General features: G+C 58.2%; 212 protein-coding genes, 1 tRNA gene, 1 other RNA gene, 3 pseudogenes and 1 other annotated feature (2 of these 218 only partly in view). Of the genes and pseudogenes, 96 read left to right on the forward strand and 121 right to left on the reverse strand.

Annotated elements, in window-relative coordinates:
* On the forward strand, positions 1-654 hold the 3' end of the coding sequence (locus FHW76_RS07630) for a PLP-dependent aminotransferase family protein (RefSeq protein ID WP_004176948.1). The gene continues 810 nt to the left of window position 1, outside the view; only the last 654 of its 1464 coding nucleotides appear in the window; its start codon lies beyond the left edge, outside the window; it ends in the stop codon at positions 652-654.
* Here the strand turns inward: FHW76_RS07630 and FHW76_RS07635 are convergent.
* A complete protein-coding gene (locus FHW76_RS07635) occupies positions 651-1985 on the reverse strand; it encodes a PLP-dependent aminotransferase family protein (RefSeq protein WP_183476516.1) in 1335 nt (444 codons plus the stop codon). The two genes, FHW76_RS07630 and FHW76_RS07635, sit on opposite strands and share 4 nt — an antisense overlap.
* Before the next feature lie 123 nt (positions 1986-2108).
* On the opposite strand from FHW76_RS07635, the gene FHW76_RS07640 reads away from it, so the two are divergent.
* On the forward strand, positions 2109-3017 hold the full coding sequence (locus FHW76_RS07640; RefSeq protein ID WP_042948433.1) for a DMT family transporter: 909 nt from the start codon (positions 2109-2111) through the stop codon (positions 3015-3017).
* A gap of 103 nt (positions 3018-3120) precedes the next feature.
* On the opposite strand, the gene FHW76_RS07645 is transcribed toward FHW76_RS07640, so the two are convergent.
* The 6 genes from FHW76_RS07645 to FHW76_RS07670 all read right to left on the reverse strand — a co-directional run bounded on the left by FHW76_RS07645 (position 3121) and on the right by FHW76_RS07670 (position 10063).
* A complete protein-coding gene (locus FHW76_RS07645; RefSeq protein ID WP_063106175.1) occupies positions 3121-4389 on the reverse strand; it encodes a Zn-dependent hydrolase in 1269 nt (422 codons plus the stop codon).
* A gap of 97 nt (positions 4390-4486) precedes the next feature.
* Positions 4487-5497 carry an ABC transporter ATP-binding protein gene (locus tag FHW76_RS07650; RefSeq protein WP_032739281.1) on the reverse strand — a complete coding sequence of 337 codons (1011 nt, stop codon included), beginning with the start codon at positions 5495-5497 and terminating at the stop codon, positions 4487-4489.
* Positions 5487-6524 (reverse strand): ABC transporter ATP-binding protein, encoded by a 1038-nt coding sequence (locus tag FHW76_RS07655; RefSeq protein WP_004223507.1) that lies wholly within the window; start codon positions 6522-6524, stop codon positions 5487-5489. Before FHW76_RS07655 ends, FHW76_RS07650 begins: the two co-directional genes overlap by 11 nt.
* Before the next feature lie 3 nt (positions 6525-6527).
* On the reverse strand, positions 6528-7421 hold the full coding sequence (locus FHW76_RS07660) for an ABC transporter permease (protein WP_032729553.1): 894 nt from the start codon (positions 7419-7421) through the stop codon (positions 6528-6530).
* 2 nt (positions 7422-7423) lie between these two features.
* The gene (locus FHW76_RS07665) at positions 7424-8377 is read right to left on the reverse strand and encodes an ABC transporter permease (RefSeq protein WP_004178910.1); all 954 of its coding nucleotides are present in this window, start codon (positions 8375-8377) and stop codon (positions 7424-7426) included.
* 18 nt (positions 8378-8395) lie between these two features.
* Complete coding sequence (locus tag FHW76_RS07670; protein WP_023297185.1) at positions 8396-10063, reverse strand: ABC transporter substrate-binding protein; 1668 nt, start codon at positions 10061-10063, stop codon at positions 8396-8398.
* A 326-nt stretch (positions 10064-10389) separates the two neighbouring features.
* Between FHW76_RS07670 and FHW76_RS07675 the strand changes: the two genes are divergently transcribed.
* Positions 10390-11505 carry a YbdK family carboxylate-amine ligase gene (locus FHW76_RS07675; protein ID WP_008805544.1) on the forward strand — a complete coding sequence of 372 codons (1116 nt, stop codon included), beginning with the start codon at positions 10390-10392 and terminating at the stop codon, positions 11503-11505.
* A gap of 47 nt (positions 11506-11552) precedes the next feature.
* Positions 11553-12272 (forward strand): phosphodiester glycosidase family protein, encoded by a 720-nt coding sequence (locus FHW76_RS07680; RefSeq protein ID WP_008805543.1) that lies wholly within the window; start codon positions 11553-11555, stop codon positions 12270-12272.
* A gap of 695 nt (positions 12273-12967) precedes the next feature.
* Here the strand turns inward: FHW76_RS07680 and FHW76_RS07685 are convergent.
* Genes FHW76_RS07685 through FHW76_RS07695 form a run of 3 tightly spaced genes read right to left on the reverse strand, consistent with a single transcriptional unit; the run spans position 12968 to position 19930 of the window.
* Positions 12968-16060 carry an efflux RND transporter permease subunit gene (locus FHW76_RS07685; RefSeq protein ID WP_008805542.1) on the reverse strand — a complete coding sequence of 1031 codons (3093 nt, stop codon included), beginning with the start codon at positions 16058-16060 and terminating at the stop codon, positions 12968-12970.
* Positions 16061-16073: 13 nt separating this feature from the next.
* Positions 16074-17153: an efflux RND transporter periplasmic adaptor subunit gene (locus tag FHW76_RS07690; protein ID WP_012968752.1), complete on the reverse strand. Its 1080-nt coding sequence runs from the start codon at positions 17151-17153 to the stop codon at positions 16074-16076.
* A 53-nt stretch (positions 17154-17206) separates the two neighbouring features.
* A complete protein-coding gene (locus FHW76_RS07695) occupies positions 17207-19930 on the reverse strand; it encodes a cation-transporting P-type ATPase (protein WP_183476518.1) in 2724 nt (907 codons plus the stop codon).
* A gap of 501 nt (positions 19931-20431) precedes the next feature.
* On the opposite strand from FHW76_RS07695, the gene FHW76_RS07700 reads away from it, so the two are divergent.
* Entirely contained in the window at positions 20432-20680 is a 249-nt protein-coding gene (locus FHW76_RS07700) for a DUF1158 domain-containing protein (protein WP_008805539.1), read from the forward strand.
* 16 nt (positions 20681-20696) lie between these two features.
* Here the strand turns inward: FHW76_RS07700 and FHW76_RS07705 are convergent, their stop codons facing one another.
* On the reverse strand, positions 20697-21038 hold the full coding sequence (locus tag FHW76_RS07705) for a RamA family antibiotic efflux transcriptional regulator (RefSeq protein WP_002893035.1): 342 nt from the start codon (positions 21036-21038) through the stop codon (positions 20697-20699).
* Between the two features lie 30 nt (positions 21039-21068).
* The gene (locus FHW76_RS07710) at positions 21069-22184 is read right to left on the reverse strand and encodes an MBL fold metallo-hydrolase (protein ID WP_162493283.1); all 1116 of its coding nucleotides are present in this window, start codon (positions 22182-22184) and stop codon (positions 21069-21071) included.
* Between the two features lie 179 nt (positions 22185-22363).
* Between FHW76_RS07710 and FHW76_RS07715 the strand changes: the two genes are divergently transcribed.
* The 9 genes from FHW76_RS07715 to FHW76_RS07755 all read left to right on the forward strand — a co-directional run bounded on the left by FHW76_RS07715 (position 22364) and on the right by FHW76_RS07755 (position 28977).
* The gene (locus FHW76_RS07715) at positions 22364-22945 is read left to right on the forward strand and encodes a TetR/AcrR family transcriptional regulator (RefSeq protein ID WP_012968754.1); all 582 of its coding nucleotides are present in this window, start codon (positions 22364-22366) and stop codon (positions 22943-22945) included.
* Complete coding sequence (locus FHW76_RS07720; RefSeq protein ID WP_008805536.1) at positions 22945-23313, forward strand: MmcQ/YjbR family DNA-binding protein; 369 nt, start codon at positions 22945-22947, stop codon at positions 23311-23313. The genes FHW76_RS07715 and FHW76_RS07720 overlap by 1 nt, the downstream gene beginning before the upstream one ends.
* Before the next feature lie 119 nt (positions 23314-23432).
* A complete protein-coding gene (gene nfsB, locus FHW76_RS07725; protein ID WP_012968755.1) occupies positions 23433-24086 on the forward strand; it encodes an oxygen-insensitive NAD(P)H nitroreductase in 654 nt (217 codons plus the stop codon).
* Between the two features lie 248 nt (positions 24087-24334).
* Positions 24335-24769, forward strand: coding sequence for a PTS sugar transporter subunit IIA (locus FHW76_RS07730; protein ID WP_002893017.1), 435 nt, complete (start codon positions 24335-24337; stop codon positions 24767-24769).
* The gene (locus FHW76_RS07735) at positions 24762-25232 is read left to right on the forward strand and encodes a PTS sugar transporter subunit IIB (RefSeq protein WP_008805534.1); all 471 of its coding nucleotides are present in this window, start codon (positions 24762-24764) and stop codon (positions 25230-25232) included. Before FHW76_RS07730 ends, FHW76_RS07735 begins: the two co-directional genes overlap by 8 nt.
* Before the next feature lie 14 nt (positions 25233-25246).
* The gene (locus FHW76_RS07740; RefSeq protein WP_004183295.1) at positions 25247-25990 is read left to right on the forward strand and encodes a PTS mannose/fructose/sorbose/N-acetylgalactosamine transporter subunit IIC; all 744 of its coding nucleotides are present in this window, start codon (positions 25247-25249) and stop codon (positions 25988-25990) included.
* A gap of 2 nt (positions 25991-25992) precedes the next feature.
* A complete protein-coding gene (locus FHW76_RS07745) occupies positions 25993-26847 on the forward strand; it encodes a PTS system mannose/fructose/sorbose family transporter subunit IID (RefSeq protein WP_004176976.1) in 855 nt (284 codons plus the stop codon).
* A 17-nt stretch (positions 26848-26864) separates the two neighbouring features.
* Positions 26865-27926, forward strand: coding sequence for an SIS domain-containing protein (locus FHW76_RS07750; protein WP_004176977.1), 1062 nt, complete (start codon positions 26865-26867; stop codon positions 27924-27926).
* Positions 27927-27990: 64 nt separating this feature from the next.
* Positions 27991-28977 (forward strand): SIS domain-containing protein, encoded by a 987-nt coding sequence (locus FHW76_RS07755; protein WP_060619380.1) that lies wholly within the window; start codon positions 27991-27993, stop codon positions 28975-28977.
* A gap of 52 nt (positions 28978-29029) precedes the next feature.
* Here the strand turns inward: FHW76_RS07755 and FHW76_RS07760 are convergent, their stop codons facing one another.
* The 3 genes from FHW76_RS07760 to FHW76_RS07770 form a co-directional block, all read right to left on the reverse strand.
* The gene (locus FHW76_RS07760; protein ID WP_008805532.1) at positions 29030-31759 is read right to left on the reverse strand and encodes a sigma 54-interacting transcriptional regulator; all 2730 of its coding nucleotides are present in this window, start codon (positions 31757-31759) and stop codon (positions 29030-29032) included.
* 96 nt (positions 31760-31855) lie between these two features.
* Positions 31856-32890, reverse strand: a complete 1035-nt coding sequence (locus FHW76_RS07765) for a DUF2157 domain-containing protein (RefSeq protein WP_183476520.1) — start codon at positions 32888-32890, stop codon at positions 31856-31858.
* A 464-nt stretch (positions 32891-33354) separates the two neighbouring features.
* The gene (locus FHW76_RS07770; RefSeq protein WP_008805530.1) at positions 33355-34221 is read right to left on the reverse strand and encodes a helix-turn-helix transcriptional regulator; all 867 of its coding nucleotides are present in this window, start codon (positions 34219-34221) and stop codon (positions 33355-33357) included.
* A gap of 108 nt (positions 34222-34329) precedes the next feature.
* On the opposite strand from FHW76_RS07770, the gene FHW76_RS07775 reads away from it, so the two are divergent.
* Entirely contained in the window at positions 34330-35757 is a 1428-nt protein-coding gene (locus FHW76_RS07775; protein WP_046882469.1) for an MFS transporter, read from the forward strand.
* 70 nt (positions 35758-35827) lie between these two features.
* A complete protein-coding gene (locus tag FHW76_RS07780; RefSeq protein ID WP_004202471.1) occupies positions 35828-37072 on the forward strand; it encodes a mechanosensitive ion channel family protein in 1245 nt (414 codons plus the stop codon).
* Positions 37073-37075: 3 nt separating this feature from the next.
* On the opposite strand, the gene FHW76_RS07785 is transcribed toward FHW76_RS07780, so the two are convergent.
* Complete coding sequence (locus tag FHW76_RS07785) at positions 37076-38056, reverse strand: LacI family DNA-binding transcriptional regulator (protein ID WP_012968759.1); 981 nt, start codon at positions 38054-38056, stop codon at positions 37076-37078.
* A 233-nt stretch (positions 38057-38289) separates the two neighbouring features.
* On the opposite strand from FHW76_RS07785, the gene FHW76_RS07790 reads away from it, so the two are divergent.
* Positions 38290-38706 (forward strand): Exc2 family lipoprotein, encoded by a 417-nt coding sequence (locus FHW76_RS07790; RefSeq protein ID WP_004183289.1) that lies wholly within the window; start codon positions 38290-38292, stop codon positions 38704-38706.
* A gap of 19 nt (positions 38707-38725) precedes the next feature.
* Here the strand turns inward: FHW76_RS07790 and FHW76_RS07795 are convergent, their stop codons facing one another.
* From FHW76_RS07795 to FHW76_RS07825, 7 genes are all read right to left on the reverse strand, one after another.
* Positions 38726-39877, reverse strand: a complete 1152-nt coding sequence (locus FHW76_RS07795) for a Gfo/Idh/MocA family protein (RefSeq protein WP_022065424.1) — start codon at positions 39875-39877, stop codon at positions 38726-38728.
* A gap of 1 nt (position 39878) precedes the next feature.
* Positions 39879-40901: a sugar phosphate isomerase/epimerase gene (locus FHW76_RS07800; protein WP_032729529.1), complete on the reverse strand. Its 1023-nt coding sequence runs from the start codon at positions 40899-40901 to the stop codon at positions 39879-39881.
* Between the two features lie 16 nt (positions 40902-40917).
* Complete coding sequence (locus tag FHW76_RS07805) at positions 40918-42123, reverse strand: MFS transporter (RefSeq protein ID WP_012542531.1); 1206 nt, start codon at positions 42121-42123, stop codon at positions 40918-40920.
* Positions 42124-42310: 187 nt separating this feature from the next.
* A complete protein-coding gene (gene pheP / locus FHW76_RS07810) occupies positions 42311-43687 on the reverse strand; it encodes a phenylalanine transporter (RefSeq protein ID WP_012968762.1) in 1377 nt (458 codons plus the stop codon).
* Positions 43688-43793: 106 nt separating this feature from the next.
* The gene (locus tag FHW76_RS07815) at positions 43794-45992 is read right to left on the reverse strand and encodes a TonB-dependent siderophore receptor (protein WP_022065421.1); all 2199 of its coding nucleotides are present in this window, start codon (positions 45990-45992) and stop codon (positions 43794-43796) included.
* Between the two features lie 59 nt (positions 45993-46051).
* Complete coding sequence (locus FHW76_RS07820) at positions 46052-47134, reverse strand: YncE family protein (protein ID WP_022065420.1); 1083 nt, start codon at positions 47132-47134, stop codon at positions 46052-46054.
* A 395-nt stretch (positions 47135-47529) separates the two neighbouring features.
* Positions 47530-49014 (reverse strand): aldehyde dehydrogenase family protein, encoded by a 1485-nt coding sequence (locus FHW76_RS07825; RefSeq protein ID WP_012968765.1) that lies wholly within the window; start codon positions 49012-49014, stop codon positions 47530-47532.
* A 159-nt stretch (positions 49015-49173) separates the two neighbouring features.
* Between FHW76_RS07825 and FHW76_RS07830 the strand changes: the two genes are divergently transcribed.
* The 4 genes from FHW76_RS07830 (at position 49174) to FHW76_RS07845 (ending at position 53313) form a co-directional block, all read left to right on the forward strand.
* Complete coding sequence (locus FHW76_RS07830) at positions 49174-50475, forward strand: FAD-binding oxidoreductase (RefSeq protein WP_084441505.1); 1302 nt, start codon at positions 49174-49176, stop codon at positions 50473-50475.
* Between the two features lie 13 nt (positions 50476-50488).
* Positions 50489-50854 (forward strand): cupin domain-containing protein, encoded by a 366-nt coding sequence (locus FHW76_RS07835; RefSeq protein ID WP_002892824.1) that lies wholly within the window; start codon positions 50489-50491, stop codon positions 50852-50854.
* A 439-nt stretch (positions 50855-51293) separates the two neighbouring features.
* A complete protein-coding gene (locus FHW76_RS07840) occupies positions 51294-52793 on the forward strand; it encodes an APC family permease (protein ID WP_004183276.1) in 1500 nt (499 codons plus the stop codon).
* Positions 52771-53313 (forward strand): DUF3156 family protein, encoded by a 543-nt coding sequence (locus tag FHW76_RS07845; RefSeq protein WP_048330777.1) that lies wholly within the window; start codon positions 52771-52773, stop codon positions 53311-53313. The genes FHW76_RS07840 and FHW76_RS07845 overlap by 23 nt, the downstream gene beginning before the upstream one ends.
* 16 nt (positions 53314-53329) lie before the next feature.
* Here the strand turns inward: FHW76_RS07845 and FHW76_RS07850 are convergent, their stop codons facing one another.
* The 5 genes from FHW76_RS07850 to FHW76_RS07870 all read right to left on the reverse strand — a co-directional run bounded on the left by FHW76_RS07850 (position 53330) and on the right by FHW76_RS07870 (position 57183).
* A complete protein-coding gene (locus tag FHW76_RS07850) occupies positions 53330-53692 on the reverse strand; it encodes a type II toxin-antitoxin system HigA family antitoxin (protein ID WP_008805516.1) in 363 nt (120 codons plus the stop codon).
* Positions 53693-53995: a type II toxin-antitoxin system HigB family toxin gene (locus FHW76_RS07855; protein ID WP_004178884.1), complete on the reverse strand. Its 303-nt coding sequence runs from the start codon at positions 53993-53995 to the stop codon at positions 53693-53695. It abuts the gene before it with no gap.
* A gap of 83 nt (positions 53996-54078) precedes the next feature.
* The gene (locus FHW76_RS07860) at positions 54079-55194 is read right to left on the reverse strand and encodes a class II histone deacetylase (RefSeq protein ID WP_060619442.1); all 1116 of its coding nucleotides are present in this window, start codon (positions 55192-55194) and stop codon (positions 54079-54081) included.
* A gap of 16 nt (positions 55195-55210) precedes the next feature.
* The gene (locus FHW76_RS07865) at positions 55211-56383 is read right to left on the reverse strand and encodes an MFS transporter (protein ID WP_012542539.1); all 1173 of its coding nucleotides are present in this window, start codon (positions 56381-56383) and stop codon (positions 55211-55213) included.
* A gap of 116 nt (positions 56384-56499) precedes the next feature.
* Positions 56500-57183: a response regulator transcription factor gene (locus FHW76_RS07870; RefSeq protein WP_012968769.1), complete on the reverse strand. Its 684-nt coding sequence runs from the start codon at positions 57181-57183 to the stop codon at positions 56500-56502.
* Positions 57184-57692: 509 nt separating this feature from the next.
* Here FHW76_RS07870 and FHW76_RS07875 point away from each other — a divergent pair.
* Positions 57693-58469: an SDR family NAD(P)-dependent oxidoreductase gene (locus tag FHW76_RS07875; RefSeq protein ID WP_115188784.1), complete on the forward strand. Its 777-nt coding sequence runs from the start codon at positions 57693-57695 to the stop codon at positions 58467-58469.
* 25 nt (positions 58470-58494) lie between these two features.
* A complete protein-coding gene (locus FHW76_RS07880) occupies positions 58495-59286 on the forward strand; it encodes a MoaF C-terminal domain-containing protein (protein ID WP_183476522.1) in 792 nt (263 codons plus the stop codon).
* Positions 59287-59955: 669 nt separating this feature from the next.
* Here the strand turns inward: FHW76_RS07880 and FHW76_RS07885 are convergent.
* The 3 genes from FHW76_RS07885 to FHW76_RS07895 all read right to left on the reverse strand — a co-directional run bounded on the left by FHW76_RS07885 (position 59956) and on the right by FHW76_RS07895 (position 63011).
* Positions 59956-60909, reverse strand: a complete 954-nt coding sequence (locus FHW76_RS07885; RefSeq protein ID WP_012968772.1) for an aldo/keto reductase — start codon at positions 60907-60909, stop codon at positions 59956-59958.
* A gap of 127 nt (positions 60910-61036) precedes the next feature.
* Complete coding sequence (locus FHW76_RS07890) at positions 61037-61813, reverse strand: ABC transporter substrate-binding protein (protein ID WP_002892707.1); 777 nt, start codon at positions 61811-61813, stop codon at positions 61037-61039.
* 19 nt (positions 61814-61832) lie between these two features.
* A complete protein-coding gene (locus tag FHW76_RS07895) occupies positions 61833-63011 on the reverse strand; it encodes a M20 aminoacylase family protein (protein ID WP_012542544.1) in 1179 nt (392 codons plus the stop codon).
* Between the two features lie 540 nt (positions 63012-63551).
* Here FHW76_RS07895 and FHW76_RS26400 point away from each other — a divergent pair.
* Positions 63552-63833 (forward strand): hypothetical protein, encoded by a 282-nt coding sequence (locus FHW76_RS26400; RefSeq protein ID WP_228961033.1) that lies wholly within the window; start codon positions 63552-63554, stop codon positions 63831-63833.
* Between the two features lie 64 nt (positions 63834-63897).
* Here the strand turns inward: FHW76_RS26400 and FHW76_RS07905 are convergent, their stop codons facing one another.
* Positions 63898-64353, reverse strand: a complete 456-nt coding sequence (locus FHW76_RS07905; RefSeq protein ID WP_064142582.1) for an RcnB family protein — start codon at positions 64351-64353, stop codon at positions 63898-63900.
* Positions 64354-64520: 167 nt separating this feature from the next.
* The gene (locus FHW76_RS07910; protein ID WP_002892699.1) at positions 64521-64910 is read right to left on the reverse strand and encodes a hypothetical protein; all 390 of its coding nucleotides are present in this window, start codon (positions 64908-64910) and stop codon (positions 64521-64523) included.
* A 271-nt stretch (positions 64911-65181) separates the two neighbouring features.
* Between FHW76_RS07910 and FHW76_RS07915 the strand changes: the two genes are divergently transcribed.
* The 3 genes from FHW76_RS07915 to FHW76_RS07925 are packed head-to-tail and all read left to right on the forward strand — an operon-like array spanning position 65182 to position 68183.
* Entirely contained in the window at positions 65182-66300 is a 1119-nt protein-coding gene (locus FHW76_RS07915; protein WP_022066433.1) for an ABC transporter substrate-binding protein, read from the forward strand.
* A gap of 60 nt (positions 66301-66360) precedes the next feature.
* Positions 66361-67389: an iron ABC transporter permease gene (locus FHW76_RS07920; RefSeq protein WP_162494475.1), complete on the forward strand. Its 1029-nt coding sequence runs from the start codon at positions 66361-66363 to the stop codon at positions 67387-67389.
* The gene (locus FHW76_RS07925; protein WP_008805503.1) at positions 67386-68183 is read left to right on the forward strand and encodes an ABC transporter ATP-binding protein; all 798 of its coding nucleotides are present in this window, start codon (positions 67386-67388) and stop codon (positions 68181-68183) included. The genes FHW76_RS07920 and FHW76_RS07925 overlap by 4 nt, the downstream gene beginning before the upstream one ends.
* A 40-nt stretch (positions 68184-68223) precedes the next feature.
* On the opposite strand, the gene FHW76_RS07930 is transcribed toward FHW76_RS07925, so the two are convergent.
* From FHW76_RS07930 to FHW76_RS07940, 3 genes are all read right to left on the reverse strand, one after another.
* Positions 68224-69366: an HlyD family secretion protein gene (locus tag FHW76_RS07930; protein WP_012542548.1), complete on the reverse strand. Its 1143-nt coding sequence runs from the start codon at positions 69364-69366 to the stop codon at positions 68224-68226.
* The gene (locus FHW76_RS07935; RefSeq protein ID WP_008805501.1) at positions 69366-69710 is read right to left on the reverse strand and encodes a DUF3302 domain-containing protein; all 345 of its coding nucleotides are present in this window, start codon (positions 69708-69710) and stop codon (positions 69366-69368) included. Before FHW76_RS07935 ends, FHW76_RS07930 begins: the two co-directional genes overlap by 1 nt.
* Positions 69711-69844: 134 nt before the next feature.
* The gene (locus FHW76_RS07940) at positions 69845-70486 is read right to left on the reverse strand and encodes a helix-turn-helix domain-containing protein (protein ID WP_072199744.1); all 642 of its coding nucleotides are present in this window, start codon (positions 70484-70486) and stop codon (positions 69845-69847) included.
* A 238-nt stretch (positions 70487-70724) separates the two neighbouring features.
* Here FHW76_RS07940 and FHW76_RS07945 point away from each other — a divergent pair, with 238 nt between their 5' ends.
* The 5 genes from FHW76_RS07945 (at position 70725) to FHW76_RS07965 (ending at position 77241) form a co-directional block, all read left to right on the forward strand.
* On the forward strand, positions 70725-71648 hold the full coding sequence (locus tag FHW76_RS07945) for an aminoimidazole riboside kinase (RefSeq protein WP_038422210.1): 924 nt from the start codon (positions 70725-70727) through the stop codon (positions 71646-71648).
* A 166-nt stretch (positions 71649-71814) separates the two neighbouring features.
* The gene (locus FHW76_RS07950) at positions 71815-73332 is read left to right on the forward strand and encodes a carbohydrate porin (RefSeq protein ID WP_012968775.1); all 1518 of its coding nucleotides are present in this window, start codon (positions 71815-71817) and stop codon (positions 73330-73332) included.
* Positions 73333-73436: 104 nt separating this feature from the next.
* Positions 73437-74807 (forward strand): sucrose-specific PTS transporter subunit IIBC, encoded by a 1371-nt coding sequence (locus FHW76_RS07955; protein ID WP_008805497.1) that lies wholly within the window; start codon positions 73437-73439, stop codon positions 74805-74807.
* Positions 74807-76207, forward strand: coding sequence for a sucrose-6-phosphate hydrolase (locus tag FHW76_RS07960; RefSeq protein WP_012968776.1), 1401 nt, complete (start codon positions 74807-74809; stop codon positions 76205-76207). The genes FHW76_RS07955 and FHW76_RS07960 overlap by 1 nt, the downstream gene beginning before the upstream one ends.
* A 23-nt stretch (positions 76208-76230) precedes the next feature.
* Complete coding sequence (locus FHW76_RS07965; protein ID WP_162494424.1) at positions 76231-77241, forward strand: LacI family DNA-binding transcriptional regulator; 1011 nt, start codon at positions 76231-76233, stop codon at positions 77239-77241.
* Positions 77242-77288: 47 nt separating this feature from the next.
* On the opposite strand, the pseudogene FHW76_RS07970 reads toward FHW76_RS07965, so the two are convergent.
* The 5 genes and pseudogenes from FHW76_RS07970 to FHW76_RS07990 form a co-directional block, all read right to left on the reverse strand.
* Positions 77289-77898: pseudogene (locus FHW76_RS07970) on the reverse strand (hypothetical protein).
* Between the two features lie 185 nt (positions 77899-78083).
* Entirely contained in the window at positions 78084-79106 is a 1023-nt protein-coding gene (locus tag FHW76_RS07975; protein WP_004152946.1) for an ABC transporter permease, read from the reverse strand.
* A 19-nt stretch (positions 79107-79125) separates the two neighbouring features.
* Entirely contained in the window at positions 79126-80610 is a 1485-nt protein-coding gene (locus FHW76_RS07980; RefSeq protein WP_004202401.1) for a sugar ABC transporter ATP-binding protein, read from the reverse strand.
* Between the two features lie 32 nt (positions 80611-80642).
* Complete coding sequence (locus tag FHW76_RS07985) at positions 80643-81566, reverse strand: sugar ABC transporter substrate-binding protein (protein ID WP_002892597.1); 924 nt, start codon at positions 81564-81566, stop codon at positions 80643-80645.
* Positions 81567-81996: 430 nt separating this feature from the next.
* Positions 81997-83016, reverse strand: a complete 1020-nt coding sequence (locus tag FHW76_RS07990) for a LacI family DNA-binding transcriptional regulator (RefSeq protein ID WP_032691136.1) — start codon at positions 83014-83016, stop codon at positions 81997-81999.
* A gap of 101 nt (positions 83017-83117) precedes the next feature.
* Between FHW76_RS07990 and FHW76_RS07995 the strand changes: the two genes are divergently transcribed.
* Positions 83118-84125, forward strand: a complete 1008-nt coding sequence (locus tag FHW76_RS07995) for a Gfo/Idh/MocA family oxidoreductase (RefSeq protein ID WP_012542555.1) — start codon at positions 83118-83120, stop codon at positions 84123-84125.
* Positions 84126-84368: 243 nt separating this feature from the next.
* Here the strand turns inward: FHW76_RS07995 and FHW76_RS08000 are convergent, their stop codons facing one another.
* Genes FHW76_RS08000 through iolE form a run of 3 tightly spaced genes read right to left on the reverse strand, consistent with a single transcriptional unit; the run spans position 84369 to position 87499 of the window.
* On the reverse strand, positions 84369-85400 hold the full coding sequence (locus tag FHW76_RS08000) for a Gfo/Idh/MocA family protein (protein ID WP_183476526.1): 1032 nt from the start codon (positions 85398-85400) through the stop codon (positions 84369-84371).
* Positions 85401-85409: 9 nt separating this feature from the next.
* On the reverse strand, positions 85410-86582 hold the full coding sequence (locus FHW76_RS08005; RefSeq protein ID WP_043875664.1) for a Gfo/Idh/MocA family protein: 1173 nt from the start codon (positions 86580-86582) through the stop codon (positions 85410-85412).
* Positions 86579-87499 carry a myo-inosose-2 dehydratase gene (iolE, locus tag FHW76_RS08010; RefSeq protein WP_032729506.1) on the reverse strand — a complete coding sequence of 307 codons (921 nt, stop codon included), beginning with the start codon at positions 87497-87499 and terminating at the stop codon, positions 86579-86581. Before iolE ends, FHW76_RS08005 begins: the two co-directional genes overlap by 4 nt.
* Positions 87500-88070: 571 nt before the next feature.
* On the opposite strand from iolE, the gene FHW76_RS08015 reads away from it, so the two are divergent.
* Positions 88071-88496, forward strand: a complete 426-nt coding sequence (locus FHW76_RS08015) for a hypothetical protein (protein ID WP_032736131.1) — start codon at positions 88071-88073, stop codon at positions 88494-88496.
* Between the two features lie 44 nt (positions 88497-88540).
* Here FHW76_RS08015 and FHW76_RS08020 read toward each other — a convergent pair whose 3' ends face one another.
* The 8 genes from FHW76_RS08020 to FHW76_RS08055 all read right to left on the reverse strand — a co-directional run bounded on the left by FHW76_RS08020 (position 88541) and on the right by FHW76_RS08055 (position 99612).
* Positions 88541-88972 carry a cell envelope integrity TolA C-terminal domain-containing protein gene (locus tag FHW76_RS08020; RefSeq protein WP_012968783.1) on the reverse strand — a complete coding sequence of 144 codons (432 nt, stop codon included), beginning with the start codon at positions 88970-88972 and terminating at the stop codon, positions 88541-88543.
* Between the two features lie 157 nt (positions 88973-89129).
* Positions 89130-90647, reverse strand: coding sequence for a lysine--tRNA ligase (gene lysS, locus FHW76_RS08025; RefSeq protein WP_004202393.1), 1518 nt, complete (start codon positions 90645-90647; stop codon positions 89130-89132).
* A gap of 331 nt (positions 90648-90978) precedes the next feature.
* Positions 90979-92454, reverse strand: coding sequence for a dipeptide permease DtpD (gene dtpD, locus FHW76_RS08030; protein WP_012542563.1), 1476 nt, complete (start codon positions 92452-92454; stop codon positions 90979-90981).
* Between the two features lie 60 nt (positions 92455-92514).
* Positions 92515-94662: a lysine decarboxylase CadA gene (gene cadA, locus FHW76_RS08035; protein WP_012968785.1), complete on the reverse strand. Its 2148-nt coding sequence runs from the start codon at positions 94660-94662 to the stop codon at positions 92515-92517.
* Between the two features lie 82 nt (positions 94663-94744).
* A complete protein-coding gene (gene cadB, locus FHW76_RS08040) occupies positions 94745-96079 on the reverse strand; it encodes a cadaverine/lysine antiporter (protein WP_008805484.1) in 1335 nt (444 codons plus the stop codon).
* A gap of 365 nt (positions 96080-96444) precedes the next feature.
* The gene (gene cadC / locus FHW76_RS08045; protein ID WP_008805483.1) at positions 96445-98025 is read right to left on the reverse strand and encodes a lysine decarboxylation/transport transcriptional activator CadC; all 1581 of its coding nucleotides are present in this window, start codon (positions 98023-98025) and stop codon (positions 96445-96447) included.
* A 293-nt stretch (positions 98026-98318) separates the two neighbouring features.
* Positions 98319-98591 (reverse strand): DUF1471 domain-containing protein, encoded by a 273-nt coding sequence (locus tag FHW76_RS08050; protein ID WP_002892402.1) that lies wholly within the window; start codon positions 98589-98591, stop codon positions 98319-98321.
* Between the two features lie 100 nt (positions 98592-98691).
* Entirely contained in the window at positions 98692-99612 is a 921-nt protein-coding gene (locus FHW76_RS08055) for a Kdo(2)-lipid IV(A) acyltransferase (protein WP_008805482.1), read from the reverse strand.
* A 510-nt stretch (positions 99613-100122) separates the two neighbouring features.
* On the opposite strand from FHW76_RS08055, the gene FHW76_RS08060 reads away from it, so the two are divergent.
* Entirely contained in the window at positions 100123-100989 is an 867-nt protein-coding gene (locus FHW76_RS08060; RefSeq protein ID WP_012542565.1) for a GNAT family N-acetyltransferase, read from the forward strand.
* 22 nt (positions 100990-101011) lie between these two features.
* Here FHW76_RS08060 and FHW76_RS08065 read toward each other — a convergent pair whose 3' ends face one another.
* The 4 genes from FHW76_RS08065 to FHW76_RS08080 are packed head-to-tail and all read right to left on the reverse strand — an operon-like array spanning position 101012 to position 105799.
* The gene (locus FHW76_RS08065) at positions 101012-102037 is read right to left on the reverse strand and encodes a fimbrial protein (RefSeq protein WP_168239742.1); all 1026 of its coding nucleotides are present in this window, start codon (positions 102035-102037) and stop codon (positions 101012-101014) included.
* Position 102038: 1 nt separating this feature from the next.
* Positions 102039-104474, reverse strand: a complete 2436-nt coding sequence (locus FHW76_RS08070; RefSeq protein ID WP_183476528.1) for a fimbria/pilus outer membrane usher protein — start codon at positions 104472-104474, stop codon at positions 102039-102041.
* 10 nt (positions 104475-104484) lie between these two features.
* Entirely contained in the window at positions 104485-105180 is a 696-nt protein-coding gene (locus tag FHW76_RS08075; RefSeq protein WP_183476530.1) for a molecular chaperone, read from the reverse strand.
* Positions 105181-105238: 58 nt separating this feature from the next.
* Positions 105239-105799, reverse strand: coding sequence for a fimbrial protein (locus tag FHW76_RS08080; protein ID WP_012542568.1), 561 nt, complete (start codon positions 105797-105799; stop codon positions 105239-105241).
* A gap of 471 nt (positions 105800-106270) precedes the next feature.
* Here FHW76_RS08080 and FHW76_RS08085 point away from each other — a divergent pair, with 471 nt between their 5' ends.
* On the forward strand, positions 106271-106933 hold the full coding sequence (locus FHW76_RS08085; protein ID WP_008805477.1) for a LuxR C-terminal-related transcriptional regulator: 663 nt from the start codon (positions 106271-106273) through the stop codon (positions 106931-106933).
* Positions 106911-107216, forward strand: a complete 306-nt coding sequence (locus FHW76_RS08090; protein ID WP_183476532.1) for a hypothetical protein — start codon at positions 106911-106913, stop codon at positions 107214-107216. The genes FHW76_RS08085 and FHW76_RS08090 overlap by 23 nt, the downstream gene beginning before the upstream one ends.
* Positions 107217-107267: 51 nt before the next feature.
* Here the strand turns inward: FHW76_RS08090 and FHW76_RS08095 are convergent, their stop codons facing one another.
* A complete protein-coding gene (locus FHW76_RS08095) occupies positions 107268-108572 on the reverse strand; it encodes a citrate synthase (RefSeq protein WP_183476534.1) in 1305 nt (434 codons plus the stop codon).
* A gap of 45 nt (positions 108573-108617) precedes the next feature.
* Positions 108618-108758, reverse strand: a complete 141-nt coding sequence (locus FHW76_RS08100; RefSeq protein WP_020804400.1) for a hypothetical protein — start codon at positions 108756-108758, stop codon at positions 108618-108620.
* A 325-nt stretch (positions 108759-109083) separates the two neighbouring features.
* Between FHW76_RS08100 and FHW76_RS08105 the strand changes: the two genes are divergently transcribed.
* Entirely contained in the window at positions 109084-109254 is a 171-nt protein-coding gene (locus tag FHW76_RS08105; RefSeq protein WP_002892370.1) for a hypothetical protein, read from the forward strand.
* A gap of 78 nt (positions 109255-109332) precedes the next feature.
* Here FHW76_RS08105 and uraH read toward each other — a convergent pair whose 3' ends face one another.
* From uraH to FHW76_RS08120, 3 genes are all read right to left on the reverse strand, one after another.
* Entirely contained in the window at positions 109333-109734 is a 402-nt protein-coding gene (uraH, locus tag FHW76_RS08110; protein WP_008805473.1) for a hydroxyisourate hydrolase, read from the reverse strand.
* 373 nt (positions 109735-110107) lie between these two features.
* On the reverse strand, positions 110108-110482 hold the full coding sequence (locus FHW76_RS08115; RefSeq protein ID WP_128205980.1) for a hypothetical protein: 375 nt from the start codon (positions 110480-110482) through the stop codon (positions 110108-110110).
* Positions 110483-110572: 90 nt separating this feature from the next.
* Positions 110573-111037 (reverse strand): glycine zipper 2TM domain-containing protein, encoded by a 465-nt coding sequence (locus FHW76_RS08120; protein WP_072023560.1) that lies wholly within the window; start codon positions 111035-111037, stop codon positions 110573-110575.
* Between the two features lie 425 nt (positions 111038-111462).
* Here FHW76_RS08120 and FHW76_RS26645 point away from each other — a divergent pair, with 425 nt between their 5' ends.
* Positions 111463-111564 carry a SymE family type I addiction module toxin gene (locus FHW76_RS26645; protein WP_071787500.1) on the forward strand — a complete coding sequence of 34 codons (102 nt, stop codon included), beginning with the start codon at positions 111463-111465 and terminating at the stop codon, positions 111562-111564.
* A 137-nt stretch (positions 111565-111701) separates the two neighbouring features.
* Here FHW76_RS26645 and FHW76_RS08130 read toward each other — a convergent pair whose 3' ends face one another.
* From FHW76_RS08130 to FHW76_RS08165, 7 genes and pseudogenes are all read right to left on the reverse strand, one after another.
* A complete protein-coding gene (locus FHW76_RS08130) occupies positions 111702-111959 on the reverse strand; it encodes a hypothetical protein (RefSeq protein WP_023297152.1) in 258 nt (85 codons plus the stop codon).
* A 620-nt stretch (positions 111960-112579) separates the two neighbouring features.
* Positions 112580-113772: pseudogene (locus FHW76_RS26650) on the reverse strand (VENN motif pre-toxin domain-containing protein); the annotation flags it as partial.
* A 45-nt stretch (positions 113773-113817) separates the two neighbouring features.
* On the reverse strand, positions 113818-114135 hold the full coding sequence (locus FHW76_RS08145; protein WP_064166061.1) for a hypothetical protein: 318 nt from the start codon (positions 114133-114135) through the stop codon (positions 113818-113820).
* Positions 114132-114797, reverse strand: coding sequence for a hypothetical protein (locus tag FHW76_RS08150; protein ID WP_226544857.1), 666 nt, complete (start codon positions 114795-114797; stop codon positions 114132-114134). The genes FHW76_RS08145 and FHW76_RS08150 overlap by 4 nt, the downstream gene beginning before the upstream one ends.
* Before the next feature lie 26 nt (positions 114798-114823).
* The gene (locus tag FHW76_RS08155) at positions 114824-115069 is read right to left on the reverse strand and encodes a hypothetical protein (RefSeq protein WP_100040860.1); all 246 of its coding nucleotides are present in this window, start codon (positions 115067-115069) and stop codon (positions 114824-114826) included.
* Positions 115059-116171: a ShlB/FhaC/HecB family hemolysin secretion/activation protein gene (locus tag FHW76_RS08160; RefSeq protein WP_183476536.1), complete on the reverse strand. Its 1113-nt coding sequence runs from the start codon at positions 116169-116171 to the stop codon at positions 115059-115061. The genes FHW76_RS08155 and FHW76_RS08160 overlap by 11 nt, the downstream gene beginning before the upstream one ends.
* 286 nt (positions 116172-116457) lie before the next feature.
* A tRNA-Arg gene (locus FHW76_RS08165) sits at positions 116458-116534 on the reverse strand.
* Positions 116535-116873: 339 nt separating this feature from the next.
* Here FHW76_RS08165 and folD point away from each other — a divergent pair.
* Positions 116874-117740 carry a bifunctional methylenetetrahydrofolate dehydrogenase/methenyltetrahydrofolate cyclohydrolase FolD gene (gene folD, locus FHW76_RS08170; RefSeq protein WP_004143017.1) on the forward strand — a complete coding sequence of 289 codons (867 nt, stop codon included), beginning with the start codon at positions 116874-116876 and terminating at the stop codon, positions 117738-117740.
* 1 nt (position 117741) lies between these two features.
* Positions 117742-117954, forward strand: a complete 213-nt coding sequence (gene ybcJ / locus FHW76_RS08175) for a ribosome-associated protein YbcJ (protein ID WP_004143016.1) — start codon at positions 117742-117744, stop codon at positions 117952-117954.
* A 45-nt stretch (positions 117955-117999) separates the two neighbouring features.
* Here ybcJ and cysS read toward each other — a convergent pair whose 3' ends face one another.
* Positions 118000-119385, reverse strand: coding sequence for a cysteine--tRNA ligase (cysS, locus tag FHW76_RS08180; RefSeq protein WP_023297148.1), 1386 nt, complete (start codon positions 119383-119385; stop codon positions 118000-118002).
* A gap of 175 nt (positions 119386-119560) precedes the next feature.
* Here cysS and ppiB point away from each other — a divergent pair, with 175 nt between their 5' ends.
* The 6 genes from ppiB to mnmH all read left to right on the forward strand — a co-directional run bounded on the left by ppiB (position 119561) and on the right by mnmH (position 124085).
* On the forward strand, positions 119561-120055 hold the full coding sequence (gene ppiB, locus FHW76_RS08185) for a peptidylprolyl isomerase B (RefSeq protein ID WP_008805471.1): 495 nt from the start codon (positions 119561-119563) through the stop codon (positions 120053-120055).
* 3 nt (positions 120056-120058) lie between these two features.
* A complete protein-coding gene (lpxH, locus tag FHW76_RS08190; RefSeq protein WP_032729472.1) occupies positions 120059-120781 on the forward strand; it encodes a UDP-2,3-diacylglucosamine diphosphatase in 723 nt (240 codons plus the stop codon).
* A gap of 107 nt (positions 120782-120888) precedes the next feature.
* A complete protein-coding gene (locus FHW76_RS08195; RefSeq protein WP_183476538.1) occupies positions 120889-121227 on the forward strand; it encodes a hypothetical protein in 339 nt (112 codons plus the stop codon).
* Positions 121228-121323: 96 nt separating this feature from the next.
* The gene (gene purE / locus FHW76_RS08200; protein WP_004151322.1) at positions 121324-121833 is read left to right on the forward strand and encodes a 5-(carboxyamino)imidazole ribonucleotide mutase; all 510 of its coding nucleotides are present in this window, start codon (positions 121324-121326) and stop codon (positions 121831-121833) included.
* The gene (purK, locus tag FHW76_RS08205) at positions 121830-122897 is read left to right on the forward strand and encodes a 5-(carboxyamino)imidazole ribonucleotide synthase (protein ID WP_032729471.1); all 1068 of its coding nucleotides are present in this window, start codon (positions 121830-121832) and stop codon (positions 122895-122897) included. The genes purE and purK overlap by 4 nt, the downstream gene beginning before the upstream one ends.
* A 111-nt stretch (positions 122898-123008) precedes the next feature.
* A complete protein-coding gene (gene mnmH / locus FHW76_RS08210; RefSeq protein ID WP_183476540.1) occupies positions 123009-124085 on the forward strand; it encodes a tRNA 2-selenouridine(34) synthase MnmH in 1077 nt (358 codons plus the stop codon).
* Positions 124086-124192: 107 nt separating this feature from the next.
* Here mnmH and FHW76_RS08215 read toward each other — a convergent pair whose 3' ends face one another.
* Complete coding sequence (locus FHW76_RS08215) at positions 124193-125338, reverse strand: porin (protein ID WP_016160408.1); 1146 nt, start codon at positions 125336-125338, stop codon at positions 124193-124195.
* A 91-nt stretch (positions 125339-125429) separates the two neighbouring features.
* Between FHW76_RS08215 and FHW76_RS08220 the strand changes: the two genes are divergently transcribed.
* Positions 125430-125558, forward strand: coding sequence for a hypothetical protein (locus tag FHW76_RS08220; RefSeq protein ID WP_046620513.1), 129 nt, complete (start codon positions 125430-125432; stop codon positions 125556-125558).
* Here the strand turns inward: FHW76_RS08220 and ybbP are convergent.
* The gene (ybbP, locus tag FHW76_RS08225; protein ID WP_038422197.1) at positions 125520-127934 is read right to left on the reverse strand and encodes a putative ABC transporter permease subunit YbbP; all 2415 of its coding nucleotides are present in this window, start codon (positions 127932-127934) and stop codon (positions 125520-125522) included. The two genes, FHW76_RS08220 and ybbP, sit on opposite strands and share 39 nt — an antisense overlap.
* Entirely contained in the window at positions 127931-128617 is a 687-nt protein-coding gene (gene ybbA / locus FHW76_RS08230) for a putative ABC transporter ATP-binding protein YbbA (RefSeq protein ID WP_008805463.1), read from the reverse strand. The genes ybbP and ybbA overlap by 4 nt, the downstream gene beginning before the upstream one ends.
* Here ybbA and tesA point away from each other — a divergent pair.
* From tesA to FHW76_RS08245, 3 genes are read left to right on the forward strand one after another with little or no spacing between them, the layout of a single operon-like run.
* Positions 128588-129211 (forward strand): multifunctional acyl-CoA thioesterase I/protease I/lysophospholipase L1, encoded by a 624-nt coding sequence (gene tesA, locus FHW76_RS08235; protein WP_012542655.1) that lies wholly within the window; start codon positions 128588-128590, stop codon positions 129209-129211. The two genes, ybbA and tesA, sit on opposite strands and share 30 nt — an antisense overlap.
* Positions 129201-130010, forward strand: coding sequence for an SDR family oxidoreductase (locus FHW76_RS08240; protein ID WP_009484702.1), 810 nt, complete (start codon positions 129201-129203; stop codon positions 130008-130010). Before tesA ends, FHW76_RS08240 begins: the two co-directional genes overlap by 11 nt.
* A 58-nt stretch (positions 130011-130068) precedes the next feature.
* Positions 130069-130923: a co-chaperone YbbN gene (locus FHW76_RS08245; RefSeq protein WP_008805461.1), complete on the forward strand. Its 855-nt coding sequence runs from the start codon at positions 130069-130071 to the stop codon at positions 130921-130923.
* A 96-nt stretch (positions 130924-131019) separates the two neighbouring features.
* Here the strand turns inward: FHW76_RS08245 and fetB are convergent, their stop codons facing one another.
* Positions 131020-131802 carry an iron efflux ABC transporter permease subunit FetB gene (gene fetB, locus FHW76_RS08250; RefSeq protein WP_008805460.1) on the reverse strand — a complete coding sequence of 261 codons (783 nt, stop codon included), beginning with the start codon at positions 131800-131802 and terminating at the stop codon, positions 131020-131022.
* Complete coding sequence (fetA, locus tag FHW76_RS08255; protein WP_023322156.1) at positions 131789-132466, reverse strand: iron efflux ABC transporter ATP-binding subunit FetA; 678 nt, start codon at positions 132464-132466, stop codon at positions 131789-131791. The genes fetB and fetA overlap by 14 nt, the downstream gene beginning before the upstream one ends.
* A gap of 140 nt (positions 132467-132606) precedes the next feature.
* Between fetA and FHW76_RS08260 the strand changes: the two genes are divergently transcribed.
* Positions 132607-133524, forward strand: coding sequence for an SPFH domain-containing protein (locus FHW76_RS08260; RefSeq protein WP_023339672.1), 918 nt, complete (start codon positions 132607-132609; stop codon positions 133522-133524).
* Positions 133521-133979, forward strand: coding sequence for an NfeD family protein (locus tag FHW76_RS08265; RefSeq protein ID WP_008805458.1), 459 nt, complete (start codon positions 133521-133523; stop codon positions 133977-133979). The genes FHW76_RS08260 and FHW76_RS08265 overlap by 4 nt, the downstream gene beginning before the upstream one ends.
* Here FHW76_RS08265 and cueR read toward each other — a convergent pair.
* Positions 133976-134386: a Cu(I)-responsive transcriptional regulator gene (cueR, locus tag FHW76_RS08270; protein WP_002892208.1), complete on the reverse strand. Its 411-nt coding sequence runs from the start codon at positions 134384-134386 to the stop codon at positions 133976-133978. The genes FHW76_RS08265 and cueR overlap by 4 nt on opposite strands.
* Positions 134387-134493: 107 nt before the next feature.
* On the opposite strand from cueR, the gene copA reads away from it, so the two are divergent.
* From copA to ybaK, 3 genes are all read left to right on the forward strand, one after another.
* Positions 134494-136995, forward strand: coding sequence for a copper-exporting P-type ATPase CopA (gene copA, locus FHW76_RS08275; protein ID WP_183476543.1), 2502 nt, complete (start codon positions 134494-134496; stop codon positions 136993-136995).
* A 130-nt stretch (positions 136996-137125) separates the two neighbouring features.
* Positions 137126-137920 (forward strand): TraB/GumN family protein, encoded by a 795-nt coding sequence (locus FHW76_RS08280; RefSeq protein ID WP_008805456.1) that lies wholly within the window; start codon positions 137126-137128, stop codon positions 137918-137920.
* A gap of 201 nt (positions 137921-138121) precedes the next feature.
* A complete protein-coding gene (gene ybaK, locus FHW76_RS08285) occupies positions 138122-138601 on the forward strand; it encodes a Cys-tRNA(Pro)/Cys-tRNA(Cys) deacylase YbaK (protein WP_004204728.1) in 480 nt (159 codons plus the stop codon).
* Positions 138602-138706: 105 nt separating this feature from the next.
* Here the strand turns inward: ybaK and ushA are convergent, their stop codons facing one another.
* Positions 138707-140359, reverse strand: a complete 1653-nt coding sequence (gene ushA, locus FHW76_RS08290; RefSeq protein ID WP_183476545.1) for a bifunctional UDP-sugar hydrolase/5'-nucleotidase UshA — start codon at positions 140357-140359, stop codon at positions 138707-138709.
* Between the two features lie 269 nt (positions 140360-140628).
* Between ushA and FHW76_RS08295 the strand changes: the two genes are divergently transcribed.
* Positions 140629-141849 carry an MFS transporter gene (locus FHW76_RS08295; RefSeq protein WP_008805454.1) on the forward strand — a complete coding sequence of 407 codons (1221 nt, stop codon included), beginning with the start codon at positions 140629-140631 and terminating at the stop codon, positions 141847-141849.
* Positions 141850-142074: 225 nt separating this feature from the next.
* Positions 142075-143751 (forward strand): YbaL family putative K(+) efflux transporter, encoded by a 1677-nt coding sequence (ybaL, locus tag FHW76_RS08300; RefSeq protein ID WP_008805453.1) that lies wholly within the window; start codon positions 142075-142077, stop codon positions 143749-143751.
* A 35-nt stretch (positions 143752-143786) separates the two neighbouring features.
* Here the strand turns inward: ybaL and FHW76_RS08305 are convergent, their stop codons facing one another.
* The 9 genes from FHW76_RS08305 to FHW76_RS08345 form a co-directional block, all read right to left on the reverse strand.
* Positions 143787-145091, reverse strand: coding sequence for an inosine/guanosine kinase (locus tag FHW76_RS08305; RefSeq protein WP_032753773.1), 1305 nt, complete (start codon positions 145089-145091; stop codon positions 143787-143789).
* Between the two features lie 63 nt (positions 145092-145154).
* A complete protein-coding gene (gene hemH / locus FHW76_RS08310) occupies positions 145155-146117 on the reverse strand; it encodes a ferrochelatase (RefSeq protein WP_008805451.1) in 963 nt (320 codons plus the stop codon).
* A 128-nt stretch (positions 146118-146245) separates the two neighbouring features.
* A complete protein-coding gene (adk, locus tag FHW76_RS08315) occupies positions 146246-146890 on the reverse strand; it encodes an adenylate kinase (protein WP_002892184.1) in 645 nt (214 codons plus the stop codon).
* A gap of 222 nt (positions 146891-147112) precedes the next feature.
* A complete protein-coding gene (gene htpG, locus FHW76_RS08320) occupies positions 147113-148987 on the reverse strand; it encodes a molecular chaperone HtpG (RefSeq protein WP_183476547.1) in 1875 nt (624 codons plus the stop codon).
* A gap of 112 nt (positions 148988-149099) precedes the next feature.
* Complete coding sequence (gene recR / locus FHW76_RS08325) at positions 149100-149705, reverse strand: recombination mediator RecR (RefSeq protein ID WP_008805449.1); 606 nt, start codon at positions 149703-149705, stop codon at positions 149100-149102.
* Entirely contained in the window at positions 149705-150037 is a 333-nt protein-coding gene (locus FHW76_RS08330; RefSeq protein ID WP_008805448.1) for a YbaB/EbfC family nucleoid-associated protein, read from the reverse strand. Before FHW76_RS08330 ends, recR begins: the two co-directional genes overlap by 1 nt.
* A gap of 53 nt (positions 150038-150090) precedes the next feature.
* Positions 150091-151998 carry a DNA polymerase III subunit gamma/tau gene (gene dnaX, locus FHW76_RS08335; RefSeq protein WP_012968809.1) on the reverse strand — a complete coding sequence of 636 codons (1908 nt, stop codon included), beginning with the start codon at positions 151996-151998 and terminating at the stop codon, positions 150091-150093.
* Positions 150694-150758: a sequence feature (DnaX frameshifting element), on the reverse strand. (Overlaps the previous gene by 65 nt.)
* Positions 151999-152090: 92 nt before the next feature.
* Positions 152091-152642 carry an adenine phosphoribosyltransferase gene (gene apt / locus FHW76_RS08340; protein WP_012542663.1) on the reverse strand — a complete coding sequence of 184 codons (552 nt, stop codon included), beginning with the start codon at positions 152640-152642 and terminating at the stop codon, positions 152091-152093.
* 150 nt (positions 152643-152792) lie between these two features.
* Complete coding sequence (locus tag FHW76_RS08345; protein ID WP_008805444.1) at positions 152793-153170, reverse strand: DUF454 family protein; 378 nt, start codon at positions 153168-153170, stop codon at positions 152793-152795.
* A gap of 69 nt (positions 153171-153239) precedes the next feature.
* On the opposite strand from FHW76_RS08345, the gene priC reads away from it, so the two are divergent.
* The 3 genes from priC to FHW76_RS08360 all read left to right on the forward strand — a co-directional run bounded on the left by priC (position 153240) and on the right by FHW76_RS08360 (position 154932).
* Complete coding sequence (gene priC, locus FHW76_RS08350) at positions 153240-153767, forward strand: primosomal replication protein N'' (RefSeq protein WP_016160398.1); 528 nt, start codon at positions 153240-153242, stop codon at positions 153765-153767.
* Between the two features lie 12 nt (positions 153768-153779).
* On the forward strand, positions 153780-153953 hold the full coding sequence (gene rsmS, locus FHW76_RS08355) for a pleiotropic regulatory protein RsmS (protein ID WP_183476549.1): 174 nt from the start codon (positions 153780-153782) through the stop codon (positions 153951-153953).
* Positions 153954-154020: 67 nt separating this feature from the next.
* Entirely contained in the window at positions 154021-154932 is a 912-nt protein-coding gene (locus FHW76_RS08360) for an Rpn family recombination-promoting nuclease/putative transposase (protein WP_004191634.1), read from the forward strand.
* Positions 154933-154967: 35 nt separating this feature from the next.
* Here FHW76_RS08360 and mscK read toward each other — a convergent pair whose 3' ends face one another.
* Both mscK and acrR read right to left on the reverse strand, forming a co-directional pair.
* On the reverse strand, positions 154968-158315 hold the full coding sequence (gene mscK, locus FHW76_RS08365; RefSeq protein ID WP_012542666.1) for a mechanosensitive channel MscK: 3348 nt from the start codon (positions 158313-158315) through the stop codon (positions 154968-154970).
* Between the two features lie 129 nt (positions 158316-158444).
* A complete protein-coding gene (gene acrR / locus FHW76_RS08370) occupies positions 158445-159095 on the reverse strand; it encodes a multidrug efflux transporter transcriptional repressor AcrR (RefSeq protein WP_008805439.1) in 651 nt (216 codons plus the stop codon).
* A gap of 142 nt (positions 159096-159237) precedes the next feature.
* Here acrR and acrA point away from each other — a divergent pair, with 142 nt between their 5' ends.
* From acrA to maa, 5 genes are all read left to right on the forward strand, one after another.
* Complete coding sequence (gene acrA, locus FHW76_RS08375) at positions 159238-160431, forward strand: multidrug efflux RND transporter periplasmic adaptor subunit AcrA (protein WP_008805438.1); 1194 nt, start codon at positions 159238-159240, stop codon at positions 160429-160431.
* 22 nt (positions 160432-160453) lie between these two features.
* Positions 160454-163600, forward strand: a complete 3147-nt coding sequence (acrB, locus tag FHW76_RS08380) for a multidrug efflux RND transporter permease subunit AcrB (protein WP_008805437.1) — start codon at positions 160454-160456, stop codon at positions 163598-163600.
* Positions 163601-164082: 482 nt separating this feature from the next.
* Positions 164083-164457, forward strand: coding sequence for an Hha toxicity modulator TomB (gene tomB, locus FHW76_RS08385; protein WP_008805436.1), 375 nt, complete (start codon positions 164083-164085; stop codon positions 164455-164457).
* Positions 164458-164483: 26 nt separating this feature from the next.
* On the forward strand, positions 164484-164702 hold the full coding sequence (locus FHW76_RS08390; RefSeq protein WP_002892050.1) for an HHA domain-containing protein: 219 nt from the start codon (positions 164484-164486) through the stop codon (positions 164700-164702).
* 158 nt (positions 164703-164860) lie between these two features.
* A complete protein-coding gene (maa, locus tag FHW76_RS08395; protein WP_022066286.1) occupies positions 164861-165427 on the forward strand; it encodes a maltose O-acetyltransferase in 567 nt (188 codons plus the stop codon).
* Here maa and FHW76_RS08400 read toward each other — a convergent pair.
* Positions 165399-165536: pseudogene (locus tag FHW76_RS08400) on the reverse strand (hypothetical protein); the annotation flags it as partial. The gene maa and the pseudogene FHW76_RS08400 overlap by 29 nt on opposite strands.
* A gap of 27 nt (positions 165537-165563) precedes the next feature.
* Between FHW76_RS08400 and FHW76_RS08405 the strand changes: the two are divergent.
* Positions 165564-166034 (forward strand): YlaC family protein, encoded by a 471-nt coding sequence (locus FHW76_RS08405; protein ID WP_008805434.1) that lies wholly within the window; start codon positions 165564-165566, stop codon positions 166032-166034.
* Here the strand turns inward: FHW76_RS08405 and FHW76_RS08410 are convergent.
* Positions 166003-167460, reverse strand: coding sequence for a PLP-dependent aminotransferase family protein (locus FHW76_RS08410; RefSeq protein WP_022066287.1), 1458 nt, complete (start codon positions 167458-167460; stop codon positions 166003-166005). The genes FHW76_RS08405 and FHW76_RS08410 overlap by 32 nt on opposite strands.
* A 100-nt stretch (positions 167461-167560) precedes the next feature.
* Between FHW76_RS08410 and FHW76_RS08415 the strand changes: the two genes are divergently transcribed.
* Positions 167561-168259 (forward strand): GNAT family N-acetyltransferase, encoded by a 699-nt coding sequence (locus FHW76_RS08415; RefSeq protein ID WP_022066288.1) that lies wholly within the window; start codon positions 167561-167563, stop codon positions 168257-168259.
* On the opposite strand, the gene ykgO is transcribed toward FHW76_RS08415, so the two are convergent.
* From ykgO to FHW76_RS08430, 3 genes are all read right to left on the reverse strand, one after another.
* Positions 168256-168396: a type B 50S ribosomal protein L36 gene (ykgO, locus tag FHW76_RS08420; protein ID WP_002892018.1), complete on the reverse strand. Its 141-nt coding sequence runs from the start codon at positions 168394-168396 to the stop codon at positions 168256-168258. The genes FHW76_RS08415 and ykgO overlap by 4 nt on opposite strands.
* Positions 168396-168659, reverse strand: coding sequence for a type B 50S ribosomal protein L31 (locus FHW76_RS08425; RefSeq protein WP_008805431.1), 264 nt, complete (start codon positions 168657-168659; stop codon positions 168396-168398). The genes ykgO and FHW76_RS08425 overlap by 1 nt, the downstream gene beginning before the upstream one ends.
* A gap of 115 nt (positions 168660-168774) precedes the next feature.
* Positions 168775-169845: a LacI family DNA-binding transcriptional regulator gene (locus tag FHW76_RS08430; RefSeq protein WP_008805430.1), complete on the reverse strand. Its 1071-nt coding sequence runs from the start codon at positions 169843-169845 to the stop codon at positions 168775-168777.
* Between the two features lie 270 nt (positions 169846-170115).
* Between FHW76_RS08430 and FHW76_RS08435 the strand changes: the two genes are divergently transcribed.
* The gene (locus FHW76_RS08435) at positions 170116-171387 is read left to right on the forward strand and encodes a maltoporin (protein ID WP_012542669.1); all 1272 of its coding nucleotides are present in this window, start codon (positions 170116-170118) and stop codon (positions 171385-171387) included.
* A 136-nt stretch (positions 171388-171523) separates the two neighbouring features.
* Here FHW76_RS08435 and FHW76_RS08440 read toward each other — a convergent pair whose 3' ends face one another.
* From FHW76_RS08440 to FHW76_RS08465, 6 genes are all read right to left on the reverse strand, one after another.
* A complete protein-coding gene (locus tag FHW76_RS08440) occupies positions 171524-171838 on the reverse strand; it encodes a glucose PTS transporter subunit EIIB (RefSeq protein WP_012542670.1) in 315 nt (104 codons plus the stop codon).
* 64 nt (positions 171839-171902) lie between these two features.
* Positions 171903-173960 (reverse strand): beta-galactosidase, encoded by a 2058-nt coding sequence (locus FHW76_RS08445; protein WP_012968817.1) that lies wholly within the window; start codon positions 173958-173960, stop codon positions 171903-171905.
* A gap of 30 nt (positions 173961-173990) precedes the next feature.
* Positions 173991-175193 (reverse strand): arabinogalactan endo-beta-1,4-galactanase, encoded by a 1203-nt coding sequence (locus tag FHW76_RS08450; protein ID WP_060619469.1) that lies wholly within the window; start codon positions 175191-175193, stop codon positions 173991-173993.
* A 4-nt stretch (positions 175194-175197) separates the two neighbouring features.
* A complete protein-coding gene (locus FHW76_RS08455; protein WP_004204761.1) occupies positions 175198-176049 on the reverse strand; it encodes a sugar ABC transporter permease in 852 nt (283 codons plus the stop codon).
* A gap of 10 nt (positions 176050-176059) precedes the next feature.
* Positions 176060-177367, reverse strand: a complete 1308-nt coding sequence (locus FHW76_RS08460; protein WP_008805425.1) for a carbohydrate ABC transporter permease — start codon at positions 177365-177367, stop codon at positions 176060-176062.
* A gap of 62 nt (positions 177368-177429) precedes the next feature.
* The gene (locus FHW76_RS08465; protein ID WP_012542673.1) at positions 177430-178662 is read right to left on the reverse strand and encodes a maltodextrin ABC transporter substrate-binding protein; all 1233 of its coding nucleotides are present in this window, start codon (positions 178660-178662) and stop codon (positions 177430-177432) included.
* Positions 178663-179018: 356 nt separating this feature from the next.
* On the opposite strand from FHW76_RS08465, the gene FHW76_RS08470 reads away from it, so the two are divergent.
* Together FHW76_RS08470 and FHW76_RS08475 are read left to right on the forward strand one after the other, a co-directional pair.
* Positions 179019-180128, forward strand: a complete 1110-nt coding sequence (locus FHW76_RS08470; protein WP_008805423.1) for an ABC transporter ATP-binding protein — start codon at positions 179019-179021, stop codon at positions 180126-180128.
* 233 nt (positions 180129-180361) lie between these two features.
* On the forward strand, positions 180362-181921 hold the full coding sequence (locus tag FHW76_RS08475; protein WP_008805422.1) for an EAL domain-containing protein: 1560 nt from the start codon (positions 180362-180364) through the stop codon (positions 181919-181921).
* 62 nt (positions 181922-181983) lie between these two features.
* Here the strand turns inward: FHW76_RS08475 and FHW76_RS08480 are convergent, their stop codons facing one another.
* A complete protein-coding gene (locus FHW76_RS08480) occupies positions 181984-182256 on the reverse strand; it encodes a metal/formaldehyde-sensitive transcriptional repressor (protein WP_012542675.1) in 273 nt (90 codons plus the stop codon).
* 164 nt (positions 182257-182420) lie between these two features.
* Here FHW76_RS08480 and FHW76_RS08485 point away from each other — a divergent pair, with 164 nt between their 5' ends.
* Positions 182421-183278, forward strand: a complete 858-nt coding sequence (locus FHW76_RS08485; RefSeq protein WP_022066291.1) for a nickel/cobalt efflux protein RcnA — start codon at positions 182421-182423, stop codon at positions 183276-183278.
* A 44-nt stretch (positions 183279-183322) separates the two neighbouring features.
* Here FHW76_RS08485 and FHW76_RS08490 read toward each other — a convergent pair whose 3' ends face one another.
* Positions 183323-183937: a YitT family protein gene (locus FHW76_RS08490; RefSeq protein WP_008805419.1), complete on the reverse strand. Its 615-nt coding sequence runs from the start codon at positions 183935-183937 to the stop codon at positions 183323-183325.
* An 88-nt stretch (positions 183938-184025) separates the two neighbouring features.
* Here FHW76_RS08490 and FHW76_RS08495 point away from each other — a divergent pair, with 88 nt between their 5' ends.
* Entirely contained in the window at positions 184026-185453 is a 1428-nt protein-coding gene (locus tag FHW76_RS08495) for a PLP-dependent aminotransferase family protein (protein ID WP_087653549.1), read from the forward strand.
* Positions 185454-185587: 134 nt separating this feature from the next.
* Here the strand turns inward: FHW76_RS08495 and FHW76_RS08500 are convergent, their stop codons facing one another.
* The 3 genes from FHW76_RS08500 to ffs form a co-directional block, all read right to left on the reverse strand.
* A complete protein-coding gene (locus FHW76_RS08500) occupies positions 185588-185803 on the reverse strand; it encodes a hypothetical protein (protein WP_004142688.1) in 216 nt (71 codons plus the stop codon).
* Complete coding sequence (locus tag FHW76_RS08505; RefSeq protein ID WP_002891977.1) at positions 185800-186057, reverse strand: hypothetical protein; 258 nt, start codon at positions 186055-186057, stop codon at positions 185800-185802. Before FHW76_RS08505 ends, FHW76_RS08500 begins: the two co-directional genes overlap by 4 nt.
* Positions 186058-186366: 309 nt before the next feature.
* An RNA gene (gene ffs, locus FHW76_RS08510) (signal recognition particle sRNA small type) lies at positions 186367-186463 on the reverse strand.
* A 241-nt stretch (positions 186464-186704) separates the two neighbouring features.
* Here ffs and FHW76_RS08515 point away from each other — a divergent pair.
* Together FHW76_RS08515 and FHW76_RS08520 are read left to right on the forward strand one after the other, a co-directional pair.
* Positions 186705-187112: a hypothetical protein gene (locus tag FHW76_RS08515; RefSeq protein WP_008805417.1), complete on the forward strand. Its 408-nt coding sequence runs from the start codon at positions 186705-186707 to the stop codon at positions 187110-187112.
* 68 nt (positions 187113-187180) lie between these two features.
* Positions 187181-187492 carry an MGMT family protein gene (locus FHW76_RS08520; protein ID WP_008805416.1) on the forward strand — a complete coding sequence of 104 codons (312 nt, stop codon included), beginning with the start codon at positions 187181-187183 and terminating at the stop codon, positions 187490-187492.
* Positions 187493-187529: 37 nt separating this feature from the next.
* Here the strand turns inward: FHW76_RS08520 and FHW76_RS08525 are convergent, their stop codons facing one another.
* Positions 187530-188021, reverse strand: coding sequence for a YbaY family lipoprotein (locus FHW76_RS08525; RefSeq protein ID WP_008805415.1), 492 nt, complete (start codon positions 188019-188021; stop codon positions 187530-187532).
* 221 nt (positions 188022-188242) lie between these two features.
* On the opposite strand from FHW76_RS08525, the gene tesB reads away from it, so the two are divergent.
* Positions 188243-189106 (forward strand): acyl-CoA thioesterase II, encoded by an 864-nt coding sequence (gene tesB / locus FHW76_RS08530; RefSeq protein ID WP_008805414.1) that lies wholly within the window; start codon positions 188243-188245, stop codon positions 189104-189106.
* A 51-nt stretch (positions 189107-189157) separates the two neighbouring features.
* Here the strand turns inward: tesB and amtB are convergent, their stop codons facing one another.
* From amtB to FHW76_RS08555, 5 genes are all read right to left on the reverse strand, one after another.
* Positions 189158-190444 (reverse strand): ammonium transporter AmtB, encoded by a 1287-nt coding sequence (gene amtB, locus FHW76_RS08535; RefSeq protein ID WP_012542680.1) that lies wholly within the window; start codon positions 190442-190444, stop codon positions 189158-189160.
* 33 nt (positions 190445-190477) lie between these two features.
* Complete coding sequence (gene glnK, locus FHW76_RS08540; RefSeq protein WP_002891893.1) at positions 190478-190816, reverse strand: P-II family nitrogen regulator; 339 nt, start codon at positions 190814-190816, stop codon at positions 190478-190480.
* A gap of 243 nt (positions 190817-191059) precedes the next feature.
* On the reverse strand, positions 191060-192838 hold the full coding sequence (locus FHW76_RS08545; RefSeq protein ID WP_087653548.1) for a SmdB family multidrug efflux ABC transporter permease/ATP-binding protein: 1779 nt from the start codon (positions 192836-192838) through the stop codon (positions 191060-191062).
* Positions 192831-194603 (reverse strand): SmdA family multidrug ABC transporter permease/ATP-binding protein, encoded by a 1773-nt coding sequence (locus tag FHW76_RS08550; RefSeq protein WP_008805411.1) that lies wholly within the window; start codon positions 194601-194603, stop codon positions 192831-192833. The genes FHW76_RS08545 and FHW76_RS08550 overlap by 8 nt, the downstream gene beginning before the upstream one ends.
* 42 nt (positions 194604-194645) lie before the next feature.
* The gene (locus tag FHW76_RS08555) at positions 194646-195104 is read right to left on the reverse strand and encodes an Lrp/AsnC family transcriptional regulator (protein WP_008805409.1); all 459 of its coding nucleotides are present in this window, start codon (positions 195102-195104) and stop codon (positions 194646-194648) included.
* Between the two features lie 115 nt (positions 195105-195219).
* On the opposite strand from FHW76_RS08555, the gene FHW76_RS08560 reads away from it, so the two are divergent.
* Positions 195220-196272, forward strand: coding sequence for a PLP-dependent cysteine synthase family protein (locus FHW76_RS08560; protein ID WP_032729445.1), 1053 nt, complete (start codon positions 195220-195222; stop codon positions 196270-196272).
* Between the two features lie 44 nt (positions 196273-196316).
* On the opposite strand, the gene cof is transcribed toward FHW76_RS08560, so the two are convergent.
* Positions 196317-197135 (reverse strand): HMP-PP phosphatase, encoded by an 819-nt coding sequence (cof, locus tag FHW76_RS08565; protein WP_016160381.1) that lies wholly within the window; start codon positions 197133-197135, stop codon positions 196317-196319.
* A 127-nt stretch (positions 197136-197262) separates the two neighbouring features.
* Here cof and FHW76_RS08570 point away from each other — a divergent pair, with 127 nt between their 5' ends.
* A complete protein-coding gene (locus tag FHW76_RS08570; protein ID WP_008805407.1) occupies positions 197263-198963 on the forward strand; it encodes an SgrR family transcriptional regulator in 1701 nt (566 codons plus the stop codon).
* 66 nt (positions 198964-199029) lie between these two features.
* Complete coding sequence (gene queC, locus FHW76_RS08575) at positions 199030-199731, forward strand: 7-cyano-7-deazaguanine synthase QueC (protein WP_008805406.1); 702 nt, start codon at positions 199030-199032, stop codon at positions 199729-199731.
* A gap of 111 nt (positions 199732-199842) precedes the next feature.
* Here the strand turns inward: queC and FHW76_RS08580 are convergent, their stop codons facing one another.
* The 9 genes from FHW76_RS08580 to bolA all read right to left on the reverse strand — a co-directional run bounded on the left by FHW76_RS08580 (position 199843) and on the right by bolA (position 210401).
* Positions 199843-200244 carry a YbgC/FadM family acyl-CoA thioesterase gene (locus FHW76_RS08580; RefSeq protein WP_008805405.1) on the reverse strand — a complete coding sequence of 134 codons (402 nt, stop codon included), beginning with the start codon at positions 200242-200244 and terminating at the stop codon, positions 199843-199845.
* Between the two features lie 111 nt (positions 200245-200355).
* Positions 200356-200724, reverse strand: coding sequence for a helix-hairpin-helix domain-containing protein (locus FHW76_RS08585; protein WP_008805404.1), 369 nt, complete (start codon positions 200722-200724; stop codon positions 200356-200358).
* Positions 200725-200872: 148 nt separating this feature from the next.
* Entirely contained in the window at positions 200873-202747 is a 1875-nt protein-coding gene (ppiD, locus tag FHW76_RS08590) for a peptidylprolyl isomerase (RefSeq protein ID WP_012968827.1), read from the reverse strand.
* Positions 202748-202961: 214 nt separating this feature from the next.
* The gene (gene hupB / locus FHW76_RS08595; RefSeq protein ID WP_002444653.1) at positions 202962-203234 is read right to left on the reverse strand and encodes a nucleoid-associated protein HU-beta; all 273 of its coding nucleotides are present in this window, start codon (positions 203232-203234) and stop codon (positions 202962-202964) included.
* 209 nt (positions 203235-203443) lie between these two features.
* Complete coding sequence (gene lon, locus FHW76_RS08600) at positions 203444-205798, reverse strand: endopeptidase La (protein ID WP_004151336.1); 2355 nt, start codon at positions 205796-205798, stop codon at positions 203444-203446.
* 183 nt (positions 205799-205981) lie between these two features.
* Positions 205982-207256, reverse strand: coding sequence for an ATP-dependent protease ATP-binding subunit ClpX (clpX, locus tag FHW76_RS08605; protein ID WP_008805402.1), 1275 nt, complete (start codon positions 207254-207256; stop codon positions 205982-205984).
* Positions 207257-207506: 250 nt separating this feature from the next.
* Entirely contained in the window at positions 207507-208130 is a 624-nt protein-coding gene (gene clpP / locus FHW76_RS08610; RefSeq protein WP_002891804.1) for an ATP-dependent Clp endopeptidase proteolytic subunit ClpP, read from the reverse strand.
* Positions 208131-208439: 309 nt separating this feature from the next.
* Positions 208440-209738, reverse strand: coding sequence for a trigger factor (gene tig / locus FHW76_RS08615; RefSeq protein ID WP_008805401.1), 1299 nt, complete (start codon positions 209736-209738; stop codon positions 208440-208442).
* Between the two features lie 345 nt (positions 209739-210083).
* Positions 210084-210401, reverse strand: a complete 318-nt coding sequence (bolA, locus tag FHW76_RS08620; protein WP_002891649.1) for a transcriptional regulator BolA — start codon at positions 210399-210401, stop codon at positions 210084-210086.
* A 302-nt stretch (positions 210402-210703) separates the two neighbouring features.
* Between bolA and FHW76_RS08625 the strand changes: the two genes are divergently transcribed.
* The 8 genes from FHW76_RS08625 to FHW76_RS08660 all read left to right on the forward strand — a co-directional run bounded on the left by FHW76_RS08625 (position 210704) and on the right by FHW76_RS08660 (position 218648).
* Positions 210704-211282: a lipoprotein gene (locus FHW76_RS08625; protein WP_004204800.1), complete on the forward strand. Its 579-nt coding sequence runs from the start codon at positions 210704-210706 to the stop codon at positions 211280-211282.
* 43 nt (positions 211283-211325) lie between these two features.
* Complete coding sequence (ampG, locus tag FHW76_RS08630; RefSeq protein ID WP_012542689.1) at positions 211326-212801, forward strand: muropeptide MFS transporter AmpG; 1476 nt, start codon at positions 211326-211328, stop codon at positions 212799-212801.
* A 479-nt stretch (positions 212802-213280) separates the two neighbouring features.
* On the forward strand, positions 213281-214225 hold the full coding sequence (gene cyoA / locus FHW76_RS08635; protein WP_008805398.1) for a cytochrome o ubiquinol oxidase subunit II: 945 nt from the start codon (positions 213281-213283) through the stop codon (positions 214223-214225).
* A 19-nt stretch (positions 214226-214244) separates the two neighbouring features.
* The gene (cyoB, locus tag FHW76_RS08640; RefSeq protein WP_012542690.1) at positions 214245-216236 is read left to right on the forward strand and encodes a cytochrome o ubiquinol oxidase subunit I; all 1992 of its coding nucleotides are present in this window, start codon (positions 214245-214247) and stop codon (positions 216234-216236) included.
* On the forward strand, positions 216226-216837 hold the full coding sequence (locus tag FHW76_RS08645; RefSeq protein WP_002891635.1) for a cytochrome o ubiquinol oxidase subunit III: 612 nt from the start codon (positions 216226-216228) through the stop codon (positions 216835-216837). Before cyoB ends, FHW76_RS08645 begins: the two co-directional genes overlap by 11 nt.
* A complete protein-coding gene (locus tag FHW76_RS08650) occupies positions 216837-217166 on the forward strand; it encodes a cytochrome o ubiquinol oxidase subunit IV (protein WP_002891634.1) in 330 nt (109 codons plus the stop codon). Before FHW76_RS08645 ends, FHW76_RS08650 begins: the two co-directional genes overlap by 1 nt.
* Positions 217167-217177: 11 nt before the next feature.
* A complete protein-coding gene (gene cyoE, locus FHW76_RS08655; RefSeq protein ID WP_002891629.1) occupies positions 217178-218065 on the forward strand; it encodes a heme o synthase in 888 nt (295 codons plus the stop codon).
* A 250-nt stretch (positions 218066-218315) separates the two neighbouring features.
* Positions 218316-218648 (forward strand): hypothetical protein, encoded by a 333-nt coding sequence (locus FHW76_RS08660; protein WP_004177255.1) that lies wholly within the window; start codon positions 218316-218318, stop codon positions 218646-218648.
* A gap of 36 nt (positions 218649-218684) precedes the next feature.
* Here FHW76_RS08660 and FHW76_RS08665 read toward each other — a convergent pair whose 3' ends face one another.
* Positions 218685-219443 (reverse strand): IclR family transcriptional regulator C-terminal domain-containing protein, encoded by a 759-nt coding sequence (locus FHW76_RS08665; protein ID WP_004177256.1) that lies wholly within the window; start codon positions 219441-219443, stop codon positions 218685-218687.
* A gap of 152 nt (positions 219444-219595) precedes the next feature.
* On the opposite strand from FHW76_RS08665, the gene FHW76_RS08670 reads away from it, so the two are divergent.
* The 8 genes from FHW76_RS08670 to FHW76_RS08705 all read left to right on the forward strand — a co-directional run bounded on the left by FHW76_RS08670 (position 219596) and on the right by FHW76_RS08705 (position 229411).
* Positions 219596-220417 carry a shikimate dehydrogenase gene (locus FHW76_RS08670; protein WP_012542692.1) on the forward strand — a complete coding sequence of 274 codons (822 nt, stop codon included), beginning with the start codon at positions 219596-219598 and terminating at the stop codon, positions 220415-220417.
* Entirely contained in the window at positions 220414-222090 is a 1677-nt protein-coding gene (locus FHW76_RS08675) for an FAD-dependent oxidoreductase (protein WP_183476551.1), read from the forward strand. Before FHW76_RS08670 ends, FHW76_RS08675 begins: the two co-directional genes overlap by 4 nt.
* 13 nt (positions 222091-222103) lie before the next feature.
* Positions 222104-222424, forward strand: coding sequence for an NIPSNAP family protein (locus tag FHW76_RS08680; protein ID WP_183476553.1), 321 nt, complete (start codon positions 222104-222106; stop codon positions 222422-222424).
* A gap of 10 nt (positions 222425-222434) precedes the next feature.
* Positions 222435-224126, forward strand: coding sequence for an FAD-dependent oxidoreductase (locus FHW76_RS08685; protein ID WP_183476555.1), 1692 nt, complete (start codon positions 222435-222437; stop codon positions 224124-224126).
* Between the two features lie 59 nt (positions 224127-224185).
* Positions 224186-225004 carry a sugar phosphate isomerase/epimerase gene (locus tag FHW76_RS08690; protein WP_008805390.1) on the forward strand — a complete coding sequence of 273 codons (819 nt, stop codon included), beginning with the start codon at positions 224186-224188 and terminating at the stop codon, positions 225002-225004.
* Positions 225005-225014: 10 nt separating this feature from the next.
* Complete coding sequence (locus tag FHW76_RS08695; protein ID WP_012542695.1) at positions 225015-226379, forward strand: aromatic acid/H+ symport family MFS transporter; 1365 nt, start codon at positions 225015-225017, stop codon at positions 226377-226379.
* A 329-nt stretch (positions 226380-226708) separates the two neighbouring features.
* Complete coding sequence (locus tag FHW76_RS08700; protein WP_008805388.1) at positions 226709-227887, forward strand: Gfo/Idh/MocA family protein; 1179 nt, start codon at positions 226709-226711, stop codon at positions 227885-227887.
* Positions 227888-228046: 159 nt separating this feature from the next.
* Entirely contained in the window at positions 228047-229411 is a 1365-nt protein-coding gene (locus FHW76_RS08705) for an MFS transporter (RefSeq protein WP_012542696.1), read from the forward strand.
* Between the two features lie 42 nt (positions 229412-229453).
* Here FHW76_RS08705 and FHW76_RS08710 read toward each other — a convergent pair whose 3' ends face one another.
* Positions 229454-229945 (reverse strand): YajQ family cyclic di-GMP-binding protein, encoded by a 492-nt coding sequence (locus tag FHW76_RS08710; RefSeq protein ID WP_002891465.1) that lies wholly within the window; start codon positions 229943-229945, stop codon positions 229454-229456.
* A 217-nt stretch (positions 229946-230162) separates the two neighbouring features.
* Between FHW76_RS08710 and panE the strand changes: the two genes are divergently transcribed.
* Positions 230163-230686: the 5' portion of a 2-dehydropantoate 2-reductase gene (gene panE / locus FHW76_RS08715; RefSeq protein ID WP_008805385.1), read on the forward strand. The gene runs 388 nt beyond the window's last position; the window shows 524 of its 912 coding nt (coding positions 1-524); its start codon is at positions 230163-230165; its stop codon lies off the right edge, out of view.

Genomic DNA, 230686 nt, shown 5'->3' on the forward strand with positions numbered 1-230686 from the left:
GGGGTGACCATGAGCAGTGCGCGGCGTCGCCAGCTGCTGGAGCATGCCGCCCGCCATGACGCGGTCATTATTGAAGATGATTATGACTCGGAGAGTAACTTTACCCTCAACCCGCTGCCGGCGCTGAAGGCCAGCGATCGCAGCGGCCGGGTGGTGTATGTCAGCAGCCTGTCAAAAGCGCTGTCACCGGGGCTGCGGTTGGGGTTTATGGTCGCCGACCCGGACCTGATCGACGAGGCGCGCGCCCTGCGCCGGCTGGTCTATCGCCATCCGCCGACCAACATTCAGTACCAGATGGCCCACTTCCTTGCCCAGGGCCATTATGAAACCCATCTGCGGCGCTACCACTACGACTCCGCCCAGCGCTGGGAGCGCCTGCACGCCGCCCTGCAGCGCTATCTGCCGTCGTGTCGCGCGCTGGCGGGGAGCGAACATGCTAACGCCTTCTGGCTGCAGACCCCGGCGCAGATCAACACCCAGCAGCTCACCTGGCGCGCCGCCCACGCCGGCGTGCTGATTGAGCCCGGGGCGCGCCATTTTCTCAGCGCCGCGCCGCCGGATAACTACTTTCGCATGGGATTCCACGCCATTAACCCTGACGCCATCGCCCAGGGGGTGGAGGTCCTGCGCGGCCAGCTGGAGCAGATGGGTTAGCGGTATTGTTCATACTCAACGGCGTCGCGCACGCTGAGCAGCGCCTGGCGCAGACTGTCGAAAGGCACCGATCCGAGCGCAATGCGCAGCGCCTGCGGGATCGTGGCGGAGACGCAGAACGGCTCGGCGGTCGACACCGAAATACGGCGTTCCATCAGCGCATTCGCCAGTCGATCGGCCCGGCTCTCTTCACCCAGAGGCAGCCAGACAAAGTACGAATCGGGATGACTGACGACGGGAAGCCCACAAAGCACCTCGCGGGCCACCTGCTGCCGCTGTCGCGCATCCTGTCGTTTCTGCATTTCAAAGCGGGCCACCGTGCCATCTTCAATCCAGGCGCAGATCAGCGAACTTATCAGCGTCGGCGTATTCCACGTCGTGGCGCGGATGGCGCGCTCAATCTCCGGGCGATAGCGCGGCGGAGAGATCACCACCCCCACGCGCAGTCCGGTGGCGATATTTTTTGAAAAACCGGTGACATACACCGTTCTTTCCGGCGCATAGCTGATCACCGGCGGCGGCGGACGGCTCACCAGCCGGGCGTAGGCGGCATCTTCAATAATCAGCAGATCGTGTTGGCGCGCAAGATCGGCCAGCGCCTGCCGCTGCCCGGTGTTGAGCACCCAGCCCAGCGGATTGTGCAGCGTCGGCATGGTATACACCGCCCGCACCCGCCGCTGCTGGCACAGCGTATGAAGCGCCTGCAGGTCCGGCCCCTCCGGTCGACAGGGGATCGCCGCCAGCTCCAGATGATACAGCGCCGCCAGAACCTTGAAGCCCGAATAGGTCAGCGCATCCACCGCCACCACATCCCCCGGACGTAACAGCCCCATGACGGTCACCGCCAGCCCGTGCTGTGCGCCGTTGACGATCAGGACATTTTCCGCGTCCGGGGCAAAGTGCTGGCAGGTCAAATGGCGGGCGATAATTTCCCGCTCGGCGAGCCGCCCGGCATGAGGCTGATAGCGCAGATGCGAGTCAATATCGCCCGCCATCGCCAGCTGCCTGAGCGCCTCGCGCAGCGCATCGCCCTGCTCCGGCAGCGAAGGGTAGTTGAAATTGAGATCCACGACATCGGCGGCCACCACCTGCTGATCGACCCCGTGCCCCGGCGGCAGCGAGAGGTCGCGCACGAAGGTGCCGCGGCCGGTTTCGCCGCTGACCAACCCCATCTCTTCCAGTTCACGGTAGACGCGCGTGGCGGTGGCCAGCGAGAGGCGTTCTCCGGCGGCAAGGGTACGGTGCGTCGGCAGACGGCTGCCTGCGGGCAGCTGCCCGCTGCGGATCGCCTGGGCATATCGGTCGACAACGGCTTTATATCGGGCTTTCATCGTGAAATGTATCTATGACAATAATTTGATTGTATTAGATTAGGCACATTACCATCGCCGCAGACGATGCTCAAGCGGGCACAGCACATCTGATAACGCGAGGTTAACGTGGTAGATTCAACAATGGATAAATCGGTGCCCGGTCCCTGGTCCGGATGGCTTCATGGTTTACTGGGGGTGATTATTTTTAGCGGGTCGCTGCCCGCGACGCGACTGGCGGTGCAGGATATGGATCCGTTCTTATTGACCTTTCTGCGCGCCTCCATCGCCGGGCTGCTTGCCGTCGCGCTGCTGGTCGGCTTTCGCCAGAAACGCCCGCGCCTGGCGCAGCTTGTGCCCTTGATCATCGTCTCATCAGGGGTGGTGATCGGCTTTCCTCTGCTCACGGCGCTGGCCCTGCAGCACATCACCTCGGCGCATTCGATTGTGTTTATTGGCCTGCTGCCGCTGATGACCGCCCTCTTCGGCGTACTGCGCGGCGGCGAACGCCCGCGGCGGGCTTTCTGGATCTTTTCGCTGCTGGGCAGCCTGCTGGTGGTGGGATTCGCCCTGACGCAAAGTGCGGCGGCCTCACTCAGCGGCGATCTGCTGATGCTGGCGGCGGTTATCGCCTGCGGCCTCGGCTATGCGGAAGGGGCAAAGCTGACGCGGGAGCTCGGCGGCTGGCAGGTGATCTGCTGGGCGCTGGTGATAGCCCTGCCGTTGATGCTCCCCGCCTCGCTGATGGTTCAGCCCGCGTCCTGGCATGCCATATCGGCCTCCTCCTGGGCGGCGCTCGGCTATGTGTCGCTCTTCAGCATGCTGATCGGTTTCATCTTCTGGTACAAAGGGCTGGCCGCGGGCGGGATCGCCGCCGTCGGCCAGCTCCAGCTATTGCAGCCGTTCTTCGGACTAGGCCTGTCGGCGGCGCTGTTGCACGAAACCGTCAGCCCCTTGATGCTGGCGGTCACGCTGGGCGTGGTGCTGTGCGTGGTGGGCTCGCGCAAATTTGGCCGCCAGCGGGTTGGCGCAGGGAGCGGGAGCCGTGATTGACCGCCCCGTCATCCGCCGTCCCGGGTCGCGGCGGTGTAACCGCCTTACCCGGGTGACAGCATGATAAACGGCTGGAGGACGCGCCGCCGGGGAGGACGACCGTCTACACCGGCCGCGCGTACTGAAGCATCACCTGCAGCAGCACGTTGGCCCCGGCGACGACGTGCTCCGGCGAGGCATACTCAATTTCGTTATGGCTGATCCCGTCCTTGCAGGGGATAAAAATCATCCCGGTGGGCGCCAGGTAGCTCATATACACTGCGTCATGCCCGGCGCCGGAGACGATCGGCCGCGCCGGATAGCCCAGCCGCTGCGCGGCATCGGCAATGGCCTGCTGGCATTCAGCATCGAACGGCGCCGCCGGATAGTGGCTTACCTGCTTCAGGGCCACCTGCAGACCGCTCTCCCGCTCAACCTCCGCGATAAACGCCCGCAGCTGGCGATCCATCTCGTCCACCAGCGCATCGCTGAGATTGCGCATATCAATGGAGAAGGTGACCTCCCCTGGCACCACGTTGCGGCTGTTGGGCCACACCTGCACGCTGCCGACGGTGCCGCGTCCCTCTTCGCTGCGCCCGGCAATGGCCACCACTTCCTGCATAATGCGGGTCGCCACCTGCAGGGCATCCTGACGCAGGCGCATCGGCGTGGGTCCGGCGTGCGAGGCCTGGCCGGTGACCACGCAGTCGTACCAGCGGATCCCCAGCACGCCCTGCACGATACCGATGGTTTTCGCTTCATCTTCGAGAATCGGCCCCTGCTCAATGTGTGCCTCAAAATAGGCGCCGATGGGATGCTCCCCCGGGGTCTGCTCGCCGATATAGCCGATCTGCGCCAGCGCCTCGCCGACGCTGACACCCTCTTTATCCGTGACGGCCCAGGTCTCTTCCAGCGGGAAGACGCCGGCAAAGACCCCGGAGCCCATCATCACCGGTACAAAGCGCGACCCCTCTTCGTTGGTCCAGAACACCACCTCAATCGGCGCGTCGGTATCAATCTGCAGATCGTTGAGCGTGCGCACCACCTCCAGTGCCGCCAGCACGCCGTAGTTGCCGTCAAATTTGCCGCCGGTGGGCTGGGTGTCAATATGGCTGCCGGAGACGATGGGCGGCAGGCCGGGGTTGCGGCCTTCCCGGCGCATAAACACATTGCCGATTTTATCGATGGTGACGCTCATCCCGGCCTCCCGCGCCCAGCCTATTACCTTGTCCCGCCCCTGGCGGTCGAGGTCGGTGAGGGTCAGACGGCGGCAGCCGCCCTTCGGCGTGGCGCCGATCTGCGCGAGATCCATTAACGACGCCCACAGGCGGTCGCCATTGATGCGCCAGCCGGTGGTGTCGGTCGCGGGGGTAAAAAGTACATCACTGCTCATGGTAGTCTCCTGACATCAAGGTCGCCGCCAGCATAACCGGCGGTGGGAATGCGCTATCAACACCTGGTCTTCATCCTGTATGGTTTTTTGCCGCCGATCAGACGGCCAGGGCCTGGGCGTTAGCGTCAATCGCCAGCTCGCGCCAGCGGTGGCAACTCACCGCGTGGCGCTCCGCGACGGATTCCGTCGGCGGCAGACTCTGCTCACAGACCGGGCGACGGTGCGGGCAGCGCTCGGCAAAAGCGCAGCCGGGCGGCAAACGCGCCAGATCCGGCGGCGCGCCGGGAATGCAGTGCAGGGCATCGCCTTTCTTAAGCCCCTCTTTCGGCCGACTGCCCAGCAGCACCTGGGTATAAGGATGGCGCGGGTGGCGCAGGATCTCGCTCATCGACGCTTCCTCGACGATCCGCCCGGCGTACATCACCGCCACCCGGTCGGCGATCTCCACCGCGGCGCCGATATCGTGGGTCACAAACACGATCGACAGCCCGCGCTGCTTTTGCTGCTCACGCAGCAGGATCAGGATCTGGATTTGCACCGTGGCGTCGAGGGCGGTGGTCGGCTCATCCGCCAGCAGCAGCTGCGGGTTACAGGAGAGCGCAAGGGCGATCATCGCCCGCTGGCGCATCCCGCCGGACATCTCGTGCGGGTAAGCATCCAGCCGCCGCTCGGGGCTGGGAATGCGCACCTGGCGCAGGGCCTCCAGCGCCCTGTCCCGGGCCGCCTGGCGCGACAGCCCTTCGTGGCGGCGCAGCCCTTCAATAATCTGCTGCCCGACGGTGTAGACAGGATCGAAGGCCAGCAGCGGCTCCTGAAAAATCATCGCGCAGCGTCCGCCGCGATAGCGCCGCAGCTGACTGGTGCTCATCGTCAGCACCTCGTCGTCCCCCACCTGCAGGGTGCCGGAGAGCTCACTGCTCCCTGGCGGGTGCAGGCGCATCAGCGCCCGCAGGGTCACGCTCTTGCCGGAACCCGACTCGCCAATCAGCGCCATCACCTCCCCCTTTTGTACGTCAAAGGAGACTCCATTGACCGCGTTGATGGTCTGTCCGTCGCGGCGAAAGACGACCCGCAGGTCGCGCACATGGACAAAGGCGTTATCCGACATGGCTGACCTCCTTAAGGGGGATGCTTTGATGCCAGGGCGAGGCCGGCTGCGCCATCAGGCAGGCGCTCTGGTGCCCCTCCCCGACCGCCTCCAGCCGCGGTTTCACCTCGGCGCAGACCGCCTTCGCATGCGGGCAGCGGGTGTGAAAGCGGCAGCCGCTCGGCGGCGCGATGGGGCTGGGGGGATCGCCGCTCAGCGGCGAGGTCAGGGTGCGGTTTTCCGGGTCCATGGAGGGCATCGAGCTTAACAGCGCCCGGGTATAGGGGTGGGCGGAGGCGGTAAACAGCTGCTCCGCCGGGCCAATCTCCACCACTTCGCCAAGGTACATGACGAGGATCCGATCCGACAGCCAGCGAACCACGTGCAGATCGTGGCTGATGAACACGTAGGTCAGCTCGAGAGTCCGTTTCAGCTCCTGCAGCAGCTGCAGCACCTGGGCTTCCACCGATTTATCCAGCGCCGACACTGCCTCATCGAGGATCACCAGCCGCGGCTTCATCGCCAGCGCGCGGGCAATATTCACCCGCTGCCGCTGGCCGCCGGAGAGCGCATGCGGGTAGCGGTCGGCAAAGCGCGCCGGCTCAAGGCCAACGTGCGCCAGCAGATAGCGGGCATATTCGCTGGCCTCTCTGGCGCTGACGCCATGGACGCGCTGGCCGAAGGCGATGCTCTCCTCCATGGTCAGGCGCGGATTGAGCGAAGCATAGCTATCCTGAAAGACCATCTGCACCTGGCGACGGTAGGCTTTCAGCGGCAGACGCGACGAGCCGACCCCCTGTCCGTCGAAGATCAGTTCGCCGCTGTCCTGGGTGAGCAACTGCATCAGCAGCCGGGCGGTGGTCGATTTGCCGCAGCCCGACTCGCCGACCACCCCCAGGGTTTCGCCTTTCATCACCGTGAAGCTGATATCGTCCACCGCCTGCACCACCTCCCGGCCTTTGCCGCCGCGAAAGTACTTCAGCAGGTGATTGACCTTCAGCAGCGGCTGCGCCGGCCCGCCAAGGTCGATATTGATAAAGGGTTGCATCGCTTACTCCTTAATCGCCATTGCCGCACGCAGGCGGTCCGCGAGGATATTGAACGAAATGGAGGTGATAAAAATCATCAGGCCCGGCAGGGCGGCCACCCACGGCTGGGTATAGATTGCCGTGCGCAGCGTATTGAGCATCAGCCCCCACTCGGGCTCCGGCGGCCGCACGCCGAGGCCGAGAAACGACAGGCCGGAGGCGAGGATCATGCACACCGAAATCAGCCCGGTGGAGAAGACGAAGATCGGCCCGAGCACGTTGCCCAACACCTGGACGCGGATAATGGTCAACGCGCTGGCGCCAGTGGCCCGGGCGGCGTCGATATAGTCCATATGTCGCACCTGGGCGGTCACGCTCTCGGCAATCCGCGCCACCTGCGGGACAAACACGAGGGTCAGCGACAGCAGCGCATTGCCGATGCCCGCCCCCAGCGCTCCCGACAGCGCAATCGCCAGCAGGACGGAGGGAAAGGCATAGAACACATCCACGGTGCGCATAATCACGGTATTGGTTTTGCCGCCCGTATAGCCGGCGATAATCCCGATGGCCCCGCCGATAAAAAAGGCGAACACCACCGGGACAATTCCCATAAACAGCGACAGTCGGGTGCCAAGGATCAGCCGCGACAGCATGTCGCGTCCCAGCTCATCCGAGCCCAGCGGGAAGCCGTCGCTGCCGATGGGTTTCAGGCGCAGGAACATCGACGTTTGATAAGGATCTTTGACGATAAGCCACGGACCGAACAGCGCCAGGGCCAGCAGCAGGAGGATCACCACGCCCACCACCACCCCGCCGGGGTCGCGCATTAGGCGGCGCAATACCCCGCGCCAGTAACCTTGCCGGGAAGCGTGGGCCGCTGCGGCCGGAACCGCTTTCGTCGTTGCCGTATCCACCATGGTCAGCTCCTCTTAATACGCGGGTCGAGGGTGGTCTGCAGAATATCCACCAGCAGGTTGAGCAGCACGAAAAACAGCGCCAGCACCCAGATGGTGCCCTGCAGCAGGGGCAGGTCGCGCTGAAAAATGGCGGTATTGAGCAGCAATCCGGTTCCCGGCCAGGAGAAAACGGTCTCCACAAGGATCGAGCCGCCCATCAGATAGCCCACCTGCAGCCCCATCACCGCCAGCGCGGTGGGCGCGGCATTTTTCATGACGTGGACAAAGATGCGCGACTCGTTGAGCCCGCGAGCGCGCAGGCCAACGATAAACTCCTGGCTGAGGATATCGGCCACCTGCGAGCGCACGGTGCGGGCGATAATCCCGGTGGGGATCACCGACAAGGTGAGGGCTGGCAGCAGCATGAACTGCAGGTGCGCCCAGTCCCATTGCCAGCCCACCTCGCCTATCGGCCCGCCGCCGGTGGCCGGCAGCAGCGCGAACTTAACGCTGCAGAGGATCACCAGCAGCATCCCCAGCCAGTAGTGCGGCACGCTAACGCCAAATACCGACAACACCGAGGCCAGACGGTCAATGACGCTGTTGCGAAAATAGCCGGCGACAAAGCCGAACAGGCTGCCGAGGACGAAGCCGATCGCCGTCGCCAGCAGCGCCAGGCGCAGGGAGTACGCCACCGCGGTCATCACTTCGTCTATCACCGGGCGGCCGGTGGCGACCGACATACCAAGGTCGCCATGCAGCGCCCGCCACAGCCAGTGGATAAACTGCAGGGGCAGCGGCTTATCAAAGCCGTAAGCCTGCATTAATGTCTGACGCAGCGCCTCCGAGGCGTCCGGCGGCATCACCGACACCAACGGGTCGCCCGGAGCGATCTGCACCAGCATGAAACAGATCACCGCCACCCCAAGCATGGTGGGGATAGCCAGCAGAATGCGGTATAGCAGCGTATTGATCATCGGTCGCCCCTTTCACGATTACTCTTTTTTGCTCACCAGGCTGAGGTCGATAAACCAGCTCTGCGGTTGCACCACCCCGGTCACCGCAGGGGAAATCGCACGCGGCCCGACGTCGTGGGCGACAAACAGGAATGGCACCTGATCCACCAGCGCGGCGTGCAGCTCACCGGCCGCTTGGTTCATCTCCGCCGGGGTAAAGGCGTGCTTGACGGCGGCGGCCAGCTTCTCCGTCTCCGGAGTGGAGAAGTAACCCCAGTTGGTCGCCACCGGCGGAAACGCTTTGGCGGTCGAGAAGCGGATCAGGCCAAAGTACGGATCGTTAACCGCGGCGCTGACGTTGATCGCATCGATCCCTTTCGCCGAGGGGTCCCGGGCACCCAGGCGCCAGTTGGTAAACAGGGTGTTCCATTCCACCACTTTGATATCCACATTGAAGAAGCAGCTCTTCAGGCTCTGCTGGATATACTCGTTCATCGGCAAGGGCTGCATCTGCCCGGAGCCGGAGGCCGAGGTGGCCACCGTGACGTGCAGCGGTTTGCTGGCGCTGTATCCGGCCTCGGTCATTAGCTGGCGGGCGGTATCCGGGTCATATTTGATCTGGAAGGTGGGTTTGCCATGCCACGGGCTGTCAGCCTCATAAACCCCGGTGGCCTCGGTCATGTAGCCGCCAAGGTAGCTCTTCAGCTCGGCGCGGTTCAGACACAGGTTGGCCGCTTTGCGCACGCGGATGTCCTGCCACGGCGATCCTTTTTCAAAGGAGAACTGCCAGGGCCACAGGTGCGGCTGGGTATTGGCGTAGAGGTGAAAACCCTGAGACTTGATCTGATCGATGGCGTCCGGCGCCGGGGCTTCAATCCAGTCCACCTGCTTCGACAGCAGCGCCGCGGTACGGGCGTTGGCCTCCGGCAAGGGGATCAGCACCACTTTATCCACCCGGGGAATGCGATCTTTGTTCCAGTAGTCGGGGTTTTTATCGAGGATCAGCTGCTGACGCGGCACCAGCTTCTCCAGTTTGAACGGGCCGCTGCCCACCGCGTGGGCGGCGAAGGCGGTCCACGCCTGTTTGCTGCGCGCGGCGCTATCTCCCGCGCTGGCCGGCACCGCGTCATACTGTTTCTGCCACGCCGTCGGCGAGACGATAAACAGGTTGGTGATGTTGTACGGCAGCAGCGCATCCGGTTCCGAGGTGGTCAGCGCCACAGTGTGGTCGTCAATTTTCTCTGCGCCGGTGAGGGTCGGCATGCGCGACAGGGTGTTGCCGATCTGCCCCGGGGCGTACTGCGGCGCTGCTTTATTCAGCACCTTATCCACGTTCCAGACGATGGCGTCGGCGTTCACCTCCGTCCCATCATGGAACCTGACGCCCGGACGCAAGGTGAAAATCCAGCGGCTGGTGTTCTGCGGATCGATGTGCCACTCGGTCGCCAGCCCCGGCACCAGACCGCTGGGCTTTTCACCTTGCGACAGATCCCACTCCACCAGCGCGTCGTACAGCGGGATGCCGGTAAAGCGGTTGCCCTCATAGCCTTGATCCGGCTGGCCAAGGGTTAACGGAATATCCGCGGCGGTCATGGCGATCCGCAGCGTGGAGGCGTTGGCAGGTAAGGCGGCGCCCGCCAGGGCCAGTGCGCCGCTCACCGCCACGGCGAGACGACCGGCACGCGAAAATAACGTCTTTTTGTGCATCACATGATCCCTGTTAAATAAAGTGTCACGGATTAACAGGCAAAATGCGTACCAGCTCTTACGCGGACGAAAATAGGCCAAAACCGACCGGTAAAATAAGAAGGGCTTATATTATCACCATGATAATTATGGGAAAATAATTGCACCTTATTCCGCCGCACCGCCAGCGGGAAATATGTTGCAGAATTGCACCAGCCGCTATATGGCAAATTTCAAATAATCACTCTGCGTCACTTTTTATTCATCCCCCGTCCGCCGCCGCCGCGTATTCTCCGTCGGGATCAATCCCTTCTATACTTCAGGGAACACATCGACCGGGAGAGACTATGCCTTTAGCCGATTTTCACCGCTCCGATCCTTTTACCCTCGGTATCGAACTGGAGCTGCAGGTGGTGAACCCGCCGGGTTACGACCTCAGCCAGGATGCCTCGACGCTGATTGCCGACGTCCAGCATCAGTTGACCGTGGGAGAAGCCAAACATGACATCACCGAGAGCATGCTGGAGATCGCCACCGGGGTGTGCCGCGACATCAGCCATGCCCAAACCCAGCTCAGCGCCATCCAGCAGGCGGTTCAGCGCGCGGCGCTGCGCCATCATCTGCAGATCTGCGGCGGCGGTTCGCACCCCTTTCATGCCTGGCAGCGCCAGCAAATCAGCGACAATCCGCGCTATGTCAAAACCGTCGAGCATTTTGGCTATCTGGCGCAGCAGGCCACGGTCTTTGGCCAGCATGTGCACGTCGGCTGCCAGAGCGGCGACGACGCCCTCTATCTGCTGCACGGCCTGTCGCGCTTTGTGCCGCACTTCATCGCCCTTAATGCCGCCTCGCCGTGGTTTGACAGTACCGACAGCCGTTTCGCCTGTTCACGCCTGAACCGCTTCTCCTCCTATCCCGACAACGGTCCGATGCCGTGGGTGGCAGACTGGCAGGGGTTTCGTCGCCTGTTCCGCCAGCTGAGCTACACCAGCATGATCGACAGCATGAAGGATCTGCACTGGGATATTCGCCCCAGCCCGCAGTTTGGGACCGTCGAGGTGCGGGTGATGGACACTCCCCTGACCCTCGCCCAGGCGATCCATATCGCCGGCTTTATACAGACCCTGGCCTGCTGGCTGTTGACGGAGCGCCCTTTTAAGCACCAGCCTGATGATTATCTGCTGTACCCCTTTAACCGCTATCAGGCGTGCCGCTATGGGCTGGACGGGACCCTCACCGACGTGCGCAGCGGAGAGCAGCGCAGCATCCGCCAGGAGATCCTGCAGCTCGCCGACCGGCTGGCTCCCTTCGCCCATCAGTTGAAGGCGACGGCGGCGCTGGAAGCGGTGGTCCGCCAGGCGAAATCGCCGCACAGCGAAGCGCAGCAGATGCGCGACTTTATCGCCAACGGCGGTTCGCTTTCCGGCCTGGTGCAAAAACACTGTGAGATTTGGGCGGCATAAGGCAGCGAGGCGGGTATACTCGGCGCAGACCATAGAAAGGACTGCCCATGTTATTACGTTGCCTGCTCCCCCTGGCGCTGCTGCCCCTGGCCGCCGTCGCCAGCGCCGCCTGTACCCTCACCGACCCGACGCTGACCCTGCAGAGCTATCGGGTGGATGCGCAGAAAGAGCGCATTGCGATGTACTGGCAGGATCGGCACGGCAAAGCCTGGGGTTCCCTGCGTTCGCTGCTGGCGGGTATTGATGGCGATGGCCGGGTGCAGATGGCGATGAACGGCGGCATTTACGATAAAGCCTACGCGCCGCTGGGGCTGTATATCGAAGACGGTAAACGGCTGACGCCGGTAAACCGTTCCGCCGGCGGCGGGAACTTCTTTATCCGCCCCGGCGGCGTGTTCCTGGTGGCGAACGGCCGGGCGAAAATCGTGCCGCTGCCGGCATACAAGCCCTCTCCCGCCATCCGCTATGCGGTGCAGTCCGGCCCGATGCTGATTGAGAATGGCGTCATCAACTGGCGGCTGAAGCCCTCAGCCAGTTCGCGCAAGCTGCGTAACGGGGTGGGTATCGATAAGCAGGGCCGGGTGGTGTTTATGCTCAGCGATCGCGAGACCAACTTCTATGATTTTGCCTGCTATGCGCAGTCAAAGCTTGGGGTGCGGCAGATGCTCTATCTCGACGGCACCCTGTCGAAGATGTACCGCAAAGGCGGCAGCGTGCCGTGGCAGTATCATCCGTTCGTGACCATGATAACGGTGGAGAGGAAGTAGCGGGCGCCCGGCACAAAAGCGGCGCCGTGCCCGCCGTCCCTACCCGTTCACCAGCGAAGGACTACCCTTTTCTGCCAAACGCAACGTGAACGGAAAATTCCCCCTCACCCTAACCCTCTCCCACAGGGAGAGGGGACCGCCCGGCAGTCGTTGCAGCCCCGGTATACACAGCGGGGCCACGGAGAAAGGCACATACAATTTTTAACGGATATATTCTGATCGCTATGGTTTGGCCTCTGAAAACTACGGGCGTGCAGCGGGGCCGATTCCCGCTGAAATCGGCGAACCGGAGGTCGGCAGACAAGGGCTGGCCGCCACGGAGGGCGGCCAGAGGCGATTCGAGACACGACGTCGAGTTGAGCCGACCGCAGGCGGACGACCGGGAGGTGAGCGTAGTGCGCAGCACCGATTTCTCTGCGGGACCGGGGGGATTGTAAAGGGGGAGACGGTTTTCTCCCCCTTTACCCGTTCACCAGCGAAGGACTACCCTTTTCTGCCAAACGCAACGTGAACGGAAAATTCCCCCTCACCCTAACCCTCTCCCACAGGGAGAGAGGACCGCCCGGCAGACGCTGTTGCTCCGGCAGATAAGGCGGGGCTAACGCCCAAACGCAACGTGAACGGAAAATTCCCCCTCACCCTAATCCTCTCCCACAGGGAGAGGGGATCGACAGGCAGACGCTGTGGCGCAACACTTACCCCCGCCGATGCGCCCACTCACGCATACGCTGAAACAGCACATACAGCGACGGGATAAACAGGATGCCAATCATCGTCGCCACCAGCATACCGCTGAATACCGTGGTGCCGATGATCCGCCGGCTCTGCGCCCCGGCGCCGGTGGCGAGCATCATCGGCATAATGCCGATAATAAACGACACCGCGGTCATCATCACCGCGCGGAAGCGGCGGGTGGCCCCCTCGCGCGCAGCGTCAACTATCGACAGCCCCTCCTCGCGCCGGCTGCGGGCGAATTCAACAATCAGAATCGCGTTCTTCGCCGCCAGGGCAATCAGCAGCACCAGCCCTATCTGAACATACACATCGTTGGCATAGCCCGCGGTCCACAGCCAGAGCAGCGCTCCGCCGATGGCGAACAGCACCGAGAGCATGACGCTCGCCGGCAGCGTCCAGCTCTCATACTGCGCCACCAGGAACAGCCACGCCATCGCCACCGCCGCCAGCACGATCCACACTGCCTGATTGCCGGTCTGCTGCTCCTGCCAGGAGATCCCGCTCCAGGCATAGTCATATCCCGGCGGCAGATGGGCCTGCAAAATCTGCTCCATGGCCGCCATCGCCGTGCGGCTGCTGACCCCCTCGGCCGCTGAACCGCTCACTGAAACGGACGGGAACTGATTGTACTGCTGAATAAACGGCGCCCCCACCGTCGGCGTAATGGTGACCAGATTGCTCAGCCGCACCCGCTCGCCGTCGCGGCTGCGGACGTACAGCTCGCTAATCTGCTCTGCCCGCTCGCGCCACTGCATCTCATTTTGCATCACCACATGATAGACACGATTGTTACGGCTGAAATCGCCGGCGCGCGTGCCGCCGAACGCCGTCTGCAGGCTGCTGAAAATCTGCGCCACCGGCACATCCAGCAGCGCCGCCCGATCGCGGTCGACCGTCAGGGTCAGCTGCGGCACGTTGCTGCTCCAGGTGGTAAACACCCGGCTCAGTTGAGGATGCTGGTTCGCCAGCTGGAGGATCTGCCGCGTCACCTGCTCCAGCTCCGCCGACGACTGACCGGCCTGCGCCAGGATGCGCAGGTCAAATCCCGAGGCATTCCCCAGGCCCGGCAGGGTCGGCGGCGCGAAGGTCATGATCGTCGCCTCCGGTAGCGACAGCAGCTGGCGCTGGATATCCGCCATCACCGCATCCAGCGGCGGCCGCTGGTGCCAGTCCTTGAGCATTACCGAGATAAACCCGCCGTTAGAGGCGCTGGTGCCGTTGAGAATGTTGAAGCCGGACACCTGAATCACATCCTCCACCGCCGGGTTAGCCATCAGCAGCTTGCGCGCCTGGGCCATCACCGCTTCGGTACGCTCCAGCGACGCCGCCTCCGGCAGTTGCACGCTGGCAAACAGGTAACCCTGATCTTCCTGAGGCAGGAAGCCTTTCGGCATCGAGGTGAAGCTAAACGCCACCAGCGCGCCTGCCGCCACCGTCGCCGCCAGCGCCAGCCAGGGACGGCGGTTCATCCAGCCTACCAGTCGGCCATAGCCGTCGCGGGTGCCGTCGAGAAGACGGTTAAACGCCCGCCACACCGCCGCTGGCCGGGCAGGACGCGGGCGCAGCAGCAGCGCGCAGAGGGCCGGCGTCAGGGTTAGCGCCACCAGGCTCGACAGGGCCACCGCGGTGGAGAGCGTCACGGCAAACTGCCGGTACAGCTCGCCGACGATCCCCGGGAGCAGCGCCACCGGCACAAATACCGCCAGCAGCACCAGGGTCGTGGCGATCACCGGCCCGGCGATCTGCTGCAGCGCCTGGGCGGTGGCCTGCAGGCGATCCAGCCCTTCCGCCATTTTGGTTTCCACATTCTCCACCACCACAATGGCGTCATCCACCACCATCGTCAGGGCGAGAATGATCGCGAACAGGCTGAGGGTGTTGGCGCTGTAGCCCAGCAGATAGAGCACCGCAAAGGTGCCGATCAGTGACACCGGGATCGCCAGCACCACGATCAGCGTCGCTCGCCAGCTCTGCAGGAACAGCGACACCACCACGACCACTGCCAGCAGGGTCAGCGCCAGCGAGACGCCGATCTCTTTGATCGTCGCCGCCACAAAGCGAGTGGTATCGAACTTCACCTCCCAGGTGAGATCCGCCGGAAAGCGAGTGTGCAGGCGGTTAAGCTCCGCACGCACTGCGCTGGCGACCTGCAGGGCATTGGCGGTGGGCGTCGGGTAGATCCCCAGATAGGCCGACGCTTTACCGTTCAGCTGCGCGCCGGAGCTGTAGCTGCGGGCACCCAGCTCAATGGTCGCCACGTCAGCGAGGCGAACCAGCTGCCCCTGCGCGCCGCGGCGGAGGATAATCTCGCCAAAGCTGGCCGCCTCGTTCAGACGCCCCAGCCCGTTGATGGTCAGCGTCTGCTGCTGGCCGTTGAATACTGGCGGGGTGCCCACCTGCCCCGCCGCGCCCTGCACATTCTGCTCGCGCAGCGCCTGGGCAACGTCATCCGTGGTGATGTTGAGCGCATTCATGCGGTCCGGACGCAGCCAGATGCGCATACTGTAATCCCGGGCGCCAAACATCTGCACCTCGCCGACGCCGGGCAGGCGGGCCAGCGCCTCGCGCACCTGGGTGCTGGCGTAGTTACTGACAAACAGCGGCGACAGCGTGCCCAGCGGCGAGTAGAGGCTCACCCCCATCAGCAGGTTGCTGGCGCGCTTGCGGACCTGGACGCCATTCTGCTGCACCTCCGCCGGGAGCTGCGCCAGCGCCTGCGCCACCCGGTTTTGCACGTCGATCGCCGCCAGGTCGGCATCGGTGCCCGCCGCGAAGGTAATGCTCAGGCGGTACGTTCCCTCATCCGAGCTGGTGGACTCCATATACAGCATATGATCGACGCCGTTGAGCTGGGTCTCCAGCGGGGCGGCGATGGCTTCCGCCACATCTGACGCGCTGGCGCCCGGCCAGCTGGCGCTGACGTTCACCACCGGCGGGGTGATCGCCGGGTACTGCTCCACCGGGATCAGCTTCAGCGACACCGCGCCGACAAAGGTCAGCAGCAGCGCGATCACCATGGCAAATCGCGGACGACGGATAAAAAAGGTCAGCATCCCTTCTCCTTACTTACTTCAGCACCTGTACCGCGGCGCCTTCGCGTAAACGCTGCGCGCCGTCGGTGATCACCTGCTCGCCCGCCTGCAGCCCTTTCTCAACCGCAAACTGCTGCCCCTGCTGCCCCGCGAGGGTCAGACGACGCTGCCCGGCGGTGTGGTCCGGCTTCAGCACCCAGCTGAAAAAGCCCTGCGGATCCTGCTGCACGGCGGCGGCCGGGATCATCACCCGTGACTGCAGCTCCTGCGGACGGAACAGGATTGTTACGCTGCCGCCCGGCAGCAGACGGTGCTGCGGATTGGCGAACTCCGCCCGCACCGCCACGCTGCCGGTGCGGGCGTCAATCCGGTTATCGATGGAGGTCAACACCCCATCGCGCCGTTTGCCATCCACGTCAATCTGCGCCAGCCACGCCTGCTTCAGGGCGTGGATGTCGGCATGCTGGCCGGATTTGCTGAAAAACGCGGCTTCGTCGAGGGCGAACGACACCCGCACCGGATCCAGCTGCACAATGTCCACCAGCACGCCGCTGGATGGGTTAATCAGCGTCCCGACGTGAAAGGCGCTGTGCCCCACGCGACCGGTCACCGGCGCCGCAATCCGGGTGTAGCTGAGCACAATCTGCTGGGCCTCGACGCGGGCTTTCGCCTGCTGCACGGCGGCGGCGGCGACGTCGCGCTGCATCCGGGCCGTGTCGACGTCGTTGCGGCTGATGGAGTGGTTGTTAATGAGCCGCTCGTAGCGAGTGAGCAGTTGCTGCGACTGACGTAATGAGGCTTCGGCGCTTTTCAGCTCGGCCTGCGCCAGGGCCAGGGCCGCGCGGGGCTGCGCGTCGTCGAGGGTAAACAGCAGGTCGCCCTCGGTAACATACTGGCCATCCTGGAAGTGGCGCTGAACTATCACCCCTTCGGTGCGCGCGCGAATGTCGACGGCGCGGATCGCCTCGACCCGCCCGGGGATCGCGCGTTCTTCAGCATGAGGCGCCAGTTCGACCGTGGCGACGCGGACCGGCACCGCCGGCGCGGCGGTCGCCGTCAGGGCGCCGCCGGCCAGACCGCAGGCCAGCAGAGCAAAGCGGAAGGTTTTAATCATAGGGGGATCCTTGCGAAAGTAACGCGCGCCTGCAGCGAGGCGCGCGAGATCAATCAAGCCGTTTTGCGGAACCGGCGCGTCAGGCGCTTCTCAACTTCCACCACCAGGAACATGGCGACGCCGATGACCAGGGTGATAAACCAGTAGCGCAGCGGCAGCGCTTCCGTACCAAACATGCTCTGCATCAGCGGGACATAGATAATGACCAGCTGCATCAGCAGCAGGACACCGGTCACCAGCCAGATGCCTTTGTTGCGCAGCAGACCCATGCTCAGGGAGAAGCTGTCGCTGCTGCGGCAGTTGATCATGTAGACCCACTGCGCCGTCACCAGCATCTGCAGCAGCACGGTGCGGATAAACTCCGGACTGTGGCCGCGCGGCGCCAGCCAGGCCTCAAGGATAAAGGCGGCAATAGCAATCATAGACCCGACAAAAGCCACTCGCCACACGGCGAAGCCATCCATAACGTGCTGGCCGGTTTTACGCGGCGGGCGGTTCATCACGTTGCGCTCTGCGGCTTCAAAGGCCAGGCCGAAGGAGAGCGTCGCCGACGTCGCCATGTTCATCCACAGGATCAGCACCGGGGTCAGCGGAATCATGTTCCCCGCCAGCAGGGCGATGATGATCAGCAGCCCCTGCGCCAGGTTGGTCGGCATGATGAAGAGGATGGTCTTCTTCAGGTTGTCATAGACCCGACGGCCCTCTTTTACCGAGCTGGCGATGGTCGCGAAGTTATCATCGGTCAACACCATGTCAGCCGCCTCTTTGGTGACTTCGGTACCTTTGATACCCATGGCGATACCCACGTCGGCCTGGCGCAGCGCCGGCGCGTCGTTGACGCCGTCTCCGGTCATGCCGACCACTTCGCCGTTATCCTGCAGGGCTTTCACCAGGCGCAGCTTATGCTCCGGGCTGGTACGGGCAAAGATGTCGTACTCCACCGCCGCCTTCGCCAGCGCCGCATCGTCCATGTGCTCCAGCTGGTAGCCGGTCATGGCCTGGCTGCTGTTGGTGATCCCCAGCATCTGGCCGATGCTCATCGCCGTCTGCGGGTGGTCGCCAGTGATCATCTTCACGCGGATCCCGGCGGTCTGGCAGGCGTGGATGGCGTCAATGGCTTCCGGACGCGGGGGATCCATCATCCCGGCGATGCCGAGGAAAATCAGCCCCTCCTGCAGGTCCTCATGGTTGAGGGTGGTGGCATCAAGGCTGGCAGGCTTACAGGCCGCCGCCACCATGCGCAGTCCCTGACGGGCGAAGCGCGCCATCTCCTCTTCCCAGTAGTGCGCCTCGAACGGCACCGCGCCCTGGCGGCTCATCTGCTCGCGGCACATGGCGAAGATAACGTCCGGCGCACCGGTGATCAGCACCCGGGCATCGCCATCAATGTGCTGCAGGGTCGACATATATTTGTACTGTGAGTCAAAGGGGATCTTGGCCACCAGACGGGCCTCCACCGCCGGGAGCTGCGCTTTCGCCGCCAGCACCTTCAGCGCCCCTTCGGTCGGCCCGCCGGTGATCCCCCACAGACCGCGCTCATCCTGGGTAAGCTGGCTGTCGTTACACAGGTCGATGGTGCGCAGCCAGGTCTCCAGCACGGTGCCGGGCTGAACCTGCACGGGCTCGTCGCTCCCCTCAAGGAAGATCCGTCCCTGCGGCTCATAGCTGTCGCCTTCCACCCGGTAGCAGCAGTCTGCCGTGATGATCGCTTTGACGGTCATTTCGTTCATCGTCAGAGTGCCGGTTTTATCCGAACAGACCACGGTCATGGCGCCGAGAGTTTCCACGGTCGGCAGCTTACGAATAATCGCCCGCTTGCGCGCCATCGTCTGCACGCCCAGCGACAGAATAATCGAGATGATCGCCGGCAGCCCCTCCGGTACCGCGGCCACCGCCAGGCTAATCAGCGACAGCAGCAGCTCGCCCATCGGGATATCCCGCAGCGCGAGGCTAAAGATAAACAGCGCCACCATCATGGCGAGGATAATGACAAAAATCGCTTTGCCGAGCTTATCCATCTGCACCAGCAGCGGGGTACGGTGCTTCTCAATGCCCGCCATCATCTGGTTGATATGGCCGAGTTCGGTCTCCGCGCCGGTGGCGGTCACCACGCCGATGCCGCCGCCAGCGCTGACGGTGGTGCCGGAGAAGACCATGTTCACCCGGTCGCCCAGCGGCAGGTCGCCCTCCAGCGCGTCGGTGATTTTATCCACCACCGTCGACTCGCCGGTGAGGATCGCCTCTTCCACCCGCAGGTTGTGGGTTTCAATCAGGCGCATATCCGCTGGTACGCGGTCGCCGGCGCGCAGGATAACGATGTCCCCTGGAACCAAGTCGCGCGTCGGGATAGTCTCATGTTTGCCGTTACGCTGGACGCGGGCATCGCTGGAGAGCATGTTGCGGATCCCCTGCAGGGATTTTTCGGCGTTGCTCTCCTGGATATGACCGATCAGGGCGTTAATCACCGTCACGCCGAGGATCACCAAGGTATCGACCCAGTGACCCATAATGGCGGTCAGCGCCGCGGCAGCCAGCAGCACGTAAATCAGTACGTCGTTAAAGTGGGCGAGAAAGCGCAGCCAGCCCGGTTTACCCTTCTTTTCCGGCAGGGCATTCGGACCAAAGGTATTCAGGCGCTCGGCGGCGTCTGCGGAATTTAACCCAGCGGCCTGGCTTTTTGTCTGCGCCAGCACTGCGTCAACGGTCTGCTGCCAGACCTGCCGTGGCGCGGTGTCGCCCGAGGGCGTCGTAAACTTTGGGTTATTCATCTTGGTCAAATTACATTTTCCTTATAAATTCCGTGAATCGGAAAGCCTGAAATCATTCCTGGCCAATGAAGTAAAACGTGGCTAAAAAGCCGGTAAAAATGTGATCCAATATCCGCCTAAATTTTTCGCAAAATACAAAATGTGTGATAAGTTAATTCACAAGATAAATATTACAGAATATTAATAAACCAAAACTAAACGAGGTTAAATATGTTTGGAATCTACCGCGGACGCCGTCTGGTGCTGTACATCCTGCTGGCCATCATTGTTGCCACGCTGGTGGGATATAGCACTTATAGTTTTGTAAAAGCGCTGGCATAATAATGACGTTAATTTACACCCAGCTGCAATTAACTTAATTACAAATTATTTCAGATTAATTAACATGAGAGCGAAAGGCAGGCAATAATATTTAAAATAGCCGTATTATAGAGAGTAAAAAAACAAAGCATATTGCGTTAAGCATTATTTTACCGGACAATATGTTTTTTAACTGATGATTAACATGACATGAAACATCCGCTGGAAACGCTGCTCTCCGCCGCCGGGATCTTACTGCTGGCCCTGCTCTCCTGTCTGCTGTTGCCCGCGCCTTCGCTGGGCCTGACGCTGGCGCAAAAGCTGGTTGAGACATTCCATATGATGGATCTCAACCAGCTCTATACGGTGTTGTTTTGTCTGTGGTTCTTAGCGCTGGGCACCCTTGAATTTCTGGTGCTGCGCTGGGTGTGGCGTCGCTGGTTTTCCCTCGAACGGTAAACCAGGAGAGCGCGCCTCAGTGGGCGCGGCTGTGGTTTTCTTTGCGGTAGGCGCCCGGCGGCTGGTTGAAGGTCCGGGTGAAGACGCGGGTAAAGGTCTGTTGCGAATCGAAGCCATACTTCAGGCAGATATCGTAGACCCGCTGATCGGTGTCGCGCAGATCGCGGGCGGCCAGCAGCAGCTTCCTTTCACGAATATAGCGCCCAAGGCTCTCTCCCTTGTACTGTAAAAACAGCCGTTGCAGATGCCATTTCGAATACCCGGCATGGCGAGCGATATCATCAATACGCAGCGGTTGATGCAGGTTGTCATCAATCCACTCGACGATAGTGTCAATCACCTGAGCGGAAATCGTCATATGCTCTCTCCTCTGAAACTGCACTGGCGCTTAGCGCCACCAGGCGTTAAATGATTGCGTCTTATCGGCGACCCACAGCGGCTCGCCCTGCATAGGCGTCAGCAGACGCCAGGCCCTTCCTTCGCTGGCAGCCGCCAGCCGTTGATACGGTTCATCCCAGCTGTGTTTCGCCAGAACAAACCGTCCTGCATGCCCAGGCAGCACCGCGCGGGCGCGCAGGTCGTCGGCAGCCTGAGCCGTTTCATCCGGCATCATGTGAATATATTTCCAGTCCTGGTCATACTGCCCGTTCTCCATAATCGCCAGATCAACCGGACCAAATTCATCACCAATCGCTTTGAAGTGCGGCCCATAGCCGCTGTCGCCGCTGTAATAAATTTTTTGCTGCGGGGTGACGAACAGAAAACTGGCCCACAGCGTCTGGTTACGCTTCAGTCCACGGCCGGAAAAGTGCCGCGCCGGCAGAACGTGAACGGTGAATTCATCGCTGACCGGGATCGCCTGCTGCCAGTCCGCTTCGGTAATCAGCGCCCCGTCCATCCCCCAGTAGCGCAGATGCGACCCGACGCCCAGCGGCGTAATGACCCGCTTAATTTTCGGCAGCAAGGCGCGGATGGTGGCGTAATCCAGATGGTCGTAGTGATCGTGGGAGATGATCAGCAGATCGATGTCTGGCATCCCTTCCGCCCGCCACGGATAGTCGCCGGGAAAGGCTTTATTGATAAAGGAGAACGGCGCCGCGTAATCGCTGAACACCGGATCGATCAGGATACGTTTTCCTGCCAGCTGCAGGTACCAGGAGGAGTGGCCGAGCCAGACCATCACATCCTGCCCCAGGGGCAGCGTCGCCAGGTCGGTCTTCACCAGCGGCAGCGGCTGAGCGGGACGGGCGTTTTCCCGTTTGGTCATCAGGAAATCCCACCACGCCGCCAGCATATTTTTCTGCCCGGTGAACCCTGGCGTGGGCAATTGGTTATGGAACTGGCCGTCCCGGTAGTGGGGAGACGCTTCCACCTGGCTAAGCTGTGCCCCCTGCGGCGCCTTACCAAAACCGGCATTGAGGACAAACGGCAATGTCGTTGCTGCTGCGAGTAACATGATGGCGACCACGCTAAAAGTGACACGGTTCATATCCTGACCAGACAAAAGCCCCCATCCCGGAGGCTTTGTGATATAACTTGATTATGAGTGAGTACGCACTCATTATTAGGAAAGTGATGAAAGTCGTCAAGACGATTTTCAATTTTTGCGTTCCGCCGTTGCAGCGACCTGGTCAGACGTGCAAAGATCGGCGGTTTGTTTAAACCTGCGTGAGGAAAAAAGTAGTGGCTCGTCCAAAGAGTGAAGATAAAAAGCAAGCGTTACTGGAAGCTGCCACCGCGGCTTTCGCCCAGTCCGGCATCGCCGCCTCGACGTCGGCCATCGCCCGCAGCGCTGGGGTGGCCGAGGGGACGCTGTTTCGCTATTTCGCCACCAAGGATGAGTTGCTCAACGAGCTGTACCTCGCGATTAAGCTGCGCCTGGTGCGCACAATGATCGCCGGGCTGGATCCGCACGAGAAGCGCCCGAAAGAGAACGCGCGCAATATCTGGAACAGCTATATCGACTGGGGGGTGCGCAACCCGATGGAGCACAAGGCGATCCGCCGGATGGCGCTCAGCGAGCGCATCACCGACGAAACCCGTCGCCAGGTAAAAGAGAGCTTCCCGGAGCTCAACGAAATGTGCCAACTGTCGGTGAAAGAGATATTCCTCAGCGAGGCGTACCGCGCCTTTGGCGACGCCCTGTTTCTGTCGCTGGCGGAGACCACCATCGAATTCGCCAGCCACGATCCGCAGCGCGCCCGGGAGATTATCGCCCTCGGCTTTGAAGCCATGTGGAACGCCCTGCATGAGGCGGACGCCTAATGACCCCCGAGATGCTGCATCCCTGCGCTCATCGTATCGCCCTGACCTACCCGTTTACCGAGCACTGCTGGCCTTTTGGGCCAGAGTACGACGTGTTTAAGGTCGATGGCCGTATCTTTATGATCACCATGACCATTCGCGGCCGGGCGCTGGTCAACCTGAAGGCTGAGCCGCAGAAGTCGCTGCTCAATCAGGAAATTTATCGCAGTATCGAACCGGGCTACCATATGAACAAGAAACACTGGATCACGGTGGTGCCGGGAGAGGATATCAGCGAGGATCTGCTGGCCGAGCTGATTGACGATTCGTGGCATCAGGTGGTGAACAAGCTGAGTAAAAAGGCCCAGCAGCGCCTGCGTCCGCGCTGATTTTCAGCCAAATGCGATAAGTGTTATCGCATTTTTCACCCTTATCATTTGGCGATCTTCGCTGTACTCTTCCTCTCCTTAACGCACCGGTAAGGTGCTGTAAACTGTGAGGAAGAGTTATGGATATCGTATCGGTCGCTTTAAAGCGCTATTCCACCAAGGCCTTTGACGCCACGAAAAAGCTGACTGCCAGCGAAGCCGAACAGCTGAAAACGCTGCTGCAGTACAGCCCGTCTAGCACCAACTCCCAGCCGTGGCACTTTATCGTCGCCAGCACCGATGAAGGGAAAGCTCGCGTAGCCAAAGCCGCCAGCGGCACCTACGTGTTCAACGAACGCAAAATTCTCGACGCCTCGCACGTGGTGGTGTTCTGCGCGAAAACCGCGATGGACGACGCCTGGCTGCAGCGCGTGGTGGATCAGGAAGAGGCCGATGGCCGTTTCGCCACCCCGGACGCAAAAGCCGCTAACCACAAGGGTCGTACCTTCTTTGCCGATATGCACCGCAAAGAGCTGAAAGATGACGATCAGTGGATGGCGAAGCAGGTGTATCTCAACGTCGGCAATTTCCTGCTGGGCGTGGCGGCGATGGGCCTCGACGCCGTGCCGATCGAAGGGATTGATTTTGCGATCCTCGATGAGGAATTTGACCTGAAAGCCCAGGGCTACACCAGCCTGGTGGTGGTCCCGGTTGGCCACCATAGCGTGGAAGATTTCAACGCCACCCTGCCGAAGTCGCGTCTGCCGCAGTCGACGACCATTACCGAGATTTAATTCCCTTCTGCCGGGAACGCCCGGGCCATAGCGCAGCAGCGTCTCGCCCGGGACTTTCTTCCCCCCACTCTTTCCCCTCTTATTCTGCCGTTTGTGCCAGGTTTCTGGCGCTAATGAGCCCGCTTGTGCCAGGAATAACGACTTTAGTGTGAACCAGCCGATTTAATTAATTGATAAATAATACTTTTTATTTCTGGCACGCCCTTTGCTCTTAACAGATACCGCTATCTGGATGAAGGAGAAACCGGGTGAAACATATCTATGTGGCCAGCCACGGCCATTTTGCTCGCGGACTGGTGAACAGTTTGTCGCTGCTGATTGGCGACGAACACGGCGTTATCCCGGTCTGCGCCTATGACGAAGATATCGTGACCACCGAACAGCTGGAGCAAACCCTGGAGCATCTCATCGTCCAGGCGAATGGTGATGAAGTGGTGATCTTCACCGACCTGCTTGGCGGCAGTATCAACAATAGCGCCGTGAGCGTCTTGATGCGACATCGCAACGTTTTCGTGGTCGCCGGCATCAATCTGACTCTGCTGCTGGAGTTTCTGCTGTGCGAAGAAGCCACTACCGAGGCCGCGATTATCTACGCCACCAGCGCGGCGCGTGAATCCATTGTTTTCATCAATCCTCTAATAACACAACCATCCTCTGACCCACAGGGAGAATCTCATGATTAAACTCGTGCGCATTGATTATCGGCTGCTGCACGGCCAGGTGGTTTTTGCCTGGACCCGAGCGCTGGATATCGACCATATCATCGTCGCCAACGCCAAAGCCGCGGCGGATGCCTTCATTACGATGTCGCTTAACCTGGCAAAGCCAGCGGGCGTCACGCTGGACATCGCCACCGTTGAACAGGCGGCGGAAAAGCTTAACAGCGGCAAGTTGGATCATAAAAAAGTCATGGTGGTCCTTGGCAATACTGCGGAAACCCTCGCGCTAGTGGAAAAAATCCCGGGAATTAGCGCAATTAATTACGGTGGTCTGCCACAGAAGGAAGGGGCAAGACAATTCGGCAAGGCCATCTATCTGACCGACGAGGAAATCGCCCATAGCAGAGCGCTAAAAGAAAAAGGCATTCGGCTGGAGATGCGTCAGGTACCCGCCCACTCGGCTGAACTCCTTAACGACCAACTTTAACTTCGGAGGTCACTATGTTGCTCACCGCAACGTTACTCGGCCTGATCGCCGCCCTGGGGATACTTGATGGCCGCCTGCTTGGGGTATCAATGATCGATCGACCGCTGGTGATGTGCGCCCTCACCGGTCTGGTTTGCGGTAATTTGCATGAGGGGATTCTGATTGGCGCTACGCTGGAGCTTATTTTCCTCGGCAACGTCGCCATCGGCGCCGCGCACCCGCCAGATATCGTGACCGGCTCCGTATTGGCCACCGCGTTTTCGATCATGTCCGGCCGCGGTCCGGAGGCTGCGCTCACCATCGCCATCCCTGTCTCAATGCTGGCGCAGACGCTAGGCATCCTGGTGCGCGTGGTGAACGCCCGCTTTGGTCATCTGGCGGATCGCTATGCGGCACAGGGTAATACCCGAATGGTCGGCCTGATGCACCTCGCCGGTCCGACGCTACTCTATTTTTTAAACGGATTTCTACCGGTATTTTTTGCCATTCTGCTTGGTTCTTCGGCGGTAAGCTGGTTCCTGGAGGCCATTCCACCGGTGATAACCAACGGATTGATCGTCGCCAGTAAGATCCTGCCAGCGCTCGGCTTCGCCCTGCTGATCAGCATGATGCTCAGCAGCAAACTAATGCCGTACCTCGGTCTGGGATTTCTGATAGCGGCATATACCAAACTGGATATCATCGCCATTGCGCTGTTCGCTGTGGTGTTGGCATTTATCATCAGCCAGTTCCTTAATCTTAAGCAGCAGGAGAGCTAATCATGAGCGAAATGACGCAAACTGTGACTGGCGCTACCCAGCCGCAAAGCGATGACGCAAGCCGCATCACCGCCCGCGATTTACGCAGCGTGTTCTGGCGCTCCTTTACGCTACAGGGCTCGTGGAACTACGAGCGCCAGCAGCATATGGGCTACGCCTTTGCCATGTCGCCAGCCCTGAAGCGTATCTATCAGGACCCAACGGAGCTGGGGCGCGCCCTGCAGCGTCATCTGGTGCTGTTTAACACCACGCCCCATCTCTCGACCTTTATCTTCGGCCTGTCGATTGCCATGGAAGAAGAGAACCAGCGTAACCCCGAATTTAATGAGGAGTCGATAAACGCGATTAAAACCAGCCTGATGGGACCGCTGGCGGGCATCGGCGACTCCATTTTCTGGGGATCATTAAAGGTTATCGCCGCCGGGATGGGTATCTATTTCGCCCAGCAGGGCAGCCTGCTGGGACCGATACTGGCGCTGTTAGTTTATAACCTGCCGCATCTTTTGTGCCGCTGGTATGGCCTGAAGCTCGGCTACCGGGCGGGTACGACCTGGCTGATGAGAATTTACCAAAGCGGCCTTATGGACCGGGTGACCTATATCGCATCAATTGTTGGCCTCATGGTCGTCGGCGCGATGACCGCCAGCATGATAGATATCACCACCCCGCTCAGCTTTACCGCCGGGCAGACCACCATGAAGGCGCAGGAGTTTATTGACAAAATTCTTCCTTCGCTGCTGCCGCTGCTTTTCACCCTCGGGATGTACAAGTTGATCCGTAAGGGAGTCAATATTAACTGGATCCTGCTAGGAACCGTCGCGTTTGGCATGGCGGCCAGCGCGCTAGGCCTGCTTTAAGAAGAGGAATATCACCCATGCACGTAGAAGACTATATGAATGAAACACCCGCCCGTCTGCTCGCTATGCTGACGCAGACGCGGGAAGATCTCTGGCAGGCGGCGAAAGCGCTAACGGAGCGCGGCATCACGCGTATTATCCTGACCGGCTCCGGTACCTCTTATCACGGCGCGCTGACCGCCCGCTCGTTTATGCAGCAGTGGTGCGGGCTACCCGTTGATGTCTACTGGCCTTTTCTGCTGGATGATTCGGCGCTGACCCTCAGCGACAAAGCGCTGGTCATCGGCATTTCTCAGGGAGGCGGCAGCCTCTCTACCCTCGCCGCAATGGAACGCGCCCGGGCAGCCGGGCATCTCACCGCTTCCATGGCCGGGGAAGCGCCAGCCGTTATCGACCGGGCGGCAGATTTGGTCTTAACAGTACCCTGTGGAGAAGAGCGGGCTGGCGCTAAAACCAAAGGGTATCACTGCACCATACTTAATCTGATGCTGCTGGCGCTTGCTGTCGCCAGTCGCCAGCGGCGCCTGAGCGATGAGGAGCGCAAAGCGCTACTCATCCGCATGGATACCACGTTTAATCATTTGCCGACGCTCATTGAGGCCTCGCAGGCGTGGGTTCTCAATCATGCCCGACCGCTTATCGACAGCGCGGACATTCGCCTGACCGGTCCGGCAAGGCTGTTTGGCACCGTTCAGGAAGGTGCGCTAAAGATGCTTGAAACGCTACGCTGTCCGGTTGCCGGTTATGAATTTGAGGAGTTCATCCACGGGATCTATAACGCCTTCGACGAGCGCTCTACCCTGATCATGCTCGATCCGTTTCCCGATGAGCGTCAGGATCGCCTGGCGGAAATACTTGGCGGCTGGACTCAGCATATTTATCGCATTGGTCCACAAGTCGAAAATAACGGCAAAAATATGCCCTTCGCATTTATTAACGATCCCGACTTTGCGGTCTTTGAATATATCATTCCGTTACAAATGGTTTGTGCCCGACTGCCACCAGTGAAGGGCATCGATCCCGCGATACCGAAGGATCCGCAGTTCCACCAGAAAATGAAAAGTAAACAACCCAATTAATTGACGCATAGTAAAAGTTATCCGCTATTCAGCGGAGGACCCGTTACATCTCAAGGAGACCAATATGTCTATAGCTCATAAAAACGCACATACTATTATTCGCGATATTTTATCTAAGCAGCACATTGAGCGCGTATGGTTTGTTGGCTGCGGTGGTTCATTAACCGGTTTCTGGCCGGGGAAATATTTTCTCGATTGTGAAGCTAAAAAGCTGGCCGTCGGCTATGTTACCAGTAATGAATTTGTCCACGCGACGCCGAACGCGTTAGGTAAAAACAGCGTAGTGATCCTCGCCTCGCAGCAGGGCAACACCGCTGAAACGGTGGAAGCCGCCCGCATCGCGCGTCAGAAAGGCGCCGCCACTATTGGACTGGTATATACCCCCGGCACGCCGCTGTGCGAACACAGCGATTACACTATTGAATACTGCTGGGCGCGCTATCCCGAAACCGTCGATCCGACGCAGCAAAAAGCGGCATACAGCCTGTGGCTGGCGCTGGAAGTGCTTGCGCAAACTGAGGGATACGCCCATTACGATCAGATGGTCAGCGCCTTTGCCAGTTTTGAATCCGTGGTACGCGGCGCTCAGCAGCAGGTTCAGGCGGATGCGCGCCATTTTGCCGAAGCCTGGAAGAGCGAAAAGGTCATCTACATGATGGGCAGCGGCCCCTCATTCGGCGCCGCGCATCAGGAATCCATCTGTATTCTGCTGGAGATGCAGTGGATTAACTCCGCGAGCATCCATAGCGGCGAGTATTTCCACGGTCCCTTTGAGATTACCGAAGCGGGAACGCCGTTTATTTTATTAAAAAGCAGCGGCCGCACACGCCCGCTGGATGACCGCGCGATCCGCTTTATCGAACATTACCAGGGAAAACTGCAGATTATTGACGTGGAAAAGGTGGGAATCGACACACTGCACACCAGCGTGCGCGAATATTTCTGCGGCCTGCTGCACAACTGCGTACTGGATGTTTACAACCTGGCGCTGGCCACCGCCCGCAACCACCCGCTGACCACCCGCCGCTATATGTGGAAAGTCGAATATTGATTCGCTAGCCGCCTGCCAGCCCCGGCGTAATTCTCCGGGGCTGCGTTGAGAATTACCAGCTAAAATCTTCAATACGTAATTCAAAAATATCGTGAATATAGCCAATTTCCGCTACCGGTAGCGCCACGTTATAGAGTATTTTCAGGCGCTGGAACGAGTGATTCACCATGGCAATAAATTCGCCATGCTGGCGGGTAAATTGCTCAAGATCTTTATAATGGCTAATTTCATTACGCATTACCAGACGCTCAATCATACAGCTGAGATGCACATATAAACTGATAATTAAGTTATTATTAAAATGAAAACCAAGCGTATTTTGCCACTCAGCGATAATGGTTTCGATATGGCCCATGGTTTTTCCGGCATTCAGTATCGTCAGAGAGTTGACAACGTTATGCAGCGAAAACTCACGAACCATATTTTTATTAATCAGCGCAATTTGCTTTTCATTAAGATAGCCACTTAAGAGCTGACTCAGATGTCGATGCCCCTGCTCGCCAAGTAGTTCCTCAATGCCAACCCAGGGCACTCCGGCCAGCTGCGGGTCGTGGGTACCCACGACCGCAATAACTTCATACTGGTGGAGTAACGATACCGCCGTACGACTGTTTTTTAAGCGCGTATACTCGCAGGCGATGATGTTAATATCAAAATCGTTGAGCAGGCTCTTCTCCATCAGATTTTTAAATTTAAATGCGGTACCGATACCTGTAATACAGGTCACCAGCAGCGCACGCTCTTTTTTTTCTGCGGGCCAGAACACATCCCAACGCGACTGATTAAGCGGCACGATCTCTTCGGCGATTTGTTCGATGTTTTTTCCCAGCGCGATCTCGCTGGCAACGTTCAGCGCCATGCGGGTCGTTACGTTATCCACCACCACCAGCGGGCCGTGAATCACCGACAAAAGCGCATCGGCAATCTCCTTGGTGTAGCCCATATCAATAAGCACCATCACACCCGCACGCGTGTCCGTATGCTGGAGATAATCAACCACGGCGCGACTGACATCGTTAAACGCCACCTCCATCGGCATATCCATGGCCTGGTAGATCTTCTCGCCAATCAGGCGGTTGGCAACGCCGGCAATGCTGCTGGCGGTCGAATAACCGTGGGCGATTATCAGCGCTTTCACTTTTCCGCCGCTGGTCGCATCAATCGCATTGCTGACGATAGCGGCAACCGCCAGGCGGTCAAGCGTATCGATGAGCAGATCGTATTTATTATTGACGACATCCAGTAGTTTCTCCGCGATACGCTGCGCCAGCCCCGCCGAGGAGTCCAGCCAGCGCTGCATCACCAGACGCACGGGCTCAGCAACGCTACGCGGCGCCAGAGGGAGGCTGGTGAGGTAGCGGCCGGTAAGATAAGCGAATTCGACATTTAGCTGAAGGTCATAATTGACAGCGATTGCTTTGCCCACATCTTCAATAAAGCGCAGCCGTTTGTCCTGCAGAGAGACCGTACTCTCCTGATTCATCAGCGCATCAAGATAGAGCGTCACGTTCTGATAAATAAGCTTTTCAAAGGTCCGCACGCTAATATTATCCTGAGCCAACTCCTCGCACAGGCTACAAATATTTTCCGTTAGCCGTTGGTATTCATGGTGACGACCAGAAAAAAGAGGCTGCGCGTCGCCATCGCGGTAAATCATAACCCGCTCGCTATTTTGCTGAAGGGAAAAAGGCGCATCCGCCAGTAATCGGTCGGGCAGCAAACCCGCTTTTATGTGTAAAAGACCGCTATCACGTTCGCCAAATGTCCAGGCGCTGGCGCAAATATTGCGAATCAAATTTTCCAGCCCACCGACATTTCCTTCAAGCGTTTCACGCATGAGCTGGCTGACGATTTCGCCATCCAACGCCAGATCGTGGTTCAAACGCTGGGCTTCACGGCGGAAAAAGTGGTGGATAAACGCCAGCCGCTCGAATTGGCCGCGTTCAGCGATCGGCAGAATTTTTACAATTACCGGAATACGGCGAATAAAGGTCGCCAGGAAATGTTTTTCCAGATCCTCGGTTGAAGCAAAAATTAGCCGCACCGTGGCGCTGCGCTCATCGGTGCTCTCCCCCAGCCGGCGCCAGCTACCGTTATCCATAAAATGAAACAGCTTTTCCTGACCTTCGGGCGGCAGCCGATGAACCTCATCGATAAACAACACCCCACCGTTGCTGGTCTCGATAAGACCAGGAACGGCTTTATCGGCGCCGGTAAAGGCCCCCTTCGCATGACCAAATAACTTCGAGGTCAGTAGTTCTGGATTATTCGCGTACTCGGCGCAGTTAAATACGGTAAAAGGCGCATCGGCAGGTAAAATGCCTTCATCTATTGCGTAGTGCCAGAGCTGGCGAGCTAGAAAACTTTTCCCAGTGCCAGTAGGGCCCCGCAGCAGCAGCGGCAGACCTGCGCCAGGGTAGCTGATGGCAGCCTTGCACTGGCGCAATGCTTCCTGCAGGCTGCCCTGCGCGCCAATCAGCTGCGCCAGACTATCCTGACGCTCCGCGCACAGCGCCTGAATGGAGGCGTATTCGCCGTGCCGAACCGCCAGGCGGTGATGATCGCGCAGAACGGTAACGGGTAAAAACAGCACCGGGCGACCATTCACTTTGACCACCCGCTGCTCGCGATGGAGATTATTCAGATGATGGCTGATGATGCTGCGTTTTTGCTTCAAGCTATCGGCAATGGCCATAGCGTTAAACTCGCCCAGCGCTTCCGCCGTCAGCGCTCGCCCGGCGATCCGTTGTTCTAGCTGGCGAAAAATCGACTCCTTGTTCATCTCGCTCCCCTGTCAAAAGCGTAAAATTCGCTTATACGACAATTCGCGCAGGACGTCGCTGCCGTCAGCCACACTTCTTTAAAAGCGCTTAATTTTTCATGGCTTAACGTTCCCCGCGTGCCAGATGCGCTCGGCATAGCGGCCAATCACCGCCAGCGAGACGGCAAGGATCAGGAAAAACAGCACTTTGTGCACCCCGTTCCAGAAAAACTCAAAGAAACGGGTATAGAGATTGATCGCCAGGAAGGTTAGTCCGAAGCCGCGCAGCATTCCGTCATCGGTTTTCAGGCTGATAAAAATGCAGACGCCGGCCGCTACGGCAAACAGCAGCCCCCACGGCAGGAGTCGCGCCTGGCTCACCTGGTACCAGCTGTCTGCGTCGTAATTGCCGAAAATCGACAGGATCCACAGCGCAATAAACAGGTACGTGAGGCCCATCGCCTTGCTGACGGTAAACAGCTGCCGCTGGCGAAGCAGGGATTGCGCGCCGTAGCAGAGCGCCAGCAGCGCGCCGCCGAACAGGACGAAGCGAATCGGGTAGTTCATGCCCAGCCAGTAGGCGCCCCACCCCGAGACGTAGCCGGTTTCCGCGCCGAACCAGTTGCCCAGCGCCAGCAGAAAAAAGAGCCACACCAGCCCGGAGCGGGCAACATAGCCGATGGCGCCGTAAATCACGCATCCGGCCAGAAACAGCGGTGCGATATGGCCGCTGCCGTTATCCAGCCGTTCGCCAAGCTGCCATAGCGACACGGCGGTAAAGACGACGCCCAGAAACAAAATCGCCTCGGTGCTGTAGTGCCATTGCGTTTCCCGTCGCTGGCGGCGAAAGCCCCAGCCGTAGCAGACGACTGCCAGCAGCGCAGGCAGCAGGATCCGCGTCAGCGCCGAGTGGCTGAACAGGCTCAGCAGCCACGCCACCAGCTCGCTGTCGGCGAACAGGCTGCCCAGAGCAATCAGCACGCAGGCCAGCGCGGTCCAGAAGGCGTAGCGGCTCAGGCGCCGCCAGTCGAAGGGGGAGACGCGCAGCGTTTGCGCCAGCCGCTGGCTGTCCGCCGGGGTTAACTCCCCACTGGCCTGCCAGGCGTTCAGCGCGCGCTGAATAATGCGCTGCTCTTTTCGGGTTACGTTCATAGGCATTCCTTGAGACTGATGACAAACCTGTTTTCGCTAATGTGCTCGCCTTTCTGCCGGGTGGCGGCGTACGCCTTACCCGGCCTACAAACCCAAATCACCGCGGGTCCTGGGGCTGCTGATACTGCCGGTGCTGGCGGCCTCAACATCGCTGAGACGTTCCCGGCAGGCCGAGGCCTGCAGGGATAAGTCGAAGGCACCACGCAGTGGCGATTTTGCTGGCCGGAGCCCGGGGGTACAGGGGGCGGCGGCGACTGGCCGCCCCCTGTGCGCTCCCTGCGCCATGAGTGACATAACGCAGAAGGCGTATCGGGAGCGCAATGTGTGCTGAAGTCGTAGATCACATACAGGACTTCCCGACAGTGCTTTCCCTACCCCTCTCCCGGAGGGTAAGGGAACCGTCCAGCAGCGCCGGCCGGGAATACCCGAAGATGGCACATTGCCAGCCATCTGATTCCTTGTGATTAATGTTGGTCCAGCCACGCCAGCGCCTGCTCGCCCGCCTCGTCCATCGGCAGATAGACCAGCAGGCGCGAACCGTTGCGCGGCGCCGAATACCAGTACATCTGCTGCAGACTGAATCGCCCGAGCTGCGGGTGGTTAAAATGTTTAATCTGGTTTTCCACACCGCGCACCTCGTAACGCTGATGCCACAGCGCTTCAAACTCTGACGAGGCGGCGAAAAAGCGCGCCAGCTTGTTTTCCCACGCCGGATCGCCGCGGTGCTCGGCCATCGCGGCGCGGAAATAGGAGACGAAGGTCGGCAGCACATCGCGATTTTCGATCCGGCTGCGCCAGGTCTCATGGGTCAGATAGAGATAAATACAGTTGCGATCTTCTTCCGGGAGGGTGGCGAAATCGATGCCCATCAGGCGGCAGAAGCTGTCGTTCCAGGCCACAATATCAAAGTTCGGTTTCTGAATGCTGGCCGGCTGCGGCATCAGGCTGTCCAGCATGCGGCGGGTGCCGGGGCTGATGCCTTCGCACACTGTCACCTGGGTGGCTTCCGGCGGGGTCAGCCCGGCCAGTACGAACAGGTGCCGGGTCTCCAGCGGGCTGCACTGCAGGGCATTCGCGACCCCCACCAGCACCGCCTCCGACGGATTCACCTCCCGCCCCTGCTCCAGCCAGGTGTACCAGGTGACGCCGACGTCGGCGAGCATCGCCACCTCTTCCCGACGCAGGCCCGGCGTGCGCCGGCGGCCCACGCGGGGCAACCCCAGGCGCTGCGGATCGAGGCTTTCGCGGCGGGCGCGCAAAAATGCCCCCAGCTGTTTGCGTCGATCGTCCGGCACGGCGATCGTCAACTCCCGTTGCGGCATCGTGGTCATCACCCCTCCAGCATAGTAGTGCCAGTACCAGTATAGACAGGAACTGGTACCCGTTTAATTTATCGGTAATGCTACGTCGGTCTGCTGAATGACGCAATGGAGAATCCCATGAATACGTCTGCTGTTTCACCCGGCCGCGCCGGTCTGTTGCTGCTGCTGGGCGGCCAGATGCTGCCGCTTATTGATACTTCGATCACCAATGTGGCGCTGGACGCCATCACCCACACCCTGGCGGCCAGCGCCACGCAGCTGGAGCTTATCGTCGCGCTCTACGGCGTCGCCTTTGCCGTCTGCCTGGCGATGGGCAGTAAGCTTGGCGATAACTATGGCCGCCGGCGCCTGTTTATGTGGGGCGTCGCCCTCTTTGGCATCGCTTCCCTGCTGTGCGGGATGGCGAACAGCATCGGCGCCCTGCTGGCGGCCCGCACCCTGCAGGGCGCCGGGGCGGCGCTGATTGTGCCGCAGATCCTCGCCACTCTGCACGTGACCCTCAAAGGCCCCGCCCACGCCCGGGCTATCAGCCTGTATGGCGGCATCGGCGGGATCGCCTTTATTGTCGGACAGATGGGCGGCGGCTGGCTGGTATCGGCGGACATCGCCGGACTGGGCTGGCGCAACGCCTTTTTTATTAATGTGCCGATCTGCCTGCTGGTGTTGGCTCTGAGCCGCCGCTATGTGCCGGAAACCCGTCGCGAGACGCCGTCGCGTATTGACTGGCTGGGCACGCTGTACCTCGCGCTGATCCTCTGCTGCTTGCTGTTCCCGATGGCCCTCGGTCCGGAGCTGCACTGGCCGCTGTGGCTGCAGCTGATGCTGGTGGCGGTCCTGCCGCTCATGTTCGCCATGCGTCAGAGCGCCCTGCGCCAGCAGCAGCGCGGCGACCATCCCCTGCTGCCGCCGCGTCTGCTGCAGTTGACCAGCATCCGCTTCGGCATGGCCATCGCCCTGCTGTTTTTCAGCGCCTGGTCCGGCTTTATGTTCTGCATGGCGCTGACCATGCAGGAGGGGCTGGGGATGGCGCCGTGGCAGTCCGGCAATAGCTTTATCGCCCTCGGCGTGGCCTATTTTATTTCGGCGCTGTATGCCCCGCGGCTTATCGCCCGCCACAGCATGGGGCGGATCCTGTTGACTGGTCTGGCGGTGCAGATCGCCGGGCTACTGCTGCTGTGCGCCACCTTCTCCCGCTTCGGCATCGCCACCACCGCCCTGACGCTGGTCCCCGCCACGGCGCTGATCGGCTACGGCCAGGCGCTGATCGTCAACAGCTTTTACCGGATTGGCATGCGCGATATCAGCGCCAGCGACGCCGGGGCCGGGAGCGCCATCCTCAGCACCCTGCAGCAGGCGACCCTCGGTCTCGGACCGGCTATCCTTGGCTCGCTGTTCCTCGCGCTGGCCCGCCGCGGCGGCGGGAACTATCCGCAGGCGCTGATTGATTTTCTGCTGGTCGAGGTGGTCATGATGCTGTTGCTGGGGGCGATCGCGCTGTGGCTGCGCCATCATCTCAACCGACAGCCGGCGACGGTAGCGTCGTAATACCGGCGGCGGTGATTTGCATAATAGCTATCCAGCGGTCATCATACCCGCTGGATATTCAGGAGACGTTATGCAGGAATTAATATCGCAAATTGCCGCCTTAGGAATCGAAATAACCCCCACCCGCTCGCTGATGATTATCTTCGGCATTATCTTATTCACCGCCGTGGTCGTGCATCTGATATTGCACAAAGTGGTCCTGCGCGCTTTTGAAAAACGGGCGTTGGCCAGCAGCCATCTGTGGCTGCAAATCATCACGCAGAATAAACTCTTTCACCGACTGGCCTTTACCCTGCAGGGGATCATCGTCAACGTGCAGGCGGTGCTGTGGCTGCAAAAAGGCAGCGAGGCCGCGGAAATATTAACCACCGTGGCTCAGCTATGGGTGATGATATATGCCATGCTGTCCTTCTTCTCGCTGCTGGATGTGATCTTAAAGCTGGCGCAGAAATTTCCCGCCGCCTCACAGCTGCCGCTGAAGGGCATATTCCAGGGGATTAAGCTGGTGACGGCGATTATTATCGGCATCCTGATTATTTCCCTGCTGATAGGCCAGTCACCGGCGATCCTGATTAGCGGGCTCGGCGCGATGGCCGCGGTGCTGATGCTGGTGTTTAAAGATCCGATCCTCGGTCTGGTGGCCGGTATCCAGCTCTCTGCCAACGATATGCTCAAGCTTGGCGACTGGCTGGAGATGCCGAAGTACGGCGCCGACGGCGCGGTGATCGATATCGGCCTCACCACGGTGAAGGTACGCAACTGGGACAACACCATCACCACCATTCCGACCTGGTCGCTGGTCTCCGACTCGTTTAAAAACTGGAGCGGCATGTCGGCCTCCGGCGGCCGCCGCATCAAACGCAGCCTTAACATCGACACCACCAGCATTCATTTTCTTGATGAACAGGAGCAGCAGCGCCTGATCCGGGCGAAATTACTCAAACCCTATATGGATTCGCGCCACGAGGAGATTAGCGCCTGGAACCAGCAGTACGCCGGGGAACAGTCGGTTCTCAATGAGCGGCGAATGACCAATGTCGGCACCTTCCGCGCCTATCTGCAGGAGTATTTACGCCATCATCCACGCATCCGCCAGGATATGACCCTGATGGTGCGCCAGCTGGCGCCGGATGCCAACGGGTTGCCCATCGAGATCTACTGCTTCACCAACACCGTGGTGTGGGCGGAATATGAGGGGATCCAGGCGGATATTTTCGACCATGTCTTCGCCGTGGTGGAGGAGTTTGGCTTACGCATTCATCAAACGCCCACCGGCAACGACATTCGCGCGCTGGCGGGCGCCTTCTCCCGCTGATCCTCAGGCGCTGGCGCGGGCTATCACGCGCCAGTCCATCATCACCCGCTCGACGGCGGCGTCGGGATCGTCGATGCGTTTCATTAACAGATCCACCGCCGTGCGGCCGATCGCCCGGGAGGGCTGTTCGACGGTGGTCAGCTGCGGGGAGACCACTTCCGCCAGCTCGGTGCCGTCGAAGCCGATCACCGCGATATCCTCCGGCACCCGCAGTCCGGCCTGGTCAATCGCCCGCAGCGCCCCGGCAGCAAGTGAGTCCGAAACGGCAAACACCGCGTCGGGCTGCTCGTCTTGCGACAGCAGCTGCTCCATCGCCCGTTTACCGGCCGCCGCGCTAAGATCCTGCGCGTAAGTCACCTGCTGATACACCAGACCGTGCACGTGCAGCACGCTTTTATAGCCGCGCTCGCGCAGACGGGCATAGCGATAGCTCAGGTCGTGATTAATGAGCGCAATGCGGCGGCGGCCGCTATCGGCCAGTCGGGACACCGCCCCCTGAGCCGCCTCGACGTCGTTAATCCCGACGCAGGAGATGCTGCCGGTGTCGGCATACTCCGCGCACTGCACCCAGGGCGCATCGCCAATCATGGTGGTCAGTTCCGGCAGGCTGGAGAGCGCGTTCATGGTAATAATGCCGTCGACCATTTTGCCGGAGAGCAGCTGCAGGCCCGAGGTCGAGCGGGCCAGATCCGACCCGGAGTTACACAGCAGAATGCGGTAGCCATTCTTCTCCGCCTCTTCTTCTATCCCTTTCACCACCTCGGCGCAAAAGGGGTTAGCGATATTGGAGACCATCACCAGGATCATATTGCTGCGAGCGGTTCGCAGCTGACGCGCCAGCAGGTTCGGCTGATAGTTGCTCTCTTTGATCGCCTGCAGCACGCGCTCACGGTTTTTGGCTTTTACCGTATCGCTGTTGTTCAGCACCCGCGACACCGTGGCCACCGAGACGCCGGCCAGACGAGCAATTTTCTGAATAGACATAAACCCTGCACTTCCTGCGATAGAGGTGGATCCTGCAGGCTATCATAAATGACCTCTGGTCAGCCTGCCAGCCTGGCGCGAAAGCGCGGGAACGCACGAGAAAACTATTAAAAATCAGGGCTTCTCTCCCACGCCGTTAACGCGCATCCTTTTGCCGTTCCACCCGGTTCGCGCTCTGGCGACAGCCCCCCTGGCGCCCTATTTCTTCGTTTATGATTAAGGATGATATCTCCATGAGGCTCTCCACCGCGGTTCTCGCCCTCAGCTGTGCCCTGGCAACGATCACCGGCTGCACCTCGTCAAAATCGTCACCGGAACGCCACGCTTACGCGTTTGTCGCCCACCGCTCCGATTTTGTCGGCGGCAATTTCACCGTCAACCGCCAGGAAAATTACCGTTTAAACCTGCCGACCTTCACGGCAATGTACGCCCGCGGCCAGCAGGATAAAGCCGCTGGCATGAGTGAAAGCGACGCCCGCCGCACCGCTGAGGCCATCAAACAACAGGCGGCGCAGGGCACCCGCACCGAGCACGCCTTTACCGGCAACGCCAGCGACAAATGGGATAATGCGATGGAAAATAAAGATGCCGTCCTGTTCGGCAACGAGCTCTCCGGTGCCTATCTCGACGGCTATCTTGGGGTGAAATAATCCTGCGCCCCGCCTGCGCTCAGCGTTCGACGCTGACCCAGCGCTGCTGCTGATGGCTTTTGACGATCGCCTCGATGATGTACATCACATCGGCGCCGTCGTCGAAAGCGGCGAAGCGCCGGGCCCCGGCCTCCGGCATCTTCCCGGCGCGCACCGCCTGATAAAAATGCCCCATCATATTCTTGAAGGCATCCGGCCAGCCCTCAATATGGCCGCCGGGATAATGGGCGCTGGCGGCGGCCTCCGGCCGCAGCAGGCTCGGGTCGTCGCTGAGCAGGCGATCCGGCTGCTCGCGGTGGCCGATCCACAGTCGCTGGGGCACTTCCTGATCCCAGGCCAGAGAACAGAGGCTGCCGTTAATCTCCACCGCCAGACGGTTTTTCCGCCCGGCGCTCACCTGGGAGACCATCAAGCTGCCTTTGCTGCCATCGTCAAAACGCAACAACACCGAGCCAAAGTCCTCAGTATCGACAGGCCGGGTTTCATATGCCTGCGCCTCGTGAACGGCGCTGAAGGTCGCTTTGCCATTGACTGGCGCTTTACGCGTCGGCCAGACAATCGACAGATCCGCCATCACCTCGACAATCCGCCGACCGGTCATAAACTGTACGGTATCGCACCAGTGGGAGCCGATGTCGGCCACCGTCCGCGACGCGCCCCCCTGCGCCGAATCGACCCGCCAGTTGTAGTCGGTCTCCAGCAGCATCCAGTCCTGTAAATAGCTGCCGTGCGCCGCGAAGATCCTGCCAACATCGCCATGGCGGATCATCGCCGCCGCCTGCTGGACCATGGCGAACTGGCGATAGACGAAGCTGACGCCATGCACCACGCCGGCCCGGGCGGCAAGCGCCACCAGCTCCCGCGCTTCCTCCGCCGTCATACACAGCGGCTTTTCCGAGAAGACGTGCAGCCCGGCGGCGAGGATCTGCCGGTTAATCTGGGCATGCAGATGGTTCGGCGTACAGTTATGCACCACCTGCAGCCCCGGATGGGCCAGCAGCGCCTCCACGCTGTCGTAGGCATGGGCAATGTTCAGCGCCTGCGCCTTGCGCTGCGCCGCCTCAAGGCGGCTGTCGCACAGCGCCACGACCTCGACATCTCCCAGCCGCCGCAGCGCCTCCAGATGCGCCGGGCCAATAAACCCTGCCCCGATTATCGCAACCTGAATCATGTTATTCCCTCCCGCCGGCGGCAAAGTCATCGAAGGCCCGTCCGGCAACGGGAATGATATGGCGGCGGATAAACTCGCTGCCCTCGCGCGCGCCGGTCTCGGCGTCCTTCAGGCAGCACTCCCACTCCAGCACCGCCCAGCCGTCAAAATCATATTCGGTCAGCTTACTGAACACCCCTTTGAAGTCGATCTGCCCGTCGCCAGGAGAGCGGAAACGCCCGGCCCGCTGCTGCCAGGGCTGGTATCCGCCATAGACGCCATTGCGCCCGTTGCGACGAAATTCGGCGTCCTTGACGTGAAACGCTTTAATACGCGAGTGATAGATATCGATATAAGTCAGATAGTCCATCTGCTGCAGATGCAGGTGGCTCGGGTCATAGAGCATATTGCAGCGCGGATGGTTATCCACCAGCGCGAGAAAACGCTCAAAGGTCACGCCATCGTGCAGATCTTCGCCGGGGTGGATCTCATAGCAGACATCGACGCCCTGTTCGTCGAAGTGGTCCAGCAGCGGCCGCCAGCGCCGGGCCAGCTCGGCAAAGGCCTCATCCAGAAGCGGCTGATTGTGCGGCGGCCACGGATAAAAAAAGGGCCATGCCAGCGCCCCGGAAAAGGTCGCATGGGCCTTCAGCCCCAGACGGCCGGAGGCCACTGCCGCCTGGCGCACTTTCTCCACCGCCCAGCGCTGGCGCGCCTGCGGATCGCCATGTAACGCGGCTGGGGCAAAGGCGTCAAACGCCGCGTCATACGCCGGATGCACCGCCACCAGTTGCCCTTCAAGATGAGTGGACAGCTCGCTGATGACCAGCCCATGCTCCGCCAGGGTGCCGCGGACCTCGTCGCAGTAGGTCTGGCTCGCCGCCGCCCGCTCGACATCGAAAATCGCCGGGTGGTTGCAGGGGATCTGCAATGCCTTGTACCTCAGGCCGGCGGCCCACTGCGCCATCCCCGCCAGGGTGTTGAACGGCGCCTGCGGGCCGATAAACTGCGCCAGAAAAATGCCCGGTCCCTTAATCGTTTTCATACCCCCTCCTGAAAAATTAGTGCGGCTCTTTCTCGTTGTACTGGAAAGAGAAAAGGAAAATCAGCGCGATAACCGCGGCGGCCACCGCCGGGATCCACCAAAAGGTCACCCAGGCCTGCGGCACGCTCTGGCCGGCCACCAGATGGTTATACAGCGCGCCGGAGATCTGCGAGCCCAGCAGCATGCCGATCCCGTAGGTGAACATCACAATCATGCTCTGCGCCTGGCCTTTGACCTTCTCGCCCGCCACGCGGTCGGTGTAGATAAAACCGACGACAAAGAAAAAGTCATAGCACACGCCGTGCAGCAAAATGCCCAGATAGAGCAGGAAGCGCCCCTCTTCGCTGACCCCGAGGGCAAAAAAGGCGTAGCGGACAAACCACGCCACCATGCCGATGAGCAGCATATATTTCACCCCGAGGCGACGGAACAGCAGCGGGATCACCAGCATAAAGACGATCTCTGACATCTGGCCGAACGACATCGCGGTGCTGACATCCTTGACGCCGGCATCCGCCAGATACGACGCGGTATAGGCGTAATAGGTGCCTAACGGCACGGAAATTAAGGTGGCGCAGAGGGAGAAAATCAGGAAGTGACGGGTTTTCAGCAGCGCGAAGGCGTCCGCGCACAGCAGATCGCGAAACTGCACCGGCATGCCTTTGGCCGGCGCCGGGGTATGGGGCAGCGTCAGGCTGTAGATCGCCAGCGCCACCGAACAGAGCGCCGCCACGGTGAAGATGCCGGTGGTATCAGAGATGCCGGTCACCCCGATGCAGATCCCGGCGATAATCCAGCCGATGGTGCCGAACACGCGGACCACCGGGAAGGTTTTATCGATATTGGCCAGGCTGTGGAACGCAATATTGTTGGTCAGCGCCAGGGTCGGCATATAGCACAGCGTATAGCCGAACAGCAGGCCAATCAGCAGGGCGCCGTTCTGCGCCACCAGCGCCTGGGGGACAAACCACAGGATCGCCGCCCCGGCCAGGTGCATCACCGCCATCACCTTCTGCGAGGCGAAAAAGCGGTCCACCAGCATTCCCAGCACAAAGGGGGACAGGATGGAGGCGATCGGCCCGGCGGAGAACGCATCGCCGATCAGCAGTGACATCTCATAGCGGGTCATCACCAGCCCCAGGGTCACCGACCAGCTGCCCCAGATAAAGAACTGCATAAACATCATTAACGACAACCGCGGCACCAGAAAACGGTGGCTCACGCGGACACTTTCCCGACCTTCTGTTGTTGTGACCATGTTGCTCGCCCTCAAAAAAGTAATCGATTACAAAATCGCTCAACACAAAAGTAATCGATTACAAAAAGAAGATCGCCAGACAAATTCCCCACCTGCGAAGAGGATCACAATAAATAGGCAGGCAGCCCCGCCGGACGGCGGGGCGTCTCGCTTACGCCGGGCGGCGCAGCAGTTTGAAGGCGATAAACAGGAACAGGATCCACACCGGCAGCAGGATTGCCGACAGGCGCATGCCGTCGATAGTGCACATCAGCACCAGAATCAACCCAAGGAAAGCAATGCAGAAGTAGTTGCTGGCGGGCGCCAGCAGCGCTTTGAACTTCGATTCACGCCCTTTGCGGCGCTGGGCGGCACGGAACTTCAGGTGCGCCATACAGATCATGATCCAGTTCAGGAGCAGCGTCGCCACCACCAGGGCCATCAGCAGCCCCAGCGCTTCATGCGGTAGCAGGTAGTTCAGCACCACCACCAGCGAGGTAATGACGCCTGACAGCAGCAGCGAATTCACCGGCACGCCGCGTTTGCTGACGCGGGCGAGGAACGTCGGCGCATTGCCCTGCACCGACAGGCCGAACAGCATCCGGCTGTTGGAGTACACACCGCTGTTATAGACCGACAGCGAGGCCACCAGAATGACGAAGTTCAGCGCGGAGGCCACCATGTTGCTGTCGAGATGATGGAAAATCATCACAAACGGGCTGCTGTCGGATTTGATCTCCACCCACGGGTAGAGCGCCAGCAGCACCACCAGCGAACCGATATAGAACAGCAGGATACGATAAACCACCTGGTTCACCGCTTTCGGGATGCTCTTTTCCGGGTTTTGCGCTTCGGCGGCGGTGATGCCGATAAGTTCCAGCCCGCCGAAGGAGAACATAATCACCGCCAGCGACAGAATAAGACCGTGCCAGCCGGTGGCGAGGAAGCCGCCGTGTTTCCACAGGTTGTCGAACCCGGCTTTGCTGCCGCCGTGGCCGCCAAACAGCATCCACAGGCCAAAGGCAATCATGCCGATAATCGCCAGCACCTTAATCAGTGCGAACCAGAACTCCGCTTCGCCATACAGACGGACGTTGACCAGGTTGACGGCGTTAATAATGAGGAAGAAGGCCGCCGCCCAAACCCAGGTGGGCACGTCGGGGAGCCAGTACTGCATGTAGATCCCGGCGGCGGTCAGTTCCGCCATCCCTACCAGCACGAACATCACCCAGTAGTTCCAGCCGGACAGGAAACCAGCGAACGGGCCCCAGTATTTGTAGGCAAAGTGGGCAAAGGAGCCGGATACTGGCTCTTCCACCACCATCTCGCCCAGCTGGCGCATGATCAGAAAAGCGACAATCCCGGCCACGGCGTAGCCCAATAAGACCGCCGGGCCAGCCATTTGAATCGCAGGACCAATGCCAAGAAACAGGCCGGTACCAATCGCGCCGCCAAGGGCGATAAGTTGAATGTGTCGGTTCTGTAAACCGCGATGAAGCGTCGGGCCGCTCTCTTCTACGGCATCCGACGACGTTGACGCGTCTTTCACGTCGTTCCCCTGTGTGTTTTTGTGAAGGGGCACCTTTTATCACTTAGGGGGAATTGTCGCAAGTTGCGCGGGGCGAGCGTCAGCCGCCCGCCCCGCTTTTTTAGCGTCAGAAGTCGTAGCTCATTGAGACGCGCACGGTACGCGGATCGCCTTCGAACAGATAGGTACCGGTATCGTCAATGCCAGACCAGTACTTCTCGTTGGTCACGTTGGTCACCCCGACGCGCCAGGTCATTTCGTTCTGGTCGGCGTTCAGGCGCATACGATAGCGCAGGCCTAAATCCAGGGTGGTGTAGCTATCCAGCTTCTTGGTATTGGCCGCATCGGCATACTGCGACCCGCTATGATTGACGCGCGCGGTGGCGGTCAGGCCTTCCACCGGCTTGATATCATACTCGGCGCCGAGCACCGCGTAGAAGTTAGCCACCCCGATGGCATCTTTACCGTCGGTTGCGCCTTTAGCGGTTTTAGTCTGTTTGGCATCCAGCCACACCGTACTGGCGTTAAGACGCAGCCCCAGCATCGGCTCGCCGAAGACGTTCATCTCTACGCCGCGGTTACGCTGCTCGCCGTCGAGGCCGTAATTGCCAGCGGTATCGGAAATAGCGTTCGGTTTTTTGATTTCAAACAGCGCCAGCGATCCGCCGATCGTTCCGTAGTCGATCTTGACGCCCACTTCGTCCTGCTTCGAGTGCGCGATCCCGGTACTCTGCCCGGCATTGGCCGCCGTCGTCGGCGCCACAGAGCCCGGCTGCAGCGCTTCGGTATGGTTAGCATACAGCGACAGCTGCTCCCACGGCTTGTACACCAGGCCAAACGTCGGCATCCAGCGGCTTTGAGTATAACGCGAAGAGGTATCTTCCAGCCCGGTGGCGTTGCTGTAGTTGCGCACAACCACTTTCTGATGACGAGCGGCGGCGGTAAACAGCACTTTATCGTTAAAGAAGCCGAGGGTATCACTCAGCAGCCAGCCCTGCGTACGGCTGCGCGAGGTGACCAGCGGATCGTGGTAGTTGCCGCCAAAATAGGCGTTATCCGGCATCGCCACATCACGGTTGTCATAGATATTGGTGGTCGGATTCTTCGCCGACATCCGCCAGGCGGTAGCATCGGTATGCACCTGCGCCGCATAGCCGAGGTTCACCTTATGCGAAATCGCGCCGGTATTGAAATCGCCGCGTACCCCGCCCATGCCGCTGATCGCGTCGATAATGCGGTTAGTATCCAGGCGGCCCACCGTCGCATCGCCGTTTTTATTCAGAAGCTTCGGCGCGCTGTAGGTACCAATTTCATGCGAATGCTGGCCGCCAAGGGCGCTGTATACCGTCCAGCTATCGGTCAGGTCGTATTCTGCCTTCGCCATGCCGAATTCGCTTTCGATATCGCTATAGCCCCACTTCTGGCTGTAGTTTTTGCTGTTGTCCGGCAGCGCCGGAACGAAATCCACGCCGCTGATATTGACGCCCATCGTACCGCCGTGGAACGTTTTCTTCTGGTAGCCGAAATCGAGCGAGGAGCGGAAACGGTCGCCGCGGTAATCAAGCCCCAGCGAAGCCAGCGTAGTACGACGTTTATCATTATCGATAGCGCCTTCACCCTCGCGATGCACCAGGTTGACCCGGGCGCCGAACTGGTTGTTGTCGCCGAAACGGCGTCCCAGGTCGAGGGTGCCGCCCACCTGAGAATCAGAGGTATAGTCGACGCCAACGCGCGCGGTCGGCAGATCTTCCGCCCGTTTCGGCTCAAGGTTAATCATCCCGCCGACGCCGCTGCTGGCCGCACCGTTAAGCAGGCTGTTAGCTCCTTTGAAAATTTCAACGCGCTCCAGCATCTGGGTGTCCATCACCTGACGCGGCACCACGCCCGCCAGGCCGCCCATGGTCATGTCATCGCCATCGAGCTTAAACCCGCGGATTCGATAGGTCTCGGCGAAGTTGCCGTAGCCCTGTACGGCCTGCACGCCAGCATCGTTACTGACGACATCGGCGATGGTTTTCGCCTGCTGATCCTGAATCAGCTTCGAGGTATAGCCGATAACGTTAAAAGGAACGTCCATCGCCTTTTGTTCGCCAAGCATCCCCAGACGGCCGCCGTGAGCGATCTGCCCGTCGAGGAATGCCGGAACCACCAGGTCGCCGCCGGATTTAAAATCGCTGGTTTCGTTAGCCTCGACGATGAGGGTCTCTTCGCCAGGTTGCTTCGCGGCGGCAGCGTCCGCGGCCATCGCCGTTTGACTGGCAGCGCCGATGGCTAAGGCCAGCAGCGTTTTACGCAGCGGGAAGGATGAATAGTGCGTGGTGTGCATAATTTGCCCCATGGATGAGGATAAATGAATCAAAGGGCCCGTCGCCGGACCCGTTATTTTTATTGCGCGTTCAGGTCAATGCGTACGACGCTGTCCGGGCCTTTTGTGGAGTGGTCTTTATTGAAGGGCTGTTTGACGGTGACAAATAGCGTCTGACCATCGGCGGAAAGCAGCAGGCTGTTGGGATTGGCCGGCAGCGCCCAGCTTTTCTTCAGCGTGTAGCGGCTGGCGTCAAGGCTGATAACCTTGCCGGATTCACGCTGCGAAATATAAATTTCGTGGCGTTTCTTATTGAACTGCACTGCCAGCGAATCGCCGACGTCGAGCTGTTTAAGCAGCTTGCCGCTGTGGATATCCAGCACCAGAGTGGTTTTCGCTTTCGAGTTATCAGTCACAAACAGGCGGCCGGTGTCGCTATCTTCGGCCATATTAAGCAGCAGCGCTGGCTTGTCGCCCAGCGGCTTCCAGCGCTGTTCAATGCGCTGGTTATGTGGGTTGATCACCAGAATTTCACCGCTGCCGTTAGCGGCGTACACGCGACCGGTTTGTGCGGAGTAGTGCAGGCCGGTCATCCATTTACCGGTATTTTTAATCCGCGTTTTCAGCTTCAGAGTGGTGGCGTCAACCACCCAGATTTGCGCCGGGTCGGCGACCGCACCAACGTAGAGAGTATTATTCAGCAACAGCAGCTGACGGGCCCCATAAGGGCGACCTTTTTCGTTGCGCTCGCTGAACAGCAGGCGGTTTTTTACCTTGCCGGTGGCGGTGTCGATAGCGCTGATGCCGCCGTCAAGCGAATTGCTGACATACAGCGTTTTACCCTCCGCAGAGAGCTGTAAAGCGAAGTTTTTCAGATCGGTGTGCGTCAGGCCGATGGTATTGAGGGTGTGCGGATCCAGTGTGTAGACCGCCCCGCCCTGCACATTTTTAAAGCCTTCGGCGCTGGCGACGTACAGCGCATCACCCTGCGGGCTTAACGCCATCTCGTACAGCCCTTCCGCTAGCTGGCGCTGCAGCGGTTGCGCCACGTTAGGGGCTGGCGAGTCGACAACCGGTTGGGAAACGGCAGAGGAATGAGGCGTCGCGCAGCCGCTTAACGCCGCGCTGATGGCCAGCGTCAACGTCGGAAGTGTGTATTTCATTGGATCAACCCTATAAAAAATCAATGACCCGATGGACGCGCAGCGGCCGATATTGTGTGTTTCCAGCCTGCTGTCTTTACGTCACCCTACGCCTTCGCGACTCTTAGTGAACGACTCACTGGCGCAGCTCGAACCTTGCCAAAATTACGAATGAAAAAGAGAATGAGAACTATACTCATTATCCAATGTCAAACAAGTCCTGGCGGGCAAAAAAGATAATCTGCTGATTTTTTTTACGGCAATGGCGGATTACGAGGGGAAGACAGGATCCGTGACGGGAAAAGAGTCCCGGAAGCGATGCCGTGCACCGCCCGGGTTGCAGGCCAGAAGGCACACGATGTGTTGCCCATCTGGCGCAAAGCGACACATGACAGCGCTATGTCGCTGAACGGCGATTAATAGCGCACCATCACCGACTTCAGCTCCGTATAATCATCGATAAACGCGCTGCCGAATTCGCGCCCGATGCCCGAGCCCTTCATGCCGCCGAACGGTACCGCCGGGTCGAGGAAGGTATGCATATTGACCCACACGATGCCGGCGTCAATCGCCTCCGAGTAGCGCAGCGCCTGGCGAATATTATCGGACCAGACGCTGGCCGCCAGGCCATATGGCGACGCATTGATCCGCGCCAGCGCCTCTTCTTCACTGCGATAGCCGATAAAACTGCACACCGGACCGAAGGTCTCCTCGCGCATCAGGGTGCTCTCTTCGCTGCGGACTTTGACCGCGGTCGGCTGCAGGAAATACCCCTCTCCCGGCAGCGCTTCGCCGCCGCAGACGATGGTATCCCCCTCGTCGCGCGCGGTCTGGATCAGTTTGAGCACTTTCTCGTACTGCTGGCGGTTGGCCAGCGGCCCCATCAGCGTCTGTTCATCCAGCGGCGATCCCGGCGCGAAGGCGCTGAGCTTGTCTTTCAGCAGCGCCAGCACTGCATCCAGTTTGCCCTGCGGCAGATAAAAACGCTCCGCAGCGGCGCAAATCTGCCCCTGGTTCAGGTAGCCGGCTTCAATAATGCCGTTGACCATCGCCTCCGGCGTCAGGTCATCGAGGAACAGCGCGGCGTTTTTGCCCCCCAGTTCAAGGGTCACCCGTTTACCTGACGCGCAGGCCGACTGCTGGACTTTTTCACCGGTGGCCACCGAGCCGGTGAAGCTCACCTTGGCGCAGGCCGGATGCGTCATCAGCCGCTGGGCAATCTCGCCGCCGGTGCCGTTGACCACGTTAATCACCCCATCCGGGATACCCACCGCTTTCGCCAGCTCCGCCACGCGCAGCAGCGTCAGCGGCGTATACTCGCTCGGTTTGAGGACGATGGTGCAGCCGCAGACCAGGGCCGCCGCCAGCTTCCAGATGGCAATCATGATGGAGAAGTTCCACGGCACGATGCCGACCACCACCCCCAGCGGCTGGCGGCGGGTGAAGGCGGTATATTTCTCACCGTTCATGGAGGGGAGCGAGACATCCAGCGTTTCGCCGGTGACTTTCCCCGCCCAGCCGGCGAAGTAGCGCAAAAACGCCACCGATTGATCCAGCTCCAACATCCGCGCCAGCATGATGGTCTTGCCGGAGCAGAGACTTTCCAGCTGCGCCAGCGCTTCGCGATGCTCAGCCAGGGCATCCGCCAGCTTCAACAGCAGCGTACCGCGCGCCAGCGTCGGCATCTCACGCCACTGACTGAACGCCTGGCGGGCGCTCTCCATGACGCGATCCGCCTGATCCACATCCGCTGCCGTCACCTCAGCAATTGCCTGACCGGTGGCCGGGTTAACCACCGCGAACGGCGCGCCGTGGCCCGCCTCACGTTGACCGGCAATAAACTGCCCGTGTGGCTGGCGTAAAAAGGCGGTCACTTCCGCCAGTAAGGTTATCTCGCTCATCGTCAGCACCCGTTTTTTTAGCAAAGTTGGCCTATCACAGCACGGTTGCTCTGCGCCGCCCATCGTTCTAAAGAACGTCATTCTTCCGGACGATATTCAACGCCCGCATGGCGTGCTGTGATGAGGACCTTGAGCCAGGCAAGACCACAGGGTAACGCGATGAACATTAAAATCGATGCGCTGAACTACTACGGCGCGACGAAGAAATACCACCTCCATTTCCCGGCGCTGCGGGAAGATATTGAAGCCGACGTGGTGATTATCGGCGGCGGCTTCTCGGGGATTAACACCGCCCTTGAGCTGGCGGAACAGGGTATCACCAACGTGGTGGTGCTGGAGGCGCGCCATCTTGGCTACGGCGGTACCGGGCGCAACGGCGGCCAGGTGATGGCCGGTATCGGTCACGACATCGAAGCGGTGAAAAAGCACGTCGGCAAAGAGGGGCTGGAGACGCTGTTTAAAATCGCCAACCTCGGCGCGGGCATCATTCGCGAACGCATCCGCAAATACCATATCGACGCCGATTTCGTCCCCGGCTACGGCTATCTCGCCTATAACCAGCGGCAGCTCAAAACGCTGCGCCAGTGGGAGAAGGAGTTTAAAGCCGCTACCCCGGATGAAGAAATCGAACTGTATACCGGCAAAGAGGTGCAGCAGGTGGTTGGCTCCGAGGTCTACTGCGGCGCGCTGAAACATATGGGCGGCGGGCAGATCCATTCGCTCAATATGCTGCTCGGTTCGGCGCAGGCCGCCTATTCGCTGGGGGTAAAGATCTTCGAATCCTCGCCAGTGGTGGAGGTGAATTACGGCAAACAGGTGCGGGTACGCACCGCGATGGGCAGCGTCAAAGCCGCCAAACTACTGTGGGCCTGCGACAGCTTCCTCAACAATATGGAGCCGGAGATCTACAACAAGACGCTGGTGACCTACTCCTATCAGGTGTCGACCGAGCCCCTTTCCGATGAACTGATCGAGCGCATCAGCCCACTGCGCGGCGCCTTCAGCGATATTCGCCCCGTGATTAACTACTACCGCGTCACCCGGGAAAATCGCCTGCTGTTCGGCAGCGCGACTCGCTTTGTGGAATATACGCCGAACGATTTCGCCGCCTGGAATCGCACCCTGCTGGCGGAGGTCTTCCCCTATCTGAAGGATGTGAAGATCGATTTCGCCTGGGGCGGGCCGATGGCCTGTAGCGCCAACCTGTTCCCGCAGATCGGCACCCTACGCGATCACAACAACGTCTTTTACGTCCAGGGGTACTCCGGCTTCGGCGTCACCCCGTCGCACATCGTGTGCAAAATCCTCGCCGAAGGGATCAATGGCGGTTCCGACCGCTATCGCCTGCTGAGCAGCATCCCCCACGCGACCATCCACGGCCGTGACAGCCTGCGCTTGCTATTAGTCACGGCCGGAAAATTGATGCATCAAACCGCCGGTTTCTGGAAAGGCCGGAGTTAACCAGGAGAACGCTATGCACGCTTTTAAACTTAAACACCCGGTACCTGACCTGCAGCCGATCGGCAGCGTCAGCCTGCTCGGCGCGACGCCGACCGCGGGAGACCCGCAGGTGGCCGGGGCGATGATCTACGGTGAGCCGCAGGACGCCTTTACCTGCGGACTGTTTTCGTCCACTGAGGGGAGCTTTACCATGACCTATCCGTTTACCGAGCATGCCACCGTGCTGGAAGGCGAAGTGGAGCTGACCGTCGCCGGTGGCGAGCCGCAGCGCTTTGCGCCGGGCGACAGCTGGTTTGTTAAACAGGGCACCGAAGTGGAGTGGAAAATCCTGACGCCGCGCTTTGTGAAGCACTACCTGGCGAACGTCGAGACGCGCTAACACGCTGATAATGCCCGGCGGCGCAGGGAGCGCACAGGGGGACCCGGAGGCGGCGCATTGCGCCTTCTCCGGGCTACCAAATCGCACAGCGCTGTAGCCCCGGTAAGCAGCAGCGCCACCGGGGGTTTTGAGGCCGCCAACACCGGCGTTTCAGTCAGCATGGTGAATAAATTAAAGGCAGGCCGCACGGACCGTAGGCCGGATAAGGCGCAGCCGCCATCCGGCAGAAATACGCGCAACGTGGCAAGACGGATGGCCCCGGTTTTCGGGGTCATGTTGTTTATCCACCGCGACATTCATCGACTGCGTCACAGAATCATGCGCCGCCCTCCACCTTCCGGACGATATTCATTGAGCAGGATGCCCGCCTAAATTATGACTATCCGGGAGTGGCGCTGGCTATTCCCTGCCCTACCCCATTATTGTGCAGAGGTTGACTATGTTTAGTAACAGACTCGCCAGCCATCTTGAGCGCGGCGTCGTCGGCTTCCCGACCACCCTCGCCAGCTCCGTCGGGCTGATCATGGCCAGCCCGGTGATCCTGACGGTCACCAGCGGCTTCGGCATGGGCGGCGATACCTTCGCGCTGGCGGTGCTGCTGGCCTTTATTATGATGCAGGCGCAGGTCACCACCTTTGCCGAGGCGGCGACGCTCATTCCTACCACCGGTTCGGTGTACGACTATATCTCCTGCGGCATGGGCCGCTTCTTCGCCATCACCGGCGCGCTGTGCGCCTATCTGATCGTCCATATTTTCGCCGGGACGGCGGAGACGATCCTGGCGGGCATTATGGCGCTGGTGAACTTCGAATCGATCAACGCTCAGATGGCCGCCCACCAGAACACCTGGATGGTGGGTGTCGGCATGGTGGTGATTTTCGGCTTGCTCAACGCCATCGGCGTGGAAATCTTCGGCAAGGTCGAAGTGGTGCTGACCTTCGGCATGTGGACCACACTGACTATTTTCGGCCTGTGTGGCATTTTTATGGCGCCGGTGACTCATCTTTCCGGCTGGTTCGGCACGCCGCTGAACATCAGCGATATCAACGGTCTGTTCGGCTATATCGGCATGGCGATGTTTATGTTCGTCGGCTGCGAACTGGTGACGCCGATGGCGCCGGAGATTAAACAGGCCCACCGCACTATTCCGCGGGCGATGGCGCTGGGCCTGCTGGGAGTCGCCAGCTGCATGTTTATCTACGGCGCGGCGATCAACCGCCAGGTGGAGAATACCGTGCTCGACGCGGCCAACAACGTCCATCTGCTGGATACACCGATGGCGATCCCGGCCTTCGCCGAACGGGTGATGGGCCACGCCGGCCAGTACTGGTTGGGGGTCGGGCTGCTGCTGGCCGGCTGCGCCACCATCAATACGCTGATGGCCGCCGTGCCGCGTATTATCTACGGCATGGCACTGGACGGCGCGCTGCCCCGCTTCCTGACCTGGCTGCACCCGCGCTTTAAGACGCCGGTGATCGCCATTGCCATCGGGGTGGCGATCCCCTGCCTGCACGCCTGGTATCTGAACGGCGATCTGGACCGCATCGTGCCGCTGATCCTCGCCGCGGTCTGCGCCTGGGGCGTCGCCTATCTGCTGGTGACGCTGTCGGTGGTGATGCTGCGCATTCGCCGCCCGGACCTGCCGCGCGCCTACCGCTCGCCGTGGTTCCCGCTGCCGCAGATTATCTCCAGCGTCGGGATCATCATCGCTATCGTCAATATCACGCCGCCCGGGATGGACAGCCGCCAGGTGCTGGTACCGTTCGGCATAATGCTCGGCCTGACCGCCGCTTACGCCCTGTTCTGGACGGTGTGTGTGCAGCGCGTCAATCCGTTCAAGCCGCTGGTAGTGGAAGAGGTGGTGGAGCGCGCCATCAACAATTATGAAAAACAGACCCGCGGGGAGATGACGCCAGATGTCCTCCGTCCCCTGGTTTGAGACGCCGTTAATGAACGCGGTGCAGCGCGATCTGGCGGGCTGGCCGTGCGAAAAGCTGAGCGAACGCAGCGCATTGCTGCGATTGAACGACGCCACCGCCGTGACCTTCAGCGTGCGTCAGAAGCGGCTGTTTATGGCCAGCATTCACAGCTGCGAGTTTGTCGTCGAGGGGCCGGTGACCCGGCCCGTGCGCGGTAACATTCGCGCCCATCAATCCGGCTGGTGGAAACGCCAGCCGATCCGCTTTATCGGCGGCAAAGGCAGCGAGGAACTCGCCAGCTATCTCAACGGTTTTCCTAATCTCCAGCAGACCTTAAGCGAGCTGGATTACCGCCGCTTTTCGCTGACCTTTGATAGTAGCGGCTGGCGCTGCAGCATTGAACCCTGGGCCGCCAGCGAAGTGGTCTGTAAAATGCCGCCGCTGCGCCGTTATCTGCGGCTGGAAGCGCAGCAGCGGATGCTGCTGCTCAGCGTGCTGGCGATGATTAATCAGGCGGTAAGTCAGTGGATGGATGAGTGAGGGGATGCCCGCGCCATCACGCGCCGATCAGGCTCTCAAGGGGGATGCCGAACTGCGCATGAAGCCGGCGAATCATCGGGAGCGTCAGGTTGCGCGTACCATTGAGAATTTCATAGACACGATTCGATTTACCAATCGCCGGCTCCAGATCTTTGACGGTCAGCCCCTGTTGCTCCATGCGAAACTTGATCGCCTCTATCGGCGTCGGCGGCTCGATGGGATAGTGCTTTTTTTCATACTCAGCAATCAGCAGGCACATCACCTCAAAAAAATCGCCCTCTGGCGTATCAAGCGCTGGTTCATTATCAAAAAAAGGTTCAACCGCGCTTAGCGCGGCTTCGTAATCTTGTTCAGTGCGGATAGGTTTTATTTTCATCATTTACTTCCTCTCAATCGTCTCAGCGTTTATCTCGTCATATTCCTTATGCGAACCGATAAACTTAACGAACACCCACCCCCGCAGATAAGCAACGGCTACGATTAACCGGTAATCATTTCCTTTAATGTTGAATACCACCCGCTTATTTTTCAATATGCTTGCGCTGCGGTATTGGTCCTTTATCTCCGCCGGGGTTTTCCAGTCTGCTTTTGTCGCTTCGTCTACCCAGGCCTTTAGCGGTTGTTCAGCGTCGGGATTCTCCGCCCAGAAGTCCCTTAAGGTTTTCACTGAGATTATCTTCATGTGCAGAGACTAGTCCCGTTTCGGGACTAAGTAAAGAAAAAGTCCCGTGCCGGGACTTTAGCGATCACCGTGAGCGTGAGCGATTACTGCAGGCCAAACCGTTGCGCCAGCCGATCGAGAGCCTGCCTCTGGAACTGCGCAAACTCCGCCCGCGGCTGCTGCTGCTGAATAAATTCCCGCAGCGGATCCTGGACCTCGGTGCGAATGCCGCTCAGGGCTTCCATCACCGCCAGGCCGCAGAACGGCACGTAGGATTCGGCGTAGCCGCCCTCGTGCACCATCACCAGTTTCCCGCCGCACAGGCGATCCGCCGCCTGCTGGACCTGTTCGGTCATCGCCCGGAAGCTGTCGCTATGTAGCTGCATCCGCGCTAATGGATCCATGGCGTTGGCGTCATAGCCGCAGGCGATAATAATCAGCTCCGGCTCAAAATGCGCCAGCGCAGGAATGACGATAGTTTCCAGCGCATAGCGCCAGCTGTCATCCCCCGCCCCGGCCAGCAGCGGAATATTAATGTTGTAACCTTCGCCCGCGCCCACGCCGCGATCGTCCTCGCCGGCGTAGCCCGGCGGGAAGCAGCCGTCCTGATGCAAGGAAATAGTCAGTACGTCGTCGCGCTGCAGGTAGATATGCTGGGTGCCGTTGCCGTGGTGAACATCCCAGTCAATGATCGCCACCTTGCCCAGCCCCAGCTGCGCTTTCGCCCGCTCGACGGCAATGGGAATATTGGCGAGGAAACAAAATCCCATCGACTGGTCCGGCAGACAGTGGTGTCCGGGCGGGCGCGACAGCGAATAGGCATTATCCAGCTCCCCCTCCAGCACCGCTTCCACCGCCGCACAGGCCAGCCCGGCGGAAAGACAGGCGATTTCATAACTGCCCGGCCCCAGCGGCGCCTCTTTGCCGAGCATGCCACCGCCGTTATCGCTGATCGCCTTGAAGCGCTCCAGATAGCTGTCGGGGTGGATCCGCCGCAGGTCCTCAAGGCTCGCCGGCGCCGCGCTGCGCAGCGCCAGCTGCGGCGTCAGCCCGGAGACGTCCATCAGGTTTTTCATCCGCCGTTTGGTCTCCGGCGATTCAGCATGGCCGCCACCGGCGGGCGGCTGCACCCACCCGCCCACCGGCAGCGTCACCGCGTGCAGGCCGGTACTGTGCCAGAAACAACGTTCATCAAAGAAGAAACCGGTTTTTCTTTTCACTCTATCCTCCCGTGGGCTAACTCTTCCCGGCGGCGGACGCCGCCGCAATCAAAATCAATGACAGCAGCGCGCAGACGCCTGCCGCCGCCAGCAGCGGGTCGGCGCTGGCAAAACGCTGCAGTAAGGCCCCGGCTAAGGCCGGACCGGCCGCCATGCCGCCGCCGATCACCAGATTGATGCTGTTCATCAGCCGGCCGTTGCTATCGAGCCCGGCCACACGGGCAAGAATAAAGGGCAGCACGAAGGTCCAGGTGAACTTAAACAGCAGCGCCGCGATGGCGTAGCGCACCAGCAGCGGCTGGCCGATCAGCAGCCCAACGCTGACGATCAGCAGGCCGTAGCCCAGCCACACCGGTAAACGATCGGCCCGCTGGGTACCCCGCAGCGCCGCGCCGCCGGCGCCGATAATGCCGCAAACCGTCGCCGCCGCCAGCACCAGACCGACCTGCGTCGGGGTTAGCCCCGCCGCGCTGCCGATGGTGCCGATAAAGGTCCACACTGCGCTGAGGCTGATATAGAAAGTGAGTACCGCCAGCACCGCCAGCGCCTGACGCCACAGCGCCGTCGACGGCTGCTGGTGGGAGGCAGATAGCGGTTGAAAGCGCGGAGGGAAAGCGGACACCAGCGGCAAACAGCAGAGCATAATGGCGGCGAGGATCAGATAAACCACCTTCAGGCCAAAGGTCGCGAACAGGCCGGGCAGCACCAGCAGGCCAAGCATGCCTAACAGCAGTTGCCCGAGCACCCAAAAGGCGTAGACCCGCGACGGGTTCGGCGTCCCCGCCGCGCAGCTGATACACAAAATCATCAGCGTGCCGCCCGCCAGCGAGGCGAGAAAGCGCGCCGCCAGCAGCGTCTCGTACTGGGTGACCACCGCCGAGGCGAGGTTGGCGGTCAGAAACACCACCCCGGCCATCAGGGCGACCCGCCGCCAGTCGAGGCGGCTCATCCACCACCACGCCGGGAGCGTCGCCAGACTCATCGCCCCCAGCTCCGCCGAGAACAGCCAGCCGATCTGCCCAGGTTTAAGCTGCCATTCGCTGGCCAGCTGCGCCGCCACCGCCGGCGCGGTCATCAGAATACCCGGCGCAATAGCGGCAAAAATCACGATCGCCGCCAGCAAACGCAGGGAGACCACCAGCCCGGCGGGCCGGGAAAGCGCATTATCAGTGAGAGGGGTACTCGACATCGTAGGCGTGCTCCGGTCAAAAAAGCCTCCCCCCGGAGGATCCTCCAGGGAGTGATACCCACAGGCATCAGGAAAACGCCGTGCTGCCACGGCGCGCGCGGGATGCGAAAGTCAGATCACAGATGCAGCGTACGCTGAGCGGCCGGCATCCAGGTTCGGGAAACCAGTTCGGTACGATTGACGACTTCGGTCTTGGCGAAAATGTTGCGCAGGTGCGTTTTTACCGTCGAGAGCGAGATATCCAGCTGGCGGGCAATCAGCTTATTGCTGGCGCCTTCGCGCACCATGCCGACGATTTCCCGCTCTTTCGCCGTCAGGATGGCGGGCAGGTCATCGTCTTCCTGCAGACAGTCGCGAATGGCCAGCTCCACCAGCGGCAGCACCGCCTGAGCCCGCTGGCGCTCTTCGCTGGAGAAAGGCACGTCGCGCATCAGCGAGATACCGGCGATGATCCGCCGCTCGCGGCGAATAAAGATCTCGGTCATGTCGCGTACGTTATTCGGCAACATGAATTCATGATAGTAATGGCGGTTGCGGTCGCAGAGCCGCGGCGTCATCGCCGCCACGGTGGTGTTCTGGTGGCTAAAATGCGAGGGCAGAAGCGGATCCAGCGGCTGGAAGTTTTCCAGATATTGTTGGTGCGTATTATCGGAAATATTATGCAATATATAGCTTTCGGGTTTTAAACGATTATTTACTCGATAAAAGACCGCTGAAGTCAGTGGAATTAGCTGGGAAATAGTCTGTAAACAACGGGCTATTATCGCATCATTACGGCTGGCTTTTAACAAAGCAGACATGATAGGGCCTCCCCGTCGAGATGATGGTACATGACACATGGATGACTACTGATAATTGAAGCATACATTTCACATTTAAGTAACACAATCATTAACATATTAACAATGTGATAGCCGTTACATAATTTTCAACAAGCCATTGTTATATAAAGCATTTAAAAAACACACCCGCCATGCTTTACGATAGCCGCGTTAAAATATAAACAAAAAAGATTAACACCCGGCGTACCTGCCCCTGGTGATAAAAAAAACCTATCCCCGACGCGTCATTCTCATCCTAAAGAACGATGGATTTCTGTTTTTTTTCACTTATACCCTTAACAGGATGCAATTAATTTTCGCCGCGGCGTAATCATGTGATGACGCCTGACCCGCTGTTGCCGAAATAATGAGAACGGCGCCCTGTGAGAGAGATCCATTAACCGCCACGGCTATCGTTCTTCCGGACGATAGCCGGGACCTGACGCGCTTTTTAAGGTAATCGAAGACCCCATAACAGGAGAGAGCGAATGGCGAGAGTCGTGGTGATCACCGGTGGTGGAACCGGAATTGGCGCCGCCTGCGCGCGGCTGATGTGCGCCGCGGGCGACCGGGTGTTTATTACCGGACGGCGCGAAGCGCCATTGCAGGCTGTCGCCGATGAGACTGGCGCCACGGCGCTGGTGGGCGATGCCGCCGACGGCGAGGTCTGGGGTCAGCGGCTGCTGCCGGCGATCCTCGACCAGGCTGGCGGTATTGATGTCCTCATCTGCAGCGCCGGCGGGATGGGCAACAGCCCCGCCGCCGAGACCAGCGACAGCCAGTGGCGCAAGGCGCTGGACGGCAATCTCACCAGCGCGTTCGCCAGCGTTCGCGCCTGTCTGCCCTCGCTCATTGCCCGCCGCGGCAATGTCCTGTTTGTCGCCTCCATCGCCTCACTCGCCGCCGGGCCGCAGGCCTGCGGCTACGTCACCGCCAAACACGCCTTAATTGGCCTGATGCGTTCCGTCGCCCGCGATTACGGCCCACAGGGGGTACGCGCCAACGCCATCTGTCCCGGCTGGGTCACGACGCCGATGGCGGATGAAGAGATGCGCCCGCTGATGGAGGCAGAAGGGCTATCGCTGACGGAGGCTTATCAGCGGGTCTGTCGCGATGTTCCGCTGCGCCGCCCCGCCAGCCCCGAGGAGATAGCCGAGGCCTGTCAGTTTCTCTGTTCGCCGCAGGCCGCCATCATCAGCGGCGCCACGCTGGTCGCCGACGGCGGCGCCAGTATCGTCGATGTTCCCACTCTGGCGTTTGCCTAACGCCCTACTCTGTTCAGGAGCCCCTATGACTTCAGAAGCCGTATTTATCCAGGTCGGCGCGCTGGCCGATGGTTTTGCGCCACACGGTAATTTACTCGCCACCACCAGCCTGCCCGCCGGCGAAACCTTTACTTTTTATGTCGCAGGCAGTAAGCCGCAGCAGTTGGTTATCGAAGATGAGCAGACGCTCAGCTGGAACGGCAAGCGCGCGCCCTGGCGGGCAACCGCCCTGCGCCCGGACATTCTGTTTATCGACTTCCTTGACCCGGAGCGGGATAACGCCAGCATTAGCGCGGTATGCAACCTGACACAGCGCAACGCCACCCTGGTCTACGGCCAGCTGCCGGACGAAGCCGCCGCGCGGCTGGACGCCTTCAGCCGGGTGGAGCAAGGCCTGCCGCTGACCGCGGTAGAGGCACGGTTTGTTTTTGCCCGCCTGGATGAGCAGTCGGGGCCGCTGCCGGACTTTACCGATGCGCTCATTGGCATGCGCAATCAGTACACCTACAGCCCGACCGAGCGCTATGAGCACATCTATCTCAACGACAATTTTTACACCTGGCAGTGTCTGGACGGTGTGGAAAAGGGGCTGGCGGATGTCGATCGCTGCCACTATGTGCAGGTGGCTGAGGATCTCTATCTGTTCGTCTGGCGGGAGAAAATCATTCCCACGCTGGGGGTGATCCTGATCGATCTGCAGCAGATGCGCACCGACGGCAAGATCATGGGCTATCAGGGCAGCGATTTCGGCGCCCTCAGCAATTTCCCGGTCGGCGCCAGCGCGAAGATCCTCAACGTCACCCGCCATCAGGAATAAAGGGGCGCCGCCGGGCACGCTTTCAGGCACCACACCCGTCATTTCGCCGGGTGGCGGCTGCGCCTGACCCGGCCTACGGTCCGAGCAGCCAGTCATTAATTTACCCACTTGTGCGACTGAAACTGCCGGTGCTGACGGCCTCAAAATCGCTGAGACGTTCCCGGAAGGCCGGGGCAGCCCGCATGGATGCGGGCTGAGGGCCGTGTTTTGCACGGACGCTGCCTCGGCCCGACCCGAAGCCTGCAGGGAAAAGTCGAAGGTACCACGCAGTGGCGATTTTGCTGGCCGGAGCCCGGGGGTACAGGGGGCGGCGGCGACTGGCCGCCCCCTGTGCGCTCCCTGTGCCATGAGTGACATAACGCAGAAAAAATATCGGGAGCGCAATCAGCCCGGAAATAGCACAGGAGTGGTAGCCCTGCTAAGCGCAGCGCGAGCAGGGGCATTTCCGGTTGCGCCGTCATTTCGCCGGGTGGCGGCTGGCGCCTTAACCGGCCTACGGGTCCCTTTCACAGACTGACACCGCGTAGGCCCGGTAAGCGCAGCGCCACCGGGCGATGGCATCAGCTACGGACCCGCTTTAGTGCCGGGTGGCGGCTGGCGCCTAACCCGGCCTACGGTCCGCGTCATGTATAGCCCTTCTCCCTCTCCCCGCCGGAGAGAGGGAGTGACTCAGGCGCTGGCGCTGTCCAGTCGCGCCACTTGCTCCGCGCTCAGGCTCAGCGCCGCCGCGCGGGCAAAACTCTCCACCTGAGCCACGCTGGTGGCGCTGGCGATCGGCGCGGTCACGCCTTCGCGGCCGATCAGCCACGCCAGGGCCACCTCAGCCGGCTTCGCCCCCTGCTCGTCCGCGACCGCCACCAGGGTATCGATAATCCGCATCCCGCGCGGATTCAGGTACTTACCAATCCCCCCTCCGCGCTGGCTCTGGGCCAGATCCGACGGCTGGCGGTACTTACCGGTTAAGAACCCGGAGGCAAGGCTGTAGTAGGTCACCACCCCGATATCGCGGCTGACGCAGAGATCGCACAGCGCGCCTTCAAACGCGGAGCGGTGGTAGAGGTTATATTCCGGCTGCAGCACCTGCCAGGCAGGCAAGCCGCCTTTACGCGCTACCTCCAGCGCCCCCGCCAGCTGCATCGCATCCAGGTTAGAGGCCCCCATGGCGCGGATTTTTCCAGCCTGCTGCAGGCTGTGGAAAGCCTCCAGCGTTTCCTCCACCGGGGTTTGCGGATCCGGCCAGTGGGAGAAGTAGAGATCAATGTAGTCGGTATTCAGGCGGCGTAAGGAGTCATCTACCGCCTGTTGGATCCAGGCTTTGCTGAGCCCTTTATGGCCGGGTAGGCCTAAATCGGAGCCGACTTTGGTGAAGATTTTGACCTTATCGCGCATGCCGGGGCGCGCCTGCAGCCAACGACCGATGATGGTTTCGGATTCGCCGCCCTGGTTGCCTTCCGCCCAGCGGGAATAAACATCCGCCGTATCGATAGCGTCAAAACCGTGGTCAACAAAAGCATCAAGAAGAGCAAAACTGGTTTTTTCATCGATGGTCCAGCCAAAGACGTTGCCGCCAAAGACTAATGGGGCGATGGAAAATCCGGTTTTACCCAATGGACGTGTCATCATGCCGAGTACTCCTTAGCTTATATTCTGCTTCCCTCAGGTAACCGCAGGGGTCAGGAGAGGAGGTGATTGGATAATCAGAAAAGGAATCTTACGGCGGGCGCTCCACGCCCGCAGGTACACTCAGACATTATGTCCCGGAATAAACATCAAAGCTAAAATATTTGCCGGCTAATTTTTTATAGGTGCCGTCGGCAAGAATCTTCGCAATGGCACCGTTAATTTCCTGACGCAGTGCCTCATCGTCTTTACGCAAGCCGATCGCCGCCCCGGCGCCAAACAGCGTATCGTCCTGCAGATGGCCGCCGACAAAGGCGAATTCCTTACCCTGCGGCTGCTGCAGGAAGCTGTAGTCGGCCATCATCCCGGAGAGCACTGCGCCGTCGATGCGCCCGGACTCCAGGTCACGCACCACGCTATCGGCCCCCTGGTAGGCCACAATGTTAATCCCCTGCGGCCGCCAGTGCTGGTTAACATAAGTCTCCTGCGCCGAGCCCTGCTCCACGCCGATGGTTTTGCCCTTCAGCTGTTCCGGCGTATTGCCCTGCAGGGTATTTTTACGCGCCACGAGGAACACCGGCCCGTTATATAGCTTGTCGCTAAAGGCAATCTGCGCTTTGCGCTTCTCGGTCATGTACATCCCGGAAAGGATCGCGTCGAATTTACGCGCCTTCAGCGCCGGGATAATGCCGTCGAAATTGCTTTCCACCCACACGCATTTCGCCTGCAGCTGCTGGCAAATGGCGTTGCCTAAATCGATATCAAACCCCGCCAGCTTGCCCTGCGGATCTTTCCATTCAAACGGCGCGAAAGTCGGGTCGACGCCGAAGCGGATCTCCTTTCCCCCTTCGGCCAGCGCCGACGTCGACGCCATTAATGCCAGCCATAGCAACAGTGATTTTTTCATTCGCGTTCTTCTCCAGAGATTAGCGACAGTGCTTTTCCACCAGGCGGGCGAACAGCGTCGCGCCGGTGGTGATAATGTCATCGTTAAAGTCGTAGCCGGGGTTGTGCACCATGCAACCGCCCTTCTCCCCTTTCTCACCGTTGCCGAGCAGGAAGTAACTCCCTGGGCGTTCGCGCAGCATAAAAGCGAAATCCTCGCTGGCGTTCATCGGCGAGACCGACTCCAGTACCCCTTCGCGGCCAAACACTTCCAGCGCCAGCGCCCGGGCGAAATCGGTCTCTTCAGGGCTGTTGGTTAATACCGGGTAGGAGTCGTACACCTCCACTACGCTGCTGGCGCCATAGCTTTTGGCGGTAAAGTCAGCGAGCTCGTGAATACGCTTGATCAGCAGATCGCGAATGTCCGGCTTCATCGCCCGCACGCTCAGCTCCATCACCACGCTCTCCGGAATGACGTTGGAGGCGATACCGGCCTGGAAGGTGCCGACGCTGACCACTGCCGTTTCCCCCGGCGGCACGTTGCGCGCCACGATGCTCTGCAGGGCCATCACCAGCGCCGCACCGGCGACGATCGGGTCGACGGTTCGCTCCGGATGGGCGCCGTGGCCGCCGTAGCCGGTAATCGTAATTTTGACGGTGTCCGCCGAGGCCATAAAGTTGCCGGCATAGAAGCCCAGCTTGCCCACTGGCAGCCCTGGCATGTTGTGCAAGCCAAAGATGCGTTCGCAGGGGAACTGCTCGAACAGCCCGTCTTTAATCATTAAATCGGCGCCGCCGATAGCCTCTTCCGCCGGCTGAAAAATCAGATGCACCGTGCCGTTAAACTGGCAGGCCGGCGAGGCGATGTATTTCGCCGCCGCCAGCAGAATGGTGGTATGGCCGTCATGGCCGCAGGCGTGCATTTTTCCGGGTACCGTACTGGCCCAGGGCAAATCAGTAGTTTCATGGATCGGCAGCGCGTCCATATCGGCGCGCAGGCCAATAGTACGCGGCGAGTCGCCCTTGCTCAGGCTGCCGACGACGCCGGTTTTACCGAGGCCGCGGGTGACCTGATAGCCCCACTCCGCCAGTTTGCCAGCCACCAGCTCACTGGTATTAAACTCTTCCAGACTTAATTCCGGATTGGCATGTAAATAATGACGGATAGAAATCATTTCATCTTCCGTCGCTTTAATTTCGGGGATTACATAATCACTCATGCCGTTCTCCGGGAAATAAATTAAGGACTTAACACGGTAACGTGGTGGAAACTTTATGCAAGCAGCATTTCTAATACCTGGAATGAACTCATCTTATTTAATAATCCGCACATTACAGAGTAATAAATAATCAAAATAGTGAAATTTAAAAATAAACGTTTATTTTATGGAGGATTTACCGTTATTTAACCTACCATTCCCGACCATATTCAGATTTAAATAAAATAAACGTGTATGAAATTACAGACGCTTTCCCTCGCCGCCATCGTCATGCTAGCGGGCTGCAGCGCGCAGGGCGATACCGCCAGCCAGCAGCGGGCCAGCATTCAGAAGATGCGCAGCGAAACCCTCAACAAGCTTTACGCCCTGCAGCCTGAGGCCCGCAGTGATATTCAGCATGCGAAGGGGTATGCGGTGTTTGCCAATAACAGCAGCAAGATCCTGCTGTTCGGGTTTGGCAGCGGCTACGGCGTGGTACGGAATAAGGCCACCGGGAAGGATACCTATATGAAAATGGCCCAGGGCGGCGCCGGCCTGGGGATGGGGATTAAGCAGCAGCGCACGGTGCTGGTTTTCCATGATAAAGCAGCCCTGGAGACCTTTATCCGCCAGGGATACATGGTTGGCGCCGATGCGAATGCCGCCGCAAAATATGATGACAAAGGCATCGCGCCGATCGCCGCCTCCACCAGCGGCGTGGCGTCAGATACCGCCTCCCTGCCCTCGAAGGTCAACGTCTACGACCTGACCGAAAAAGGGCTGGCCGCCCAGGCAATGATCAATGGTTATAAATACTGGCCGGATGCTGCGCTGAACCCGTAGCTTTCCGCGAGTGCGCCATCGCCGGATCAGGCTTTCCCTGACCCGGCGTCGCGGAGCAGCGCATTTAGTGGCTGAGGGCGCCGCTCACCAGAATCGAGGTGATGATCCCGGTCGCCGCAGCGATCAGCACATAGTTACCGTCGATATAGGACCAGTGATGGCCTTCCGGCGGGGGCGGCAGGCCGCGGTCGCTCCAGTCGCGGACGCGATATTCATCGCCACGGAACGGCGCCGGAGCCGGGTGGCCTTTGCGGAAATCGTTCCCGCGCCAGGCGAAATGGTCCTGCTCATGACGTGCCTGATCGCGTTTGTCATGACCGTCGCGATCCGGGCCACGCTGGTCATGGTCGCCCTGATGATGCGCGTCAGGTCCGCCCTGCGGCGCATGCCCATCATGGTCCGGACCGTTCTGCCACACCGTTGGCTGCCCCGGGCGATGGCCGTCGTTCGGGCCATCGGCAAAGGCCGGGACGCTCAGCACACACGATAAAATTACTGCCAGAGAAATCATCTTTTTCATGGTACACCTCCTGATTCAGCTCCTTTGTACCGGGCAAATGTGAAGAAAGAGTGAGTAACTGGTTAACCAGGACGATTCCTGGCATCGGCTGTCGGGAAGAGGTGTGCTGATGGCGGGGCAATAAAAAAGGCCGCTTTCGCGACCTTGATTCAGACAGGTAAAAGGACTTATTCAGTCACTTTATTTTTTAACTCTTCGGCGCCGGTTTTGGTTTTATCCCAGCCCTTTTCCGCACCGGATTTGGTGGCATTCCAGCCTTTTTCACTGACCTCTTTGGTCTTATCCCACCCCTTCTCGGTGCCTTCTTTGGTCTTGTTCCAGGTTTTCTGCGCGCCTTCGCTCACCTGGCTGCCAACGCTGTCCTGCTTGCCTTCGGCAGCATGTTTCGCCTTCAGCTGCTGCTCTTCGCCCTCATGCTGGGCCTGGTGCAGCTTCTCTTTGGCGGTGTTGGCATTGGCATTCGCCGCCGCGACGGTATCATCTGTTGCATGTGTTGTCGCAGCAAAAACCGGAGCTGCAACCAGAATAGCCGATAACGCAATCATTGCTTTTTTCATAATATCCTCTCTCACGTGTCGTGTTATGAGTCGCATTCAGGATGGCACAACGAACCGGGGATGACATTAGGAATTAGCCTGAAAAACGTCTTCGACCTCCAGCCATGGCAGAAAATGCTGCCGCCGTGCGCGCCCTGTCGGCGTTGGCATAATTTCCAACATGTTTGTTACATTTTATGAAATTTGTCCTTGATATACTTGCCGTTGATGTTTGTTCGAGAATAATTCTCAGAATCATTATATTTATAAATTGGCAAACGGAACTCCTTTTATGGCAAGAAAATCAGTAAGATCGCTGTTACTTACTGCGCTGATCGCGACGCCCCTCTTCAGCTATGCAACCCAATATCCCCTGACGGTCACTGACCTCGACGGCCGGCAGGTCACCCTGGCCAAAGAGCCGCAGCGTATTATTTTGCAGGATGGCCGCGACATTATGACCCTCGCCCTGCTGGACCGGGACAATCCGTTTAAACGGCTGGTGGCATGGAATAATCTGGCGAAAAAGCAGGATGTTGCCACCTGGCAGATGCTGAAAACGACGTGGCCGCAGTCGGCCACGATCCTTGACATGGGCTTCAGCGACAAAGGGAACGTCGATCTTGAAAGCGTCATCGCCCGTCAGCCGGATCTGATGATCGCCCAGCTGCGCGCCAGGCCAGCGCTGATGGAGAGCGGCGTCATCGACAAGCTCAGCGCCCTGCACGTTCCGGTGCTGTTTGTCGACTATGAGATCGACCCGGCGAAAGATACCGCCCCCAGCATCGACCTGCTGGGCAAAGTCCTTAACCGCGAGAGCCAGGCCAAAGCCTTTACCGATTACTATCGTCAGCAGCTGCAGACGATTCGCCAGAAAACCGCGGCCATCACGCCGAAGGCCAACGTCTTCGTGGAAGCGCTGGCCGGCAACAGCGACGCCTGCTGCTTTACCCACGGCCACAGCGGCTGGGGCGGGCTGGTGGAGGCGGTCGGGGCGAACAATATCGGTTCGCAGCTGCTGCCGGGCGCCTCCGGGTTCGTCTCGCTGGAGAAAATCATCAGCATGAAGCCCGACGCCTGGATCATGACCGGCTCGAAGCGCGGCAACAGCCAGGTGCTGCCCCTGGGTTATGAGGTTAAGCCGGAGGCGGTGAAGGCCCAGGCGCAGATCCTGCTGGCGCGACCTGGGGTCAGCCAGATCCCGGCGGTACAGGCAAAGCGGGCCTATGGCGTCTATCACCACTTCTATAACCACCCGTGGAATATTGTCGGCATGGAATACCTGGCGAAAGATATCTACCCGCAGGCCTTCGGCGATCTCAACCCGGATGAGACTTACCATTATATCGTGCGCCATTTCACCGACCTGCCGGACCAGCCGTTCGTCTTCTCCTGGCAGCAGAGCGAGTAATCCGGCATGCGTTTAACCTCCGACTCCGTGCTCGACGGGCTGCCCGCCGGGACCTCTGGCGTGATAGATGACTATCGCCGTATCGTGCGTCGCCGTCTGCTGCTGATGCTCCTGCTGGCGCTGTTGATTGTCGCGTCGCTGCTGCTCGATTTTATGCTCGGCCCCTCCGGTCTGCCGCTGCAGAGCCTGTGGCAGACGTTAACCGATCCGGCCAGCGCCGATCCGGGCACGCGCGCCATCGTCTGGGATATCCGTCTGCCCTATGCGGTGATGGCGATTATCGTCGGCCTGGCGCTGGGACTGGCCGGCGCCGAAATGCAGACCATCCTCAATAACCCGCTGGCCAGCCCGTTTACCCTGGGCGTCTCCTCGGCTGCGGCGTTTGGCGCCGCGCTGGCGATTGTGCTGGGTATTGGCCTGCCCGGTATTCCCGGCCAGTGGTTTATCTCGGCCAACGCCTTTATCTTCGCCCTGCTGGCGGCCCTGCTGCTGGACGGCATCACCCGCTGGACCCAGGTGGCCACCTCCGGGGTCATCCTGTTCGGCATTGCGCTGGTCTTTACCTTTAACGCCCTGGTCTCGATGCTGCAGTTCATCGCCAACGAAGACACGCTGCAGGGGCTGGTGTTCTGGACCATGGGCAGCATCGACCGCGCCTCCTGGAGCAAAGTCGCCATCCTGCTGGTCGCCCTGGCGCTGGTGATGCCCCTGTCGCTGCGCAGCGCGTGGAAGCTGACCGCCCTGCGGCTGGGCGAGGACCGGGCCATAAGCTTTGGCATTAACGTTCGCCGCCTGCGCCTGACCACGCTGCTGCGGATCAGCATACTGTCGGCGCTTTCGGTGGCCTTTGTCGGGCCAATCGGCTTTATCGGCCTGGTGGCGCCGCATATTGCGCGGATGCTCTTCGGCGAAGACCATCGCTTTTATCTGCCCGCAAGCGCGCTGATCGGCGCTCTGGTGCTCTCCCTGGCCTCCATCGCCTCGAAGAACCTGATCCCGGGGGCCATTATTCCGGTGGGGATCGTCACTTCCCTGGTCGGGGTCCCGTTCTTTTTGAGCATTATTTTACGTCATCGGGGGCAGGCATGAGCGACCAGACGTTATCCGGGCTGTCGCTGTCTTACTTCAGCGCCGGCTACCCCAGACGCAAGGTGATCGAGAACCTGACGGTTCCCCATCTGCCGCGAGGGAAAATCACCGCGCTGCTGGGGCCAAACGGCAGCGGTAAATCAACGTTAATGCGGGCGATGGCGGGTCTGGGACCCTGCCGCGGCGAGCTGCTGCTGGAGGGGGAAAATCTGCTGACGCAGCCGTTCTCACGTCGCGCAGAGCAGGTGGTCTATCTTCCGCAGACGCTGCCCGCCGGCGTGCATCTGCATGTGCTGGAGTCGATTATCGTTGCCCAGCGCGCCGCCGGAGGACGCCACAGTCCGCAGCACCAGGAGGAGGTGATGGCGCTGCTGCGGCAGCTGGGGATTGCCCATCTGGCGATGAGCTACCTCGATCAGCTCTCCGGCGGGCAAAAGCAGCTGGTGGGTCTCGCTCAGTCGCTGATCCGCCAGCCGCGCCTGCTGCTGCTCGACGAACCGCTCAGCGCCCTTGACCTCAACTACCAGTTTCACGTGATGGATCTGGTACGCCGGGAGACCCGACGGCGCAACATCGTAACCCTGGTGGTGGTGCACGATATCAATATTGCCCTGCGTCATGCCGACCACGTGCTGATGCTCAAGGCGGGCCAGTTGCTCGGCGACGGCACCCCGGCCGCGGTCATCACCCCCGAGACCCTGGCGGCCGTCTATGGGGTGCGCGGGCGTATTGAACCCTGTTCGCAGGGGGTGCGGCAGGTCATTATTGACGGCCTGGTGGACAGCGAGGCCTGACTGCGGCGCGGGGCGGCACGTCCGCCCTGCGCCCGCCGGCTTAGTGATCGAGATAGAGGTAGTTTTCCCAGCTTTTCATGCGGATCAGGATCTTCCTGATCAGCGACAGCTCTTTCAGGTGATCCGAGTAGACCGCCGCCTCAAGGGTGGCCCCCTGCGGCAGAGCGTATTCGGCAAATCGCGGATCGGTCACCTTCAGCACCACCAGCGCCCGGCCATGGGTATTGAGCGCGTCTGTGGTCAGCAATTTGCCCTGCCCCTGAAACTGACTCTCGCCAATCGCCGGCAGCACGTCGGCCACTTCTCCGCGAAAGACGGTACCCGGGATGGCCGGAAACATCAGCTCCGCGGGCTCGCCTTTGTGCAGACGCTGCAGGGCGTTCTGGCGAAATGCCGCGACGTACTCCCGCGAGGCGGCGCCCTCCACCGGCACAAAGGTCATCAGCGGGATCATCCCCAGGGCAGTGGACATGGTGCCCGGCCGTAAGCCGACGGTACTGACATAGCCATCCTCCGGGGCACGGACGACGGTGTTCTCCAGCTGAAACTGCGCCTTTTGCAGCTGCGCCAGCAGGGAGGCCACGGTGGTATTTTTGCCCTTCACCACCGAGTCCAGCGCGTTGCGCGCCTGCACCACCTTTGCCTGAGCCGCGCTGACGCTGGCTTCATCGGCCTTCCACGTCTGCAGACGGGTATCAACCATTTGATCGGAGAAGGCGCCCTGGGCATGACCCTCCCGATAGCGGGCATATTCCCGCCGCGACTGGTCGCGCTGGGCCACCGCTCTGCTCAGCTCGGCCTGCGCCTGGCTTAACGCCGCGTTTAAGGAGAGCGCATCCTGACTGGCCGCTTTTATCTGCGCCTGCAGATCGTCTACTTTTGCCTGGAACGGCGTCGGGTCGAGGGTAAACAGCACATCGCCCTTATGCAGCATCTGGTTAGGCTTCACCGGTACGCTCTGCACCCGGCCGCGCACCTGCGACACAATCGGCACGGTACGAAACACCTGGTTACCAACGTCGGTATACGGGAAGTTGTAGTTCATCCCGAAGATCACCGCGCCAATCAGGGCGATACCGCCGAGCACCGCCGTCGGTACGGTCCACTTATTGAGCGGGATGCGGAAAACCTTAAACACCACGATGCACAGCGCGGCGTAGGTCAGTAACATTAACGTTTCCATTAGTTTGCCTCCTCCGCTTTCAGCGCAGCCACCTCGCGCTGGACCTGTTCCAGTTGCTGGACCACCGTTTCCAGACGCTGATGCAGCGCCTGCTGATCGTCGGCAATGTGGCGCATTCCCCACCCGCGATCTTCGCGCCACAGCGTTGCCCAGATCCATAACAAAGGCCACAGGGCGTGCAAGGTAAATAAGCTGACCCAGCCGGCATAATGAATCGCATCCTGATGAGGATGGCGCCGCTCTTTGGCAATTTCATAAGGAATATCGTGAATAACAATCACGCCATAAAACAGTATTAAGGCCACGGCGATCAGAATGGCCAGCGCAACATAATCCAGGGTCATAAAATAACTCCAGAGTGAAAGGTTAACTTAATAAAACAGCCAGATTCAGACGTAACGGGGCCGGGGAAAAAGCGCGCTTAGCGCTTTCCCTGGCGGTGATAGCAACGTGATGGCGTGAATCTGCCGAATCGGGTTCAGAATTTCTCAGGAATATGACGGTCGATGGAGATCAGCTTGCCTTTTTTCACCGTGATATATCCCCCCTCGCGCAGCGCGGCCAGCACCTGGTACACATAGCTGCGCGAGAGATTGGTTCGTTTAATAATAAATGCCGACAGGCTCTCATGCTGACCACCATCGATTTCGCTGCGATATAGATAGCGCGACAGCATCGATTTAATGGTCTGAAAACTGGTCTGGCTGCCACGTTCATAGTGGGCATCAAGGGCAAATATGCCCATATAGGCCAGGATCGTGGTCAGCTCTTGCATATAGCCCGGCGACGAATGAAAGAATATTCGCTCAAAATCGCTGGCGGTTATTTTCGCCAGCTGGCATTCGCCCAGACACCGATAATAGAGCGCGACCGACGGACAATAATGTTCCAGTAATCCTAACGGCATATGCGCGATAACAATCCCGACCAGGTTCTGCTCATCACCAAAGGCCAGCGTCATTTGCCCCTGCAGCAGAAAGTAGAGATAGCCCGGCTGCGGAATAAAGCCCTGGTCTTTGCCCAAACTCAGCGTTTCACTGCAGGCGATCACCGCCGGCAGATGCGTGGTCAGCGTCAGCTTCTGGTACCGATCGTAAATATCGCCAAAACTGGGGTTCATCGCGCTGCGCACTCCTTTACCTTTGGCCACCGCGGCGGGGCTAACCGCGACCTGTTGAACTATACCTAAGCGGGTGGGGAAGGAAAAGTCCAGATCTGGAGTGGCGAAATATTTCGCCTGGCTCACATTTTTTACCCTCACCTCCCTGTTTCGTGACCCGATCGTTCCGCTTACCGGTGGGCTATGCTTTAATTAGCTAAACCGGTTTAACATAGTTTAGCTAAGAGGAATTTGTCGAATGAATGGAAAAATCTGGGTACTCGGCGATGCGGTCGTTGATCTCCTGCCCGATGGCGAGGGCCGCCTGCTGCAATGCCCCGGCGGCGCACCGGCCAACGTCGCGGTCGGCGTGGCGCGGCTCGGCGGCGACAGCGGGTTTATTGGCCGCGTCGGCGACGATCCTTTCGGCCGCTTTATGCGTCACACCCTGGCGCAGGAGAAGGTCGATGTGAATTATATGCGCCTCGACGCCGCGCAGCGCACCTCCACCGTGGTGGTCGATCTCGATCAGCACGGGGAGCGCACCTTTACCTTTATGGTCCGTCCGAGCGCCGACCTGTTCCTTCAGCCCGAGGATCTCCCGCCGTTTGCCGCCGGCCAGTGGCTGCACGTCTGCTCCATCGCTCTCAGCGCCGAGCCGAGCCGCAGCACGGCATTCGCGGCAATGGAGGCGATAAAACGCGCCGGGGGCTATGTCAGCTTCGACCCCAATATCCGCAGCGACCTGTGGCAGGATCCGCAGGACCTGCGTGACTGTCTCGACCGGGCGCTGGCCCTCGCCGACGCCATAAAACTCTCGGAAGAGGAGCTGGCCTTTGTCAGCGGCAGCGACGACATCGTCAGCGGCATCGCCCGGCTGAACGCCCGCTTCCAGCCGACGCTGCTGCTGGTGACCCAGGGCAAAGCGGGGGTCCAGGCCGCCCTGCGCGGGCAGGTTAGCCACTTCCCCGCTCGCCCGGTGGTGGCCGTTGATACCACTGGCGCCGGCGATGCCTTTGTCGCCGGGCTGCTCGCCGGCCTCGCCGCTCACGGTATCCCTGACAACCTCGCCGCGCTGGCTCCCGACCTTACGCTGGCGCAAACCTGCGGCGCGCTGGCCACCACCGCCAAAGGCGCCATGACCGCCCTGCCCTACAGGGACGATCTTCAGCGCTCGCTGTGATCCCGTTGGGCCGGCTAACGGCCCACTTTGCTGGCGACATCACAATTCTTAAACCGGTTTAGCAATTTTTATTTTCACCGCGTTACTGACATGTTTACCATATTAACTAAACCGGTTTAGCAAAAGTTAGCACACTCACTGATTTTCACCTTTGGATGTCAACAGCATGTATAAAAAACGGAAGTTAGCCATTCTTATTGCTTTGCTAACCGGCACCGCCGCCGCCCATGGGCAGACAGACCTGAACAGCATTGAAGCGCGTCTCGCCGCCCTGGAAAAACGCCTGCAGGACGCCGAAACCCGCGCCAGCACTGCCGAAAGCCGTGCCGCCTCGGCGGAGCAGAAAGTTCAGCAGTTAACCCAGCAGCAGCAGCAAACCCAGGTCACCACCCAGCAGGTGGCCAAGCGCACCACTCAGCTGGAAGAAAAAGCCGAACGGCCTGGCGGCTTTGAGTTCCACGGCTATGCCCGTTCCGGCGTGATCATGAACGACTCGGCCGCCAGCACCAAATCCGGCGCTTATATGACCCCCGCCGGGGAGACCGGTGGCGCCATTGGTCGTCTGGGCAACCAGGCCGACACCTATGTGGAAATGAACCTCGAACATAAACAGACGCTGGACAACGGGGCGACCACCCGTTTCAAAGTGATGGTGGCCGACGGGCAAACCACCTATAACGACTGGACGGCAAGCAGCAGCGACCTGAACGTGCGCCAGGCGTTTGTCGAGCTGGGCAACCTGCCCACCTTCGAAGGCCCGTTCAAAGGCGCAACCCTGTGGGCCGGGAAACGCTTTGACCGTGACAACTTCGACATCCACTGGATTGACTCGGATGTGGTGTTCCTCGCCGGGACCGGCGGCGGGATCTACGACGTGAAATGGAACGACAGCCTGCGCAGCAACTTCTCGTTATACGGCCGCAACTTTGGCGATATCGCTGACAGCAGTAACAGCGTGCAGAACTATATCGTCAGCATGAATAACTTTGCCGGCCCGGTGCAGATGATGGTCAGCGGGATGCGGGCGAAAGATAATGACGAACGCCAGGACACGAACGGCAATCTGGTGAAAGGCGATGCCGCTAACACCGGGGTCCATGCTCTGCTGGGCCTGCACAATGAGAGCTTCTATGGCCTGCGCGACGGGACCAGCAAAACGGCCCTGCTGTACGGCCACGGGCTGGGCGCCGAGGTTAAAGGCATCGGCTCCGACGGTGCGCTGCGCCCGGGGGCCAATACCTGGCGCTTCGCCAGCTACGGCACGACGCCGCTGAGCGATCGCTGGTTTATTGCCCCGGCCGTGCTGGCGCAGAGCAGTAAAGATCGTTATGTCGATGGCGACAGCTATCAGTGGGCCACTCTCAACCTGCGTCTGATTCAGGAAGTGACGCAGAATTTCGCCCTAGCCTGGGAGGGCAGCTATCAGTACATGGATCTGCAGCCTGAAGGCTACAACGATCGCCACGCGGTGAACGGCAGCTTCTACAAGCTGACCTTCGCCCCAACCTTCAAGGTGGGCAGCATCGGCGACTTCTTCTCGCGTCCGGAGATCCGCTTCTATACATCGTGGATGGACTGGAGCAAAAAACTGGATAACTACGCCAACGATGATGCATTAGGCAGCAACGGGTTCAAATCGGGCGGCGAATGGTCGTTCGGTATGCAAATGGAGACCTGGTTCTGACGGTAACCCGGACGACAGGGTAAGTAACACATAAATATAAGGTTCGCGGTGCCTGCCACGGCTGGCGCCGCCCACGCCATATCATCATGCATTTAGAGGGTACTATGGATTTTGATCAGATTTCCCGCTCACTGCTTCCCCTGCTGGGCGGCAAGGAAAATATCGCCAGCGCCGCACACTGCGCCACCCGCCTGCGGCTGGTGCTGGTCGACGACGCGCTCGCCGACCAACAGGCCATTGGCAAAATCGACGGGGTGAAAGGCTGCTTTCGCAATGCCGGACAGATGCAGATCATCTTCGGCACCGGGGTGGTCAATAAAGTCTATGCCGCCTTTATCCAGGCCGCAGGCATCAGCGAATCAAGCAAATCCGAAGCCGCCGACCTGGCCGCGAAAAAGCTGAACCCGTTCCAGCGCATCGCCCGCCTGCTGTCCAACATTTTCGTACCGATTATTCCCGCCATCGTCGCCTCCGGCCTGCTGATGGGCCTGTTGGGGATGGTGAAAACCTACGGTTGGGTCGACCCGAGCAACGCTATCTATATCATGCTGGATATGTGCAGCTCGGCAGCGTTTATCATTCTGCCGATCCTGATCGGCTTTACCGCCGCCCGCGAATTTGGCGGTAACCCTTATCTGGGCGCGACCCTTGGCGGGATCCTCACCCACCCGGCGCTGACCAACGCCTGGGGCGTCGCCGCCGGCTTCCACACCATGAATTTCTTCGGCATCGAAGTGGCGATGATCGGCTACCAGGGCACCGTCTTCCCGGTGCTGCTGGCGGTGTGGTTTATGAGCATGGTCGAGAAACGGCTGCGCCGCGTTATCCCTGACGCGCTGGACCTGATCCTCACCCCGTTCCTGACGGTGATTATCTCCGGCTTTATCGCCCTGCTGCTGATCGGCCCGGCCGGTCGCGCGCTCGGCGACGGTATTTCGTTTATCCTCAGCACGCTTATCAGCCACGCCGGCTGGCTGGCGGGCCTGCTGTTCGGCGGCCTCTACTCGGTGATCGTCATTACCGGTATCCATCACAGCTTCCATGCCATCGAGGCGGGTCTGCTGGGCAACCCATCGATTGGCGTCAACTTCCTGTTGCCGATCTGGGCGATGGCCAACGTCGCTCAGGGCGGCGCCTGCTTTGCGGTGTGGTTTAAAACCAAAGATGCCAAAATCAAAGCCATCACCCTGCCGTCGGCGTTTTCGGCGATGCTGGGGATCACGGAAGCGGCAATCTTCGGGATTAACCTGCGCTTTGTGAAGCCGTTCATCGCCGCGCTGGTCGGTGGTGCCGCCGGCGGCGCCTGGGTGGTGTCAATGCACGTCTATATGACCGCGGTGGGCCTGACGGCGATCCCGGGGATGGCCATCGTGCAGGCCAGCTCGCTGCTGAACTACATTATCGGAATGGCGATCGCCTTCGCCGTGGCCTTCATGCTCTCTCTGACGCTGAAATACAAAACGGACGCTGAATAATGTCATTACCGTCACGCCTGCCTGCGATCCTGCAGGCCGTTATGCAGGGCCAGCCGCAGGCGCTGGCCGACAGCCATTATCCGCAATGGCATCTGGCGCCGGTCAGCGGACTGCTGAACGATCCCAACGGCTTTTGCCAGGTCGCCGGGCGTTACCACCTGTTTTATCAGTGGAACCCGCTCGCCTGTGACCATACCTATAAGTGCTGGGGACACTGGAGTTCAGCCGATCTGCTGCACTGGCGGCATGAACCTATCGCCCTGATGCCGGACGAAGAGTATGACCGCAACGGCTGCTACTCCGGCAGCGCGGTCGAGTTCGAGGGCGCCCTGACCCTGTGCTACACCGGCAACGTGAAATTCCCCGACGGCGGGCGTACCGCCTGGCAGTGCCTGGCGACAGAGAATGCCGATGGCACCTTCCGCAAGCTGGGGCCGGTGCTGCCGCTCCCTGACGGTTACACCGGCCATGTACGCGACCCCAAGGTGTGGCAGCAGGACGGGTGCTGGTACATGGTCCTCGGCGCGCAGGATTTGCAACAGCACGGTAAAGTGCTGCTGTTCACCGCCAGCGATCTGCGGGAGTGGCGCCTGGTGGGCGAGATCGCCGGACATGGCGTTAACGGTCTGGCGAACGGCGGCTATATGTGGGAGTGCCCGGATCTCTTTCCGCTGGCGGATACCCACCTGCTGATCTGCTGCCCGCAGGGGCTGGCCCGTGAAGCGCAGCGCTTTCTCAATACCTATCCGGCGGTGTGGATGGCAGGCCGCTTCGACGCCGAACGCGGCACCTTCGACCACGGCCCGCTGCACGAGCTGGACAGCGGGTTTGAGTTCTACGCGCCGCAGACCATGCTGGCCGAGGATGGCCGCCGTCTGCTGGTCGGCTGGATGGGCGTCCCGGACGGGGAAGAGATGCATCAACCCACCCGCGCACAGGGATGGATCCACCAGATGACCTGCGTGCGCGAGCTGGAGTGGCAGGCGGGCACCCTGTATCAGCGCCCGCTGCGCGAGCTGGCCGCTCTGCGCGAGGAAGCCCAGGGCTGGCGCGGGCAGACCCTGCCCCTCGCCCCGATGGAGCTGGCCTTTGACATCGCCCCCAACAGCACGCTGGGGCTGGACTTTGCCGGCGCCCTGCAGCTTACCGTCAACCGTGACGGCCTGCGTCTGTCGCGCCGCGGGCTGCAGACCGCCGAGATGCATCACCGCTACTGGCGCGGCGAAGCGCGGCGCCTGCGGATCTTTATCGACCGCTCCAGCGTGGAAATTTTCATCAACGATGGCGAAGGGGTGATGAGCAGCCGCTTCTTCCCGGGCTATCCGGGGCAGTTAATCTTCAGCGGTGCGACGCCGGTGGCATTCTGCCGCTGGCTGCTGCGGCCATGCATGGTAGTATAAGCGTTTTGCTTTCAGGCTCCTGAGTGGTGATGAAAACCAAACGCGTAACTATCAAAGATATCGCCGAACTGGCGGGCGTCTCCAAAGCGACCGCCAGTCTGGTGCTCAACGGCCGTGGCAAAGAGCTGCGCGTGGCGCAAGAGACGCGCGAGCGCGTGCTGGCGATCGCCCGCGAGCAGCACTATCAGCCCAGCATTCATGCGCGCTCGCTGCGCGATAACCGCAGCCATACCATTGGCCTGGTGGTACCGGAGATCACCAACTACGGGTTTGCCGTTTTCTCCCATGAGCTTGAGACGCTCTGCCGGGAAGCTGGCGTGCAGCTGCTTATCTCCTGCACCGACGAAAACCCCGGCCAGGAGAGCGTGGTGGTCAATAATATGATTGCCCGCCAGGTCGACGGGCTGATCGTCGCCTCGTGCATGCACAGCGATGCCGACTACCTGAAGCTCAGCGAACAGCTGCCGGTGGTGCTTTTTGACCGCTCCCCCAGCGACAGCGCCCTGCCGCTGGTGATGACCGACTCGGTGACGCCAACCGCCGAGCTGATCTCCCGCATTGCGCCTCAGCATGCGGACGAGTTCTGGTTTCTCGGCGGCCAGCCGCGGCTGTCGCCGTCGCGCGACCGGCTGGCGGGATTCACGCAAGGCCTGGCTCAGGCGGGGGTCACGCTGCGCCCTGAGTGGGTGATCAACGGTAACTACCACCCCAGCTCCGGGTATGAGATGTTCGCGGCGCTCTGCGCGCGGCTGGGACGTCCGCCGAAGGCCTTATTTACCGCGGCCTGCGGACTGCTCGAAGGGGTCCTGCGCTACATGAGCCAGCATCATCTGCTGGACTCCAATATTCATCTCGCCAGCTTCGACGATCACTACCTGTATGATTCGCTTTCCCTGCGCATTGATACCGTGCAGCAGGATAATCGCCAGCTGGCCTGGCACTGCTACGATCTGCTCAGCCAGCTGATCGACGGCCAGGCGCCGGAGCCGCTCCAGCGCTACCTCCCCGCCACCCTGCAGTTTCGCCATCCCTGACGGCGCCGTCGGCAATTAGCGTTTTCGCCGGGCGCGCGCTGCCTGCCTCACCGCCAGCAGCGCACCGGCAAACAGCATGCCCAGGCCGATCGTCACCGGCCAGCGGTAAGCCATCAGTAACGAGGGCAATCCGCCGTCCGGCGCCAGCACCACCAGATTCCAGCCCGTTAGCCCCGCCTCGCCGTTCAGCGCGCGGGTTAACATCCGCTGGTGCGGGGCGAAAGGCTGGATAGTCTGGTAGTGGCTGCCGAACAGCGGCGGCTGCATCTCCCTGGGGAACTGCGCCTGCACCTGGGCCAGTACGCTGGCCGGCAGCGCATGCGACGCCGCCAGCAGATGCCCGTCGCCATTCACCAGCAGCAGTTGATAATGCCGCTGCCGGGCGAGGGTATGGAGTTCGGCGCGCATCGCCGCCAACGGCCAGGCGGCTTCCCGCTGCGGCGCCGGCGTGTTCATTCGCCACTCAAGGCGTTGCGCCACCCACTGCGCATCCTCCTCCAGCTGGCGGGTCTGCATCTCACGGTAAACCTCTCTGGCCGGCAAATTCACGCCCCGACCGAGCGCCAGGATCGCCAGTCCGGCGATCAGCGTGACGATAATGCCTCTGCTTGCCGGTCGCCAGAGCGGCGAGGATTTGACAACGGATGGTGTATTCATACGACTCCAGAAACCGGAGGCCACGCATGGGCCCCCTGACGAATGGACAACGGAAGTGGCAAAACTGTACAGGATGAGCCGCGTGGGCAAAACAGACAGGCCGCGCCTGGCGGGGCGTATTTTGTTTATTTCTGGACAGGACGGGCGGCAACGACATCCTTCGCCGCTGCCGCCCGTTGATAAGATTAGTGTTTTTTCCGGTTGCGACGCATGTCGATGGTCACCGCGGCGACAATAATGATGCCCTTAATAATATCCTGCACGTAGGCATCGACGCCGACAAAGGTAAAACCGCTTTTGATCAGACCAAGGATCATCGCGCCAATCAGGGTGCCGGTAATGCGCCCCACCCCGCCCATTAAGCTGCTGCCGCCGATCACCGCGGCGGCAATCGCGTCCAGCTCGTAGGACATCCCCATGCTCGACTGGCCGCTGCTGACGCGCGCCGCCAGCACCACCCCCGCCAGCCCGGAGAGCGCCCCGGCGATGGTGTAGACAATCACCAGGTACTTATTCACGTTGATGCCGGACACTTTGGCCGAGGTCATGTTGCCGCCGATGGCATACACATATTTGCCATAACGGGTATGCTTCAGCGCAATGTGAAACACGGCGGCGATCACGAAGAAGATAATCACCGGCATCGCCCCCTGACCTATCGCCGTAAAGCTGTCGGAGAGGAAGCTGATCGGGTTGCCCTGGGTGTAATACTGCGCCAGACCGCGCGCCGAAACCATCATCCCGAGGGTGGCGATAAACGGCGGAATACCGGTCCGCGTCACCAGAAAACCGTTGGTCAGGCCGCACAGCAGGCCGACGCCGATCCCCGCGCAAATGGGGATCACCGCCGGCAGGTTGACCAGCGCCGGGAACATCGGCGACAGGCTGTCGGAAGTTTGCGCCAGGCTCGCCGCCACCACCGCCGCAAGGGCGATAACCGAGCCGGAGGAGAGGTCAATCCCGGTGGTGATGATCACCTGGGTGACGCCGACGGCGATGATGCCGATGATCGCCACCTGCAGCACAATCAGCACCAGGCGGTTGGTATTGAGCAGGAACGACTGGTCGCGAACATACCAGCCGGCAATTTCAAAAGTCAGGGCAATCACCAGCATCACCACAAAGATGCCGGTATCTTTCGGCATTTTATGCCGCAAATTAGCGAAGAAGGAGGAACCCTCGCTGGCCGGAGCCGCCGTTAATTTCATATTACTCATTCTCTGTGCCTCAATGGGATGCCAACGACAAAATGGTTTCCTGGTCGGCTTCGTCTTTTTCCAGGATGCCGGTGATACGGCCTTCATGCATCACCATAACCCGATCACTCATGCCAAGGATTTCCGGCAGCTCAGAGGAGACCATAATGACCGCCACCCCCCGATTCGCCAGTTCACTGATCAGATGATAAATCTCCGCCTTCGCCCCGACGTCGATACCGCGGGTCGGCTCATCGAGAATTAAGATTTTGGGTTGCGCTAACAGCCAGCGCGCAATCAGGACTTTTTGCTGATTCCCCCCGCTGAGGTTATTAATAATTTGATCCATCGTCGGCGTTTTAATATTGAGCCGGCGAATTTGCTCCATGCAGTCTTCGGCCATTTTCACGTGCTGGACAAAACCGCTCTTGCCGATATATTCCGGCATTTTGACGATACTCATATTTTCCAGCACCGACAGCACCAGAAACAGGCCCGACTTTTTGCGGTCTTCGGTTAATAGCGCCATCCCCTTTTCAATCGCCACGGAGGGGGAATCAATGGTCACCGGCGCCCCGTCGATCAGCACTTCGCCGCTGTCGAAGCGCTCCATACCGAACAGGCTTTCCATCACCTCACTGCGCCCGGCGCCCACCAGCCCGGCCACACCAAGGATTTCACCGCGGCGTACAGTAAAGCTGACGTCATGGAACACGCCCTGGCGCGTCAGGTTGCGCACCGTCAGCACCTCTTCGCCGATGGTGTTATTAAATTTCGGAAACAGCTGAGTTAATTCGCGGCCCACCATCTGGGTGATCAGCGACTGCCGGGTAAATTCGGTGGTGTTTTTGCTCCCCACCCAGGTGCCGTCGCGAAACACGCTGATCTCATCGGTAATGGCAAAGATCTCATCCATTTTGTGACTGATATAGATGATCGCTTTACCCTGGGCGCGCAGGTCGCGGATGATGGTGAACAGGTGAGCCACCTCGCCTTCGGTCAGCGCCGAGGTGGGCTCATCCATGATCACGATATCCGCGTTCCACGAGACTGCTTTGGCAATCTCCACCATCTGCTGGGCGGCGATGCTCAGGTCGCCCACCAGCCGGTCGGCGGTTAAGCGGATATTAAGCTTGTCCAGCAGCGCCTGGGTCTGGCGGGTCAGCTGGCCGTGGTCGACAAAGCCGTACTTCATCGGCTCGCGCCCCAGCCAGATATTCTCCGCCACCGTCATATGCGGCACCAGATTGAGCTCCTGGTGGATCATCGAGATCCCCGAGCGCAGCGCATCCATGGTGTCGGTAAACTCCACCGGCTCCCCTTTCACGCGAATCGACCCTTTATCGGGGCGATAGATACCGATCAGGCACTTCATCAGCGTGGATTTACCAGCGCCGTTCTCGCCCATCAGGGCATGCACCGTTCCCGGACGCACGCGCAATGAGACATTATCGAGCGCCTTTACGCCGGGGAAGAACTTACTGATACCTTCGGCTTCAAGTGCAAAAGCGTTCATACATCCACCTCCGTACCACGGGTTGGCCAGGACTATTTCTGATTACGGTTGGTAAATTCAGCCATGTTCTCTTTGGTGATCAGCTGATACGGCACGTCGATGATTTTTTCCACTTTCTCGCCGTTCGCCAGCTTGATGGCCGCGTCGACTGCGCCTTCACCCTGGCCTTTCGCATCCTGGAAGATGGTGGCGATCATTTTGCCGCTCTTCAGCATCTGCAGGGCATCCGGGGTGCCATCCACGCCAGCGATGAGAATATGGTTCGGGTTTTTGCCCAGAGCCTGCAGGGCGCCGATCGCCATTTCATCGTTGTTGGAGGCGATGGCCTGGATATCCTCACCGCTGGTCATCCAGTTGCTGACCACGTCCACGGCGTCATTGCGGGTAAATTTCGCGGTCTGCTTCTGGACGATTTTGATGTTCGGGTATTTCGCCACCACCTCTTCCACCCCTTTGGTACGATCGCGGGTGGACTCATTCGCCAGGTCGCCGAGCAGGATCGCCACATTGCCCTTACCGTTCATCGCTTTCGCCAGCGCTTCCATCTGCAGACGGCCGGCGAGAATGGAATCCGACCCCACATAGGCCATCTTGTCGGTCAGCTCCGCCTGCGGACGGCGGTTCACAAACACCAGCGGGATCCCGGCTTTGGTGGCCTGATCCATAATCGGTTTCACCGCATTGGTATCCACCGGGTTGACGATAATGGCGTCCACCCCCTGGCCGATAAAGTTTTGCACCTGCTGCAGCTGCTGGGAGACATCCCCTTTTGCGTCCTCGATCTGCGATTTAACGCCGTCTTTTTTCATCTCTTTTTGCATCGAGGTCCGCAGGATCGTCAGGAAGTTATCGTCAAACAGCGCCATGGAGACGCCAATAGAGACGTCTTTTGCCATAACCACCGCAGGCAGCATGCAGGCTAACAAAGAGGCAACAATCGTTTTCTTAATATTCATAGTTGATCCTTGATTTTGTAGGTACGCCGGTGAATGAAACAAAATGAAAAATTAATTTCAGTTACGTTGCGGCAAATGTCTGCTGTGATATCGACGACGCTGCGGCACCTCTCGCACTCCATCGTGATCTAAATCACAAATTACGGCTGTTTTTTCATCACTTTTTTGAAACGTTAGTCCATTTACGCCGCAACCTGGATTTCAGACCATTTATTTCATTAACAAGACATTTGAAACTTTTATAAGTAAATAACTGAAATGAAAATTTTAAAACTATGCAGTAACAGAATTTTGACAGACATCTAACATTGCCGCATAAATGAGCGAAAAATGAGAGGCAGACAACGCTTTGACGCGATCGCTTCCCCGCCAGGCGGGTATTTACCCGCCAGGGATAGTCATGCGGTCAGGAGGGGATACGCCGACCGACTCAGTCGACGTTTTCGGCGCTGTAGAGGATAAAGTCGACTTTACCGTCGGCATAGGTTTGCGGCTGGTAGCCGGACTCCAGATGGCGCAGCATCAGGTCGATCGCCAGCTGGGCGTGTTGGCGGGTGTTCTGATCGAGCGTTAACGCCAGACTCCCCTTCGCCAGCTGCTGCCGGGTGGTGTTGTAACGCTCATGGGTGATCCAGCAGACGTCGCCTTCGCGGCGGTGGCGGGCCAGCGCCTCGGCAATCTGGGTATTGCCAAGCCCGGTGTTATAGATCCCAACAATATTCCGGCTGCGGCACAGGGCCTGTTCCAGCAGGCGGGTGATCTGCTCCCGCCGCTCCTCACCCGCCAGCACGTCGCTGAGCTGCAGGTGGGGAAAGCGCTGGCTCAGCACCTCGCGAAACCCCTGAATGCGCAGGCGATGCGCGCTGTAATCTTGCCGGCCGCTGACCATCAGCACCTCGCCGGGCCGCGGCGTCATCCTCCCCAGCATTAACCCCGCCGTGCGGCCAGCCTGCAGCTGATTGATCCCCACGTGGCAGAGTCGGTCGGCGCCGGGCAGGTCCGTCGCCAGGGTGATCGCCGGGACGCCCGCCTCCCGGCAGCGGCGCAGCGCGTCGTGCACTGCGGGATGGTCATTGCCGAAGACGATGATCCCCTGACGCTGCTGGCAGCTGCGCACAATGCGCCGGGCCAGGGTCGTCGGCTGCGACTCCGGGACAAAGGTGCGGTGCAGGGTCAGACGGCGATAGCCGAGGCTATCCGCCACGGCGGCAAAATCCTGCGCCAGCTGGGGAAAGAAGAACGAGTCATTGCTGCTGAGAAAGACCTCAACCTGCCAGGGAAAGCGGTGCTCCTCCGGCAGGATCCGCTTCAGCCCCGCCTCGCGCGCCGCCTGCAGCACTTTGCGGGTGGTCTGCGGCGATACGCCGCCGCGTTCGTTCAGCACCCGGTCAACGGTGGCCACGCCGACGCCAATCTGTCTGGCCAGCACCGCCAGTGAAATGTTTTTCATCGCCCCTCTCTTCATGATGGAAATCCATCAAAACGGCAGTGTCAGTGAGTTTAGCAAACCGATTATGGTGGCAACGTCCCCTCGCCATTCTGGAGAAAAAAATGATCTGCAAACGTTTTGCCCTGGTAGGCAGTGGTTTTATCGGTCAGGTTCATGCCGCCAGTCTTGCCCGTCATGAAGGAAGTGCGCTGACGATGGTGGCCGATGCCGCCCCGGAGCGCGCCCAGGCGCTGGCCGCCCGCTATGGCGCCCGGGCGGTGACAGTGAGCGAGGCGATCCATAGCGACGCCATCGACGCGGTGCTGATCGCCAGTTCAACCCCGTCGCATGCCGAACTGCTGGAAGCCGCCGCCCGGGCGGGCAAGGCGGTCTATTGCGAAAAACCGATCGACCTCTCCCTGGCGCGCGCCCGTGAGGTGGTGGAGCGGGTGCTCCCCCTGAACGTGCCGGTGACTGTCGGCTTTAACCGGCGCTTCGACAGCAGCCATCAGCAGCTCCGCCGCCAGCTGGAGCAAGGGCTGATCGGCCGGGTCGAGCTGGTGCAGATGGTCTGCCGCGCCTCCACCATGCCGCCGCTCGACTATCTGCGCAGCTCCGGCGGCCAGATGCGCGATCAGGCGATCCACTTCTTCGATCTCCTGCGCTTTCTCACTGGCGATGAAGTGCGTACCGTGGCGGCGATGGGCGCGGCGCTGGCCCTGCCGGACATTGCCGAATTTGGCGATGTCGACACCTCCATCCTGATGATGCAGATGCGCGGCGGCGCGCTGGCGCAGCTGGACAACACCCGCCGCACCGGCCACGGGTATGATGAACGGATCACGCTGCTGGGCGCCGAAGGCGCGCTGGAGTCCGGTAGCCAGTCGCCGGCGGGCCCTACCCTGTGGCGCGGCAATCAGCGCATTGAGCCGGGCCTGTGGCCGGACTGGTTCAGCCGGGTACAGGGATCTTATTACCAGCATCTTGACGCCTTTATTCGCGCCCTGAATGGTGAAACCGTGGCCGATCTGCCCGGCCTGCTGGACGGCCTGCAGGCGCAGGCCATTGCCGAAGCGGCGGTTCAGTCCCTGCAGCATGGCCAGTTTGTCGCCGTCGACGACTGTCGCTGAGTGGTTGCGTGGCAACCGCCATCAGGCGCTGTACCAGCCTTTATGCCGGGCGGCGGCGACGCCTTGCCCGGCCTACATAACACTGGCATTAATATGCTTTAATATCAAACTGTTGAAGTAAAATCGTAGGCCCGCGCAAGCGCAGAGCCGCCGGGCAACAGACATCCGGCATCGTACGCGTCCTGGTGCCGGGCAATGGCAGACACGCTCGCGCTATCTGCAAACCAAAGCCCGGCCGGCTCCTTAGCGTTCTTCGTTAAACACCGCGCCCACCTGGCGCCGCACTTCATCCATCACCTGCAGATTCTGCAGCACCCGACTGAGCGGCCGCAGCGGCGAGTCCTGCAACCCCTGCCCGATGCACCAGGCAAAATGCTCCGCCTGCCAGAACAGCTGGTCGTAGCGATTGCGCGGCTCTTCCCAGCGCAGCGCCTGCCCGCCCTGGCTGGCGGCGAGCGTGAAGCCGCCGGGGGCATAAAACTGACCGTCGATCGTCAGGGTCGCCTGGCGTCCGGCCACCACCGCCCCGCCCGGCGTGTTGCTGAACAACGTCGTGTTTAACAACCCCTGCATCCCGTTCTGCCAGCTAAACAGCATCGACGTCTGACCGTTAAGCCCCTCCGCCGTGGCGCTGCCGCGGGCGACAATCTCCTGCGGCATGCCGCCCACCATCAGCGCAAACGAGGTCAAATAGCTGCCGAGGTCCATCATCGGCCCGCCGGCAAGGTCGGCATTGAAGATGCGGTGGTCGGAGGTGAAATACTCGCCGTGATCGGCCAGCAGGGTATGCAGGTCGCCGAGCGCCCCATCCTCCAGCAGCTGGCGGATCACATCATATTTCGGCGCGTAATCGCACCACATCGCCTCCAGCGCCAGCTTCCCCTGGCGGGCGGCTTCGGCCTGCAGCTCACGCCCTTCGCCGAGGTTGAGCGCGAAGGGCTTCTCAATCAGCACGTGTTTACCCGCCTTCAGCGCCTGCATGCCGTCGGGAAAGTGATGGTTGTGCGGCGTCGCAATGTACACCGCATCAATATCCGGGCGCGCCAGCATCTCCTCCACCTGGCCGTAAGCCTGGGGGATCCCCCATTCCGCGGCCACCCGCTCGGCCTTCGCCTGGCTGCGGGAGGCCACCGCCACCACCTGCTGTCGGCTGTAGGTTTTCAATGCATGAACAAAGCGCTCGGCGATCCAGCCAGGACCGATAATGCCCCAGCGCAGGGAGGGAATGCTCTGCGCCGCCGGGTGGCGCGGGATCGGTAAGTGTGAGGGAAACATAGCGGCTCCTTAGTCTTTAACCACGTTCACCCAGCGGCGGCTGACCATCGAGGCTTCAATCGCCGACAGCACGCGCTGATTCTGCAAACCAAATTCGAAGTTGGGATAGCAGTCGTCCTCCCCGCAAATCCCCTGCACCAGGTCATGCACTTCGATCACCTTGACGTCAAAATAGCCCAGCCCACCGCCGCCAAAATCGAAGCCGAAGAAGCCGGCATAGGCCGGGATCTGGCTCCCGGCATACAGCGTCTTAAAGCCGCGGTCGTGTTTATCATCGTTGAAGCGATATACCTGCAGTTCGTTAAAGCGCTCCCCGTCCATATACAGCGTGCCTTCGGTGCCGGAAACCTCCCAGAACACGCCGAAGATCCGCCCGGCGGCGATGCGCGAGGCCTCAATCACTCCCGCCGCGCCGCTGTCGAAATTGACCAGGCACTGAACCTGATCGTCATTTTCTACTTCCCGCCACTCGGCATCGGCCGCGACCCGGCTGGCATACCCGGCATCGCGCTGCGGCACCGGACGCTGGCGCAGGCAGGTTTGCGCGCTGGCGGTCACTTCGCGGATCCCGCCCAGCAAAAACTGGGCGACCGACAGGGTATGGGCGCCAAGGTCGCCAAGCGCCCCGCTGCCGCCGAGGGTTTTCGAGCAGCGCCAGGACCAGGGCAGGTTAGGGTCGTTATAAAACCCCTGATCAAAGGTGCCGCGAAAGCGCACCGGTTCGCCAATATCGCCCCGGGCGATAATCTGCTTTGCCAGCAGTGCCGCCGGCGTTTTGATGTTGTTAAAGGCCACCATGGTCTTCACCCCCGCGCGCCGTGCCGCCTGCGCCATCTCCTGCGCCTGCTGCTCGTTGACCGCCAGCGGCTTCTCGCAATAGACATGTTTACCCGCCGCGATCGCCGCCATCGCCATTGTGTAGTGCAGATGGTTCGGCGAGGTGATATCCACCACATCAACCTGCGGATCGTTTACCAGCTCGCGCCAGTCGCCGTAGGCCTTTTCCGCCCCCAGTTTCGCCGCATGGCGTTCAGCCAGCGCCTGATCCTGATCCGCCAGCGCGTAGAGATGCGGGCGCTTCGGCAGATCGGGATAGAACATGGCCGCGCGACGGTACGCGTCAGCGTGTGCCTGACCCATAAAACCCGAGCCGATAAGACCGATATTTAACCGCGCGCTCATGATGCATGCTCCTCTGACGGTGAAGGGGAAGAAAAATGGTGCGCCAGCCAGGCAAAGGCGCGGCGGGCGGTGGCCAACGGCGGCGCCATCGCCGGGTCCTGCTCGGCTTCGATAATCAGCCAGCCGCGGTAGTCGCTGTCCCGGACGAAGTCGAGGATCGGCGCATAGTCGATGCAGCCGTCGCCCGGGATAGTAAACAGCCCGGCGCGCACCGCCTCGTTAAAGCTCAGGTTTTCACGATACAGACGCCCCAGCACCTGCGGACGGACGTCTTTCAGATGCAGATGGCGGATACGGTGGCCATATTTTTGCAGCACGCGCGGGATCTCGACCCCGGCGACAAAGGCGTGTCCGGTATCAAACGCCAGCCCGACGTTGTCATGGGTATGGGACAGAAACCGCTCCAGCTCGTCATCGTGCTCCACCAGCATCATCAGATGATGGTGATAGGCCAGCTGGAGGCCATAGTCGCGCAGCAGCAGGTCGGCAAAGGTATTTAGCTTGTGGCAATACGCCGCCAGGCTGACACGGCTTAACGGCGGCGAGAGTGAAATAGGCTCATCAAGCGGGGTTTCACCCGGCAGTTGCCCGCACTCGCCGTAAACCATCACCCTCGCGCCGAGCTGCCGGAGGAGTTGCGCGTGCTCCCGCACCGCCTCCAGCTCCGCTTCCACGCTGCGCTCGGCCAGCAAGCCGCTGTACCAGCCGGACGCCAGGCGCAGGTCAGCCGCCGCCAGCAGCGGGCCCAGCGTCTCTGCCTGGCGGGGAAATTTCCGTCCTAACTCAATGCCCTGATAGCCCGCCTCCCGCGCCTCGCGCAGGCAGGTATCCAGGGGGATATCGCCGCCTAAATCCTCCAGCACATCGTTGGTCCAGCACAGGGGGCTCACGCCCCACTGCAGATGCTCTGTCGCCATCTTGTTCTCCTTTTCACCCTGTGGTCTTGTCTGGCGTCACTATAAGCAGGCGACGACCGACGATGAAAACGGAGAAATGATGGAAATCCATCATTGCGCTGGCGATATATCCGCTATTTCAGGTAACCCTGAAAAATAAATGGAAATAATGCTTGCCGCCGGCTTATTTTGCGGCTAAAAATTACTGGCTTAATAACCCGCTTCAGAGGTTATCCCTTTCATTCGAAATATGATGATAGCAATATGAAAAAAACTCAACACCGCACCGGCGCGGGCTTTAGCCGCGCGCCCAGGCCGGGCCTGCTGTTATTTGCGTAAGTGACAAATAGTCACTTTTAAAACATCAATTACTTAACATTCTCTCTGCAATAATATGACATGCAGCGGGAAGGTACAGTGATAAATAAAATCAGGGTAATGATGTTTTACCAATAAATAACCCATCTCCTTCCTGCTAGTTATTTATCAGGAATGGCTGCGGTTATATTTATTCTGACGCACCGGGAGAATGCACCAATGTGTATCAACCTTTATGACCATGCACGCCGCTATCGCGATGAGAAACAATAAGATGAATAAGACCTGGCTTTTCACCACCCTCACCCTGGCGCTGGTCGCCGCCGCGCCGGCCCACGCCATTAGCGCGAAATACCGGGAACAGCTTGAACGTTCCGGCTGCACGCAGATGACCGACGGGACCACCTGCGATATTCATAAAACCAAAGCCGAGAATGCCGCCGCCGCGCAGCAGGCCAGCAGCGGCTTCGGCCCCTGGGTGGGCACCTGGTATGTTTATACGGAGTATGGCGATAAAATTGATGAGATTGTCGTCACCGCTAAAACGGTGAAAACCCATGGTCATCTGGTCGAGGCGGCGAAAGCCAGCCAGGGCAAACTGACTTTCCGGGTGAAAAGTTCAGCCTTTACCCTCAACGACGCCTTTAACGGCAGCTGGACAAACGGCAGCCAGCGCGGCTCCCTGCAAAAAGTGCAGTAATCTCTCCGCCCCTGCCGTCCGGCGGGGGCGGAAAGCCGGGTGCGCTAAGGCTTAAAATCCAGTAGCGGATGGTTAAAGATCTGGTAGACCCCTTCGCTGGCAAAGGGCGGGAAGGTCGTGCGCAGTACCGCATCGGTCACTACCGCGCAGAACGCCGGATCGCCCCCCTCCTGCTGCAGTCCGGTCAGTTTTGCACTGCGGTTAAGCGACAGCCGCACGGAGCATATTTTCCCCTGGTAGCGTGCGCTGTTGGGCAATTGAACCATAACCGCCTCTCTGAGCGTGAAGGCGTAGCGCATCAGTTGGTCCTGCGTGGCTTTGCCCGGCGGCAGTGTGTGCGTATCCGGGGCCGCGGCCCGCTGCTGCATCTGGCGGATCAGTTCCTCCTGCGTCGGATGCTTCTCCTTCGCCGCCTGGCAGCCGCTCAGCAGGCTAATAGCCGCCGCGGTCATGAGGGCAATACCAAATTTGCTCATAGCGTCTCCTTGCGAAATGGTCACTATTGTCGCGCGTCTGGCCACGGCAAAACATCCCGATAAATAGCGGTTAGCGGTTCATAAAGCAGGGCAAAAGACAGGATGGGGATAATGCAGGGAGGACCTCCCGGCGCAGGCCGGGAGGGAGTGCAACGGATTACTTCTGCGGACGCATGGCCGGGAAGAGGATCACGTCGCGGATGGTATGGCTGTTGGTAAACAGCATCACCATGCGGTCGATACCGATACCCAGACCCGCGGTCGGCGGTAAACCATACTCCAGGGCGGTGACGTAGTCTTCGTCATAGAACATCGCTTCGTCATCGCCCGCCGCTTTGGCGTTCACCTGATCCTGGAAGCGCTGCGCCTGATCTTCGGCATCGTTCAGCTCGCTGAAACCGTTACCGATTTCGCGGCCGCCAATGAAGAATTCAAAGCGGTCAGTGATTTCCGGGTTGACGTCGTTACGGCGCGCCAGCGGGGAAACTTCCGCCGGGTATTCGGTGATGAAGGTTGGCTGAATCAGATGCGCTTCCGCCACTTCGTCAAAGATTTCGGTGACGATACGTCCCAGACCCCAGCTTTTCTCTACCTGAATACCGAGAGATTCCGCCAGCGCTTTCGCCGCGTCGAAGTTATCCAGATCCGCCATGTTGGTTTCCGGACGGTGTTTCTTGATTGCTTCGCGCATGGTCAGTTTTTCAAACGGCTTACCGAAATCAAACACCTGGTCGCCATATGGCACTTCGGTTTTGCCCAGCACCGTCTGCGCCAGGGTGCGGAACAACGACTCGGTCAGTTCGATCAGGTCTTTGTAGTCCGCATACGCCATATACAGTTCCATCATGGTGAACTCTGGGTTATGGCGTACCGAGATCCCTTCATTACGGAAGTTGCGGTTGATTTCAAACACGCGTTCAAAACCGCCGACCACCAGACGTTTCAGATACAGTTCCGGCGCGATGCGCAGGTACATATCCAGATCCAGCGCGTTGTGATGGGTGATGAACGGACGGGCGGACGCCCCGCCAGGGATCACCTGCATCATCGGGGTTTCGACTTCCATAAAGCCACGAGCCACCATGAACTGGCGCATGGTCGCGAGGATCTGCGAACGGATACGGAACGTATGACGTGACTCTTCGTTGGCGATCAGATCCAGATAGCGCTGGCGATAGCGGACTTCCTGATCCTGCAGGCCGTGGAATTTATCCGGCAGCGGGCGCAGGGCTTTGGTCAGCAGACGCAGCTCGGTGCAGTGAATAGAGAGTTCGCCGGTTTGCGTTTTGAACAGCTTGCCGCGGGCGGCGATGATATCGCCGAGGTCCCATTTTTTAAACTGTTCGTTGTAGACGCCTTCCGGCAGGTCATCGCGCGCCACGTACAGCTGAATGCGGCCGCCGACGTCCTGAAGAGTGACGAAAGAGGCTTTGCCCATCACGCGGCGGGTCATCATCCGGCCAGCCACCGCAACTTCAACGTTCAGGGAAGCGAGTTCATCGTTATCCTTCGCATCGAATTCAGCATGCAATTGGTCAGAGGTATGATCGCGACGGAAGTCGTTGGGGAAGGCTACGCCCTGCTCACGCAGTGCAGCCAGTTTTTCGCGACGAGTTTTCAGTTCATTATTAAGGTCAATGGCCTCATCGGCACCTTGTGCTTGTTGTTCAGACATATGGATTCCTCATAACCTTGCTTTCAAACTAGCTTCGATAAATTGAACCAGGTCACCCTTCCGCGCGGCCTGTCTCTGGGAAGACACCAGAGCACAATCTTAACGATCCTGGATTCACTCCAAGCTGATCTCACTCAGCTATGGCTTCAGTAACGGTATTTTTTATCGTTGGCCTCCGCGCATGCCAGAATATCCTCCTCCTGTTCACTAAGCTGTGCAAGGAGCGACTTCGCGCTCCGCTGTTGATGTCATGCCCCCGGTCGCGCTGCGCTTATCGGGGCTACGAATAGCGGCCCGGATAAGGCGTTTACGCCACCAGCCGGGACGAGCGTCAGGCGCCGCCGCCGGTAACTTCACCGGCAGCCGCACGGCGTTTGCCCACACTACAGGCCGCGGCAAAGGCGATAACGACCATCACCGCCACGCAGCCGAGGGTCCATTCGCCCATCTGCGAGAAGAAATGTTGATAGGCAGCAATCGCCGTGTCGCTAATTTGCGATTCGGTGGTTTGCTGCGCCACCACGCCCGCCAGCCAGTTGGCCACCGCGCCAGTGGCCAGCATATAGATCCCGGTCAACACCCCGGTGACGCCGGGCATGTTCAGACGGGTGATTTGCGCCATCGCCACCGGGTCGATAAACAGTTCGGCAAAGCCCATCATCGCCAGCCCGGCGACCATCATGCCCATCGAGGCCTGGCCGTCAGCCGCGCCGTGGCGGGCATTGAGCGCCAGCAGCATAAAGCCGCCGCCCATCAGCAGCAGGCCGAAAGCGAATTTCAGCCAGACGCGCAGCACCGAACGCACGCTGCCTTCCGGGCGCATCAGCCACGCCAGCACCACGCCGGCCGCCATCACCGCCACCGCGTTGACCGACTGGAACAGCGCGGTTGGCACGTCCCAGTTCAGCAGGCGACGATTGACGAAGTGGTCGATAAACAGGCTAATCGAGCTCCCGCCCTGCTGCGCCAGCACCCAGAACAGCGTTCCTGCGAGCATCAGCAGGACGATCTGCCACAGCGCGCGACGATGCTCCGGGGCTTTGATCATGATCCGCGCCACCATCTGGGCGGCGAACAGGCAGACGATCGCCAGCAGATAGCCGGACCAGTTGTTTTGCAGCAGCAGCGTGAAGAACACCGGCGCCAGGCACAGCATCACCAGCAGCCAGCCCCAGGTCGGCAGCACAAATTTCACTGCCCGCAGCGCCGGTTTATCGACGCCGCGGGTATGCCGGAAATGGCGGCTGCCGCTTAAGAAAATCATCAGGCCGATAAACATGCCGATCCCCGCCAGCGCAAAGCCGATATGCCAGCCGTACCACTGCGCCGCCAGTCCGCAGGCGATGGGCGCGGCGATCGACCCGACGTTGCCGGCGGCGTACAGCAGCGAGAAACCGCCGTCGCGACGCGGGTCGTCGTGAGCGTACAGTTCGCCGAGCAGGCAGCTGATATTGGATTTGAACAGGCCGTAGCCGCAGATGATGATCGCCAGCGCGACGTACAGACTCCATGCGGAGGTCGACTCGACGCCCAGCACCACGTGGCCGAGGGTCATTAACAGCGCCCCGGCAATCACCGCCGTGCGGTTGCCGAGCAGGCGGTCGGCAAGCCAGCCGCCGAGAATAGGGGTAACGTAAACTAAAGATGCGTAGGCGCTGAACAGACTGATGGCATGGCTGTCGTCAAAGCCAAGCTGGTGGGTGAGATAAAGGATGAGTAAGGCACGCATGCCGTAAAAGCTGAAGTACTCCCAGATCTGGATCGCAACGATGTAGTAAATCGCGCGCGGCTGTGAGGGTGTTTTCATAGGTTCTCCTTGCAGCGTGAAAAAAGGGAAGTGGCAAGCCACTTCCCTGGTGTGCGTCTATTACTTGTTGTTTTCTTCTTTCAGCACTTTAACGGTGTAACGACCATCCGCCTGACGATAGGCGCCGTGGATATCGGTTTCGAAGCCCGGGTAGTGGGCGCCGATTTCGCACAGCATCTGCAGGAACTCCAGCACCGGGCGGCTTTCTTCGGTGATCATTTCACCCGGCATCACCAGCGGCACTCCCGGAGGATACGGCAGGATCATGTTGGCGTTGACGCGGCCGACCATCTCTTCGAGATAAACCTCTTCAGTCTGACCGTGCAGCTCTTTCTGGAACGCGGCATACGGGGTCATCACCATCGATGGCAGCACTTCAAACGCGCGGAACATCAGGTCCGGCAGGTTGTGATGCTCAATCAGTTTGTGAATGTTCTGCGCCAGGTCCTGAATACGCATGTTTTCATAGAATTCAGGATCTTCACGGTACAGCGACGGCAGCATGTTTTTCACCCGCAGGTTCAGGTCGAACGCGCGTTTGAAGTCGGTCAGCGCACGCAGCAGGCTCAGCGCTTTGGTTTTGTCGATACCGATGCTGAACAGGAACAGCAGGTTGTACGGACCGGTTTTCTCAACCACGATGCCGTGTTCGTCGAGATATTTCGCCACGATGCTCGCCGGAATACCGAAGTCATCCATGGTGCCGTCTTTCTTCATCCCCGGCGTCAGCAGCGTGACTTTGATCGGGTCGAGGTACATGTGCTCGTTATCGATGTTTTTGAAACCGTGCCATGCGCTGTCGGAACGCAGCGGCCAGCATTCAGGACCATCGATATGCTCCGGCTGCCAGACGTCGAAGAACCAGCCGTCAGACTCACCTTTCAGACGTTTGATCTCTTTACGGAACTTGATGGAACGTTCAATAGAGCCGTCGATCAGACGCTTACCGGCGTTACCCTTCATCATCGCCGCCGCGGTTTCGGTGGACGCCACGATCCCGTAGTGCGGGGAAGTGGTGGTGTGCATCATGTAGGCTTCGTTGAAGGTCTCTTCGTTTACGTCGCCTTTCACGTGGATCATCGACGCCTGGGAGAATGCCGCCAGCAGTTTGTGCGTGGACTGGGTTTCGTAGATCACTTTCCCTTCGACGCGGCCGCCGCTCATCCCGCATTTGCCTTCATAGATCGGCGAGAAGTTGGTGTAAGGGACCCATGCGGAGTCAAAGTGGATGGATTTCACATCCAGGGTTTTCTTGATGAAGTCGGTGTTATACAGCAGACCATCATAGGTTGAGTTGGTGATCACCGCGTGTACCGGCCAGGTCGCATTCGGCGTCTCTTTCACACGCTTGGCGATAGTCGCGTGCTGAAATTCGCTCTGCGGAATACCGCCGAGGATACCGTAGGCGTTACGGGTCGGACGGAAGTAGATCGGCGTAATGTCGCTCATCATCATCAGGTGAGTCAGCGATTTGTGGCAGTTACGGTCAATCAGCACGGTGCTGCCGGCCGGCGCGGAGTACATGCCGACGATTTTGTTAGCAGTAGAGGTACCGTTGGTCACCATGTAGCTGCGTTCTGCGTTAAAGACGCGAGCGATATACTCTTCCGCTTCTTTGTGCGGGCCGCTGTGGTCCAGCAGGGAACCCAGTTCAGAAACCGAAATGGAGATATCGGATTTCATGGTATTCGGGCCAAAGAAATCATAGAAGATGCTGCCTACCGGGCTTTTCTGGAACGCGGTACCGCCCATGTGGCCAGGGGTACAGAAGGTGTATTTGCCTTCACGTACATATTTGAACAGCGCTTTGGTCAGCGGCGGCAGAATGGTGTCGATGTATTCGTCAGTGTTCTGTTTGATTTTGTTCGCGATATCTTCCGCAGCGCCCAGCGCATATTCGAAGAAGCGAACCTGCATGCGCAGATCGTTCAGGCTAACGTCCAGAGTCGAGTAGGTGTTAGCGAACGCGTACAGCGGCATGTACTCGTTCATTTTGCTGATTTCTTCGCACAGTTCGAGATTGTATTTATCCCAGTCGAAGATCACGCCGCACAGACGAGAGTTGTTTTCGATAAGTTTTAATAAGTCGTCACGGTCGTTCGGGTAGACAATACGGAAGTCCAGGCGTTCGAGAGCACGATGCAGTTCACGGATGGGTTCTTCTTTGAAGTAAACACCCATGTGATTCATGATTGCAATAACGTTCATAGTCAAATCTCCAGATGTAGAAAGCCCCTCCCGTCGCGTGATGACAGGTGATGGAAGGAGCCTCAGGAAAAAGGGTTACTGATTAGTGCGCGTTAGCGGGGCTGTTGTTATCCGTTGCGTTGTTCTGGCGCTGGTGCATTTTGCGACCGTAGAACATCAGGATAATCAGGCTAACGATAAAGGTGCCGGCCAGTTCGAAGGAGCTTGCGCCCATCAGCGCGATGAAGCAGAACACGCAACCCAGTACCGAACAAATCAGGCTAACGAAGTTACGAATGTTGATGCCTTCGAAACGAATCAGGTCAACACAGGAGTAGAAGTAAGGCAGCATGGTCAGCAGTACCGCGATACCGGTCAGTTCGCCGAACAGGTCAGAAGCTTTACCACCGGCGGAGTTCATCAGGGTAATCAGCACCATCAGCGCGGTCATTTTCACCGCCGCCAGCAGCAGGCCTTTTTTCGGGATACCGTTGCTATCGACTTCGCCATACACTTTCGGGAAGTTACCGTCGTTGGCGGCACGTACACCGGCCTGGCCAACCAGCATCATCCACGAGCCCAGAGAAGTCAGGCAAGCGAAGGCAGTGAAAGCGGAAACCATCGGAGCAGCCCAGCCGCCGAGAATGGTAGAGGCGCTAATCGCGAACGGCGCACCGGACGCGGCCATCTGAGAAGCAGGATACATACCGGCGATAACCTGAGTCGCGGCGATATAGACGATACCGGCCATCGCAGTACCCAGCATGGTTGCCAGCGGTACGGTACGTTTCGGGTTTTTCACCATCCCGGTACTCACGGCGGCGGATTCGACGCCAACAAAGGCCCACAGGCAGAGCAGGATACTTTTAATGACCGCGTGGCTATCGGTGGTGCTGGAGGTGTTCCAGTTCGCCTGATAGGTGGCGACATCAAACCAGTGCCAGCCGACAACCGCGGTCATGACCACTGGAATAAGCACCAGTACCAGACCAATAGTGGTCAGACGGCTGACCCAGGTCCCGCCGAGCATATTAACGAAAGTAAAGATCCACACGATGGCAATACAGGCAATACCTGCTGGCACCGGGTTATTTAAAATTGGGAAGAACGTTGAGAGATAAGAAACTGCGGTAATCCCGATGGCCAGGTTACCAATCCAGTTTGCATGATAATAAAGCACACCGGTCTGGAAACCGAATGCGGGAGATATTTCCCCGGCGTAGGCAATTGGACCACCCTGTTGCGGGTTCTTAGTGGCCAGTCGGGCATAAACATAAGCCAGAGACATCGCACCAATAATTGAAATTACCCAGCCCCAAATGGCAATACCACCGATGCTGGCCAGGTTCGCAGGTAATAATGCAATACCGCTCCCCATCATATTACCGGCGACGACACCGGTACAGGCAAATAGCCCGATCTTCTTGGCAGAACTCATGGTTGTTTTTCTCCTAAGTTTATTTGGGAGGTACAGATCATGATACAGAACCATTAATTGACCCGACCAACTGCCAACAAGATTACTGATTTGTACGAGATAAGTCCTAAAGATAAAGTGAAATAACAACAAACATCAGACAAATGATATTTTGACCTTTTTCGCTTAACATATAAACATGACAACAGGGTGTCAGAAAAAGATAAACATCGTTTAGTTACATGGGGTTAGAGTGGGATGTGAGTGTTACTGAAGTGTTATTCAAAGCCTCCTGAATGCTAAATACAAATAACAACCAGAGGCTTCATGAGAAACATAAATTTAACCTCATCATGCCCAAAACCTTGCGCATGATGAGGGTTTACTTATTCTGAAGAGAGGAAATTGTCGAGATACGGTACCACCCGATTAACTGATGTCTGGAAAACACCGTTTTCAATCCAGTACAGGGTATCCCCGCCGGGCCGTAAATTAAACGCGGTGATGTAAGAATCGGCAGCCAGTCGGTTCTCTCCTTTCATCTCATAGACTTTGCCTAACAGCACATAATTCAGCCACGACATCTCTAAATCAATCGCACTGTTAATCGCGGTATTCGCTTCGTCGACTTTACCCTTACCCAACGAATCTACCGCTTTTATTTGATAATAAATCGCCATGTCTTTAATACCCGGCATCTCCCCTACCCGCTCAACCTCACTGTAGAGGGCAGCTAGCTGTTTATCGTCCAGCGGCTGCTGCGAATGGCGTAATACATCCACCAGCGTTTTTTCGGCATAGGCGTAAATAAAATCCGGCGCCCGCTTAATCACATCATCCAGCAGGCTACTGGCTTTACTTAATGAATCAACATCGCCCTTCATTAACAGCTGATGCGACTGGTAGAAATAGGTTAACGCCACGCTCTGCGAGGGCTGATATTGCCTGAGCATCGCCTGCATCCGCGCCGGCCACGGTTGCGTCAGGGCATCCGACAGGCTGTTCATCAGATCGTTCTGAATGGTCAGCTGGTTGTCGTTGGTCACAAAGTAGCGTTTATCCAGCATCGTCGAGCTGTCGGCGTTATCCACCAGCTGGACCGACATAAAGCACTGCTGCGCCCGATAGTGGCGCTGATTGACGAACTCAATGGTCAGCGTTTTCCCGGAGCTGCTCGGCTCATTGATGTTGTAGTCCGTTTTGTCATGCACCATAAAGGTCGAGAAGGTGTTCAGCGAGGTGGTGATCAGGCTGGCCAGGCCGACCGCGTAAGAGTGCTGCGACGACCAGTTGGCGCAGGAGTTACCATTGACCAGGTGGATATCGATATCGCGCGGATTGAGCAGCAGGCGCGCCTTGTTGACCGGCGGCCGCGACTCCATGCTCGACAGCGCCACCAGCGCCACACAGGTGCCCAGCGCCAACAGGAACAGCCCCCACACCAGGGCGGTGGTGAGGCGTTTGCGGGCCGATGGCGCGCTGGCGACAGCGGGAGCCGCCGCCGGCGCTGTCACCGGCGCGGTAAGATCGGCGGAGGAGTCGGGGGCTTCTGGCGGCCCACCGGCAGCCGGTGGCACGGGAATAGCGGTCGACGACGAAGGCGTCAGCGCCTCCACCTGCGGGGCGAGTTCCTCCCCCTCCTCGGTGCACCAGATCACCGGCACCGTGAGCTTATACCCCCGTTTGGGTACCGTCGCGATGTACTCAAGGCTAACGTCGTCGCCGTCTTTGAGCGACTTGCGCAGTTCGGAAATACTCTGCGTGACGACGTGGCTGGTCACAACGTTCCGGGTCCAGACGTTTTCGATAAGCTCGTCCCGGCTAAGCACTTCCCCCGGATGGCGGGCAAAAAAGACCAGAAGATCGATTAAACGCGGTTCAAGGGTAAGCTGGCGCCCCTTCCTGCTGATTTGGTTTACAGAGGGGGTTACCAGCCATTCACCGACGCGAACAACAGGTTGTAGCATACAAGAAAGCCCCAGACAAAAAGGGAAAGGCGCGATGATAACACATTTGTCCTACCTATTTTTGCCAGGGGTCACTCCCTCAGGCATTAGGTCAGAATTGGCTTTTTATCAACAATAAAAAGCAATAATTCATTAACATCGTGATCATGAAATTTATATATAGCGATAAAAACGCATTTCCGCTGCCGCAATTGCCTAAGGCAATTCCGATGGCAGAAAAAAAATGAGCCCGGAGGCTTAACGCGCTCCAGGCTCAATGCGTCGCGCGCCGCTACGGCACGCTTTTAAAAAGGTTATTTATACACTTCCGCTGTGGCTTCGAAGTTTGGACCATGCTCGCGCGCGGCGGTAATCACGTAATATTTTCCGCCTTTCTCATCGGCCAGCTTAGAGAGCTGATCGTGCAGATCGGAAGGTGAAGAGAACTCGCCACCGGACGGCCCTACCGAGATCGGTCCGACCTTGGTCAGTTTGAAGTGTTTCACTTCTTCTTTGGTGATCAACTGTGCGGCGGACGCGCCAAATGCAACGGCGGAAAGGGCTAACGCGACTATCACTTTTTTCATCCTGCAATCTCCTTGGAATTAGCCTTCAGTCAGGCTCTTTCAGTATAGACGGCGATTTACTGAGCGTGCTACCGATGCGCTTATTTTTCGGCCGAAGCGTTCAGTAACGCGGCGGTACCCCTTCCGGGCGAGTCTTAAAACGCCGGTGCAGCCACATATATTGCTCGGGCGCCATCAGGATGCACTGTTCGATAATCTGATTCATCCAGGCCGCCGTGACCTCGGCGCTCGCCAGCGGCGGCGTGCGCTCTGGCGTCAGAGAGATCAATTCATACCCCATGCCGTTGGGCTTGCGCCGCGGAACAAACGGCACAATCGTCGCCCCGGACATTTTCGCCAGCATCCAGGTGCCGGTGGTGGTCGCCGCCTGCTCGACGGCAAACAGCGGGGCAAAAACGCTGCTGGCCGGGCCGTAATCGTGATCTGGCGCGTACCAGAGGATCTCCCCCTCTTTCAGCGCCCTGACCATCCCTTTCAGATTTTTTCGATCCAGCATGGTCTTGTTCGAACGCAAGCGTCCCCAGGTCTGCAGCCAGTCAATCAGCGGGTTATCATTGGGCCGGTAGACGCCAATGCCCGGGGTAAACATGCCATACATTCGCGCCCCCATTTCGAGGGTCAGAAAATGAATACCGATCAGTAAGATGCCCTGCTTTTGTTCCAGAAGCTCCACCACCTCGTTAACGCCGCTGGTCTCGGTCCAGCGCGCCACCCGGTGCGTCGGCCAGAACCAGGCCATGCCGGTCTCCATCAGCCCCATGCCCAGCGATTCAAAGTTTTTCACCAGCAGCGCCTCGCGGTCGGCGGCGCTCATCTCGGGAAAGCAGAGTTCGAGATTACGTCTGGCAATCCGCGCGCGGCTTTTCATCACCCGCATTGCCAGCCGCCCAAGCGCCGTTCCCAGACGGTAGATCACCGGATACGGTAATTGCACCAGCAGCCACAAAAAGCCAATTCCCAGCCACAACAGCCAGTAACGCGGGTGCAAAAGCGCGCGGGAAAATTTGGGTAAATTTGACATAGTAATCCTGTTAATTCACTCAATAATAGCTGAGCAAAAACCGCGAAATAAAGTAGCGGATCCTGCATGTTATATTTTTCCAATTCGTGCGGTAATACTCAGACACAAAGGGCGTTATTATACGTCGCTCCTTGAGTAATTTCAGCCCTTGCGATGACGGCTACTCTATTATTAGGCAGATCGCGTAAAATTTCCTGTTTAATGCATAAATAAATAAACCTAACCTCTACGGCGCGGCCGATTGTCGATAAAATCGCCAGTACATTTGCCTCAGCCTCTCGACCAGTGCCTCGTTTACTCACGCTCTATTATGGCGATAGCAAACGCAAACAGGCCGTTCAGCCCGGTCTGATATGGCCAGCATGCGGTTATTTGTGACTGGGGCAAAGGTTAAGCATCGACATTGCGGATCCTTTTCCCAGATATGCTACGTTTACAGCGCTCATTCGACGCAAGTGCCTTTGCCGACGTCGCCGCTTTCAGAAGCCATAGTGAGAAGGAACTATGACAATGAATTATCAATTAGTGAAGCAAGTCAGAGAAAATAGCCCATTAAGAAAAAGCTTCATTGACCTTGCCGTTAAGACTTTTGATCTGTCTTTTGAAGAGTGGTATCAGCAAGGTTACTGGACCGACGCCTATATCCCCTACGCCTTTGTCGAACGCAATAAAGTTATCGCTAACGCTTCGGCCAATATCATCGACCTGCGCTGGCAGGGCGAGCCCCGGCGTTATATTCAGATTGGCACCGTGATGACCGAACCGGACCACCGTAATAAGGGATTAGCCGGCCAGCTTATCCATCACATCCTGCAGGACTGGCAGCAGGAGGCGGACGCCTTCTTTTTATTCGCCAATCCCACCACGGTGGATTTTTACCCCAAATTTGGCTTCACCCGCAGCGAAGAGCATCAATATATTATGCCGGTTTCCCCGCGAGCCGGTGATTTTCGTAAACTGGATATGGACAGCGCTGACGATGTCGCCCTGCTCCGCCATTACTATGAAAAATCCAACCCGTTCTCACCGCTGCGGGTGGAGCATAACTTTGGCCTGCTGATGTTTTACTGCTCAGCCTTTATGAAGCATTTTGTTTATTACTCGGCAAAAAATGAGGCAGTGGTCATCGCCATGCAAAACGGTCCGGTGCTGATCTGCTTTGACCTCTTCTGCGAGGAGGGTAAGAGCCTGTCGACGCTGGTCAACGAACTGGCCGATGACCATGTTTACCAGGCCATCCTCGGTTTTACCCCTAATGAAGACCGGCTCGGCGAGTATGAGAAAATAGAGGGAGAAGATATCCTCTTCGTCTATGACCAGAAGGAAAACCTGTTTAAAGACAGGAAGTTGATGTTTCCTTTACTGGCGCATGCCTGACGACGCCACGCCGTCAGGCCGATCAGTTATAAGTCGCCACGAAGGTCGCGCTGGCGTTCGCCTCGCCCGCAGTCACTGCGGGCTGCGTCTGGATATAGCGGGCCTGATAGGATAAACGATAGTTCGTCTGACTGCCTTTATTCCCGGACCAGACCTGGCTCACCTGGTTTAGCGGCACCAGCGCGCCGCCGGCACTGAGGATTTGCACGCCAAGTCCGGATGCGCCTTCAGGTTGGTCATCGATTTTAATCACCTCGTTGGCGGCGACAGCGCTGTCCACCGTCGCGTTAAACTGCATAAACACGCTGCCGACATTTTCACAGTTCGTCAGGTTGATGTTAAAAGGAACCGGGGCGGTGGTGCTGTTGAGCCCGGTAAACGCGGTTTTGTTATGCCGCCCGAGGAAGACGTTAATGTTTTTACTGTCGTCAGTAATCTTGCAGGTGGGTGATTTGACCTGAATACAGAGCCCACTGACGCTAAAGCGCATCGCCTGTACTCCGCCAAGATAAATATCGCCAAGGTAATCGTTAAGGCAATACTCGCCCGGCGGCGGTAGACCGCCGTTATCGGCAATCCGCCAGAAATAGATGGTCGGTTTTTTATTTTCCGCCTGAAATGCGCGCTGGCCGGAAAATACCGGCGCTGAGGGCCAGGCCGTGAACAGGGGATCGAAATTAATGCCATCCTGTTCCCCCATCTGGAAGCTGTAACCAATGCCCGGCAGGCGGTCGATGCTGTAGATATCCCCGGGCTTGCCGTCTCCCGCCGGGCCGACCCGTGAGCCGCCGATGCTCTGAAACCCGCCGGGCTCGCTGCCGCTGCAGGCGATCTCCCAGCGTTCGTTATTAGTGATAATCATCCCTCCGTAGCTGTATAGCAGGGAGCCGATGGGGCGATTGCTGACGTCAAGGTTGATACTGGCCTGGCTGACGTTCACTGAATACTCGATAGTTTTGCCACTGACCATCTGGCACGCTGCCGACAGCGAGGCGCAGTATCCGCCGGCCAGCAGAAGCGGTACCCCTGATGCGATGATTTTTTTCATATTACTTCTCCTTTATTCCCGGCCGGCAGACCTGATGCGGCGTACCGCGGCTAACCTGTTGCGCCGCGTCGCCGCGGATGGCATAGGCCAACCGGCAGCGTTGCCCGCTGCGTTCGCCCCATACTACCGAGACGCTGCCGTCGGCCTGCGGCACCCGGGCATACAGCAGCCCGCCCTGACCGACGGCGCCAACCGCCCGACCGCTGTCGTCAAACACCTCCGCGCCCAGCGGGGGCGCCGCGCCATCCGGCAGCGTGACATGGGCAAACCAGGGATAGCCGGTACGCGTGACAAATTTGACCTTCACCGCCGCGCCCGAATCGGGCACCACCGTCGTGCTGCTGGAGACAATCTCCACATGGTCGTTCAGACCCTGCGGATCGAGATCCAGCCAGTTATCGGTAAAGGGATCGAGGTAAGGGATGATCGTAAAACCCTGGCGGTTTATTGGCTGTCCGAGGCGGTTTGCCACCCGAGCGCCCGCCGCGCCGGGCGCTTCCACAATGGCGAAGGTTTCCCCCAGTTCGGGGGTGGCGGTCATTCCGCCCTGATGCGCCACCAGGGCGCCCGATGCCCCCAGCGAGTACTGCTGCTGGTGGCGACCGGCGCTGGCGCTGGCATTCAGGTACGCATAATCCGTACGCAGGCTACCGTTGCCCCCAACGCTGGCCTCGTGCGGGTTCTCCCGCGGCATGTCGTAGCTGGCGGTCAGGCCATAGCTAAAGGCATTTTTCTCGCCAGCGCTGCCGGTATAGCTGGACTGCAGCTGGCTGCCATAGTTCTTATCATGGTTAAAGCGGGTAGTCAGGCTGCCCGCCAGCCCGAACGGCAGCGAAAAGGAGACGCCCACCACCTGATTATTGCGGTGATGAATATCCTGACTCTGCTGGGCGTACAGGTAGTAATTGAGCTGACCATAGCGGTTGGCGTACCCCAGCTGATAGGAGCGCCAGCGGTGGTGGCGGACATCCTCACTCCAGATTCCGTTAAACGACAGGCTGCCGCTGCCGGCCTGCTGAGACAACGTCGCGCTGTAGCGGGTCATATCCCGCCAGTCGTTGGGGTGACGGTCGTGCTCCCGGACGGCGTCGCGAATGGAACGATAGTTGCCGTCGTTGCTGTGGCTCATCGAGACCAGCATCCGCGTATCGGACGCGAAGGATTTTGATGCGGATACCCGCCAGCGATACCCCTCCTGCCAGCCGCGTTCCCTGCCCTTCGCCGCAGAACGGGAAAGATCGACCGCCAGCGCCCCCCAGTAGGTATTGAAGGCGCTGCCGACCAGCGTCGAGTAATAATCCGTCGTCGCGTTGGCGCCGGAATAGCCGCTGACATAGTCATTGAAGCCGTACTGCACCGTGGCTTCGCCAAATCCCGGCCGCCCGGCGATCCCGTCCTCATCCAGATAGCCCAGCGACAGGTCATAGTAGACCGCGCCTGCCCGCACCAGGCCAGGCAGCGCGGCGTACGGCACGGTAAAGGTCTCCTGACTGCCGTCCGCCTCATGGATCGTTACCTGTAAATCGCCGCCGGCGTTGGTGGGATAGAGATCGTCAAAGGTGAATTTGCCCGGCGGAACCGTGGCCTCGTACAACAGGGCGCCGTTCTGGGTGACCGTCACGCGGGCATTGGTGCGCGCCACGCCGCTAACCGACGGCGCAAAGCCGCGGCGGGAGCCCGGCAGCATGCGCACATCGGTAGCCAGCCTGCCGCCGATAAAACTGACGCTGTCAAAGAAGGTTCCGTCGGTCCATCCCTGACCCAGCCGTAACGTGGACGCCCAGTTCACTACACTTCTCTCAGCCCAGGTGGCAATGCTATCCCAGTGTGTATTCCCCTCCTGCGCCTGGTAGCTGGACTGGTGATGTAAACGCCAGCCAAAGGCGCGCAGGCTGGCATCCAGCCCGAGATAATGATGGCTGCTGCTATCCCCGTCGACGATGCTCTGATAGCTGTTGGCCTGATAGCGCAGCACTGCGGCGGGCACGCCGCTATCCACCTTCTTCAGGTTCACCGCCCCCCGATAATGGGGTTGCAGCAGCGCCTGGGGCATATTCACCCGCAGGACGTTTTCCCCGCTGTCATACTCCCAGCCGATCGCCTTATTGATCTGCGAAAAGCGCAGGCAGGTGGCCGCCGCCGGCCACTGGGCATCCTTCAGCTGCAGGGCGTCGAACAGCGAGGGCGAGATGCAGGGCTCAAGCTGGCCATCGCGTTCCTGGATAACAAACGTTTCTTCCGCCAGGTCCCGGCCATTCACCGAGAGCGTGCTGCGATACTGTCCGGCGTGCAGCGGATTACCGTATTGATATTTCTGGAGATCAACCTGCGCGGCGCCGTGCAAATGGGCGCGGTTAAAACTAAACGCCTCTGCCGCCCATGCCTCCTGCCAGGGAAGGAGCAGCATCAACCCAAACTTGATCTCCCTGAGTTTCATAATAATGTCCTTACTGAGGATAATTATGATTCACTACCGCGCCGTAATCATTGATGGTGGTGAAGCTGAATTTCTCCGGCAGCGTACGCAGCGCGACCCCTTTAAGCGCGATCTCCAGCGAGGAAAAAGGGGCGACCATGCCAGCGGACTGTTTTTGTCCGTTAAGGGTGATGCTGTCGATGGTGATATAGCGCGATAAGGCATTGCTCACCCGCAGCCTATTGCCCGTGGGAGCCAGCGCCCAGCGCAGGGCATTCTCCGGCGCCATTTTTTCCGCCGCCACGCCTGCCGGACGGTAAAACAGCTTGATACGCGACCGTATCGCGAGCTGGAGGTAATTGATTGCCGTGCCGTTTTTCGGCTCAGGTGGGATGTCCAGCAGATTAAACCAGAACAGCGACTCCCGATCCTGCGGCAGACGGCTGCCGTTGAACACCAGGCGCCAACTCTGGCCCTTTCCCGGCTCGATACGCACAATCGGCGGCAGCACAATAAACGGCGCCGAATCTTTTTCCGGTTGATTTTGCACGCGGCCATCGTCGACCCAGACCTGCGTCAGAGAGGGGGTCTCCCCCATATTGGTGGCCCGGACGGCGATCTCTTTTTTGTCGCCGGGAAAAATAATCCGTGTGCCGTCAATAACCATGCTGGCGTCCGCCGAGGGTAAAATGCAGGACAGCAGCCATGCCAGAACCATACGCCGCATATTCACCTCCTCCTTGCCGGGTGGATAAACGGCCCCTGAGCGGGGCCGTGGACAGGGTTTACGGATAGACCACCGTAAAGTTGACGTAGGTAGCGACTTTTCCAGCCGTAGCGGCGTCGGTCGCATAGTAGCGGGCATAGAAAGGCAGCGAGGCGGAACCATCCTGCTCAGCCACCGCCACCGGGATCACGTCCGGGCGAGCAATGGTGCCGTCTGCAGCGACCGCCGGGCTCTCCGCGAGGTTAATCGGCGTAAACCGGGTGTTCAGCAGTTCCACATCGACGTTTTCTGCTTCCGTGCCGTCAGACAGGGTATTTTTTAGTCGGCCCTCCGTGGAAACGTATTGATCTTTCTCGAAGTACACCGAGACATCAGCCCCTGGGGTGCAGCTCGTCAGATCGATGGTGAAGGGAACCACGCCCGCCGTCTCACCCGCGCTGCTGAGCGCTGAACGCTGGACCGTCGGCAGGGTCACCGTCTTATCTTTATTCACTACCGTACAAGTATTTTCGATGACTTCACCATTAAAGGTGACTTTGCCATCAGCAGCCTGTGCCGCTACCGGAGAAAGCATCATCATCACCACGAAAGATGCCATTCCTCTGCTGTATTTTTTCATATTCACTCCTCATCACCACGCTTATGGAGAATCGTTCAGGAAATACCCCTGGCGTACTTTATACGTACAATTTATTAATGCTCATTCCATTGGATTAACCAGTTATCTTTTAACCCCTTCCCTGCACTGACATCCTACTCACTTCATTGTTTATTATTCAAATTCGCCACCAGGACCATTTCTACTTTTTATAGAAAAGTCTTAACACCACTCTGAAAAAGAAATAAAACAAATGCACAATAAAAGCATAACCTATTGTAAATAAATGATAATTTTTATTATATGTTTTCCATAAAATATTCGCAAAATGCGATCTAAATATCTCACCCTCATTATTAACCACCTCCTCCCACGTTCTCCCCCCTCGATTGAAAGCACAGGGAGTATGTTATTTCAGACGGGTATTCTCTACAGTAAATTGTCGAATCAGGCAGGACAGCATGCACAGCGTATTTATGCCAGGAGGTCATTATGTTGATCTGCATTGCGGATTCAGAATATTTTAATATTGCGCTGAAGGCGTATATTAATGAACCAAACAGCAAGCCTCTGGATATTAAAGAAATGCTCTGTTACCCGTTTAGCGGACAGAGTGAGATGTTCTATACTTTTTTTGCGACCGATGCCGGAGCCCGGTTAAGCACCATCCTTATTGATTACAGCAGCGTCAGCATCGAAGTACTGCAGGTCGCGCTCAGTTTAAAATCGTTTAATCCCCTGATCCGGATCTTTATTTTTGCCAAATCAGGCTACCCGTTGAGCGAGCTCGAAAGCAGCCTCGCCATTGTGCTCGGCGCAGAGTTCATCACCAGTTTTGCCGGGCTCAGTACGGCGCTTGCCCGCGCTCCGCGCTGGACGTCGCCCCCCGCCGACAAGCTCTATATCGCCATACCTGACAGCTATAACCTGACCCGTAAGGAAACTTTTTTAATCAGCCTGTTGATGGGGGGAATGCCGTTGTGTCACGTGGCCAGCACCATGCAGCTCACGATCAAACGGGTCTACTACTACCGTTCACGCGTCCTTAGCAAGCTGGCGGTGAAAAATAACGTGGAACTGATGAACAAAGTTCAGGGGATGGTGTTGCGCCACTACCGACAGGAGACAGGCCATGAAATCGTATCTCTACGCTAAAAATCGCCTTATGTTGATTATCCTGAGCTGGCTAAGCGCAGACGAGGCGTTGCCATCTCGTCACGATTTCCAGCAGACTGACGCCATCCTCAGCACCCTGCATATACCGTATGTGCTGAAGTCTGACCTTGATCAACTGAGAGCTACGCTACAGCCATTACTCGCCACACCCGGGCCGCAAGCCTGTGAGGTAGGCGCTTTTCTCAGCGCCCTGTTGGCGCTGTATACCCGGTTAACCGAATATACCGCCGTCGAGCACTATCTGCTCTCCCGGCATCTCTAAGTAGCACCCCGCCTGGGCAGGAAGACGCCGCGCGCCTCCTGCCCGTACGCATTACCTTGGGCCAGCAGACTGCTCGCCGCGTCGGGAGACGTAATCCCGATAGCCCTCGCCAACGTAAATCTGCCGTGGCCGGTAGATGGTCAGCGGCGCCTGGTGCATCTCGTTCCAGTGCGCCACCCAACCGACCGTCCGACCGACCGCGGTGACCACCGCAAACATCGACGAAGGCAGATTCATCGCCTTGAGGATCACCGCGGTATAGAAATCCACGCTCGGCGACAGGCCATTGTCCACAAAATAGGGGTCGGTCAGCGCCACGTCCTCAAGGGCCATCGCCACCTGCAGCAAACGGTCGGACATGCCTACCTCCGCCAGTACCCGATGGCTGGTTTCACGCAGGATCCCGGCGCGCGGATCGCGGTGACGGTAGCGCGAGTTGCCAAAACCCAGCCGGCGAAATGCCTGCGGATCGCGCTTCGCCTGGCGCAGAAACGCCGGAACCTGATCGACGCTTTCAATCTCCTCCAGCATTCGCATGCTCGATTCATTGGCGCCACCGTGCATTGGCCCCCACAGCGACGCCAGCCCGGCGGCGACGCAGGCGAATAAATTCGCCCCGGAGGAGCCCGCCGCACGCACCGTGGTGGTCGAGGCGCACTGCCCGTGATCGGCATGGAGCACCAGGATCTGGTTCATCGCCTGCTCGATGACCGGATTCAGAACATATTTCTCCGCCGGGATAGCAAACAGCATCTGCAGGAAATTTCCGGCATAGGAGAGATCGTTGCGCGGATACGCGGCGGGTTGTTCAATGGTGTACTTGTAGCTCATGGCGGCGATAGTGGGCATTTTCGACAGCAGCCGGGTGGCGGCCAGCGCCCGGTGCTGCGGATTTTCCACATCCAGGACATCATGATAGAACGCCGCCAGCGCCCCCACCAGGGCGCACATCAGCGCCATCGGGTGCGAATCGCGACGAAAGCCGCTGCACATGCGGGCTATCTGCTCGTGGACCAGAGTATGGCGGGTGATGGTCTCGCGAAAGGTTTGATAGCTGGCCTCATCCGGCGCGTCACCGTTCAGCATGATGTAGGCCACTTCGAGAAAATCGCACTGGCGAGCCAGCTGATCTACCGGATAGCCGCGGTGCAGCAGCACGCTGTTTTCCGTATCGATCCACGAGATCGCCGACTGGCATCCGGCGGTATTGGCGAAGCCGGGGTCATAGCTGCAGAATCCGGACTGATTTAGCCCGCGCATGTCGATTCCCACCGGCCCCCGCGTTCCCGGCACCTGCGGCAGGGCGATGGGTGGTTGTTGCCCGGCAAAAGAAAGCGTTAACGGTGTAGTGCTCATCCTGTTAGTCCCCCAGCAAGCTTATCAGCGACCTGAAGTCATTCTTCAGGCGGAAAGACCAACATAACCAATGTGATGCCGCTTATTCATTGATGTCATCACTATAACCCTGACAAAGAGAATATTTTGCTGGCCTTCACGGGGAAACAGGCCGTCTTTCCCCAGCCCACCGCCGGATAGCGGCACAAATCGCCAAGGATAAAGGCGATCATCGCTGTCAAAATTTACGCTGAGTAAAGAAAGGATGAAGAAGAGCTACCATGAATTTTGTGCTGTCGATGACCCTCATCTGCATTACCATCGCCTGGCTGATGATGAGCCTGCTGCCGGTGTAGATGCACCGCTAACCGCCACGCCAGTGGTCTGGATAACCCCCTCCTTCAGTTGATTTCCGCCGTGGTCTTCGCCTCTGAGGTTTCACAAGAGCCATATAAGAAGTACTGGTTGCATATCAGGCTGTTGCGTTTTCCCGCCGAGGGGTAGGCTAAAGGCCCACTGTTAAGGAGGTGATATGTCTGGACTGATCAATCCACATGCGGCCCCGGAAGAAGCAGCCTATGCGCTGCTGATTGAGCTCGTTCGCGCCCAGCGCGTGCCGCAATATGAAGGCGAAATTTCCGGCCTGCTGGCGATGTACGACGAAGCTGTTAAACACTTTAAAGAGAAAGAGACCGAGCGTTAGGCGTGGATATCGTGGTGCGAGGAAAGCGTGACGCCTGCGGGAGAGACGCAGGCGTTGGCTGGATAGCGGCTTGCGTCATCAGCTGCCGCGGTAGGTAGAGTATCCGTACTGACTGAGCAGCAGCGGGATATGCAGTTTTTGATTTTGCTTTGTAACATTGAAAATAACCGGAACCACCGGGAAGAACGTATTCATGTTTTGGCTTTTAAAATAGTCACCGGTTTTAAACGTCACTTTATAAACCCCCGGCTCCATATTCTCCGCCTGCGGATAGAGCGATTTAATCCGCCCATCGGCATCCGTTTTACCGGTGGCGATATGCTGCCAGCTCTCCCCCTGCTGTTTATCCAGCTCAATCTGCACCCCCGGTGAAGGGAGCCCGGTTTGCTGATTAAGAATGTGTACGCTGAGCGTCCCCTCTGGTGCCGCCAGCGCGCTGAAGCTGAGCAGGGAAATTACGGAGGCGATAACTAATTTCATAATCGTGACCTTATTGGGCAAGTGAAAGTGCCCTAACTATAGTCAGCGCGGCGGGGAAAAAAATTAAACTTTTTGTTATCAGATTGCGGTTATTTGGTCTGTCCCCTTCCCGTAGGCCGACGAGCTGGCCTCATCATAGAGAGAGGATATGTCTGCTGAGAAGGCTATCCGCAAGCAAAAGATTTGCGGCCAGAGCCTGGCACTCTCGCACGCCTCACAGCTCCTGGTCGTGTTTCTGACTACGTTGCCTACTTATTTTCATGCAGCATGATTAGCGTGTTACGCTCAAGCTCACCTCTCTTCCTGAAACTGATAAGAATGGTGAGCGACTTGACGCCTGATATATTCCGGCTTTTAAAAGACATCCTTGTTTTTAGGGTATCGTGCTTCTGCAGTATCGGATTGCTTTATTCCAGCCATCGATCAAGATGTTATCTCTGTTATCAAAACGAACCCGTAAGCCTGTACCGTTTAAACTTTCCGTGACCATAATCGAAATGGCTGAGTTCATATTTTGTTTCGTTAAGAAAAGCTTACCCTCATCAGTTAACTGGCTATCATCAAGAATAAAACCGTTAATTTTCGCACCGGTTTTAAGGCATCGAACGGTTGTCTGCGGGTTTGAAACAAAACTGACATTCATCGTTTGCGAGTTTCCAATATTCGTCATAAACACAGAGCAACCAGCGATAAGTGTTCCTGAAAAAAAGAGGCAAATTACCTTTAAAAAATAAGATGGTTTTTTCATAAAACACCCTAAATTTGAGATATTCCATTTTTACCATGCCAGCCTTAAAGCGTAGCTGGCATTAGGTATTTATGTTATTAACTATTAAAATTAGCGCGGGGATACTGTCGTTTGCCCACCTACGGATGAAATGGCAACTCGTTGCCCTACCGAGAATCGCGTTGGCCCCTGACGTTGTACGACCATGAACGTTCTTCCATCATCTAAGCGTATTTCAAGCTCGACCCCTTGAACAAGATTCATTCTTGCCTGAACCGCCTGACCAGTTAAACCTCCCGCAACAGCGCCAGTCGCCGTCGCCAGTCTTTGGCCTGAACCGCCACCGACGGCACTTCCCGCTACACCACCAATGACACCTCCGGCGACAGCGCCAAGCGCATTGCTGTTATCACCCGCCTGAATTTGCACCGCTCTGACTGACACCAGCTGGCCATAAAAAACTTGTTGTACGCGTCCAGCCGTGGCTGAAGAATGGACATCACCTGAAAGATGACTGGTATTGGTACATCCAGCAATAACTAATGTAAAAGCAATTAAGCACATTTTTTTAAGCATGTTAACCTCTCCATTTGCTGCATATTAACGTCATCATTTCATAAATAATCAGCTGGACAATAATGATAAAAGTTTACTGGTATAATATGTATTATAGGCTTTAATCATTACGTCATCCTGAAAAAATTTGAAGATGAAGGGCAAGGGCTCACCAACCCCATTTGACGCCAGCAATAATCTACTAAGCTCTGATAATTGGGCATATCATGCAACGTCTCCCCCACCGCTGCCGGGTCCCAGGTCACAACCAACTATTTCAATGACCTCAATCCCGTCGTTTCATAACCGCGTATTTGTTTTGATATTTCTGTCGCGGGCCAGATCAATGGGCGGTGATAATGATCATGTTATTCCGGCTATTGTAGCCGGGATCAATCACCACGCTGTCGCCTGTACTTCCCGTCGTGGAAGCACTCTGGCTCTGAGTGGGGTCCGCTTCACACAGGTCGTGCGGTAACTGGCTGGCAGAAGCGGGATTCAGCACTGACACGCCGGTGATGGTCAGCATGGAACAGGAACGGCTGTGATTGAGCCGGTCAGGTGCTGACGGCTAAAAAGAAGATCCAGGTGCGATTGCCGGGATGCTTACATCGCAAGCATGCCGCCTGCGCATCTTCACTACCGCCAAGTAAATTATTCTCTACAACAACTCACTCGGGTAGCGTTATTTGCGTCTGTTTTTCCTATAGTGCTGGTAGTACACAAACCAGCAACCTATAGCTCCAATAACGCCACCAACAACGCTGCCTTTCAAAATTTTCACATAATCGATGGATAATAAATCCACAGTCAATCCGCTAGTACTAAAATAAAATAATTTTATTAAAATTTGAGTGGCAACCGTTGCAATAAATATTCCAATAGGTAAAGCAATCACTAAGTAGAGCAGGCTCAAAAGCCATTTTGAGAGTGAAAATTTCATTTCTGCCCCTCCGTTGTTTTTCCTGCTTGATCATTGCCATATTCTGTTGTGACTGAACCAGTTATGTTGCCAGCAACGCCGGGCACTGGATTAATCGGCAGAGGTTTGGATATCCCCATTCCAACATCTGTCCAGATCCAATCTTTCCATGGCTTCATTGGATTAAGGACTTTATCAAACGGTAATTCAACCAGTTTACCTGCACCATAACCCAGCCCGGAAGCAGCCCCGCTGATCAATCCACCTTTCAGAGGATCATCACCTTTGAGATAATTTGATGTGGCACCACTACCAGCATTAACTGCCATCGTTCCCCACACTCCGGTTCCTGCTGTGAATGCGCCGGTCCAGTATCCCAGAATAACGTCATTTGGATTTACTTCACCGTTAATCAGAAGGCCCACTCCAGCATTAGCTCCAGCACCTATCAGGCTGGTTGTAGCTGCTGCTCCCGGTAATAATGGCCATGCCATTGCACTACCTATTGCGGCTACTGCCGTTTCGCATGACACCGGCGTTCCACCACTGCACGCTTCCCTGATTTGCTCCTGCTGCTCTTTTGTCCATGACTCAACTGTTCCCGGCTTGTTGGCCTCTATCGCTGCCAGCACATGCGCCAGCGAGTTATTCTCAACCGCGTTCTTCCCGGCCTGAGCGCCCGCCACGGCTGACGCCGTACTGTTCCCGGCCAGACCGCCTGCCATCCCCGCTGAAATAGTGGCCAGCGTACTCACAGTCTGCATCTGTGCTTCTGTCAGTGTGGACAAATCCGTCACATCCGGGTACAGCATGCCCGCTATTGCCTTCGCGGCCAGTTCACCTGCTGCCGAACCTGCTGCGCCCGCCGCCGCACTGTTGCCCTGCAGCGCCGCCACCGCACCGCCCAGGATAGCGTGCGCCACCATCGCGGCACCGTCACTCAGCCCTGAACCGTGACCGATAAGATTCGCCAGCTCCGGCGCCGATGCCCCTGCCAGCGCCCCGGCGATATCACCGCCCGCCAGTCCCTGCAGCGCTGCCGTGGCTGCCTGGATACCCCGCTGCAGGTCACTGCCGGTTCCGTATGCAGCCATCGCGGTACGACCCGCCTGGTCCGCAATCTGTTCTGCCGTCGGACTGCTGTTACCCTCTGCCTTCAGCTTCGCTTCCGCCGCCGTCAGGGCTGCGGGGTCTTTTATCGCCTTCTGTTTTGCTATCTCGCCCTGCGTGCGCGCAATATCTGCCGCCTGGCTGCCAATCTCCCCTGTCAGCTGCACTTCCTGCAGGCGACGCTGCTCCTTCTCCTTGTCAAATATCGGCCCGATACTGCCGCTGGCGTGTTCCGTGTCGCGACTCAGGTCAGCCACGTCCTGCTTCTGGCTGGCCTGGTCACGGATGGTGATAGTGCCCTCGGATACCGCCGACTGCGTCGTACCTTCCGCATGACCGCTGTTGCCGCCACCCGCCAGCAGGGCGCTGGTCATGTTCCCGGCAAACTGTGCGCCGGTACTGCCCCGGTGTTGATACCCACTCCCTGGTGCTGCGTTTTATAATCCGCCTGGTTGTGGATATCGCTGAAACCCAGCGTGCCGGTATCGAGGCTGTTTTTATCTGCGCTTCCTGTGGCAGCAATCACCCCGCCATTCAGCTGCGTGTGGCTGCCCACAGTGACATCAAAGCCGCCCTGACCGGCAAATATCCCGCTCTGCTCCTGCACCGAAGACCAGTCACTGGTCATTTTGTCACGACTGGCATTCAGGCTTCCTGACCACGACCCGGCGCCGAAGGTGTAACCCAGGCCACCGCTGAGGCTGCTCTGCGTGCTGTCGTAATTGACGGGTAAAAAAGATCCCGGCGCTGAAGTCGGGATCTTTTGCAGTTAATAAAAATCGGGATCAACCAGACCTTCAGCTTTCACGATTTCAAGGAAGCGTTCATAGGCCGTTTCATCATTTTCGAGTAAATCATCAAGTAACCTGTCCTTAATTAGTGCCCAGTGGTAAATGCCAGAGTAGTTATTATTAAAGTATGTAAGTTCTCCAGAGATATCAGGATCTACTATATCTACTTTTTGTGAGTTATATGCAATTAACCCACAATGTCCTTTTGGCATTCCCAAAAAAAGAGTGTCCTTACCACTCCAGTAAATAGCATAAATATCAATAACATTAGATGAGTTATAAGGTCTTATTTTCATTGCTTATCCCTCAGTGATGGACCTGGTTGTAATGGATTCGGTTGAGGACTTGTAATCTTCATATCGTATGCTTTACCCGTCACTGAATTATACTGATAGTGAATTGTTATATTTGAACCATCTGGTAATTCATGGTTAACCTGCATTTTCTGGAAGCCAGCCGATGTAGGGAATCGAGGATCTTTATTCATACCGTCAAGTATTTGCCCTTGTGAAGGATTGGATTCAACCTGCTTCCACACCATCTGTTCATTCAAATCCCTCGGCGCTGTAAATTGTTTACCCGGCTTAGCCGTCGAGATCTTCTCCGCTGCTCTAATCAGTATTGTGTTATCAATAATACCGGCTGCTTTACCCGCTAACGATAACGCTTTTTCTGCCGGGATTGACGTCAGCAGAGCCAGCGCATAATCCTTCGCCTCTTCCGCTGTCAGCAACGCCATTACTGTATCCGAGCCCGGGCTATTACTCAGAATGGCTTTGATAATATCCGCGCTTTCCGGCAAGTCGCCGCGAACGATATCCTTTAACCCGGCCTGTACCTGCTCCGGCGAAAGATTGTTGTCCTGCGCATACTTCACCCAGGATGTAGCTGCCTGTCCGGTTTCCGTCATCCCTTTTGGCAGACTCAGCGAGTTAGTCTCAACAACAATCCCAACCACAAAGGCTGGGATCTTTTCGACATAGATTAAAATCCCTTTACTTTAAAAAGGCGGAATAATGCGAGTCCAATGCCTCCAATGCTTCCACCATAAAGTCCTAATTTTGCTCCGTGCAAAACATCTTGCCAAGTTGTATTAAAACCATCGCCAAGCAGCCACAGTAACAACGAAAAAAAAATCTTTCCGCATACAGATAATGCGATCATGAATAAAATCGTAGCAGCTAAGAGAAATAGAGACTGAACACATCTAACTCGGAGATCATTTTTCATTTTTATCTCCTATTTTTTTTATTACCTGTTCAGCTCCTTTACCGCCTCCCTCTGATATTACTGAAGCTCCAATATTACCTATATTGCCTGGAAGCTTACCAGGCAACATCTCCTTAGAGATCCCCAGTTGACCTTTAATTTCGGTATATTTCAGCAGGTCAGGATTAAACTTAGGATCCCAGCCGCCGGTTAGCCATTTACCAGCCGCATTTGTGCCTGAAGAGATTAGTTTGCCTCCCCAGTAACCGCCAGCAGAACCCAGACCATTAGTAATTGCTCCTGTTAAAGGATTGTCACCGTTGATCTGATTGGTTAGCGCGCCACCGGCTGCATTCCAGCCCACTGTTCCCCATAAGCCATTCCCTATGCTTGCAACGTTTATCCAGCCAGCAACAACAGAGTTACCTGTACTCTTCTGGCCGCTGTTGTCGACGCTCATCGACAACAAAAGTGGGCGCTCCGCTGTCGCTGTCAGGTTAACGATGGAGCCGCCAGGTTTTTCGCCCGGCTGGATTTCAATTTGCACAGGCGTCGCGCGCGTGCGGTTAATCTGCTCCATCCCCTGTTCGATATCACGCAGGTTAAGAATATGGCCTTCCAGCCCTGGAAACGCCATTGTTAACTCACGTTTAGCCGCCCCTTCCATGGTGATTTTTTCGAGCTTTCCTTCAAGAATAGCCAGATGTAATACCCCGGAACGTAAATCCTGCTCGGTCAGAAAAGCGCGGCTGGTAATATATCCCCGACTGATATACCAGTCGGAAATAATATTTACGAGTTTAGTAATACGCGCAATATCCATGCACTGCCCAAGCCAGGGCTGGACTATTTTTTGCTGCTGACGCGGATCAATAAGCGTCGCGCCATCTAACGCGATGCGATGGATAGAAAAACAGGGACCATCAGAGGCTTCAGCCTGCGCAGGCATCGCCGCGTGAAGGCTGGGCGTGGCGCGCTCCAGCGATTCACGTTGCTGCTGGTTCTGACGCAGTAATTGTTGCTGCTGTTGCTCAACGCTGTCGCGATCGGCTGGCGATAAAAAAGCGGCGTGGGTGGTCAGACTCAGCGTCATTAGTCCCAGAGCCAAATACAGAGATTTCATCCGTGTTCTCGTTATTACTTAACGTGCAGTGCAAAAACATACTCCATTATATGTTGCGCGGATTTAAGCATGAAACTTACGGTATGTGAACATGAAATAATGAACGAGGATCGTTTTTAGGATAATGACTTTTGCGCAGAAAAATAGACGGCAGGGGAAAATAACGAATGTATTAACACGTAGTTGATATATGTTTTTCAACCGCAATAGCACAGCCTGGTTACAGGATAGGGAAAATGGTGTCCGGTACGAAAAAGCTGCAAGAGGATAAGAAGCTGATATTGAATGGCACGCCCTACAGGATTCGAACCTGTGACCTACGGCTTAGAAGGCCGTTGCTCTATCCAGCTGAGCTAAGGGCGCCCTGAGAAGCGAGTGCTTCGCGGAGTGAAACGCCTGGAATTATACGGTCCACGTCCGTTGAGTCAATCCATTTTGCCAGGAAACTGCGGGGCTTATACGATGCTGGCGAAATATCCCTCAGCAACTGTACAAGAAGCATACCACCGGGGCTCATGCGCGCGAAAATTCACTTAGTGGCCAGGCGCAACACACCAATGACCCTGGGCTTAACAGGGTCAAAACAGGCTAAATTCACCGCAGACAGGATAAAACAGCAAACGAGGACTGACAGCGAGGCCCGCTTCTGACAAAATATCCTCATCCCCCTTTCGTAAAGATACAGATGGAATCCTCTCTCTGATGGCAGCAAAAATTATTGACGGTAAAACGATTGCGCAGCAGGTACGCTCTGAGGTTGCGGAAAAAGTGAAGGCTCGCGTTGCGGCCGGAAAACGCGCCCCTGGGCTGGCCGTCGTGCTGGTCGGTAGCAACCCGGCCTCGCAGATTTATGTCGGCAGCAAGCGCAAAGCATGTGAAGAAGTGGGCTTCGTCTCCCGCTCTTACGATCTCCCGGAAACCACCAGCGAAGCCGAGCTGCTGGAGCTTATCGACACCCTGAATGCCGATAAGACCATCGACGGTATTCTGGTTCAGCTGCCCCTCCCCGCAGGGATCGACAACGTCAAAGTGCTCGAGCGCATCGCGCCGGATAAAGACGTCGACGGCTTCCATCCCTACAACGTTGGCCGCCTGTGCCAGCGGGCGCCGCGCCTGCGTCCGTGCACTCCGCGCGGTATCGTGACCTTGCTGGAACGCTACAATATCGACACCTACGGCCTCAATGCGGTGGTCATTGGCGCGTCCAATATCGTCGGTCGCCCGATGAGCATGGAGCTGCTGCTGGCCGGCTGCACCACCACCGTGACCCACCGCTTTACCAAAAACCTGCGCCATCACGTCGAAAACGCCGACCTGCTGATCGTTGCAGTAGGTAAACCGGGCTTTATTCCTGGCGAGTGGATTAAAGAAGGGGCGATTGTGGTCGATGTCGGCATTAACCGTCTGGAAAGCGGCAAAGTGGTCGGCGACGTGGTGTATGAAGATGCCGCCGAACGCGCGTCCTACATCACCCCGGTTCCCGGCGGCGTTGGCCCGATGACCGTCGCCACCCTGATTCAGAACACGCTGCAGGCGTGCGAAGAGTATCACGACGTTGAGGAGGCCTGAGATGGCGACATTTTCCTTAGGTAAACACCCGCACGTTGAGCTGTGCGATCTGCTGAAGCTGGAAGGCTGGAGCGAAAGCGGCGCCCAGGCGAAAATCGCTATCGCTGACGGGCTGGTGAAAGTTGACGGCGCGGTGGAAACCCGCAAACGCTGCAAGATCGTCGCCGGTCAGACGGTGAGCTTTGAAGGCCAGAGCGTCACCGTCACGGCCTGACAACGAAAAGAAAAACGCCCGCTTTTGCGGGCGTTTTTTTATGGCTTACTTCCGGCGCCAGGTGGTGCCCTGCGGGCCATCTTCCAGCACAATGCCCATCTCGTTAAGACGGTCGCGCGCCGCATCCGCCGCCGCCCAGTCTTTCGCTTTACGCGCGTCCAGACGCTGCTGGATGAGCGATTCGATCTCCGCCACTTCCGCGTCGTCAACCTGCGCGCCGCTCTGCAGGAACGCCTCCGGCTCCTGCTCCAGCAGACCCAGCACCGAGGCAAGCTTACGCAGGTGGGCCGCCATGGCGTTCGCCGCGGCCGCGTCCTCGGTTTTCAGACGGTTCACTTCACGCGCCATATCGAACAGCACTGAGTAGGCTTCCGGGGTGTTGAAGTCGTCGTCCATCGCCTCGATAAAGCGTGCTTCGAAGGCTTCGCCCCCCGCCGCGTCGACGGATTTGTCCGTCCCGCGCAGAGCAGTGTACAGACGCTCCAGCGCCGAACGCGCCTGCTTGAGGTTCTCTTCGCTGTAGTTCAGCTGGCTGCGATAGTGGCCGGACATCAGGAAGTAGCGAATCGTCTCCGCATCGTAATACTTCAGCACGTCGCGGACGGTAAAGAAGTTACCCAGCGATTTCGACATCTTCTCGCGGTCAACCATCACCATGCCGGAGTGCATCCAGTAGTTAACGTACTCGCCGTCATGGGCGCAGGTGGACTGGGCGATTTCGTTTTCATGATGCGGGAACATCAGATCCGAACCGCCGCCATGAATATCGAAGTGGTTGCCGAGCTGCTTGCAGTTCATCGCCGAGCACTCGATATGCCAGCCCGGACGACCCGCGCCCCACGGCGACGGCCAGCTTGGCTCGCCCTCTTTCGACATCTTCCACAGGACGAAGTCCATCGGATTCCGCTTGACGTCAACCACGTCGACGCGCGCCCCCGCCTGCAGCTGATCGAGATCCTGACGCGACAGCAGACCGTAGTTCGGGTCCGTCGGCACGTCAAACATCACGTCGCCGTTATCTGCCACGTAAGCATGGCCTTTAGCGATCAGCTGCTCGGTGATCTCAATGATCTCCGCGATATGGTGCGTTGCGCGCGGTTCGCTGTCGGGACGCAGAATATTCAGCGCGTCAAAATCTTTGTGCATTTCGGCAATCATGCGATCGACCAGCGCGACAAAGCTTTCGCCGTTTTCATTAGCGCGCTTAATGATTTTGTCGTCGATATCGGTGATATTGCGCACGTACTTCAGCTTATAGCCAAGAAAACGCAGATAGCGCGCCACGACGTCAAAGGAGACGAAGGTACGGCCATGGCCGATATGACAGAGATCGTAAACGGTAATACCACACACGTACATGCCGACTTCCCCGGCATGGATAGGTTTAAATTCCTCTTTCTGGCGCGTCAGTGTATTAAAAATTTTTAACATCGAAGATTCCGTGTAGACGTGTGTGGGTAATGAAGTCTCTATAATACCCATAATTCAGACCGGACGCAGCACACATTGCAAGGTGCATCGACCCCCGCGGTTATGCTATAACACCCCCCTATATCTCACCCGACATCGGGTGCTGGCACCACACTCATCGGAACAGGATGCAAAAATGGTTACTTTCCACACCAATCATGGCGATATCGTAATCAAAACGTTTGACGACAAAGCGCCGGAAACAGTTAAAAACTTCCTGGACTACTGCCGCGAAGGTTTCTACGACAACACCATTTTCCACCGTGTTATCAACGGCTTTATGATTCAGGGCGGCGGTTTCGAACCGGGCATGAAACAAAAAGAGACCAAATCTCCGATTCAGAACGAAGCGAACAACGGCCTGAAAAACACCCGTGGTACGCTGGCAATGGCCCGTACTCAGGCGCCGCACTCTGCCACCGCCCAGTTCTTCATCAACGTGGCCGATAACGACTTCCTGAACTTCTCTGGCGAAAGCCTGCAGGGTTGGGGCTACTGCGTTTTCGCCGAAGTGGTTGAAGGCATGGACGTGGTAGACAAAATCAAAGCGGTTGCCACCGGCCGCAGCGGCATGCACCAGGATGTGCCGAAAGATGATGTGATCATCAAAAGCGTCACCGTCAGCGAGTAATTCGTGGCGACACTTTTTATTGCAGATTTGCACCTGCAAACAGAAGAACCGGCGATCACCGCCGGTTTTCTGCGTTTTTTACAGGGCGAAGCCCGCCAGGCGGACGCCCTGTATATCCTTGGCGATCTGTTTGAGGCGTGGATCGGCGATGACGATCCGAACCCGCTGCACCAACAAATTGCCTCGGCAATCAAAGCCGTCGTCGACGCCGGCGTGCCGTGCTACTTCATCCACGGCAACCGCGATTTTCTCGTCGGCCAGCGCTTTGCCCGCCAGAGCGGGATGCTCCTGCTCGCCGAAGAAGAGCGACTGGACCTCTATGGCCGTGAAGTGTTGATTATGCATGGCGACACGCTGTGCACCGATGACCCAGGCTATCTGGCGTTTCGCGCCAAAGTCCACACCCCGTGGATCCAGCGTCTGTTCCTGGCCCTGCCGCTGTTTATCCGCCGCCGCATCGCCGCCCGCATGCGCGCCGACAGCAAAGCCGCCAACAGCAGTAAATCAATGGACATTATGGATGTGAATCCACAGGCGGTAGTTGACGTCATGGAAAGACATCATGTGCAGTGGCTGATCCACGGCCATACCCATCGCCCGGCGGTCCATGAACTGCAGGCCAACGGCCAACCTGCATGGCGCGTGGTACTTGGCGCCTGGCACAGCGAAGGTTCGATGGTCAAGGTGACACCGGACGACGTCGAACTGATCCACTTTCCGTTCTAGTTCCTGCGCGAGCACAATTCCGAAACCGTCTTTTGCCCGGGTAAAGGTGCGCGCTTCCCCGCGTCCTGCATGCTAGTCTCCCACGACATCACTCTCAAGGAACGAGCATGAACAGAAAAAAGTGGAGTCAGCCGCTGATGTGGGGAACGATCATCGCGATCCTCAATCCGTTAGGGGTAAGTTATATCGCCTTAGTCGGCGTCGCTATTGGCAACACGCTGACGTTTGTCTGGTGTGCAATGCTGGCGTGGGCCATCTATTTCTATGCCATTTATTTGCTCTGTACCCGCCCTCACGATAGCCGGCTGGTACAAATCTATTTACTGGTAATGGGGGCCTTGATGCTCCCGTGGGGGGTAGTGCTGCTCATCACCTGCATCATGAATGAGATAAAGGCCAATAAGCCGCGATCGACGTCATCACTGAACGAGACAAAAGACGGCTAACCATGCGCACGCAACCGTTTTCCTTGCTGGCAGTTCATGCTATTCTCTGTGGCCTCTAAAGCAGTGTGAAACACACCCACAGGAGTTTTAAGACGCATGTCTTCCCGCAATAATTCGGCGCGTATCGCCATCGTGATGGGGTCCAAAAGCGACTGGGCTACCATGCAATTTACCGCAGAAATCCTTGATGCCCTGAACGTTCCGTACCATGTCGAAGTGGTCTCCGCCCACCGCACGCCTGATAAGCTGTTCAGCTTTGCTGAAAGCGCCGAGAGCCACGGTTATCAGGTGATTATTGCAGGGGCAGGCGGCGCGGCGCATCTGCCGGGCATGATTGCGGCGAAAACCCTGGTGCCGGTGCTTGGCGTGCCGGTTCAGAGCGCGGCCTTAAGCGGTGTCGACAGCCTCTACTCCATTGTGCAAATGCCGCGCGGCATTCCGGTCGGTACGCTGGCTATCGGCAAAGCTGGCGCAGCGAACGCCGGCCTGCTCGCCGCACAGATCCTTGCCCAACATGATGCCGAACTGCACCAGCGCCTGAGCGCCTGGCGTCAGGCACAAACCGATGAAGTGCTGGATAACCCGGATCCGCGGGGTGCGGCATGAAACAGGTATGCGTGCTCGGTAACGGTCAGTTAGGTCGCATGCTGCGCCAGGCCGGTGAGCCGCTGGGCATCGCCGTCTGGCCGGTGGGGCTGGAAGCCGACCCGGAAGCGGTGCCGTTCCAGCAGAGCGTCATCACGGCAGAAATTGAACGCTGGCCGGAAACCGCCCTCACCCGCGAGCTGGCCCGCCATCCGGCGTTCGTCAACCGCGATGTCTTCCCGATTATCGCCGACCGCCTGACGCAAAAGCAGCTGTTCGACAAGCTTGGCCTGGCCACTGCCCCGTGGCAGCTGCTGGCGGATAAAAGCGAATGGCCGACGGTGTTTGCTCGTCTCGGCGAGCTGGCGATCGTTAAGCGTCGCGTCGGCGGCTACGACGGCCGCGGCCAGTGGCGCCTGCGCGCTGACGAAACCGCGCAACTCCCGGAGGATAACTACGGCGAGTGCATCGTCGAGCAGGGGATTAACTTCTCCGGCGAAGTGTCGCTGGTGGGCGCCCGCGCTCATGACGGTAGCACCGTCTTCTACCCGCTGACCCGCAACCTGCATCAGGACGGTATTCTGCGCGCCAGCGTGGCCTTCCCGCAGGCCAATGCCCGCCAGCAGGAACAAGCGGAAAGCATGCTGACGGCGATCATGAACGAGCTGAACTACGTCGGCGTGATGGCGATGGAGTGCTTCGTCACCGCCGAGGGGCTGCTGATCAACGAGCTGGCGCCGCGCGTGCACAACAGCGGCCACTGGACGCAAAATGGCGCCTCCATCAGCCAGTTTGAACTGCATCTGCGAGCGATTACCGACCTGCCGCTGCCGCCGCCGGTGGTCAACAGCCCGTCGGTAATGATCAACCTGATCGGCACCGATCTCAACTACGACTGGCTGAAGCTGCCGCTGGTGCACCTGCACTGGTACGATAAAGAGGTGCGTCCGGGTCGCAAAGTCGGGCACCTGAACCTCACCGACAGCGATACCGATCGCCTGAGCGCGACGCTGGAAGCGATCAAGCCGCTGCTGCCGCCGGAGTACACCAGCGGCCTGTTCTGGGCGCAATCGCAGCTCAGCTAAGCCCTGCGTGCCGGGGATTTGATCTATCCCCTTCCCCGGCACACCTTGAGGCGCGTACAATCCCCCCCTTGCTGTAAAGCCCATTTCTGTTTTGACTTCAGAGGATACCCCATGACCAATGGGACGGATTATCGCGCCATTCTCGCCAGCGATACGCCACTGATTGACGTACGCGCCCCGGTGGAGTTTAGCCAAAGCGCGATGCCGGCGGCGATCAACCTGCCGCTGATGAATGATGAAGAACGCGCCGCGGTCGGCACCTGCTACAAGCGTCAGGGGCCAGAGGCGGCGCTGGCGCTCGGCCATAAGCTGGTTGATGGCGACCTGCGCGCCAGCCGGATCCAGGCGTGGCTGGAAGCGTGCGCCCGTTACCCGCACGGTTACCTGTGCTGCGCCCGCGGCGGCCAGCGATCGCATATCGTCCAGCAGTGGCTGAAAGACGCTGGCGTGGAGTACCCCCTGATCGTCAGCGGCTATAAAGCGCTACGCCAGGCGGCGATCCAGGCCACCGACGAACTGGTGCAGCGCCCGATTGTGCTGATTGGCGGCTGCACCGGCAATGGCAAAACTCAGCTGGTCTGCTCGCGACCGGACGGTATCGATCTGGAAGGGCTTGCCCATCACCGCGGTTCTTCATTCGGTCGAACCCTGCAGGATCAGCACCCGCAGGCCACCTTTGAAAACCATCTGGCGGTCAGCCTGCTTAAAAAAGCCGAACAGCAGGCCCGCTGGGTGCTGGAAGATGAAGGCCATATGATCGGCGCCAACCATCTGCCGGAGTGCCTGCGCCTCCGCATGGCGCAATCGCCGCTGGCGGTGGTGGACGATCCATTTGACGTTCGCCTCGAACGGCTGCGCGAAGAGTACTTCGATCGCATGTATCGCGACTTCATCGCCGCGTATGGCGAAGAGAAAGGCTGGCTGGCATACGGCGAGTACCTCCATCATGGTCTGTTTGCCATCCGCCGTCGCCTGGGGCTGCAGCGTTTTGCTCAGCTGACTGAACGGCTCGACGCGGCGCTGGTGCAGCAGCAGCGCACCGCCAGCACCGAGGCGCACTTCGCCTGGCTGGTGCCGCTGCTGGAAGAATACTACGACCCGATGTATCGCTATCAGTTGGGGAAAAAAGCCGGGAAGATCCTGTTTCGCGGCAGCTGGCAGGAGGTCGCCGCCTGGCTGGCGAAGTAATCGCATGCGCTATTGTCCCGGCTTGCGGCGTAAACGCCTTAGCCGGGCTACCGCTCGGTGCGATTTGTAGCCCCGGTAGCGCAGCGCGACCGGGGAGTTGTGACCGCTTAGAAGTCGTAGCGCAGACGCACCAGGTTCATATCCCCCAGATTGTCGGTGCTGGAGGTAAACACGTGTTCGTAGTCAACGCGGAAACCGTAATCCAGCTGGAAGCTGATCCCCAAACCGTTATCGATACGCTGGTAGTTGCGGCCATTCACGTACTGCAGGCGGTCGCCCATAAAGTACGGCTGAATAGATTTAACAGCGTATTGATTGATCGGGAATTTATAGCCCGCAAAATATTCAATCCCCCAGGCGTCGCCGGCGAAGTAGTTATGCACATCGGTTTTTTTGGTGGTGAGGAAGTTCTGATACCAGCCGCCGCCGAAGGAGAAGGTCCAGTTATCCGGGGTCCAGCTCAGCGCGGTACCGACGATGTTCTGGTCATAGGTTTTGCTGTCGGCGCTTGACGGGTCGCGCATTTCGGCGCGGGTATAGTTCCACGCGGTACCCCAGGTCAGGTCCTTCATGATGTGGTAGTCCGCACCAACAGAACCGCCGCCTTTACGCTTGTAGCGCAGGCCGTTGCCCGGCAGATACTCACTATCTTCGAACAGATAAGAGCCGTATAGATCGACATCACCCACGGTTTTCTTATATTTCAGCATATTACGTGAACGATAGGAGCCATCGTAATCGCCGTTAATACCGTTGCCCGGGGCCTGGCCGATCATGTCGTAGTCCCAGATATCGGTTTTCACCCCCACCACATCATAGTAAATGCTGTTCTGCTGCCCGTAGGTTAACGTGCCCCAGGTATCGCTTTTCAGGCCGGTATACAGCATGCGGCGGGTGGTATTGTTCGCGCCTTCCGCGTAGTGGTTATCCCAGTCAAACAGTGCCGGAATGTTCACGCCCAGTTCGTAGTAGCTAATCCAGCTAATATCATCGAACAGGTAGTAATCCGCCGCGAAGCGGAAACGGGTGCCACCGTCGAAACCGTTACGCTTATAGGATCCTTTATCACCATCACCGCTCATCATGTTGAACTGCGGACGAATACTCCCGCCGACGGTAAAGTTAAGCCGGCTTAACGGATCGCCCGCCTGCGGATCTTGTTTCAGCAGCGTGATCTCCGCGTGGGAAGCAAATGAAGCGAACACCAGTGTTGCGCCGATCGAGACCGCCAGCGCTTTTATTTTATGTGCCATAGTTTTTCCTTGATTAATAAGCAACCTTATATTTACCAGCTGAATATTAACCGCGAATCAGTACAGCGTGTTGTCGGTTTTTTAATGTTTTGTGCGCTTAAAAATCAACGAGTTATCAATTTGTGCGCTTAAAATAAAAGCGCCGCCAAAAACGGCGGCGCATCATCAAAATGCAATAATCTTACTGGCTAAACTGACGGAACAACGCTTTCCCCTTTAACAAACGCAGCCCCAGCCCGCCGCCGCACAGAGATAACAACACCGCTCCCGTCAGCGGCAGCATCACCCACAAGCGCCAGTCCGGCGTCCAGGGGAAATCAAATACTTTCGTCTGCAGCATCGCCAGCGCCACTTCCGCGCCTATCGCCGCCACCAGTCCGGAAACCAGCCCCAGCAGGGCAAACTCCGCCCACAGCGTGGCGCGCAGCAGCGATTTCCCGGCCCCCAGCGTGCGCCAGACCACCAGCTCCTGATGCCGCTGGCGCATACCGACCTGGACCTGCGCCAGCAACAGCAGCACGCCGCAGGCCGTGACCAGGCCCACCATCACCTCCAGCGCCCGGCTGACCTGGGAGAGCACCTGGCCGACCTGACGCAGGATGGCGCCGATATCCAACAGGCTAACGGTGGGAAACTCGCGGTTCAACTGGGTCAACATCGCGGGACCGTTATCCCAGCGGAAGCTGGTGAGCCAGCTCTGCGGCTGCCCGTCCAGCGCCCCGGAGGGGAAAATAAAGAAGAAGTTGGGCCGCAGGCTCTCCCAGTCAACTTTGCGCACGCTGCTGACCTTCGCGCTGAAGTCCTGAGTATCGCCGGTAAAGGTCACCGTATCGCCGATCTTCACCCCCAGCCGCTGCGCCAGTCCCTCTTCAATCGATACCTCGCCCGGCTTCGGCGGCCAGCTACCGGCCACCAGCGGATTATGATCCGGACGCTGTTCGCTCCAGGTGAGATTAAGCTCGCGATTCAGCGCTTCGTCTTTGTTCCCGTCCGTGGAGTGACCGTTGATCTGCGTCAGACGAGCCCGGACGATCGGATAAAATTCCGCCGCCCGGGTCTGGTGTTCGGCGAGGAAAGTCTTCACCGGCATTATCTGCTCAGGGGCGATATTGATCAGAAAGTAGTTCGGGCTCTGCGGGGGCAACTGCTGCTGCCAGCGGTCAAGCAGATCGCCGCGCAGCACCAGCAGCAACGCCAACAGCATAAACGACAGGGAAAACGCCGCCAGCTGGCTGAGGGTCGACCACGGCTGGCGCAGCAGGCGGTTCACCGCCAGACGCAGCGGCAAGGCTTTGAGCGTCAGGCGTTTGAGCAGCCACAGCAATCCCCAGCCCACCAGGCCGCACAGCAGCGCCAGCACCACCGCCCCGGCCAGCACCGACCACAGCAGCGGGCTGCCGCCCATCAGCCAGGCCAGCCCGCCGACCACCACCGCGCAGACCACAGGAATATAGTGTTTCAGCGGCCAGACGTTAGCCACCACATCCTGACGCAGCACTCGCAGCGGCAGGGTCGCCAGCAGCAGTCGATACGGCCGCAGGCCCACCAGCAGGGAAATGACGCCTGTCGCCCCGATAGCCCACAGCCACGGCCAACCGCTGGCAGCGGGTAGTGCGGCGGGCAGCACCGGTTTGAGCATCAACAACAGCAGGCGCTCCAGCGCCAGGCCCACAACCCCGCCGCTTATCACCGACAGCGTCAGCAGCAGCAGCCACTGGCCGACGATGAGCTTGCGCAGCTGCGCCCGCCCCGCGCCCAGCGTCTTCAAAATTGCGACCAGATCGTAGCGACTGCGGCAGTAGTGGCTCATCGCCACGGCGATCGCGGCAACGGCCAGCAGCAGCGTCAACAGCGCGGATAACAGCAGGAATTGCTGCGAGCGCTCAAGGGATTTGCCCAGCGCGCTGTCGTCCTGTTCAAGGCCAGTCCAGCGATGTTCCGCGCCGAGCTTCGGCAGCAGCCATTGTTCATAATCCGCCAGCTGTTGCGCGTTACCGGCGAACTTATAGCGCCATGCGACGCGACTGCCGGGCTGCACGGCCCCGGTTTTTGCCACGTCAGCCATATTCATCATCAGTCGCGGCGCCATCTGGAAGGGGTTAAACCCTGCATCCGGCTCCTGAATCACTTCCCCGGCAATGCGCAGCGTGGCATCGCCAACGTCAATCGTATCGCCGGTTTTCAGGTTCAGGAGCGCCATCAGCCTTGGCGCCAGCAGCACGCTCCCCGCCTGCGGCTTCAGCCCCGGCGGCTGCGTCTCGAGGGTGCCATACAGCGGATAACGGTCGTCCACCGCCTTAACGTCCGCCAGCTGCGGCGTATCACCGGCGAACGTCATGGTGGCGAAGCTCAGCTGCTCGCCGACGGTCAGCCCTGACTTCCGCGCTTGCGCGATCCACTCGGCGGGTACCTCGCGCGAACTGCGCAGCGTACGGTCGCCGGCCATAAACTCACGGCTTTGCTGGCTAAGGCCTTTCTCCATCCGATCGCTTATCGACCCCAGGGCCAGCACGCAGGCCACGGCGAGGCTTAACGCCAGCCAAACGATCAGCAGCGACGGCGAGCGCCATTCGCGCCAGAACCAGCGGGCGATCATGCTTCCTCCCGCAGCTGACCATCCACCAGGCGCAGACGGCGGTCGCAGCGCGCCGCCAGCAGCGGATCGTGAGTGACGAGGATCAGGGTGGTGCCGTGTTCGCGATTAAGCGAGAACAGCAGATCGGCAATTTTGTCCCCGGTCTGGCGATCGAGGTTGCCGGTGGGCTCATCGGCGAACAGGAGGGCCGGGCGCCCGTTGAAGGCCCGGGCCAGCGCCACCCGCTGCTGTTCGCCGCCGGAGAGCTGCGCCGGCAGGTGGTGCAGGCGTTTGCCAAGCCCCAGCTGCTCAAGCAGCGCGCGGGCATCGCCCTGGCTCTCACTGTCGCTGGCGCCGCGCAGCAGCGCCGGCAGCTCGACGTTCTCCAGGGCGTTGAGCGTCGGGATCAGCATAAACGACTGAAAAACAAAGCCAACGTGCTGCGCCCGCAGCGCCGCCCGCGCCTCCTCATCCATCCGATGCAGCGGTTTGCCCAGCATCGAGACTTCCCCGCTGCTGCCATCGTCCAGGCCAGCGAGGATCGCCAGCAGGGTCGATTTACCGGAACCTGACTCGCCGATCAGGGCGATGGTCTGCCGCGGTTTGACAACCAGCTCAACTCCGGTAAGGATGGAGAGCTGATGCTCTCCCTGACCGACGGACTTCTTAAGATGATGAACTTCAAGTATGTTTTCCGCTGGCATGTGCCTTTCCTGTTTTTGTTCCTGTTTACCTGCCGCGCAATGGCGGCGGACACGCTGCTGATCCTCGGCGACAGCCTGAGCGCTGGCTATCGAATGGCGGCCAACGCCGCCTGGCCTGCGCTGCTCAATGAGAAGTGGCAGGCGAAAACACCGGTGGTGAACGCCAGCATCAGCGGCGATACCTCGCAGCAGGGGCTGGCCCGCCTGCCAGCGCTGCTTAAGCAGCATCAGCCGCGCTGGGTGCTGGTTGAGCTCGGCGGCAATGACGGGCTGCGCGGTTTTCCGCCACAGCAGACCGAGCAAACACTGCGCACCATTATTAAAGATATCAAAGCGGCCAACGCCGAGCCGCTGCTGATGCAAATTCACCTGCCGGCGAACTATGGCCGCCGCTATAATGAAGCCTTCGGCGCTATTTACCCGGCCCTGGCCAAAGAGTTCGATATTCCTCTCCTGCCTTTTTTTATGGAGGAGGTCTATCTCAAACCGCAATGGATGCAGGACGACGGCATTCACCCAAATCGCGACGCGCAGCCGTTTATCGCCGACTGGATGGCGAACCGGCTGGCTCCCTTAGTTAATCATGACTCCTGAACGCCAGGGGTCGCTGACAGGTAAAGTTATGCAAAAAACGGTTTTAGTGACAGGCTGTTCCAGCGGAATTGGTCTGGAAAGCGCGCTGGATTTAACCCGCCAGGGCTTTCGCGTGCTGGCGGCCTGCCGCAAAGCGGAGGACGTCGCGCGGATGCAGGAGCTGGGGCTAACCGGTATTTTGCTCGATCTGGATGACCCACAGAGCGTGGAGCGCGCGGCGGCGGAGGTGATTGCGCTGACCGATAATCGTCTCTATGGCCTGTTCAATAACGCCGGTTATGGCGTCTATGGCCCGCTGAACACCATCAGCCGCCAGCAGATGGAACAGCAGTTTTCCGCCAACTTTTTCGGCGCGCATCAGCTGACCATGCTGCTGCTGCCGGCGATGACGCCGCACGGCGAAGGGCGCATCGTGATGACCTCCTCGGTGATGGGGCTTATCGCCAGTCCCGGTCGCGGGGCCTATGCCGCCAGTAAATACGCCCTCGAGGCGTGGTCCGATGCGCTACGCATGGAATTGCGCCACAGTGGTATTCAGGTCAGCCTGATTGAACCGGGCCCGATCCGCACCCGCTTTACCGATAACGTCAACCAGACGCAAAGCGATAAACCCGTAGAAAATCCGGGCATTGCCGCCCGCTTTACCCTCGGACCGGAGGCGGTGGTGGAAAAAGTGCGCCACGCTTTTACCAGCGATAAGCCAAAGCTGCGCTACCCGGTCACTCTGGTGACTCACGCGGTGGCGCTGCTCAAACGCCTGCTGCCTGCCCGCGCGATGGACAAAATTATCCACGGCTGAGTTGAAGCGCGGCATGCCGCCCCCATGTAAAACAGAAATCGACTAACGAGAAATGCCCATGTCCGAACAGAATATTGTCAATATTAGCGAAGCGAACCTGCAGCAGACGCTACAGCAGTCCATGAACGTCCCGGTGCTGTTTTATTTCTGGTCTGCCCGCAGCCAGCACTGCGAACAACTGACCCCAGTCCTCGAGCGCCTGGCCGCCCAGTATAACGGCCAGTTCACGCTGGCGAAGGTCGATTGCGACGCCGAGCAAATGCTCGCTTCACAGTTTGGTCTGCGCGCCATCCCTACAGTTTATCTGTTCCAGAACGGCCAGCCGGTGGACGGTTTTGAAGGCCCGCAGCCGGAGGAAGCGATTCGCGCCCTGCTGGATAAAGTCCTGCCGCGTGAAGAGGAGCTGAAAGCCCAGCAGGCGCTGGCCCTGATGCAGGAAGAAAAATACGCCGAGGCATTACCGCTGCTGAAGGAAGCCTGGCAGCTGTCGAATCAGGACAGCCAGATTGGTCTGCTGCTGGCGGAAACGCTGATTGCCCTGCACCGTTCCGATGAAGCGGAAAGCGTGCTGAAAACCATCCCGCTGCAGGATCAGGACACCCACTATCAGGGTCTGGTGGCGCAGATTGAGCTGCTCAAACAGGCCGCCGACACCCCGGAAATTCAGCAGTTGCAGCAGCAGGTGGAACAGAATCCGGACGATGCGCAGCTGGCCTCCCAGCTGGCGCTGCAGCTGCATCAGGTCGGGCGTAATGAAGAAGCGCTGGCGCTGCTGTTCAGCCATCTGCAGAAGGATTTAGGCGCCGGCGATGGCCAGGCGCGCAAGATGCTGCAGGAGATCCTCGCCGCCCTCGGTACCGGCGATGCGCTGGCCGCCAAATACCGCCGCCAGCTGTATTCGCTGCTGTACTAATCAGAGGCGCTGACCCGGATAGCGCTACGCTTATCCGGGCTACAGATCACGCCGTGGTAGCCCGGGTAAGGCGTGAACGCCGCAACCCGGTATCGTTCATGGGTGCTTTTTCAGCTGCGTTACCACCAGCTGATGACGGGCATTGAAGAACTTCCGGTAGGTCAGATAGCCGGCGATAATCGTCGACAGGCTGGCGGTCGACAGCAGCATAAAGGTCACCATGATCTGGTACTTAATCGCCTTCACCGGGTCAATACCGGCAAAAATTAGCCCCGACATCATCCCAGGCAAGCTCACCAGCCCGACCGTTTTCGCTGAATCGACGGTGGGAATCAATGACGCGCGAATGCTCTCGCGAATCAGCCGCGCCGCAGCCATCTTCGGCGTCGCGCCGAGGCTCAGCTTCTCCTGAATCTGCTGCTGCTCGCTGCTGAAGCGCTGGCCCATATTGTTGTAGCACAGCCCCACCGCCACCATGGCGTTCCCGGCCACCATCCCGGCAATCGGGATCACCTGCATCGGCACGAAGGCGATCGACCCCGAAAAGACCAGTACCGCCAACGTTAGTCCGGCGCCAGTGGTAATAGCGATAAACGACGAGACAAAAGCTTTATCGATATATTTACTGCGCTTCTTCGCATTCCACGCCGCGTTAAAGCAGATAAACAGCACCATCAACAGCGTCAGAACCGCATGATTGACGTTAAAGATATATTTCAGCACATAGCCGACGATAATCAGCTGCACGATCGCCCGGCAAATACTCCAGATAATATCTTTTTCCAGTGCCAGTTTTTCCCGATAGCTGACCAGAATAGCGATCAGCACCAGCACCATCGACAGCGCCAGCGATTCGTTCGTAATGTTATGCCCGTTCATGCTGTACCTCCTGCATGTTTCCGCCGGCAGGTTGCAGCGTAATCACTTCATCGGCATGCGAAATTTCGTTGCGATCGTGGGTGACCCACAGAACAGCGACCTGTTTTTCCGTCGCGTAGCCATGAATAATGTCATTCACATTCTGTTTATTACTTTCATCCAGCGCGCTGGTAATTTCGTCCAGCAGCAGCACGCGCGGCAGAAATTGTAAATTGCGGATCAGCGATACGCGCTGCTTTTCCCCGCCGGACAGTTCGTTAATAGACTTTTCCAGCATATTTTCGCCAAGGCCAAAGCGCTGCAGGTCAGCCACCAGCGCCTGCGGATCGGGTTGTTTGTTGCGGATCTGCCACGGAAAAATCAGGTTATCGTAGACTGAATCACCGAACAGCGCCGGCGTCTGCGCGCAGTAAGACACCTGCTGACGATAGGTTTCCGGCGACAGCGTCGCGATATCCACATCGTCAAAAAACAGGCGTCCGGAGGTTGGGCTGAGCAGCGAGGCGATAATCTTCAGCAAGGTGCTTTTCCCGCAGCCGGAAGGCCCGGTAATCAGCTTAAATTCTCCGGGTCTGAGCTGAAGAGTGATATTGTGTAAAATAACTGCGTCGTCGGTCTTAAACCCCACACCCTCGAGACGCAAAAGCGCGTTATTTTCCTTCATGAGTCTTCCTGATTATTTTCTGAAACACCGCTAGTTTACCCCACTTTCCTTTCTCCAGGATGAGGAGAAAGATATACTCAGTTTAAACATGCGCTATTTCCTTGTAGCGCCCCACCAGGCAACAAGACAGGAGGTTTTTGATGCTGATTTTTATTCCTATCCTTATTTTCGTCGCGCTGGTCATTGTGGCCGCGGCGGTGAAAATTGTCCCGCAAGGCTATCAGTGGACGGTAGAACGTTTTGGGCGCTTTACCCAGACGCTGCAGCCGGGATTAAGCTTAGTCGTGCCGTTTATGGACCGAATCGGCCGCAAAGTGAACATGATGGAGCAGGTGCTCGACATCCCCTCGCAGGAGGTTATCTCCCGGGATAACGCCAACGTCACCATCGACGCGGTCTGCTTTATTCAGGTGATTGACGCGCCAAAGGCCGCCTACGAGGTCAGCAATCTTGAGCAGGCGATCGTCAACCTGACGATGACCAATATCCGTACCGTGCTCGGCTCGATGGAGCTGGACGAAATGCTCTCCCAACGCGACAGCATTAACACCCGTCTGCTGCATATCGTTGACGACGCCACTAATCCGTGGGGAGTAAAAATCACCCGCGTCGAAATTCGCGACGTTCGCCCGCCGGCGGAGCTTATCGCCTCGATGAACGCCCAGATGAAAGCCGAACGTACCAAGCGTGCCTATATTCTGGAGGCGGAAGGGATCCGCCAGGCGGAAATTCTGAAAGCGGAAGGGGAAAAGCAGTCGCAGATCCTCAAAGCCGAGGGGGAACGGCAGTCCGCTTTCCTGCAGGCCGAAGCTCGCGAACGTTCCGCCGAAGCGGAAGCCCGCGCCACTCAGATGGTCTCCTCGGCAATCGCCTCGGGCGATATTCAGGCGATCAACTACTTCGTGGCGCAGAAGTACACCGATGCGCTGCAGCAGATTGGCGCCGCTAACAACAGCAAAGTGGTGCTGATGCCGCTGGATGCCAGCAGCCTGATGGGATCGATCGCCGGGATCAGCGAGCTGATCAAAGAAGGCGCTGGCGATCGGAAAAAATCATGATCGACATGATCTTCGCCCATCCGCATCTGTTCTGGTTAAGCCTGGGCGGGCTGCTGCTGGCGGCCGAGATGCTTGGCGGCAGCGGCTATCTGCTGTGGAGCGGCGTCGCTGGCGTGGTGACCGGCGCCCTGACCTGGCTCCTGCCGCTGAGCTGGGAATGGCAAGGGACGCTGTTTGCCGTTCTCACCCTGCTGGCGGCGTGGCTGTGGTCGAAATGGCTGCGCAAGCGGGTCAAAACGCAGCGTCCGGCCGATGCTCAGCTCAACCAACGCGGGCAGCAACTGGTGGGCCGCCGCCTGACGCTGGATGCCCCGCTGGTAAACGGCCGTGGCCATGTACGCGTGGGCGACAGCTCCTGGCCGGTGATTGCCGATGAAGACCTCGCGGCGGGCAGCAAGGTTGAAGTGATTGCCGTAGAAGGGATTACGCTACGAATCAGACCCGCCGTCCGTTAAGCCTGCGCCTTGCGATGGCAGCAGCCGGAAAGATTATCGATAATCGGGCACTCCGCGCTGTCGTCGCCGGGGCAGGATTCGGCCAGCGCCAGCAGGTGCGCGCGCATATTTTGCAGCTCGCGGATATGGTTCTCGATATCCGCCACTTTCTCCAGCGTGCGTTTTTTCACATCGGCGCTGTGCCGCGACGGGTCGTTGAACAAGGCCACCAGCTCGCGGCACTCTTCCAGGTTAAACCCCACCTGCCGCGCCTGGCGCAGCAGCGTCAGCTCATCGAGATGCTGCTGACTGTAGGTGCGGTAGCCGTTTTCGCTCCGCAACGGCGGCGTCACCAGCCCCTTCTCTTCGTAAAAACGAATCGCTTTGCTGGTTAAACCGGTTTTTTTCGCCACATCGCTGATATTCATTTTTTCTCCTTGACCTTCCCCTTGCTGGAAGGTTTAACCTTCTTAATACTCGATGAAAGAGTGGGTCTGGTCAATCGTTGACCGGAAAATTATTCAGGAGTTTTTGTATGTCTAACACTATCGACCTGACGCTGGATGGCCTCTCCTGCGGCCACTGCGTCAAACGCGTGAAAGAGAGTCTGGAACAGCGTCCTGACGTTGAGCAAGCCGAGGTGACCCTCACTGAAGCCCATGTCACGGGCAGCGCCAGCGCGCAAGCGCTGATTGAAACTGTGAAACAAGCCGGATACGGCGCGGAGCTCAGCCACCCAAAGGCTAAACCGCTGGCAGAATCATCAATCCCGTCGGAAGCACTGACAGCGGCCACTCCTGAGCTTCCGGCAGCCCATGACGAAGATGACAGTCAACAGCTGCTGATCAACGGCATGAGCTGCGCCAGCTGCGTCTCCCGGGTACAAAACGCGCTTGCCGCGGTGCCGGGCGTCTCACAGGCGCGGGTTAACCTGGCGGAACGCACGGCGCTGGTGATGGGCAGTGCGTCCGCCGCAGAATTAGTGCAGGCGGTGGAGAAAGCCGGCTATGGCGCGGAGGCGATCGAAGACGATCTGCAACGCCGCGAACGCCAGCAGGAAACCGCTATTGCTACGATGAAGCGTTTTCGCTGGCAGGCGATTGTCGCCCTGCTGGTCGGCGTGCCGGTGATGGTCTGGGGGATGATCGGCGATAACATGATGGTCAGCGATGACAACCGTTCGCTGTGGCTGGTTATCGGCCTTGTCACCCTCGCTGTCATGGTCTTTGCCGGCGGCCACTTCTACCGCAGCGCGTGGAAAAGCCTGAAAAATGGCACCGCCACCATGGATACGCTCGTGGCGCTCGGCACCGGCGTCGCCTGGCTGTACTCGATGAGCGTCAACCTGTGGCCGCAGTGGTTTCCGATGGAAGCCCGGCATCTGTATTACGAAGCCAGCGCGATGATTATCGGCCTGATTAACCTCGGCCATATGCTGGAGGCCCGCGCCCGCCAGCGCTCCTCGAAAGCGCTGGAGAAACTGCTCGATCTGACGCCGCCTTCAGCCCGCGTGGTGACCCCTGAGGGGGAAAAGGATCTGCCGCTCGCGGAAGTTCAGGCGGGTATGACGCTGCGCCTGACCACCGGCGACCGCGTTCCGGTTGACGGCGTGATAAGCCAGGGCGAAGCCTGGTTTGATGAAGCGATGCTCACCGGCGAACCGGTGCCGCAGCAAAAAGGCGATGGCGATGCCATTCACGCCGGCACCGTGGTGCAGGACGGCAGCGTGCTGTTCACCGCCAGCGCCGTCGGCAGCCAGACCACGCTGGCAAGAATTATCCGTATGGTGCGCCAGGCGCAGAGCAGCAAGCCGGAGATCGGCCAGCTGGCGGATAAAATCTCCGCCGTATTTGTTCCGGCGGTAGTCGCCATTGCGCTGATCAGCGCCGCGATCTGGTACTTCTTCGGCCCGGCGCCGCAGATCGTCTATACCCTGGTCATTGCCACCACGGTACTGATTATCGCCTGTCCATGTGCCTTAGGCCTGGCGACGCCGATGTCGATTATTTCCGGTGTTGGCCGGGCGGCAGAGTATGGTGTGCTGGTACGCGACGCCGATGCCCTGCAGCGCGCCAGCGAGCTCGACACCCTGGTGTTCGATAAAACCGGCACCCTGACCGAAGGCAAGCCGCAGGTGGTGGCGGTGAAAACTTTCGCTGGCGTTGATGAGCATACCGCGCTGCGTCTTGCCGCCGCGCTGGAGCAGGGCTCAAGTCATCCGCTGGCGCGAGCGATCCTCGATAAAGCCGCCGACAGTTCGTTGCCGGAAGTGAGCGGCTTCCGCACCCTGCGCGGCCTTGGCGTCAGCGGCGAAGCGGAAGGTCATCGCCTGCTGCTCGGCAACCAGGCGCTGCTCAACGAGCAGCATATCGCCACCGGCGATATAGAAAGCGAGATGACGGCGCAGGCCTCGCGCGGCGCCACGCCGGTGCTGCTGGCGGTGGATGGTCAGGCGGCCGCGCTGTTCGCCATCCGTGACCCGCTGCGCGAAGACAGCGTCGACGCCCTGGCCCGCCTGCATCGGCAGGGCTACCGGCTGGTGATGCTTACCGGGGATAATCCCACCACCGCGAAGGCCATCGCCAAAGAAGCCGGCATTGATGAAGTGATCGCTGGCGTGCTGCCGGACGGTAAAGCCGATGCCATTAAACGACTGCAGAGCCAGGGGCACAAAGTGGCGATGGTTGGCGACGGCATTAACGACGCTCCGGCGCTGGCCCAGGCCGATGTCGGGATCGCCATGGGCGGCGGCAGCGATGTCGCTATTGAAACCGCGGCGATCACCCTGATGCGCCATAGTCTTCACGGCGTGGCCGATGCGCTGGCGATTTCGAAGGCGACCTTACGCAATATGAAGCAGAACCTGCTGGGCGCGTTTGTCTACAACTCGCTGGGTATCCCGATTGCAGCCGGGATCCTCTGGCCGCTGACCGGCACCCTGCTCAATCCGGTGGTCGCCGGCGCGGCGATGGCGCTGTCGTCGATCACCGTGGTGAGTAACGCCAACCGCCTGCTGCGCTTTAAACCAAAAGAGTAAACGCCGTCAGATGAAACGGGCGCTGACGTTGTTCGGCGCCCGTTTTTTGCTGACACAAGAAAAGCCCGCCGGAAGGGTGACGTGTATCACCATATGCGCTAGCATGAAGTCCTCACACTTCGGAGCGCGTATGGGCCTGTTAAACCGGATAAAAATGCTGTGGCGAGCCGCCGTCGGCTCGTCTTATTCCTGGCCTGCGATGGATATCGTCCTGCCCGGCGAACGCTATTTGCACCTCGTCGGCAGCATCCATATGGGCACCCGCGACATGGCGCCGCCGCCAGCGAAGCTTCTGAAAAAAATACGCCAGGCCGATGCGTTAATCGTCGAGGCCGATATCAGCGGCAATGAAACCCCGTTTAGCAACCTTCCCTCTTACCCGCCGCTGGCAGAACGTCTGAGCGATGCGCAGTTGAGCGAGCTAGAGGCGCGAGCCGGCGAGCTGGGCCTGTCGGTCGGGCTGTTCGACAGCCAGCCGCTGTGGCAGGTGGCGATGGTGCTACAAGCCACCCAGGCGCAGAAGCTGGGACTGCGGCCGGATTACGGCATCGATTATCAGTTGCTGATGGCCGCCCGCGAGAGCAACATAACGGTGATGGAGCTGGAAGGCGCCGACAGCCAAATCGCGCTGCTGCGCGATCTGCCCGACGGGGGGATGGCGCTGCTGGAGGATACGCTGACCCACTGGCGCACCAACGCCCGTTTACTGCAGGTGATGATCGGCTGGTGGCTGGAGCAACCGCCATCGCGCGGCGCGGTATCGCTGCCGACGACCTTTAGCCAGTCTTTGTATGATGTGCTGATGCACCAGCGCAATCTCGCCTGGCGCGAGACGCTGCTGGCCTTGCCGCCGGGGCGCTACGTGGTTGCCGTCGGCGCGCTGCACCTGTATGGCGAAGGGAATCTGCCGGATATGCTGACCTAAAAAAATGGCCAATATTGCTATTGGCCCGTCAAAGAGGAATTTCATCATTATTATTATCCCGGGATTTGCATCCCGGATCGTCTGATTGTCGCTCAAAGTGACCATCACTGCCAACACTATTGCGCAAGATGGTACTATTTTTTAGACAACCTGCGGGCGTATTCTGACGTCACGCAAAACCGGTTGGTAAGAAGGATAGCTATGACTCCCGCCGTTAAATTACTCGAAAAAAACAAAATCCCCTTTCAGATCCACAGTTACGATCACGATCCCAATGAGACCAACTTCGGAGATGAAGTGGTGCGCAAGCTCGGCCTCAATGCCGACCAGGTTTACAAGACCCTGCTGGTCGCCGTTAACGGCGATATGAAGCATCTGGCGGTCGCCGTCACCCCGGTCGCCGGGCAGCTGGATTTGAAGAAAGTGGCGAAAGCGCTGGGCGCCAAGAAAGTCGACATGGCCGACCCGATGGTGGCGCAGCGTATCACCGGCTATCTGGTGGGCGGCATCAGTCCGCTGGGGCAGAAGAAGCGCCTGCCGACGGTGATTGACGCCCCGGCGCAGGAATTTGCCACCATCTATATTTCCGGCGGCAAACGCGGTCTGGATATTGAGCTGGCGGCCAGCGATCTGGCGCAGCTTCTGGACGCGAAGTTCGCCGATATCGCCCGCCGCGATTGAGCACACCATCCCGGATAGCGGCGCACGCGCCTTATCCGGGCTACCCAACTCGTAGCCCCGGTAAGCGCAGCGCCACCGGGGAAATAGCCAACCTGAAACCCAGGCTTACTGCCAGCTCACCTCGCCTTTCGGCTCGTAGGCTACCGCATCCAGCGGCGAGTTCTTCTCGATATACTCTTTCAGCACTTCGGCATCGATAAAGCCGGTATTCACATACCCGGGTTTATCGGCAATGTTCGGATAGCCATCGCCGCCGGTAGCGTTAAAGCTCAGCGTCGCCATCCGGTAGGTCTTCGCCGGATCCACCGGTTCGCCTTTGATTTTCAGATCGTTCAGTTTGCCATCTTTGGCTACAAAGCTGACGTTGGCAAACTGCGGATAGGCGCCGGAATCCGGCTTCATCTGCGCGACGGCGGTCAGGTAATCCACCACCTCCTTGCCGCTCATATCGACATAGGTCAGCACATTGCCGAACGGCTGGACCTTCATCACATCCTTATAGGTGATATCCCCCGCCTCGATGGAGTCGCGGATCCCACCGCCGCTCATCACCGCGAAATCCGCGTTGCTGCGCGCCATCTGCGCCGCCAGCAGCAGGTGGCCCATATTGGTCTGCACAAAGCGCACTTTACTGCGGTCGCCCTCCAGATGACCATTCACGCTACCGATTTTGACCTGCAGTTGCGCTTTGCCTTTGTTCTGGAATGGCGTCAGCAGCGACATCATCTGCGGGTTCTCCGCGATCTGCGGCGTATACAGCACCCGCTCGCTTTGGCCGTTATCGTAAGTCACTTTTTTCTTCAGGTTCACCGGGATCAGCTGATAATGCACCAGCTTCATCTCGCCGTTGCGGAACTCAAAATCGGCGCGGCCGACGTATTTGCCCCACTCATGCGCCTGGACGATCCAGATGCCGTTCTGACGATCCGGCGCGCACGGGGTGCCTGGCACATAATCGACCTGCTTTTTATTTTCCGACGCCATGCATACCGGATCCTGCGAGTGACCGCCGACGATCATCGCCAGCGATCCCGCAGGTAAACTCCGCGCCATTTCAACGTCGCCCGGCGCGTTAGAGCCGTGGTTGCCATTGTCGTAATGGCCCATATGGGTGGTGGCCAGGATCACGTCCGGCTTTTCATTCTGCTGCAGCTCCTGGATCACCAGCTTCGCCTCTTCCGCCGGTTTGCGGAATTCGATATCGGTGAAATATTCCGGATTGCCAATCTTGGCCGTATCGTCGGTGGTTAAGCCAATCACCGCGATTTTCAGCCCGCCGCGCTTAAACAGCGCCCAGGGTTTGAACAGCCGTTCGCCGGTGCTTTTCTGATAAATATTGGCCGACAGGAACGGGAACTTCGCCCACTTTTCCTGCTGGCGCAGCACGCTCAGCGGATTATCAAATTCATGGTTCCCCACCGCCATTGCGTCGTAGCCGATCAGGTTCATGCCGCGAAAATCGGGCTCTGCATCCTGTAAATCAGACTCCGGCACGCCGGTATTAATATCGCCGCCGGATAACAGCAGGACGCTCCCCCCTTCCGCCGCCACTTCTTTCCGGATGCCATCGACCAACGTTTTCTGCGCCGCCAGACCATATTCGCCGTAGTCATTGCGCCAGAAATGGCCGTGATGATCGTTGGTGTGCAGGATGGTAATTTTATAGGTTTTATCCTGCTCATAGGCCTGTGCGGACAGGCTGCCCAGCGATAAGGCGGCAAATAACGCCAGCGCTACGCGATGTTTAAAATACTGCATGCTTCACTCCCTGACTTAATCCCAAGTGCCGAAAGTATAGCGAGTTAGTCGCGTTGACAAATATGTTTTCAGAATTGCGACTTCCTTCAACCCCTAAGGACAGGTATGTTAGTCGGATAATAATTCCACCTGCATCCTCTATACGCCTTCGCGTTGTATGGCATTGCGTCAGCCCGTTGGTTATATTTCCCATGTAGTAGCCGGGAAAATCAGGGTCGTCGCCATGGCGTAAAAATGACGAAAGCTATATAAAAAAGTGACGTGAACCTATGGCAATCAATCAGACCGCTCAACCCCTGTCCGGCCCCGCTGCGCCGCCGCAAAAAGCACGCACCTCGTTTGGCATCTTAGGCGCGATCAGCCTGTCCCATTTGCTTAACGATATGATCCAGTCGCTCATCCTGGCGATTTACCCGCTGCTGCAGGCGGAGTTCTCCCTTACCTTCGTGCAGATCGGGATGATCACCCTCACCTTCCAGCTGACCTCATCGCTATTCCAGCCGGTGATTGGTTACATCACCGATAAGCGCTCAATGCCGTGGTCCCTGCCGGTGGGCATGTGCTTCACCCTCTGCGGTTTGATTCTGCTGGCGCTGGCCGGGAGTTTCGGCATGGTGCTGCTGGCTGCCGCGCTGGTGGGTACCGGCTCCTCGGTTTTCCATCCGGAATCATCCCGCGTGGCGCGGATGGCCTCTGGCGGCCGTCACGGCCTGGCCCAGTCGCTGTTCCAGGTCGGCGGCAACTTCGGCAGCTCGCTTGGTCCATTGCTGGCGGCGGTAATTATCGCCCCCTATGGCAAAGGCAACGTCGCCTGGTTCGTGCTGGCCGCCCTGCTGGCTATTGTGGTGCTGTCGCAAATCAGCCGCTGGTATGCCGCACAGCACCGGATGAATAAAGGCAAACCGAAGCCGCTGATCGTTAATCCGCTGCCGCGCAATAAGGTGATTCTGGCGGTAGGTATTCTGCTGATGCTGATTTTCTCGAAATATTTCTATATGGCGAGCATTAGCAGCTATTACACCTTTTATCTGATGCATAAGTTCGGATTATCGGTGCAAAATGCCCAGCTTCATCTGTTTGCCTTCCTGTTCGCGGTTGCCGCCGGGACGGTAATCGGCGGGCCAGTTGGCGATAAAATTGGACGTAAATATGTGATTTGGGGCTCTATCCTCGGTGTGGCGCCGTTTACCCTCGTTTTACCCTACGCCAGCCTTGAATGGACGGGGATTTTAACGGTGATTATTGGTTTTATCCTCGCCTCGGCCTTTTCCGCTATCCTGGTCTATGCGCAGGAGCTGCTGCCGGGTCGAATCGGCATGGTTTCTGGCCTGTTCTTCGGCTTCGCCTTTGGCATGGGTGGCCTTGGCGCCGCGGTGCTGGGCCTGCTGGCGGACCATACCAGTATCGATCTGGTGTATAAAATCTGTGCCTTCCTGCCGCTGCTGGGTTTCCTGACGATATTTCTTCCTGATAACCGGCAAAAAGCCTGATTATCCGGCGGCCAAAGTGCAACGCTGGCCGCCGTTATCCCTTGCGCCATCAGCCTGATGCGCGCATTCCCTCCGCGATTTTCCCTTCTGTGCCTTTTGGCCGGTTAATTCCATTTTTTTGCACAATTCAAGAATTATTCATAAACAAAGTGAACGTTTTTGTCATAAACTATTACCCGGATAGGGTAGCAAAATGGACCGATACACCACTGGAAAGGAGACGGAATGCACCACGCAACACCGCTTATCACCACCATTGTCGGCGGCCTCGTGCTCGCCTTTATTCTCGGCATGATTGCCAATAAGCTACGTATTTCTCCTCTGGTGGGATATCTCTTAGCGGGCGTGCTGGCCGGACCTTTCACCCCTGGCTTTGTTGCTGATACCAAACTGGCTCCTGAACTGGCAGAACTCGGCGTGATCCTGCTGATGTTCGGCGTCGGGCTGCATTTTTCCCTGAAAGATCTGATGGCGGTAAAGTCGATCGCCATTCCCGGGGCCATCGCCCAGATAGCCGTGGCGACGCTGTTGGGTATGGCACTCTCCGCCGCCCTTGGCTGGTCGCTGATGACCGGCATCGTCTTTGGCCTGTGTCTCTCCACCGCCAGTACCGTGGTGCTACTGCGTGCCCTCGAGGAGCGACAGCTTATTGACAGTCAGCGCGGGCAGATTGCCATTGGCTGGCTGATTGTAGAAGACCTGGTGATGGTCCTGACGCTGGTCCTGCTGCCAGCGATTGCCGGGATGACGGAGAAAGGTGACGTTGGCTTCGCCTCTCTGGCCCTCGACCTCGGGATCACCATTGGTAAAGTGGTGGCCTTTATCGCCATCATGATGCTGGTCGGTCGCCGGTTGGTGCCGTGGATCATGTCGCGCAGCGCCGCCACCGGATCACGCGAGCTGTTCACCCTGTCGGTGCTGGCCCTGGCGCTGGGCATCGCCTTCGGCGCCGTGGAGCTGTTTGATGTCTCCTTCGCCCTTGGCGCCTTCTTCGCCGGCATGGTGCTTAACGAATCTGAGCTGAGCCACCGCGCCGCCCATGACACCCTGCCGCTGCGCGACGCCTTCGCGGTGCTGTTCTTTGTCTCCGTCGGCATGCTGTTTGACCCGATGGTGCTGGTGCAGCAGCCGCTGGCGGTGCTGGCGACACTGGCGATTATTATCTTTGGTAAATCCGCCGCCGCCTTTTTCCTCGTGCGTATGTTTGGTCATTCGCCGCGTACCGCATTGACCATTGCCGCCAGCCTGGCGCAGATTGGTGAGTTTGCCTTTATTCTCGCCGGCCTGGGGATGGCGCTTAACCTGCTGCCGCAGGCTGGACAAAACCTGGTGCTGGCCGGGGCGATCATCTCGATTATGCTCAACCCGGTGCTGTTTACCCTGCTGGAAAAATATCTCGATAAAACCGAAACCCTCGACGAGCAGACGCTGGAAGAGGTGCTGGAAGATGAGAAACAGGTGCCAGTCGATATCTGTAACCACGCGCTGCTGGTTGGCTTCGGCCGCGTCGGCAGTCTGCTGGGCGAGAAGCTGATGGCCCAGGGGATCCCGCTGGTGGTGGTTGAAACCTCGCGTACCCGCGTGGATGAGTTACGCGAGCGCGGGATCAGCGCGGTGCTAGGTAATGCCGCCAATGAAGAGATCATGGAACTGGCGCATCTCGACTGCGCCCGCTGGCTGCTGCTGACTATCCCCAACGGCTACGAGGCCGGAGAGATTGTCGCTTCCGCACGGGAAAAATGCCCGAATATCGAGATCATCGCCCGCGCCCATTACGATGATGAAGTGGACTACATTATCGATCGCGGGGCTAATCAGGTGGTGATGGGCGAGCGGGAAATTGCCCGCGCCATGCTGCAGCTTTTGGAAACGCCACCGGCCGGTGAAGTGGTCACCGGCTGATGTACTGCCCTCTCCCCGTCGGGAGAGGGGCGCGCTTACCGATCCCAGTACGCCTCTTCCAGGCTGTCCTCACGCTCCGGCAGGCCGCGGGTTAAACGCGGCGAGTGCTGGTTCAGCACCTGATAGCTCACGCGGTTGGCATATTTACACACCTGCGCCAGTGAGGAGTAGGTCAGCCATTTGCATTTGTGCTTGCTGGAGTTGGGTACGTTATTGCGGTGGTAGTTATTGGCGGTGATGTCATGCAGCAGCGCCGCCAGGGCGCCGTCGCCAGCGCCGTTGGTATTCATGATTTTTTCAGGCCCGCCCATATACGGGGCGATATGTGAATAGATACGCAGCGGATTAACGCAATCCTGGTGGCGCATCGCACGGCTGAATTCAAACTGGTTAAACTCCGGGATCGCCCCCGGCAGCAGCGGATGCTGGGTTTTCCGCTTCGCCTCTTCTTCGGTAAAGCCCGCCATATACAGGCCCGCCGGGCCGGCAGTGCACAGCACCAGGTCGACCCAGTCCAGCGCTTTATCCGCCGCCGACAGCGGATCGGCAAAACCGGTCAGGGCTTCCCCTTCTTCTTCATTCATCGCCAGAATCGAGACATGCTCCTGCAGGAACTGCTGCCACCACGCCGGGTTATCGGCAATCACGTATTTAGTTCCGAGAGTTAACACCACCGGCACATCATGCTTTTTGGCGTACTCGATGGCTTTCATCGTGGCGTCTGGCATCGGCTCGCCCGGCTTGCAGCGTACCAGGTAGGAGGTGAGCACCAGCGCCGAGGCGCCGGCGATCACCGCTTCCGGAATGCTTTCCGGGCGCAGCTTGTTCATGTGACCCGGGCTGATGGCGAAGGTGCGCTCGCCGCTGTCGCTGATCAGGGTAAAACAGCGGCCAATGGCGCCGTCGACGCCCTGCAGATAGTTCAGATCGGTGCGGCTGGAGGTATTGCACAGGTAACGATAGGCATAGCCGCCGATGTCGATATTGCTGCACATCACGCCAAGCAGCACCGAGCGATCGTCCGCCAGCACCGAGTAGTTGTGCATGGTATTGCCGATGGTGCCGCCGGCAAACTGATGGGTAATGAGATTATTGCGTACCAGCTCCTGGTACAGCGCCTCGGCGACGTCATCTTCAATCACCAGCGAGTGGCCCGCGCTCAGACCATAGCGTACGATAAACGCTTCATCCACTTTCGCTTCGATATCCACCAGCGTCTGGTCGATACCGACCACCCAGGAGATGCTGGATTCATTCTCCGGCTGAATTTGCTGCAGCAGCGGGTCGCGGGCGTTGACGGGAAAATAGTGTTTGGATTTGCGTTTACCGGGAAATTTCATAGTGGCGCTTAAATAACAGGGAACAAGCGGGAAATAGTAGCATATTCCCCGCCCTGCGCGCGATCAGCGATAAGGCGCCGTCAGGTTGACCATCATCTCAATATGCGCCACATCCGCATTTAGCGCCGGAATATATTCATACTGCTCGCCACCCGCTTCGAGGAAAACTTCCCGGTTCTGAACGGCAATCTCTTCCAGCGTCTCGAGACAGTCGGCGGCAAACCCCGGGCACAGCACCTGAATATGCTTCGTCCCCTGCTCGCCAAGCATCTTCAGCGTCTCATCGGTGTACGGCGTCAGCCAGGGTTCCCGGCCAAAGCGCGACTGGAAGGTCATCATCACCCGCTCCGGCGGCAGCCCCAGCGCGGAAACCAGTTCCCGCGTGGTATCGCGACAGCGCTGGGGATAATCATCGCCCTGGTTGGCATAGCGCTGCGGGATCCCATGGTAGGAGAGCAGCAGCAGATCGGGTTCCCCGTGCACCGCGAAGGAGGCGCGCACGCTGGCCGCCAGCGCATGGATATAGTCCGGGTGATCGGCATAGTCGCGAATAAACGAGATACCCGGAATAGCGCGCTTTTTCGCAAGGATCCGCGCCAGCTCATCCCAGACGGCGGCCACCGTCGAACAGGAATATTGTGGGTACAGCGGCAGCACCACGATGTGTCCCACCCCCTGCGCCAGTAAATCATCCACCGCGCTGGCCAGCGACGGCGAACCATAGCTCATGCCCAGCGCCACCGGCGTATCCGGCAGCCTGGCGGCCAGCGCCTGCTGCTGGCGACGGCTGTATACCATCAGCGGCGATCCCTCCTCCATCCACACGGACTGATAGAGCTTCGCCACGCGCGGGGAGCGAATCGGCAGTATGACGCCACGCAGCAGCGGCCACCATAGCAGACGAGATGTATCCACCACCCGTTTGTCGCTGAGGAATTGTCGCAGATAGCGCTTCACCGCACCGGGGGTGGGCGCATCGGGAGTGCCTAAATTGGCCAGCAAGATACCTGTTTTCGTCTGATGCATTACCGCCTCTTAACCATTTGAATCGCAGCCAATTGTAGCTGAAATGGCGCTAAACGGAACCAATCATAGCAAAAGGTAGAAATGAGAGGAGTTCTCATCCTGCCGCAGCAGGATGAGAAAAGGCTTTATCAGCCGAGGATTTTTTCCAGTTCAGCGCGCACGTCAGCTACCGCTTTGGTGCCGTCGACTTTGGCATATTTGGTGTTGCCCGCCTGCGCTTCTTTGGTGTAGTAGCCGATCAGCGGCGCTGTCATCTGATGGTATTCCACCAGGCGCTTACGCACGGTCTCTTCCTGGTCGTCTTTACGGGTGGTCAGCTCTTCGCCGGTCACGTCGTCTTTGCCTTCCACCTTCGGCGGATTGAATTTGATGTGGTATACGCGACCGGATGCCGCATGAACGCGACGGCCAACGATGCGGTCGACGATCAGTTCGTCCGGCACGTCGAATTCCAGCACGTAATCAACGGTAATACCCGCTTCTTTCATGGCGTCAGCCTGCGGAATGGTGCGCGGGAAGCCGTCCAGCAGGAAGCCGTTACGGCAATCTTCCTGGGCGATACGCTCTTTCACCAGCGCGATGACCAACTCATCGGTTACCAGCTTGCCGGCGTCCATAATGTCTTTCGCTTGCTTACCGAGCTCAGAGCCGGATTTTACCGCCGCGCGCAGCATATCGCCGGTGGAGATTTGCGGAATACCGTATTTCTCCATGATGAACTGAGCCTGAGTTCCTTTACCCGCGCCCGGAGCGCCAAGCAGAATAATACGCATTACGAAAATCCCCTCAAAAGTCGATTCAATTTTTCAAAAACGCTAAACCATACCACCAGAACGGCGATGGCTCAAGGAAGGCGGTGCGGCTGAAACGGTTAATGGTGAGATATTTTATGCAATCCAATGTGAAATGCCCCGCCGGAGCAAATTGCTCAGGCGGGGCATTTATCCCGTTCCCGGCGTCGCGTCGCTTGGCCGGGCTACTCGTTCAGGTTCGCGTCAGGAAGCCAGCAGCTGGTTCATACGGCGGATAAACTGGTTCGGATCTTCCAACGTGCCGCGCTCAGCCAGCAGCGCCTGATCCAGCAGCAGCTCTACCCATTCGCCGAACTGCGCGTCATCCTGAGTATCGGCGGCGCGTTTCACCAGCTGATGCGCCGGGTTCAGTTCGAAGATGTATTTCACTTCCGGTGCCGCCTGGCCCGCTGCCGCGAACAGCTTCGCCATCTGCGTGCTCATCTCATCGGCATCGGTAGTGACAATCGCCGGGGTGTCGGTCAGACGATGGGTCAGACGCACCTCTTTCACCCGGTCGCCAAGCAGGTTTTTCACACGCTCAACGAACGGCTCCAGCGCTTTTTCAGCTTCTTTGGTGGACTCGTCCACTTCATCCGCCAGCTTGTCCAGCGACTCGTCGGCTTTCGCCACCGACTGGAACGCTTTGCCGTCGAACTCGGTCAGGTAGCTCATCATCCACTCGTCGATGCGATCGGAGAGCAGCAGAACTTCAATCCCTTTCTTACGCAGCAGTTCGAGGTGCGGGCTGCTCTTCGCCGCCGCATAGCTGTCGGCAGTGATGTAGTAGATCTTCTCCTGGCCTTCTTTCATCCGCGAGACATACTCTTCCAGCGACACAGTCTGCGCGGAGGAGTCGGTATGCGTCGTCGCGAAACGCAGCAGTTTGGCGATCGCTTCCTGGTTGCTCGGATCTTCCGCCGGGCCCTCTTTCAGCACCAGGCCGAACTGTTTCCAGAAAGTTTGATATTTTTCAGCGTCGTCTTTCGCCAGCTTATCCAGCATCTGCAGCGCGCGTTTGGTCAGCGCGGTACGCAGGTTGCGGGTCACGCTGCTGTCCTGCAGGATTTCACGGGAGACGTTCAGCGGCAGATCGTTGGAGTCGATCAGGCCACGCACGAAGCGCAGGTAGTTCGGCATAAACTGCTCGGCGTCGTCCATAATGAACACACGCTGCACGTACAGCTTCAGGCCGTGTTTATGATCGCGGTTCCACATATCCCACGGCGCCTGCGACGGGATATACAGCATGCTGGTGTACTCCTGCTTACCTTCCACGCGGTTGTGGCTCCAGGTCAGCGGGTCGCTGTAGTCGTGAGCGATATGCTTGTAGAACTCTTTGTATTCGTCGTCGTTCACTTCGGACTTGCTGCGGGTCCACAGGGCCTGCGCCTTGTTGATTTTTTCCCACGAAATCACGGTTTCGCCGTCTTTCTCTTCCTGCTTTTCAATCTCAACCGGCAGCGCGATATGGTCGGAATACTTGCTGATGATGGAGCGCACGCGCCAGTCATTGAGGAAATCGTCTTCGCCCTCACGCAGATGCAGGGTGATTTCGGTGCCGCGATCGGCTTTGGTGATGTCGGCAACAGTGTATTCCCCTTCGCCGGCGGATTCCCAGAACACGCCGTTCTCAGGTTTATCGCCCGCCGCACGGGTACGCACGGTCACTTTATCCGCCACGATGAAGGCAGAGTAGAAGCCGACGCCGAACTGGCCGATCAGCTGGCTGTCTTTCGCCTGGTCGGAACCCATCGATTCCAGAAACGCTTTGGTGCCGGATTTGGCGATAGTGCCGAGATGATCGATAACCTCTTCCCGGTTCATGCCGATACCGTTATCGGCGATGGTCAGGGTGCGGTTGTCTTTATCAAACGAAACCCGTACGCGCAGCTCGCCATCGCCCTCATACAAATCCGGCTGCGACAGCGCGCGGAAACGCAGCTTATCGGCCGCATCAGAGGCGTTGGAAATCAGCTCACGCAGAAAGATTTCTTTGTTGGAATAGAGGGAATGGATCATCAGGTGCAGAAGTTGCTTTACCTCTGACTGAAAACCACGAGTTTCTTGTCCTTTCATCTGATTCAACCTCAACAATGCCATTTTAAATGGGGTAAAAAACCGTTGAGTGGGAGATGGGGACTGCGGGGAAATTTTTCAAGCGGAGGCGGCGCTGGCCGCCTCCATTTGTTCAGAAAGTAATCTTGTGACGACCGGCCAGCGAGTGGGACAGCGTGGTGCCGTCGACCATTTCCAGCTCGCCGCCCACCGGCACGCCGTGGGCGATGCGGCTGGCATCAACGCCATACTGCGCGCACAGCTCCGCGATGTAGTTGGCCGTCGCCTCACCCTCAACGGTCGGGTTAGTGGCAAGGATCACCTCGGTGATCGACTCTGCTTCCAGCCGTTGTTCAAGGCGATCGAGCCCGATGTCATCTGGCCCGATGCCGTCGAGCGGCGACAGGTGCCCCATCAGCACGAAGTAGCGGCCGGAATACTGCCCGGTCTGCTCGATGGCGTGGATGTCCGCCGGACTCTCCACCACGCAGATCTGGCCGTTTTCCTGGCGACGCGGGTTGCTGCAGATATTGCACACCTCCTGCTCGGTGAAGGTGCGGCAATCGGCGCAGTGGCCGATCTCCGACATCGCGCGCGTCAGCGCCTGCGCCAGGCGCATACCGCCGCTGCGATCGCGCTGCAGCAGGGTAAACGCCATGCGCTGCGCCGACTTCGGGCCAACGCCCGGCAGACAGCGCAGCGCTTCCATAAGCTGAGTTAACAGCGGGCTGGTTTGCATCAGAACGGCATCTTGAAGCCTGGCGGCAGCTGCATACCGGCAGAAACGGAAGCCATCTTCTCTTTCTGGGTCTCTTCAATGCGGCGCGCGGCGTCGTTAAACGCGGCAGCCACCAGATCTTCCAGCATTTCTTTGTCGTCTTCCAGCAGGCTTGGGTCGATTTCCACACGGCGGCAGTTGTGCGCGCCGTTAATGGTCACTTTCACCAGACCCGCGCCGGATTCGCCGGTCACTTCCAGCTGAGCGATCTCTTCCTGCATCTTCTGCATTTTGTCTTGCATCTGCTGGGCCTGCTTCATCAGGTTACCCAGGCCGCCTTTTCCACCAAACATAGGCTTCTCTCTCAGTCATCGTTAAAGGTACTGAATGCCAGTCAGACTGGCGTTCAAATGGGGCGGATACTCTCTTCATCCAGATCGGCGTCGAAGAAACGACGCAGGGTCTGAATGTTATTATCCGCGATAATGGCTTCGCGCGCCTGCGCGAGCTTTTCTTCATAAATAGCCTGCCGCCACTCCAGCGGCGTACGCATCGCGGGATTATCATCTTCCACGATGGTCAATTCAACCGGCGTACCGTACAACACCCCCAGCGCTTCAGCCAGCTTTTGCTGCGCGCCGGTGGAATTGAGGTGACGCTGGCTGGGGCGCAGATGCAGACAGACGCGGCTGCCCTCCTGCTCTTTCCACGCGTTGAGCGCCACCTGCTCGACCAGCTTAGGTACCGCCAGCCGGCTCACTTCCGCCGCCCAGCTGTCGCGCTCGACCGCTTCTTCGGCGAGCTTGGCCGCCAGCTCCGGCGTCTTCTCATGCTCCAGCGCTTTTTTCAGCGCTTTTGGCGTCGCGACTTCGACTTTGGCCTCTTCAACCACTGTCGTCGCCTTCCAGCGATAGGCCTCTTTCTTCGCCGGGGCCTGCTCAAGGGCAGCCGCCGCCGGACGAGCCTGGACGCGCTCGGTAATCGAACTCAGTCGCTCCAGCGCAGCGTTATTCACCGGCCGCGCGCGGGAAGCGGCTGCCGGTTCACTCTTTTTTGGAGTGGTTGCTCCCTGGCTGCGCTGCAGGTGGCTGCGGGCCGCCAGCACCTGGCTGGTGGTCGGCGGCAAACTCTGCGACGGCTGCTGCGGCGGCGCAGCGGGGGCAACCGGCTGACGCGGCGCGGGCGCGGCGGTCTGTGCTGGCTGCACTTCCGGCTCTGGCAGCGGCTTACGCGGATGAAACGCCAGCGCGCGGAGCAGCGTCATTTCGACGCCCATTCGCCGGTCCGGCGCATAAGGCAGCTCTTTGCGGCCCATCAGCAGCGTTTGGTAGTAAAGCTGAACGTCACCCGGCGGTACGGTTCGCGCCAGTTCGCGCATCCGCACTTCGACCGTGGCCATATCGGCGCCCAGCGCCGAAGGCGACAGCTGTACCATGGCGATGCGGTGCAGCAGGCTCTGCATCTCCACCAACAGCGCCTCCCACTCGACGCCGCGTGCGGCGGCGTCATTGACGCCCGCCATCACCCGCTCGCCGTCGGCAGCGACCAGCGCTTCAATCAGCGACAGCGCCTGATCGTCATCAAGGGTGCCGAGCATGGTGCTCACCGATGCGGCCGTCAGCTGTCCTTCTCCACTGGCAATCGCCTGATCGGTCAGGCTTAAGGCATCGCGCAGGCTGCCGTCGGCTGCCCGCGACAAGAGCTGCAGCGCGCGGGGCTCAAAGGCAATCTGCTCTTCGCCAAGAATATGCTCCAGCTGATGGCGGATCTGTTCAACATCCAGGGCTTTGAGATGGAACTGCAGGCAGCGGGATAAGATCGTCACCGGCAGCTTCTGCGGATCCGTCGTCGCCAGCAGGAATTTGACGTGTGCTGGCGGCTCCTCCAGCGTTTTTAATAACGCGTTGAAGCTGTGGCGCGACAACATATGGACTTCGTCGATGAGATAGACCTTAAAGCGGCCGCGGGCCGGCGCGTACTGGACGTTATCCAGCAGGTCGCGGGTATCTTCGACTTTGGTGCGCGAGGCGGCGTCAATCTCAATCAGATCGACAAAACGCCCCTGTTCAATTTCCCGGCAGTTATCGCACACGCCGCAGGGGGTGGCGGTGATGCCGGTTTCACAGTTTAACCCTTTCGCCAGCAGACGGGCGATGGAGGTCTTACCGACCCCGCGGGTACCGGAAAAGAGATAAGCGTGATGAATGCGCCCTAACGACAAGCCGTTCGCCAGTGCGGTCAGCACATGTTCCTGGCCGACGACGTCAGCAAAGGTTTGTGGGCGCCATTTACGGGCTAAGACCTGATAACTCATGGGCTGGCTCTGAAACGCTGGAAGGTGAAATCACGAAGGGGTCATGCTATCACAGCCCCGCCCGATCGGCGAGGCTATGTGGAGGGATTTGCTTAGTGGCCCGGGAACGGCACCAGGCTGTAGCAGTGGATCCCCAGCTTCTCCAGGCGCTGTTCGCCGCCCAGATCGAACAGGTTGATAATGAAAGCGGCATCGTGCACTTCGCCGCCGAGACGGCGGATCAGTTTGACCGTCGCGTCGATGGTGCCGCCGGTCGCCAGCAGATCGTCCACCACCAGCACCTTGTCGCCCGGTTTGATCGCATCAACGTGGATCTCCAGCTGATCGGTGCCATACTCCAGCTCATAGCTCTCGGCAATGGTTTCACGCGGCAACTTACGCGGCTTGCGAACCGGAACAAAGCCCACGCCCAGCGCCAGCGCAACCGGGGCGCCGAACAGGAAGCCACGCGCCTCAGTCCCTACCACTTTGGTAATACCCGCGTCTTTGTAGCGCTCGGTCAGCAGTTCAATGCTAAGCGCGTAGGCCTTCGGGTCTTCCAGTAAGCTGGTGACATCGCGGAAAAGAATGCCAGGTTTTGGATAATCCTCGATACTCTGGATGCTGTTCTTCAGATATTCAAGCTGCTGTGCAGTTGCGGTCATAAGTGTATGCCTGATTGAAACGGTGTTACCCACGGGCGTGCAAAAGGGGCCAAAGAAACATTTGTTTAACCTTTGACCAGGCTTGCCCGCGCTCGAAAACGCCAGAATTTACTGGCTGTCAGCAACAATTGCAACAGGCATTATTGCGCATCAGTGCTTTTGTTGCTTTGCGTCAACCACCGGAATGCGCCACATAAAGATCAGCAGGCAGGCCAGAATGACCAACAGCATGATGCGCACCCACGTAAGCTTAACCAGCCACAGCGAAATAGCAAAAGTCACTACGATCATCGCAATGGCGCGCGGTTTGGCGCCGCGAGGCATCGCGCGGTACTGCTGCCAATGGCGAAGATAGCCGCCAAACCAGGAGCGATACAGCAGCCACTGGTGAAAGCGCGGCGATGAGCGGGCAAAGCACCAGGCGGCGAGCAGAATAAACGGCGTCGTCGGCAGCAACGGTAAGAAGATGCCCAGCGTACCCAGCGCTACCGCCAGCCAGCCGATAATGGTTAGAATAACAGGTGGCATAATGCGAATCGTTATCAAACAGATGAGGCTACTGTAGCACAGTTGGCTGGAAGGGAATGGAGAGGTGTGGTGAAAACAGCTCAACTTTTACAAACGCTGAACGATCAGCTCAGCGAGCTGGCCGCGCTGGTGGCGCCGCTGGCGGAGCACGCGACCCTGAGCCCACGCTTTGACCGTCAGCTCTTTCATACCCGCAGCACGCTGATGCAGGACTATCTGGCGGAAGCCCGGCAAAACTTTTCCCAACTGAGCCAGGCCGTCGAGCGCCAGCAACTGCCGCAGGTGGTCTGGATTGCCGAGCGTCTGGCGGCGCAAATCGCCGCGCTGCGTCGTGAAACCGCCACCTGGTCCTTGCGCAGTTGGGACCACGCGTCGCCAACGCTGAGCCGCTGGCAGCGCCGTCGCCTGCAGCATCAGGAGTATGAGCGCCGCCTGCTGGCGATGCGCGACCAACGTCAGCGTCAGCTGGCGCAGGCGACCAGCCTTGACGAGCAGCAGCGGCTGGGGAAAGAAGTTGAAGCCTACAGCGGCCGGTTGGCGCGCTGCCGACAGGCACTGGACAAGATTGAAAACGTACTGGCGCGGCTGACGCGCTAACAGGAGAGCCCGATGTCGCTGGAAAATGCATCCGATGAGGTCAAACTGGCCGTCGATTTAATCATGTTGCTGGAATCACATCAGATCCCGGCGCAAACCGTGCTGGGCGCGCTGGAAATTGTCAGGCGGGATTATGCAAACAAGTTAAAAAACGCGGAAAGCGGGTCGCGAAACCCAGAGAAGTAGGATGTTGTCTCCGGCAGTGTGCTGGCAGTCTGGTCCTCTGCGCATGACGCCACTGGAGACAATATTGATGGAAAAAGTCAGTCAAACCCCACACGACGCGGTGTTTCGCCAGATGCTCATGCATCAGGCGGTCGCGAAGGATTTTTTGCAGTTGTATCTCCCCGCGCCGTTTCTGGCGATCTGCGAACTGGATTCGCTGCAGCTGGTCTCCGGCAGCTTTGTTGAAGAGGACCTGCGCGCCAGCTATTCCGATATCCTTTACTCACTGCGCACGCGTCATGGACCGGGCTATGTGTACGCGCTGATTGAGCACCAGAGTACCCCGGACAAGCTGATGGCATTTCGCCTGCTGCGCTATGCGCTGGCCGCCATGCAGCGTCATCTGGACGCCGGCCACGACACGCTGCCGCTGGTGGTGCCCATTCTGTTTTATCACGGCAAAGTGAGCCCCTGGCCCTGGGCTCGCAACTGGCAACAGCTATTCGCCGATCCGGCGCTGGCGAAGGCGCTCTATAGCAATGATTTTCCGCTGGTGGACCTCACCGTAATGCCAGATAATCAGATCGCCCGTCATCGGCGGATGGCCATGCTGGAACTGCTGCAAAAGCATATCCGCCATCGCGATCTGGCCGAGCTGCAGGTGCCGCTGATTGCGCTGATGACGCAAGGCTATCTGACAGAAGCGCAGCTGAATACGCTGCTGCGCTATATGTTGCAGGCGGGAACTACGGAACATCCGGGGGCGCTGATCCGCACGCTGGCGGCGCAGTCGCCCAGGCATAAGGAGCTGATGATGACCATTGCCGAATGGCTGGAAGAAAAAGGCCGTAAACAGGGACAGCAAGAGGGTGAGCAGGAAGGTCGAGAAGCCGCCACTCGCAGCATCGCCGCCAGAATGCTGGCGCGCGGCCTCGAACGTCAAACCGTGCAGGAACTCACCGGACTCAGCGACGAGGAACTCGCCGCGCTGGCACCCTGATGCAGCAGGGGCGGCTTTGCGCCGCCCCTCTTCGATCAGGACGCGGTGGTGGGCGCCAGATCGTCCCCCTTCCCGTCCCGCTTCACTTCGGTGACTTCATCACCTTTTTCATTGCGCAGATGAACTTCCAGCTGGTTAAAGGCAATGTTGATGTCATTTTCCCGGCACAGGCGGTCGATGGCGCGGTTGAGCTCATCCACCGTGTAGCTGCGATCGCGCAATTCACGAACATACAGACGCAGTTCATGATCCAGCGTACTGGCCCCGAAGGTGGTGAAGAAAACCGCAGGCGCCGGCTCCTGCATCACTTTCGGATGATCGTGCGCGGCCTTCAGCAGCACCTCTTTCACTTTATCCAGATCGGAGCCATAGGCGACGCCGAGGCGGATCACCACCCGGGTCACGGTGTCGGAGAGCGACCAGTTGATCAAGCGCTCGGTAACGAACGCCTTGTTCGGGATAATCACCTCTTTGCGATCGAAGTCGGTGATGGTGGTCGCGCGGATACGGATTTTGCTTACCGTACCGGAGAAGGTGCCGATGGTTACCGTATCCCCAATGCGCACTGGACGCTCGAACAGAATAATCAGACCGGAGACGAAGTTACCGAAGATCTCCTGCAGGCCAAAACCTAAACCAACCGACAGCGCGGCCGCCAGCCATTGTAGTTTATCCCAGGAGACGCCCAGCGACCCGAACACCGTCATCGCCCCGATGGCGATAATCGCATAGTTAAGAATGGTGGTGATGGCGTAGGAGGTGCCCTGACGCATATTGAGACGCGAGAGAACCAGCACCTCCAGCAGACCCGGCAGGTTGCGTATTAGCGCCCAGGCGACCATCGACGCCACAATGGCAAACAGCAGACTGCCCATCGTGACGCTGCGCACCACGCTGGCCCCCGCTTCGGTACCGTTGTAGTGCCAGAGGGTAATGCTGTCGAGATAGGCGAAAACGGTGATCAGATCAGACCAAATCGCCCAGAACATGACCGCGAACAGCGCGATCATCACCAGCATGGTGATGCGCAGCGTCTGCTGGTTGACCTGCTCGAGAGCGATAGTCGGCTCCTCCTGCGGCTCGGCGCCTTCCGCACCCTCCTTCACCAGATGCTGACGGCGCGCCAGCGCCCGGCGCCAGGCGATACGTCGAGCCGCCACGCTCAGACCGCGCAGCACGGTCTGGTACAGCAGGTTCCAGATCATCACCAGATACACGGTCTCGATCCAGCGTCCCGCCAGGCGCAGCGTGGTGTAGAAGTAACCGGTCGCCGTCAGCACCATCAGGGCTACCGGGACAATAGACAGCACGGTGATCGTCAGCAGGCGCAGGCTGTGTGATTCTTTATCACGCCAGCTTTCCCGACACATCGGCCAGACCAGCACGGCAATCAGCAGCAGATTGAAGAAAATCACAAACTGCCCCAGCACGTCGTCCATCAGGTTCAGTGGCGACAGCTCGGAAATCACCGACCAGAAATTCAGCGGCAGCAACGCGAGGCTGACGCGAACAATTTGTCGCCGCCAGTGGCTGGTCAACTGCGCAGGCATATTGAAGTGGCTGACCGCCACGCCGTTCTTTTCCAGCACTTTCCAGCACAGACCAAAGACCAGCCAGAACATGGCCAGCTTTTTACTGTACGCCCACAGCAGTCCGCTGATATTAAGCTGCATGGTGAGTAAGATCAGGCCAATCGCCAAAATTACCAGCACCACCGGCAAGGCCCGAATCAGGTCGATCAGGATCGCCTTTGGCGTATGCAGCTGGGTATCGTTGCGCAGCTGCCCCACCTGGGAAGCAAGCTTAGCCTGATAATCCTTCAGCCACTGCAGACGCCAGCGGATCAGGCCGGCAATCAGCAGCAATGGTAAACCGGCCAGGAAAGCGATAAACACCGCGGGCCACGCTTTTTCCCAGTTCACGGTGATTTTCATCGCCTTAAACTGACCTTTCAGCGCTTCCGGGAAGGCCTTAATCCACTCCCAGTCCATCGGTTTATTGCTGTTCACCCAGAAAATTTGTTGGGTCAGAATTTCCTTCAGACTGCTCGAGACGCTCATCAACTGCTGCTGGTTGATCTGCAGGTTGATGGCCATCATCAGCTGGTTCCCCAGCTGTTTGTTGAACTGGTCAAGCAGTTCGCGGCGCATGTCGATCACTTCCAGCAGCGCGGCGTGGACTTCATCGTTCACTTCGCTGCTGTGCCCCTCCTCCAGTTTGGCGACAAAGGCATCGCTCTGGAACAGCGCGTCGCGCTGCTGGTTCACCTCAAACTGTTCGAGCCGCAGGTCGGCGATGCGGTTGGTCATATCCTGCAGTTCGTCCGCCGACGGCAGCGTCTGCTGTTGCTGATAAAGAATGCGCGACAGTAGCAGACTGCCTCTGAGCACGGAGATTTGCTCTTTTATATCCCGCTCAGACTGCAGGGCGCGGTCGAGCCAGTTCTTCACCTGGATATTGCGCTGCACCAGCTGGTTACCGTTCTCCGTCGCCTGGATCAGCTTCTCGCTGAGCTGATGGTTAATATCCAGCTCCTGCTTAACCAGCGGATTGGCCTGAATTCGCGTGGTTTCGTCCGGGGTGACCGCCTCCTGGGCGGTTTTCTCCGTCAGCGTAAGCCGCTTGCTGTTCACCGCCTCCTGCAGCAGCTGCAGCTGATGCTCCAGCCGGTTGCTCCAGGCGGTGACGTAGTCACGCTGCTTCTGCAGGGTATCCTGCAGGACGGTGTTGCCTTCGAGGCTCTTGCGCTGCTGCTCAATCTGCGCGTTGAGCAGCGCCTGTTGAGCCTGCAACAGCACCTGCTGGGTCGGGCGCAGCGTCTCGTCGCCCACCGAGGTGCCATTCAGCCGATTGCGGATCTGCTGCAACTGTTGGGAGGCGTTATACATCGCGTTCTGCACACGTTCCGGCTGCGTTTGCAGGGAAACCAGCTGGCTGTTATAGGTCGCCAGATCGTTTTGCGCATTCTGCAGATCGTCCAGCGTCTGGGTGACGCGTGATTCCAGTTGACGCAGAGAGAGCGTACTGAGCGTTTTGCGCGTGGCGGCGTCGTCGGGGACGTCGCTCAGATTGTTGAGACTATCCACCGCCTGGCGCAGCTTCGCCGGGGCTTGCTCGACCTGCTGACGCAGCTGTGCCGTCTCGCTTTTGATGCGCTCGATTTTATCCAGCGTTTCCAGCGTCTGGGTCAAATCCTGCTGGACCAGTTTGTCCTGCGGAGTCAGTTCTTTTTGCTTGTTTAACGTATTGAGCTGGCTCTGCACCTCTGCCCGGTCAGGGAGGTCCGCGGCGCGGCCCTGAACTGGGCTGAAAAGGCCAATAAAGCAGAGCAGCGTAATGAAAAAGATAAACGTGGCGCGTTGCCTGGAGATCGTGTGCAGCATAGTTAATATGAATGAATGCAAATGCCGGAGAATACCGGGGGTCGTCGCAAGCGCGCAGAATAGCACTTCTCTTCGCTGGCGAATAGCGGCGGACGGCGCTAAAAATTCACGTACATCCGCGCGCTAACGTTAAGCTGTCAGGCTCTCCGGGCCGCGTAGCGTAGGACAGAACTGATACATCTCCAGCAGGATGGCGACGTAGTCGCGCGCTTCCGCATGCAGGTCGAACGAGTCAGGGGCAAACAGCCAGTTTTCCATCAGGCCGGAAAGGTAGCTGCGCATTAACACGGCCGCCCGCCGGGTGAGTAAATTGGCGGGCAACAGCTTCGCGGCGATGCACTCTTTTAAGGTCTGCTCGATACGCTCGTAGCTCGCCAGGGAGAGCTGCCGCTGGGCCTGCTGCACTACGGTCATCTCACCGACAAACTCACACTTATGATAGATAATCTCCATCATTAATCGTCGACGTTCCTCTGTCACTGTCGCTTCAAGAACATAGACTAATATCTCCCTGATAACTGAGAGTGGATCGTTGGGGAATTTTGCCCGATACTCAATTTCGAGATCGCTAATACTGGCGTCTGACAGCTCCCAAATTTCGTTGAATAAATCTGATTTATTCTTGAAATGCCAGTAGATAGCCCCCCTCGTTACACCCGCAGCTTTTGCAATTGTTGCCAACGAGGTAGATGATACGCCTTGCTGCGAAAACAGACGCAGAGCAACATCCAGAATCAGTTGCCGGGTTTCACGTGCCTGTTGTTTGGTTTTTCGTGCCATAGGTTAATGACTTTACAGAGGTTACGTTTACATACATTTGTGAATGTATGTACCATAGCATGACCATAATAGAAAGACTGTAGTGGGTTTGTGGTTGTTTGAGCCACTGAACATTTTGAAATTGGACACTCGAGGTTTACATATGAACAAAAACAGAGGGTTAACGCCTCTGGCGGTCGTTCTGATGCTCTCAGGCAGCTTAGCGCTAACAGGATGTGACGATAAACCGGCTCAACAAGGAGCCCAGCACATGCCGGAAGTCGGTATTGTGACGCTCAAATCCGCACCTCTACAAATAACCACCGAACTGCCAGGCCGCACCAGCGCCTATCGCATTGCGGAAGTCCGTCCTCAGGTCAGTGGCATTATTTTAAAACGTAACTTCGTGGAAGGTAGCGACATCCAGGCCGGCGTTTCCCTGTATCAGATCGATCCCGCCACCTATCAGGCCAGCTATGACAGCGCCAAAGGCGACCTGGCAAAAGCCCAGGCGGCAGCGAACATGGATCAACTGACGGTCAAGCGTTATCAGAAACTGTTAGGCACTAAATATATTAGTCAACAAGACTACGATACCGCCGTCGCGACGGCACAGCAGAGCAATGCGGCCGTGGTCGCAGCGAAAGCGGCCGTGGAAACTGCGCGCATCAATCTGGCCTACACCAAAGTCACCTCGCCGATCAGCGGCCGGATTGGTAAATCCGCGGTGACCGAAGGGGCGCTGGTGCAGAATGGTCAAACGACTGCCCTGGCAACTGTTCAGCAGCTGGATCCGATCTATGTTGACGTCACCCAGTCGAGCAATGATTTCCTGCGCCTGAAACAGGAGCTGGCCGATGGCCGCCTGAAACAGGAAAACGGCAAAGCGAAAGTGGAGCTGGTGACGAATGACGGTCTTAAGTATCCGCAGGCCGGCACGCTGGAATTTTCGGATGTCACCGTCGATCAGACCACCGGCTCTATCACGCTGCGCGCGATTTTCCCGAACCCGGACCACACCCTGCTACCGGGGATGTTTGTGCGTGCCCGTCTGGAAGAAGGGGTTAACCCTGACGCCCTGCTGGTACCGCAACAGGGTGTTACCCGTACGCCGCGCGGCGACGCCAGCGTCATGGTGGTCGGGGAAGGCGATAAAGTCGAAGTCCGCCAGGTCACTGCTTCTCAGGCGATCGGCGATAAATGGCTGGTCACTGACGGTCTGAAAACTGGCGATCGCGTTATCGTCACCGGCCTGCAAAAAATCAAACCAGGCGTGCAGGTAAAAGCGCAGGAAGTAGCTTCTGATGATAAACAGCAAGCCGCAGGCAACGCGCCATCAGAACAAACCAAGTCTTAACTTAAACAGGAGCCGTTAAGACATGCCTAATTTCTTTATCGATCGCCCCATATTTGCATGGGTGATCGCCATCATCATCATGCTGGCTGGGGGATTATCGATCCTCAAATTGCCGGTAGCGCAATATCCGACGATTGCGCCGCCAGCAATTTCCATTACCGCCATGTACCCCGGTGCTGACGCCGAAACTGTGCAGAACACCGTGACTCAGGTTATCGAACAGAATATGAACGGTATCGACCACCTGATGTACATGTCCTCCAATGGCGACTCCACCGGTACGGCGACCATCACCCTGACCTTCGAATCCGGTACCGATCCGGATATTGCCCAGGTTCAGGTTCAGAACAAGCTGGCGCTGGCGACGCCTCTGCTGCCGCAAGAAGTACAGCAGCAAGGGATTAGCGTTGAGAAAGCGTCCAGCAGCTTCCTGATGGTTGTCGGCGTTATTAACACCAACGGCACCATGAACCAGGACGATATTTCGGACTACGTGGCGGCCAACATGAAGGACCCGATCAGCCGTACCAGCGGTGTCGGCGACGTTCAGCTGTTCGGTTCCCAGTACGCGATGCGTATCTGGATGGATCCGAACAAACTGAACAACTTCCAGCTGACGCCGGTGGACGTGATCAGCGCCCTGAAAGCGCAGAACGCCCAGGTGGCCGCGGGTCAGTTAGGCGGTACGCCGCCGGTGAAAGGCCAGCAGCTTAACGCCTCGATCATCGCGCAAACCCGTCTGACCAATACCGAAGAGTTTGGCAACATTCTGCTGAAGGTGAACCAGGACGGTTCCCAGGTTCGTCTGCGCGATGTCGCCAAAATTGAGCTGGGCGGCGAAAGCTATGACGTAGTGGCGAAGTTTAACGGCCAGCCAGCATCGGGTCTGGGTATTAAACTGGCTACCGGCGCGAACGCGCTGGATACCGCCAACGCTATCCGTGCAGAACTGGCGAAGATGGAGCCGTTTTTCCCGTCGGGGATGAAGATCGTTTACCCGTATGACACCACACCGTTCGTGAAAATTTCTATTCACGAAGTGGTTAAAACGCTGGTGGAAGCGATCATCCTGGTGTTCCTGGTCATGTATCTGTTCCTGCAGAACTTCCGCGCCACGCTGATCCCGACCATCGCCGTACCGGTAGTCCTGTTAGGCACCTTCGCGGTGTTGGCGGCGTTTGGCTTCTCGATAAACACCCTGACGATGTTCGGGATGGTGCTCGCCATCGGCCTGTTGGTGGATGACGCCATCGTGGTGGTCGAGAACGTCGAGCGCGTAATGGCGGAAGAGGGTCTGCCGCCGAAAGAAGCGACGCGTAAATCGATGGGACAGATCCAGGGCGCGCTGGTCGGTATCGCCATGGTGCTGTCGGCGGTATTTATCCCGATGGCGTTCTTCGGCGGTTCAACCGGGGCCATCTATCGCCAGTTCTCCATCACCATCGTTTCTGCGATGGCGCTGTCGGTACTGGTGGCGTTGATCCTGACGCCAGCGCTGTGCGCCACCATGCTGAAGCCTATTCAGAAAGGCAGCCATGGCGCGACCACCGGTTTCTTCGGTTGGTTTAACCGCATGTTCGATAAGAGCACGCACCACTACACCGACAGCGTAGGCAACATTCTGCGCAGCACCGGTCGTTATCTGGTCCTGTATCTGATCATCGTGGTGGGCATGGCGTGGCTGTTCGTCCGTCTGCCGAGCTCGTTCCTGCCGGACGAGGACCAGGGGGTATTCCTGAGCATGGCGCAGCTGCCTGCCGGCGCCACCCAGGAGCGTACGCAGAAAGTGCTGGATGAGATGACGAATTACTATCTCACCAAAGAGAAGGACAACGTGGAATCCGTGTTTGCGGTTAACGGCTTCGGCTTCGCCGGCCGCGGCCAGAACACCGGCATCGCGTTCGTCTCGCTGAAAGACTGGAGCCAGCGTCCAGGTGAGGAAAACAAAGTTGAAGCGATCACCGGCCGGGCGATGGGCTACTTCTCGCAGATTAAAGATGCGATGGTGTTCGCCTTTAACCTGCCAGCTATCGTTGAACTGGGTACCGCGACCGGCTTTGACTTCCAGCTCATTGACCAGGGCGGTCTGGGCCACGAAAAACTGACCCAGGCGCGTAACCAGCTGTTTGGCATGGTGGCGCAGCACCCTGACGTGCTGACCGGCGTGCGCCCTAACGGCCTGGAAGATACACCGCAGTTTAAAATCGATATCGATCAGGAAAAAGCCCAGGCGCTGGGCGTCTCCATCAGCGACATTAACACCACGCTGGGCGCGGCCTGGGGCGGGAGCTATGTCAACGACTTTATCGACCGCGGCCGCGTGAAGAAAGTGTACATCATGTCTGAAGCGAAATACCGTATGCTGCCGGAAGACATCGGCAAGTGGTATGTTCGCGGCAGCGATGGTCAGATGGTGCCGTTCTCCGCCTTCTCTACTTCGCGTTGGGAATACGGTTCACCGCGTCTGGAACGCTACAACGGCCTGCCGTCCCTGGAAATTCTCGGCCAGGCAGCGCCAGGCAAGAGTACCGGTGAGGCGATGAGCCTGATGGAAGAGCTGGCGGGTAAACTGCCTTCCGGTATCGGCTACGACTGGACCGGGATGTCTTATCAGGAACGACTGTCCGGCAACCAGGCCCCTGCCCTGTATGCCATTTCGCTGATTGTCGTCTTCCTGTGTCTGGCAGCGCTGTATGAGAGCTGGTCAATTCCGTTCTCGGTCATGCTGGTCGTCCCGCTGGGTGTGGTCGGTGCGCTGTTAGCCGCTACCTTCCGCGGTTTAACCAACGACGTTTACTTCCAGGTGGGTCTGTTGACCACCATCGGCCTGTCGGCGAAGAACGCGATATTGATCGTTGAATTCGCCAAAGACCTGATGGAGAAAGAGGGTAAAGGGCTGATTGAGGCAACGCTTGAAGCAGTGCGTATGCGTCTGCGTCCGATCCTGATGACCTCCCTGGCGTTTATCCTCGGCGTTATGCCGCTGGTGATCAGCTCGGGTGCCGGCTCCGGCGCGCAGAACGCCGTCGGTACTGGCGTAATGGGCGGGATGGTGACCGCGACGATTCTGGCCATCTTCTTCGTGCCAGTGTTCTTCGTGGTGGTTCGTCGCCGCTTTAGCAAGAAATCGGAAGATATTGAGCACAGCCATCAGGTTGAGCATCATTAATCGTCACACTTGAACAAAGGGCCGCCTTCGCGGCCCTTTTTTTGTCCGTCGCAACAGGGCACATATTGCCATTGTTTATTTTTCACACTGCATTTAATATATATTGATATGGTCCTGGCTATTTTTTCACATTGCCTGGTACTTATGATCTTTACACACTCATTTACCAGGAATAATCCTAATACCAACGCCCGCGGCCGGCGGTTTCTGAACGCGACAGCTGCCTGCCTTAAGCCGATGATTGATAAGACTTCTCTATTTCTCGGGCTGTGCGCCAGGGCCTGCGAAATTAATTCGTCTATTTTTAAGATAATTTCTCTCTGATAATTGTAATTTTTCGTAATAGCACGATGAAATCTGTTGGAGAGTGGATTATAGTTAAATCAGCAGGATTACTCAGTTAGTGTCAGGTCGGTTAGTCGTGTTCATCCCACAACGGTGTTTGTTAGTCGTCGTTTAAACCACTCAAAAGGGGATGCGTTATGGACGAATACTCGCCAAAAAGACATGATATTGCACAGCTACGCTTTCTCTGCGAAACGCTGTATCATGACTGCCTTGCAAACCTGGAAGAGAGCAACCATGGCTGGGTCAACGACCCGACTTCGGCTGTCAATCTTCAGTTAAATGAATTGATCGAGCACATTGCCACATTCGCGCTTAATTATAAAATTAAGTACACTGAGGATAATAAACTGGTCGCTCAGGTTGACGAATATCTGGACGATACTTTTACCTTGTTCAGTAACTACGGCATTAACTCAACGGATTTGCAAAAGTGGAAAAAATCCGGTAATCGACTATTTCGTTGCTTTGTCAACGCCAGCCGGGAAAACCCGGCCAGTCTCTCGTGTTAGAATTATTACAATCAAAAGGTGGAATTATGTCTGATAAGCCATTAACTAAAACAGACTATTTGATGCGCTTACGTCGTTGCCAGACAATTGACACGCTGGAGCGCGTCATTGAAAAAAATAAATATGAACTGTCTGATAATGAACTGGCGGTATTTTACTCAGCCGCCGATCATCGTCTGGCTGAACTGACCATGAATAAGCTGTACGATAAGATCCCGACCTCAGTCTGGAAGTTTATCCGCTAATCGACGCGCACAACGTGGTCTGCTGACCGGACGATACGCGTCAGCCACCGCAGGGTATCTTTGTGATAGTCATCACATCATTCAGCTAACAGCAACCCTGTAACCGGTTTCTTTTTTATACTGCTACGGCCATCTCAAGTCAGGTATAAGGAAGACCCATGAGTGAAGAAAAACGTAAAATGATCGCCGGTGAGCTCTATTTATCTGGCGACCCAACGCTTCGCGCCGATCGCCTGCGCGCCAGACAGTTGTTACACCGTTATAATCATTCCTCCCCGGATGCGCAGGAAGAACGTCAGCATATTCTGGCCGAGCTGTTCGGTCGCGCCGGCGATGCGTATATCGAGCCAAGCTTTCGCTGCGACTACGGCTACAATATCTTTCTCGGCAACGCGTTTTACGCCAATTTTGACTGCGTGATGCTGGACGTCTGCCCTATTCATATTGGCGATAACTGCATGCTGGCGCCGGGCGTCCATATTTATACCGCCACCCATCCGCTGGATGCCGAAGCGCGTAACAGCGGCCAGGAATATGGCAAACCAGTGACCATCGGCCACAATGTGTGGATTGGTGGGCGGGCGGTAATCAATCCCGGGGTGATCATTGGTGATAATGCGGTCATTGCGTCCGGTGCAGTCGTCACCAAAGATGTACCGGCCGGGGCCGTTGTCGGCGGCAACCCGGCGCAGATCATTAAGCGCCTTCCGCTACCAAATCCGTAACTGTTATGGTTTTCTGTAACTGATCTGTTACTTTCGCCGTGGAATATTGCAACATAAAATAGCCTTCAGGCTAAGCCTGCCACGCCTGGTCCGCCGGGTGCGCACGGCTGGCTCATTGCAGAATTCGGGGACCAAGATGACAGAAATACAACGCCTGCTAACTCATACCATTGACGAACTCAACGTTCAGGAAAAACGCGATAATCGCCCGCGTTTTAGCATCAGTTTTATCCGCAACCATCCGGGGCTGTTTGTTGCCATGTATGCCGCGTTTCTGGCGACGCTGGTGGTCATGCTGCGCTCTGAAACGCTGGTAGACTCGGTCTGGTTGCTGGTGGTGCTGTTCATCCTGTTCAACGCCTTTTTCTTCTTTGATGTCTATCCGCGCTATCGTTATGAAGATATCGATGTCCTCGACTTTCGCGTGTGCTACAACGGGGAATGGTATAACACCCGCTTTGTTCCCCGGCAGCTGATCGAGCGTATTCTTCAGTCGCCGGATGTCGATAGCGAGCAGAAGGCGCAGCTCAAAAAGATGGTCGCCACCAAAGGCGAGCTCTCCTTCTACGACGTTTTTACGCTGACCCGCGCCGGTGCTGCACAATAAGACGATTTAGCGTCCGCAGCGCCAGCGGATAGCGGGAAGCAGAAGTATTACCATATCCCAGCACCAGCCCGCTCCGCCCCCGCTGCGGGTCGAGATAGAAATGACTTAACGCGGCAGGCGCCAGTTGAAACTGACGCGCCTGCTGCGCAATCGTCTGGTCATCGAACCCTTCCATTGCGACTGTCAAATGGAGCCCCCCTTCCCCGCCAAGGACCTCGCATGGCACGGTTATCTCTTGCGCCAGTGCCTCACGCAGCTGTTGTTGGCGCTTGCGGTACAGGCGACGCATGGCCGCCAGATGGCGAGCATAGTGCCCCTTCTCAATAAACCTGGCCAGCGCCCGCTGTTCCGTGCGGTGTCCTCCACGCAGCAACGTGCCAATCACATCCTGAACGGCATCCGCCAGCGCAGGCGGCATCACCATGAAGCCAATACGCAGCGCCGGAAAGAGCGTTTTGCTGAAGGTACCGAGATACACCACCGGGGCATCCGGCACCATCCCCAGCATCGCCGGGATCGGCTCTCCGCTATGGCGAAACTCGCTGTCGTAGTCATCCTCCACAATCCACGCCCCGTGCAGGCGGGCGTACTCCACCAGCGCCAGACGTCGCGCGGCGCTCATGACGCTCCCGAGGGGATACTGATGAGAGGGAGAGGTGAAGATCAGCCGGGGCGGCTCCGCGACGCCGTTGGCAATCCCCATCCCTTCGTCATCGACCGCCATTCCGCTGACCCGCAGCCCTGCGCGCTGGAAACTGCTCCTGGCCCCCAGGTACCCCGGCTCTTCCACCCACACGCTGTCGCCTGGATCCGTCAACAGCGAAGCGCATAAGTTCACCCCTTCCAGCGCCCCTTCGGTAATGACAATCTGCCGAATATCGCAACGGATCCCCCGGGAGAGCGCCAGATGACGAGCGATAGCCTCCCGCAGCAAGGGGTCGCCTGCCGCCTCGCCATAGCCCAGCAGTGCGCTGCCCTCGTCGCGTAAGACGTTATCCATCAGCCGCCGCCACAGCGGCAACGGGAAATAGTTCACCGCCGGCATGCCAGGGGTAAACAGCAGCGCCGGAGAGTCGCGGCGCATTGCGGCTGGCAGCCCTTGCAGCCGTTCAGGCAGCACGACGGGCGGCACCTTCACGGGCTCTTCGCGGCAGGCGGCGAGCGGTACCACCTGCGTTCCCTGACGGCTCCGCATCAGGTATCCCTCCAGCGCCAGCTGCTCCAGGGCAGCATTGACCGTATTTCGCGACAGCTGCAGCCGTCCGGCCATCACCCGCGATCCGGGCAAACGGCAGTTGGCCGCCAGAGTTCCCTGCAGGATGGCATGGCGCAATGTGTGGTAAAGGGCCCGCTGCAGGGTTTCATCCGATCGGTGCTGTATCCCCTGCGTCACCAGCGTAAAAAAACCATCGTCCGGTATGTTCATCTCATCTCCTCGTGGCCCTATAAAAACATACGCCTGTGGCACTTTTTATGGAACCAGTGAGCGCGTACGCTGCCTGAAAAACCCCGCTAAGGAAACCGCAATGCGTGAATACAATCAGTTTGGACAGGAACTCGGCGCCGCGCTGCCTGACTGGCAACCGCGTCCATGGCCAGCACGGCAGATTTTACAGGGCAGCCGCTGTCGGCTCGAACCACTGACTCTCGCGCATGCCAGCGATCTGTTTGCTGCTCACCAGCTGGCGCCAGACGTCCGCAGCTGGACGTGGCTGCTGCGTGAACCTGAGAGCAACCTTGCAGAATTCAGTGCCTGGGTGGAGCAGGTCGCCACGCTGGCAGACCCGATCCATTTTGCCGTCGTTGACCAGCGGCAAGGGAAAGCGGTTGGCTCGCTGGCGTTAATGCGCATCGACGCCACCCACGGCGTGGTAGAGGTGGGACATGTGCATTTTTCACCGTTGCTGAGCCGAACGGCTATGGCCACCGAAGCGCACTGGCTGTTGATGCAGTATGTGTTTGATACGCTCGGTTATCGTCGCTATGAATGGAAATGTAATAGTCTCAATATGCCGTCGAGCCGGGCGGCAAGGCGGCTGGGTTTTCAGTACGAAGGACGTTTTCGCCAGGCACTGGTGAGCAAAGGACATAACCGGGATACGGACTGGTTTTCGGTGATAGACGGCGAATGGCCGCAGCTGGATAACGCCATGCGGCAATGGCTGGCCGCCGACAATTTTACCGCCGACGGCCAGCAGCGCCGCACTCTGGAGAGTTTCCGTTAACGACGTTTTTTGCGCCCCTGCACCGCTTTAAAGCGGGGGTTGCTCTTACAGATAACGTACAGCCGCCCTTTGCGCTTGACCAGCTGACAATCCGGGTGGCGCTGTTTGGCGCTGCGTAATGAGTTAACGACCTGCATCATGCCTTCCTTTTCGCATCAATAAAGCCGCCGAAGCGCTGACGGAACCGGGCCGCGCTGCCCTCGCTGGCGAAGGTTTTTTGTTTGCCGGTGTAGTACGGATGCGATTTCGAGGAGACGTCGATCGTCACATACGGAAAAGTTTCGCCGTCGAGTTCAATCACGCGATCGGTGCGGATGGTGGAACCGACTTTAAAATACTCATTAACGCTGGTGTCGTGAAACACCACCGTGCGATAGGGGGGATGGATATGGGCTTTCATGATGACCTCATCATTATGTTATAACATAACATTTAAGTTACGCCGTTCCACGACAAAGATCAACCATTTCAAATTAAGGGTAATGGGCCTAAGGCGAGTTTCCCCGCCTTAGGTTTCAGGGCGCCAGACGGTGGGCGATGGCGCGTAGCTGTTCCGCGATGGCCTGCAGATCTTTGCCTTGCTCAGTTCTGGCGCCGCTGGAATGACGTATCACCAGGCGCGCCGGCAGGATGGATGAAGTATGTGGCGCACCGCTGGTGCTGGCGAGGATCCGCCGCACCGCTTCTTTCCCCTGCAGATCGAGGTCCAGCGACACCGTACTCAGCGCCGGATAGAAAAAGGAGCTTTCGTAGGTATCGTCATAGCCAATGACGGACTTCTCCCCCGGCACCGCCACCTGGTGCTGATGGAAAGCGCTGAGCACCCCCAGCGCCATCTGGTCATTGCCCACCAGCACGGCGCTGAAATTGGGCGTTTCGCGCAGCATCTGCAGCGCGCCGGCATAGCCGCTTTGCGCATCCCAGTTGCCGTGCAGAACGGTCACCGGCTTCAGGCCGTAGCCCTCCAGAGTCTCCAGCCAGCTTTTCAGCCGGAGTTTGGCCGAGACGGAGCTGTCCGGCCCCGCCAGCAGCGCGATCTCCCGATGCCCCATCTCATAAAGATATTTGACGCTGGCCCGGGTGCCATCTGCCGGATTAAACGAAACGTTAAACACGGAACTGTAGGGGTCGACATCGAGAAAAAGGCAGACGATATCATCGTTGTCAGCGGCGATTTTCTGCGCCTGCTCGGTCTCCAGCGGCACGTTGATAATGACTTTATCCACCCGCTGAGATTTCAGTTCATTGATGGAATCCTGGATACTTTGGTTGACGCTCTCATCGATCATCGAAATCAGGACCTGGTAACCTTCCAGATTGGCATAGCGTTTTACCGCCGCCGCCACCTGGGAAGGCGCATGCCAGGCCAGCGAAATCGTCACCAGCCCGACCGTCTGACTCTCCTTCCCCACCAGCTGCTGCGCCAGCCGGTTTGGCACATAGCGTAAGGCCTCTATCGATTTCTCCACCTTGCGGCGCGTCGCTTCGGATACATTGGCAGATTTATTGAGTACCCTGGACACGGTCTGGTAAGAGACGCCCGCATGGCGTGCGACGTCTTCCAGAGTAGCGCTTTTAGACTTCATGGTCCGGTTCCTTATGTTGTTATCCCATGATTGTAACAGGGGCCATTTGAAAAAACGCTCACCGCCACCTTTCATCGCAAAATTACACCACAAAAAGTATTACGTTCACAACATGGTTAATTGTGAATCACCTCACCCATCACAACAAAAACCAGCATGATTATTTGCACTTAGTCACACAATAATCATATCTCGTTTGCCTGAAGTTACATTTAGGCATTTTATGACATCAGTTATGTGAACGTAATACAAAACAATAAGAGGATAGAGATGAATACGACACTGCGCGCCCTTTCCGCCGCGTTAGCCGCTGCGCTAATCGCCCCTTCCGCGTTTGCGGCGACCGCCGCAATCCCGAGTATCGATTTCCATGGCTATATGCGCGCCGGGGTTGGGGTCTCCGGCGATGGTAGTGAAGCGGAATGGCAAAAGAACAAGCTGGGCCGGTTGGGTAATGAATCGGATACCTATGGTGAGTTGGAGCTGGGCTCCGAGGTCTACAAGAAAGATGACGTCAGCTTCTATCTCGACAGCATGGTCAGCATGGTCTCCGACGGCTCTAACGATAATGAAACCACGCTGAATGATGATGCACAGTTCGGTTTACGTCAGCTGAACCTGCAGATCAAAGGGCTGATCCCCGGCGATCCGAATGCAGTGATTTGGGGGGGTAAACGTTACTACCAGCGCCACGATCTGCACATCATCGATACCAAATACTGGAACATATCCGGCTCCGGGGCCGGGGTGGAAAACTACACCCTCGGCCCTGGCGCCGTCTCGCTGGCCTGGATCCGCGGCGATGCCAACGACGTTGACTATCGTGTCGATGGCGACAGCAACGTCAATATTAACTATATCGATTTACGCTATGCAGGCTGGAAGCCGTGGTCGGGTTCGTGGACCGAATTCGGCATCGACTACGCCATGCCGAACACCACCAAAAAACAGGACAGCTACGGCGGGCTGTACGATGCCGAGAATGGCGTGATGCTGACCGGTGAAATCAGTCAGGATATGCTGGGCGGCTATAACAAAACCGTGCTGCAGTATGCCAACAAAGGGCTGGCGCAGAACATGGTCTCCCAGGGCGGCGGCTGGTACGATATGTGGAACTACGTGAACGATGCCACCGGCTATCGCGTGATTAACACCGGCCTGATCCCGATTACCGAAAAGTTCTCCATCAACCACGTCCTGACCTGGGGCTCGGCGGATGACATTACCGACTACACTGACAAAACGCGGATGCTGTCGCTGGTTGCCCGCGGGCAGTATCAGTTCACCGACTACGTCCGCCTGATTGGCGAAGTCGGCGGTTTCTATCAGAAAGACAGCTATAACAATGGCACCAGCTACAAACAGGCCGGTGAGAAATATACCATTGCGCTGGGCCTGGCGGACGGGCCGGACTTTATGTCACGCCCGGAATTACGCATTTTTGCTTCATACCTGAATGATTCCGAAGATGGTAAACCGTTTGAAGACCAGACGGCGAATAATACCTGGAATTTCGGCGTGCAGGTTGAGGCCTGGTGGTAATATCGCGCTGGTAAGACAAATACGTTATTTATATCTCCAACTGTAAGGTCATTAATTACCCTCCGGTAATCATTATTGCCACTGCTGTCTTTGTCTTATTTTCGGGATAACCTGTTTTCAGGTTATCCCGTTTTATTTATTTCCTGGTAGCAAAATGCTCATCCAGCAATTGACGCAGCGCATCGGACTGCTTACCGAAAATAGCATGCACCTGCTGGCCGAGAATAATGACGCCCAGCGCGCCCTGCTGCTGTAATGCGTCAGTATCCACGGCCGCAAGGTGACGAACCGTCACCCGCAGACGAGTAATACAGGCATCCACTTGCGTAATATTCGCTTCACCGCCGAAGGCCTGAATAAGCGCCTCGATTTGCTGTTTTTCCGCCTCGCTTAACGGCTGTGCCGGACGTGCAGGAGAGAAATAGTGCAGAAAGGATTTTAAACTCACCATCATAAGCTCCAGGTTTAAGATAAAAAAAAGCCTGCTCGTCAGAGCAGGCATGGAGAAGAAGAAATTACGCGTGGCGACGAAGAATACGGCAATCCCATGCTGAGAGGATCAGCGGGTCCGGCGCCGCCGCGTCGGTCAGGCAATCCCGATACCCCGGCGGCAGAGTCAGAGTATGACTTTGCGCGCTGTAGTTCTGCAGGAAGACAAACGTGCTCTCACCGTCGGTGCGCGCGGTAGCCACTACGCCGGGCGGTAAATCCGCCGCTATCGCTCGTGGCAGATCCAGCTCCCTGCTCAGGGCAGCAAAGAAATCGCGCTGGAAGGCTAAATCGTTGCGGGAGGCGACATGCCAGGCTTTACCTTTCCCGAAACCGTTCACCGTCACCGCCGGCCGTCCGGCATAGAAATCATCCCGGTAGGTGGCCAGCGTCTGAGCGCTCTCGGTATGGATTAGTTCACAGAGATGGCGCACCTGATAGGGACCCTGCAGACCGCACTGATTCCCGGCAAGCCCCTGCACAAGATTAAACTCGCCGTCATTCAGACAGTCGATCTCTTCCGCCCAGATCCCCAGCAGATTGCGCAGCGGGCCCGGGAAGCCGCCGAGATAGCAGAGATCGGACTCATTGACGATGCCGGTCCAGTAGGTGGTCACCAGGTGGCCGCCGCTGGCGACAAACGCCTCTGCCCGCGCGGCAAAGCCGTCGCGCACCATATATAACATCGGGGCAATCACTAACCGGTATGGCGTTAAATCGACATCAGCGTCAATCACATCGACGGCAATGCCCTGTTCCCAGAACGGACGGTAGTGTTCGTTGACCGTCTTCTCATACTCCATACCCAGATTGCGCGGCCCCTGGGCGTCATCAAGCGCCCAGCGGTTTTGTTGGTCGAAGATAATCGCTACTTTCGCCTCGGTGCGACAACCCCGGACCTCTGGTAGCTTGCTCAGTATCTCGCCGAGCTGGCTGACTTCACGACCAATACGGGTATCAATGTGCCCGACGTGGTCAACCACCGCGCCGTGAAATTTCTCAACCGAACCGCGGCTTTTCCGCCACTGGAAATACTGCACCGAGTCGGCGCCATGCGCCACCGCCTGCAGCGAGGAGAGAATATGCATTCCCGGCTTCTTCAGTTTGCTGGTCGGCTGCCAGTTGGTGGCGCCTGGTGTGGACTCCATCAGCACAAACGGTTTGCCGCCCTTCAGGCTGCGCATCATGTCGTGATACATCGCGGTGTAGCAGGCCAGTGCGGTTTCGTCTTTATCGCGGTGCCACATCGGATAGCTGTCCCACGAGATAAAGTCCAGTGCCTTTGCCAGTTGCCAGTAGTCGTAATCGTAGAAATACTCCATAAAGTTAGTGGTCACCGGCAGGGAGGCGTTAGCCGCCTTCAGCGGGGCAATTTCATGGCGGCAGAAATCGGTCACCTGAGCGGTGTTAAAGCGATGCCAGTCAAGATTGAGACCGTGGATTGACACCTCTCCCTGTGGCGCAGGTGATTCAATCTGCGACCAGTCGGTATAGGTATGACTCCAGAAGGTGCTCCACCAGGCCTGGTTGAGGTTCTCCAGGGTCTGGTAACGCGCCTTCAGCCAGTCGCGAAAACGGTTCTGGCAGAGATCGCAATGGCATTCACCGCCATATTCATTGGAAATATGCCAGCCCAGTACCGCCGGGTGTGAAGAATAACGCTCTGCAAGCAGGGTATTGATTTTCAGGGTTTTCTCGCGATAGACCGGTGACGACATACAGTGGTTGTGACGGCCGCCGTGCAGGGCCGGCACCCGATCGCGTCCCACCCGCAGAACCTGCGGATAGCGCTGAGACATCCACGCCGGACGCGCGCCGCTCGGCGTGGCCAGAAAAACATGAATGCCGGCGGCATACAGTTTATCGAGGATAGTATCCAGCCAGGCGAAATTAAATACCCCTTCGCGTGGCTCCAGTTTCGCCCAGCTAAATATTCCCACCGACATCACATTGCATTTTGCCTGCTGCATCATGGCAATGTCTTTATCAATAATATCGGGGTCATTCTCCCATTGCTCCGGATTATAATCCGCGCCATGCAGCAGCGTACTAACCTTCGGATGTAAAGGTGCAAATTTATTCATAATAAACTTCCTGAAAAAAACGACAAAAAATTAATTAAAAACTTTTACCGACGGCAATACTTTTCCCTGGCAATCAAATAGCGCCTGATTTTCACGTGCATTGCCTTCTTTCCACTCGTCGTGGATATATTTCATCCCCGCCGGGGTAGCCCAGGTATTTCCCGGCACGGCAATCCACGTGGGCTCCCAGTAAAAAATACCTTTGCCGCGCTGGTCGGGAACATCTATGACGGCCTGCATCAGATCGTGAATATAGTGATATTGCCCCTGCACGGTGGCGGGATAACCCCCGTCCTTTTCCTCTTTCGCCTGGAAACTATTTTCCGCGTTGTCGCAGTTGGCCAGGGTATAGGCATAGGCCGCCTCGACGACGATAACGTCTTTGTTATAGCGTTTGCTGATGTCATCCATGTTAGCCTTCAGGGCGCTGATCGGGCCATTCCAGTAGGTGTACATCGACAGACCAATCACGTCATACGGTACATGGCGCTTGTCAATCTCATCAAACCACCAGCGGAAGGTATCGTTCCTGGTCCCTTCGGCCAGATGCAGCATGATTTTCACTTGCTCGCCGTTACGTAGATTCTCCTTCAGGCCATCAATGGCCGCGTTCAGCAGCCCGGCCAGCCGGTCGAACTCGCCGCCCCCCTGCCCCCAACTTTTCCCTTCCGGCCACAGGATGCCGCCGTTGATCTCATTGCCGATCTGCACCATATCCGGCAGGACGCCTGCCTGCTTAAAGCGGGCGATGGTATCGCGGGTATAGTCATGAATCGCCGTTTTCAGCTGCGGATAATCCATCTTTTCCCAGGCTTTCGGCTTGAACTGCTTGCCGGGATCGGTCCAGAAATCGCTGTAATGAAAATCGAGCAGCAGCTTCATCCCCTGGGCTTTCGCCCGTTTCGCGAGGGTCAGGGTGGTGGCCAGGTCGTTATTTCCGCCGCCATAGCCCTCACCGCTCGCCGATTGCGGATCCACCCACAGACGGAGGCGAACATAGTTGACGCCGTTCTCTTTCAGAATCGCGATCGGATCCTTGCGCTGATTATTCTGGTCGTAGAACGTCGCCCCGTGCTTTTCGGCATCCAGCAGCGTGGAGATATCCGCGCCTTTGATAAAGTCCGCCGGCATGCCCTGAAACGCGCGGGTTTCAAGCGCGTCCGCGGCCAGAGTAGGGGTGGAGAAACTGCATGCCAGACAAACCGCAAGCCATGCGGGGGTGAATCTTTTCATGTGCTTATCCTTTAGTACTGCCCGAGGTCAGGCCGGAGACAAAGTATTTTTGTAACGCCAGGTAGAGGATCGCCACCGGTACGGCAATCAGCACCGCCCCCGCCGCGTAGGTGGTGTAGCTGGCACCCATTTTTTGCGCCACCAGGTTATACAGACCAATAGGCAGCGTGTATTTATCCGGGGTACGCAGGATGGTGCTGGAGAGGATGAAATCCCCCAGCGGACCGGTGAAAGAGAACAGCGCCACCACCGCGAGGATAGGCCTCGACAACGGCATGATGATCTCGATAAAGATGCGAAAGCTGCTGGCGCCATCCATGCGGGCGGACTCATCCAGATCTTTGGGGATCGCGTCGAGATACCCCTTCATCAGCCAGGTATTCATCGGGATCATCCCCCCGACGTAGATCAGCACCAGCGCCAGATGGCTGTTAATCAGGCCAAGCAGTTGCGATAGCACAAAGATCGCAATCAGCGCGGAAAACTGCGGGATCATCTGCAGCAGCAGGAACAGCATCAGCCCGTTCTGCCGCCCTTTAAAGCGGAAGCGGGAGAAGGCGTAAGCGGTAAAGCTGACGCTAATCAGGGTCAGCACCATGGTCAGAAAGCTGATTTTCATCGAGTTCCAGTACCAGGTGAGGTAATTCACATTGCCATTGAACAGATCGGCATAGTGCTGGAACGACAGGTTTTCCGGAATGATCGAGGTACTGAGCAGGCTATTGCCGGCGTTCAGCGACGCCCCGACCGTCCAGACCAGCGGATAGATAATCACCACCGAGACCAGAATAACCACCAGCCAGGTGAGAGAGAGTCGGATCCACTTTTCGCGTTTAATACTGGGTGATTGAGCCATGTTGCTTCCCTTACGCCATGTCGTCATTTTTGAAGGATTTGGTGGCGCGGAACTGCCACAGCGCCAGGCCGACGACAAAGATCGACAGCAGGATCGTGATGGTCGCCGCGATGGCGTACTGCGACGAGGACATCGTCAGCTTATAGATCCACGACACCAGAATATCCGTCCCACCGGCATTGGAGCCTGCCACCGCAGGACCGCCGTTGTTAAACAGATAAATGATGTTGAAGTTATTAAAGTTGAAGGTGTACTGAGTGATGATGATCGGCGCGATCGCGTACAGCACCAGCGGCAGAGTGATGGTGCGCAGACGGGTAAAGGCGCTGGCGCCGTCCATCGTCGCCGCTTCATACAGATCGTCCGGGATCGCCTGCAGCACGCCGGTGGTCATGGCAAAGACAAACGGGAAGCCAAGCCAGGTCTGCATCATGATCAGCGCCGTTTTAGTCCAGAACGGGTCGGTCAGCCATGCCTTCGGGCTGATACCGAAGAACGACAGGATCGCGTTGTTGATGACCCCGAATGAATCGTTGAACATACCGGCAAAGACGAGGATGGTGACAAACCCCGGCACCGCCCACGGCAAAATAAAGATGGTGCGGATCAGCGGCTTAAAGCGCAGATCTTTTTGGTTCACCAGAATCGCCAGCAGCACGCCCACCGTACACTGCAGGGTGGTCGCCAGCAGCGTCCACACCACGGTCCACTGCAGCACATCCAGGAAGGTGGAGCGCCAGATAGAGAGGGTGAAAATATTGACGAAGTTTTTCAGCCCCACCCAGTCCACCAGCTTCGCCGGCGGCGTGTGGTACAGGTTGTAGTTGGTGAAGGCGATGGCGAAACCGAACAGAATGGGAAAGATCACCACAAAGACCAGCAGAATAAAGCCCGGGGTGATCATCAGGTACGGAAAACCGTCGCTCAGCAGCATCTGGTACTGCTTACGCACGCTGTTCAGGGCGATCCCCTCATCGCGTTTTTTGCCGTTCAGCCACGCATCCCGCAGCGAGAGAAAATAGATCAGCACGCCAAAGGCGACGATCAGCACACTGATAATCCCCTCCGCTAACAGGAAGATAGAGTTATCCCGGGGTACCTCTTCACCCAGGGTATATAACCCCCACAACCCCTCACGCAGGAAATCATAAAAAATCCCCAGAAAGCTGCTCAGCAGCACCAGGAAGACCAGCCCTTTCAGCCACTGGCGATGATAAAACTGACCGAAACCCGGCACGATTGCCAGCAGCAGGCCGCACCATGCATGGCGCCCGGGCCCGCGTGCGTCGCTAAAATTTTCGCTGGAATGGATGCTCACACTCGACTCCTTCTACAAACGGGAGGTCCCCCTCCCGCTCGGTGACTTCACGTGACGGTGAATTACTGATTGCTGGCCTGCATTGCTTCGATCTGCATCGTGATCTGTTTCACCGCGTTATCGAGCGCGGCCTGCGGCGCCTGCTTACCGGTGAGGCTCAGTTCAAGCGCGGCGTTGGCCGGCCCCCACACTTCCCCCATCTCCGGAATGCCCGGCATCGCCACCGCTCGCGCCGACTGGATGGCGACGGCACTGGCCTTTTGGTCGTTTTTAATCACCGGATCGTCAATCATCGCCTTCAGCGGCGGAATTTCGCCGGTGGCGACATAGCGGGCTTTCACATACTGCGGCTGGTTGATGAACTCGATAAACTGTTGCGCCAGCGCTTTGTCTTTACTCCAGGTCGATACCACATAGCCTTTGACGCCCAGGAAGGAGCTCATCGGCTTGCCGTCCGGCAGGGTCGGCAGGGGCGCCACGCCATAGTTAATGCCAGCGGCTTCATACGGCTGGAAGGCCCAGGGGCCGTTGATCACCGCCGCCGCTTTTTTCTCGGTAAACAGGGAATCGATGGCATTCAGCCCGTTATCGCCGAGGATCCCCGCTGGAAAGACCTTCTCGGCATAGAATTTTTTCAGGAAGGTGACGGCTTCGACGGCGCCGGGGGTATTGAGGCCCACTTGCTGCGGGTTAAAGCCACCGCTGTCGTTTTTAGCAAAGATATAGCCGCCCATCGGGCCAATCGCCCCCCAGCTGTAATAGATCTGGTCAAACTTGGCGAGCAGGCCGTATTTGTTCTGCTCGCGCTGGGTTTTCGAGTAGTCCAGCCAGGCCTGCAGGCTGTCCAGCGGCTTGTCGATCAGGTCCTTATTGTAGATAAGCACCAGGGTTTCCACCGCCTTCGGGATCCCGTACAACGCGTTATCCATGCGGAAGGCATTGATGGAGGCTGGCGTAAAGGCATCCTGTTTCGCCTGATCGACGCTGAGAGGCGAGAGAAGTCCCTGAACCACGGCGCCGCCGAGCTGGTCATTCGGGATCACCAGCACGTCCGGCCCAATGCCCGCCGGGCCGTCGAGGCGCAGTTTTTCCAGCTGCTGGGCATAAGGCATCTCCTGGAGATTAACCTTCACGTTGTACTGCTTTTCAAAATCGCTAACCGCGGTTTTGATCCCGGCGGATTTTTTAATGTCTTCCCAGACGTTGAGCTGCCCGGCGGCGTGCGCCTGCAGGCTGGTGAGTTGCCCCGCCGCCAGGGTGGTAAGGATCAGTGCAGCAAGCGTGTTCTTTTTCATTATCAACCTCATGTGAAGGTATAACAATTTAATGGTTTTTATTGGGCTTATCTCTGCCAGTCAGAAAAATAAATCACTTCAAACTGCCGAGTTATATGAGAAAAAGGTTCCGGCTCTCTTTTGTTATACGCTACCCGTAGATTGCTGACAAAACTACCATAAACTGCCAGTTGTGTGATCATCCTTGCAGAAATGAAACGCCGCTGTATGGCGCTAAAACCGCGGAAGTTATAGTCAGGACATGATTTTACTGCTGTTGAACATCGCCACGCTGAATTGTTACACGTAATACAATTCACACTAAACACAGCGGCATACCAACGGCAAACAACAGCTACTCACTTCGGGGAATGTGGATGTCCAATATACGACTGAGGAATGTCACCAAAAGGTTCGGCAGCACGGTGACGCTGCACCAGGTCAATCTCGATATTGAAGATGGCGAGTTTGCCGTTTTCGTCGGTCCTTCCGGCTGTGGAAAATCGACGCTGCTGCGCATGATTGCCGGTCTGGAAGAGGTCAGCGAGGGTGAAGTGCTGATCGGCGATGAGGTGATGAATGATGTCGTGCCCGCCCGCCGCGGCGTGGCGATGGTCTTCCAGTCCTATGCGCTCTACCCGCACATGACGGTGGCAGAGAACATGGGCTACGGGTTGAAGGTGAATAAAGTGCCGAAAACGGAGATCCGTCGCCAGGTGGAAATGGTGGCTAAAACGCTGCAGCTCTCGCACCTGCTGGATCGTAAACCGAAGCAGCTCTCTGGCGGCCAGCGGCAGCGCGTGGCCATTGGCCGGGCGATCGTGCGTAATCCCCGGGTGTTTATGTTCGATGAGCCGCTCTCTAACCTCGATGCGGAGCTGCGCGTCGATATGCGCCTGCATATTGCCCGTCTGCACCAGGAGCTGAAGACCACCATGGTGTATGTCACCCACGATCAGGTAGAGGCGATGACGCTGGCCGATAAAATCGTGGTCATGAACTACGGGAAAGTCGAACAAATGGGTTCGCCGATGGCGCTGTATTACAATCCGGTCAACAAATTCGTCGCCGGCTTTATCGGCTCGCCGAAGATGAATTTTTTGCCGGCCATCGTCAGCGACTGGCAGCCGGAACGCTTAACGGTCACCCTCGCGCAGGACCATCAGTTGGTCCTCAATATCGCTACCCAGCCGCTGAAGCCCGGCGCCGCGGTGACGCTGGGGATCCGGCCAGAGCATCTCACGCCCGACGTCACTACCGGTACCGTGGTGGAGTTTCAATGTGAAGTAGTGGAGCGTCTGGGTAACAATACCTATCTGTTCGGCCAGTGCTACGGCCACGATAACGTCAAGGTCCTGCTGCCCGGCGACGTCCATTTCCGCCCGTGGCAGAAAATAAATCTGGCCTTCGATGAGCGCTTCTGCATGGTATTTGATGAGAATGACCTGCGTATCAGCGCTGATATCCCGGCGCCGGATGCGCACTAGCTAACATATTGCTGTCATCTGCGCCGTGTATGCTGCGACTGAATGCCGGAATACACCCTGCCCGGCATTCACACCCTCATTTTTATTCTGCTGCATCGGAATCATCCTTCTCTCCCGGCATCGCAGCCTCTCGCGATGCCGGTTTTTTCGCGACCTCAGCTCACTTCTCTCGCTGCGCCTGATTTATCTTTCGCATATACTGATGACACCCGGCGAACGATAAGGACACAGGTATGAGGACCCGGCATCTGGTGGCGCTGTTTACAGGGGTGCTGATACTGGCCATCATCCTGCCCATCTCACTCAGCATCTGGCAGGCAGCGCGGCAGGCCAAGCTGCAGTTCTATCGTGAACTGGATGACTATTCCAACCGTATCGTCGTCCGCACGCTGCAGGTTGCCGATCAGGCCAGGGAAGCGCTACGTGAGGCCGACTCACACACCGCCGCCTCCTGTAGCCCTGAGCACCTGCTCACGCTCCGCCGCATCGCCTACACCCATCGCTACATTCAGGAAGTGCTCTGGCTGCGTGATTCCGTGCCGCAATGTTCCTCCCTGGAAGACCATAGCGTCGCGGTCACCTTTCCCCCGCCGGACCACATTGCCCCTGACGGCTATCGCACCTGGCTGACCTCAATTAACGATCTCGGCCTTAATCACCAGATGACGGCCATGGGCAGTCAACAGCATATGGTGATGATCGATCCCATCTCTTTTATCGATGTGGTTCCTGCCAGCGAGGAGAAGATCCATACCATGCTGTTTGGTTTGGATCACCTGAAAATGGTGATCAGCAGCCAACCGCTGCCGGATACGGTCTGGCAGCGTATTAAAGATCCACATGTTAATATGCTGACGCTGGATAACACGGTCTATCGGATCCAGCGCATTCCCGAGCTGGGCTCCGGCATCGTGACCTGGTCGTCGACGCTGCCGCTGCAGCAGCGTATTCGCCAGCAGCTAATCTTCTGGCTCCCTGTCGGCATCTTCACCAGCCTGCTTGCTACCTGGCTGCTGCTGCGCCTGCTGAGACACCTGCGATCACCACGCAACAGTATGCTGGACGCCCTCAACTCCGAAGCGATTCAGGTTTACTATCAGCCGATAATCTCGTTGCAGGATGGGAAAATCGCCGGGGCCGAGGCCCTGGCCCGCTGGCAGCAACCCGACGGCACCTTTTTATCGCCGGATATTTTTATTCCTCTGGCCGAGCAGACCGGGCTGATTACGCAGTTGACGGAAGATATCGTCAGGAAAATTTTTACCGATCTCGGTCCCTGGCTGCGGCAGCGGCCGGAAGTGCACATCTCCATCAACCTGTCGGTAGATGATTTACGCTCGCCCACCCTGCCGACGTTGTTACACGATCAGCTGCAGCACTGGGGGATCGCCGCCGAACAGATCATCCTTGAAATCACCGAGCGCGGGTTTGTCGACCCGGAGACCACCATGCCGGTGATCGCTCACTACCGTCAGGCCGGGCATCGTATCTCGATTGATGACTTTGGCACCGGCTACTCCAGCCTGAGCTATCTGCAGAAACTGGACGTCGATACGCTGAAAATCGATAAATCTTTTGTCGATACCCTCGAGTACCGGCCGCTGACGCCGCACATTATTGAAATGGCCAAGGCGCTCAATCTGGCCACCGTCGCCGAAGGGGTGGAAACCGAAAGCCAGCGCGACTGGCTACGACAGCATGGCGTCCAGTACGCCCAGGGATGGCTGTACAGCAAAGCGCTGCCAAAAGAGCAGTTTATTCTGTGGGCGGAAAATAACCTCCATGTGCATTAAGCAACAGGAGCAATAAGCAGAATGCCAGCGGGTGTGGCCACTTCGCCGCCCGCGCCTGGGCGCTACTTCAGATAAGATTTGATCACCTGCATCACCGTCTCCAGATCCGCTTCACGCTGTGTCTCTTCAGGCTCTTTCACCACATGGTCGGTCAGATGCCCCTGAATAACCTGCAGCATCATACCGTTGACCGCGCCGCGAATCGCCGCCAGCTGCTGTAGCACCTCAGCGCACTCATGCTCGCGATTGAGCATTTTCTCTAACGCGGAACTCTGCCCCTGAATTTTTTTCAGTCGGGTCAGTAACATTTTTTTGTGTCGAACTGTATGTGACATTGCACGATCCACCGTTTCATTCTGTCCGTGATTACCGACCTTCATCATCAGTAACGCCTGCCAGCATAGCATGATCCCTTTTGTCAGCCGCTTTTTCTACTGGGGGGTAGTATTTTACTACTGGGGGGGAGTAGGATAAACGCACTTTTGGCAAGGATCCCGATATGAACGATTTCACTTCCCTTCTGCAGCAAGGTAATGCCTGGCTGTTTATTCCCAGCGCGATACTGCTCGGTGCCCTGCACGGCCTTGAACCGGGCCATTCAAAAACCATGATGGCCGCCTTTATCGTGGCGGTACGGGGAACGTTAAAACAGGCGGTGCTGCTGGGGCTGGCGGCGACGGTTTCCCATACGGCAGTCGTCTGGCTGATCGCCATGGCCGGCCTGTGGTTTGGCCGCGGCTGGAACGCGCAGACCTCCGAACCCTGGTTTCAACTGATCTCGGGGATAGCGATTGTACTGATTGCCTGCTGGATGCTCTGGCGCACCTGGCGCGAATCGCAGCCCCATACGCACCATGATCACCACCATGAACATGAGCACCACCACGAACATGATCATCACCACGAACATGATCACCACCATGAACATAATCACTACTATGAACATGCGTCCTCATCCGCCGCGCCGCTGGTGGCGGAGGAGTGGCAGGACGCGCATCAGCGGGCTCATGCTCAGGAGATCAACCGGCGCTTTGATGGCCGTCAGGTGACGACCGGGCAGATCGTACTGTTTGGCCTGACCGGCGGGCTGATCCCCTGTCCGGCGTCCATTACTGTGCTGCTTATCTGTTTACAGCTGAAGAAATTTTCGCTTGGCGCCACGCTGGTACTGGGCTTTAGCGTTGGTCTGGCGCTGACGCTGGTGGCTTCCGGGGCTATCGCCGCGCTGAGTCTTAAACAGGCCACCCGCCGCTGGCCCTGGCTTAATGATGTCTCGCGCAAGGCGCCCTGGTTCTCAGGTTTACTGATTATCGTGGTGGGGATCTACATGATGGTTCACGGCCTGAGCGGCCTGTAAGCGTCGGCTCGCCCTCTTGCGGATAGAGAGGGCGAGTCGTTAATTCAGGAGACTATCTCCTGCGGAGTGCTGACCGCTTTGCGGCTGACGGGCTGGCGAAACCACGGCAGGCACAGCTGGATCAGCGGCCCAATCGACAGCGCGTAAATCACGGTGCCGACGCCAAACTTACCGCCCAGCAGCCAGCCAATCACCAGCACGGTAAGCTCAATAGCCGTACGGATACCGCGTAATGACCAGCCGGTACGAGCGTGCAGACCAGTCATCAGGCCATCACGCGGCCCGGGGCCAAAGCCCGCGCCGATATACATCCCGGTGGCGATAGCATTCAGCACAATCGCCCCCACCAGCAGCACACTGCGAGCCACCAGCGACTCCAGCGGCGGCAGGACGGCCAGCGTGGCATCCGCCGCCAGCCCCAGCACGATAACGTTGCTCACCGTGCCGAGCCCCGGCATTTGCCGGATCGGGATCCACAGCAGCAGCACCGCCGCGCCGGTCAGGATAATCACCGTACCGAAACTGATACCCAGCTGTTTAGCCACCCCGAGATGGAAAACATCCCACGGATCGGCGCCAAGATTGGCATGCACGAAGAGCGCCGTGGACACGCCATAAAGTACCAGGCCGATATATAACTGCAGCAGGCGACGAAGCATATTTTTTCCTCTACATCATTGCGAATGCCCTTATCATCAGCAAAAATGGACTGATAATTAATGGCCAGTTTTGGAAAAGTGGATCGCTATGTCAACCCGACGCTTTGGAACACAATCGCTGGTACGCCTGCTCGGCAACTGGCAGGAGTCCACTTCACGCACGCCGCTATGGCGTCAGCTAGCGGAAGCGCTCCGCCTGCTGATCCTCGACGGTCGCCTGACGCTGCAAACGCGCCTGCCAGGCGAGCGCGAGCTGGCGGCGGCGCTGAACGTCAGCCGGACCACCATCGCCAGCGCGCTCGGCCAGTTACGGGAGGAGGGTTTTCTCTACAGCCGTCAGGGAAGCGGTTCGCGCATTGTCTTGCCAGAGCGTCCCGCCGACCTGCCGCCGCCCTCAGGCATCCCCTCCTCGCTGAATCTCTCTACCGCCGCCCTCAGCGCCGGGCCGGAAGTCCATCAGGCCTTCCAGCATGCCATGACGCTGCTGCCGCCCTACCTGGGCCAGACCGGCTACGATCAACAAGGGCTGCCAGTACTGCGGGAGGCGATTGCCCGTCGCTACAGCGAACGCGGTCTGCCGACGCGGCCCGATGAAGTGATGGTGGTCAACGGCGCCCTCAGCGCCTTCGCATTGATCCTCCGCCTGTTTACCGGCCCGGGTGACCGGGTGGTCATCGATGCCCCCACCTATCCGATGGCGATTAGCGCCATTCAGGGCGCCTCCTGCCGCCCGGTCGGCGTCGCGCTTCCACAGCAGGGATGGGACTGTGATGGACTCGCGGCGACTATTGCGCAGACCGCGCCGCGTCTGGCGTGGCTGATGCCGGATTTTCACAATCCCACCGGGCGCTGTATGGATGCTCCCACCCGCCAGCGGGTCGCGGATATCGCCGCCAGAACGCGGACGACGCTGGTGATCGACGAGACCATGGTTGATCTGTGGTATAACGCGCCACCTCCTCTACCGCTGGCCTGCTTTAATCCCGATGCTGCGGTGATCACCATTGGCTCAGCCGGGAAAAGTTTCTGGGGGGGACTGCGCATCGGCTGGATCCGCGCCAGTGCGCGAACCATCGCCTCCCTTATTCAGGCCCGCGATTCCCTGGATTTGGGTACGCCGCTGCTGGAGCAACTGGCCTGCAGCTGGCTGCTGGCCAATGCCGCCACGCTGCTACCGCCGCGGCGGGAAATGCTGAAGGCGCGCCGGGACATGTGCGAAACGTTAATGGCGGAGTATTTTCCCCGCTGGCGATTTTCACCGCCGGAAGGTGGGCTCTCTTTTTGGGTGGAACTCCCTGACATGCTGGCCACGCTGTTCTCTGCGCGCGCGGAAAGTCAGGGGATCCATATCGGCACCGGCACGCGCTTTGGTCTTGAGGGAGCCTTTGATCGCTATTTGCGTCTGCCATTTACACTGCCAGACGAAGCATTGCGCCAGGCCTTCTCCACGCTACAACCGCTGTGGCAAAGCTTTGCAGAACAGAAGGAAAATACGCGTTTGCGGAAAATAATATAAGAAAATATCGACGGGCTGGCATCAGCCCGTCAAATGACCATCATCCATGAGGTATATGAGATGTTTTTATAAAATTGCCTGAGTATCCTGCCCTCTGGTTATGGCATCCCGGTGACAGAAATAAGGCAATTTCATTAATGCTGGCGCGGAATAGGAAACCCTTTCAGGGAAATAATAAAGCCATCTTCATCTTTTTTAATTTTAGCGCCGGTGTCACACCAGTCGGAGGCAATGCGAAAGAACTCATCACTACCGATATTCCAGTTCAGGCGCACGTGTTTTACGTATCCTGAGCGCAACATATCGCAGGCTTCGCTATAGTTGCTGGCTGTAGAGAATTGTTGTTTCATTTTTTCTTCTTCAGAAGTTTTCTTAATGCTTTGATTTCTTTAGGGGTTAATGGGGTCGCTTCCTCTTCGGTATGCTGGCTGTCAATGTCCTCTTCCGTCACCCCCGCCTCACCTGCTGACTCCTCCAGCTGAAAAGCCAGCTGCAGCAGCTTTTCCGTTGCCGTTCCCAGGTTCTCGTTATTCACTTCCGCATAATGACGCAGCTTCTCTTTTAACTCGGCGTCAATTTTTACATTCAAAACCACTGTGGTCATAGCTACGCTTCCCGTGCAATAAAATCATCATAATTAATACACGAAGTTAACATGCTGATCCAGAGATATATTTTATAGCATGGCTCTGGCAACAAATTCCCATCAATAAGATGCCTTTTATTTATGACATGCAAATGACATTAATATTTCAGTAGCATTTCAGATTTATGACAAGTAAATATTATGGAATAAAAACGGGTTGTTTTAGCAACAAAAAATAATATGTGATCCGTATCAGATATTAATTATAGCAGGGATAAAGACCGGACAAATACAAGGGAGATATCAGGAGGGCGAAATGGGTGGGGGCCCTGCCAGCTACATCCCGGCACACACGTCGTCTGCTCTGGCTGCTTCCTTCCGGACCTGACCTGGTAAACAGAGTAGCGTTGCGGGAGAACCAACAGAGCCCCCATTGAGAGCGTTAGTTACCCAACGCGCTGGCGCATTATCCCTGCTGACCTGGTGAATTGCAAGCTCACCCCGATCGCCTGCTGGTTTATTGCACAATACGCCAATAAAACCAACAACTCACGGCCAGGCTGTGAGATTGGGAGCGCGCGCTCAGCACATTGCCGGGTTATCCACCATACTTAGCCCTCTTGCGTCACCTTTAATCATCAGCACCTTGTCTCGACGGTAATCGAATGACTGACTCATCACCACAGACCATCACTCTGCCTTTACCCGCTATTGAAGGGATGACCATCGCCTTTCATGGCGTGAACTATCTGCGCCCGGAAAAAATGCTCGACTTCGCGACCATCAGCCAGACCCCCGTGCGGGCGGTCACGCCGCTGGCGCTGCTCTATTCCACCGTCGGCGTGCTGCGCCAGGTGGAACTGCGCAAACTGCCCGTCTACATCAGCGGCCGGGTGGTGTACCCCATTTCGTCGCTGACCATGCCAGGCCTGCGCGCGAAACTGATCATTAACGCCACTTCGCAGCGGTTGAAATTTCTCGAGAGCCTCATCGCCAGTTCACCGTCTGACAATGTCCATGGCATGCAGATCCTCGGCCTGGCCCTAACCTTCACTGTCGAACAACCCGCCTGAACCGAGGCAGGCTGTACAGCCTGCGCCTCAGCGCTTATGCTGGCGTTTTCCGGTTAACAGGGCTGAACATGGATCCGCACGACACATTCCCCCAACGCGTCTGGCATATCGTGGCGTCGATACCGGAAGGCTATGTCGCCACCTACGGCGATGTCGCCCGCCTGGCCGGTTCACCGCGCGCCGCGCGCCAGGTAGGTGGCGTACTGAAGCGCCTGCCGGAAGGGTCAACCCTGCCCTGGCATCGGGTGGTCAATCGCCATGGCGATATCTCCCTCACCGGGCCCGATCTTCAGCGACAGCGCCAGGCGTTGCTGGCCGAAGGGGTTCAGGTCTCCGGCAGCGGCCATATCGATCTCCAGCATTATCGCTGGGTTTACTGAAGACAAAAAAAAGCCCCCGTCAGGGGGCTCGGCGAGCTTATTGCGCAACGGGGACGGCGGTCTGCGTGACCGGAACCAGCGTCAGGTCGGCATGCGTCCCACCCTGGTTTATCACCGTCTGCACGGTATCGGTAATGAACATTAGCTGGCCGTTCACCGCGATCGCGGCACTCAGCAGAATACGGGCGTTCGGCTGAATGTCTGCCGGATTGTAAGGCAGGGCAAAGTTAAATGGCGCCTGTTTGCCTTCGGTACGCACCGCTTTTTGCGACAACACGCGGGCTGGCGCATCTGCCAGAGAAGCATCCGACAGGGTCACCGTCAGTACCGCATCCGGCGGTAAAGCGATTCTCTGGCGGATATTAATCGTCCCCGTAACGCTCGGCTGCTGCTGTGCCACGCTCAGCGTCGCGATGCCATAAGGGTCGGGCGCGGCTGCCTGAGTCGAAGAACTGGTAGAGTGGTGATTAGCACAGGCGGTTAGCGTCGCGGCGACGGCTAAGGCACTAAACATATAGGCAAATTTCATGATGTTCTCCTTATCATCCCTTAATACCCAGGAGGATGTTCCGCCGCTTCGCCGGCAGGAACTTTCGTGTCGTCAATAAGTGTGGCACAGATCTCAGATTTGTTCCTGTTGCCCCCTCGTTATTCAGATTATTACACCCATCGGACCACTTGCGATTCCAGGTTATACTTTGCCACATCACGCGCACCGCGCTGCGCCGCTATCATTAATTGAGGATAAGTATGAGTCAGGCACTCTCTAACCTGCTGGCATTATTAGATCTGGAAAAAATTGAGGAAGGGTTATTCCGCGGACAGAGCGAAGACCTGGGATTGCGCCAGGTTTTTGGCGGCCAGGTGGTGGGCCAGGCGCTGTATGCGGCAAAAGAGACCGTGCCCGTTGAACGTCTGGTACATTCGTTTCACAGCTACTTTCTGCGCCCCGGCGACAGCCAGAAACCGATCGTCTACGATGTGGAAGTACTGCGCGACGGCAACAGCTTTAGCGCCCGGCGAGTGGCCGCCATTCAGAACGGGAAGCCGATCTTCTATATGACCGCCTCATTCCAGGCGCCAGAGCACGGCTATGAGCATCAGAAAGCGATGCCGCCGGCCCCCTCTCCTGACGGCCTGCACTCGGAAACCGATATCGCCCGCAAGCTGGCACACCTTCTGCCGCCGCAGGTAAAAGATAAATTCCTCTGTGATAAACCGCTGGAGATCCGCCCGGTCGAATTTCATAACCCGATGAAAGGCCATATTGCTGAACCGGTGCGCCAGGTGTGGCTGCGCGCCAATGGCGCTGTTCCCGACGATCTGCGCATTCATCAATATCTGCTGGGCTATGCCTCGGACTTTAATTTCCTGCCGGTGGCGCTGCAGCCGCACGGCGTCGGCTTCCTTGAGCCTGGCATGCAGGTCGCCACTATCGACCACTCAATGTGGTTCCACCGGCCGTTTAATATCAATGAATGGCTGTTATACAGCGTTGAAAGCACCTCGGCCTCCAGCGCCCGTGGCTTCGTCCGCGGCGAGTTCTACACTCAGGATGGAACGCTGGTGGCTTCAACGGTCCAGGAAGGGGTGATGCGTAACCGCAACGCATAAAAAAAGCCTCCCTGACGGGAGGCTTTTTGCTACAGGGAGAAGGGTTTTCTATCAGGCGTTGTAGGCGTTTTCGCCATGGCTGTTGACGTCCAGTCCTTCGCGCTCCTGCTCTTCTGGTACGCGCAGCCCCACGGTCATGTCCGCCACTTTGTAGCCAATGAAAGCGACAACGCCCGACCAGACGATGGTAATCGCGATACTCTCGAGTTGCACCAGCAGCTGATGGCCCATGGTGACGCCTTCTGCATAACCCACGCCGCCCAGAGAGGTGGCCGCGAAGATACCGGTCAGGATACAGCCGACGATGCCGCAGACGCCGTGGACGCCGAAGACGTCGCAAGGGTCATCAACCCGCAGCCAGCGTTTCAGCGCCGTTACGCCCCAGATGCCCGCCAGACCAGATGCGATACCCACAATCAACGCCCCACCGACACCGATATACCCACAGGCTGGTGTGACGCCAACCAGACCGGCAATCGCCCCGGAGCAGGCGCCCAGCAGTGAAGGTTTACCGCGCAGAGCCCATTCGCCAAAGGTCCACGCCAGGATGGCAGCCGCTGTGGCGACGACGGTGTTGACGAAAGCCAGTGCGGCAATTTCGTTCGCTGCGCTGGCGGAGCCGGCGTTGAAGCCGAACCAGCCCACGTAGAGGATGGCGGTTCCGGTGAACACCATCGGCAGATTGTGCGGTTTGAACGCTTCTTTGCCGAAGCCCACACGTTTGCCCATCATGTACGCCCCCACCAGCCCGGCAACCGCAGCGTTGATGTGTACAACGGTGCCGCCCGCGAAGTCCAGCGCGCCGTGGGTCGCCAGCAGACCGCCGCCCCAGACCATGTGCGCAATCGGAACATAAGAGAGCGTCATCCACACCACCACAAAAATCAGCACGGCGGAGAAACGAATACGCTCAGCCAGCGCCCCCACGATCAGCCCGACGGTGATACAGGCGAACGAGCCCTGGAAGGCCACGTGGATGTACTGATAGAAGGTGCCCATCAGCGCTTTCAGTTCAATATTTTTCAGCATCACCCAGTCAAAGCTACCGAAGAAGCTGCCGCCGGTGCCGAAGGCCAGGGTATAGCCATAAATCACCCACAGTACGCAGACCAGGCCAAAGGTCACAATCACCTGAGTCAGCATGGAAAGGACGTTTTTGCCGCGGATCAGGCCGCCGTAAAACAGCGCGATCCCCGGGATGGTCATAAACAGAACCAGCGCGGTGCAAATCATCATAAACGCGTTATCGGCTTTGTCCGCCACTGCGGGCGCGGCCATTGCCAGTCCCGGAAGAAGGGCTAATGCCCCCAGACCCGATTTCATTGTTGCCATTTTCATTGTTTCGTTCCCCATCACTGTGTGGTCTGGAAATTACAGTGCCGCTTCGTCAGCTTCGCCGGTACGGATGCGAATGACGCGCTGCAATTCAGCGACAAAAATTTTGCCGTCGCCAATTTTTCCGGTGTAAGCCGCTTTGCTGATCACATCGATGACTTCATCCAGCTGATCGTCGGCAATCGCCACATCAATCTTCACTTTTGGCAGAAAGTTGACGCTATACTCGGCGCCGCGGTAGAGCTCCGCATGACCTTTCTGACGGCCAAAGCCCTTGACTTCAGTGACCGTCAGGCCCTGAATGCCGATGGAAGACAAGGCTTCACGCACGTCTTCCAGTTTGAATGGTTTGATTACCACGGTAACCAGCTTCATAAGTCCCCTCCAGGCAGTATTCGGTAATGGCCGCAGCTAACACGATGGATATAAAGCAAGGGCTATGCCAGAAATGAAAAAAGGCCGCAGAGCGGCCCTTTGATGGTAAAAAACAGGGGACAGGTCAGACAATTGCCTGCTGAAACGCGTTTGCAGCGCAAAAATGCACCACAACAGTGCATTTGATGTAACGTTTTTGCACCACGGCAGGCCACGCTTTCTTCGCTGCCTGCTGGTGGTGCATCAGGCGCTGAGCGACTCTTCCCGGGCACTGGCCGCCAGCTCTTCGCCAGCCAGCTGCAGCTGATACATCTGCCAGTAACGACCTTTCGCCGACAGCAGCTGCTGATGGGTGCCCCGCTCGACAGCCTGACCGCGATGCAGCACCAGGATGGTATCGGCCTCAACGATGGTTGACAGTCGATGGGCGATAACCACGAGGGTGGTATGCTGGCGGACTTTCGCCAGCGCCTGCTGGATCGCCTGCTCGGTGCCGGAGTCGATGTTGGCCGTCGCCTCATCCAGAATCAATACCTGCGGGGTCTCCACCAGCACGCGCGCCAGCGCCAACAGCTGTTTCTGCCCAACGGAGAGGTTATTGCCCTGCTCGCCCAGCTGAGTGTACAGGCCATCGCTCATGCTGCGCGCCACCTCCGCCAGTTGCACCGCCTCCAGCGCTTCCCAGACCTGCGTCTCACTGATATCCCGACCCAGCGCGACGTTGGCGTAGAAGGTATCCGCCAGCACCACCGGATCCTGTTGCACCATCGCGATGCCCCGACGCAACGCGCTGTGGCTGAGGGAAGCAAGCGGCCGGCCATCGATGCGGATCTCCCCGTGGGTTAACGGGTAATAGCCCATCATCAGACTCGCGAGAGTACTCTTCCCGCTGCCGGTATGCCCGACCAGCGCCACGAAGCTGCGGGAGGGAATATCCAGACTGATATCCTGCAGGACCAGTCGATCCCCCCGGTAGGCAAAGGAGAGATGGTCAATTTCCACCCGGCCGCTGCTCAGCGGCGCGTCATCCGAGCCCCACGCCTGGCGCGGGCGATCCATCAGCTCAAAAACGCGTTCGCCGGCGACCACCGCCTGCTGCAGCATCGACTGCTGGGTGGTCAGCTCAATAAGCGGCTCGTTAAGGCGTCCGAGATAGCTGATAAACGCGTACAGGACCCCGACCTCGATCGTGCCCACCGCGCTAAAGCCAAACAGCATCAGCAGCCCGCACAGCACCAGCGAGGAAAAAAGGCTCAGCAGCGGGCGCAGCAGAAAACCGTCGAGGCGCAACGTCTGCATCCGCGCCAGATAGTGGGCATAGCTGGCCTCGCGCATCCGTTCGCCAAAGCGCGCCTGCTGGCGGAACTGCTGGATCACCCCCATGCCGTTGATCACTTCGTTGAAACCATCGTTGATATCAGCAAGCCAGGCGCGCACCCGGCGCACGATCGGCGTGCTATAGCGCTGATAGATGATCATCACGATCAGCACCGCCGGGAAGATCGCGATCGCCACCAGCGCCATCCGCCAGTCGAGGCTAAACATCGCCACCAGCATCGCGCCGATCAGCGCCGCGCTGCGCAGCACCGTCGCCACCACCGTCACGTACAGATCGCGAATGACTTCCGTATCGTTGGTCACCCGCGAGATAAGCTGCCCAACCGGCTGGGTATCAAACTCGCTGAGCGGCTGATGCAGGGCGGCATCCATTACATCGCTACGCAACTGCTGGACGACGCCGACCGCGGCGCGGTTAAACAGCAGCGACTGGTTATAGTGCAGTAATGCCGCCAGCAGCTGCAGGCCGATATAGGCTACCGCCAGGCCTGCCACCAGCTTCAGCGGGAGCGTATGCTTCGCCACCATATTATCGATGAAATAGCTGATGAGCAGCGGGCCGCTCACTTCCGCCGCCGCCGCGATCCACATCATCCCCACCGCAATGGCCAGCGGCTTACGCCAGGGAGAACCATAGGCCAGCAGGCGTTTAAGCGTCGGCCAGAGTTCGGTAAAGCTACGCATCCAGGGCCTCCTCTTGCGCCTGCGGAACCTCGTCAAGCGCGGCTTCCAGCTGCTGGTAACGATACATGTCGCGGTACCAGCCTGGCTGCACGGCCAGCGCCTCATGGCGGCCACGCTGGGCAATATGCCCATGCTGTAACACCAGAATTTCACTGGCCTCGGTCAGCGCCGACAGCCGGTGGGCGCTGATAATCACCGTCCGCCCCTCCCCCCACTGGCGCAGGTTGTGCAGGATCTGGTGCTCCGTACGGCCATCTACCGCCGACAAAGCATCATCAAGGATCAAAATTTCAGCCTCCAGCAGCAGAGCGCGGGCAATCGAGATGCGCTGTTTCTGGCCGCCGGAGAGCATCACGCCGCGCTCGCCCACCTCGGTATCGTACCCCTGGGGCAGGCGCAGAATGTCGTCATGCACGCTGGCCAGCCGTGCCACGCGTTCAATCTGCGCCGGTGTCGCATCCGGTTTGCCCAGCGCGATATTATTGGCGACGGTGTCGGAGAATAAAAATGGCGTCTGATTGACCACCGCCAGCCGGGCGCGCCAGCTGTCGAGCTGCAGACGCGGCAGCGGCAGATCGTGAAAGCGGATCTCGCCGCTGGTGACGTCAAAATGACGTTGCAGCAGCGCCAGAATGGTACTTTTACCGGCGCCCGTCGGCCCGCAGATACCCAGCATTTGCCCCGGCTGGAGGGTAAAATTAACCTGCTCCAGCGAAGGTTTACTCGCCTGCGGATAGATGAAGTTGCGGATGGCAACCTGCAGGACACCGCGGCCTGCCGGCACTGCTTCAGTACCGTCGTCTACCGCTGGCGCCTCTTCGAGCATCGTGCGGATACGGCCATAGGCCGCGCTACCGCGCTCAACAATGTTAAACATCCACGCCAGCGCCAGCATCGGCCAGATCATCAGGCCAAGATACATCACAAAGCTGGTCAGCTGGCCCAGCGTCAGGCTGCCGTGGATCACCATCCAGCTGCCGCCGCCGATAGCCAGCAGGTTAGCGGCCCCGATGGCGATATAGATGGTGGGGTCGAAACGCGCGTCAATGCGTGCCACGCGCATATTTTTCGCGCCGGTATCGGCGGCATCGGCGGCAAACTGCGCCGACTGGCGATCCTCCAGCCCAAAAGCCTTAATCATGCGGATGCTGGTCAGGCTCTCCTGTGTGCGATCGTTAAGGCTGGAAAAGGCCGCCTGGGCCACGCGAAAACGTTCGTGAAGCGCATCGCCGTTGCGTTTGATCGCCAGCGCCATCAGCGGCATCGGCAACAGCGCCAGCAGGGTGAGCTGCCAGCTAATCTGCGTCGACATCACAATCAATACCGCACAGCCCATCACCATCGAATCCACTAGGGTTAACACCCCTTCACCGGCGGCAAATACCACCCGGTCAACATCGTTGGTGGCGCGGGCGATCAGATCGCCAGTGCGATGGCGCAAATAGAATGCCGGATGCTGGCGGCTCAGTTGCCGGTAAAAATCTTCCCGCAGTTCGACCGCCAGCTGGTAAGAGGCGCCGAACAGCAGCACGCGCCAGACATAGCGCAGCAGGTAAACCATTACCGCGACCAGCACCAGCGCGCCGATCCACATCCACACCTTCTCTGCGGTGTAATGTTGTTGCGTCACGCCGTCCACCACAATGCCCACCACCTTCGGCGGAATAAGCTGCAGGACGGCAATAATGGCCAGCAGGGCAATCGCGCCAAGATAGCGGCGCCACTCCCGGCGGAAGTACCAGCTGAGTTGAGCAAATAATCGCAAGCAGTAAAATCCTGATTTGTAATGGGTTACGGCGCAATACCGTTATTCGACAGGCAAGGCGGTGGTATATTTTATCTGTTCCATGGCAAAACTCGAAGTGACATCCGACAGCCCCGGCACGCTGTTCACTAAACGTTTATAAAAATCGTCATAGCGTTTCATATCGGCCACCTGCACCCGCAGCAGGTAATCATACTCTCCTGCCATCCGCCAGAAGCCGAGCACCTCCGCCATCTGCGTCACTTCGCTCACAAAATGGCCATACCAGTCGCTGCTGTGATGCTGAGTCTTGATCAGGACAAACGCCGTCAGGCCCAGCCCCACCTTTTCCGCATCCAGTAAGGCGACGCGCCCGCGCAAAATACCTTCATCTTCGAGCCGTTTCAGGCGCTTCCAGCAGGGCGTGGTGGTCAGATTAACGGCATCGGCCAGCGCCTGCAAAGAGAGGGTGCAATCTTCCTGCAGCAGCGCCAGCAGCTTACGGTCAATTTTATCTAGCATAGGGCATCCGAAGAGAAAATTTTGCTCTCATAATGGTAATCCAAAGGCTAAATGGCAACAATTTTTCCTGCGCTTTCCGCTAAGCTAGGCACAAAATGACAAACAGGAAATCACGATGAATAGCGCCTGGGTTAAACATGCCATTAGCGAAATCAACGCCGACTATCAGCGCTCCGCCGACACGCACCTGATCCGTCTGGCGCTGCCCGCTTTTCCGGGCATCCACCTGTATCTGAAAGATGAAAGCACCCACCCCACCGGCAGCCTTAAACATCGCCTGGCGCGGTCGCTGTTTCTCTATGGCCTGTGCAACGGCTGGATCAAAGAAGGTACGCCGATTATTGAATCCTCCTCGGGTTCAACCGCCGTTTCGGAGGCCTACTTCGCCCGCCTGCTGGGGCTGCCGTTTATCGCCGTGATGCCTTCCTGCACCGCCAAACGTAAGATCGAACAGATCGAGTTTTACGGCGGACGCTGCCATTTTGTGCAGAGCGCCTGCGAAATCTACGATGCTTCCGAAACGCTGGCCCGCGAGCTGAACGGCCATTATATGGATCAATTCACCTTTGCCGAGCGGGCCACCGACTGGCGCGGCAATAACAATATCGCCGACAGTATTTTCCGTCAGATGAGCCATGAACCGCACCCGCAGCCGTCATGGATCGTCATGAGCGCCGGCACCGGCGGCACCTCGGCAACCATTGGCCGCTATATTCGCAGCCAGGGCCATGAGACGCAGCTGATGGTCGTTGATCCGCAGAATTCGGTCTTCCTCGAATACTGGCAGACCCGCGACGCCACCCTGCGCAGCCCGGTCGGCAGCAAAATTGAAGGCATCGGCCGCCCACGCGTCGAACCGTCATTTATTCCCGACGTCGTCGACGAGATGCTGCGCGTACCGGATGCGGCGAGCGTGGCCACCGCCCTGTGGCTGGAAACACAGCTTGGGCGCAAGGTCGGCGCTTCTACCGGCACCAATATGTGGGGCGTATTGCAGCTGGCCGCGCGGATGCGCGAGGAAGGGCGAACGGGTTCCATCGTCACGCTGTTGTGCGACAGCGGTGAGCGCTACCTGGAAACCTATTACAACCCGCAGTGGGTGGCCGCCAATATCGGCGATATCGCGCCCAGGCAGGCGGAGATCGCCGCGCTGGTCGGCAGGCGATAAAAAAAGCCAGATAGAAAACTATCTGGCTTGCCGGAAGGGTCTCTCTATTCGGGGGAATAAGGAAGATCAGGATTATCCAGCCAATGCGTTAAAAAGTGGGAGACCGCCTGATGCCGGCAGTCTCCGATAACCGGAAGATGCGGCAGCTCGGCTTTCAGCTGCGGCATCGCGTTGCCCATGATAAAACCCCGCCCAACGCTGCCCAGCATCTCGCGGTCATTCATCGCATCGCCAAACGCCATGCACTCCTGCAGGGTGAAGCCTAAGTGCTGGCTGAGCACCGCCAGCGCCGCACCTTTATTACACCCGACCGGCAGCACTTCCAGACAGTCCATCGCCGAGAAGCAGAGAAACGCGCGATCGCCCAGCGTCTCATTCAGTTGGATCCGCAGGCGGCGGAGATCGTCATGATCGCCGCAAAAACAGATCTTGGTGACATGCTGCGCCGACATGCGTTTCGGATCGCACAGTTGATAGTGAAAGCCGCTGAAGACATGCGCTTGCAACAATTCAGGCCTTGCCTGACCGGTGAACCAGCCGCCATCGTTAAACACATGCATGCTGGCCTGAGTATCCCATTTGCTGTGCAGCACCGCTTCCGCCGCCTCGGGAGCGAGATCCTGGCGATAAAGCTCCTCCCCTTCCAGCGAATGGATGCGCGTCCCGTTGCCGGTGATCAGAAATGCGTCCAGGGAAAATTCGCCAATCACATGGTGCATCTCCAGCACATGGCGACCGGTAGCGAACGTCAGGGTGATATTACGTTCCCGCAGCCGTTTCAGCGCGGTGAGCGTTTGCTCGCCGAGACGATGGTCCGGCATCAGCAGGGTGCCGTCCATATCAAATGCGGCCAGTTTTGCCATGGTGTATTCCCCGATGTGTGATGGGCTTCGCTTGTGTTGCAGTATCACCTGGGATATACGGAAGTAATAGTGAATAGATATTATTAATTGTTCCGGGTTTACAGCGGCCCGGTGGATGACGGCCCCCATGCGACTCTTACACCGTTTAAATCAATACCAGCGATTGTGGCAACCCTCAGCCGGGGCGCCGCAGCAGGTGACCGTCGGCGAACTGGCGGAGCGCTGTTTTTGTAGCGAACGCCACGTCCGCACTCTGCTGCGTCAGGCGCAGGAGGCGGGGTGGCTAAGCTGGCAGGCCAGCTCCGGGCGCGGCAAACGCGGACAGCTCTCATTTCACAAAACCCCGGAAAGTCTGCGCAACGAGATGATGGAGCAGGCGCTGAACAACGGTCAGCAGCAAAACGCGCTGGAGCTGGCGCAGCTGGCCCCGGTGGAGCTGAAAGCCCTGCTCCATCCCTTCCTCGGCGGTCAGTGGCAAAACAATACTCCGACGCTGCGTATTCCTTACTATCGCCCACTGGAGCCGCTGCGTCCTGGCTTTCTCCCCGGACGCGCCGAGCAGCATCTGGCCGGGCAGATCTATGCCGGGCTGACGCGCTTCGATGAAGGCGACAATATGCCGATCGGCGATCTGGCGCATCACTGGCAGGTCTCACCGGACGGCCTGCGCTGGCATTTTTACATTCGCTCCACGCTGTACTGGCACAATGGCGATGCGGTGCAAACCGCACAGCTACGGCAGCGGTTACGGTTGCTGCTTGAGCTGCCCGCCTTACGGACCCTCTTCGCCAGCATCAGCCGTATCGATGTCACTCACGCCCAGTGTCTCACCATCACGCTGCATCGTCCTGACTACTGGCTGCCGTTCCGCCTGGCCAGCTACTGCAGCGTGCTGGCGCATCCCGACGATCCGGCCATCGGCTGCGGGCCATTCCGCCTGAAGCGGTTTAGTCCGGAACTCGTCCGCCTGGAGAACCATCCCCGGTACCACCTGCAGCATCCGCTGATCCAGGCGGTGGAATACTGGATCACTCCTCAGCTCTTTGACCGCGATCTCGGCACCAGCTGCCGCCACCCGGTGCAGATCACCATCGGCGATCGCGAAGAGCTCCACAATCTGCGCCAGGTCAGCAACCGTATCAGCCTTGGCTTCTGCTATCTGACCCTGCGCCACAGCCCGCGTCTTAGTAAAACGCAGGCCCAGCGGCTGGTGTCGATAATCCATCACTCGTCGCTGCTGGAAACGCTGCCGCTGGAGGAGGATCTGATTACGCCAAGCCATGAGGTGCTGCCGGGATGGTCCATCCCGCAGGGACCGGAAAACAACGCGGTGCCGCTGCCGGCCAGGCTCACTCTACTCTATCATCTGCCGGTCGAGCTTCATGCGATGGCCGAGCAACTGAGGCAACGGCTGGCTCTGCTGGGCTGCGAACTGACGATCATTTTTCATGACGCCAAAAACTGGGAAGGCTGTCAGCATCTGGGGCAGGCCGACCTGATGATGGGCGACCGACTGATCGGCGAAGCGCCGGAGTACGCCCTGGAGCAGTGGCTGCGCTGCGATATGCTGTGGCCTAATTTGCTGACCGGGGCGCAATATGCCCATCTGCAGGCGACATTAGACGCCGTGCAGTCTCAGCCCGACGCCCGCAGCCGCAACGATGCGCTGCGCAACGTCTTCAACAGTCTGATGGAAGACGCCATCATGACGCCGCTGTTCAAGTATAACTATCGGATCAGCGCGCCGCCGGGGGTTAATGGCCTGCGCCTCAACGCCCGGGGCTGGTTTGACTTCGCCAGCGCCTGGCTGCCGGCCTCGTTGACGTGAGAGAGCTGGTCGCCGCGCGCGTCTGGCGCTACCATAGCGCCTTTACTCATTTAGTCAGGAATTGCCATGAAACGCGCCGTAGTTGTCTTCAGCGGAGGACAAGATTCAACCACCTGTCTGGTGCAGGCTCTGCAACAGTATGATGAAGTGCATTGCGTCACTTTTGATTATGGCCAACGCCACCGCGCGGAAATCGACGTTGCGCGCGAACTCGCCCTGAAACTGGGCGCCGTCGCGCATAAAGTGCTGGACGTCACTCTGCTCAACGAACTGGCAGTCAGCAGCCTGACCCGCGATAACATTCCGGTACCCGACTATCAGCCTGATGCTGAGGGGATTCCCAACACCTTTGTCCCCGGGCGCAATATTCTGTTTTTAACCCTGACGGCAATCTACGCCTATCAGGTGAAAGCCGAAGCCATCATCACCGGCGTGTGCGAGACCGACTTCTCCGGCTACCCGGACTGTCGCGATGAGTTTGTCAAAGCGCTGCACCACGCCGTCAGCCTTGGGATGGCGAAAGACATTCGCTTTGAGACGCCGCTGATGTGGCTGAATAAAGCCGAGACCTGGGCGCTTGCCGACTTCTGGGGTCAGCTGGATCTGGTGCGCCAGGAAACCCTCACCTGCTACAACGGCATTAAGGGCGATGGCTGCGGCCAGTGCGCCGCCTGTAACCTGCGCGCAAACGGACTCAACCAGTATCTGGGGGACAAGGTCGGCGTAATGGCGGTGATGAAGCAAAAAACCGGGCTGGCACAGGCATAGCCTCCGGGGAGCGATTTACCGGAGCTTTGACTCAAATTCCCCGGTAGCGCGACGCTTACCGGGGCTACGGGTTCATCACCTGCCGTGGGCCCGTCACTCGCACGTCGGTTGTCAGCGCAAGTTCATCTGGTCAAGTTTCTCACGCAACTCCCCTTCCAGTGGCAGCGCCTTCTGGGTCTTCAAATCGATACAGACAAAGGTAATCAGCGCATCGGCTACCACTTCGCCATTGGGGTTGAGGGTGACCACCTGACTAAGGGTGCCGCTTTTGCCGTTGAGTTGCTCCAGTTTGCTGCTCACTGTCAGCACATCGCCCAGCACCGCCGGACGACGGTAGTTAATATTGATATTCACCACCACGAAGGCGATGTTTTTCTCCATCATCCACTGAAACGCGGGGCTGTTTTCCAGGCCGTCCCAGCGGGCTTCCTCAAGGAACTCCAGGTAACGTGCGTTGTTCACATGCTGGTAGACGTCCAGATGATAGCCGCGAACTTTAATTTGTGTCTGCATAGCACTAATGCCTTTCTGTTATTGTTGTTTATGAGGTAAGAGGTCACACCACTTGATGCAACCTCTTTATCCTGGCAAAAAATCACCGCTGTGCAAGGTCTGGCATAAAATTTACAGCGTCAGATGGGCTAAATTGCGCTCCACCAACGCGCTCCCCATTCCCGGGACCTGCTTCAGATCATCGAGGGTTTTGAACGGCCCGTACTCTTCGCGGTAGCTGACAATGGCCTGGGCTTTTTTCAACCCCACGCCATTCAACGCCTGCGCCAGCTGTTCGGCGCTGGCGTGGTTAATGCTGACTTTTGTCGCCCCGTTGTCGGTGTCGCCGGGCACCGCTTCCGCCTTCGCCGAAGCGGTCGCCTGCACATTTTCTTTATTCACCGCCGCTTTACCGCTGGCGGGTGCCGCCAGCGCGCCCTGTACGCCTACCGCGAAAACCAGAACGCCCGCGGCCATCAGTGTTTTTATTCCATATTTCATGCTGATATCTCCTTGTGTGTAGACAGCAAGGTTACGATAGCGTCAGTGCGGATGGCCGACAAAAGGCAAATCACAGAAATGGAAAGGGCCGCGAAAGCGGCCCTTGAGGATTACATCATGTTGCTCATTTTTGCGAGACGACGCGAAATTACTGCTGCTGGTCGATGCTGTCGCCCAGCTTAATTTTCGCCGCCTTGCGCAGGTTGCTCATCAGTGCTTCGAAAGCGATTTGGGCGTTGTTCTGGGTAATCCCCTGAACCATGGCCTTCTTCTGCTCTTCCGGCATGTTGCCTGCTTTCACTTCATCCAGCGCCACCAGCACCACATCGCCTTGCATATTGCTGCCAACGCCGTAGACCGGTTTGCCCTGCTGCGGCAGCGGCAGAGTGAATGCCAGCTGGCTCAGCGGATCCTGGCCGGTACGGGAAAGCGTCTGCGGCGCGCCAAAGCTCAGGCCAGCCGCCTTCATCGCTTCATCGCCTTTGCCGTCTTTCAGCGCCGCCAGCAGCTTGTCGGCGTCCAGTTTCGCCTGCTGTTCCGCTTTATTGTGCTTAACGATATCGCTAACCTGCGCCTTCACTTCAGCCAGCGGCTTCACCGCCTCGGCTTTGTGCTCGCTGATGCGCAGAACAAATGCGCGATCGCCGTCAACGGTAATGATGTCGGAGTTGCTGCCCGGCGCGCCGTTCTCACCCACCAGACCGCCGTTGAAGATAGCGTCAGCGACCGGTTTAAAGTTCAGCTCTTCCGGCAGGTTATCGCGGCCAAACCAGCCGGTTTCCACCACCTTCAGTCCGGCGACCTGCGCCGCGCCCGCCAGCGATTCATTATCGTTGCTGGCCGCATCGCTCACCTTCTGCTGCAGCGCGTAGTAAGCATCCAGCGCTTTTTCCTGCTTCACTTTCGCCGCAATGTCATTACGCACGTCAGCCAGCGGCTTCACCTGCGCCGGCTGGACGTCGTCCAGACGGGCCACCAGGAAGCCAACCGAGGATTTGATCACGCCAGACAGCTGGCCTTTCTCTTTCAGCCCGGCATCTTTCAGCTCAGGCACCGTAGAGGCCTCTTCCATCCACCCCATATCGCCGCCGTTGCGGGCAGAGATAATATCGGTCGATTTTTCTTTCGCCAGCGTGGCGAAATCTGCCCCTTTTTGCAGCTCGGCCAGCACCGCTTTCGCATCGGCTTCCGTTTTGGTCTGAATCACGCTGTAGCGGTTGCGCTGCGGCTGAGTGAACTGATCCTTATGCTGGTCGTACCATGACTGAATCTCTTCGTCAGAGGCGCTCTCCTGCATGCTGGCGGCATCCATTTTGATATAGCTGACGCGGAACTGCTCCGGCGCCATAAAACGGGCCTGATTCTGCTGCCAGAAAGCGTTGATTTCCTCATCGCTGGCCGTCTGTTTTGCCGCCAGGGCATTCACGTTGATGGTCGCTTCGCGGACGACACGCTGCTGAGACACCAGCGCCGCCAGCTGATCGGACTCACCCGGCAGCATGAAGTCGGTACCCGCAATGGCGTTAATCAGTTGCTGTGTGGTCAGCTGGTTACGCAGCGCCTGAGCGTACTGATCGGTGGTCATCCCCATCTGGGCGACAATACCGCTGAAACGCTGGTTGTCGAACTTACCGTTCGTCTGGAAAGCCTGGGTCTGGAAGATCGCCTGCTTCACCTGCTCATCGCTGATGCTGAGGCCCAGCTCGCGGGCATACTGATCCAGAAGCGATTCATCGATCAGGCGGTTCAGCACCTGCTGGCGCATGGTTTTCATGTAGTTTTCGTTCGCCGCCAGCTCGGAGAACTGGTCGCCAAGCTGCTGCTGCATACGGTTACGTTCGCTGGCGACGGCATTTTCAAACTGCCCACGGCCAATCTCCTGGCCATTCACTTTTGCGGCATAGTTTTTGCCACCGCCAATCAGGTAACCACTCACCCCGGTCAAAATGAACGAGACGATAATGATACCGAAAATAATCTTGAGCACGACGCTGTTGGCGGCCGTGCGTAGGTTGTCCATCATGGTGTAACAACGCTCCGCTGTAGATGACTTTAGCTCGCGCAGCATAGCACGTGATGGCCGCCGCGCGTGAGGACGTATTTTGACAAGAAAACAGGGTGATTGTCAGCCCACAAGTAGCGATAAACACACATAAAGTGGTCTGAAAAGGCAATAAAAAAGGCACATCTCACGATGCGCCCTTGTACTTCGTCACATTCCCTGACGGGAAAGCCGATCAGTTCACCGCGTCTTTCAGCGCTTTACCAGCACGGAAGCCCGGCACTTTTGCGGCAGCGATAGTAATTTCTTTACCTGTTTGTGGGTTGCGACCAGTACGAGCGGCACGTTCTTTAACAGCAAAGGTACCAAAACCTACCAGCGCAACGTCATCCCCAGCCTGCAGAGATTCAGTAACAGAAGCGATTAAAGCATCTAACGCACGTCCAGCTGCAGCTTTAGAAATGTCCGCACCCGCAGCAATTTTGTCAATCAGTTGAGATTTATTCACTGTTCTCTTCCTCTCTTTATAATTTATATCGCACCTGAGTCCTTCATAGTGCGACCGCGCAGCAGTTATATCAGGACTGTCATGCCCTTACAACAGCAGTTGTCGATGACCCCCCTGCCAGCGATCTAAGTTAGCTACACAAAAAAAGGCTGGCAAGTCCGAAATGACTTACCAGCCCTATTTTTATTAGCGCAATTTGCGCAGAATCACTATTTCGCGGTCACAACCTGCATGCCGAACGGTTCGTTCTGCAGCGCAAGTGTCAGAACTTCCTCGATTCGTTTCACCGGATGGATATCCAAATCGGCGATAACGTTATCTGGAATTTCTTCAAGGTCGCGTTTGTTCTCATCAGGAATCAGAACAGTCTTAATGCCGCCGCGATGCGCCGCCAGCAGTTTTTCCTTCAGACCGCCGATCGGCAGCACCTGACCACGCAGAGTGATTTCACCGGTCATCGCCACATCAGCGCGTACCGGGTTACCGGTCAGGCAGGAGACCAGCGCCGTGCACATGGCGATACCCGCGCTAGGACCATCCTTCGGCGTCGCCCCTTCCGGAACGTGGACGTGAATATCACGCTTCTCGTAGAAGTCGGCGTTAATGCCCAGTTTGTCCGCCCGCGAACGCACCACGGTCAGCGCAGCCTGAATCGATTCCTGCATGACCTCACCCAGCGAACCGGTGTAGGTCAGCTTGCCTTTGCCTGGTACGCAGGCGGTTTCGATGGTCAGCAGATCGCCCCCCACCTCCGTCCACGCCAGACCGGTCACCTGACCGACGCGGTTCTCGCTATCGGCACGGCCATAGTCAAAGCGCTGTACGCCGAGATAATCATGCAGATTCTCACCGTTAATCTCGATGTGTTTCAGCGACTTATCCAGCAGCAGCTGTTTAACGGCTTTACGGCACAGCTTGGAGATTTCACGCTCCAGGCTACGAACCCCCGCTTCACGCGTGTAGTAACGAATAATGCCGATAATGGCGCTATCGTCGACGGTCAGCTCGCCTTTCTTCAGCGCGTTACGTTCGATCTGCTTCGGCAGCAGGTGACGCTTGGCGATGTTCAGCTTTTCATCTTCGGTGTAACCGGAGAGGCGAATCACTTCCATACGATCCAGCAGCGGCGCCGGAATGTTCATGGAGTTAGACGTCGCCACGAACATCACATCGCTGAGATCGTAATCCACTTCCAGATAGTGGTCGTTAAAGGCCACGTTCTGTTCCGGATCCAGCACCTCAAGCAACGCAGAAGCCGGGTCGCCGCGCATATCGGAAGACATTTTGTCGATCTCATCCAGCAGGAACAGCGGGTTTTTCACCCCCACTTTCGCCATTTTCTGGATCAGTTTGCCCGGCATCGAGCCAATATAGGTCCGACGATGACCGCGAATTTCCGCTTCATCGCGCACGCCACCTAACGCCATACGTACGTATTTACGTCCGGTCGCTTTGGCGATGGATTGACCTAACGAGGTTTTACCTACCCCCGGCGGTCCCACCAGACAGAGGATTGGCCCCTTGATTTTGTTCACCCGGCTCTGCACCGCGAGATATTCAAGGATGCGATCCTTCACGCGCTCCAGGCCATAGTGATCGGTATCAAGGATCTCCTGGGCCTGGCGCAGGTCTTTTTTGACCTTACTGCGCGCGTTCCACGGCACCTGCACCATCCAGTCGATGTAGCCACGCACGACGGTCGCTTCCGCCGACATCGGCGACATCATCTTCAGTTTCTGCAGTTCCGCTTCGGTTTTTTCTTTCGCCTCTTTCGGCATTTTCGCCGCGTCGATCTTACGCTTCAGCGCTTCGTTTTCGTCCGGGGCGTCGTCCATCTCGCCGAGTTCTTTCTGAATCGCTTTCATTTGCTCGTTCAGATAGTACTCGCGCTGGGATTTCTCCATCTGCTTTTTGACGCGGTTGCGAATACGCTTCTCAACCTGCAGCAGATCGATTTCCGATTCCATCATCGCCATCAGATATTCCAGACGTTCGTTGACGTCGGACATCTCAAGCACAGACTGCTTGTCAGCCAGCTTCAGCGGCATGTGCGCCGCGATGGTATCCGCCAGGCGCGCCGGATCGTCGATGCTGTTCAGCGACGTCAGCACTTCCGGTGGGATCTTTTTGTTCAGCTTGATATAGCCTTCAAACTGGCTGATAGCGGTGCGAACCAGCACTTCCTGCTCGCGTTCGTCAATCGCCGGCGAGTCGAGATATTCCGCTTTCGCCGAGAAATGTTCGCCATTATCAGACAGCGCAGAAATACGTGCACGCTGCAGCCCTTCGACCAGCACCTTCACGGTGCCGTCCGGCAGCTTCAGCATCTGCAAAATAGACGCCACGGTTCCAACGGTGAAAAGATCGTTTACACCCGGCTCATCCGTCGACGCTTCTTTCTGCGCAACCAGCATGATTTTTTTATCATGGTCCATGGCCGCTTCGAGGCAACGAATAGATTTTTCCCGCCCTACGAACAGGGGTATGACCATGTGCGGATAAACCACCACATCGCGCAATGGCAATACGGGGATTTCAATGCGTTCAGAACGCTCAGGATTCATAGAGCTCTCTCTTAGTTTAAAGTCCGCCAGGTAGCCGACGACGCCATACTCCACTGCATCGTCGTTAATATGTAATCCAGTATATGGGGATGTATTCCACACATTCAACGGCGGGAATGCAGGAAAAATAAAAGGGGAGATAAAATCCCCCCTTTTTGTTAACTGCTTGAGTGAAATGGTTAATTATTCACCAGATGCCTGTTGGGCTTCCGGTTTGCCGTAGATCAGCAGCGGTTTGCTCTGACCTTCGATAACCGACTCATCAATGACCACTTTCTCGACATCATCCATCGAAGGCAGGTCATACATGGTATCCAGCAGCGCCGCTTCCACAATCGAGCGCAGACCGCGGGCGCCGGTTTTACGCGCCATCGCTTTCTTGGCGATGGCGTCCAGCGCTTCGTCGCGGAATTCAAGCTCTGCGCCCTCAAGGCTAAACAGCGCCTGATACTGCTTGGTCAGGGCATTTTTCGGCTCTTTCAGGATCTGGATCAGGGCTTCTTCGCTCAGCTCATTCAGGGTCGCCACCACCGGCAGACGGCCAATGAATTCCGGGATCAGACCAAACTTGATCAGATCTTCCGGCTCGACCTGGGCCAGCAGCTCGCCTTCGCTCGCTTTGTCGGACTTCGCTTTTACCGTCGCGCCAAAACCAATGCCGGAGCCGGTTTCAACACGGTGGGAAATCACTTTGTCCAGGCCGGCGAACGCGCCGCCGCAGATAAACAGGATCTTGGAGGTATCAACCTGCAGGAACTCTTGCTGCGGATGTTTACGCCCGCCCTGCGGTGGAACGGCGGCGACGGTGCCTTCGATAAGCTTCAGCAACGCCTGCTGTACGCCTTCGCCGGAGACGTCGCGGGTAATCGACGGGTTATCGGATTTACGCGAAATTTTGTCGATTTCGTCGATATAAACGATGCCGCGCTGCGCTTTCTGCACGTCGTAGTCGCACTTCTGCAGCAGTTTCTGAATGATATTTTCGACGTCCTCACCCACATAACCCGCTTCGGTCAGGGTGGTGGCGTCTGCCATGGTAAACGGCACATCCAGCAGGCGCGCCAGCGTTTCCGCCAACAGCGTTTTACCGGAACCGGTCGGCCCGATCAGCAGAATGTTACTTTTACCCAGCTCTACGCCATTGCTGGTATCGCCATTGCGCAGACGTTTGTAGTGGTTGTATACCGCGACCGCCAACACTTTCTTCGCCTGTTCCTGACCGATGACATAGTCATCAAGGTGGTGGCGAATCTCGTGCGGCGTCGGCAACGCGCTGCGCTCGCGGTGCGGCGCAACTTCTTTAATCTCTTCGCGAATGATGTCGTTACATAAATCAACGCATTCGTCGCAGATATACACGGATGGCCCGGCGATCAGCTTACGCACTTCATGCTGGCTTTTGCCGCAAAAAGAGCAATACAACAATTTGCCCGATCCATCTTTGCGTTTATCTGTCATGAGTCCAAACCTCTTTTTAAGTTCTTTGTGCCGCACACGACGACGCAAATGCCATTCTCAGGCGCAAGCCGCCATATAGCGTTGTGCCGCCCTTCATTAGTATATACACAAAATCCTTCGCGCTACATCGAGGCGGTGGCAAAGCCTCCGGCCGCAAGCCTGACCGGCAAGCGTCCGAAAAAATGCCAACCACCCGAAAAATCGCGGCGAGAAGGATGAAGCGTAAAGCGGCACCCTTACGCCTCGGGCATCAATTACGATGGGTCAAAATAGAGTCGACCAGCCCGTACTCCACGGCTTCCGCAGCGGAGAGGAAGCGGTCACGCTCAGTGTCACGCTCAATCTGCTCAAGAGACTGGCCGGTATGATGCGCCATCAGCTCATTCATGCGTCCTTTCACCTTCAGGATTTCACGGGCGTGGATCTCAATATCCGTCGCCTGTCCCTGATAGCCGCCCAGCGGCTGGTGGATCATCACGCGGGAGTTCGGCAGGCAGAAGCGCTTGCCTTTCGCCCCGGCGGTCAGCAGAAACGCGCCCATAGAAGCGGCCTGCCCCATACAAATGGTGCTGACATCCGGCTTGATGAACTGCATGGTGTCATAAATCGACATCCCGGCGGTGATCACCCCGCCCGGAGAGTTAATGTACAGGTAAATGTCTTTTTCCGGGTTTTCCGCTTCCAGAAACAGCATCTGCGCCACGATCAGGTTTGCCATGTGGTCTTCGACCTGGCCGGTCAGAAAAATGACGCGTTCCTTAAGCAGACGGGAGTAGATATCAAAAGAACGTTCACCGCGTGAGGTCTGTTCAATGACCATCGGCACCAGGGCCATATGGGGTGCAAAGTTGTCTCGTTCGCCACTGTATGACATTTCCGTCTCCTGGAGTAATTTTAAAATACCTGCTGCACTGATTGTAACCTTACGGACGGATTATCAGCCACAGTTTCTATCCGCTGAACGCGTCACCGCCTCTTCAACACGCGTGCGATAGCGGATGCAGTTGCCTCCCCCGGTAATGGGGATGGTGTTGCCATATTTCAAGCATAACAAGCTTTTGCTGTAACGCTATCATGGTAAATGCGTTTTAGCACCGTGCCTGAGGCTATCATTATCTTAAAAAAAAACCCGCCGCCTTTCGGCAACGGGTTTTTGCTCGAACCTTAAACAATCGCGGCGAAATTACGCCTGCTGGTTCATCAGTTCGTTGAAGGAAGTGGCTTTTTCAGACACTTTGGCTTTCGCCAGCACAGCTTCAACAGCCTGCTCTTCCAGCGCCACGTTGCGCATGTTGTCCATCAGCTCTTTGTTCTTGCTGTAGAACTCAACCACTTCTGACGGATCTTCGTACGCAGAAGCCATCTCTTCGATCAGGCCTTTCACGCGCTCTTCGTCAGCTTTCAGCTCATTGGTGCGAATCACTTCGCCCAGCAGCAGACCGACAACAACGCGGCGTTTAGCCTGCTCTTCGAACAGCTCACGCGGCAGTTCCAGAGCCTGTTTCTCGTTGCCACCGAAACGCTGAGCAGCCTGACGACGCAGCACGTCGATTTCGCTGTCAATCAGGGCAGCCGGAACGTCGATCTCGTTGGCTTTAACCAGACCTTCGATAGCCTGAGACTTCACGCGGTTACGCACAGCGCCTTTCAGCTCGCGCTCCATGTTTTTACGCACTTCAGCGCGCAGGCCAGCGACGGAACCATCTTCCACGCCGAAACGTTTGATGAATTCTTCAGTCAGCTCCGGCAGTTCACGCTCTTCAACTTTTTTCAGGTTGATAACGAACTTAGCCGCTTTACCTTTCAGGTTTTCTGCGTGGTATTCTTCCGGGAAGGTCACGTCGATGGTGAACTCTTCGCCCGCTTTGTGGCCTTTGATACCATCTTCGAAGCCCGGGATCATGCGACCCTGGCCCATCGCCAGTACGAAGTCAGAGGCTTTGCCGCCTTCGAACTCTTCGCCGTCTACGGAACCGGTGAAGTCGATAGTGACGCGATCTTCAGCGTCAACGGCGCCGTCTTTGTCTTTCCAGGTCGCCTGCTGTTTGCGCAGGGTTTCCAGCATGGTGTCAACGTCAGCGTCGGTCACTTCAACAACCGGTTTTTCAACTTCGATCGCGTCCAGACCCTGCAGTTCAACTTCCGGATACACTTCGAACTCTACCGCGTAGGTGAAGTCTTCGCCCAGTTTGTATTCGCCCGGAACGTAGTTCGGCGCACCGGCCGGATTGATTTTCTCTTTGATGATCGCGTCAACGAAATGACGGCTCATCAGGTCGCCCAGCACGTCCTGGCGAACGGATGCGCCATAACGCTGAGCAACAACATTCATCGGCACTTTGCCTTTACGGAAGCCGTCAATGCGAACTTTTTTCGCTACGTTGACCAGCTCGCTTTTGACAGCATTCTCGATGCTGTCAGCGGCGATAGTAATCGTTACACGGCGCCCAAGGCCCTGAGTGGTTTCAACTGAAACTTGCATCTTGTTACCTCAAAAAAATCACAGTGCTCGGTCAACTCTGGAAGCGCGTGTAGGTGGCTTCGCAGAACCGGGATGCCCTCTTCAAATCAGAAACACATTCCCTGTCGTCAGAATCATCCCGAAGACATTCATATATAAGACGCGGCATTATAGCGGCATCACTTTTGTGAGTCGAGAACGGTTGTCGCCCACTGCTGCGGCATTTTTCACATTTCCCGCTCAAATTTGTCCGCAAAAGCGCTCACTTTGCGCATTTTCCAGGCAAAACAAAACGGCCCGTAGGCCGTTTTTGCTAAATCTGCAAGCAACATACTGGAAAAGCGCCAGCGGTTGCAAATGGGATTTCTAGGCGATACTCCCCGCACCGCGGCAAGGCGGCGAGGCGAAAACCGTATCCTGTAATGCTTCCCACTCTTTTATCGTGTAGGTATGCAGCGCCAGGGCATGCACCGTATTCGACAGCTCCTCGGTTAGCGTGCCGTAGATCATACGGTGGCGATTGAGGAAACGCTCGCCAGTGAAGCGATCGCTCACTAACACCACTTTAAAATGACTTTCAGAGCCCGCTGGGACGTTGTGACGATAACTTTCATCCACGACTTCGAGATACATCGGGTCGAACGCTGCTCTAAGTTTTGCTTCGATCTGTTCACGTATCATCATGAATTTTCTCCTCCGACAACGCTGAGATGCCGCCACTCCATTTAAATGTTAGCCGCTTTTACCGCTTCCATTAGGAGAAAACAACAAAAAATTAGCATTGTTCTGATATTTTCATTCAAAAGTATCACGTTTACTGGCTCTGGTCGCCAGATCCGCCGGGGAAAGAGCGATTAACCGTGGCGGGACGCTCAGAAAACCGCCAGGGCGATGGATTTACACGCGTTGCCACTTCCCCTTGCCGTTGGCAATGCTATGATGGCGGTAATTTTCCTTATAACAACACCATGCGTTGAGACCTGAACATGCTTAAGAAGATCCTTTTCCCGTTGGTCGCCATGTTTATGCTGGCAGGATGCGCCACGCCGCCGACCACCATTGAAGTATCGCCGAAAATCACGCTGCCGCAGCAGGATCCGAGCCTGATGGGCGTGACCGTCAGCATCAACGGCGCCGATCAGCGTCCGGACCAGGCGCTGGCGAAAGTCACGCGCGACAATCAGCAGGTCACCCTCACCGCCTCGCGCGATCTGCGCTTCCTGCTGCAGGAAGTGCTGGAGAAACAGATGACCGCTCGCGGCTACATGATTGGCCCGAACGGTGCGGTCGATCTGCAGATTATTGTCAATAAACTCTACGCTGACGTCTCCCAGGGCAACGTGCGCTACAACATCGCCACGAAAGCCGATATCGCCATCATCGCCACCGCGGCAAACGGCACGAAGATGACCAAAAACTACCGCGCCAGCTATTCCGTTGAAGGCGCCTTCCAGGCCTCGAACAAGAACATCGCTGATGCCGTCAACAGCGTCCTGACCGATACCATCGCCGATATGGCGCAGGACACCAGCATCCACGATTTCATCAAGCAAAACGCGCGTTAATGCCACCACGAACCCGGCCGCGGCCGGGTTCGTGCTTTATGCTATGTCCAGTCACTACTTACGCATTTTTCAACAGCCGAAATCAGCGATTTTGCTGATCCTCGGTTTCGCCTCAGGCCTGCCGCTGGCCCTCACCTCCGGTACCCTGCAGGCCTGGATGACAGTGGAAAATATCGATCTGAAAACGATCGGTTTTTTCTCACTCGTCGGCCAGGCCTATGTCTTTAAATTTCTCTGGTCCCCGCTAATGGACCGCTATACGCCGCCGTTTCTTGGGCGTCGTCGCGGTTGGCTGCTGACTACCCAGGTCCTGCTCCTGCTGGCCATCGCGGCGATGGGCTTTCTTGAGCCTGTCTCCCAGCTCCGCTGGATGGCGGCACTGGCGGTGGTGATCGCCTTCTGCTCGGCGTCACAGGATATTGTGTTCGACGCCTGGAAAACCGACGTTCTGCCAGCGGAAGAGCGCGGCGCTGGCGCCGCGATCAGCGTGCTGGGTTATCGCCTCGGGATGCTGGTATCCGGGGGGCTGGCACTGTGGCTTGCCGACCGCTATCTCGGCTGGCAGGGGATGTACTGGCTGATGGCGGCGCTACTGGTGCCCTGCATCATCGCCACACTGCTGGCGCCCGAGCCGAGCGACGTTATCCCGGTTCCCAGATCGCTGGAGCAGGCGGTCGCCGAACCGCTGCGCGATTTTTTCGGTCGCAATAACGCCTGGCTGATTCTGCTGCTCATCGTCCTTTATAAGCTGGGCGATGCGTTTGCCATGAGCCTGACCACCACCTTCCTCATCCGCGGCGTCGGTTTTGACGCCGGCGAAGTGGGGATGGTGAACAAAACCTTAGGCCTGTTTGCCACCATTCTCGGCGCCCTGTATGGCGGGGTCCTGATGCAGCGGCTGACGCTGTTTCGGGCGCTGCTGATCTTCGGTGTGCTGCAGGGGGTCTCCAACGCTGGCTACTGGCTGCTGTCGATTACCGATAAGCACCTCTATTCCATGGCAACCGCCGTGTTCTTTGAAAACCTGTGCGGGGGAATGGGGACGGCGGCGTTTGTCGCGCTGCTGATGACGCTGTGCAATAAATCCTTTTCCGCTACCCAGTTCGCACTGCTCTCAGCGCTGTCCGCGGTCGGCCGCGTGTACGTTGGGCCGATCGCCGGCTGGTTTGTCGAGGCCCACGGCTGGTCGACGTTCTATCTCTTCTCGGTCGTTGCGGCGGTACCGGGGATCGCGCTGCTACTACTGTGCCGGCAAACGCTTGAGCATACCCAACGCACAGCAAGCTTTATGCCGCGAAGCGAATACCCGCAAGCCTATGCGCTGGCGTTAAGGATCCTGGCGCTGGGCTGCCTGCTGCTGGCGGTATGGCTGGTACTGCTGATCATGAACGCCCTGGATTACACCGCCTTCTCTTTCCTGTCCGGTCTGCTGGAGGTTGCGGCGCTGACTGCGGTGGGCGGTATTTTGTTCGGCGGTCTGCTCGACTACCTGGCGCTGCGTAAAACTCGCCTGATTTAAGGAAGCTGCATCATTATTAGCCGTTGTAATTACGAAACGTAATTATAACGGCTTATTAACGCTTTTATATTGCCCGCCGCGCTATTTGTTGTTTTGTGCGTTTTTGATTTCTGGAAATTATTGACAGTTTTCATTCGATTCTTTAAATAATTTAACCGATTCAGCTACGGCGATTTTATTTTAGGTTTTCACAATGTCTTTTATTTGATAATTAAATGTTAAACAATTGTTCTAATTTTTGGGTGGTTATGCCCATTCGCCGCTAAGCACTCCTTTTCTTATCCCTTTCGTTATCAATCCCACGAAAATCAGGCTTTGCAAGCGATTACGTAACACTACGTAACATATGTGACAAACCAAGCAGAAGCCGCTAACACAGAACTGACAGAGATCCAATCATGTTTACAGTAATGCAACCTTACCGTAAAATGCCCGTACACTTTAAACGCCACCAGATCCCGTGGAATTGAGGTCGTTCAATGAGACTCAGGAAATACAATAAAAGTTTGGGATGGATGTCATTAATCGCAAGTACTGTATTACTCAGTGGTTGTGATTCTGCACTCCTTGACCCAAAAGGACAGATTGGACTGGAGCAACGCTCTTTGATTCTGACGGCCTTCGGCCTGATGATGATTGTCGTTATTCCCGCCGTCTTGATGGCAGTAGGATTTGCCTGGAAGTATCGCGCGAGCAATAAAGATGCGAAGTATAGCCCGAACTGGTCACACTCCAACAAAGTGGAAGCTGTGGTCTGGACGGTACCTATTCTGATCATCCTGTTCCTGGCCGTTCTGACCTGGAAAACCACTCACGCACTGGAGCCAAGCAAACCGCTTGCCCACGACGAGAAACCAATCACCATCGAAGTCGTTTCGATGGACTGGAAATGGTTCTTTATCTATCCGGAACAGGGTATTGCTACCGTTAACGAAATCGCCTTCCCGGCGAACGTACCGGTACACTTCAAAGTGACCTCTAACTCGGTGATGAACTCGTTCTTCATTCCGCGCTTAGGTAGCCAGATTTACGCAATGGCCGGGATGCAGACTCAACTGCACCTCATTGCTGACGAAGCTGGTACTTATGACGGTATCTCCGCTAGCTACAGTGGCCCGGGCTTCTCAGGTATGAAGTTCAAAGCGATTGCTACTCCGGATCGTGCAACCTTCGATCAGTGGGTTGAAAAAGCCAAACAGTCGCCGAACTCCATGGACTCCATGGCCGCGTTCGATAAAGTGGCTGTGCCTAGCGAATACAACAAAGTGGAATACTTCTCTAACGTGAAGCCGGATCTGTTCAAAGATGTTGTGAACAAATTCATGTCTCACGAGAGCATGAACATGTCCAAACCTGAAGGCGAGCACGCTGCTCACGACGGGATGGAAGGCATGGACATGAGCCACGCGGAAACCGCTCACTAAGGGGCCGAGGAAGAAAACGATGTTCGGAAAACTTACACTGGATGCAGTGCCCTACCACGAACCCATTATCGTGGTTACGGTGGCTGCGATTATCATTGGGGGACTGGCGCTTCTGGCTGCCATCACTTACTTCGGTAAGTGGTCCTACCTGTGGAACGAGTGGCTGACTTCTGTCGACCACAAACGTCTCGGTATCATGTACGTTATCGTGGCAATCGTCATGCTGCTGCGTGGCTTTGCTGATGCCGTTATGATGCGTAGCCAGCAGGTGCTGGCCTCGGCCGGGGAAGCAGGCTTCCTGCCGCCTCATCACTACGATCAGATCTTTACCGCCCACGGCGTTATCATGATCTTCTTCGTGGCGATGCCGTTCGTTATCGGTCTGATGAACCTGGTGGTTCCGCTTCAGCTCGGCGCGCGCGACGTGGCCTTCCCGTTCCTCAACAACCTGAGCTTCTGGTTCACCGTTGTGGGCGTGATTCTGGTTAACCTGTCTCTGGGCGTCGGTGAGTTCGCGCAGACCGGTTGGCTGGCCTATCCGCCGCTGTCGGGAATTGAATACAGTCCTGGCGTAGGGGTCGATTACTGGATTTGGGCGCTGCAGCTCTCCGGTATCGGTACTACCCTGACCGGTATTAACTTCTTCGTGACCATTATCAAGATGCGCGCCCCGGGCATGACCATGTTCAAGATGCCGGTATTCTCCTGGGCATCTCTGTGCGCTAACATCCTGATTATCGCCTCTTTCCCAATTCTGACCGTCACCATCGCGCTGCTGACCCTGGATCGTTACCTGGGCACCCATTTCTTTACCAACGATATGGGTGGCAACATGATGATGTACATCAACCTGATTTGGGCCTGGGGTCACCCGGAAGTGTACATCCTGGTTCTGCCGGTGTTCGGGGTCTTCTCCGAAATCGCCGCGACCTTCTCGCGTAAGCGTCTGTTCGGTTACACCTCTCTGGTGTGGGCAACCGTCTGTATTACCGTTCTGTCGTTCATCGTTTGGCTGCACCACTTCTTCACCATGGGTGCTGGCGCGAACGTAAACGCCTTCTTCGGTATTACTACCATGATTATCGCGATCCCGACCGGGGTTAAGATCTTCAACTGGCTGTTCACCATGTATCAGGGTCGCATCGTCTTCAACTCAGCGATGATGTGGACTATCGGCTTTATCGTGACCTTCTCCGTCGGTGGGATGACTGGCGTGCTGCTGGCGGTACCGGGCGCGGACTTCGTTCTGCATAACAGCCTGTTCCTGATCGCGCACTTCCATAACGTTATCATCGGCGGCGTAGTATTCGGTTGCTTCGCAGGTCTGACCTACTGGTGGCCGAAAGCCTTTGGCTTCACCCTGAACGAAACCTGGGGCAAACGCGCTTTCTGGTTCTGGATCATCGGCTTCTTCGTGGCGTTTATGCCGCTGTACGTGCTGGGCTTCATGGGTATGACCCGTCGTCTGAGCCAGCAGATCGATCCGCAGTTCCACCCGATGCTGGTTGTTGCAGCTTGCGGTGCAGCGCTGATCGCCTGCGGTATCCTGTGCCAGCTGATTCAGTTCTACGTGTCTATTCGCGACCGCGATCAGAACCGTGACCTGACCGGTGACCCATGGGGTGGTCGTACGCTGGAGTGGGCAACCTCTTCTCCACCGCCGTTCTATAACTTCGCTATCGTTCCTCAGGTTCACGAGCGTGATGCCTTCTGGGAAATGAAAGAGAAAGGTGAAGCGTACAAACAGCCTGCTCACTATGAAGAAATTCATATGCCGAAAAACAGCGGCGCCGGCATCGTCATTGCCGCCTTCGCTACGGTATTTGGTTTCGCCATGATCTGGCATATCTGGTGGATGGCGATTGCCAGCTTCATCGGCATCGTAGCGACCTGGATTATTAAGAGCTTTGACGAGGACGTGGATTACTACGTACCGGTTGCAGAAGTCGAAAAACTGGAAAAACAGCATTTCGATGAGATTAACAAAGCAGGGCTGAAAAATGGCAACTGATACTCTTGCGCATACTGCCCACGCGCATGAACACGGGCACCATGATACAGGACCGATGAAGGTATTCGGTTTCTGGATCTACCTGATGAGCGACTGCATCATCTTCGCTACGCTGTTTGCTACCTATGCCGTTCTGGTGAACGGCACAGCCGGCGGACCGACGGGCAAAGATATTTTCGAACTGCCGTTCGTTCTGGTTGAAACCGCACTGCTGCTGTTCAGCTCCATCACCTACGGCATGGCGGCTATCGCCATGTACAAAAACAACAAGAGCCAGGTGGTTTCCTGGCTGGCGTTGACCTGGTTGTTTGGCGCTGGCTTTATCGGGATGGAAATCTATGAATTCCATCACCTGATCATGGAAGGCTTCGGTCCGGATCGTAGCGGTTTCCTGTCGGCGTTCTTCGCGCTGGTCGGCACCCACGGTCTGCACGTGACCTCTGGCCTTATCTGGATGGCGGTGCTGATGTTCCAGGTTTCACGTCGTGGCCTGACTAGCACTAACCGCACGCGTATCCTGTGCCTGAGCCTGTTCTGGCACTTCCTGGACGTCGTGTGGATCTGCGTGTTCTCGGTTGTCTATCTGATGGGGGCGATGTAATGAGTCATTCTACCGATCATAGCGGCGCTTCTCACGGCAGCGTGAAGAGCTACATGACAGGATTTATCCTGTCCATCATCCTGACGGTCATTCCGTTCGCCATGGTAATGAGTGGCTCCGCCTCGCATGCGGTTATCCTTGGCACCATTCTGGTGACCGCTGTGGTGCAGATCGTGGTACACCTCGTGTACTTCCTGCATATGAACAGCAAGTCCGATGAAGGCTGGAACCTGACCGCATTTATCTTCACCGTAATCATCATTGCGATCGTGGTTGTCGGCTCCATCTGGATTATGTGGAACCTGAACTACAACATGATGATGCACTAAGAGCGGCGAGTATGTTTAAGCAATACCTGCAAGTAACGAAACCAGGCATTATTTTTGGCAACCTGATCTCCGTGATCGGCGGTTTCCTGTTGGCCTCCAAAGGCCACATCGACTATCCGCTGTTCGTCTGGACGCTCCTTGGAGTATCCCTGGTGGTCGCCTCGGGTTGTGTATTCAACAACTACATCGACCGGGACATCGATCGTAAGATGGAACGGACGAAAAACCGGGTGCTGGTCAAAGGGCTGATCTCGCCAGAAGCTTCGCTGGTGTACGCCACCTTGCTGGGTATTGCTGGCTTCATGCTGCTGTGGTTCGGCGCAAATCCGCTGGCCTGCTGGCTGGGGGTGATGGGGTTCGTGGTTTATGTCGGCGTCTACAGCCTGTACATGAAACGCCACTCCGTCTATGGCACGCTGATTGGCTCACTCTCCGGCGCCGCGCCGCCGGTGATTGGCTACTGCGCGGTCACCGGTGATTTCGACAGCGGTGCGGCGATCCTGCTGGCTATCTTTAGCCTGTGGCAGATGCCTCACTCCTACGCCATCGCGATTTTCCGCTTTAAGGATTATCAGGCGGCGAACATTCCGGTGCTGCCGGTGGTGAAAGGCATTTCGGTCGCCAAAAACCATATTACGCTGTACATCGTTGCCTTTGCCGTGGCGACCCTGATGCTCTCGCTGGGCGGCTACGCCGGGTATAAATACCTGGTCGTGGCGGCAGCGGTCAGCGTCTGGTGGCTGGGCATGGCGCTGCGTGGCTATAAAGTGGCCGATGATAAAGTCTGGGCGCGTAAGCTGTTCGTCTTTTCCATCGTCGCCATCACCGCGCTGTCCGTGATGATGTCCGTTGACTTTATGGTGCCGGATTCACATAGCCTGCTGGCTTACGTGAGATAATCTCCCACTCCAGTGCGATATAAAGCCCCGTTTTTACGGGGCTTTTTCTTTTCTGCTTCCTCACCGCTTTCTTTCTCATTTCATACTCCCCTCCCCTCTTCCGGCCGTTTACGCTGCTCTCCTGCCAAAAAATGAGGAAAAAATGAGCTAATACACAGCGGACCTGACTCGCGCTGTGCACGACAGCAGTGCTACCTTTTGCACCGGGTTTACCCACCCATTTGGAAAATCATTACTACAAGGAATTGCAATGAAAGAGTTAACACTAAACGAAATGGAGTACATCTCCGGTGGCTTTAACCTGTTCGGCGCGGCCAGCGGCTTCGCCAGCTTTGTTGCCAACTCGGGCGTCGGCTTCACCTCTTTTGTTCTCACCTCCGGCAGCGCGTTTGCCTCCTTCGTCGGCGACAGCGCGATGGCGTTTGGTTCCTTCCTGACCGGGCAGTCAAACTGGGAAACCTTTGTGACCACTGGTAGCGAAAACTGGGGAAACTTTGTCCTCACCGCTGGCAAAAACTGGAACATCTTCGTAGATAACGCCGCCAGCAACTGGAACAGCTTCCTGAACAACGCGTCGGCGTAAGCAACATCTTTGAGGGCAGCGCATCTGCTGCCCTGTTTAGCTCACCAGCATCGCCTGCGCGCTGTAGAGCAGATCGAGATGGTCGTGACATAACGCTTCCAGCGATGTGCGCGATTGATGGCTGGTCAGACTCAGCGCGCCCCACCAGGTTCCTTCCCTGTCAGTTAACGGCACCGCCAGCACCAGCATGCCAATCTCAAACTCCTGTTCAATGGTGGCATAACCCTGGCGCCGCACCTGGGCGATTTTCTCCATCAGCAACGCGACGTCGGTCACCGTATAGGGCGTGCGTTGTTCCCGGGTAATACGCTGCAGAACCGCCTCGCACTCAGCTTCCGGCAGCGAAGCCAGCCATAACCGTCCCCCGGCGGTACAGAAGATGGGCACCCGCTCCCCAAGCCGAACCGACGTGGAGTTAAACGGCGTATGCCGGCTGCGGGCGATATAGACCAGCTCATCTTCATCCACCACCCCTACCGAGGCGTGCTCCTCGGTCCGGCTGGCGATGTATTCGACAATCGGCCGCACCATGCGGGGAAACTGCGCCGAATCGACGTAGGCCTGACCAAGCCGCAGCGTCTTCGGGGTAAGCCAGTAATAACGCCCATCGGTTTGCAGATAGCGCTCATGCAGCAGCGTCAGCAGAAAACGCCGCGCGGCGCTTTGCGTCAGGCCGCTCATTTTCGCCGCCTGGGCGACGGTGAGTTTTGGGCAGGTTTTGGAAAAAAGCTGGATTAACGCCAGCCCTTTTTGTAAACCGACGATCAGATCGCGTGGATGAATAGTGTTTTGCATATTCGCTCACATTTTTGCAACATCATTATCGATTTCCTGCGATTATCGCAGCGATCGTGCGATTAACAACCGACATGTCCGAATTCTGCGTTGTCGCTCCCAGCTTCCACTGAAATACTTTCACAACATTCATTTAACAAATGAGGTTTGAAATGGTCAGTGGAACTACCCAGGTTGTCGCCGTGATTGGTCATCCGATCGCCCAGGTCAAATCACCGGATAACTTCAACCGCTACTTTGCTGAACAGCACATGGACAGCGTCATGATCCCGGTGGATATCGCCCCGGACGCGGTAGTCGACTACCTCAACGCTCTGCGTGGCTGGCAGAACATGACCGGCGTGCTGGTGACGGTGCCGCATAAGCAGCGCGCCGCCGCGCTGGTCGACGAGCTCACCCCCCGCGCCCGCCGACTCAACGCCATCAATGTGATCCGCAAATTGGCGGATGGCCGTTTGCAGGGCGATATGCTGGACGGCGTCGGCTTTCAACTCGCCGCCGAGGCGCAGGGTTTTCAGCCGGCAGGTAAGCAGGCGCTGCTCTCCGGCTGCGGCGGCGTCGGCAGCGCCATCGCCTGGGGACTGTGCGAGGCGGGGATCCGTCAGCTGGCCCTGCACGATCAAAACCCGACCACCCGGCAACGCCTGCATGACCTTCTGGCTGAGGCCTTCCCGGCGGTACAACTGAGCGCGCTGCCGGACACCCTTCACGGCGTCGATCTATTGGTTAATGGCTCGCCGGCCGGCATGGCCGGATTTGATGAGCTGCCCCTGCCGCAGGCGCTGCTGGATACGCTCGACAGCGCCACCCACGTGGCTGATGTTGTCACCGCCCCGGTGATGACGCCGTTGCTCACTTTCGCCGCCGCCCGCGGCTGCCGGGTGCAGACCGGGCCGGAAATGGCGCTGGCGCAGATGACGCTGATGGGCCAGTTTATCGGCGCCATCCCGCCGGCGCAGGGAGCGGCAGCATGAAGAGCTGGGATGTGATCGTCATCGGCAGCGGCGCCGCTGGCTTTGCCGCCGCGGTCACCGCCAGCTGCAAAGGGCTGTCGGTGCTGATGCTGGAGAAAGCCGGCCAGTTCGGCGGCACCTCGGCTATCTCCGGTGGCGCCGTGTGGCTGCACGATACCGATCAGGCGCGTGCGGCGGGTAAAAGCGGCAGCGCCGAGGCGATGAAAACCTACCTGCGGACCATTATCGGCGAGAGCCAGTACCGTGAAGATCTCGCCGAAGCGTTTGTTAGCGCCGGGCGTGAGGCGCTGGCCTTTCTCGAGCGCGAGGGGGCGGTGAAATATAGCCTGCGCCCGCTCTCCCCTGATTACTATCCGGATGAACCCGGCGCGGTCGACGTCGGTCGTGCGCTGGAGGTGGTGGAGTATGACGGTCGTGAACTGGGGGACGCGTTTCGCGACCTGCGTTCACCGCCGCCGGGGATGTTGCTGTTTGGCGGGATGATGGTCAACCGCGTCGACATTCAACATTTTCTCGACATGCGGCGCTCGCTACGCTCCCTGGCCCATTGCACCCGGCTGCTGCTGCGCTACGCCCGCGACCGGGTGAAGTACCCTCGCGGCACCCGCCTGGCGATGGGCAATGCGCTGATTGCCCGCATGGCGACAACGGCGCTGCGTAAAGGCATGAACCTGCGGCTGAATGTCAATGTTCTGGCGCTGTGCGAAACGCAAGGCGCGGTCCACGGGGTGGAGATTGAGTATCAGGGGCAAAGAGAGACGCTGCACGCCCGCCGCGGGGTGGTGCTGGCCGCAGGCGGCTTTGCCGCGGGCGCGCTGGCGGCGCGCTATCGGCCACACACCCGCGAACACTTCACCATGTCGCCGCCGGCCAACGATGGCGCCGCGCTGCATCTCGCGGCGGCGCTTAACGCTCGCGAGGGAGCCGATCAGGCCTCCAACTTTTTCTGGGCGCCAGTATCGGTGCTGACCCGGGCCGACGGCAGCGAGGAGCGCTTCCCCCATCTGGTAACCGACCGGGCCAAACCGGGCGTGATTGCCGTCAATCAGCGGGCGGTACGCTTCGTCAACGAGTCTAACTCCTATCACCATTTCGCCAGCGCGATGCAGCGCGCTACGGAAAATGCCCCCTGCTTTTTACTCTGCGACGCCCAGGCGATGAAGCGTTACGGCCTCGGGCTGGCACGCCCGGCGCCGGTCAATAATGACGCCCTGATCGCCGCCGGCTATCTGTACAAAGCCGACACCCTGGAGACGCTGGCGCAACAGCTTGGTCTGGATGCCCAAACGCTGAGCGAGACGGTTGCCCGCTACAACCGCGACGCCGCGCAGGGCGTGGATCGGGAATTTGCTAAAGGCGGCAACAGCTATAACCGGGCGATGGGCGATCCGGGTCATCAGCCTGACGCCTGTAACGCCCCCCTGCTCAGCGCGCCGTTCTATGCCATCAAACTCTATACCGGCGATCTGGGGACGTCGCGGGGCCTGGTCACCACCGCCGATGCACAGGTCGTCAACGTGGAAGGAAAACCCATCGCGGGGCTGTACGCGGTGGGAAATGACATGGATTCGCTGATGGCCGGCACCTACCCGGGTCCCGGCATCACCCTCGGCCCGGGGCTGACGTTTGGCTACCTCGCCGCCTGCCATCTGGCACAACACTCCCCCCACTAATCAGGAAAACATCATGATCTACGAAAAACGCACGTACACCATCAATCCGTTGAAAATGGCCGACTGGCTGGCGCTGTACCAAAGCGATGCCCTGGCGGTGCAGACCGACCATCTCGGCAAACTGATCGGTTTCTTTTTTACCGAGATCGGCGTGGTCAATCAGGTGGTGCACATCTGGGCTTATGAAAGCCTGGACGATCGCCTGTTGCGCCGCGCGCGAATGGCGCAGGACGAACGCTGGCAGACCTTTTCGCGGAAAAATCGCGAACTGGCCGCCGTTGAACGCCTGGAGTCGGTGCTGATGCGCCCCACCGCTTTTTCACCATTGCAGTAAGGAGTCCATCATGAGCAGGCCTGTGAAGGTGGATGTGCTGGTGGTCGGCTCCGGCGCGGCGGGACTCTCTGCCGCGGTCACCGCGGCCATGCACGGCGCCAGCGTCATGGTGGCGGAGAAAGCGTCAGTACTCGGCGGGACCAGCGCCTGGTCCGGCGGCTGGCTGTGGATCCCCCGCAACCCGCTGGCGCGGGCGGAGGGCATCGACGAAGCGGCTGACGCCCCGCTGACCTATCTGCAGCATGAGATGGGGGGCGAAGCCGCCGACGTTCGCCTGCAGACCTTCCTGCGCCACGGGCCGGAGATGGTGGATTTTTTTCATCACAGGACGGCAGTGCAGTTTCTCTCAGGCAGTGCCATGCCGGACTTTCACGCGTCGCCGGGTGCGGCGAGCGGTGGGCGGTCGGTCACCGCTCAGCCCTACGATGGCCGTCAGCTCGGCGACTGGCTCCACCGACTGCGTCCGCCGCTGGAGACCATCAGCCTTGCAGGGATGGGCATCGCCGGCGGCGCGGATATGGCGCATTTTTTCAATGCCACCCGCTCGCCGCGCTCCGCGCTGTATGCCGTCCGCCGCCTGCTGCGCCACGGCTGGCAGCGGCTGCGCGCCGGACGAGGGCAGCATCTGGTCAATGGCAATGCGCTGGTCGCCCGTCTGCTGCGATCCGCCCTCGACGCCGGGGTGCGCTTTCAGCTCAATGCCCCGGTGGTCCGGCTGCTGCAGGGTCCGCAGGGTGTGTCCGGCGCGGTGCTGCGCAGCGACAGCGGGGAAATTCACGTCGAAGCAGGGGCCGTGGTGCTGGCCTGCGGCGGTTTTCCCCACGATCGGCAGCGGCTGGCGCAGGTGGTGCCCCACGCGGCGGAGGGTTACGGCCATTTTTCCGCCGCACCGCCGGACAATCAGGGCGAGGGGATCAGGCTTGGCGAATCCGTCGGCGGCCAGTTCGACACCCGCCTGCGCCACCCGCTGGCCTGGGCGCCGGTGTCCCGCGTCACCCTGGCCAGCGGTCAGCAGCTGATGTTTCCCCACCTGGTGGAACGCGCCAAGCCTGGGGTGATCGCTGTCCTGCCCAGCGGCAAACGCTTTGTTAACGAGGCCGACTCTTATCATGATTTTATCGCCGCCCTGCTGGCGGCCACCCCCGCGGGCGACACACCGCAGGCCTGGCTGCTGGCCGATCGTCGCGCGCTGCGTCGCTACGGTCTGGGTCATGCCAGACCGTTCCCGTTCACCCCCACCGCCTGGCTGCGTACCGGTTACCTGCTGCGGGGAAACACGCTGGGGGAGCTGGCGAAGCAGTGCGCCATCGACGCCAATGCGCTGGCGGAATCCGTTGAACGCTTTAACCACTTCGCCAGCACTGGCGAAGACGTCGATTTTCACCGCGGGGCATCAGCCTATAACCGCGCTCAGGGTGACCATCAGGTGACGCTCGGACCGCTGCGCGAAGGGCCGTTCTACGCGGTGCGCATTCTGCCCGGCTCGCTGGGCACCTTCAGCGGACTGCAAACCGACGAACACGCCCAGGTGCTGGATGGACAGCAGCAGCCGATACCGGGCCTGTTCGCCATCGGCAACGACATGTCGAGCGTGATGCGCGGCTATTACCCCAGCGGAGGGATAACCCTCGGACCCGCCATGACCTTCGGCTATCTGGTGGGCAAAAATCTGGCGGCAAACGTAATAAAAACAAAGCAATAAACGACCAGGGACGGCAATACCCATAACTATCTTCACCTGCAACTGTACCGGAGCCCTTTATGAACATGCGTACCCTATCGCTCGCCGCGCTGACCCTGCTCGATGTCCCTCCCCCCGAACAGGTGCGGATAGCGGCCAGAACCGGTTTTACCCACGTTGGTCTGCGGCTGCTCCCCGCCACACCGGCCGACCCGGACTACGACATGCTGGGCGATACCCCCGCCGTCCGCGCGACGCTGTCTGCGCTGATGGAAACCGGCATCCGCGTCTCAGACGTGGAGATCGTCCGCCTGACCCCCGGGTTTACCCTCGACGATCGGCTGCAGCGGTTTATGGAGACTGCGGCGCGTCTTGGCGCCGGACAGGTGTTAGTCGCCGGCAATGATGACAACCTTCAGCGCAGCGCCGACAACCTGGCTATCCTCGCCGCGGCCGGTCGCCCCTATGGGCTGACCATGAACCTTGAGCCGATGCCCTGGACCCAACTGCGCACTATCGCCGATGCGCAGGCGATGATCGCCGCCAGCGGGCGGGAGGATATCGGCATCCTGGTGGACGCCCTTCATTTCTGGCGCGCGGGAGAATCGCTCGCCGCCCTCTCCAGCCTGCCCGCGCATCATCTCAACTATATGCAGCTCTGCGATGGCGCGGCGCAGAGGCCGGAGAGCGAACAGGAACTCATCCGCCAGGCCCGCTCGGCGCGCAACGTGCCAGGGGAAGGCGGTCTGGATCTGCACGGTCTAATGTCGGCCCTGCCAGCAACGCTGCCGGTCTCCCTCGAAGTGCCGCTCGACGGCGAGCAGGGCGCCTTGCCGCCGCTCCAGCGGGCGCAATTACTGTTCAATGCCGCGCAGCCCTACCTGCGCTCCTGCGCATAAGGAATACGCTATGACACAGACTCAACGCCTGGATGTCAGAGAGTTAATAAACCGTAACCCGCTGAGCCGCTTTCAAAAGCAGATCATTTTTCTCGGTTTTTGCGTTATCGCTCTCGATGGTTTTGATATCGCGATCATGGGGTTTATCGCCCCGACGCTAAAGCTGGAATGGGGGGTAAGCAACCACCAGCTAGGCGTGGTGATCAGCGCCGCGCTGATCGGCCTCGCGCTGGGCGCGATTTTCTCTGGCCCGCTCGCCGACTGGCTGGGGCGCAAGAAAATCATTATCAATAGCGTCTTTTTCTTCGGCTTCTGGACCATCGCCACCGCCTTCTCGCACAACATTGAACAGATGATGTTTTTCCGCTTTATGACCGGCCTGGGGTTGGGCGCCGCGATGCCGAACATCGGGACGCTGGTGTCGGAGTACGCTCCGGAACGCCAGCGTTCATTTATTATTACCGTCATCTTTTGCGGCTTCACCTTCGGCGCGGCGGCAGGAGGATTCTCAGCATCGTGGCTGATCCCGCAGTTTGGCTGGCACTCGCTGATGGCGCTCGGCGGCATTCTGCCGCTGCTGTTTGCCCCGCTGCTTATCTGGCTGCTGCCGGAGTCGGTTCGTTTTCTGGTGATCAAACAAGCGCCCGCCGCACGCATTCGCGCCATTCTTAACCGTCTCTATCCCGGACAAATCAGCGACAACGTGACGTTTACCCTGCCGGCGCAGCCGGCGGCCGGCAACGCGATGCGCATTGTGCTCTCCCGCCAGTACGGCTTCGGCTCACTGATGCTATGGCTGGTCTACTTTATGGGGCTGTTCCTGGTCTATATCCTCGGTAGCTGGCTGCCAACGCTGGTTAAAGCGGTGGGAATGACCGTTAGCCAGGCGGCCATCATGACAGCGATCTACCAGGCGGGCGGCACCCTCGGCTCGCTGTTTGCCGGCTGGCTGATGGACAGGATCAACCCTCATCGCGCGCTGGGGATGATCTACGCCGTTGGCGGCCTGTTCACCATGGCGATGGGCTACGCCGCGGGCAGCTTTGCCTTGCTCTGTATGCTGGCGTTTATCAGCGGCGCCTGTCTGAACGGCGCGAATACCGGTATGAACGCCCTCTCCGCCCGCTACTATCCTACGCAGGCGCGGGCGACGGGATCCAGCTGGATGCATGGCGTCGGGCGCATCGGCGCCATTCTTAGCGCCTTTGCCGGTGCCGAGATGATGGCGCTCAACCTGCCCTTTGAAAGCGTCTTTTTGATCCTCGGTATCCCGGCAGCCCTCACCGTCGCAGGTCTGGCGGCGAAAGGCATCTTTGCGGCCGGTAATCCTCCCGCCGCTTCACCTTCCCCCGCGTCTGTGCGTGGAGCGTCATAGCGGCATCGGCTCCCCGGTGCAATCTGCGGATTGCACCGGCTCAGCGGCTAAAAAGAAAATTTATTTCATATTTGGTCGCAACGAAAAACACCCGCAAGAATCTGCTCTGCTCCGGGAGGCGATAAGCCCTCGCTCATCTTTTCAACGCAGCCCAAAAGAAACTTTCGCTAATTCGATCCCCCTCGCATATATGGAAAATAAATTCCACAACACAATTGAAACAGAACAAACATTTCCTTAAGTTAAGGTCAGTCTATCCGGATGCGCGTTGCCGCAGGCGTCGGCATTGAGCGCCTCAGAGTGCGAATGATTTCAAAAAGGAGAGCACCATGTTAAACGGCCTGAAACCCTTATCCCGCTCCCTGCGTTGGGGCATGGTCGGCGGCGGGGGAACCAGTCAAATCGGCTACAGCCACCGCTGTGCGGCGCTGCGTGACAATGTTTATACCCTGCTGGCCGGCGCGCTTGACGTCGATGCCGAGCGCGGACGCGCGTTCGGCGAGCAACTGGGCATCGCGCCGGAGCGCTGCTACGCCGACTATCAGACCCTGTTTCGTGAAGAGGCGCAGCGCCCTGACGGCATCGAGGTCGTCTCGGTCACCACCCCGAACAATACCCATTTCGCCATCACCAAAGCGGCGCTGGAAGCGGGCCTCCACGTCATCTGTGAAAAGCCCCTCTGCTTTAGCGCCGAAGAAGCACGCGAGCTGGTGGACCTGAGCAAAAAACAGAACAAAATCGTCGGCGTCACCTACGGCTATGCCGGCTATCAGATGATCCAGCAGGCGCGGCAGATGATTGCCGATGGACTGCTCGGCGAGATCCGCATCGTCAATATGCAGTTCGCCCACGGCTTTCATAACCAGGCCGTCGAGCTGCAGGCTGAATCCACCCGCTGGCGCGTGACGCCGAAGTTTGCCGGGCCCAGCTATGTGTTGGGCGATCTGGCCACCCATCCGCTGTTTGTCGCCGAAACCATGGCGCCGCAGCTCAATATCAAACGGCTGATGTGCTCCCGCCAGAGCTTTGTCCCCTCCCGCGCGCCGCTGGAAGATAACGCCTTTGTCCTGATGGAATATGACAACGGCGCGGTTGGCTCGATGTGGACCAGCGCGGTCAACAGCGGCGCCATGCACTCGCAAAAAGTGCGTATCGTCGGTGAAAAAGCGAGTATCGAATGGTGGGATGAGCATCCTAACCAGCTCAGCTATGAGGTGCAGGGCGAGCCGGCGCGGATTCTTGAGCGCGGGATGCCCTACCTGTCGCCGAACGCGCTGGCGGATGACCGCATCGGCGGCGGCCATCCGGAAGGGCTATTCGAAGCCTGGGCCAACCTCTATCGCCGCTATGCGCAGGCGATTGACGCCACGGACCGTGACGATCGCGCTTTCCTGCAAGACTTCTGGTATCCGGACGTTGAAGCCGGGCTGCACGGCGTCTATTGGGTCGAACAGTGCGTCAAATCGGCTGACGCTGGCAGCCAGTGGGTTGACTTTACTTTACCTTAATTTTTCCCCTCGCCAGTGGAGTCCCCCTCCACTGGTTTATTGATTTTTACCAACTTGTCTCATCGCGCAACAGCCCCGTAATATCTGTTAAACAAACATTTATTTACGCTTCTTACCCCCCGCCGCTACACTAGGCGCAGTTTTTATATTGAGGTGGTAATGAACGATAACAAAATGACGCCAGGGGAACTGCGCGCGACCTGGGGTTTGGGGACGGTATTCTCCCTGCGCATGCTTGGCATGTTTATGGTCCTGCCGGTTCTGACCACGTATGGCATGGCGTTGCAGGGCGCCAGTGAAGCGCTGATTGGCCTGGCGATCGGTATCTACGGCCTGGCGCAGGCGATTTTCCAAATCCCCTTCGGACTGTTATCTGACCGTATTGGCCGTAAGCCGCTGATCGTCGGCGGCCTGCTCATCTTTGTACTCGGCAGCGTCATCGCCGCGCTCACCGACTCTATCTGGGGCATCATTCTTGGCCGCGCCCTGCAGGGCTCCGGCGCCATCGCCGCCGCGGTCATGGCTTTGCTATCCGATCTCACTCGCGAACAGAACCGCACCAAAGCGATGGCCTTTATCGGCGTCAGCTTTGGCGTCACCTTCGCCATCGCCATGGTGCTGGGGCCGATTGTCACCCACCAGCTGGGTCTGCACGCGCTGTTCTGGATGATCGCCATTCTGGCGACCATCGGCATCCTGCTCACCCTGTGGGTGGTGCCCAACAGCCATAACCACGTGCTCAACCGCGAATCCGGGATGGTGAAGGGCTGCTTTAGCAAAGTACTGGTGGAACCACGCCTGCTGAAGCTCAACTTTGGCATCATGTGCCTGCACATCATGCTGATGTCGACCTTTGTCGCGCTGCCCGGCCAACTGGAGGCTGCTGGCTTTCCGGCCGCCGAGCACTGGAAGATTTACCTGGTCACCATGGTTATCTCGTTCATCTCGGTGGTGCCGTTTATCATCTATGCCGAAGTGAAGCGCAAAATGAAGCGCGTCTTCCTGCTCTGCGTCGCCATCCTGCTGATTGCGGAAATTGTCCTCTGGGGCGCTGGAGGCTACTTCTGGGAACTGGTGGCGGGCGTCCAGCTCTTCTTCCTGGCGTTTAACCTGCTGGAAGCGCTGCTGCCATCGTTAATTAGCAAGGAGTCGCCGGCGGGCTATAAAGGCACCGCAATGGGCGTCTACTCCACCAGCCAGTTCCTCGGCGTGGCGATTGGCGGCGCGCTTGGCGGCTGGGTCGATGGTTTCTTTGATTCGCAAACCGTGTTCTTGCTGGGCGCCCTGCTGGCAATGCTGTGGCTGCTGGTGGCCAGTACCATGAGCGAGCCGCCGTACGTCAGCAGCCTGCGGGTGGAGGTGCCGGATGGCGTGGTGGTCGACAGCGCGCTACAGACGCGTCTGCTGAACGCCAACGGGGTTCATCAGGCGCTGGTGGTACCTGAGGAGCGCTCGGTGTATATCAAAATCGACAGCAAGGTCACCAACCGCTTCGAGATCGAGCAGCTCATCAAAGGGGTATAAAAAAAGCGGGGAATTCCCCGCTTTTTGCTGTCTGCCGCCGCGTTAGTCGCGGAAGTTTTTGAACTGGAACGGCTGCCCCAGATCGCCGCCGCGCACCAGCGCCATCACCGACTGCAGATCGTCGCGGGACTTACCGGTCACGCGGATCTCTTCGCCCTGAATCTGCGCCTGCACTTTCAGCTTGCTGTCTTTGATCAGTTTGACGATCTTCTTCTGCACCGCGCTTTCAATGCCCTGCTTCAGCTTCGCTTCAACAAACCAGGTTTTACCGCTGTGCACGATATCTTCCGGCACGTCGAGGGAGGTACCTTCAATGCCGCGCTTAAGCAGCTTAGCGCGCAGGATATCCAGCAGCTGGTTCACCTGGAAGTCAGACTCACTCAGCACCTTAATGGTTTTGTTGGCGTCGTTTAATTCAAAAGTGGCTTCAACGCCACGAAAATCAAAACGCGACTCGACTTCGCGGCTCGCGTTGTCCACCGCGTTACGGGCTTCCTGAAGATCAACTTCAGAGACAATATCGAAAGATGGCATCTTTTCCTCTCCTTCCGTTTCTTTTGCGTTGCATAATACCTGCAACGCGGCATAACTCAACTTGTTATCCCGGAAGCTTAGCTGATTACGCAACGCTCGCGCTATTTCCCCGTGCTGCCCGACGACGCCGAATCCCCCTTTCCGTCCGACAATGCGAAAAGCGACGAGATAGACTTTAGCCATCAGCGCCTGGGGTAGCGGCAGATGAGGAGGAACAATGAAAGTAACCGTACTGGGATGCGGTGCACTGGGACAACTATGGCTGACCGCGTTGTGCAAACAGGGACATGAAGTCCAGGGCTGGCTACGCGTACCGCAGCCATTCTGTAGCGTCAATGTCATTGAAACCGACGGCTCGGTGTTCAACGAATCACTGACGGCCAACGACCCCGATTTTCTCGCCAGCAGCGAGCTGCTGATCGTCACCTTAAAGGCCTGGCAGGTGTCGAATGCGGTGAAGCACCTGGCCGGGATCCTGCCGGTCACTACGCCAATTGTGCTGGTGCATAACGGCATGGGCACCGTCGAGGAGCTGCGCGGCGTGAAACAGCCTTTACTGCTGGCCTCCACCACCCAGGCAGCGCGTCGCGACGGGAATGTGATCATCCACGTCGCCCAGGGCACCACCCATATCGGTCCGGCGAAAAGCTACGAGGAGGACTACAGCTATCTCGCGGAAGTCCTGCAAAGCGTACTGCCGGATGTCGCCTGGCACAACCATATCTACTCGGCCACCTGGCG

The sequence above is a fragment of the Klebsiella sp. RC2 genome, from assembly GCF_014192815.1.
Classification (GTDB): Bacteria; Pseudomonadota; Gammaproteobacteria; order Enterobacterales; family Enterobacteriaceae; genus Klebsiella; species Klebsiella variicola.

Bases quoted from the DNA above. Each gene is read 5' to 3' on its own strand.
- FHW76_RS07960 (WP_012968776.1), top strand. From the start codon at position 74,807: ATGTCATTACCGTCACGCCTGCCTGCGATCCTGCAGGCCGTTATGCAG.
- FHW76_RS08305 (WP_032753773.1), bottom strand. From the start codon at position 145,091: ATGAAATTTCCCGGTAAACGCAAATCCAAACACTATTTTCCCGTCAAC.
- FHW76_RS08525 (WP_008805415.1), bottom strand. From the start codon at position 188,021: ATGAAATTTGCCTATATGTTTAGTGCCTTAGCCGTCGCCGCGACGCTA.
- FHW76_RS08330 (WP_008805448.1), bottom strand. From the start codon at position 150,037: ATGTTTGGTGGAAAAGGCGGCCTGGGTAACCTGATGAAGCAGGCCCAG.
- FHW76_RS08240 (WP_009484702.1), top strand. From the start codon at position 129,201: ATGACTCCTGAACGCCAGGGGTCGCTGACAGGTAAAGTTATGCAAAAA.
- FHW76_RS08480 (WP_012542675.1), bottom strand. From the start codon at position 182,256: ATGTCACATACAGTTCGACACAAAAAAATGTTACTGACCCGACTGAAA.
- FHW76_RS08120 (WP_072023560.1), bottom strand. From the start codon at position 111,037: ATGCTTAAAAAAATGTGCTTAATTGCTTTTACATTAGTTATTGCTGGA.
- FHW76_RS08585 (WP_008805404.1), bottom strand. From the start codon at position 200,724: ATGAAATATGGAATAAAAACACTGATGGCCGCGGGCGTTCTGGTTTTC.
- FHW76_RS07825 (WP_012968765.1), bottom strand. From the start codon at position 49,014: ATGAGCGAGATAACCTTACTGGCGGAAGTGACCGCCTTTTTACGCCAG.
- FHW76_RS08680 (WP_183476553.1), top strand. From the start codon at position 222,104: ATGATCTACGAAAAACGCACGTACACCATCAATCCGTTGAAAATGGCC.
- FHW76_RS07760 (WP_008805532.1), bottom strand. From the start codon at position 31,759: ATGAACAAGGAGTCGATTTTTCGCCAGCTAGAACAACGGATCGCCGGG.
- cadC (WP_008805483.1), bottom strand. From the start codon at position 98,025: ATGCTACAACCTGTTGTTCGCGTCGGTGAATGGCTGGTAACCCCCTCT.
- FHW76_RS08445 (WP_012968817.1), bottom strand. From the start codon at position 173,960: ATGAATAAATTTGCACCTTTACATCCGAAGGTTAGTACGCTGCTGCAT.
- FHW76_RS07840 (WP_004183276.1), top strand. From the start codon at position 51,294: ATGTTTAGTAACAGACTCGCCAGCCATCTTGAGCGCGGCGTCGTCGGC.
- FHW76_RS08685 (WP_183476555.1), top strand. From the start codon at position 222,435: ATGAGCAGGCCTGTGAAGGTGGATGTGCTGGTGGTCGGCTCCGGCGCG.
- adk (WP_002892184.1), bottom strand. From the start codon at position 146,890: ATGCGTATTATTCTGCTTGGCGCTCCGGGCGCGGGTAAAGGAACTCAG.
- FHW76_RS08650 (WP_002891634.1), top strand. From the start codon at position 216,837: ATGAGTCATTCTACCGATCATAGCGGCGCTTCTCACGGCAGCGTGAAG.
- FHW76_RS07875 (WP_115188784.1), top strand. From the start codon at position 57,693: ATGGCGAGAGTCGTGGTGATCACCGGTGGTGGAACCGGAATTGGCGCC.
- FHW76_RS07845 (WP_048330777.1), top strand. From the start codon at position 52,771: ATGTCCTCCGTCCCCTGGTTTGAGACGCCGTTAATGAACGCGGTGCAG.
- FHW76_RS08415 (WP_022066288.1), top strand. From the start codon at position 167,561: ATGCGTGAATACAATCAGTTTGGACAGGAACTCGGCGCCGCGCTGCCT.
- nfsB (WP_012968755.1), top strand. From the start codon at position 23,433: ATGGATATCGTATCGGTCGCTTTAAAGCGCTATTCCACCAAGGCCTTT.
- FHW76_RS07850 (WP_008805516.1), bottom strand. From the start codon at position 53,692: ATGATGAAAATAAAACCTATCCGCACTGAACAAGATTACGAAGCCGCG.
- purE (WP_004151322.1), top strand. From the start codon at position 121,324: ATGTCTTCCCGCAATAATTCGGCGCGTATCGCCATCGTGATGGGGTCC.
- FHW76_RS07950 (WP_012968775.1), top strand. From the start codon at position 71,815: ATGTATAAAAAACGGAAGTTAGCCATTCTTATTGCTTTGCTAACCGGC.
- FHW76_RS08195 (WP_183476538.1), top strand. From the start codon at position 120,889: ATGAACAGAAAAAAGTGGAGTCAGCCGCTGATGTGGGGAACGATCATC.
- FHW76_RS07700 (WP_008805539.1), top strand. From the start codon at position 20,432: ATGAAACATCCGCTGGAAACGCTGCTCTCCGCCGCCGGGATCTTACTG.
- FHW76_RS08465 (WP_012542673.1), bottom strand. From the start codon at position 178,662: ATGAAAAAGAACACGCTTGCTGCACTGATCCTTACCACCCTGGCGGCG.
- FHW76_RS07885 (WP_012968772.1), bottom strand. From the start codon at position 60,909: ATGATGACACGTCCATTGGGTAAAACCGGATTTTCCATCGCCCCATTA.
- FHW76_RS07940 (WP_072199744.1), bottom strand. From the start codon at position 70,486: ATGAACCCCAGTTTTGGCGATATTTACGATCGGTACCAGAAGCTGACG.
- iolE (WP_032729506.1), bottom strand. From the start codon at position 87,499: ATGGCGACAGAGCATCTGCAGTGGGGCGTGAGCCCCCTGTGCTGGACC.
- FHW76_RS07655 (WP_004223507.1), bottom strand. From the start codon at position 6,524: ATGCAACCCTTTATCAATATCGACCTTGGCGGGCCGGCGCAGCCGCTG.
- FHW76_RS07670 (WP_023297185.1), bottom strand. From the start codon at position 10,063: ATGCACAAAAAGACGTTATTTTCGCGTGCCGGTCGTCTCGCCGTGGCG.
- FHW76_RS08105 (WP_002892370.1), top strand. From the start codon at position 109,084: ATGTCTGGACTGATCAATCCACATGCGGCCCCGGAAGAAGCAGCCTAT.
- purK (WP_032729471.1), top strand. From the start codon at position 121,830: ATGAAACAGGTATGCGTGCTCGGTAACGGTCAGTTAGGTCGCATGCTG.
- folD (WP_004143017.1), top strand. From the start codon at position 116,874: ATGGCAGCAAAAATTATTGACGGTAAAACGATTGCGCAGCAGGTACGC.
- tig (WP_008805401.1), bottom strand. From the start codon at position 209,738: ATGCAAGTTTCAGTTGAAACCACTCAGGGCCTTGGGCGCCGTGTAACG.
- rsmS (WP_183476549.1), top strand. From the start codon at position 153,780: ATGTCGCTGGAAAATGCATCCGATGAGGTCAAACTGGCCGTCGATTTA.
- FHW76_RS07995 (WP_012542555.1), top strand. From the start codon at position 83,118: ATGATCTGCAAACGTTTTGCCCTGGTAGGCAGTGGTTTTATCGGTCAG.
- FHW76_RS07870 (WP_012968769.1), bottom strand. From the start codon at position 57,183: ATGTCTGCTTTGTTAAAAGCCAGCCGTAATGATGCGATAATAGCCCGT.
- FHW76_RS07955 (WP_008805497.1), top strand. From the start codon at position 73,437: ATGGATTTTGATCAGATTTCCCGCTCACTGCTTCCCCTGCTGGGCGGC.
- FHW76_RS07975 (WP_004152946.1), bottom strand. From the start codon at position 79,106: ATGAAATTAACGGCGGCTCCGGCCAGCGAGGGTTCCTCCTTCTTCGCT.
- FHW76_RS08580 (WP_008805405.1), bottom strand. From the start codon at position 200,244: ATGCAGACACAAATTAAAGTTCGCGGCTATCATCTGGACGTCTACCAG.
- FHW76_RS08390 (WP_002892050.1), top strand. From the start codon at position 164,484: ATGTCTGATAAGCCATTAACTAAAACAGACTATTTGATGCGCTTACGT.
- FHW76_RS08130 (WP_023297152.1), bottom strand. From the start codon at position 111,959: ATGAAATTTTCACTCTCAAAATGGCTTTTGAGCCTGCTCTACTTAGTG.
- mnmH (WP_183476540.1), top strand. From the start codon at position 123,009: ATGACCAATGGGACGGATTATCGCGCCATTCTCGCCAGCGATACGCCA.
- FHW76_RS07990 (WP_032691136.1), bottom strand. From the start codon at position 83,016: ATGAAAAACATTTCACTGGCGGTGCTGGCCAGACAGATTGGCGTCGGC.
- FHW76_RS07890 (WP_002892707.1), bottom strand. From the start codon at position 61,813: ATGAAAAAATCACTGTTGCTATGGCTGGCATTAATGGCGTCGACGTCG.
- FHW76_RS08360 (WP_004191634.1), top strand. From the start codon at position 154,021: ATGGAAAAAGTCAGTCAAACCCCACACGACGCGGTGTTTCGCCAGATG.
- FHW76_RS07755 (WP_060619380.1), top strand. From the start codon at position 27,991: ATGTCTATAGCTCATAAAAACGCACATACTATTATTCGCGATATTTTA.
- fetA (WP_023322156.1), bottom strand. From the start codon at position 132,466: ATGAAGGAAAATAACGCGCTTTTGCGTCTCGAGGGTGTGGGGTTTAAG.
- tomB (WP_008805436.1), top strand. From the start codon at position 164,083: ATGGACGAATACTCGCCAAAAAGACATGATATTGCACAGCTACGCTTT.
- cadA (WP_012968785.1), bottom strand. From the start codon at position 94,662: ATGAACGTTATTGCAATCATGAATCACATGGGTGTTTACTTCAAAGAA.
- FHW76_RS08005 (WP_043875664.1), bottom strand. From the start codon at position 86,582: ATGAGCGCGCGGTTAAATATCGGTCTTATCGGCTCGGGTTTTATGGGT.
- hemH (WP_008805451.1), bottom strand. From the start codon at position 146,117: ATGCATCAGACGAAAACAGGTATCTTGCTGGCCAATTTAGGCACTCCC.
- FHW76_RS08070 (WP_183476528.1), bottom strand. From the start codon at position 104,474: ATGAAACTCAGGGAGATCAAGTTTGGGTTGATGCTGCTCCTTCCCTGG.
- FHW76_RS07835 (WP_002892824.1), top strand. From the start codon at position 50,489: ATGCACGCTTTTAAACTTAAACACCCGGTACCTGACCTGCAGCCGATC.
- FHW76_RS07705 (WP_002893035.1), bottom strand. From the start codon at position 21,038: ATGACGATTTCCGCTCAGGTGATTGACACTATCGTCGAGTGGATTGAT.
- FHW76_RS07645 (WP_063106175.1), bottom strand. From the start codon at position 4,389: ATGAGCAGTGATGTACTTTTTACCCCCGCGACCGACACCACCGGCTGG.
- maa (WP_022066286.1), top strand. From the start codon at position 164,861: ATGAGTGAAGAAAAACGTAAAATGATCGCCGGTGAGCTCTATTTATCT.
- FHW76_RS07880 (WP_183476522.1), top strand. From the start codon at position 58,495: ATGACTTCAGAAGCCGTATTTATCCAGGTCGGCGCGCTGGCCGATGGT.
- FHW76_RS08050 (WP_002892402.1), bottom strand. From the start codon at position 98,591: ATGAAAAAAGTGATAGTCGCGTTAGCCCTTTCCGCCGTTGCATTTGGC.
- FHW76_RS08670 (WP_012542692.1), top strand. From the start codon at position 219,596: ATGGTCAGTGGAACTACCCAGGTTGTCGCCGTGATTGGTCATCCGATC.
- mscK (WP_012542666.1), bottom strand. From the start codon at position 158,315: ATGCTGCACACGATCTCCAGGCAACGCGCCACGTTTATCTTTTTCATT.
- ybbP (WP_038422197.1), bottom strand. From the start codon at position 127,934: ATGATCGCCCGCTGGTTCTGGCGCGAATGGCGCTCGCCGTCGCTGCTG.
- FHW76_RS08075 (WP_183476530.1), bottom strand. From the start codon at position 105,180: ATGCGGCGTATGGTTCTGGCATGGCTGCTGTCCTGCATTTTACCCTCG.
- FHW76_RS07915 (WP_022066433.1), top strand. From the start codon at position 65,182: ATGGCAAGAAAATCAGTAAGATCGCTGTTACTTACTGCGCTGATCGCG.
- acrB (WP_008805437.1), top strand. From the start codon at position 160,454: ATGCCTAATTTCTTTATCGATCGCCCCATATTTGCATGGGTGATCGCC.
- FHW76_RS07795 (WP_022065424.1), bottom strand. From the start codon at position 39,877: ATGATTCAGGTTGCGATAATCGGGGCAGGGTTTATTGGCCCGGCGCAT.
- FHW76_RS08625 (WP_004204800.1), top strand. From the start codon at position 210,704: ATGCTTAAGAAGATCCTTTTCCCGTTGGTCGCCATGTTTATGCTGGCA.
- FHW76_RS08665 (WP_004177256.1), bottom strand. From the start codon at position 219,443: ATGCAAAACACTATTCATCCACGCGATCTGATCGTCGGTTTACAAAAA.
- FHW76_RS07910 (WP_002892699.1), bottom strand. From the start codon at position 64,910: ATGAAAAAAGCAATGATTGCGTTATCGGCTATTCTGGTTGCAGCTCCG.
- tesB (WP_008805414.1), top strand. From the start codon at position 188,243: ATGAGTCAGGCACTCTCTAACCTGCTGGCATTATTAGATCTGGAAAAA.
- ykgO (WP_002892018.1), bottom strand. From the start codon at position 168,396: ATGCAGGTCGTTAACTCATTACGCAGCGCCAAACAGCGCCACCCGGAT.
- FHW76_RS07660 (WP_032729553.1), bottom strand. From the start codon at position 7,421: ATGGTGGATACGGCAACGACGAAAGCGGTTCCGGCCGCAGCGGCCCAC.
- ushA (WP_183476545.1), bottom strand. From the start codon at position 140,359: ATGCAGTATTTTAAACATCGCGTAGCGCTGGCGTTATTTGCCGCCTTA.
- FHW76_RS08160 (WP_183476536.1), bottom strand. From the start codon at position 116,171: ATGAAATCTCTGTATTTGGCTCTGGGACTAATGACGCTGAGTCTGACC.
- FHW76_RS08705 (WP_012542696.1), top strand. From the start codon at position 228,047: ATGAACGATAACAAAATGACGCCAGGGGAACTGCGCGCGACCTGGGGT.
- FHW76_RS08085 (WP_008805477.1), top strand. From the start codon at position 106,271: ATGTTGATCTGCATTGCGGATTCAGAATATTTTAATATTGCGCTGAAG.
- apt (WP_012542663.1), bottom strand. From the start codon at position 152,642: ATGACCGCAACTGCACAGCAGCTTGAATATCTGAAGAACAGCATCCAG.
- FHW76_RS08295 (WP_008805454.1), top strand. From the start codon at position 140,629: ATGGCAATCAATCAGACCGCTCAACCCCTGTCCGGCCCCGCTGCGCCG.
- FHW76_RS08145 (WP_064166061.1), bottom strand. From the start codon at position 114,135: ATGAAAATAAGACCTTATAACTCATCTAATGTTATTGATATTTATGCT.
- ybcJ (WP_004143016.1), top strand. From the start codon at position 117,742: ATGGCGACATTTTCCTTAGGTAAACACCCGCACGTTGAGCTGTGCGAT.
- FHW76_RS08055 (WP_008805482.1), bottom strand. From the start codon at position 99,612: ATGTCAAATTTACCCAAATTTTCCCGCGCGCTTTTGCACCCGCGTTAC.
- FHW76_RS08430 (WP_008805430.1), bottom strand. From the start codon at position 169,845: ATGAAGTCTAAAAGCGCTACTCTGGAAGACGTCGCACGCCATGCGGGC.
- recR (WP_008805449.1), bottom strand. From the start codon at position 149,705: ATGCAAACCAGCCCGCTGTTAACTCAGCTTATGGAAGCGCTGCGCTGT.
- FHW76_RS08710 (WP_002891465.1), bottom strand. From the start codon at position 229,945: ATGCCATCTTTCGATATTGTCTCTGAAGTTGATCTTCAGGAAGCCCGT.
- cyoA (WP_008805398.1), top strand. From the start codon at position 213,281: ATGAGACTCAGGAAATACAATAAAAGTTTGGGATGGATGTCATTAATC.
- FHW76_RS07785 (WP_012968759.1), bottom strand. From the start codon at position 38,056: ATGTCTATTCAGAAAATTGCTCGTCTGGCCGGCGTCTCGGTGGCCACG.
- FHW76_RS07750 (WP_004176977.1), top strand. From the start codon at position 26,865: ATGCACGTAGAAGACTATATGAATGAAACACCCGCCCGTCTGCTCGCT.
- FHW76_RS07820 (WP_022065420.1), bottom strand. From the start codon at position 47,134: ATGAAATACACACTTCCGACGTTGACGCTGGCCATCAGCGCGGCGTTA.
- FHW76_RS07775 (WP_046882469.1), top strand. From the start codon at position 34,330: ATGAATACGTCTGCTGTTTCACCCGGCCGCGCCGGTCTGTTGCTGCTG.
- clpX (WP_008805402.1), bottom strand. From the start codon at position 207,256: ATGACAGATAAACGCAAAGATGGATCGGGCAAATTGTTGTATTGCTCT.
- FHW76_RS07980 (WP_004202401.1), bottom strand. From the start codon at position 80,610: ATGAACGCTTTTGCACTTGAAGCCGAAGGTATCAGTAAGTTCTTCCCC.
- FHW76_RS26400 (WP_228961033.1), top strand. From the start codon at position 63,552: ATGGGGATTAAGCAGCAGCGCACGGTGCTGGTTTTCCATGATAAAGCA.
- FHW76_RS07635 (WP_183476516.1), bottom strand. From the start codon at position 1,985: ATGAAAGCCCGATATAAAGCCGTTGTCGACCGATATGCCCAGGCGATC.
- FHW76_RS08545 (WP_087653548.1), bottom strand. From the start codon at position 192,838: ATGCGTAGCTTTACCGAACTCTGGCCGACGCTTAAACGCCTGCTGGCC.
- FHW76_RS08695 (WP_012542695.1), top strand. From the start codon at position 225,015: ATGACACAGACTCAACGCCTGGATGTCAGAGAGTTAATAAACCGTAAC.
- ybaK (WP_004204728.1), top strand. From the start codon at position 138,122: ATGACTCCCGCCGTTAAATTACTCGAAAAAAACAAAATCCCCTTTCAG.
- FHW76_RS08280 (WP_008805456.1), top strand. From the start codon at position 137,126: ATGGGCCTGTTAAACCGGATAAAAATGCTGTGGCGAGCCGCCGTCGGC.
- FHW76_RS08000 (WP_183476526.1), bottom strand. From the start codon at position 85,400: ATGTTTCCCTCACACTTACCGATCCCGCGCCACCCGGCGGCGCAGAGC.
- FHW76_RS08495 (WP_087653549.1), top strand. From the start codon at position 184,026: ATGTCAACCCGACGCTTTGGAACACAATCGCTGGTACGCCTGCTCGGC.
- FHW76_RS07935 (WP_008805501.1), bottom strand. From the start codon at position 69,710: ATGACCCTGGATTATGTTGCGCTGGCCATTCTGATCGCCGTGGCCTTA.
- amtB (WP_012542680.1), bottom strand. From the start codon at position 190,444: ATGAAAATGGCAACAATGAAATCGGGTCTGGGGGCATTAGCCCTTCTT.
- cueR (WP_002892208.1), bottom strand. From the start codon at position 134,386: ATGAATATCAGCGATGTGGCGAAAAAAACCGGTTTAACCAGCAAAGCG.
- FHW76_RS08260 (WP_023339672.1), top strand. From the start codon at position 132,607: ATGCTGATTTTTATTCCTATCCTTATTTTCGTCGCGCTGGTCATTGTG.
- FHW76_RS07690 (WP_012968752.1), bottom strand. From the start codon at position 17,153: ATGATTAAAACCTTCCGCTTTGCTCTGCTGGCCTGCGGTCTGGCCGGC.
- FHW76_RS07780 (WP_004202471.1), top strand. From the start codon at position 35,828: ATGCAGGAATTAATATCGCAAATTGCCGCCTTAGGAATCGAAATAACC.
- FHW76_RS07720 (WP_008805536.1), top strand. From the start codon at position 22,945: ATGACCCCCGAGATGCTGCATCCCTGCGCTCATCGTATCGCCCTGACC.
- FHW76_RS08490 (WP_008805419.1), bottom strand. From the start codon at position 183,937: ATGCTTCGTCGCCTGCTGCAGTTATATATCGGCCTGGTACTTTATGGC.
- FHW76_RS08060 (WP_012542565.1), top strand. From the start codon at position 100,123: ATGAATTATCAATTAGTGAAGCAAGTCAGAGAAAATAGCCCATTAAGA.
- FHW76_RS07925 (WP_008805503.1), top strand. From the start codon at position 67,386: ATGAGCGACCAGACGTTATCCGGGCTGTCGCTGTCTTACTTCAGCGCC.
- clpP (WP_002891804.1), bottom strand. From the start codon at position 208,130: ATGTCATACAGTGGCGAACGAGACAACTTTGCACCCCATATGGCCCTG.
- FHW76_RS07790 (WP_004183289.1), top strand. From the start codon at position 38,290: ATGAGGCTCTCCACCGCGGTTCTCGCCCTCAGCTGTGCCCTGGCAACG.
- FHW76_RS08435 (WP_012542669.1), top strand. From the start codon at position 170,116: ATGAATACGACACTGCGCGCCCTTTCCGCCGCGTTAGCCGCTGCGCTA.
- FHW76_RS07640 (WP_042948433.1), top strand. From the start codon at position 2,109: ATGGATAAATCGGTGCCCGGTCCCTGGTCCGGATGGCTTCATGGTTTA.
- FHW76_RS08215 (WP_016160408.1), bottom strand. From the start codon at position 125,338: ATGGCACATAAAATAAAAGCGCTGGCGGTCTCGATCGGCGCAACACTG.
- FHW76_RS08450 (WP_060619469.1), bottom strand. From the start codon at position 175,193: ATGAAAAGATTCACCCCCGCATGGCTTGCGGTTTGTCTGGCATGCAGT.
- FHW76_RS08425 (WP_008805431.1), bottom strand. From the start codon at position 168,659: ATGAAAGCCCATATCCATCCCCCCTATCGCACGGTGGTGTTTCACGAC.
- FHW76_RS07675 (WP_008805544.1), top strand. From the start codon at position 10,390: ATGCCTTTAGCCGATTTTCACCGCTCCGATCCTTTTACCCTCGGTATC.
- FHW76_RS08155 (WP_100040860.1), bottom strand. From the start codon at position 115,069: ATGAAAAATGATCTCCGAGTTAGATGTGTTCAGTCTCTATTTCTCTTA.
- FHW76_RS08080 (WP_012542568.1), bottom strand. From the start codon at position 105,799: ATGAAAAAATACAGCAGAGGAATGGCATCTTTCGTGGTGATGATGATG.
- FHW76_RS07985 (WP_002892597.1), bottom strand. From the start codon at position 81,566: ATGAATATTAAGAAAACGATTGTTGCCTCTTTGTTAGCCTGCATGCTG.
- FHW76_RS08660 (WP_004177255.1), top strand. From the start codon at position 218,316: ATGAAAGAGTTAACACTAAACGAAATGGAGTACATCTCCGGTGGCTTT.
- FHW76_RS07800 (WP_032729529.1), bottom strand. From the start codon at position 40,901: ATGAAAACGATTAAGGGACCGGGCATTTTTCTGGCGCAGTTTATCGGC.
- FHW76_RS08345 (WP_008805444.1), bottom strand. From the start codon at position 153,170: ATGCCACCTGTTATTCTAACCATTATCGGCTGGCTGGCGGTAGCGCTG.
- FHW76_RS08410 (WP_022066287.1), bottom strand. From the start codon at position 167,460: ATGAACATACCGGACGATGGTTTTTTTACGCTGGTGACGCAGGGGATA.
- FHW76_RS07865 (WP_012542539.1), bottom strand. From the start codon at position 56,383: ATGTCGAGTACCCCTCTCACTGATAATGCGCTTTCCCGGCCCGCCGGG.
- FHW76_RS07740 (WP_004183295.1), top strand. From the start codon at position 25,247: ATGTTGCTCACCGCAACGTTACTCGGCCTGATCGCCGCCCTGGGGATA.
- FHW76_RS08440 (WP_012542670.1), bottom strand. From the start codon at position 171,838: ATGGTGAGTTTAAAATCCTTTCTGCACTATTTCTCTCCTGCACGTCCG.
- FHW76_RS07665 (WP_004178910.1), bottom strand. From the start codon at position 8,377: ATGATCAATACGCTGCTATACCGCATTCTGCTGGCTATCCCCACCATG.
- ppiD (WP_012968827.1), bottom strand. From the start codon at position 202,747: ATGATGGACAACCTACGCACGGCCGCCAACAGCGTCGTGCTCAAGATT.
- ybbA (WP_008805463.1), bottom strand. From the start codon at position 128,617: ATGCCAGCGGAAAACATACTTGAAGTTCATCATCTTAAGAAGTCCGTC.
- FHW76_RS08645 (WP_002891635.1), top strand. From the start codon at position 216,226: ATGGCAACTGATACTCTTGCGCATACTGCCCACGCGCATGAACACGGG.
- FHW76_RS08090 (WP_183476532.1), top strand. From the start codon at position 106,911: ATGAAATCGTATCTCTACGCTAAAAATCGCCTTATGTTGATTATCCTG.
- FHW76_RS07680 (WP_008805543.1), top strand. From the start codon at position 11,553: ATGTTATTACGTTGCCTGCTCCCCCTGGCGCTGCTGCCCCTGGCCGCC.
- FHW76_RS07895 (WP_012542544.1), bottom strand. From the start codon at position 63,011: ATGAGTGATTATGTAATCCCCGAAATTAAAGCGACGGAAGATGAAATG.
- FHW76_RS07650 (WP_032739281.1), bottom strand. From the start codon at position 5,497: ATGTCGGATAACGCCTTTGTCCATGTGCGCGACCTGCGGGTCGTCTTT.
- bolA (WP_002891649.1), bottom strand. From the start codon at position 210,401: ATGATGATACGTGAACAGATCGAAGCAAAACTTAGAGCAGCGTTCGAC.
- FHW76_RS08570 (WP_008805407.1), top strand. From the start codon at position 197,263: ATGCGACTCTTACACCGTTTAAATCAATACCAGCGATTGTGGCAACCC.
- FHW76_RS08675 (WP_183476551.1), top strand. From the start codon at position 220,414: ATGAAGAGCTGGGATGTGATCGTCATCGGCAGCGGCGCCGCTGGCTTT.
- FHW76_RS08245 (WP_008805461.1), top strand. From the start codon at position 130,069: ATGTCCGAACAGAATATTGTCAATATTAGCGAAGCGAACCTGCAGCAG.
- FHW76_RS08505 (WP_002891977.1), bottom strand. From the start codon at position 186,057: ATGACCACAGTGGTTTTGAATGTAAAAATTGACGCCGAGTTAAAAGAG.
- FHW76_RS08690 (WP_008805390.1), top strand. From the start codon at position 224,186: ATGAACATGCGTACCCTATCGCTCGCCGCGCTGACCCTGCTCGATGTC.
- FHW76_RS08455 (WP_004204761.1), bottom strand. From the start codon at position 176,049: ATGGCTCAATCACCCAGTATTAAACGCGAAAAGTGGATCCGACTCTCT.
- cysS (WP_023297148.1), bottom strand. From the start codon at position 119,385: ATGTTAAAAATTTTTAATACACTGACGCGCCAGAAAGAGGAATTTAAA.
- FHW76_RS07855 (WP_004178884.1), bottom strand. From the start codon at position 53,995: ATGAAGATAATCTCAGTGAAAACCTTAAGGGACTTCTGGGCGGAGAAT.
- FHW76_RS08475 (WP_008805422.1), top strand. From the start codon at position 180,362: ATGAGGACCCGGCATCTGGTGGCGCTGTTTACAGGGGTGCTGATACTG.
- FHW76_RS08500 (WP_004142688.1), bottom strand. From the start codon at position 185,803: ATGAAACAACAATTCTCTACAGCCAGCAACTATAGCGAAGCCTGCGAT.
- FHW76_RS08020 (WP_012968783.1), bottom strand. From the start codon at position 88,972: ATGAGCAAATTTGGTATTGCCCTCATGACCGCGGCGGCTATTAGCCTG.
- FHW76_RS08560 (WP_032729445.1), top strand. From the start codon at position 195,220: ATGAATAGCGCCTGGGTTAAACATGCCATTAGCGAAATCAACGCCGAC.
- FHW76_RS07930 (WP_012542548.1), bottom strand. From the start codon at position 69,366: ATGGAAACGTTAATGTTACTGACCTACGCCGCGCTGTGCATCGTGGTG.
- FHW76_RS08520 (WP_008805416.1), top strand. From the start codon at position 187,181: ATGGATCCGCACGACACATTCCCCCAACGCGTCTGGCATATCGTGGCG.
- fetB (WP_008805460.1), bottom strand. From the start codon at position 131,802: ATGAACGGGCATAACATTACGAACGAATCGCTGGCGCTGTCGATGGTG.
- lysS (WP_004202393.1), bottom strand. From the start codon at position 90,647: ATGTCTGAACAACAAGCACAAGGTGCCGATGAGGCCATTGACCTTAAT.
- FHW76_RS07765 (WP_183476520.1), bottom strand. From the start codon at position 32,890: ATGAACGTAACCCGAAAAGAGCAGCGCATTATTCAGCGCGCGCTGAAC.
- ampG (WP_012542689.1), top strand. From the start codon at position 211,326: ATGTCCAGTCACTACTTACGCATTTTTCAACAGCCGAAATCAGCGATT.
- lon (WP_004151336.1), bottom strand. From the start codon at position 205,798: ATGAATCCTGAGCGTTCTGAACGCATTGAAATCCCCGTATTGCCATTG.
- copA (WP_183476543.1), top strand. From the start codon at position 134,494: ATGTCTAACACTATCGACCTGACGCTGGATGGCCTCTCCTGCGGCCAC.
- FHW76_RS07830 (WP_084441505.1), top strand. From the start codon at position 49,174: ATGAACATTAAAATCGATGCGCTGAACTACTACGGCGCGACGAAGAAA.
- ybaL (WP_008805453.1), top strand. From the start codon at position 142,075: ATGCACCACGCAACACCGCTTATCACCACCATTGTCGGCGGCCTCGTG.
- FHW76_RS07745 (WP_004176976.1), top strand. From the start codon at position 25,993: ATGAGCGAAATGACGCAAACTGTGACTGGCGCTACCCAGCCGCAAAGC.
- FHW76_RS08700 (WP_008805388.1), top strand. From the start codon at position 226,709: ATGTTAAACGGCCTGAAACCCTTATCCCGCTCCCTGCGTTGGGGCATG.
- FHW76_RS08555 (WP_008805409.1), bottom strand. From the start codon at position 195,104: ATGCTAGATAAAATTGACCGTAAGCTGCTGGCGCTGCTGCAGGAAGAT.
- acrA (WP_008805438.1), top strand. From the start codon at position 159,238: ATGAACAAAAACAGAGGGTTAACGCCTCTGGCGGTCGTTCTGATGCTC.
- FHW76_RS08515 (WP_008805417.1), top strand. From the start codon at position 186,705: ATGACTGACTCATCACCACAGACCATCACTCTGCCTTTACCCGCTATT.
- queC (WP_008805406.1), top strand. From the start codon at position 199,030: ATGAAACGCGCCGTAGTTGTCTTCAGCGGAGGACAAGATTCAACCACC.
- FHW76_RS08405 (WP_008805434.1), top strand. From the start codon at position 165,564: ATGACAGAAATACAACGCCTGCTAACTCATACCATTGACGAACTCAAC.
- dtpD (WP_012542563.1), bottom strand. From the start codon at position 92,454: ATGAAAACACCCTCACAGCCGCGCGCGATTTACTACATCGTTGCGATC.
- cyoB (WP_012542690.1), top strand. From the start codon at position 214,245: ATGTTCGGAAAACTTACACTGGATGCAGTGCCCTACCACGAACCCATT.
- FHW76_RS08470 (WP_008805423.1), top strand. From the start codon at position 179,019: ATGTCCAATATACGACTGAGGAATGTCACCAAAAGGTTCGGCAGCACG.
- FHW76_RS07815 (WP_022065421.1), bottom strand. From the start codon at position 45,992: ATGCACACCACGCACTATTCATCCTTCCCGCTGCGTAAAACGCTGCTG.
- ppiB (WP_008805471.1), top strand. From the start codon at position 119,561: ATGGTTACTTTCCACACCAATCATGGCGATATCGTAATCAAAACGTTT.
- cadB (WP_008805484.1), bottom strand. From the start codon at position 96,079: ATGAGTTCTGCCAAGAAGATCGGGCTATTTGCCTGTACCGGTGTCGTC.
- FHW76_RS07735 (WP_008805534.1), top strand. From the start codon at position 24,762: ATGATTAAACTCGTGCGCATTGATTATCGGCTGCTGCACGGCCAGGTG.
- FHW76_RS07770 (WP_008805530.1), bottom strand. From the start codon at position 34,221: ATGACCACGATGCCGCAACGGGAGTTGACGATCGCCGTGCCGGACGAT.
- dnaX (WP_012968809.1), bottom strand. From the start codon at position 151,998: ATGAGTTATCAGGTCTTAGCCCGTAAATGGCGCCCACAAACCTTTGCT.
- FHW76_RS08015 (WP_032736131.1), top strand. From the start codon at position 88,071: ATGAATAAGACCTGGCTTTTCACCACCCTCACCCTGGCGCTGGTCGCC.
- cof (WP_016160381.1), bottom strand. From the start codon at position 197,135: ATGGCAAAACTGGCCGCATTTGATATGGACGGCACCCTGCTGATGCCG.
- uraH (WP_008805473.1), bottom strand. From the start codon at position 109,734: ATGAAATTAGTTATCGCCTCCGTAATTTCCCTGCTCAGCTTCAGCGCG.
- FHW76_RS08115 (WP_128205980.1), bottom strand. From the start codon at position 110,482: ATGAAAAAACCATCTTATTTTTTAAAGGTAATTTGCCTCTTTTTTTCA.
- FHW76_RS07685 (WP_008805542.1), bottom strand. From the start codon at position 16,060: ATGCTGACCTTTTTTATCCGTCGTCCGCGATTTGCCATGGTGATCGCG.
- tesA (WP_012542655.1), top strand. From the start codon at position 128,588: ATGAACTTCAAGTATGTTTTCCGCTGGCATGTGCCTTTCCTGTTTTTG.
- FHW76_RS08095 (WP_183476534.1), bottom strand. From the start codon at position 108,572: ATGAGCACTACACCGTTAACGCTTTCTTTTGCCGGGCAACAACCACCC.
- cyoE (WP_002891629.1), top strand. From the start codon at position 217,178: ATGTTTAAGCAATACCTGCAAGTAACGAAACCAGGCATTATTTTTGGC.
- acrR (WP_008805439.1), bottom strand. From the start codon at position 159,095: ATGGCACGAAAAACCAAACAACAGGCACGTGAAACCCGGCAACTGATT.
- FHW76_RS07905 (WP_064142582.1), bottom strand. From the start codon at position 64,353: ATGAAAAAGATGATTTCTCTGGCAGTAATTTTATCGTGTGTGCTGAGC.
- glnK (WP_002891893.1), bottom strand. From the start codon at position 190,816: ATGAAGCTGGTTACCGTGGTAATCAAACCATTCAAACTGGAAGACGTG.
- FHW76_RS08485 (WP_022066291.1), top strand. From the start codon at position 182,421: ATGAACGATTTCACTTCCCTTCTGCAGCAAGGTAATGCCTGGCTGTTT.
- FHW76_RS08265 (WP_008805458.1), top strand. From the start codon at position 133,521: ATGATCGACATGATCTTCGCCCATCCGCATCTGTTCTGGTTAAGCCTG.
- FHW76_RS07945 (WP_038422210.1), top strand. From the start codon at position 70,725: ATGAATGGAAAAATCTGGGTACTCGGCGATGCGGTCGTTGATCTCCTG.
- htpG (WP_183476547.1), bottom strand. From the start codon at position 148,987: ATGAAAGGACAAGAAACTCGTGGTTTTCAGTCAGAGGTAAAGCAACTT.
- FHW76_RS08065 (WP_168239742.1), bottom strand. From the start codon at position 102,037: ATGAAAAAAATCATCGCATCAGGGGTACCGCTTCTGCTGGCCGGCGGA.